Source organism: Dietzia lutea (genome assembly GCF_003096075.1).
GTDB classification, from domain to species: Bacteria; Actinomycetota; Actinomycetes; order Mycobacteriales; family Mycobacteriaceae; genus Dietzia; species Dietzia lutea.
This window is the reverse complement of record NZ_CP015449.1, coordinates 1,376,374-1,602,500: the sequence shown is the minus strand read 5'-3', so window position 1 is coordinate 1,602,500 and position 226,127 is coordinate 1,376,374. Positions and strand designations below refer to the sequence as shown.

At 71.8% G+C, this 226,127-nt stretch carries 201 protein-coding genes, 1 tRNA gene, 1 rRNA gene, 1 pseudogene and 1 riboswitch (2 of these 205 only partly in view); of the genes and pseudogenes, 74 read left to right on the top strand and 130 right to left on the bottom strand.

Annotated elements, in window-relative coordinates; all coding sequences use genetic code 11:
* The 21 genes from A6035_RS07240 to infC all read right to left on the bottom strand — a co-directional run.
* Positions 1-148, bottom strand: a 16S ribosomal RNA gene (locus tag A6035_RS07240); it reaches 1,372 nt to the left of the window's first position.
* Positions 149-612: 464 nt separating this feature from the next.
* On the bottom strand, positions 613-1,884 hold the full coding sequence (tyrS, locus tag A6035_RS07235; protein ID WP_108849134.1) for a tyrosine--tRNA ligase: 1,272 nt from the start codon (positions 1,882-1,884) through the stop codon (positions 613-615).
* 5 nt (positions 1,885-1,889) lie between these two features.
* Positions 1,890-2,603, bottom strand: a complete 714-nt coding sequence (locus A6035_RS07230; RefSeq protein WP_108847227.1) for a DNA-3-methyladenine glycosylase — start codon at positions 2,601-2,603, stop codon at positions 1,890-1,892.
* On the bottom strand, positions 2,600-2,821 hold the full coding sequence (locus A6035_RS07225) for a Trm112 family protein (protein ID WP_108847226.1): 222 nt from the start codon (positions 2,819-2,821) through the stop codon (positions 2,600-2,602). The genes A6035_RS07230 and A6035_RS07225 overlap by 4 nt, the downstream gene beginning before the upstream one ends.
* A gap of 5 nt (positions 2,822-2,826) precedes the next feature.
* Positions 2,827-4,284, bottom strand: coding sequence for an argininosuccinate lyase (argH, locus tag A6035_RS07220; RefSeq protein WP_108847225.1), 1,458 nt, complete (start codon positions 4,282-4,284; stop codon positions 2,827-2,829).
* Positions 4,281-5,480, bottom strand: coding sequence for an argininosuccinate synthase (locus A6035_RS07215; RefSeq protein ID WP_007627020.1), 1,200 nt, complete (start codon positions 5,478-5,480; stop codon positions 4,281-4,283). The genes argH and A6035_RS07215 overlap by 4 nt, the downstream gene beginning before the upstream one ends.
* Before the next feature lie 57 nt (positions 5,481-5,537).
* The gene (locus A6035_RS07210; protein WP_108847224.1) at positions 5,538-6,035 is read right to left on the bottom strand and encodes an arginine repressor; all 498 of its coding nucleotides are present in this window, start codon (positions 6,033-6,035) and stop codon (positions 5,538-5,540) included.
* Positions 6,032-6,982: an ornithine carbamoyltransferase gene (argF, locus tag A6035_RS07205; RefSeq protein WP_108847223.1), complete on the bottom strand. Its 951-nt coding sequence runs from the start codon at positions 6,980-6,982 to the stop codon at positions 6,032-6,034. The genes A6035_RS07210 and argF overlap by 4 nt, the downstream gene beginning before the upstream one ends.
* Positions 6,979-8,193 (bottom strand): acetylornithine transaminase, encoded by a 1,215-nt coding sequence (locus tag A6035_RS07200; RefSeq protein ID WP_108847222.1) that lies wholly within the window; start codon positions 8,191-8,193, stop codon positions 6,979-6,981. The genes argF and A6035_RS07200 overlap by 4 nt, the downstream gene beginning before the upstream one ends.
* Positions 8,190-9,125 (bottom strand): acetylglutamate kinase, encoded by a 936-nt coding sequence (gene argB, locus A6035_RS07195; RefSeq protein WP_200836285.1) that lies wholly within the window; start codon positions 9,123-9,125, stop codon positions 8,190-8,192. Before argB ends, A6035_RS07200 begins: the two co-directional genes overlap by 4 nt.
* Before the next feature lies 1 nt (position 9,126).
* Positions 9,127-9,624 (bottom strand): hypothetical protein, encoded by a 498-nt coding sequence (locus A6035_RS18205; protein WP_159149239.1) that lies wholly within the window; start codon positions 9,622-9,624, stop codon positions 9,127-9,129.
* Complete coding sequence (argC, locus tag A6035_RS07180; protein WP_108847219.1) at positions 9,621-10,658, bottom strand: N-acetyl-gamma-glutamyl-phosphate reductase; 1,038 nt, start codon at positions 10,656-10,658, stop codon at positions 9,621-9,623. Before argC ends, A6035_RS18205 begins: the two co-directional genes overlap by 4 nt.
* Before the next feature lie 44 nt (positions 10,659-10,702).
* The gene (locus A6035_RS07175; protein ID WP_244192571.1) at positions 10,703-11,554 is read right to left on the bottom strand and encodes a DUF2786 domain-containing protein; all 852 of its coding nucleotides are present in this window, start codon (positions 11,552-11,554) and stop codon (positions 10,703-10,705) included.
* Positions 11,555-11,717: 163 nt separating this feature from the next.
* The gene (gene thiD, locus A6035_RS07170) at positions 11,718-12,542 is read right to left on the bottom strand and encodes a bifunctional hydroxymethylpyrimidine kinase/phosphomethylpyrimidine kinase (protein ID WP_244192570.1); all 825 of its coding nucleotides are present in this window, start codon (positions 12,540-12,542) and stop codon (positions 11,718-11,720) included.
* Entirely contained in the window at positions 12,535-15,024 is a 2,490-nt protein-coding gene (gene pheT, locus A6035_RS07165) for a phenylalanine--tRNA ligase subunit beta (RefSeq protein WP_108847218.1), read from the bottom strand. The genes thiD and pheT overlap by 8 nt, the downstream gene beginning before the upstream one ends.
* A gap of 42 nt (positions 15,025-15,066) precedes the next feature.
* On the bottom strand, positions 15,067-16,122 hold the full coding sequence (gene pheS, locus A6035_RS07160; RefSeq protein ID WP_108847217.1) for a phenylalanine--tRNA ligase subunit alpha: 1,056 nt from the start codon (positions 16,120-16,122) through the stop codon (positions 15,067-15,069).
* 406 nt (positions 16,123-16,528) lie between these two features.
* Positions 16,529-18,190, bottom strand: coding sequence for an ABC-F family ATP-binding cassette domain-containing protein (locus A6035_RS07155; RefSeq protein ID WP_108847216.1), 1,662 nt, complete (start codon positions 18,188-18,190; stop codon positions 16,529-16,531).
* Complete coding sequence (locus tag A6035_RS07150) at positions 18,187-19,059, bottom strand: TrmH family RNA methyltransferase (RefSeq protein ID WP_108847215.1); 873 nt, start codon at positions 19,057-19,059, stop codon at positions 18,187-18,189. The genes A6035_RS07155 and A6035_RS07150 overlap by 4 nt, the downstream gene beginning before the upstream one ends.
* Positions 19,060-19,069: 10 nt before the next feature.
* Positions 19,070-19,450, bottom strand: a complete 381-nt coding sequence (gene rplT / locus A6035_RS07145) for a 50S ribosomal protein L20 (RefSeq protein ID WP_007630820.1) — start codon at positions 19,448-19,450, stop codon at positions 19,070-19,072.
* A gap of 69 nt (positions 19,451-19,519) precedes the next feature.
* Positions 19,520-19,714, bottom strand: a complete 195-nt coding sequence (gene rpmI / locus A6035_RS07140; protein ID WP_007630819.1) for a 50S ribosomal protein L35 — start codon at positions 19,712-19,714, stop codon at positions 19,520-19,522.
* Between the two features lie 94 nt (positions 19,715-19,808).
* Positions 19,809-20,420, bottom strand: a complete 612-nt coding sequence (gene infC / locus A6035_RS07135; RefSeq protein ID WP_100086307.1) for a translation initiation factor IF-3 — start codon at positions 20,418-20,420, stop codon at positions 19,809-19,811.
* Positions 20,421-20,752: 332 nt separating this feature from the next.
* Here infC and A6035_RS07130 point away from each other — a divergent pair, with 332 nt between their 5' ends.
* Entirely contained in the window at positions 20,753-21,151 is a 399-nt protein-coding gene (locus A6035_RS07130; RefSeq protein WP_108847214.1) for a DUF1844 domain-containing protein, read from the top strand.
* Between the two features lie 80 nt (positions 21,152-21,231).
* On the opposite strand, the gene uvrA is transcribed toward A6035_RS07130, so the two are convergent.
* On the bottom strand, positions 21,232-24,306 hold the full coding sequence (uvrA, locus tag A6035_RS07125) for an excinuclease ABC subunit UvrA (protein ID WP_108847213.1): 3,075 nt from the start codon (positions 24,304-24,306) through the stop codon (positions 21,232-21,234).
* A 150-nt stretch (positions 24,307-24,456) separates the two neighbouring features.
* On the opposite strand from uvrA, the gene A6035_RS07120 reads away from it, so the two are divergent.
* The 4 genes from A6035_RS07120 to A6035_RS07105 all read left to right on the top strand — a co-directional run bounded on the left by A6035_RS07120 (position 24,457) and on the right by A6035_RS07105 (position 29,427).
* Positions 24,457-25,158: an MBL fold metallo-hydrolase gene (locus A6035_RS07120; RefSeq protein WP_108847212.1), complete on the top strand. Its 702-nt coding sequence runs from the start codon at positions 24,457-24,459 to the stop codon at positions 25,156-25,158.
* A 110-nt stretch (positions 25,159-25,268) separates the two neighbouring features.
* Positions 25,269-26,402: a DoxX family protein gene (locus A6035_RS07115; RefSeq protein WP_108847211.1), complete on the top strand. Its 1,134-nt coding sequence runs from the start codon at positions 25,269-25,271 to the stop codon at positions 26,400-26,402.
* 167 nt (positions 26,403-26,569) lie between these two features.
* Positions 26,570-28,996 carry a HelD family protein gene (locus tag A6035_RS07110; RefSeq protein ID WP_108847210.1) on the top strand — a complete coding sequence of 809 codons (2,427 nt, stop codon included), beginning with the start codon at positions 26,570-26,572 and terminating at the stop codon, positions 28,994-28,996.
* Entirely contained in the window at positions 28,993-29,427 is a 435-nt protein-coding gene (locus tag A6035_RS07105) for a DUF732 domain-containing protein (RefSeq protein WP_244192569.1), read from the top strand. The genes A6035_RS07110 and A6035_RS07105 overlap by 4 nt, the downstream gene beginning before the upstream one ends.
* A gap of 80 nt (positions 29,428-29,507) precedes the next feature.
* On the opposite strand, the gene A6035_RS07100 is transcribed toward A6035_RS07105, so the two are convergent.
* The gene (locus tag A6035_RS07100) at positions 29,508-29,957 is read right to left on the bottom strand and encodes a universal stress protein (protein ID WP_108847208.1); all 450 of its coding nucleotides are present in this window, start codon (positions 29,955-29,957) and stop codon (positions 29,508-29,510) included.
* Positions 29,958-30,072: 115 nt separating this feature from the next.
* Positions 30,073-32,202 (bottom strand): excinuclease ABC subunit UvrB, encoded by a 2,130-nt coding sequence (gene uvrB / locus A6035_RS07095; protein WP_108849130.1) that lies wholly within the window; start codon positions 32,200-32,202, stop codon positions 30,073-30,075.
* A 200-nt stretch (positions 32,203-32,402) separates the two neighbouring features.
* Between uvrB and A6035_RS07090 the strand changes: the two genes are divergently transcribed.
* Entirely contained in the window at positions 32,403-33,770 is a 1,368-nt protein-coding gene (locus A6035_RS07090) for a DUF4185 domain-containing protein (RefSeq protein ID WP_108847207.1), read from the top strand.
* 1 nt (position 33,771) lies between these two features.
* On the top strand, positions 33,772-35,334 hold the full coding sequence (locus A6035_RS07085) for a DUF4185 domain-containing protein (protein ID WP_108847206.1): 1,563 nt from the start codon (positions 33,772-33,774) through the stop codon (positions 35,332-35,334).
* A gap of 31 nt (positions 35,335-35,365) precedes the next feature.
* Here the strand turns inward: A6035_RS07085 and coaE are convergent, their stop codons facing one another.
* Together coaE and rpsA are read right to left on the bottom strand one after the other, a co-directional pair.
* Complete coding sequence (coaE, locus tag A6035_RS07080; protein ID WP_108847205.1) at positions 35,366-36,454, bottom strand: dephospho-CoA kinase; 1,089 nt, start codon at positions 36,452-36,454, stop codon at positions 35,366-35,368.
* A gap of 167 nt (positions 36,455-36,621) precedes the next feature.
* Positions 36,622-38,094, bottom strand: a complete 1,473-nt coding sequence (gene rpsA, locus A6035_RS07075) for a 30S ribosomal protein S1 (protein WP_108847204.1) — start codon at positions 38,092-38,094, stop codon at positions 36,622-36,624.
* A gap of 92 nt (positions 38,095-38,186) precedes the next feature.
* On the opposite strand from rpsA, the gene A6035_RS07070 reads away from it, so the two are divergent.
* Entirely contained in the window at positions 38,187-38,993 is an 807-nt protein-coding gene (locus A6035_RS07070) for a class I SAM-dependent methyltransferase (protein WP_235026625.1), read from the top strand.
* A gap of 45 nt (positions 38,994-39,038) precedes the next feature.
* Here the strand turns inward: A6035_RS07070 and A6035_RS07065 are convergent, their stop codons facing one another.
* From A6035_RS07065 to polA, 4 genes are all read right to left on the bottom strand, one after another.
* The gene (locus A6035_RS07065; protein WP_108847202.1) at positions 39,039-39,800 is read right to left on the bottom strand and encodes an amino acid ABC transporter ATP-binding protein; all 762 of its coding nucleotides are present in this window, start codon (positions 39,798-39,800) and stop codon (positions 39,039-39,041) included.
* On the bottom strand, positions 39,797-40,780 hold the full coding sequence (locus A6035_RS07060) for an amino acid ABC transporter permease (RefSeq protein WP_108847201.1): 984 nt from the start codon (positions 40,778-40,780) through the stop codon (positions 39,797-39,799). Before A6035_RS07060 ends, A6035_RS07065 begins: the two co-directional genes overlap by 4 nt.
* 11 nt (positions 40,781-40,791) lie before the next feature.
* On the bottom strand, positions 40,792-41,694 hold the full coding sequence (locus A6035_RS07055) for an ABC transporter substrate-binding protein (RefSeq protein WP_108847200.1): 903 nt from the start codon (positions 41,692-41,694) through the stop codon (positions 40,792-40,794).
* A gap of 152 nt (positions 41,695-41,846) precedes the next feature.
* Positions 41,847-44,684 (bottom strand): DNA polymerase I, encoded by a 2,838-nt coding sequence (polA, locus tag A6035_RS07050; protein ID WP_108847199.1) that lies wholly within the window; start codon positions 44,682-44,684, stop codon positions 41,847-41,849.
* 79 nt (positions 44,685-44,763) lie between these two features.
* Between polA and A6035_RS07045 the strand changes: the two genes are divergently transcribed.
* A tRNA-Leu gene (locus A6035_RS07045) sits at positions 44,764-44,840 on the top strand.
* 62 nt (positions 44,841-44,902) lie between these two features.
* Here the strand turns inward: A6035_RS07045 and A6035_RS07040 are convergent.
* The 22 genes and pseudogenes from A6035_RS07040 to hisD all read right to left on the bottom strand — a co-directional run bounded on the left by A6035_RS07040 (position 44,903) and on the right by hisD (position 64,413).
* On the bottom strand, positions 44,903-45,352 hold the full coding sequence (locus A6035_RS07040) for an SRPBCC family protein (RefSeq protein WP_108847198.1): 450 nt from the start codon (positions 45,350-45,352) through the stop codon (positions 44,903-44,905).
* A gap of 203 nt (positions 45,353-45,555) precedes the next feature.
* On the bottom strand, positions 45,556-46,215 hold the full coding sequence (locus tag A6035_RS07035) for an MBL fold metallo-hydrolase (RefSeq protein ID WP_108847197.1): 660 nt from the start codon (positions 46,213-46,215) through the stop codon (positions 45,556-45,558).
* Complete coding sequence (locus tag A6035_RS07030) at positions 46,212-47,297, bottom strand: S-(hydroxymethyl)mycothiol dehydrogenase (RefSeq protein ID WP_108847196.1); 1,086 nt, start codon at positions 47,295-47,297, stop codon at positions 46,212-46,214. The genes A6035_RS07035 and A6035_RS07030 overlap by 4 nt, the downstream gene beginning before the upstream one ends.
* A 161-nt stretch (positions 47,298-47,458) precedes the next feature.
* Complete coding sequence (locus A6035_RS07025; protein WP_108847195.1) at positions 47,459-48,175, bottom strand: M23 family metallopeptidase; 717 nt, start codon at positions 48,173-48,175, stop codon at positions 47,459-47,461.
* A 208-nt stretch (positions 48,176-48,383) separates the two neighbouring features.
* The gene (pyk, locus tag A6035_RS07020) at positions 48,384-49,802 is read right to left on the bottom strand and encodes a pyruvate kinase (protein ID WP_108847194.1); all 1,419 of its coding nucleotides are present in this window, start codon (positions 49,800-49,802) and stop codon (positions 48,384-48,386) included.
* A gap of 46 nt (positions 49,803-49,848) precedes the next feature.
* A complete protein-coding gene (gene lgt, locus A6035_RS07015) occupies positions 49,849-50,754 on the bottom strand; it encodes a prolipoprotein diacylglyceryl transferase (RefSeq protein WP_108847193.1) in 906 nt (301 codons plus the stop codon).
* The gene (gene trpA / locus A6035_RS07010) at positions 50,751-51,542 is read right to left on the bottom strand and encodes a tryptophan synthase subunit alpha (RefSeq protein WP_108847192.1); all 792 of its coding nucleotides are present in this window, start codon (positions 51,540-51,542) and stop codon (positions 50,751-50,753) included. The genes lgt and trpA overlap by 4 nt, the downstream gene beginning before the upstream one ends.
* Complete coding sequence (trpB, locus tag A6035_RS07005) at positions 51,539-52,834, bottom strand: tryptophan synthase subunit beta (RefSeq protein ID WP_108849129.1); 1,296 nt, start codon at positions 52,832-52,834, stop codon at positions 51,539-51,541. Before trpB ends, trpA begins: the two co-directional genes overlap by 4 nt.
* A 67-nt stretch (positions 52,835-52,901) precedes the next feature.
* On the bottom strand, positions 52,902-53,714 hold the full coding sequence (gene trpC / locus A6035_RS07000; RefSeq protein WP_108847191.1) for an indole-3-glycerol phosphate synthase TrpC: 813 nt from the start codon (positions 53,712-53,714) through the stop codon (positions 52,902-52,904).
* 98 nt (positions 53,715-53,812) lie between these two features.
* Complete coding sequence (locus tag A6035_RS06995; protein WP_108847190.1) at positions 53,813-54,541, bottom strand: TIGR02234 family membrane protein; 729 nt, start codon at positions 54,539-54,541, stop codon at positions 53,813-53,815.
* Entirely contained in the window at positions 54,538-56,079 is a 1,542-nt protein-coding gene (locus A6035_RS06990; protein WP_108847189.1) for an anthranilate synthase component I, read from the bottom strand. The genes A6035_RS06995 and A6035_RS06990 overlap by 4 nt, the downstream gene beginning before the upstream one ends.
* Complete coding sequence (locus A6035_RS06985; RefSeq protein WP_108847188.1) at positions 56,076-56,255, bottom strand: tautomerase family protein; 180 nt, start codon at positions 56,253-56,255, stop codon at positions 56,076-56,078. Before A6035_RS06985 ends, A6035_RS06990 begins: the two co-directional genes overlap by 4 nt.
* A 5-nt stretch (positions 56,256-56,260) precedes the next feature.
* Positions 56,261-56,614 carry a phosphoribosyl-AMP cyclohydrolase gene (hisI, locus tag A6035_RS06980; RefSeq protein WP_108847187.1) on the bottom strand — a complete coding sequence of 118 codons (354 nt, stop codon included), beginning with the start codon at positions 56,612-56,614 and terminating at the stop codon, positions 56,261-56,263.
* Complete coding sequence (gene hisF, locus A6035_RS06975) at positions 56,611-57,384, bottom strand: imidazole glycerol phosphate synthase subunit HisF (RefSeq protein WP_108847186.1); 774 nt, start codon at positions 57,382-57,384, stop codon at positions 56,611-56,613. Before hisF ends, hisI begins: the two co-directional genes overlap by 4 nt.
* A gap of 7 nt (positions 57,385-57,391) precedes the next feature.
* A complete protein-coding gene (locus tag A6035_RS06970; protein ID WP_108847185.1) occupies positions 57,392-58,306 on the bottom strand; it encodes an inositol monophosphatase family protein in 915 nt (304 codons plus the stop codon).
* A 65-nt stretch (positions 58,307-58,371) separates the two neighbouring features.
* Entirely contained in the window at positions 58,372-59,127 is a 756-nt protein-coding gene (priA, locus tag A6035_RS06965; protein WP_108847184.1) for a bifunctional 1-(5-phosphoribosyl)-5-((5-phosphoribosylamino)methylideneamino)imidazole-4-carboxamide isomerase/phosphoribosylanthranilate isomerase PriA, read from the bottom strand.
* The gene (locus A6035_RS06960) at positions 59,127-59,378 is read right to left on the bottom strand and encodes a hypothetical protein (protein ID WP_108847183.1); all 252 of its coding nucleotides are present in this window, start codon (positions 59,376-59,378) and stop codon (positions 59,127-59,129) included. The genes priA and A6035_RS06960 overlap by 1 nt, the downstream gene beginning before the upstream one ends.
* A 22-nt stretch (positions 59,379-59,400) precedes the next feature.
* Entirely contained in the window at positions 59,401-60,066 is a 666-nt protein-coding gene (gene hisH, locus A6035_RS06955; RefSeq protein ID WP_108847182.1) for an imidazole glycerol phosphate synthase subunit HisH, read from the bottom strand.
* Complete coding sequence (locus A6035_RS06950; protein WP_108847181.1) at positions 60,063-61,310, bottom strand: MFS transporter; 1,248 nt, start codon at positions 61,308-61,310, stop codon at positions 60,063-60,065. The genes hisH and A6035_RS06950 overlap by 4 nt, the downstream gene beginning before the upstream one ends.
* A 7-nt stretch (positions 61,311-61,317) precedes the next feature.
* Positions 61,318-61,941, bottom strand: coding sequence for an imidazoleglycerol-phosphate dehydratase HisB (hisB, locus tag A6035_RS06945; RefSeq protein WP_108847180.1), 624 nt, complete (start codon positions 61,939-61,941; stop codon positions 61,318-61,320).
* Positions 61,938-63,077: a histidinol-phosphate transaminase gene (locus A6035_RS06940; protein WP_108847179.1), complete on the bottom strand. Its 1,140-nt coding sequence runs from the start codon at positions 63,075-63,077 to the stop codon at positions 61,938-61,940. The genes hisB and A6035_RS06940 overlap by 4 nt, the downstream gene beginning before the upstream one ends.
* Positions 63,074-64,413 (bottom strand): annotated as a pseudogene (gene hisD / locus A6035_RS06935) (histidinol dehydrogenase). The gene A6035_RS06940 and the pseudogene hisD overlap by 4 nt, the downstream one beginning before the upstream one ends.
* Positions 64,414-64,654: 241 nt before the next feature.
* Here hisD and A6035_RS06930 point away from each other — a divergent pair.
* A complete protein-coding gene (locus tag A6035_RS06930; RefSeq protein ID WP_235026690.1) occupies positions 64,655-65,356 on the top strand; it encodes a YceI family protein in 702 nt (233 codons plus the stop codon).
* 114 nt (positions 65,357-65,470) lie between these two features.
* Positions 65,471-65,929, top strand: coding sequence for an Hsp20/alpha crystallin family protein (locus A6035_RS06925; RefSeq protein WP_108847177.1), 459 nt, complete (start codon positions 65,471-65,473; stop codon positions 65,927-65,929).
* A gap of 94 nt (positions 65,930-66,023) precedes the next feature.
* On the opposite strand, the gene A6035_RS06920 is transcribed toward A6035_RS06925, so the two are convergent.
* From A6035_RS06920 to A6035_RS06910, 3 genes are read right to left on the bottom strand one after another with little or no spacing between them, the layout of a single operon-like run.
* Positions 66,024-67,604 carry an AAA family ATPase gene (locus A6035_RS06920; protein ID WP_235026689.1) on the bottom strand — a complete coding sequence of 527 codons (1,581 nt, stop codon included), beginning with the start codon at positions 67,602-67,604 and terminating at the stop codon, positions 66,024-66,026.
* Positions 67,601-68,266, bottom strand: coding sequence for a class I SAM-dependent methyltransferase (locus tag A6035_RS06915; protein WP_108849128.1), 666 nt, complete (start codon positions 68,264-68,266; stop codon positions 67,601-67,603). Before A6035_RS06915 ends, A6035_RS06920 begins: the two co-directional genes overlap by 4 nt.
* Positions 68,250-69,248: an NAD(P)/FAD-dependent oxidoreductase gene (locus A6035_RS06910; protein ID WP_108847176.1), complete on the bottom strand. Its 999-nt coding sequence runs from the start codon at positions 69,246-69,248 to the stop codon at positions 68,250-68,252. Before A6035_RS06910 ends, A6035_RS06915 begins: the two co-directional genes overlap by 17 nt.
* A gap of 108 nt (positions 69,249-69,356) precedes the next feature.
* Between A6035_RS06910 and A6035_RS06905 the strand changes: the two genes are divergently transcribed.
* Both A6035_RS06905 and A6035_RS06900 read left to right on the top strand, forming a co-directional pair.
* The gene (locus tag A6035_RS06905) at positions 69,357-69,944 is read left to right on the top strand and encodes a helix-turn-helix domain-containing protein (RefSeq protein ID WP_108847175.1); all 588 of its coding nucleotides are present in this window, start codon (positions 69,357-69,359) and stop codon (positions 69,942-69,944) included.
* An 80-nt stretch (positions 69,945-70,024) separates the two neighbouring features.
* A complete protein-coding gene (locus A6035_RS06900; RefSeq protein WP_108847174.1) occupies positions 70,025-70,453 on the top strand; it encodes a DUF1801 domain-containing protein in 429 nt (142 codons plus the stop codon).
* Here A6035_RS06900 and A6035_RS06895 read toward each other — a convergent pair.
* Positions 70,433-71,764 carry a hypothetical protein gene (locus tag A6035_RS06895; RefSeq protein WP_208635567.1) on the bottom strand — a complete coding sequence of 444 codons (1,332 nt, stop codon included), beginning with the start codon at positions 71,762-71,764 and terminating at the stop codon, positions 70,433-70,435. The two genes, A6035_RS06900 and A6035_RS06895, sit on opposite strands and share 21 nt — an antisense overlap.
* 178 nt (positions 71,765-71,942) lie before the next feature.
* On the opposite strand from A6035_RS06895, the gene A6035_RS06890 reads away from it, so the two are divergent.
* The 4 genes from A6035_RS06890 to A6035_RS06875 all read left to right on the top strand — a co-directional run bounded on the left by A6035_RS06890 (position 71,943) and on the right by A6035_RS06875 (position 74,673).
* Positions 71,943-72,545 (top strand): biotin transporter BioY, encoded by a 603-nt coding sequence (locus A6035_RS06890; RefSeq protein ID WP_108847173.1) that lies wholly within the window; start codon positions 71,943-71,945, stop codon positions 72,543-72,545.
* On the top strand, positions 72,542-73,258 hold the full coding sequence (locus A6035_RS06885; RefSeq protein ID WP_108847172.1) for an energy-coupling factor ABC transporter ATP-binding protein: 717 nt from the start codon (positions 72,542-72,544) through the stop codon (positions 73,256-73,258). Before A6035_RS06890 ends, A6035_RS06885 begins: the two co-directional genes overlap by 4 nt.
* Position 73,259: 1 nt before the next feature.
* On the top strand, positions 73,260-73,859 hold the full coding sequence (locus A6035_RS06880; protein ID WP_108847171.1) for an energy-coupling factor transporter transmembrane component T family protein: 600 nt from the start codon (positions 73,260-73,262) through the stop codon (positions 73,857-73,859).
* Between the two features lie 79 nt (positions 73,860-73,938).
* Positions 73,939-74,673 (top strand): phosphodiesterase, encoded by a 735-nt coding sequence (locus A6035_RS06875; RefSeq protein WP_108847170.1) that lies wholly within the window; start codon positions 73,939-73,941, stop codon positions 74,671-74,673.
* 33 nt (positions 74,674-74,706) lie between these two features.
* Here the strand turns inward: A6035_RS06875 and A6035_RS06870 are convergent, their stop codons facing one another.
* From A6035_RS06870 to A6035_RS06850, 5 genes are read right to left on the bottom strand one after another with little or no spacing between them, the layout of a single operon-like run.
* On the bottom strand, positions 74,707-75,657 hold the full coding sequence (locus A6035_RS06870) for a siderophore-interacting protein (protein ID WP_108847169.1): 951 nt from the start codon (positions 75,655-75,657) through the stop codon (positions 74,707-74,709).
* Complete coding sequence (locus A6035_RS06865; protein WP_108849127.1) at positions 75,654-76,499, bottom strand: ABC transporter ATP-binding protein; 846 nt, start codon at positions 76,497-76,499, stop codon at positions 75,654-75,656. Before A6035_RS06865 ends, A6035_RS06870 begins: the two co-directional genes overlap by 4 nt.
* A gap of 44 nt (positions 76,500-76,543) precedes the next feature.
* Entirely contained in the window at positions 76,544-77,605 is a 1,062-nt protein-coding gene (locus A6035_RS06860) for a FecCD family ABC transporter permease (RefSeq protein WP_108847168.1), read from the bottom strand.
* Complete coding sequence (locus A6035_RS06855; protein WP_244192568.1) at positions 77,602-78,714, bottom strand: FecCD family ABC transporter permease; 1,113 nt, start codon at positions 78,712-78,714, stop codon at positions 77,602-77,604. The genes A6035_RS06860 and A6035_RS06855 overlap by 4 nt, the downstream gene beginning before the upstream one ends.
* Positions 78,715-78,719: 5 nt before the next feature.
* Positions 78,720-79,829, bottom strand: a complete 1,110-nt coding sequence (locus A6035_RS06850; RefSeq protein WP_108847167.1) for an iron-siderophore ABC transporter substrate-binding protein — start codon at positions 79,827-79,829, stop codon at positions 78,720-78,722.
* A gap of 237 nt (positions 79,830-80,066) precedes the next feature.
* Here A6035_RS06850 and A6035_RS06845 point away from each other — a divergent pair, with 237 nt between their 5' ends.
* Genes A6035_RS06845 through A6035_RS06830 form a run of 4 tightly spaced genes read left to right on the top strand, consistent with a single transcriptional unit; the run spans position 80,067 to position 85,925 of the window.
* Positions 80,067-81,551, top strand: a complete 1,485-nt coding sequence (locus A6035_RS06845; protein WP_108847166.1) for a pyridoxal phosphate-dependent decarboxylase family protein — start codon at positions 80,067-80,069, stop codon at positions 81,549-81,551.
* The gene (locus A6035_RS06840) at positions 81,548-82,945 is read left to right on the top strand and encodes a lysine N(6)-hydroxylase/L-ornithine N(5)-oxygenase family protein (protein WP_108847165.1); all 1,398 of its coding nucleotides are present in this window, start codon (positions 81,548-81,550) and stop codon (positions 82,943-82,945) included. The genes A6035_RS06845 and A6035_RS06840 overlap by 4 nt, the downstream gene beginning before the upstream one ends.
* A complete protein-coding gene (locus A6035_RS06835; RefSeq protein ID WP_108847164.1) occupies positions 82,942-85,539 on the top strand; it encodes a GNAT family N-acetyltransferase in 2,598 nt (865 codons plus the stop codon). Before A6035_RS06840 ends, A6035_RS06835 begins: the two co-directional genes overlap by 4 nt.
* Positions 85,536-85,925, top strand: coding sequence for an MmcQ/YjbR family DNA-binding protein (locus A6035_RS06830; RefSeq protein ID WP_108847163.1), 390 nt, complete (start codon positions 85,536-85,538; stop codon positions 85,923-85,925). The genes A6035_RS06835 and A6035_RS06830 overlap by 4 nt, the downstream gene beginning before the upstream one ends.
* A 95-nt stretch (positions 85,926-86,020) precedes the next feature.
* Here A6035_RS06830 and A6035_RS06825 read toward each other — a convergent pair whose 3' ends face one another.
* Complete coding sequence (locus A6035_RS06825; protein WP_108847162.1) at positions 86,021-86,590, bottom strand: hypothetical protein; 570 nt, start codon at positions 86,588-86,590, stop codon at positions 86,021-86,023.
* Positions 86,591-86,806: 216 nt separating this feature from the next.
* Here A6035_RS06825 and A6035_RS06820 point away from each other — a divergent pair, with 216 nt between their 5' ends.
* Together A6035_RS06820 and A6035_RS06815 are read left to right on the top strand one after the other, a co-directional pair.
* Positions 86,807-88,675: an HNH endonuclease gene (locus A6035_RS06820; protein ID WP_244192567.1), complete on the top strand. Its 1,869-nt coding sequence runs from the start codon at positions 86,807-86,809 to the stop codon at positions 88,673-88,675.
* 68 nt (positions 88,676-88,743) lie between these two features.
* Positions 88,744-89,889: an alkaline phosphatase family protein gene (locus A6035_RS06815; protein WP_108847160.1), complete on the top strand. Its 1,146-nt coding sequence runs from the start codon at positions 88,744-88,746 to the stop codon at positions 89,887-89,889.
* Between the two features lie 19 nt (positions 89,890-89,908).
* On the opposite strand, the gene A6035_RS06810 is transcribed toward A6035_RS06815, so the two are convergent.
* The gene (locus A6035_RS06810) at positions 89,909-90,577 is read right to left on the bottom strand and encodes a serine/threonine protein kinase (RefSeq protein ID WP_235026708.1); all 669 of its coding nucleotides are present in this window, start codon (positions 90,575-90,577) and stop codon (positions 89,909-89,911) included.
* Positions 90,578-90,905: 328 nt separating this feature from the next.
* Here A6035_RS06810 and A6035_RS06805 point away from each other — a divergent pair, with 328 nt between their 5' ends.
* The 10 genes from A6035_RS06805 to A6035_RS06760 all read left to right on the top strand — a co-directional run bounded on the left by A6035_RS06805 (position 90,906) and on the right by A6035_RS06760 (position 98,638).
* Positions 90,906-91,199: a WXG100 family type VII secretion target gene (locus tag A6035_RS06805; protein WP_108847159.1), complete on the top strand. Its 294-nt coding sequence runs from the start codon at positions 90,906-90,908 to the stop codon at positions 91,197-91,199.
* Positions 91,200-91,203: 4 nt separating this feature from the next.
* On the top strand, positions 91,204-92,094 hold the full coding sequence (locus A6035_RS06800; protein WP_108847158.1) for a hypothetical protein: 891 nt from the start codon (positions 91,204-91,206) through the stop codon (positions 92,092-92,094).
* Positions 92,095-92,098: 4 nt separating this feature from the next.
* Positions 92,099-93,049 carry a hypothetical protein gene (locus A6035_RS06795; RefSeq protein ID WP_162533989.1) on the top strand — a complete coding sequence of 317 codons (951 nt, stop codon included), beginning with the start codon at positions 92,099-92,101 and terminating at the stop codon, positions 93,047-93,049.
* Complete coding sequence (locus A6035_RS06790; RefSeq protein ID WP_108847156.1) at positions 93,046-93,531, top strand: hypothetical protein; 486 nt, start codon at positions 93,046-93,048, stop codon at positions 93,529-93,531. The genes A6035_RS06795 and A6035_RS06790 overlap by 4 nt, the downstream gene beginning before the upstream one ends.
* A 127-nt stretch (positions 93,532-93,658) precedes the next feature.
* The gene (locus tag A6035_RS06785; protein ID WP_108847155.1) at positions 93,659-94,840 is read left to right on the top strand and encodes a zinc-dependent alcohol dehydrogenase; all 1,182 of its coding nucleotides are present in this window, start codon (positions 93,659-93,661) and stop codon (positions 94,838-94,840) included.
* The gene (locus A6035_RS06780) at positions 94,837-95,586 is read left to right on the top strand and encodes a histidine phosphatase family protein (protein ID WP_108847154.1); all 750 of its coding nucleotides are present in this window, start codon (positions 94,837-94,839) and stop codon (positions 95,584-95,586) included. The genes A6035_RS06785 and A6035_RS06780 overlap by 4 nt, the downstream gene beginning before the upstream one ends.
* Positions 95,583-96,518 carry an NAD(P)H-hydrate dehydratase gene (locus tag A6035_RS06775; protein WP_200836343.1) on the top strand — a complete coding sequence of 312 codons (936 nt, stop codon included), beginning with the start codon at positions 95,583-95,585 and terminating at the stop codon, positions 96,516-96,518. Before A6035_RS06780 ends, A6035_RS06775 begins: the two co-directional genes overlap by 4 nt.
* A gap of 25 nt (positions 96,519-96,543) precedes the next feature.
* Positions 96,544-97,077, top strand: coding sequence for a substrate-binding periplasmic protein (locus A6035_RS06770; protein WP_108847153.1), 534 nt, complete (start codon positions 96,544-96,546; stop codon positions 97,075-97,077).
* A 13-nt stretch (positions 97,078-97,090) separates the two neighbouring features.
* Positions 97,091-98,065 carry a cation diffusion facilitator family transporter gene (locus A6035_RS06765; RefSeq protein WP_108847152.1) on the top strand — a complete coding sequence of 325 codons (975 nt, stop codon included), beginning with the start codon at positions 97,091-97,093 and terminating at the stop codon, positions 98,063-98,065.
* Positions 98,066-98,134: 69 nt separating this feature from the next.
* The gene (locus A6035_RS06760; RefSeq protein ID WP_108847151.1) at positions 98,135-98,638 is read left to right on the top strand and encodes a hypothetical protein; all 504 of its coding nucleotides are present in this window, start codon (positions 98,135-98,137) and stop codon (positions 98,636-98,638) included.
* A 36-nt stretch (positions 98,639-98,674) separates the two neighbouring features.
* On the opposite strand, the gene A6035_RS06755 is transcribed toward A6035_RS06760, so the two are convergent.
* The 3 genes from A6035_RS06755 to nadA form a co-directional block, all read right to left on the bottom strand.
* Positions 98,675-99,196, bottom strand: coding sequence for a hypothetical protein (locus A6035_RS06755; protein ID WP_108847150.1), 522 nt, complete (start codon positions 99,194-99,196; stop codon positions 98,675-98,677).
* A gap of 94 nt (positions 99,197-99,290) precedes the next feature.
* Positions 99,291-100,178, bottom strand: a complete 888-nt coding sequence (gene nadC / locus A6035_RS06750) for a carboxylating nicotinate-nucleotide diphosphorylase (protein WP_412523617.1) — start codon at positions 100,176-100,178, stop codon at positions 99,291-99,293.
* A gap of 11 nt (positions 100,179-100,189) precedes the next feature.
* A complete protein-coding gene (gene nadA / locus A6035_RS06745) occupies positions 100,190-101,221 on the bottom strand; it encodes a quinolinate synthase NadA (RefSeq protein ID WP_167400780.1) in 1,032 nt (343 codons plus the stop codon).
* 132 nt (positions 101,222-101,353) lie between these two features.
* On the opposite strand from nadA, the gene A6035_RS06740 reads away from it, so the two are divergent.
* Both A6035_RS06740 and A6035_RS06735 read left to right on the top strand, forming a co-directional pair.
* Positions 101,354-102,061, top strand: a complete 708-nt coding sequence (locus tag A6035_RS06740; protein WP_108847148.1) for an NUDIX hydrolase — start codon at positions 101,354-101,356, stop codon at positions 102,059-102,061.
* A 103-nt stretch (positions 102,062-102,164) separates the two neighbouring features.
* Entirely contained in the window at positions 102,165-103,142 is a 978-nt protein-coding gene (locus A6035_RS06735) for a hypothetical protein (protein WP_108847147.1), read from the top strand.
* Between the two features lie 5 nt (positions 103,143-103,147).
* Here A6035_RS06735 and A6035_RS06730 read toward each other — a convergent pair whose 3' ends face one another.
* Complete coding sequence (locus tag A6035_RS06730; protein ID WP_108847146.1) at positions 103,148-103,750, bottom strand: hypothetical protein; 603 nt, start codon at positions 103,748-103,750, stop codon at positions 103,148-103,150.
* Positions 103,751-103,892: 142 nt separating this feature from the next.
* Between A6035_RS06730 and A6035_RS06725 the strand changes: the two genes are divergently transcribed.
* From A6035_RS06725 to treY, 3 genes are all read left to right on the top strand, one after another.
* Complete coding sequence (locus tag A6035_RS06725) at positions 103,893-106,052, top strand: acyltransferase family protein (RefSeq protein WP_244192566.1); 2,160 nt, start codon at positions 103,893-103,895, stop codon at positions 106,050-106,052.
* A 73-nt stretch (positions 106,053-106,125) separates the two neighbouring features.
* Entirely contained in the window at positions 106,126-108,255 is a 2,130-nt protein-coding gene (gene glgX, locus A6035_RS06720) for a glycogen debranching protein GlgX (protein WP_108847145.1), read from the top strand.
* Positions 108,255-110,684 carry a malto-oligosyltrehalose synthase gene (gene treY / locus A6035_RS06715; protein ID WP_108847144.1) on the top strand — a complete coding sequence of 810 codons (2,430 nt, stop codon included), beginning with the start codon at positions 108,255-108,257 and terminating at the stop codon, positions 110,682-110,684. Before glgX ends, treY begins: the two co-directional genes overlap by 1 nt.
* A 41-nt stretch (positions 110,685-110,725) precedes the next feature.
* On the opposite strand, the gene A6035_RS06710 is transcribed toward treY, so the two are convergent.
* The gene (locus A6035_RS06710) at positions 110,726-111,091 is read right to left on the bottom strand and encodes an RNA-binding S4 domain-containing protein (RefSeq protein WP_108847143.1); all 366 of its coding nucleotides are present in this window, start codon (positions 111,089-111,091) and stop codon (positions 110,726-110,728) included.
* 318 nt (positions 111,092-111,409) lie between these two features.
* The gene (locus A6035_RS06705) at positions 111,410-112,339 is read right to left on the bottom strand and encodes a type IV toxin-antitoxin system AbiEi family antitoxin domain-containing protein (RefSeq protein WP_244192565.1); all 930 of its coding nucleotides are present in this window, start codon (positions 112,337-112,339) and stop codon (positions 111,410-111,412) included.
* A 444-nt stretch (positions 112,340-112,783) separates the two neighbouring features.
* Between A6035_RS06705 and A6035_RS06700 the strand changes: the two genes are divergently transcribed.
* On the top strand, positions 112,784-113,488 hold the full coding sequence (locus A6035_RS06700) for a nitroreductase (RefSeq protein WP_108847141.1): 705 nt from the start codon (positions 112,784-112,786) through the stop codon (positions 113,486-113,488).
* A 42-nt stretch (positions 113,489-113,530) separates the two neighbouring features.
* Here the strand turns inward: A6035_RS06700 and A6035_RS06695 are convergent, their stop codons facing one another.
* Entirely contained in the window at positions 113,531-113,770 is a 240-nt protein-coding gene (locus tag A6035_RS06695; RefSeq protein WP_108847140.1) for a hypothetical protein, read from the bottom strand.
* Positions 113,771-113,774: 4 nt separating this feature from the next.
* Positions 113,775-114,449 carry an IMPACT family protein gene (locus A6035_RS06690; RefSeq protein ID WP_108847139.1) on the bottom strand — a complete coding sequence of 225 codons (675 nt, stop codon included), beginning with the start codon at positions 114,447-114,449 and terminating at the stop codon, positions 113,775-113,777.
* Between the two features lie 140 nt (positions 114,450-114,589).
* Between A6035_RS06690 and treZ the strand changes: the two genes are divergently transcribed.
* Together treZ and A6035_RS06680 are read left to right on the top strand one after the other, a co-directional pair.
* Complete coding sequence (gene treZ, locus A6035_RS06685; RefSeq protein ID WP_235026611.1) at positions 114,590-116,335, top strand: malto-oligosyltrehalose trehalohydrolase; 1,746 nt, start codon at positions 114,590-114,592, stop codon at positions 116,333-116,335.
* A gap of 134 nt (positions 116,336-116,469) precedes the next feature.
* Positions 116,470-116,856 carry a hypothetical protein gene (locus A6035_RS06680; RefSeq protein WP_108847137.1) on the top strand — a complete coding sequence of 129 codons (387 nt, stop codon included), beginning with the start codon at positions 116,470-116,472 and terminating at the stop codon, positions 116,854-116,856.
* Between the two features lie 156 nt (positions 116,857-117,012).
* Here A6035_RS06680 and ilvA read toward each other — a convergent pair whose 3' ends face one another.
* The 6 genes from ilvA to lspA all read right to left on the bottom strand — a co-directional run bounded on the left by ilvA (position 117,013) and on the right by lspA (position 125,304).
* Positions 117,013-118,293, bottom strand: coding sequence for a threonine ammonia-lyase IlvA (ilvA, locus tag A6035_RS06675; protein ID WP_108847136.1), 1,281 nt, complete (start codon positions 118,291-118,293; stop codon positions 117,013-117,015).
* Between the two features lie 134 nt (positions 118,294-118,427).
* On the bottom strand, positions 118,428-121,973 hold the full coding sequence (gene dnaE, locus A6035_RS06670) for a DNA polymerase III subunit alpha (protein ID WP_108847135.1): 3,546 nt from the start codon (positions 121,971-121,973) through the stop codon (positions 118,428-118,430).
* A gap of 35 nt (positions 121,974-122,008) precedes the next feature.
* Positions 122,009-122,941, bottom strand: coding sequence for an EamA family transporter RarD (rarD, locus tag A6035_RS06665; RefSeq protein ID WP_108847134.1), 933 nt, complete (start codon positions 122,939-122,941; stop codon positions 122,009-122,011).
* Complete coding sequence (locus tag A6035_RS06660) at positions 122,938-123,807, bottom strand: hypothetical protein (RefSeq protein WP_244192564.1); 870 nt, start codon at positions 123,805-123,807, stop codon at positions 122,938-122,940. The genes rarD and A6035_RS06660 overlap by 4 nt, the downstream gene beginning before the upstream one ends.
* Positions 123,804-124,730, bottom strand: a complete 927-nt coding sequence (locus A6035_RS06655) for an RluA family pseudouridine synthase (protein ID WP_108847133.1) — start codon at positions 124,728-124,730, stop codon at positions 123,804-123,806. The genes A6035_RS06660 and A6035_RS06655 overlap by 4 nt, the downstream gene beginning before the upstream one ends.
* Positions 124,723-125,304 (bottom strand): signal peptidase II, encoded by a 582-nt coding sequence (gene lspA, locus A6035_RS06650; protein WP_108847132.1) that lies wholly within the window; start codon positions 125,302-125,304, stop codon positions 124,723-124,725. The genes A6035_RS06655 and lspA overlap by 8 nt, the downstream gene beginning before the upstream one ends.
* 93 nt (positions 125,305-125,397) lie before the next feature.
* Here lspA and A6035_RS06645 point away from each other — a divergent pair, with 93 nt between their 5' ends.
* On the top strand, positions 125,398-126,468 hold the full coding sequence (locus A6035_RS06645; RefSeq protein ID WP_244192563.1) for a hypothetical protein: 1,071 nt from the start codon (positions 125,398-125,400) through the stop codon (positions 126,466-126,468).
* Positions 126,469-126,551: 83 nt separating this feature from the next.
* Here A6035_RS06645 and A6035_RS06640 read toward each other — a convergent pair whose 3' ends face one another.
* A complete protein-coding gene (locus A6035_RS06640) occupies positions 126,552-127,043 on the bottom strand; it encodes a WKL family lipoprotein (RefSeq protein ID WP_108847131.1) in 492 nt (163 codons plus the stop codon).
* A gap of 162 nt (positions 127,044-127,205) precedes the next feature.
* On the opposite strand from A6035_RS06640, the gene A6035_RS06635 reads away from it, so the two are divergent.
* A complete protein-coding gene (locus tag A6035_RS06635; RefSeq protein WP_244192562.1) occupies positions 127,206-128,273 on the top strand; it encodes an asparaginase in 1,068 nt (355 codons plus the stop codon).
* 214 nt (positions 128,274-128,487) lie between these two features.
* On the opposite strand, the gene A6035_RS06630 is transcribed toward A6035_RS06635, so the two are convergent.
* From A6035_RS06630 to A6035_RS06520, 23 genes are all read right to left on the bottom strand, one after another.
* A complete protein-coding gene (locus A6035_RS06630; RefSeq protein ID WP_108847129.1) occupies positions 128,488-129,948 on the bottom strand; it encodes a DNA polymerase IV in 1,461 nt (486 codons plus the stop codon).
* Between the two features lie 52 nt (positions 129,949-130,000).
* Positions 130,001-133,225, bottom strand: coding sequence for an isoleucine--tRNA ligase (gene ileS / locus A6035_RS06625; protein ID WP_208635566.1), 3,225 nt, complete (start codon positions 133,223-133,225; stop codon positions 130,001-130,003).
* A gap of 283 nt (positions 133,226-133,508) precedes the next feature.
* Positions 133,509-133,721, bottom strand: a complete 213-nt coding sequence (locus A6035_RS06620) for a hypothetical protein (protein WP_108847128.1) — start codon at positions 133,719-133,721, stop codon at positions 133,509-133,511.
* A gap of 152 nt (positions 133,722-133,873) precedes the next feature.
* Positions 133,874-134,845, bottom strand: a complete 972-nt coding sequence (locus A6035_RS06615; RefSeq protein ID WP_108847127.1) for a DivIVA domain-containing protein — start codon at positions 134,843-134,845, stop codon at positions 133,874-133,876.
* Between the two features lie 178 nt (positions 134,846-135,023).
* A complete protein-coding gene (locus A6035_RS06610) occupies positions 135,024-135,311 on the bottom strand; it encodes a YggT family protein (protein WP_108847126.1) in 288 nt (95 codons plus the stop codon).
* Positions 135,312-135,381: 70 nt separating this feature from the next.
* Entirely contained in the window at positions 135,382-136,074 is a 693-nt protein-coding gene (locus A6035_RS06605) for a cell division protein SepF (protein WP_108847125.1), read from the bottom strand.
* Between the two features lie 75 nt (positions 136,075-136,149).
* Positions 136,150-136,878, bottom strand: coding sequence for a YggS family pyridoxal phosphate-dependent enzyme (locus tag A6035_RS06600; RefSeq protein ID WP_108847124.1), 729 nt, complete (start codon positions 136,876-136,878; stop codon positions 136,150-136,152).
* A gap of 47 nt (positions 136,879-136,925) precedes the next feature.
* Entirely contained in the window at positions 136,926-137,648 is a 723-nt protein-coding gene (gene pgeF, locus A6035_RS06595; protein WP_162533988.1) for a peptidoglycan editing factor PgeF, read from the bottom strand.
* A gap of 11 nt (positions 137,649-137,659) precedes the next feature.
* Positions 137,660-138,868: a cell division protein FtsZ gene (ftsZ, locus tag A6035_RS06590; protein ID WP_108847123.1), complete on the bottom strand. Its 1,209-nt coding sequence runs from the start codon at positions 138,866-138,868 to the stop codon at positions 137,660-137,662.
* Positions 138,869-139,080: 212 nt separating this feature from the next.
* Positions 139,081-140,094 carry a cell division protein FtsQ/DivIB gene (locus tag A6035_RS06585; protein WP_244192561.1) on the bottom strand — a complete coding sequence of 338 codons (1,014 nt, stop codon included), beginning with the start codon at positions 140,092-140,094 and terminating at the stop codon, positions 139,081-139,083.
* Positions 140,095-140,107: 13 nt separating this feature from the next.
* Entirely contained in the window at positions 140,108-141,514 is a 1,407-nt protein-coding gene (murC, locus tag A6035_RS06580) for a UDP-N-acetylmuramate--L-alanine ligase (RefSeq protein ID WP_244192592.1), read from the bottom strand.
* Between the two features lie 53 nt (positions 141,515-141,567).
* Positions 141,568-142,710 carry an undecaprenyldiphospho-muramoylpentapeptide beta-N-acetylglucosaminyltransferase gene (murG, locus tag A6035_RS06575; protein ID WP_108847121.1) on the bottom strand — a complete coding sequence of 381 codons (1,143 nt, stop codon included), beginning with the start codon at positions 142,708-142,710 and terminating at the stop codon, positions 141,568-141,570.
* Positions 142,707-144,416: a putative lipid II flippase FtsW gene (ftsW, locus tag A6035_RS06570; RefSeq protein ID WP_108847120.1), complete on the bottom strand. Its 1,710-nt coding sequence runs from the start codon at positions 144,414-144,416 to the stop codon at positions 142,707-142,709. The genes murG and ftsW overlap by 4 nt, the downstream gene beginning before the upstream one ends.
* Before the next feature lie 5 nt (positions 144,417-144,421).
* The gene (murD, locus tag A6035_RS06565) at positions 144,422-145,999 is read right to left on the bottom strand and encodes a UDP-N-acetylmuramoyl-L-alanine--D-glutamate ligase (protein ID WP_108847119.1); all 1,578 of its coding nucleotides are present in this window, start codon (positions 145,997-145,999) and stop codon (positions 144,422-144,424) included.
* Between the two features lie 14 nt (positions 146,000-146,013).
* The gene (mraY, locus tag A6035_RS06560) at positions 146,014-147,108 is read right to left on the bottom strand and encodes a phospho-N-acetylmuramoyl-pentapeptide-transferase (protein ID WP_108847118.1); all 1,095 of its coding nucleotides are present in this window, start codon (positions 147,106-147,108) and stop codon (positions 146,014-146,016) included.
* 3 nt (positions 147,109-147,111) lie between these two features.
* Positions 147,112-148,614, bottom strand: coding sequence for a UDP-N-acetylmuramoyl-tripeptide--D-alanyl-D-alanine ligase (locus A6035_RS06555; protein WP_108847117.1), 1,503 nt, complete (start codon positions 148,612-148,614; stop codon positions 147,112-147,114).
* Complete coding sequence (locus A6035_RS06550) at positions 148,611-150,170, bottom strand: UDP-N-acetylmuramoyl-L-alanyl-D-glutamate--2,6-diaminopimelate ligase (RefSeq protein ID WP_108847116.1); 1,560 nt, start codon at positions 150,168-150,170, stop codon at positions 148,611-148,613. The genes A6035_RS06555 and A6035_RS06550 overlap by 4 nt, the downstream gene beginning before the upstream one ends.
* A gap of 74 nt (positions 150,171-150,244) precedes the next feature.
* Entirely contained in the window at positions 150,245-152,158 is a 1,914-nt protein-coding gene (locus A6035_RS06545) for a peptidoglycan D,D-transpeptidase FtsI family protein (RefSeq protein WP_162533987.1), read from the bottom strand.
* Between the two features lie 24 nt (positions 152,159-152,182).
* Positions 152,183-152,998, bottom strand: coding sequence for a cell division protein FtsL (gene ftsL / locus A6035_RS06540; RefSeq protein ID WP_108847115.1), 816 nt, complete (start codon positions 152,996-152,998; stop codon positions 152,183-152,185).
* On the bottom strand, positions 152,995-154,017 hold the full coding sequence (rsmH, locus tag A6035_RS06535; protein ID WP_108847114.1) for a 16S rRNA (cytosine(1402)-N(4))-methyltransferase RsmH: 1,023 nt from the start codon (positions 154,015-154,017) through the stop codon (positions 152,995-152,997). Before rsmH ends, ftsL begins: the two co-directional genes overlap by 4 nt.
* A 172-nt stretch (positions 154,018-154,189) precedes the next feature.
* Positions 154,190-154,666: a division/cell wall cluster transcriptional repressor MraZ gene (gene mraZ / locus A6035_RS06530; RefSeq protein ID WP_108847113.1), complete on the bottom strand. Its 477-nt coding sequence runs from the start codon at positions 154,664-154,666 to the stop codon at positions 154,190-154,192.
* A 736-nt stretch (positions 154,667-155,402) separates the two neighbouring features.
* Positions 155,403-155,819: a DUF3040 domain-containing protein gene (locus A6035_RS06525; protein WP_108847112.1), complete on the bottom strand. Its 417-nt coding sequence runs from the start codon at positions 155,817-155,819 to the stop codon at positions 155,403-155,405.
* A 176-nt stretch (positions 155,820-155,995) separates the two neighbouring features.
* Positions 155,996-156,415, bottom strand: coding sequence for an SAV_6107 family HEPN domain-containing protein (locus tag A6035_RS06520; protein ID WP_244192560.1), 420 nt, complete (start codon positions 156,413-156,415; stop codon positions 155,996-155,998).
* Between the two features lie 105 nt (positions 156,416-156,520).
* On the opposite strand from A6035_RS06520, the gene A6035_RS06515 reads away from it, so the two are divergent.
* Genes A6035_RS06515 through A6035_RS06505 form a run of 3 tightly spaced genes read left to right on the top strand, consistent with a single transcriptional unit; the run spans position 156,521 to position 159,446 of the window.
* Positions 156,521-157,108, top strand: a complete 588-nt coding sequence (locus tag A6035_RS06515; RefSeq protein ID WP_108847111.1) for a GNAT family N-acetyltransferase — start codon at positions 156,521-156,523, stop codon at positions 157,106-157,108.
* Positions 157,105-158,691: a phytoene desaturase family protein gene (locus tag A6035_RS06510; protein WP_108847110.1), complete on the top strand. Its 1,587-nt coding sequence runs from the start codon at positions 157,105-157,107 to the stop codon at positions 158,689-158,691. Before A6035_RS06515 ends, A6035_RS06510 begins: the two co-directional genes overlap by 4 nt.
* Entirely contained in the window at positions 158,688-159,446 is a 759-nt protein-coding gene (locus A6035_RS06505; protein ID WP_108847109.1) for an LppM family (lipo)protein, read from the top strand. Before A6035_RS06510 ends, A6035_RS06505 begins: the two co-directional genes overlap by 4 nt.
* 5 nt (positions 159,447-159,451) lie before the next feature.
* Here A6035_RS06505 and metF read toward each other — a convergent pair whose 3' ends face one another.
* On the bottom strand, positions 159,452-160,429 hold the full coding sequence (gene metF / locus A6035_RS06500) for a methylenetetrahydrofolate reductase [NAD(P)H] (protein ID WP_108847108.1): 978 nt from the start codon (positions 160,427-160,429) through the stop codon (positions 159,452-159,454).
* Positions 160,430-160,524: 95 nt separating this feature from the next.
* Here metF and A6035_RS06495 point away from each other — a divergent pair, with 95 nt between their 5' ends.
* Positions 160,525-161,604, top strand: a complete 1,080-nt coding sequence (locus tag A6035_RS06495; protein WP_108847107.1) for a polyprenyl synthetase family protein — start codon at positions 160,525-160,527, stop codon at positions 161,602-161,604.
* Positions 161,605-161,607: 3 nt separating this feature from the next.
* Positions 161,608-163,200: a polyprenol phosphomannose-dependent alpha 1,6 mannosyltransferase MptB gene (mptB, locus tag A6035_RS06490; protein ID WP_244192558.1), complete on the top strand. Its 1,593-nt coding sequence runs from the start codon at positions 161,608-161,610 to the stop codon at positions 163,198-163,200.
* On the opposite strand, the gene A6035_RS06485 is transcribed toward mptB, so the two are convergent.
* Positions 163,169-163,534: an Rv2175c family DNA-binding protein gene (locus A6035_RS06485; RefSeq protein WP_108847105.1), complete on the bottom strand. Its 366-nt coding sequence runs from the start codon at positions 163,532-163,534 to the stop codon at positions 163,169-163,171. The two genes, mptB and A6035_RS06485, sit on opposite strands and share 32 nt — an antisense overlap.
* Before the next feature lie 81 nt (positions 163,535-163,615).
* Between A6035_RS06485 and pknB the strand changes: the two genes are divergently transcribed.
* Positions 163,616-165,805: a Stk1 family PASTA domain-containing Ser/Thr kinase gene (gene pknB / locus A6035_RS06480; protein WP_244192557.1), complete on the top strand. Its 2,190-nt coding sequence runs from the start codon at positions 163,616-163,618 to the stop codon at positions 165,803-165,805.
* Positions 165,806-165,867: 62 nt separating this feature from the next.
* Here the strand turns inward: pknB and A6035_RS06475 are convergent, their stop codons facing one another.
* Genes A6035_RS06475 through A6035_RS06455 form a run of 5 tightly spaced genes read right to left on the bottom strand, consistent with a single transcriptional unit; the run spans position 165,868 to position 169,944 of the window.
* Complete coding sequence (locus A6035_RS06475) at positions 165,868-167,274, bottom strand: class II 3-deoxy-7-phosphoheptulonate synthase (protein ID WP_108847103.1); 1,407 nt, start codon at positions 167,272-167,274, stop codon at positions 165,868-165,870.
* 36 nt (positions 167,275-167,310) lie between these two features.
* Positions 167,311-167,808: a polyadenylate-specific 3'-exoribonuclease AS gene (locus A6035_RS06470; protein WP_108847102.1), complete on the bottom strand. Its 498-nt coding sequence runs from the start codon at positions 167,806-167,808 to the stop codon at positions 167,311-167,313.
* 4 nt (positions 167,809-167,812) lie between these two features.
* Positions 167,813-168,553, bottom strand: a complete 741-nt coding sequence (locus A6035_RS06465; RefSeq protein WP_108847101.1) for a lysophospholipid acyltransferase family protein — start codon at positions 168,551-168,553, stop codon at positions 167,813-167,815.
* A 45-nt stretch (positions 168,554-168,598) separates the two neighbouring features.
* On the bottom strand, positions 168,599-169,486 hold the full coding sequence (locus tag A6035_RS06460) for a hypothetical protein (protein ID WP_108847100.1): 888 nt from the start codon (positions 169,484-169,486) through the stop codon (positions 168,599-168,601).
* The gene (locus tag A6035_RS06455; protein WP_108847099.1) at positions 169,483-169,944 is read right to left on the bottom strand and encodes an SRPBCC family protein; all 462 of its coding nucleotides are present in this window, start codon (positions 169,942-169,944) and stop codon (positions 169,483-169,485) included. Before A6035_RS06455 ends, A6035_RS06460 begins: the two co-directional genes overlap by 4 nt.
* Positions 169,945-170,083: 139 nt before the next feature.
* Here A6035_RS06455 and A6035_RS06450 point away from each other — a divergent pair, with 139 nt between their 5' ends.
* On the top strand, positions 170,084-171,883 hold the full coding sequence (locus A6035_RS06450; protein ID WP_108847098.1) for an AMP-dependent synthetase/ligase: 1,800 nt from the start codon (positions 170,084-170,086) through the stop codon (positions 171,881-171,883).
* Positions 171,884-171,916: 33 nt separating this feature from the next.
* Here the strand turns inward: A6035_RS06450 and A6035_RS06445 are convergent, their stop codons facing one another.
* The 4 genes from A6035_RS06445 to A6035_RS06430 all read right to left on the bottom strand — a co-directional run bounded on the left by A6035_RS06445 (position 171,917) and on the right by A6035_RS06430 (position 175,565).
* The gene (locus A6035_RS06445) at positions 171,917-173,050 is read right to left on the bottom strand and encodes a glycosyltransferase family 4 protein (protein ID WP_108849115.1); all 1,134 of its coding nucleotides are present in this window, start codon (positions 173,048-173,050) and stop codon (positions 171,917-171,919) included.
* Positions 173,051-173,141: 91 nt separating this feature from the next.
* Entirely contained in the window at positions 173,142-174,317 is a 1,176-nt protein-coding gene (locus A6035_RS06440) for an NlpC/P60 family protein (protein ID WP_108847097.1), read from the bottom strand.
* Between the two features lie 170 nt (positions 174,318-174,487).
* Positions 174,488-175,105 carry a C40 family peptidase gene (locus tag A6035_RS06435; protein WP_108847096.1) on the bottom strand — a complete coding sequence of 206 codons (618 nt, stop codon included), beginning with the start codon at positions 175,103-175,105 and terminating at the stop codon, positions 174,488-174,490.
* Between the two features lie 12 nt (positions 175,106-175,117).
* A riboswitch (cyclic di-AMP (ydaO/yuaA leader) is annotated at positions 175,118-175,267 on the bottom strand.
* Positions 175,268-175,346: 79 nt separating this feature from the next.
* Positions 175,347-175,565: a hypothetical protein gene (locus tag A6035_RS06430; protein WP_108847095.1), complete on the bottom strand. Its 219-nt coding sequence runs from the start codon at positions 175,563-175,565 to the stop codon at positions 175,347-175,349.
* A 176-nt stretch (positions 175,566-175,741) separates the two neighbouring features.
* Here A6035_RS06430 and A6035_RS06425 point away from each other — a divergent pair, with 176 nt between their 5' ends.
* The gene (locus tag A6035_RS06425) at positions 175,742-177,355 is read left to right on the top strand and encodes a DEDD exonuclease domain-containing protein (RefSeq protein WP_244192556.1); all 1,614 of its coding nucleotides are present in this window, start codon (positions 175,742-175,744) and stop codon (positions 177,353-177,355) included.
* A 1-nt stretch (position 177,356) separates the two neighbouring features.
* On the opposite strand, the gene trpD is transcribed toward A6035_RS06425, so the two are convergent.
* Positions 177,357-178,418, bottom strand: coding sequence for an anthranilate phosphoribosyltransferase (trpD, locus tag A6035_RS06420; RefSeq protein ID WP_108847093.1), 1,062 nt, complete (start codon positions 178,416-178,418; stop codon positions 177,357-177,359).
* Positions 178,419-178,711: 293 nt separating this feature from the next.
* On the opposite strand from trpD, the gene ctaE reads away from it, so the two are divergent.
* The 5 genes from ctaE to A6035_RS06395 all read left to right on the top strand — a co-directional run bounded on the left by ctaE (position 178,712) and on the right by A6035_RS06395 (position 185,685).
* Positions 178,712-179,323, top strand: a complete 612-nt coding sequence (gene ctaE, locus A6035_RS06415) for an aa3-type cytochrome oxidase subunit III (RefSeq protein WP_108847092.1) — start codon at positions 178,712-178,714, stop codon at positions 179,321-179,323.
* Between the two features lie 56 nt (positions 179,324-179,379).
* Positions 179,380-180,264, top strand: a complete 885-nt coding sequence (gene qcrC / locus A6035_RS06410) for a cytochrome bc1 complex diheme cytochrome c subunit (RefSeq protein WP_108847091.1) — start codon at positions 179,380-179,382, stop codon at positions 180,262-180,264.
* Complete coding sequence (gene qcrA / locus A6035_RS06405; protein WP_108847090.1) at positions 180,261-181,451, top strand: cytochrome bc1 complex Rieske iron-sulfur subunit; 1,191 nt, start codon at positions 180,261-180,263, stop codon at positions 181,449-181,451. The genes qcrC and qcrA overlap by 4 nt, the downstream gene beginning before the upstream one ends.
* Positions 181,448-183,070, top strand: a complete 1,623-nt coding sequence (gene qcrB, locus A6035_RS06400; protein ID WP_108847089.1) for a cytochrome bc1 complex cytochrome b subunit — start codon at positions 181,448-181,450, stop codon at positions 183,068-183,070. Before qcrA ends, qcrB begins: the two co-directional genes overlap by 4 nt.
* 95 nt (positions 183,071-183,165) lie before the next feature.
* Positions 183,166-185,685 (top strand): AAA family ATPase, encoded by a 2,520-nt coding sequence (locus tag A6035_RS06395; RefSeq protein ID WP_208635565.1) that lies wholly within the window; start codon positions 183,166-183,168, stop codon positions 185,683-185,685.
* Between the two features lie 70 nt (positions 185,686-185,755).
* On the opposite strand, the gene A6035_RS06390 is transcribed toward A6035_RS06395, so the two are convergent.
* Positions 185,756-187,324, bottom strand: coding sequence for an FAD-binding protein (locus A6035_RS06390; RefSeq protein ID WP_108847088.1), 1,569 nt, complete (start codon positions 187,322-187,324; stop codon positions 185,756-185,758).
* 124 nt (positions 187,325-187,448) lie between these two features.
* Here A6035_RS06390 and A6035_RS06385 point away from each other — a divergent pair, with 124 nt between their 5' ends.
* From A6035_RS06385 to A6035_RS06375, 3 genes are all read left to right on the top strand, one after another.
* Positions 187,449-187,985, top strand: coding sequence for a DUF3253 domain-containing protein (locus A6035_RS06385; RefSeq protein WP_108847087.1), 537 nt, complete (start codon positions 187,449-187,451; stop codon positions 187,983-187,985).
* A gap of 152 nt (positions 187,986-188,137) precedes the next feature.
* Entirely contained in the window at positions 188,138-189,295 is a 1,158-nt protein-coding gene (locus tag A6035_RS06380) for an acyl-CoA dehydrogenase family protein (RefSeq protein WP_108847086.1), read from the top strand.
* A gap of 261 nt (positions 189,296-189,556) precedes the next feature.
* Complete coding sequence (locus A6035_RS06375) at positions 189,557-191,395, top strand: HNH endonuclease signature motif containing protein (RefSeq protein ID WP_244192555.1); 1,839 nt, start codon at positions 189,557-189,559, stop codon at positions 191,393-191,395.
* Here A6035_RS06375 and A6035_RS06370 read toward each other — a convergent pair.
* Together A6035_RS06370 and ctaC are read right to left on the bottom strand one after the other, a co-directional pair.
* Positions 191,316-191,732: a cytochrome c oxidase subunit 4 gene (locus A6035_RS06370; RefSeq protein ID WP_108847085.1), complete on the bottom strand. Its 417-nt coding sequence runs from the start codon at positions 191,730-191,732 to the stop codon at positions 191,316-191,318. The genes A6035_RS06375 and A6035_RS06370 overlap by 80 nt on opposite strands.
* A 36-nt stretch (positions 191,733-191,768) precedes the next feature.
* A complete protein-coding gene (gene ctaC, locus A6035_RS06365; protein ID WP_200836391.1) occupies positions 191,769-192,887 on the bottom strand; it encodes an aa3-type cytochrome oxidase subunit II in 1,119 nt (372 codons plus the stop codon).
* Between the two features lie 227 nt (positions 192,888-193,114).
* Here ctaC and asnB point away from each other — a divergent pair, with 227 nt between their 5' ends.
* Complete coding sequence (asnB, locus tag A6035_RS06360) at positions 193,115-195,040, top strand: asparagine synthase (glutamine-hydrolyzing) (protein ID WP_108847083.1); 1,926 nt, start codon at positions 193,115-193,117, stop codon at positions 195,038-195,040.
* Between the two features lie 35 nt (positions 195,041-195,075).
* On the opposite strand, the gene A6035_RS06355 is transcribed toward asnB, so the two are convergent.
* Positions 195,076-196,053 carry a carbohydrate kinase family protein gene (locus A6035_RS06355; RefSeq protein ID WP_108847082.1) on the bottom strand — a complete coding sequence of 326 codons (978 nt, stop codon included), beginning with the start codon at positions 196,051-196,053 and terminating at the stop codon, positions 195,076-195,078.
* Between the two features lie 73 nt (positions 196,054-196,126).
* Entirely contained in the window at positions 196,127-196,474 is a 348-nt protein-coding gene (locus A6035_RS06350; protein ID WP_108847081.1) for a HesB/IscA family protein, read from the bottom strand.
* Positions 196,475-196,638: 164 nt separating this feature from the next.
* Here A6035_RS06350 and A6035_RS06345 point away from each other — a divergent pair, with 164 nt between their 5' ends.
* The 3 genes from A6035_RS06345 to A6035_RS06335 are packed head-to-tail and all read left to right on the top strand — an operon-like array spanning position 196,639 to position 199,901.
* The gene (locus tag A6035_RS06345) at positions 196,639-197,322 is read left to right on the top strand and encodes a DUF3043 domain-containing protein (RefSeq protein WP_108847080.1); all 684 of its coding nucleotides are present in this window, start codon (positions 196,639-196,641) and stop codon (positions 197,320-197,322) included.
* Positions 197,323-197,354: 32 nt separating this feature from the next.
* The gene (gene cobT / locus A6035_RS06340) at positions 197,355-199,103 is read left to right on the top strand and encodes a nicotinate-nucleotide--dimethylbenzimidazole phosphoribosyltransferase (protein ID WP_108847079.1); all 1,749 of its coding nucleotides are present in this window, start codon (positions 197,355-197,357) and stop codon (positions 199,101-199,103) included.
* Positions 199,104-199,109: 6 nt separating this feature from the next.
* Positions 199,110-199,901, top strand: coding sequence for an adenosylcobinamide-GDP ribazoletransferase (locus A6035_RS06335; protein WP_208635564.1), 792 nt, complete (start codon positions 199,110-199,112; stop codon positions 199,899-199,901).
* 76 nt (positions 199,902-199,977) lie between these two features.
* Here A6035_RS06335 and A6035_RS06330 read toward each other — a convergent pair whose 3' ends face one another.
* Together A6035_RS06330 and gcvT are read right to left on the bottom strand one after the other, a co-directional pair.
* Positions 199,978-201,078, bottom strand: a complete 1,101-nt coding sequence (locus tag A6035_RS06330; protein ID WP_108847078.1) for a branched-chain amino acid aminotransferase — start codon at positions 201,076-201,078, stop codon at positions 199,978-199,980.
* Between the two features lie 42 nt (positions 201,079-201,120).
* Positions 201,121-202,233: a glycine cleavage system aminomethyltransferase GcvT gene (gcvT, locus tag A6035_RS06325; RefSeq protein WP_108847077.1), complete on the bottom strand. Its 1,113-nt coding sequence runs from the start codon at positions 202,231-202,233 to the stop codon at positions 201,121-201,123.
* A 146-nt stretch (positions 202,234-202,379) separates the two neighbouring features.
* Here gcvT and A6035_RS06320 point away from each other — a divergent pair, with 146 nt between their 5' ends.
* A complete protein-coding gene (locus tag A6035_RS06320; protein ID WP_108847076.1) occupies positions 202,380-203,894 on the top strand; it encodes a leucyl aminopeptidase in 1,515 nt (504 codons plus the stop codon).
* Between the two features lie 24 nt (positions 203,895-203,918).
* On the opposite strand, the gene A6035_RS06315 is transcribed toward A6035_RS06320, so the two are convergent.
* Positions 203,919-204,284, bottom strand: a complete 366-nt coding sequence (locus tag A6035_RS06315) for an oxidoreductase (protein ID WP_108847075.1) — start codon at positions 204,282-204,284, stop codon at positions 203,919-203,921.
* Positions 204,285-204,602: 318 nt separating this feature from the next.
* On the opposite strand from A6035_RS06315, the gene sucB reads away from it, so the two are divergent.
* From sucB to A6035_RS06295, 4 genes are all read left to right on the top strand, one after another.
* Complete coding sequence (gene sucB, locus A6035_RS06310) at positions 204,603-206,912, top strand: 2-oxoglutarate dehydrogenase, E2 component, dihydrolipoamide succinyltransferase (RefSeq protein ID WP_108847074.1); 2,310 nt, start codon at positions 204,603-204,605, stop codon at positions 206,910-206,912.
* A gap of 115 nt (positions 206,913-207,027) precedes the next feature.
* Complete coding sequence (gene lipB / locus A6035_RS06305; RefSeq protein ID WP_108847073.1) at positions 207,028-207,705, top strand: lipoyl(octanoyl) transferase LipB; 678 nt, start codon at positions 207,028-207,030, stop codon at positions 207,703-207,705.
* 21 nt (positions 207,706-207,726) lie between these two features.
* Entirely contained in the window at positions 207,727-208,743 is a 1,017-nt protein-coding gene (gene lipA / locus A6035_RS06300; protein WP_108847072.1) for a lipoyl synthase, read from the top strand.
* Positions 208,744-208,852: 109 nt separating this feature from the next.
* Complete coding sequence (locus A6035_RS06295) at positions 208,853-209,608, top strand: DUF4191 domain-containing protein (protein ID WP_108847071.1); 756 nt, start codon at positions 208,853-208,855, stop codon at positions 209,606-209,608.
* Between the two features lie 63 nt (positions 209,609-209,671).
* Here A6035_RS06295 and A6035_RS06290 read toward each other — a convergent pair whose 3' ends face one another.
* Positions 209,672-210,157, bottom strand: a complete 486-nt coding sequence (locus tag A6035_RS06290; RefSeq protein WP_108847070.1) for an RDD family protein — start codon at positions 210,155-210,157, stop codon at positions 209,672-209,674.
* 220 nt (positions 210,158-210,377) lie between these two features.
* Between A6035_RS06290 and glnA (A6035_RS06285) the strand changes: the two genes are divergently transcribed.
* The 3 genes from glnA (A6035_RS06285) (at position 210,378) to A6035_RS06275 (ending at position 213,265) form a co-directional block, all read left to right on the top strand.
* A complete protein-coding gene (glnA, locus tag A6035_RS06285; protein ID WP_108847069.1) occupies positions 210,378-211,811 on the top strand; it encodes a type I glutamate--ammonia ligase in 1,434 nt (477 codons plus the stop codon).
* 163 nt (positions 211,812-211,974) lie between these two features.
* Positions 211,975-212,385 carry a hypothetical protein gene (locus A6035_RS06280; protein WP_108847068.1) on the top strand — a complete coding sequence of 137 codons (411 nt, stop codon included), beginning with the start codon at positions 211,975-211,977 and terminating at the stop codon, positions 212,383-212,385.
* A gap of 49 nt (positions 212,386-212,434) precedes the next feature.
* Positions 212,435-213,265 (top strand): DUF1206 domain-containing protein, encoded by an 831-nt coding sequence (locus A6035_RS06275; protein WP_108847067.1) that lies wholly within the window; start codon positions 212,435-212,437, stop codon positions 213,263-213,265.
* A 10-nt stretch (positions 213,266-213,275) separates the two neighbouring features.
* Here A6035_RS06275 and A6035_RS06270 read toward each other — a convergent pair whose 3' ends face one another.
* The 5 genes from A6035_RS06270 to glnA (A6035_RS06250) all read right to left on the bottom strand — a co-directional run bounded on the left by A6035_RS06270 (position 213,276) and on the right by glnA (A6035_RS06250) (position 219,728).
* Positions 213,276-213,833, bottom strand: a complete 558-nt coding sequence (locus A6035_RS06270) for a DUF732 domain-containing protein (RefSeq protein WP_244192554.1) — start codon at positions 213,831-213,833, stop codon at positions 213,276-213,278.
* Positions 213,834-213,848: 15 nt separating this feature from the next.
* Complete coding sequence (locus A6035_RS06265; protein WP_244192553.1) at positions 213,849-214,814, bottom strand: endonuclease/exonuclease/phosphatase family protein; 966 nt, start codon at positions 214,812-214,814, stop codon at positions 213,849-213,851.
* Positions 214,811-215,170 (bottom strand): hypothetical protein, encoded by a 360-nt coding sequence (locus tag A6035_RS06260; RefSeq protein ID WP_244192552.1) that lies wholly within the window; start codon positions 215,168-215,170, stop codon positions 214,811-214,813. Before A6035_RS06260 ends, A6035_RS06265 begins: the two co-directional genes overlap by 4 nt.
* A 110-nt stretch (positions 215,171-215,280) precedes the next feature.
* Positions 215,281-218,376 carry a bifunctional [glutamine synthetase] adenylyltransferase/[glutamine synthetase]-adenylyl-L-tyrosine phosphorylase gene (locus A6035_RS06255; RefSeq protein WP_108849112.1) on the bottom strand — a complete coding sequence of 1,032 codons (3,096 nt, stop codon included), beginning with the start codon at positions 218,374-218,376 and terminating at the stop codon, positions 215,281-215,283.
* A gap of 11 nt (positions 218,377-218,387) precedes the next feature.
* A complete protein-coding gene (gene glnA / locus A6035_RS06250; RefSeq protein WP_108847063.1) occupies positions 218,388-219,728 on the bottom strand; it encodes a type I glutamate--ammonia ligase in 1,341 nt (446 codons plus the stop codon).
* A 200-nt stretch (positions 219,729-219,928) separates the two neighbouring features.
* Between glnA (A6035_RS06250) and panB the strand changes: the two genes are divergently transcribed.
* A complete protein-coding gene (panB, locus tag A6035_RS06245; RefSeq protein WP_108847062.1) occupies positions 219,929-220,810 on the top strand; it encodes a 3-methyl-2-oxobutanoate hydroxymethyltransferase in 882 nt (293 codons plus the stop codon).
* Between the two features lie 83 nt (positions 220,811-220,893).
* Complete coding sequence (gene pip / locus A6035_RS06240; protein WP_235026740.1) at positions 220,894-221,826, top strand: prolyl aminopeptidase; 933 nt, start codon at positions 220,894-220,896, stop codon at positions 221,824-221,826.
* Positions 221,827-221,883: 57 nt separating this feature from the next.
* Here pip and A6035_RS06235 read toward each other — a convergent pair whose 3' ends face one another.
* Complete coding sequence (locus A6035_RS06235) at positions 221,884-222,702, bottom strand: SDR family NAD(P)-dependent oxidoreductase (RefSeq protein ID WP_108849111.1); 819 nt, start codon at positions 222,700-222,702, stop codon at positions 221,884-221,886.
* A gap of 62 nt (positions 222,703-222,764) precedes the next feature.
* Positions 222,765-224,312, bottom strand: coding sequence for a flavin-containing monooxygenase (locus tag A6035_RS06230; protein ID WP_108847060.1), 1,548 nt, complete (start codon positions 224,310-224,312; stop codon positions 222,765-222,767).
* Positions 224,313-224,428: 116 nt separating this feature from the next.
* Between A6035_RS06230 and A6035_RS06225 the strand changes: the two genes are divergently transcribed.
* On the top strand, positions 224,429-226,018 hold the full coding sequence (locus A6035_RS06225; protein ID WP_167400715.1) for a CYTH and CHAD domain-containing protein: 1,590 nt from the start codon (positions 224,429-224,431) through the stop codon (positions 226,016-226,018).
* 68 nt (positions 226,019-226,086) lie between these two features.
* On the opposite strand, the gene A6035_RS18200 is transcribed toward A6035_RS06225, so the two are convergent.
* A protein-coding gene (locus tag A6035_RS18200; RefSeq protein ID WP_159149620.1) for an SPOR domain-containing protein crosses the window boundary here: on the bottom strand, positions 226,087-226,127 show its final stretch. Its footprint extends 133 nt past the window's final position; only the last 41 of its 174 coding nucleotides appear in the window; its start codon lies beyond the right edge, outside the window; the stop codon is at positions 226,087-226,089.

Here is a 226,127-nt window from a genome sequence, read left to right as displayed (position 1 = left end):
CAGGCTTATCCCGAAGTGCAGGGCAGATTACCCACGTGTTACTCACCCGTTCGCCACTCGTGTACCCCGAAGGGCCTTACCGTTCGACTTGCATGTGTTAAGCACGCCGCCAGCGTTCGTCCTGAGCCAGGATCAAACTCTCCATAAAAGCTTCTCAGCACTACGAAAAGCACAATCCAAGCAACAAAACAACCCAAAACTGGCTGTTTCAAAAAACGCGACCCCCACGACAGGGATGTGAAAGGGTCGCAACCAAACAAAAAATTTGGCACTATCACAAACAAAACACACTGTTGAGTTCTCAAACAACACCCACACACCGCTCCCCAGCAGCCTCAGCCACCATCTCGCGGGGTAGTCTCGCCCTCGCCGCCCCGCTTCGGGGCAACTTCTCCAATTTAGCGGTCTCGCTTCGCCGTGTCAAACCGGCAAGGCGCTCCGGCTTTCTGGAGCCTGTCTCCTCGGGCGGCTCGGGCCTCTCGGTCCGGGCCGCTCTCGGCGACGTCCAATAAGTTACGCAGGCGTGAACGGAAACGCAAACCCGCAGGTCAACCCGTCTAACGCGCGATGGCACCGGCAAGAGCCGGCGCCATCGTCGTGTGCAGGGTCAGATCAGCTGATGCGGACGCCCGCGAAGTTCTTCTTGCCACGCCGCAGGACCAGCCATCCGCCATGGAGGAGATCACCGGAAGACGGCGTCCATTCAGGATCCGAGACCCGCTCGTTGTTGACGTACGCGCCACCCTCACCGACCGCACGCCGGGCGGCACCCTTGCTCTCGCTCAACCCGGAGGCGACGAGTAGATCGACGATGGACGTCGGGCTGCCCGGGGCTAGCTCCACCGCGCCGGCGTCCTCGAGCGCCGCCGCGAGGGTCGCCTCGTCGAGTCCGTCGAGCTCGCCGCGGCCGAACAGGGCCTGCGCGGCGGCCTGGACGGATTCCGTCGCGGCCACGCCGTGCACGAGCGTCGTCATCTCCTCGGCGAGTCTCTTCTGTGCCGCACGCAGGTGAGGCTTGTCACGGGTCGACGCCTCGAGCTCGTCGATCTCCTCACGACCGAGGAAGGAGAACCACCGCAGGTAACGCACGACGTCGGCATCGGCGGTGTTGAGGAAGTACTGGTACCAGGTGTACGGGCTCGTCATGGACGGGTCCAGCCACAGGCTGCCACCTCCGGTGGACTTGCCGAACTTCTTGCCGTCGGCGGAGGTCACGAGGGGGACCGTCATGGCGTGGACCGTCTCGCCGTCCACCCGCCGGTTGAGGTCGACACCGCCGACGATGTTCCCCCACTGGTCGGACCCACCCAGCTGCAGCGTGCACCCCATGTTGCGGCGCAGCTGCAGGAAGTCGTTCGCCTGGAGCAGCATGTAGGAGAACTCGGTGAACGAGATGCCCTCGCCCTCGAGGCGACGCTTGACGGTGTCGCGCCCGAGCATCGTGTTGAGCGAGAAGTGCTTGCCGACGTCGCGCAGGAACTCGATCACCGTCATGTGCCCGGTCCACTGCATGTTGTTCACGACCCGCGCCCCGGTGGGTCCCTCGGTGAGGTCGACGAACAGCTCCAACTGACCGGCGATCCGCTCGGTCCACTCCGCGACGGTGTCGGAGGTGTTCATGACCCGCTCCCCCACCTCGCGGGGGTCGCCGATCATCCCGGTGGCGCCCCCGGCGAGGACGATGGGCCGGTGCCCGGCCAGCTGGAATCGGCGCAGGGTCAGCAACGGGATGAGGTGCCCGGCGTGCAGGCTCGGACCGGTCGGGTCGAACCCGCAGTAGAGCGAGACCGTCCCCGCGTCGAGGTGGGTGCGCAGCGCGTCCAGGTCGGTCGACTGGGCGATCAGCCCACGCCACTGCAGTTCATCGAGGATGTTGTTGGTCACGAGCGTCATTGTCCCCCATCGGTGCGACCGACCACCACGGGGCGGGTGACCTGCGGCGCGCGTGGGCTCCGCCGGTAGGCGGAGACCTCCCGCGCGCCGGCGAGCCAGAACCGCCAAGGGCGGTCCGCCTCGCGGGAGACCCCCACGCGCGGACCGGAGCGGATGTGGTCGTCGGGGACCGGCTCGGGTCTGAACCTGATCGACGACGAGGGATCCAACACGTCGGTGCCCCGCATCGACAGATCGATGCCGAGCGTGCGTCCGAGATTGCCGGGACCGCGGGCGGTGCGCTCCGCCGGGATGCCGGGCCGGCGGGTCTCCACGGTCTCGTGGCCGCCCACGACACGGGCCGCCCGCAGGAGCACACCCCCTCCCTCATCCTGAGGGCGGCAGGTGATGTTCACGCACTGGTGCAACCCGTGGCTCAGGTACACGTACAGGTGACCGGCGTCGCCGAACATCACCTCGTTGCGGGCCGTTCGGCCCGGCCACGTGTGGGCCGCCGCGTCCGGGAACGCCGAGTCGGCGGGCCCGCCGTACGCCTCGACCTCCATGACGCGCACCGAGACCGTGTCGTGCGTGAGGATCCCGCCGAGAAGCGACCGCGCCGCCTCGTCCGGGGACGACTCGCGCAGCAACGCCCGGAACCGCTCGCCACCCGTGTCGCAGCCACCCGTGTCGTCGCGGTCGGCCCCGGACGCGCCCGCCAGAGGACTCACTCCGCGGGCGTGCCGCCCGACCGGGCGACGAGGTCCGCGTGCTCGGCGTCGTCGACCTGCCGGGACTCGTCTACCAGCAGGACGGGGATGCCGTCGTCGATCCGGTAGGCCCGGCGCAGACGCGGGTTGTACAGCGTCTCCCCGTCGACCAGGAGGAGGGGGCCCTTGTCCTCGGGACAGGCGAGGATCTCGAGCAGACGTGCGTCGATGACGGACATGCGTCTCACCCTACCCACGCGGCGAACTGCTCACGGACCTCGCCCAACCGCCGGCGTTGCTCCGCCACTGCCTCCCCCGCGGTCCCGCCACGGGCGTTCCTCGACGCGACCGAGCCGGTCACCGTGAGGACCTCTCGGACCTCGGGCGTGAGCGCGCGGTCCACGGCCGCCAACTCGTCGTCGTCCAACTCGTCCAGTCCCACGCCGCGGCCCTCGGCCACCCGCACGCACTCACCGGCGGCCTCGTGGGCGACCCGGAACGGGACCCCCTGGCGGACCATCCACTCGGCGATGTCCGTCGCCAGCGTGTACCCGGCCGGCGCGAGCTCGGCGAGCCGCTCGGGGTGGAATTCGAGCGTGCCGACAAGCCCCGCCATGGCCGGCAGGAGCAGGTCCAGCTGTGCGACGGAGTCGAAGACCGGCTCCTTGTCCTCCTGCAGGTCCCGGTTGTACGCCAACGGCTGCGCCTTGAGGGTCGCCAGCAGCCCGGTGAGGTTGCCGATGAGCCGCCCGGTCTTGCCGCGCATCAGCTCGGCGACGTCCGGGTTCTTCTTCTGCGGCATGATCGAGCTGCCCGTCGACCACTCGTCGGCGAGCGTGACGTACCCGAACTCAGGCGTGGACCAGGCGATGATCTCCTCCGCCAGGCGGGAGAGATCGACCGCGATCTGCGCGAGGACGTAGGACGCCTCGGCCGCGAAGTCCCTCGAACTCGTGGCGTCGATCGAGTTGTCCGCCGCGCGGTCGAAGCCGAGCTCCGCGGCGATCGCGTCCGGATCCAGCCCGAGCGAGGACCCGGCCAGTGCGCCCGACCCGTACGGCGACACCGCCAGCCGGCGGTCGAGGTCCCGGATCCGATCGAGATCGCGCAGCAGCGGCTGCGCGTGCGCGAGCAGCTGATGCGAGAGCAGCACCGGCTGGGCGGCCTGGAAGTGGGTCTTGCCCGGCATGACCGTCTCGGGGTGGGCGTCGGCCTGCGCGACGAGCGCGTCGACCACGTCGAGCACGCCCGCCGCCACCGCGCGGACCGCGTCGCGGAGCCACATCCGGAAGAGCGTGGCGACCTGGTCGTTGCGCGAGCGGCCGGCGCGCAGCCGTCCACCGACCTCGGGACCGACCCGTTCGATCAGCCCGCGTTCAAGGGCGCCGTGGACGTCCTCGTCCGACTCGGCCGGGACGAACGCGCCGGAGTCGACGTCCGCGGCGAGCCGATCCAGCCCGTCGAGCATCGCGTCCAGGTCCGGCCCGGTGAGCAGACCCGCCCGGTGCAGCACCCGGGCGTGCGCCTTGGACGCCCGGATGTCGTACGGGGCCAGCTCCCAGTCGAAGTGGGTGGACTTGCTCAGCGCGGCCATGGCCTCCGCCGGACCGCCGGCGAACCGGCCGCCCCACAGGGCGCCGGTGTTGGTCCCGTGCCTGTCTTCCCCGGTCGTCCGCCCGCGGTCGCTCTGCTCGGCACTCACAGGCCGAGGTCCCGCTTGGCGGCGATCTTGGAGCTCAGGCCGTGCAGGTTGACGAAGCCCTTCGCGTAGCTCTGGTCGAACGAGTCGCCCTCGTCGTAGGTCGCGAGGTTGAAGTCGTACAGCGAGGAGTCGGACCGGCGGCCGTTGACGGTGATCGAACCGCCGTGCAAGACCATCCGGATATCGCCCGACACGTGCTGCTGGGTGTTGTCGATGAAGGCGTCCAGCGCGTACTTCAGGGGCGAGAACCACAGGCCGTCGTACACCGCGTTCGACCACTCGTCCGAGACGCCGGACTTGTAGCGGGCGAGCTCACGCTCGAGGGTGACGTCCTCGAGGGCCTTGTGGGCGGTGATGAGGATCATCGCGCCCGGCGCCTCGTACACCTCACGGCTCTTGATGCCCACCAGCCGGTCCTCGACCATGTCGAGACGGCCCACCCCCTGCGCGCCGCCACGACGATTGAGCTCCTCGATCGCCTCGAGCACGGTGACCTTGCGGCCGTCGATGGCGACCGGCACGCCCTCGGAGAAGGTCACGGTGACCTCGTCGGGGGCCGCGAAGTTGATGGTCGGGTCCTCGGTGTAGTCGTAGACGTCCTTGGTGGGGGCGTTCCACAGGTCCTCGAGGAAGCCGGTCTCCACGGCACGACCCCACACGTTCTGGTCGATCGAGAACGGCGACTTCTTGGTGACGTTGATCGGGATCTCGTTCTTCTCGGCGAACTCGATCGCCTTCTCTCGGGTCCACGCGTAGTCGCGGACCGGCGCGATCACGTCGAGGTCCGGCGCCAGCGCGCCGAAGCCGACCTCGAAGCGGACCTGGTCGTTGCCCTTGCCGGTGCAGCCGTGCGCCACGGAGGTGCCGCCGTGCATCTTCGCCGCGGTGACGAGGTGCTTGACGATGAGCGGGCGGGAGATCGCCGACACCAGCGGGTACTGCCGCATGTAGAGACCGTTGGCCTTGATGGTGGGGGCGCAGTATTCCTCGGCGAACTCGTCGCGGGCGTCCACGACGATCGACTCGACGGCGCCGCAGTCCAGTGCGCGCTGGCGCACGACGTCCATGTCCTCGCCACCCTGGCCGAGGTCGATGGCGACGGCGACGACCTCGGCACCGGTCTCCTTGCCGATCCAGCTGATGGCGACGGAGGTGTCGAGTCCGCCGGAGTAGGCGAGGACGACGCGATCGGACATGGTGTTCTCCTTGGTGTGTGCTGTGGGTCTGTGGGTCTGGGTGTGCGGGTCGCCCGGTCAGAGCTGGCGTCGGGCCAGCGCGGAGAGCCGGTCCGCGAGCTCTGCTCCGGAGACGGGTTCGCGGGCCATCACGAATATGGTGTCATCCCCGGCGATGGTGCCGACGACGTCGTCCGGGTTGGCGCGGTCCACGGCGCTGGCGAGGAAATTGGCGGCCCCCGGCGGGGTTCGCAGGACCGCGATGTTGCCACTGTGATCGGCGGACACGAGCAGCTCGCCGAGCATCTTGGCCAGTCGGTCGGTGCCTCCGGGGATGCCGGGGACGTGGCTCCCGTCCTCCGGGATGACGTAGCGCCCCGCTCCCCCGTCGGCGGCGCGGAGCTTGACGGCACCGAGCTCGTCCAGGTCACGGCTGAGGGTGGCCACCGCGACCGCGATGCCCTCCTCGGCCAGCGCCTCGGCGAGCTCGGTCTGGCTGCGAACCGGGCGGCGCCGAAGGATCTCGGTGATGCGGGCGTGCCGCACCGTCCGACTCACGGCGCCGACCGAGGTCACGCCCCCTCCAGGAGCCAGACGAGCAGTGCCTTCTGGGCGTGGAGCCGGTTCTCCGCCTCGTCGAACACCCGGCTCCGGGGCCCGTCGATGACGTCGGCGGAGATCTCCTTGCCCCGGTACGCGGGCAGGCAGTGCAGGACGATCACGTCGTCGGAGGCCCGCTCCACCGCCTCCTGGTCGAGCCGGTAGTCGGCCAGGTCGCGGAGGCGGTCGGTCGCGGACTCCTCCATGCCCATCGACACCCAGGTGTCGGTGATGAGTACGTCGGCCCCCTCGACCGCCGAGTCGACGTCGGTGGTGATGTGGACCGATCCGCCGGTGGCCTCCGCGATCCGCTCGGCGTCGGCCACCACCTGACCGGAGGGCTGGTACCCGTCGGGGGCGGCGATGGTGACGTGGATGCCGGCCGTGGCGAACCCCAGCAGATAGGAGTGCCCCATGTTGTTGGCCCCGTCGCCGAGGTACACGGCCCGCAGGCCCGCCGTGCGGCCGAAGTTCTCCCGGATGGTGAGGAGGTCCGCGAGGATCTGGCAGGGGTGGAACTCGTCGCTCAGTGCGTTGACGACGGGGACGTCCGAGTGCCCGGCGAGTTCGCTGAGGCCGTCCTGGGAGTACGTCCGCCACACGATCGCCTCGACGTAGCGGGACATCACCCTCGCGGTGTCCTCCAGCGTCTCGCCCTTGCCCATCTGGGTGGAACCGGACTCGACGACGATCGCGTTGCCGCCCAGTTGGGCGATCCCGGCGTCGAAGGAGAAACGGGTGCGCGTCGACGTCTTGTCGAAGATCACGGCGACGGAGCGGGGGCCCTCCAGCGGGCGCACGGAGAACGGCTCCGCCTTGAGCTTCAGCGCGAGGTCCAGGACGGCAGCCTGCTCGGCCGGGCTGAGGTCGTCGTCGCGCAGGAAGTGGCGCACCGAGCGGGAGGACGCGGGGGTACCGGTCATGACGAGGACTCCTTCCGGGACGCGGCGTCGAGGATCGCGGGCAACGCGGAGACGAACTCCGCGGCGCGGGCCTCGGTGAGGATGAGCGGCGGGGCGAGCCGGACGACGTCGGCGGTCGTGGCCCCCACGAGGTAGCCGGCCCCGCGCGCGGCCTCCTCCACCGACTTGGCGACCGGGGCGGTGAGCACCATGCCGAGCAGCAGCCCCCGTCCCCGCACGTGGTCGATCAGCGAATGGTCGAGGCACTCGATCTCCGCGGCGACGACCTTGCCGAGCCGGTCGACGTGCGCCACGAGATCGTCGGACTCGATCGTGTCGAGCACGGCGACCGCGGCCGCGCACGAGACCGGGTTACCCCCGAAGGTCGTCCCATGCTGGCCTGCGGTGAGCAACTCGCCGGCCGCGCCGATCCCGAGGCACGCCCCGATCGGCAGCCCGCCGCCGAGCCCCTTGGCGAGGGTGATCACGTCGGGCACCACTCCCGCCTTGCGGGAGGCGAACATCGCGCCGGTGCGGGCGATGCCGGTCTGGACCTCGTCGACGATCATGAGGGCGCCGTGCTCCGTGCACAGCGCGCGGACGTCGGCGAGGAAGCCCTCCGGCGGTTCGACGACGCCTCCCTCGCCCTGCAGGGGCTCGAGGATCACGGCGGCGGTGTCACCGGGGGTCTTCTCCACGAGTGCGGTGAGGGCGTCGATGTCACCGTACGGATAGAACTCGACGCCGGCCGGCATCGGTTCGAACGGTTCGCGCTTGGCCGGCTGACCGGTCATCGCCAGCGCGCCCATGGTCCGACCGTGGAAGCCGTTCTCGGCCGCGAGGATCCGCGAACGACCGGTGCGACGGGCGATCTTGAACGCGGCCTCGTTGGCCTCGGCACCCGAGTTGCAGAAGAACGCCCGCACCGGCTCGTCCACCGCCAGCAGGGACTCGAGCCGCTCCGCGAGCTCGACGACCGTCGGGTGGACATACAGGTTCGACACGTGCCCGAGCTCGGCGACCTGTCGGCTGACCGCGTCGACGATCGCGGGATGCGCGTGACCGAGCGAGTTGACCGCGATACCGCCGAGCAGGTCGGTGTACTCGCGGCCGTCGGCACCGACGACGGTGACACCGCGTCCCGAGACCAGCTCGAGCGGCGGGGTGCCGTAGTTGCGCATCAGGGCGGTGTCCCACCTGGAGGTGAGGGTGGTGGTGGTCTTCTCGCTCACGCGTGGTCTCCTGCCGGTGTCCGGGTCTCGTGATCGCCCTCGGTCACCATCGTCCCGATGCCGCCCTCGGTGAGGATCTCCAGCAGCACGGAGTGCTCGACACGGCCGTCGATGACGTGGGCGGCGCGCACACCGCCCTGCACGGCGCGCAGGCAGGCCTCCATCTTGGGGACCATCCCGCTCTCCAGTGACGGGAGCAGGCGCTCGAGGGGCCGGGTACCCAGGTGGGTCACCAGCGAGGAACGGTCGGGCCAGTCGGTGTACAGCCCCTCGACGTCGGTGAGGACGACGAGTTTCTCCGCTTCCAGGGCCGAGGCGAGGGCACCCGCGGCGGAGTCGGCGTTGATGTTGTGGACGGTCCCGTCGACGTCGGGGGCGATGGTCGAGACAACGGGGATCCGCCCGGCCTCGATGAGGTCGAGGACCGCGCGCGGGTCGACGGATTCGACGTCGCCGACGAGTCCGATGTCGGTGGGCCGACCATCGACCATCGCGGTACGTCGGACTGCGGTGAACAGGCCGGCGTCCTCGCCGGAGATACCGACCGCGTACGGACCGTGCGCGTTGATCAGGCCGACGAGCTCACGGCCGACCTGCCCGAACAGCACCATCCGCACCACGTCCATCACCTCGGGGGTGGTGACCCGGAACCCGCCGCGGAACTCCCCTTCCATCCCGAGCCGCGTGAGCAACGACGTGATCTGCGGACCCCCGCCGTGGACCACGACGGGCTTGAGGCCGCAGGTGCGCAGGAAGACCATGTCGGCGGCGAAGGCCTTCTTGAGCTCGTCGTCGATCATCGCGTTGCCGCCGTACTTCACCACGACGATCTTGTCGTGGAACTTCTGAAGCCACGGCAGCGCTTCGGCGAGGACGTGCGCGCGGACGAACGGCGTCAGCTCGGTGGACCCGTCGTTCATCGCTGTGGTCATGTCAGGCCTCTCCGGGCTGGTCGGGGACGGTCAGGGCGAGATGGACGTCGGCGCCGCCGCGGTGCCGGAACCGGAACTCCACGCCGTCGGCCGTGGGCACCGGCTCGGGCAGCGGCGAGTGCTCGGTGTCCGGGCGGAAGACGAGGACCTCGATCGGGCCGACCTGCGTCCCGGACGCCGCGGCCAGCGACTCGGCGACGCTCTCCGCGACGAGGTGCGCGGCGGTGAAGTCGGCGGCCGTGTCCCCGGTGCCGGCACTTCCGATCAACACCACGGCGCGGGTGGCGGGGACCTGGGCGCAGCGGGCGCTCCACTGGAGCTCGCCGGCCAGCGCCGTCTCGGATACGCCCGGCGCGGTGACGTCGAGCCGGGCGGCCGTGCCGACGGGCGCCAGCCACGACACGCTCCCGGGGTCGTCGATGTACGTCCGACGGATGAGGCCGTGGAGGTCTTCACCCGGTACGGCGCCGTCCGCGCCGACCGGTCCGGCGTCGGTCACGGGGCGAGACCGACCGTGCTGAGCCCGTCGGTCTCGGGCAGGCCGAGAGCGAGGTTCATCGACTGGATCGCCCCGCCGGCGGTGCCCTTGGCGAGGTTGTCGATCGCGGCGGTGAACACCGCGCGGCCCGCGCGCTCGTCCACCTCGATGCCCAGCTGCACGGCGTTGGAGCCGAGGACGGAGGCGGTCATGGGCTGCACGCCGGCAGGCAGGACGTGGACGAACGGCTCGTCGCCGAACGCCTCCGCGTAGACCGCGCGCAGCTCGGCGGCGCTCGCCGTGGTGGGGGCCACGGCGGTGGTGAGGATGCCGCGTGCCATGGGGGCGAGGACCGGGGTGAAGCTCAACGACACCTCCTCGTCGGTGACCGACCGGAGGTTCTGGAGGATCTCCGGGGTGTGCCGGTGGGTCGTGACGCCGTACGCCTTGACCGAGCCCATGACCTCCGAGGCCAGCATCGGGACCTTGGCGGACTTGCCGGCGCCGGACGCGCCGGTGACGGAGACGATCGTGATGGCCGAGGCGTCGATCAGCTTCGCCGCGACGGCCGGGAACAGCGCGAGCGTGGCCCCGGTGGGAAAGCACCCGGGCACGGCGACACGGCGGGTGGTCCGCAGTGCCTCGCGCGCCGCCGGCAGCTCGGGGAGCCCGTACGGCCACGACCCGGCGTGCTCGGAACCGTAGTAGCCCGTCCAGTCCTCGGCGCTGGAGAGCCGGAAGTCCGCGCCGAGGTCGACGACGAGGACGTCCGGCCCCAGCTGCTCGGCGATCGCCGAGGAGTGCCCGTGGGGCAGGCCGAGCACCACCACGTCGTGGCCCGCGAGGGACTGCGCGTCGGTCTCCGCCAGGACGCGGTCGGCGAGCGGCAGCAGGTGCGGGTGATGCTCCCCCAGCGTCTGCCCGGCGTTCGACCCGGCGGACAGGGTGCCCAGCTCGAGCTCACCCGACACGTAGGCCGGGTGCCCCAGGAGAAGGCGGAGGAACTCCCCTCCCGCGTATCCCGAAGCACCTGCGACCGCTACCTTGATTGCCATACGCACGAGTATGCACGATCTTGCAATCTTTTGCACGTGCGGGGTCAGGCCCCCAGCTGTCGCCGTCCCCCCGCGAACCGCCGCTGCCCCAGGTCCACCGAGCCGCCCACCCGGCGCCCCTCCTCTATCCCGGACATGCCGACCCGTCGGCGGGTGCCGCGCACCGCGGTCGGGAACCGGCGGCGCAGCTCCGCGTCCGCCCGCTGGGCGTCCGACCGGAGGACGATCCCCGCCCCGGCGGCGTCGCGGCTCTCGGCGACGGCGCCCTGCTCGGCGGCCTCCAACCGCCGGCCGACCTCGAAGGCGAACCCGGTCATGAACGACTTGCGGTGGGTGACGGCGGAGACGCCGGGCGCCGGGCGCTGGCGGGCCGCCGCGGCGAGCATCACCCCGGTCAGCGGCCCGGCGAGCATGCCCACCCGCTCGACGTGCCGCCGGACCCCGACGATGTGGACGACGCGCGTGTTGTCACCGCGCACGGAAGTGACGGCCCGGCAGTGCATCGCCGACGCGAGTGCGGCGACGAGGCCCACCTGGTCGGGCTGGTATCTGCCGGAGACCAGATGGTCGAGCACGGTCACCTCCGCGGCGGTGGTGTCCGGACCCGTGCGCGCCAGCGCCTCGTCGACGCCGTACTTGGCGAGTAGTGCGTAGGCGCGCTCGAGGAGCACGTCCGCCTCCGGCGTGCCGGCCACGCTCTCGGCCTTGGCGAAGAGTTTCCGCACCCGGTCCAGCGCCTTCTCGGGTGGCGGGGCGGCGTCGCGGCCGCGCGGGTCCGCACCACGCCAGTCGCGGTCGTCCGCTCCGCACCGGTCGCGATCGTCCGCTCCGCGCCGGCCGCGGTCGTTCCCGTAGCGCTGGTCGTCGTGGGAGGAGGTGGCGTGGGAGGCGTTCATGGTCTGCTCCTGGTCGTCTCGGCTGTCAGTCGGGACGGATGTTCGCACGCGTGTACGACACCGGCGGCGACCGCGAGCGGGCCGGACCGGGCGGGCCCACCGTCCCGGGCGACGCCCGGGGCGACGTCCGGGGCGACGTCCGGGGCGACGTCCGGGGCGGCGCTCAGCGGTGCAGGAACCAGGTGTGGTCGAGCGGCCCGGATCCGTGGCCCACCTCGAGTGCGAGCCCACCGCGCAGCGCCCCGTCCATCCACGGCCGGACGCGGCGGTAGGCCGCCTCCCAGTCCTGCGCGCCGACCCGGGCGGTGGCCAGGGCCGAGGACAGCGAGCAGCCGGTGCCGTGCGTGTGCGGGGTGTCGACCCGCACGAACGGCAGCCGGAGCGTGGTCCGCCGGTCGCCCTCGGTCTCGACGAGGACGTCCTCGGCGCTGCCGTCCTCGAGGTCGCCGGTGGTGGCTAGCACGGCGCAGCCGGTCTGCTCGTGCACGAGTTCGGCCTGACCGACGATGGTCTCGATGTCCGTGGCGCTCGTCTCGCCGCACAGGACGGCGAGCTCGGGGACGTTGGGCGTGACCAGGTCCGCGAGGGGGACCAGGTCGCGGAGCATGCGCGCGGCGTCCTCGCTGGCGAGCCGGCCGCCGGTGGTGGCGACCATGACCGGGTCGAGGACGACGTGCGGAGGACGACGACGACGAAGCCAGTCCCCGACCGCCTCGACGAGGCCCGCCTGACCGAGCATGCCGATCTTGACGGCGTCGATCACCACGTCATCGGCCACGGCGTCGAGCTGGGCGATGACGGTCTCGGGCGGCACGGCGTGCACCCCGGTGACGCCGACGGTGTTCTGGACGGTGACCGCGGTGACGGCGCCCATCCCGTACCCGCCCATCGCGGCGACCGCCTTGACGTCCGCGAGCAGACCCGCGCCGCCGGACGGGTCGGTGCCCGCGATGCACAGCACCCTCGGTGCCCGGACCGCGTCAGCCACGCAGGCTCGCCCCCACGGCCTTCTCCGCGGCCTCGACGGCCGCGGTGCGCCAGGTGCTCGCCTCGTCCTCGGTGAGCGTGCGGTCGTCGGCGCGGAACGTCAGCGCGTACGCGAGGGACTTGCGGCCGTCGCCGAGCTGGGCGCCGGTGTAGACGTCGAACAGGCGCACGCTCTCGAGCAACTCCCCGCCCCCCGAGCGCAGCGCGGACTCGAGGTCCACGGCGGGCACCGAGGCGTCCACCACGAGCGCGACGTCCTGGTTCACCGCCGGATAGGACGAGATCGTCGGGGCCGGCAGGACCTCACGGGCGCCGATCGCGGTGAGGTCGAGTTCCACGGCGCAGGTGCGGGCCGGCAAACCGAGTCGCTCACACGCCGCCGGGTGCAGCTCGCCGGCGTGCCCGACGACGACCGAGTCGACGAGTACCTCCACGCAGCGGCCCGGGTGCCAGGGCGCGTACTCCGCCGCCCGGACCCCGACCTCGGCACCGAGCGCGCGACCGACGGTCCTCGCCGCCTCCACCGCGTCGAGGGCGTCGGCCTCCCGGCCCGGACCGAAGTGCCCCGCCGGCTCGCGCTTACCGGTGTACAACGCCGCGACGTGCAGCGGCTGCTCGGGCAGCGAGGCGCTCAGCCGCTCGCGCTCCTCCGGGGTGGGCTCCCGGTCGACCGGCAGCATCTCCACCGGCGCGGTGGTGGGCGTACGGAACGACACCTGCGCGACCGAGAACAGCGCGAGATCTCGTGCGCCCCGGGTGATGTTGCGGCGGGCGATCTCGACCAACGAGGGCAACAGCGTGCTCGCGAGGTGCGCCTTGTCGCTCTCGAGGGGGTTGACCACGGACATCGTGCTGCGGCGCTCGTCGTCGTCACCCAGTCCCATGTCGTCGAACACCGACGGATCACAGAACGGGGACGTCAGCACCTCCACGTGCCCGGCCGCGGCCAGGGCGTGGCCGACGGCGCGGCGACCACGCTGCTCGGCGGTGAGGCCCCGGCCCGCGGGCGCCGTGGGCAGCACCGACGGGATGTTCTCCAGCCCCTCGAGGCGCAGCACCTCCTCGACCAGGTCCGCCGGCAGGGCGAGGTCGGGACGCCAGGTCGGGGGCGTCACCTCGAGCAGCACCGCGTCGTCACCGGCGACGGCGCAGCCGATCTGCTCCAACCGGCGCCGCGCCGTCCCGGCCGGGTACCCGACGCCGGCGACGCGCGCGGGACGGTCCGGGTCGAACGCTATGGTCGGCATGACCGGCGCCGAGCCGACGTCCGTGAGGGAGTCCTCGACGGCGCCCCCGGTGATCTCGGCGAGCAGGGTGGCCGCGCGGTCAAGGGCTGCGATCGAGGCGGCGGCGTCGACCCCGCGCTCGTAGCGCTTACCCGCCTCGCTCGGCAGCTTGTGCCTGCGGATCGTCCGGAACACCGCGAGGGTGTCCCACACGGCGGCCTCCAGCAGCACGTCCGTCGTCCCTTCGGAGACCTCGGTCGAGGCCCCGCCCATGACGCCGGCCATCGAGACGGGCCCACTATCGTCGCAGATGACGACGTCCTCGGGATCGAGCGTCCGCTCGACGTCGTCGAGAGTCACCAGGGTCTCCCCCGCGCGCGCCCGACGGACGGTGAGCCCGCCCTGCAGTCGCGCCGCGTCGAACGCGTGCATCGGGTGACCGAGCTCGAGCATGACGTAGTTGGTCACGTCGACGGCCGGCGAGATCGGCCGCACGCCCGACAGCAGCAGGCGGCGCGCCATCCACCAGGGGGTGCGCGCGGCCGGGTCGACCCCGGTCACCCGACGCAGCGCGAACCGCCGGGCGCCCGACTCCGGCAGCACCTCCAGCGGCCAGGCCTCGGCATCGGACGGGAGCCCGAGTTCGACGGCGGGGTCGGCGAAGTCGAGGTCGAACCCACACGCGAGCTCGCGGGCCAGGCCGCGCGCCGACAGGCAGTACCCGCGGTCGGGGGTCACGTTGAGCTCGATGACGGTGTCCCGCTCGCCGGCGCCGGCGGCGAGCACGGGCCCGGCGGGATCGCCCGGCTCGGCCGTGCCGGGGGCCAGGACGATGATGCCGCTGTGATCGGAGCCGATACCCAGCTCGGACGCCGAGCAGATCATGCCCTCGCTGGGCCTGCCGTACGTCTTACGCTTGCCGATCTCGAACCCGCCCGGCAGGACGGTGCCGGGGAGCGCCACGACGACGAGATCGCCTTCGGCGAAGTTCCGGGCGCCGCACACGATCTGCTGTGGCTCGTCCCCGCCTACGTCGACCAGGCAGAAACGGATGGGCTTCTTGAAGCCCTCGAGCTCCTCGATGCTCGCGACCCGGCCGATCGTGAGCGGGCCGGTGATCTCGGGGAGCTGCTCCGGCGCGCCCTCCACCTCGAGCCCGACCCGGACGAACCCGGCGTCGAGCTCGGCGGGGGTCACCGTCCAGCCGTCGTTGGCCCGCTGCAGGATCTCGGTCAACCAGGACTGCGCAATTCGCACTGTGGGGTCCTTCGTCTTGGTGTGGTGGGGGTGTGCGGCGGGTCAGGCGCGGATGCCGAAGGGCAGGGAGAAGCGCACGTCACCCTCGACCATGTCGCGCATGTCGGACAGGCCGTTGCGGAACTGCAGGGTGCGCTCCAGGCCCATGCCGAACGCGAAGCCCGAGTACTCCTCGGGGTCGATGCCGCAGGCCGTGAGGACGTTCGGGTGGACCATGCCGCAGCCGCCCCACTCGACCCACCCGGCGCCGCCCTTCTTGCGCGGGAACCACACGTCCACCTCCGCGGACGGTTCGGTGAACGGGAAGTAGTTGGGGCGCATGCGGGTGCGGGTCTCCGGACCGAACAGGGCACGCGCGAACGCGTCGAGCGCGCCGCGCAGGTGGGCCATCGTCAACCCCTTGTCGATCGCCAGGCCCTCCACCTGGTGGAAGACCGGGGTATGGGTGGCATCGAGTTCGTCGGTGCGGAACGTCCGGCCCGGGCAGGCCACGTAGATCGGCGGCTCGCGGTCGAGCATCGTGCGGATCTGCACCGGAGAGGTGTGCGTGCGCAGCACCTGGCGGCTGCCCTCGGGCGCGACGTGGAACGTGTCCTGCAGCGTGCGCGCCGGGTGGTCGGGCAGGAAGTTGAGCGCGTCGAAGTTGTAGTGCTCCGCCTCGACCTCGGGCCCCTCGGTGATCTCCCAGCCCATCGCCACGAACACGTCCGTGACCTGCTCGGTGATGATCGTGATGGGGTGCTGGGCTCCCACCGGGGCGCGCCCGGACGGGACCGTGAGGTCGAGCGTCTCGGCCACGAGGACGGCGGCGTCGCGCTCGGCCTGCAGCTCGGACAAGCGCGCGTCGTAGGCCTGCTGCACGCGCCCGCGGGCGACGTTGACGGCCTTGCCGGCCGACGCCTTTCGCTCCTTGGGCAGCGCGCCCAGGCCCCGGCGCGCCAGGGCGATCGGGCTGCGATCACCCAGATGCGCCGTCTTGGCGGCGGCCAACGCGTCGAGGTCGGCGGCTCCCGCGAACGCCGCCTCGGCGGCGGCGGCGTAGCCCCCCAGTGACTCCTCGTCGATCCGGACCTCGCCCGCGCCTGTGTCTTCGCTCACCAGTGCCCTCGTCCTCCCCGTCACGTCGGCCTTTCACGACCGACACACCTCGGGCTCTGAGGGTAGTCGATCCCCGTATCACCACCTGGACCGCCCGCGCCCGGGTCGGGTTGGCTGACCTACGTCTCGCTTCGGCGTGTGGCCCGGTGAACGACCATGACGGAGGACGACGCAGATGGCTCTGACCATTAGCAGGAAGGAAACGGGGGTGCTCGCCGGCTCGGTCTCGCTGGCGCCCGCCCTCAGGGGGTGCGCCGGGGGCGCGGAGGAGGTGAGCGCGGACGCCGACACCGACCGGGCCACCTCGGAGCAGTGGCCCCGCACCCGCCCGCCGAGTGTCGCGGATCGAGAGCTTCTGCAGCACGCGGCGGACGTGGGTCTTGACCGGCTCCTCCGAGAGGGTGCGTCACCTGACCTCCCGAACGGCCCCCGACTCCACCACGAACTCGCGGGTCGCGCGGAAGGCGTCCCGCATGCGCCGGTCGTGGGTCACCAACAGGACCGTCCCGTCGAAGGCGTCCACAGCCTGCTCGAGCTGCTCGATCGCCGGCAGATCCAGGTGGTTGGTCGGCTCGTCCAGGACGAGCAGGTTCACGCCGCGCTGCTGGAGCAACGCCAACGCCGCGCGGGTGCGCTCGCCCGGTGACAGCGTGGCGCAGGCCCGCGCGACGTGCTCGCCACCGAGCCCGAACTTGGCCAGGAGGGTCCTCGCCTCGGTGGGGTCGAGCCCGGCCGGGTCGGCGGCCACACAGAACGTGTCGAGCAGAGTGTCGCCGCCGCTGAACTCCGAGCGCGCCTGGTCGACCCGGCCGGGCAGGACGCCGGACCCGATCGTCGCGCGCCCCCCATCGGGTGACGAGGCTCCGGTGAGCGCCGCCAGCAGGGTGGACTTACCGGCGCCGTTGGCCCCGCTGACGAGGACCCGGTCGCCGGCGCCCAGCTGCACGGTGACGGGCCCCAGCACGAAGTGGCCGCGCCGGACCACCGCGTCGGTCAGCACCGCCACCACCGCGCCGGAGCGGGGTGCGGCGGCGATCTCCATGCGTAGCTCCCACTCCTTGCGCGGCTCCTCGACCACCTCGAGGCGCTCCAACGCCCGCTCGGACTGGGAGATCTTGGCGGCCTGCTTCTCCGAGCGCTGCCCGGCCCGGTTGCGGATGTGCTTGTCCCGTTCGGCGTCCTTGCCGCCGGACTTGCGCATCGTGTTGCGCACGCCCTTGTCGAGCCACGTCTTCTGCGTCTGGACGCGCTCCCTGAGCTGATCGACGCGACCCGCGTACCCCTCGTAGGCGTCGCGGGCCCGCTGCCGCGCGAGTGCGCGCTCGGCGAGATAGGCCTCGTAGCCCCCGTCGAACACGGTGATCTGCCGCTGGGCGGAGTCGAGTTCGACGATGCCGGTCACGCACCGGGACAGGAACTCGCGGTCGTGACTGACCACGACCATGGGGCGGCGTTCGGACCGCATGAACTCCTCGAGGACGGCCAGTCCCGCGAGGTCGAGGTCGTTGGTCGGCTCGTCGAGGAGCAGGATGTCGTACTGGCTGAGCAGGACGGCGCAGAGGTTGACGCGGGCGGCCTGCCCTCCCGACAGCGCGGTCATGGGCAGCTCCGTCACGGCGGCGTCGAGCCCGAGCCGCGCCGCGGTGGCGGGGATCCGGTCGTCGAGGTCGCCGCCCCCGAGCGCCAGCCAGCGTTCGAGGGCGTCCCCGTAGGCCTCGGCGGCGGCGTCGGAGTCGACCATCCCTTCCGCGAGCGCGTCCATCCGTGCCTGCGCGTCCGCGACGCCGGTGACGCGGTGCAGAAAGTCTCGCACCACCTCGTCGTCGTCCCGTTCCACCTCCTGGCGGAGGAGGCCGACCGTGGCGTCCGGCGGGCTGACGGTGACCTGTCCGGCCATCTCGGCGAGCGGGTCGCCGGCGAGCGCGTGGAGGAGGGTGGATTTTCCGGCGCCGTTGGGCCCGGAGAGGCCCCAGACGTCACCGGGGGCGACGACGAGGTCGAGCCCGTCGAACAGCGTGCGCGCTCCCCGGGAGGCGCCGACTCCGCGGACGGTGAGCGTGGCGCTCACGACCCCGCCTGCAGCCGGGAGCTGGTGTGCAGGCAGATGGACGCCGCGGTGACGATGTTCAGGCTCTCGGCGCGACCGCGGATGGGGATGCGGACCCGCAGGTCGGCGGCGGCGGCGAGGTCGGCCGGCACGCCGTGGGCCTCGTTGCCGAAGATCCACGCGGTGGGCGCGGCGAGCACGTCGTCGGCGCGTTCGATGTCGACTTCTCCGTCGGCGTCGGCGACGGCCACCTGCAGACCCGCGCGGTGGGCGCGCCCGACGAGGTCGTCCTCGGCGATGCCGCGGACGACGGGCAGGTGGAAGACACTCCCGGCCGAGGAGCGGACGGCCTTGGGGTTCTCCGGGTCGACCGCGCCCTCGGTGAGCCACACGGTGTCGGCGCCGAGCGCGTCCGCGACACGGATGAGCGTGCCGACGTTGCCCGGCTCGGCCAGCCCCTGACCGACCGCGACGAGGCGCGGCGAGGCGAGGGCGTCCCGCACGTCCATCGCCTCCGCGGCGTGCGCGGTGGCGTCGGCGGCAGTCCGCGTGACGGAGCGGCACACGGCGACGATCCCGGTCGGAGTGACGGTGTCGGACAGACCGCGGATGGCGCGGTCGGTCACCACTGACACCGCGACGCCGGCGGTACGGCCGGTGTCGACGAGGTCGGCGAACCGGTCGAGCGCCGCCTCGGTGCAGAAGAGCTCGACGGCGGCGCCGGTGGCGAGCGCGGCCTCGACGGAGTTGGCGCCCTCGGCGAGGAAGCGTCCGGCCTTACGCCGGGCCGCGGCTCGGTGGAGCTTGGATGCGGAAACGACCCGCGGGGTCCGTTCGGTGAACGGATCCGCGGGTCGTCCCGTGCCCTCTGCGGGCGGAGTGTTCGTCAAGTCGCAAGTGTCAGGCAGCCGGCGCGTTGACGTCGGCCGGCAGAGCCTTGCGCGCGACCTCGACCAGCGCCGTGAAGGCGGCCGGGTCGGTGACGGCGAGGTCGGCGAGCACCTTGCGGTCCACCTCGACGCCGGCGAGCTTGAGGCCCTGGACGAAGCGGTTGTAGGTCATGTCGTTGGCGCGGGCCGCGGCGTTGATTCGCGAGATCCACAGCTTCCGGAAGTCGCCCTTGCGCGCGCGACGGTCACGGTAGCTGTAGGTCATCGAGTGGAGCATCTGCTCCTTGGCCTTGCGGTACAGCCGCGAACGCTGCCCACGGTAGCCCTTGGTGGACTCGAGTACGGTCCGACGCTTCTTCTGGGCGTTGACTGCCCTCTTCACGCGTGCCACTGGTCAATCCTCACTGGTCTGGGGCGGTCGCCTACGGGGCGACCGGGAGTTACTGAAGGTCGGAGGGGCTCAGAGCCCGAGGAGCCGCTTGATGCGGGGCACGTCGGCCGGGGCGACGTCCGTGCGGCCGTCGAGGCGACGGGTGCGCTTGGTGGGCTTCTTCTCCATGATGTGGCGGCGGTTGGCCTGCTGGCGCACCAGCTTGCCGGTTCCGGTCTTCCGGAAGCGCTTGGCGGTGCCCTTATGGGTCTTCATCTTCGGCATGATCGGTCTTCCTCACATGGTTCGGCCCGGAATGCCCGGTGGGGCCTCGGGTGTGCGGACGGCGTGCGTCCGTGGTCTTGTCGGCGCGGAGGGCCTACTCGGACGCGGGGTCGGTGACCTTCGAGTCCTGCGCCTTGGCGCGGGTCTTGGCGCCGCGGTGGGGGGCCACGACCATGGTCATGTTGCGGCCATCCTGCTTGGCGCTGGTCTCCACGTATCCGTATTCGGTGATGTCGTCGGCCAGGCGCTGCAGCAGCCGGAACCCGAGCTCGGGCCGGGACTGCTCACGGCCGCGGAACATGATCGTGACCTTGACCTTCGAGCCCTTCTCGAGGAAACGGACGACGTTCCCCTTCTTGGTCTCGTAGTCATGCGTGTCGATCTTCGGCCGGAGCTTCTGCTCCTTGACGACGGTCTGCTGCTGGTTCTTCCGCGACTCGCGCTCTTTCTGCGCCGCCTCGTACTTGAACTTGCCGTAGTCCATGATCTTGCACACCGGCGGGCGTGCGTTGGGCGCGACCTCCACGAGGTCCAGATCGGCCTCCAGGGCCAGACGAAGTGCATCCTCGACGCGAACGATCCCCACCTGCTCGCCCCCGGGGCCGACGAGTCGGACTTCGGGGACACGGATTCGTTCGTTGATACGTGCTTCGGCGCTGATGGGCCCTCCTCGGTAGTTACGGTGCTGGCGTCCGCGGCCACTCACGTGGCCGCACAACCGCCCTCGAGGCGCCCCACGCCTCGCCGACCGTGGCCGGCGAAGCCGAGAAGGCCCCACGGCATGTCTACCGGGGGCCTCTCACTCCTCACCCGTCGACGAGTACACGTCCGCGATCGCTCGCGGAACCCCTCGTCGGGGTGGTGACCATCAAACTGCCTCGCGGCGTCGGATGGTGGGAGATCGGGCTCCTCTTGGACGACGGAATCCGCGTCGTAGCGGATTCCCACAGTCGCCAGTGACTCTACCAGTTCTGGCCGGTGCCCCCAAACCGGTGTCGGTGCACACGGCCCCGGGCGGTCCGTGGGACAGTAAACGGCATGACCACCGACCAGCCTTCATCCGCCGACCAGGCCACCGAGAACCTGCTCGGGGATCACCTCGACGCTCGCGAGGTCGAGATCGTCGATCTGGCGGACGTCTCCGCGCAGGAGATCATCTTCCGTTCCATCGTCGTCCTCATGAGTGCCGCGGCCGAGAAGCTGGGGCTGTCCGACGAGGACCCGGCCTCGAGCCCCCGTCTGGACCTCGACGAGTCCCGCAAGCTCATCACCGCCCTCGCGGGCCTGGTGACCGGCTCGGCCGAGCATCTCGGGCCGCAGGCACGCGTCGTGCGCGACGGGCTGCAGGGCCTGCAGCGCGCGTTCCGCGAGGCCAGCGCGTACCCCGACGAGCCCGGCGAGGGCCCCGGCGAGAAGTTCACCGGCCCGGTCTACTGACCTCTCCCCCCACCGCGGTCGGCGCCACACGGCGCCGACCGCTCCCGGCGGGAACACACCGCGCGCCCGGCGGCGGGTGATCAGCGCAGCGCGCGTGCCTTGCGAGCCGCCTTGGCGGCGGTCTTCTTGGCCGCGGTCGGGGCGGCCTTCTTCGCCCCCGGGCTCTTCTCTCCGGTCTGTTTCGCACCGGTCTTCGCCGCCCCGGCCTTGCGCGCCCCGTTCTTCGTCGTCGAGGGCGATGCGGAGGGCGCCTCTCCCGCGCCCGTTCCGTCGGCCGCCTGCCCCGTCGCGGTATCCGCCGCGGGCAGGACCTCCGCGAGGAACCGTCCCGTGTGGCTCTCCGGGACGGTGGCGACCTGCTCGGGGGTGCCCTCGGCGACCACGGTCCCGCCGCCGGCCCCGCCCTCGGGGCCCATGTCGATGACCCAGTCGGCGCTCTTGATGACGTCGAGATTGTGCTCGATGACGATGACGGTGTTGCCCTTGTCCACCAGGCCCTGGATCACCAGCAGGAGCTTGGTGATGTCCTCGAAGTGCAGGCCCGTGGTGGGCTCGTCGAGGATGTACACCGTCCGTCCGCTGGAACGCTTCTGCAGCTCCGCCGCGAGCTTCACGCGCTGGGCCTCGCCGCCCGACAGGGTGGGCGCCGGCTGGCCGAGCCGGACGTAGCCGAGCCCGACCTCGGTGAGCGTCTTGAGGTAGCGGTGGATCGAGGTGATGGGCTCGAAGAACTCGCAGGCCTCCTCGATGGGCATGTCGAGTACCTCGGCGATGGTCTTGCCCTTGTAGTGCACCTCGAGCGTCTCGCGGTTGTACCGCGCGCCGTGGCACACCTCGCACGGCACGTAGACGTCCGGCAGGAAGTTCATCTCGATCTTGAGCGTGCCGTCGCCCTGACAGGCCTCGCAGCGTCCGCCCTTGACGTTGAACGAGAACCGGCCCTGCTTGTAGCCGCGCACCTTGGCCTCGGTGGTCGCCGCGAACAGCGTGCGGATCTTGTCGAAGACGCCGGTGTAGGTGGCCGGGTTGGAACGCGGGGTCCGGCCGATCGGCGACTGGTCCACCTGAACGAGCTTGTCGAAGTCCTCGACCCCGTCGATCCGAGAGTGCCGGCCGGGGACCTGACGCGCGCGGTTGAGCTGGTTGGCCAGTGTCGTGGCCAGGATGTCGTTGACGAGGGTGGACTTGCCGGACCCGGACACCCCGGTGACAGCGCACAGCACGCCGCCCGGGAACACGACGTCGACGTTCTTGAGGTTGTTCTCCCGGGCGCCCCGGACGTGGAGCCGCCGGTCCGGGCTCGGCTCGCGCCGCTTCGCGGGCACGGCGATCTGGCGGCGGCCGGCCAGGTAGTCGCCGGTGAGCGACTCCGTGTTGGCCAGCAGCCCCTTGTAGTCGCCCGAGTGGACGACCCGTCCGCCGTGCTCGCCGGCCAGCGGGCCGATGTCGACGATCCAGTCCGCCGACCGGATGGTGTCCTCGTCGTGCTCCACCACGAGCAGGGTGTTGCCCAGGTCGCGGAGGCGGACGAGGGTGTCGATGAGGCGGCGGTTGTCGCGCTGGTGCAGTCCGATCGACGGTTCGTCGAGCACGTAGAGCACTCCCGCCAGGCCCGATCCGATCTGGGTGGCCAGGCGGATGCGCTGGGCCTCGCCACCGGACAGGCTGCCGGCGACGCGGTCCAGGGAGAGGTAGTCCAGGCCCACGTCGAGGAGGAACCCCATCCGGGCCTGGATCTCCTTGAGGACCCGGCCGGCGATCATCGCCTGCCGGGAGTCCAGTTCCAGCCCGTCCAGGAAGGCCGCGCAGTCCTCGACGGACATACGGCTGATGTCGGCGATCGAGCGCTCCTCGCCGCCGGGGCCCGCGAGGGTGACGGCGAGGATCTCCGGCTTGAGGCGGGTCCCGTCGCAACCGGGACAGGGCACCTCACGCATGTAGCCCTGGTAGCGCTCCTTCTGCGATTCGGACTCGGTCTGCTCGAGGCGTCGCTTGAGGAACGACATGACGCCCTCGAACTTGGCGTCGTAGGTGCGGGTCCGTCCGAACCTGTTGCGGTACTGGACCCGGACCTTGGTGGGGGCTCCCCCCAGCACGGCCTTGCGCACCTTCGCGGGCAGGTCCTGCCACGGCGTCCGCAGGTCGAAGCCCATGTCGCTGGCCAGGCCGGTGAGGAGCTGCTGAAAGTAGTCCGCGCTCTGGCCACCCGACCAGGGTGCGATCGCGCCGTCGGCCAGGGACCGCTCGGGATCGGGGACCACGAGGTCGGGATCCACCTCTAGGTGTGCCCCGAGGCCGTCGCACACCGGGCAGGCGCCGTAGGGGTTGTTGAACGAGAACGCGCGCGGCTCCATGTCGTCCAGCGCGATGGGGTGACCGTTCGGACAGGCCATGTGCTCCGAGAACCGGCGGTGGCGGCCGGGATCCGATTCATCGCGGTCCACGTACTCGATCACGATCACGCCGTCGGCCAGGCCGAGGGCGGTCTCGACCGAGTCGGTCAGCCGCCGTCGCGAGGACGGCTTGGTCGCCAACCGGTCGACCACCACCTCGATGTCGTGCTTCTCCTGCTTCTTCAGCGTCGGGGGTTCGGACAGCGAGTGCAGGACACCGTCCACCCGCACGCGGCTGTAACCGTCCGCGGCGAGTTGGGCGAAGAGGTCGACGAACTCGCCCTTCCGCGTCCGCACGACCGGCGCGAGCACCTGGAACCTCGACCCCTCCTCGCCCTCGAGGATCTGGTCGACGATCTGCTGCGGGGTCTGCCGGGAGATCACCTCACCACACGTCGGGCAATGCGGCACCCCGGCGCGCGCGTAGAGCAGACGGAGATAGTCGTGGACCTCGGTGATGGTGCCGACGGTCGAGCGGGGGTTGCGGTTGGTCGACTTCTGGTCGATCGACACCGCCGGCGAGAGTCCCTCGATGAAGTCGACGTCCGGCTTGTCCATCTGGCCGAGGAACATCCGCGCGTAGGAGGACAGCGACTCGACGTACCGACGCTGGCCCTCCGCGAAGATCGTGTCAAACGCCAGCGACGACTTGCCGGAGCCGGACAGCCCCGTGAAGACGATCAGCGAGTCGCGGGGCACGTCGATGTCCACGCCCTTGAGGTTGTGCTCCCGTGCGCCGCGGACGACCAGACGGTCCACCATGGGTTCTCCTTCCGAGTGGGGAGCGCCGCCACTGACCCGTGACGGAAGCCGTACGCCGGGGCATGGCCGCCGTTCCCGCAGACGAAGGTACCAACGTGGTACGACACGCTTACGGCCACCGGCCGCGTCTGACGTCGGTAGCCTGCAGTTATGTCGAATCCCACCGAGTCCCTACCCGACCGCATCACCCTCACCGAGGGTTACTCCGGCCGCCTCTCCGGGCGCCTGACCGGCGAGCGCTGGACCGTGGGTCCCGCGCGGCTGAGCAAGATCTCCGTCGGCGAGATGGACAACAACGTCTACGTCATCGAGTCGACCGACACCGGCGCGGTACTGCTCGTCGACGCCGCCAACGACGCACCGCAGCTCGTCGAGCACCTGCGCGACCGGGCCCCCGGCGTCAAGGAGGTGCTGACCACCCACCTGCACACCGACCACTGGATCGGCCTCGCGGAGACGGTCGAGGCGCTCGGCCTGACCACCATCGCCTCCCCCGGTGACGCAGGGGGCATCGACGTCCCCACGGATCGTCACGTTTTCCACGGGGACGAGCTCGAGGTGGGCGACCTCCGGCTGGAGGTGATCGGCCTGCGGGGTCACACCCCCGACGGCGTCGCGCTGCTCCTGCGGACCGACGCGGGAACCCACCTCTTCTCGGGCGATTCGTTGTTCCCCGGCGGCCCCGGCAAGACCGGGTCCCCCGAGGACTTCACCACCCTGATGGACGACCTGGAGTCCCGGGTCTTCGACGTCCTCGACGACGACGTGGTGGTCCACCCCGGGCACGGCGACGACACGACGATCGGCGCCGAGCGTCCGCACCTGGCCGAGTGGCGCGACCGCGGGTGGTGACGGGCGGCCGGCCCGCCCCGCCGAACGGCGACCCGCGACCGCGACCGGAAGCGCGCGCCGCGAGTTCGCACTAGGTTCGGTGACGCACTCCCACCTATCCAGGAGGAACGATGATTCGACGACTCGCACGACCCATGCTCGCCACGGTGTTCGTCATCGACGGCGTTGAGACGCTTCGCAATCCGCAGGCCCACGTCGCCGATGCCGCGCCGCTCGTCGACAAGACGGCACCGCTGGTGGAGAAGGGTGAGCAGGCCGTCAACGAGAAGGTGACTACGTCGGTGCCGCCGGTGCCCAAGGACACCGAGACGCTCGTCAAGGCGCTCGCCGGGGTGAAGATCGGCGCGGGCGCGCTGTTCGCGCTGGGCAAGGCCCCCCGCCTGTCGGCGCTGGCGCTCACCGCCGCCCACGTCCCCTCGGCGGTCAGCCGACACGCGTTCTGGATGGAGTCCGACCCGGCCGCGCGCAGCCGAAAGACCACGGGGCTGGCCACGGACGTCGCACTCCTCGGTGCGCTCCTGCTCGCCTCCGTCGACACCGCCGGTCAGCCCGGCGTGGCGTGGCGCGCCCGCAAGGCCGGCGACACGGTCGCCGCCAGGCTGCCCGGGGCGAAGGCCGAGACCGCTGCGGCCGGCGCGGCGCTCGCCGGCGTCGCCCACAACGTCGCGGACCATGCCCGGGATGCCGCCGACACGATCCGGGACAAGGCCCCGGAGGTGGCCGAGACGGTGCGTGAGAAGGCTCCGGAGGTCGCCGACCAGGTCCGTGAGCAGGCGACCGGCGTCGCCGGGGTCGTCCGCGAGAAGGCTCCCGAGGTCGCCGGCCGACTGCGTGGCCGCGCCGCCGCCGCGCGCGATCAGGCCGCGCAGGTCCGCGACGCGGCCGTGCCGGTCGCCGCGCAGGTGCGCGACCAGGCGGGTGCGGTGGCCCACGCGGCCGCCGAGGAGGCCCGCCCGCTCGCCGCCGAGGTGCGGGGTCGAGCCGACGCCGCCGCCCGCGTCGCGTCCGACCAGGCCGACGACGTCCGTAAGGCCGCGGAGGCCCGGAAGAAGGCCGCGGAGAAGAAGGCCGGGAAGAAGTCCGCGCGTCTGGGCAAGGACGCCAGGAAGACGTCCAAGCGGTTCGGCAAGGACGCCAAGAAGAAGACCGCCAAGCTCGAGAAGGACGCCGGCAAGGCGGCCCTGGTGGCCAGGAAGAAGACCGACGAGGTCCGCGCGAAGGCCGCCGACGCCATCCATCCCTGATCCGTCCCGGACCCGGCCGCCTCTCGGGCCGGCCGGGTCCCCCGGACGACCTCGCCTCCCGATGACCCCGCCCGCACCCGGGCGGGGTCATCGCCGTCCGAGGGCGAGTCGCGGATCCCGGTACCCTGGACATCCTGCCCGAACAGCCCCACCCGGAAGGAGCGCCTGTGACGGGACACGACGCCGTCGACGAGGAACAGCGTCACCTCGGTCGTCTCCTCGACCGCCTCGAGGAACTGCGGGCGGACACCCGTGCGCGGCTCGACGCCGTCCTGCGCACCTCCGGCGGGACGCCGCAGGCCCGGTCGGAGCGGGAGTCGTTCGCCCGCCTCTACTCGTCGGAACTCGCGGCCTTCAGCGCGGCGAACCTGGGCCTGTACTTCGGCCGCCTGGACATGGGGGACGGGGAGGTCCGGCGGATCGGCCGCGTGGGGCTGCGGGACGACGACGAGGACCTCACCACGCTGCTGCTGGACTGGCGCGCCGACCACAGCCGCCCCTTCTACCTGGCCACGACCGCCCGACCGGAGGGCGCGCACCGCCGTCGTCACCTGCGCACGATCGGCCGTCGGGTGATCGGGATCCACGACGAGTACCTCACTGCGCCGGAGGACGGCGAGCTGCCGGAGGACCACGACGACGTGGTGGGGGAATCGGCCCTCCTGGAGGCACTCGACACCGCGCGGTCCGGGCACATGACGGACATCGTGGCGACCATCCAGCGCGAGCAGGATGAGATCATCCGCAATCCCCACGCGGGCGTGTTGGTCGTCCAGGGCGGGCCGGGCACGGGCAAGACCGCGGTGGCCCTGCACCGCGCGGCCTATCTGCTCTACACCCACCGTCAGCGGCTGGACCGCAGCGGCGTGCTCATCGTGGGCCCCAACGCGCGGTTCCTCGACTACATCGCCCGGGTGCTGCCGTCGCTCGGCGAGTCGGGGGTGGTGCTACGCACCCTCGCCGATCTCTACCCGGGCGTGCGGGCGACCGGCCCCGAGACACTGCGCGGTGAGGAGGTCAAGGGGTCGGGCGAGATGGTCGCCATCCTCAAGGCCGCCGTGCGGGCGCGTCAGCTCGCGCCGCGATCCGAGGTGGTGGTGCGCGTGGAGGGCCACGACCTCACGCTCGCCCCGGCCACGGTGCGGGCGGCGCGGGGGCGGGCGCGGATGACCCGGCGCCCCCACAACCAGGCGCGGGAGGCGTTCGCGACGCGGATCGTCGACGCGCTCACCGAGCAGTACGTGGCCGCCCTGACCGATCCGGTGGGGCGCGCGGAGGACGACGCGTGGTCGCCGGAGGGCGACGGCGTCGGGGATCTCGGGGATCCGGCCCGGCCGCTGTTGGACGCGGACGACCGCGCGGAGCTCCGGCGCGAGGTGAAGGCCTCCCGGGAGGTCGCGGAGGTCGTCGACGAATGGTGGCCCGTCCTGCGGCCGGAGCGGCTGCTGGCCGATCTGCTCTCGAGCCGCGAGCGGATCGCCGAGGCGGCGGGTGACTACGTCGCGGAGGACCAGGAGGCGCTCTTCCGCCGGGACGGCGCCGCGTTCTCGGTAGCGGACGTGCCGCTGCTCGACGAGCTCGCGGAGCTGCTCGGGGAGGATCCGACGGCGGACGGCAGCGAGGCCGACCGCGCCTGGGCGGAGCAGCTGCGCCAGGCGGAGGAGGCGCTGGAGATCCTCACCGGCTCGGCGGTCCAGGACATCGAGGACGATCTCGATCCCGAGGTGCTCATGGCGTACGACGTGGTCGACGCCGAGGCGCTGGCCCGCCGCCACAGCGCCGATTCGGACCTCACGGTCGCGGACCGTGCGGGGGCCGATCGGACGTGGGCGTTCGGGCACGTGATCGTCGATGAGGCCCAGGAGTTGTCCACCATGGCGTGGCGGGTCATCATGCGCCGCTCCCCCAACCGGTGGATGACCCTCGTCGGGGACGTGGCGCAGACGTCGAGCCCGGCCGGTATCGACTCGTGGCACGACGCGCTGTCGCCGTACGTCGACGACCGGTGGGTGCTCACCGAGCTGACCGTGAACTACCGGACGCCCGAGACGATCTCCGCGGTGGCGGAGCTGCTGCTGGCGGAGATCGATCCCGACGCGTCCTCCCCGCGCCCGGTGCGCCCGGGGCGGCGTCCGGTGGCGTGGCGGGAACCGGAGCCCGACGCGGTCGCGCGGGTCGTGACGGAGGAGATCCGCGCTGTTCCGTCGGAGCGCGCGGTGGCCGTCCTGGTCCCGGACGACGGCGGGGAGGGTGACGGGCACGGCCACGACGGCGACGGTGGCGGCGACCACGAGGGTGACGACGACGAGGGCACCCCGCCGCGGTACGCCGCCCTGGCCGAGGCCGCGGAAGAGGTCCGGCCGGGGACCTCGGTGCTGCCGTTGGCACTGGCCAAGGGGCTGGAGTTCGACGTGGTCGTGGTGGTGGATCCGGATCGTGTGCTCGCACGCTCACCACAGGGCCTGCAGGACCTCTACGTCGGCGCCACCCGCGCCACCCAGGAGCTCGTCCTGGTCCAGCCGGGGGGCTTCGGCCCGCTGCTCGCGGGGATCCGGGACCGCCTGGCCGCCGGAGACCGGGAGCTCAGCGCATGAGGCTCGTCCGTGCACGGGTGCTGGCCGCGGCGGCGCTCCTCGCGGCGACCGCCGCGGCGGCGGCGTGTGGCGACGGAGCGGACGGATCCGACGGCGACGGGATCACCACGGCGGCCGCGCCGGAGACCGTCGCGTCGGACACCTCGGGCGGCGCCCGGCCCGGGACGGGTGGGCCGCTGCGCACCGAGGAGGAGCGGGCCTTCCTCGCCGACCTGGCCGGGCTCGGGTTGCCGACCGAGATGACGGCGGAGACGACCCTGGAGGTCGGTCTCGGCATCTGCCGGGGGATCGACGACGGCGCGGACACCGAGATGATCCTCGATCGGATCCGTCCCCTCACCAGCGCGATCGCGTCCCAGAACGACGAGTGGGACACGGCCGGGGTCGGTCGTGCGCTCATCGACGCGAGCCGGACCCGCCTCTGCGACTAGCGACCGGGTGAGACGAGCGGCCGGGTACGACGAGCGGCCGGGCCCGGCGTCCACCCGGCCCGGCCGCGTGGCGCGAGCGCCTAGGTGGTGTGGACGATGAGCACGTCGCAGGTGGCCCGGCGGGCCGCGTCGGCGGGCACCGATCCGAGCAGCCGCCCGGTCAGCGAGTTCAGCCCCTTGTTGCCCACCACGAGTAGATCGGCGCCCACCTCGTCGGCCAGCTTGATCAGCGACTCCACCGGCGCCCCACGGACCGTACGCGCCTCGAGCTGCGTGGCCCCGGCGGCGAGAGCGCGCTCGCGGGCGCCGCGGACGATGTCCTCGGCTGGATTGTCGCCGCGGATCTGGTAGGCGTCGTCGCCCAGCTGATCGGCGGCCTGGCTGACCGACCGCGGGTCGGCGGGCACGTACGCGCAGGCGATCACGAGCGTCGCCGCGGCGTCGGCGGCCAGTCGGGCGGCGCGATCGACGGCGCGGTACGACGACTCGGAGCCGTCGGTTCCCACCACCACCTTGGTGTAGGCGCTCATTTGCTTCCTCTCCTCGGGAACACGTTGCACACAGCGTAGTCCCAGCCGGGCGCGACCGTGCAGGGTAAGCGCGGTCTGCACTCGGGTCCGGGCGCGCGTGGCCGCGCCGCCCGGGTCAGTCGATGCCGGCCTCGCGCATACCCTTGAGCTCTTTGCGCAGCTCGGCGATCTCGTCGCGGAGCCGGCCCGCCAGCTCGAACCTCAGGTCCGTGGCGGCGGACATCATCTGCTCGGTCATCTCCTCGATGAGCTTCTCGAGCTCCTTGCGCGGCCGGGCGGCGTCCCCGACCGCACGCGCACCGAGCAGTTCCGGACGGTCCGCGCCGTCGGCGGCGTCACCGCGCTCGTCCCCGACCCGGTCGAGGATGTCGGCGATCTTCTTGCGCAGTGGCTGCGGGTCGATGCCGTGCTCGGTGTTGTAGGCGATCTGCTTCTCGCGGCGCCGCTCGGTCTCCTCCATCGCGTACCGCATCGAGTCGGTGATGGTGTCGGCGTACATGTGGACCTCGCCGGAGACGTTTCGCGCGGCACGGCCGATCGTCTGGATGAGCGAGGTGCTCGACCGGAGGAACCCCTCCTTGTCCGCGTCGAGGATCGCCACCAGGGACACCTCGGGCAGGTCGAGGCCCTCTCGCAGGAGGTTGATGCCCACCAGCACGTCGTACTCACCGCGACGCAGGTCCCGCAGGAGTTCGACGCGCTGCAGTGTGTCGATCTCCGAGTGCAGGTACCGCACCCGCACGCCGAGCTCGAGCAGGTAGTCCGTGAGGTCCTCGGACATCTTCTTGGTCAGCGTGGTGACAAGCACGCGCTCGTCGCGCTCGGCCCGCGCGCGGATCTCCCCGATGAGGTCGTCGATCTGACCCTTGGTGGGCTTGACGACGATCTTCGGGTCGACCAGGCCGGTCGGCCGGATCACCTGCTCGACGAACTCACCGCCCGAACGCCCCAACTCGTACGGGCCCGGCGTCGCGGACAGGTACACGGTCTGCCCCACCCGGTCGGAGAACTCCTCCCACGTCAGCGGCCGGTTGTCGAGGGCGGACGGCAGGCGGAAGCCGAAGTCGACGAGGTTGCGCTTCCGGGAGGCGTCGCCCTCGTACATCGCGCCGATCTGCGGGACCGTCACATGGGACTCGTCGATGACCGTGAGGAAGTCCTCGGGGAAGTAGTCGATGAGGGTCGCCGGCGAACTGCCCGCGGGCCGACCGTCGATGTGACGGGAGTAGTTCTCGATGCCCGAGCAGAACCCCACCTGCTGCATCATCTCGATGTCGTAGGACGTCCGCATGCGCAGTCGCTGGGCCTCGAGCAGCTTGCCCTGGCTCTCCAGCTCGGCGAGCCGGACCTCCAGCTCCTCCTCGATCGACGCGATCGCCTTGGCCATGCGCTCCGGCCCCGCCACGTAGTGGGTGGCCGGGAAGATGCGTACCTCGTCGACCCGGCGGACCACGTCCCCGGTCAGCGGGTGGATGTAATACAGCGCGTCGACCTCGTCACCGAAGAACTCGATGCGGACCGCGAGCTCCTCGTAGGTGGGGATGATGTCGACCGTGTCGCCCTTGGCGCGGAAGGTGCCCCGGGTCATCGACACGTCGTTGCGCTCGTACTGGACGTCCACCAGCAGGCGGAGCAGCTGGTCGCGGTCGACCTCCTGCCCGACCTCCAGGGACACGGATCGGTCGAGGTACGACTGGGGGGTGCCGAGGCCGTAGATGCACGAGACGGAGCTGACCACCACCACGTCCCGCCGCGACAGCAGCGACGACGTCGCGGAGTGCCGCAGCCGCTCGACGTCGTCGTTGATCGACGAGTCCTTCTCGATGAAGGTGTCCGTCTGCGCGATGTACGCCTCGGGTTGGTAGTAGTCGTAGTACGACACGAAGTACTCGACGGCGTTGTTGGGCAGCATCTCGCGCAGTTCGTTCGCCAGCTGGGCCGCGAGCGTCTTGTTGGGCGCCATCACCAGCGTGGGACGCTGCACCTTCTCGATGAGCCACGCCGTGGTCGCGGACTTACCGGTGCCAGTCGCACCGAGCAGCACGACGTCGCGCTCCCCCCGCGCGAGCCGCTCGCTCAGTTCGGCGATCGCCGTCGGCTGGTCGCCGGACGGCGTGAACTCGCTGACCACCTCGAAGCGGTTGGTGCTGCGTTCGACGTCGCCGATCGGTCGGAATTCCGAGTACGAGAGGACGGTCGGGTCGGCGGGGATCCCGTCGTCGGGGATCTCGGTCGCGAATGCCATGTCACCAGCGTACGAGCACTCGCCCACCCCCGCCCACCGGCGTTCTCCTGACTGATGTCACAGGCGACAACTACCGTACTCTTGACGCTTCCTCACCCTCTCGTCATGTCGTCTGGAGAAACACCGTGGCCTGGAGCCCCCCTCGTCGTCGTACCCCTGCTCGTGGTCCCCGCCACCGAGGCGCCCGGTCCCTGGCCGCGGTGACCACCGCATCGCTCGCGGCCGGGACGCTCTCCCTCCTCGCGCCCGTCGCGTCCGCCGCGCCGTGTGACCCGTGGCCCCCGGCCGGCATCGGCGGCGGGAGCGGTTCCCTCGGCGGCTCCTCCGGCGGCTCGATCGGCGCACCCGGGCGCCCGGCGACCCCCTGGCACGACGGCGGGTCCGGCTACATCCCGGTGCTCGAGGGCCGCACCACCACCGTCGAGCTCCTCACCGGGCCCACCAGCCCCAACAACACGGTCGAGCGCTTCGGCATCTGGGGCACCGACCTCGGGATCATGTGGGAGAACGGCGGCGCGGGCGGCGAGGACCAGGTGCACATGGCCCTCGGCGACACCATGGGCGACTGCGACGAGCCGGGCGACCAGTGGCGCAGCAACATCCTCTTCCGCTCGGGCGACCGCACGCTGCACGACGGTATGCGGATAGACAACGCTCCGATGGAACGAACGGGAATGGCCAAGTCGATCCTCCCCCGGTCGAACATGCCCGGTGAGACCACCGTGATCCCGACCGCCGGCGTCGAGGTGGGCGGCGTCCAGTACCTGCGGTACATGTCCGTGGAGCGCTGGGGCACGCCCGGCGAGTGGACCACCAACTACTCCGCGCTCGCCCGGTCGGCGGACAACGGCGACAACTGGCAGCCCGTCTCCGGCACCGCCCGCCGCGGCACCGCGCCGATGCCCCTGCCCGCCGAGCTCGGCGAGGAGTTCACCCGCCACACCGACGGGCAGATGAGCGCCTTTCTCAAGCATGAGGGCTTCATCTACGAGTACCTCACGCCGTCGGGCCGCAGCGGATCCGCGCGCCTCGCCCGGGTCCCCGAGGCCGATATCGAGGACATGGACGCCTACGAGTACTGGACCGGCACCGGCTGGTCCGACGAGCACCGCGACGCCCGCCCGGTCCTCGGAGCGCCGACCGTCAACACCGCCGTGAGCGAGCTGTCCGTCACCTACAGCGAACACCTCGACCGATTCATCGCGCTGTACAACAACCGCCAGAACAACATCGTCATGGCGCAGGCCGAGACCCCGTGGGGCCCGTGGTCGGGCGAGGACATCGTCGTCTCGTACAGCCAGGTCCCCACCCTCTACGGCGCCTTCGTGCACCCGTGGAGCCCCGCCGTCGAGACCGACGGCGAGGACCTCTACTACACGATGTCCACGTGGGACGCCTACAACGTCTTCCTCATGCGGACGGACCTGTCCGACATCCCGCCGCGGAACGTCCCGAACCCCAACGCCAGGATGCGCACGACCGACGACAGCTGGACCCGCAACACCCCGGATCCCGCCGACACCGGCGAGACCGTGCTCGTCGAGCGCCGCTCCCTCCCGGGGGCCTGACATGACCCGCTCCCTCCCCCGCCTCGCGGGGGCTATCACCGCTGCCTCCGTCACGCTCGCCGCCTCGGTCACCACCGTCGGCACCCTCGGTGCCGGGATCGCCTCGGCGGGACCGTGCAGCGAGATGTTCGGCAACTTCGGGTCCCTTCTCGAGCACCGCACCGGCGCCGGGATGGCCACCGGGTCTCTCGGCTCCCTCGGGTCGTCCGGCGATTCCGGGTCGATCGGCTCCACCTCGCGCGCGCTCGGCTCGGCCGACCGCTCCGGGTCACTCGTCCGCGAGCTGGAGGCCGGCTCGCTCGGCAACGGGCTGTCGGGCTCCCTCGACCCCATGGTCGGCTCGGTCTACGGGATGCCGCCGTGGATCATCGGCGAGGAGGGCACGGTGCCCGTCCTGCGCGGCCCCACCCGGTTCGAGCAACTCGTCACCGGTCCCACCAGCCCCTCCGAGTCCCTCAGCCGCTTCGGCGTGGGCGGTACCGACCTCGGCATCATGTGGGACAACGGCGACCCCGACGCGCCCCGGATGCTCATGGCCTTCGGCGACACGATGGGCGACTGCACCGTCCCCGGGACCCAGTGGCGGTCGAACGTCCTGTTCCGATCGGCGGACACCGACCTCACCGACGGCATCACCATCGATTCCGCCGCCATGGGCACCGACGGGCTCGCCAAATCCATCGTGCCGCGCTCGGGGCTGCCCGGTGAGGTGACCATCATCCCCACCGCGGGCATCGCCGTGAACGGCGTCCAGTACCTGCGGTTCATGTCGGTGGCGCACTGGGGCCAGCCGGGGTCGTGGACCACCAACTACTCCGGCCTGGCCTACTCCACCGACGACGGCGAGAACTGGACCGTCGCGCCCTCGATGGCCCGGCCGATCACCGACATAGTGCCGACGGGCGCAGGGGCACCCGGTGTCGACGCCGCGTGGCGGGGCGCGCAGATGAGCTCGTTCCTCACCACCGACGAGCACCTCTACGAGTACCTCACGCCCTCCGGACGCCAGGGCGGCGCGATCGTCGCCCGGGCCCCCCTCGACGGCTCCCCGGCCGCCGACGACCTCGAAGCCCCCGGCGCCCCGCCGACCGCGGGCGTGCTCGACCCCGGCGCCTACGAGTACTGGGACGGCACGGAGTGGGTGTCGGACATCCGCGCGGCCCGACGCGTCCTGCCCGCCCCGGCCAGCGAGATCTCCACCATGTGGAACGAGCATCTCGGCAAGTACACGGCGATGTACGCCCAGGGCTACGACTCGGTGGTCCTTCGCACCGCAGGCCGCCCCGAGGGGCCGTGGAGCGCCCCGACCACGCTGGTGGACTACTCGTTGCTGCCCGGCGTGTACGGGGCGTTCATGCATCCGTGGGCCCAGGGCGAGGACCTGTACTACCTCGTCACCACCTGGAACGCTTACAACGTCTTCCTCGTGCGCACCCGGCTACCAGAGGTGTTCCCCGACCGCTCCCGCTCCGCACGAGGCGTGGCCCCTGCGCCGCCGGAGACGGAGGTCGTCCGTCAGGTGCCGGTCTCCGAGCTCGTGGACGGGGTCGTCCCCACCGAGTGACCGGGCCGCCTCGGGGGCTCGCGCCGCCGGCCTAGCGGCCGCGGCGCGAGGCCTCGCACAGCGTGCGCTCGAAGCGGCGCGTCTCCTCGCGGTTCGCTCGGCCCAGGATCTCGGAGTACTCGGCGCGGGCACCGGGATCGGCACCGATCACCTCGGCCATCAACAACGCGAACTCGTGCTCCGGGTCGTCCTCGGCGACCACGGACACCTCCAGTGGGCGCGCGGGGTCACACCAGTGCAACAACGGCTGCTCGCTGGAACGGTCGCGGACATAACCCGCGCCGGTGAGCTTGGCGAGCGCGGCCTCGACCGCCGGCGCATCGCGCACCGTGACCTGCAGATCGATGACGTCCGGAGCGTCGAGTCCGTCGACCGCCGTGGGCCCGACGTGGTCGATCCGCGTGGCGATCTCGCCCACCACGTGGCGGAGCCGGGCGCACGCGCGCTCCGCCTCGCCGGCCCACTCGGGGCGGAACGGGACGACGGTACGGTCTCCGACGACCGGCGTGCCGGTGCGCAGATTGTGCTCGAACGGGTTCAGCCGGAGCTCGATGAGGGCGTTGGTCAGATCGATGGTCGTCTGCCGGTCCCCGGAGTTGTCGATCAGGACGTCGGCCACGGCTCGCCTGGCCTCGTCGGTCGCCTGCCTGGCCATCCGCGCGCGGGCGTCCTCCTCCGGCATCCCGCGCTGCTCCACGAGTCGCCGGAGCCGCATCTCGGCCGGGGTGTCGACCACGATCACCAGGTGATAGCCGGAAGCCATCCCGCCCTCGACGAGCAGCGGCATGTCGTGCACCACGACCGAGTCCGCGGGGGCCGAGCCGAAGAGCTCCGCGGTCCGCTCCCCGATGAGCGGGTGGGTGATGGCGTTGAGCGCGGCCGTCCGTTCGGCGTCGACGAACGCCTTCGCGGCGAGGGCTGCGCGGTCGAGCGCACCGTCGGGACCGAGGATGTCCTCGCCGAACTCGGCGACGAGCATCGCCAATCCGGGACTGCCGGGTTCGACGACCTCGCGCGCGATGCGGTCGGCGTCCACGATCACCGCTCCCGCGTCCGCGAGTACCGCCGTCACCGTCGACTTGCCGGCGCCGATACCGCCGGTCAGACCCACCATCAGCATGGTCTGCAGTCTAGGTGACCGTCCGGCCACCCGTCTGGGCGGGCGAATCCGGGCGGGCGGACCCGGGCTCGCGAAATAGACCGCGGCCCCGGAGGGCACCCACCGTGGTGGGCGACCCTCCGGGGCCGGTGCTCTCGCGCGCCCGGGGCGCCGTCAGGCTGCGACGATCACTCGCCGCCGGCGAGCTTGGCGCGCAGGGCGGCCAGCTGCTCGTCCGAGGCCAGCGAACCGCCGGTGGTCTCGGAGGTGCCGGCGTCGGCAGCCGGACGCGAGGACGGGGCGGACTCCGACGAGTAGTTGGTCGGCGCGGCCTCGGCGGCCTCCGCGGCGGCGGCGCGACCCTTCTCGATCTGGGCCGTGTGCATCTTGTGGCGACGCTCGGCCTCCGCGTAGCGGTTCTCCCACTCCTCGCGCTGCTTCTCGAAGCCCTCGAGCCACTCGTTGGTCTCGGGATCGAAGCCCTCGGGGAAGATGTAGTTGCCGGCCTCGTCGTAGCTGTCGGCCATGCCATACTTCGACGGGTCGAACTCCTCCGTGTAGTCCTCGTCGGCCTGCTTGAGCGACAGGGAGATACGACGACGGTCGAGGTCGATGTCGATGACCTTGACCATGGCGTCGTCGCCCACGGAGACGACCTGGTCGGGGACCTCCACGTGGCGCTCGGCCAGCTCGGAGATGTGGACCAGGCCCTCGATGCCCTCCTCGACGCGCACGAACGCACCGAACGGGACGAGCTTGGTGACCTTGCCCGGGACGATCTGGCCGATCGCGTGGGTCCGGGCGAAGTGCCGCCACGGATCCTCCTGGGTGGCCTTCAGCGACAGGGAGACGCGCTCGCGGTCCAGGTCGACGTCGAGCACCTCGACGGTGACCTCCTGGCCCACCTCGACGACCTCGGACGGGTGGTCGATGTGCTTCCAGGACAGCTCGGAGACGTGGACGAGACCGTCGACGCCGCCGAGGTCGACGAACGCACCGAAGTTGACGATCGAGGACACGACGCCCTTGCGGACCTGGCCCTTCTGCAGCTGGTGCAGGAACTCGGAACGCACGGCGGACTGGGTCTGCTCCAGCCACGCACGACGCGAGAGAACGACGTTGTTGCGGTTCTTGTCCAGCTCGATGATCTTGGCCTCGAGCTCCTGGCCGACGTACGGCAGCAGGTCGCGGACGCGGCGCATCTCCACCAGCGAGGCGGGGAGGAAGCCACGGAGGCCGATGTCGAGGATGAGGCCGCCCTTGACGACCTCGATAACGGTGCCCTTGACGGCCTCGTCCTTCTCCTTGAGCTCCTCGATGGTGCCCCAGGCACGCTCGTACTGGGCGCGCTTCTTGGACAGGATCAGGCGGCCGTCTTTGTCCTCCTTGGTCAGGACCAGGGCCTCGACCTCGTCGCCCACCTCGACGACCTCGCCCGGGTCGACATCGTGCTTGATGGAGAGTTCGCGCGAGGGGATGACGCCCTCGGTCTTGTAGCCGATGTCGAGCAGGACCTCGTCGCGGTCGACCTTGACGATCGTGCCCTCGACGATGTCACCATCGTTGAAGTACTTGATCGTGGCGTCGATGGCGGCGAGGAAGTCCTCAGCGGAGCCGATGTCGTTGACGGCTACCTGCGGGGACGTGGCGTTGGTGGTCATAGGGTGGGGTGCTCCGAGGTGGATAGGAATCGTAGGTGGACGGACTGAACGCGAACGCGTACGCACGCGACCGTCAACTGTACGCTTCTGCCGTGACGTCCACAAACCCCCCCGGACATGGAGAGTCGGTCCGAGCCTCCCGCTCGTGGTGGGACTCCGAGGCCTCGGACTACCACGAGCGACACGGCGACTTCCTCGGCGCCCACTCCCCCGACGGCGAGTTCATCTGGTGCCCCGAGGGCCTGCACGAGGGCGACTGGCATCTGCTCGGGGACGTCGCGGGCCGCGATGTGTTGGAGATCGGGTGCGGTTCCGCACCGTGCGCGCGGTGGATCGCCGGGCAGGGCGCCCGCGCCGTGGCCGTGGACCTGTCGGAGGGCATGCTCCGGGTGGGCGCGGAGGCGGCGAGCCGCTCGTCCGGCCCGGCGGCGTCCGTGCCGCTGATCCAGGCCGACGCCGGGCGGCTCCCGTTCGCCGACGCGAGTTTCGACGTGGCGTTCTCGGCGTTCGGCGCGATCCCCTTCGTGGCGGACTCGGCGGGCGTGATGGCGGAGGCGGCGCGGGTGCTGCGCCCGGGCGGGCGGTTCGTGTTCTCGGTCAACCACCCGATGCGGTGGATCTTCCGGGACGATCCGGGCCCCGACGGTCTGCGGGCCGTGTTCCCGTACTTCGACCGCTCGCCGTACACCGAGTATGACGACGACGGCGAGCTGTCCTACGTCGAACACCACAGGACGGTGGGTGACCGGATCCGCGAGTTGGTCGCCGCCGGGTTCGTGGTTCAGGACCTCATCGAGCCGGAGTGGCCGGAGTGGCTCGACCGGGAGTGGGGGCAGTGGAGCCCGCTGCGGGGCGGCATCTTCCCCGGCACCGCGATCTTCGTGGCCGCCCTGCCGTGACACCCGCCGGCCGCGGTCATCCCGACCGGCGGGTGCCGCGTGCGCTCAGAGGATCTTCGACAGGAAGTCCCTGGTGCGCTGGTGGGTCGGCCTGGCGAGCACGTCGGCGGGCTTGCCGGCTTCCACGACGACGCCGTTGTCCATGAAGGCGACGGTGTCGGCGACCTCGCGCGCGAAACCCATCTCGTGGGTGACCACGACCATGGTCATCCCCGCGTCGGCGAGCTCCCGCATCACGCCGAGCACCTCACCGACGAGCTCCGGGTCGAGCGCCGAGGTGGGCTCGTCGAAGAGCATGAGCTTGGGGTCCATGGCGAGTGCACGGGCGATCGCGACGCGCTGCTGCTGCCCACCGGAGAGCTGCGCCGGATAGGCGTCGGCCTTGGCGGCGAGCCCGACCATGTCGAGCAGTTCGCGGGCACGCTCGGTGGCTTGCTCCCGCGACTGGCCCTTCACCAGCATCGGTGCTTCGATGACGTTCTCGAGCGCGGTGCGGTGCAGGAACAGGTTGAAGTGCTGGAAGACCATCCCGATGTCGCGGCGCTGGCGGGCCGCCTGCGCGGGCGAGATCTCGTAGAGCTTATCGCCTTTCTCGCGGTAGCCCACCAGGTCGCCGTCCACGTAGAGCCGACCGGCGTCGACCTTCTCGAGGTGGTTGATGCAGCGCAGGAAGGTGGACTTCCCCGAGCCCGAGGGGCCGACCAGGCACAACACCTCGCCCGCGGCCACCTCCAGGGTGATTCCCTTGAGCACCTGCAGGGAACCGAAGTTCTTGACCACTTGGTCGGCCTTGACCATCGGCGTCATCGCCTGCCTCCGGACGGGTCGGCGGCCTCGGCCGCGGCGAGGGAGGACGGCGTGAGACCGTCCGCGTCGGCGAGCGCGCGCAGTTGCTTGCCGGTGAGCTGGCGGGTGGCGCCGCGCGAGAACCTCTTCTCGAGGAAGTGCTGTCCCACCATGAGGACGCTGGTGACGACGAGGTACCACGTGGCCGCGACCAGCAGCAGCGGGATCGGCTGGAAGTTGACGCCCGAGATGTCGCGCGCCTGACCGTACAACTCCCCGGAGAACGGGATCGCCACGACGAGCGAGGTGGTCTTGAGCATGGAGATGAGCTCGTTGCCCGTCGGCGGGATGATCACGCGCATCGCCTGGGGCAGGATCGTGCGCCGCATGGTCTGGCCCCACGTCATGCCGAGGGCTGTGGACGCCTCGGCCTGGCCTTCCGGCACGGACGAGATGCCGGCCCGCACGATCTCGGCCATGTAGGCGGCCTCGTTCATGGCCAGGCCCACCACGGCCAACCAGAAGGCCGAGTACAGGACCATGGTGTCGTCGAACCGGATGAACTGGAGGTCGGTGAAGGGGATGCCGAACTGCACCTGTCGGTAGATGGTGAAGATCAGTCCCCAGAACAGCAGCTGGACGTAGACGGGGGTGCCGCGGAAGATCCACAGATAGACCCACGCCACGGCTTTGAGTACCGGGTTGGCGCTCATCCTCATGACCGAGAGGATGACTCCGAGGATCACGGCCAGGATCATCGACAGCACGGTCAGCGCGATGGTGTAGAACACGGCCATCCCGAACCTGGTGTCGAACAGGTAGCGGGCGTACGTGTCCCAGCCGTAGGCCGGGTTGGTCGCCGCGCCCCAGACGAACAGGAAGACCAGAACGAGGACGATCGTCGCCGACACCCAGCGCCACGGGTGCCGTAGCGGTACGGCCTTGATGGGTTCCGGGGCGTCCGCCGCGGGGGCCTCGGCCCCCCTCTCCGCGGTGCTCACCTGGCGATCCCTCAGCCCTTCCGGATCTCGGCGTCGTCGATCATGCCGTCCTCGACGCCCCAGTTCTGGGCGATCTTCTCGAAGTCGCCGGTCTCGATCAGCTTGTCGGCGGCGGCCTCGAGGGCCGCGGTCAGCTCGGAGCCCTTACGCACCGGCCATCCGTAGGGAGCAGCGTCGAAGACGTCGCCGGCGAGCTGCATCTTGCCCTCGGACTGCTTGACGGCGTACGCGGTGATCGGCGAATCGGCGGACATCGCGTCGACCTTGCCCAGCGCCACGGCCGTGGAGGCCTCGTCCTGGGAATCGAACTGGACCTTCTCGATCGCGGGCTTGCCGGCGGCGACACAGGCCTCGCTGCGGGCGGGCACGTCCTCCTGGTCGGAGACGGTGGTCTGCTGGACGGCCACGCTGAGCCCGCAGGCGTCGTCGGGGTCCACGTCGTTGCCGGCGGCCGACGCCCACTGGATCCCGGCCTCGAAGTAGGTCACGAAGTCGACGGTCTTGAGGCGCTCGTCGTTGACGGTGAAGGAGGAGGCACCCATGTCCATGGTGCCGCCCTCGATCGCCGGGATGATCCGGTCGAAGTCCGACTCGCGGAATTCGGCGCGAAGGCCCATGAGCTGGGCGGCGGCGGTCATCACGTCGATGTCGAAGCCGACGATCTCGCCGTTCTCGTCCTTGAACTCGTTGGGGGCGTAGGGCGGGTTGGTGCCGATCACGATGACGCCCTTGTCGCGGACCTCGGCGGGGACGAGCGCGGCGATCGCCTCGTCGGCCTCCAGCGACACCTCCTCGCGGGGCTCCCCGGAATCCTGCGGGCCCTCGGTGTTGGTGGTGCAGCCGGTCAGGGCGAGGGCTGCGGTGGCGGTCATGGCCAGGGCGGCACGCAGGCCGCGCCGTGAGGTGAGGGTCATGTGGGTGCCCTTTCAGGCGTCGGGAAGCCGAATCTGCAATGAACCTAGGGCATACGGGGACCGGCTCAAAACCAATCGACCTGTTCGGGCACAGTGATCTCCGCCGCGCAGCGACGCCGTCGCGCCGGCCGCCCCCACCCGGCCCGGCCCGGTCAGTGGGCGGCGGAGTCCCAGTTCGGACCGGTGCCGGTCGACACGTCCAGCGGCACGTCCAGTTCGATCGCGGAGTACATGCGGTCCACCACCAGGTCGCGGACCTCGTCCAGTTCGCCGGGCGCCACTTCGAGCACGAGCTCGTCGTGTACCTGGAGGAGCAGGCGACTCTTCAGTCCCCGTGCGGTGAGGTCGGCGTCGACCTTGAGCATCGCGGCCTTGATGATGTCGGCGGCGGTCCCCTGGATCGGCGCGTTGAGGGCGGCACGCTCGGCGTTCTCGCGCTTGAGCCGGTTGTCCGAATTGAGCTCGGGGAGGTAGCGCCGACGACCGAAGAGGGTCTCGGTGTACCCGTCCTTCCGGGCCTGCTCGACGACCGCCCGGAGGTAGTCGCGGACCCCGCCGAAGCGGGAGAAGTACGCCTCCATCTGCTCGCGCGCCTCGCCCTGGCCGATACCGAGTTGGGCGGCGAGGCCGAAGGCGCTGAGCCCGTAGGCCAGGCCGTAGCTCATGGCCTTGACGCGGCGCCGCAGCTCCGGAGTGACCTGGTCGATCGGGACGCCGAACGCCCGGGACCCGACGAACGAGTGCAGGTCCTCGCCGGTGCGGAAGGCCTCGATGAGGCCGGCGTCGCCGGACAGGTGCGCCATCACGCGCATCTCGATCTGGCTGTAGTCGGCGGTGAGCAGGCAGTCGTACCCCTCACCCACGACGAACGAGCCGCGGATGCGCCGGCCGTCCTCGGTGCGCACGGGGATGTTCTGCAGGTTGGGGTCGGTGGAGGACAGGCGGCCGGTGGCGGCGACGGTCTGGTTGAAGGTGGTGTGGATGCGTCGGTCGTCGCCGATGGTCTTGATGAGCCCCTCGACGGTCGTGCGCATCTTCGTCGTCTCACGGTGCAGGAGCAGTGCCTCGAGGAAGGCTCTCCCCGCCGTGTCGCCCGTCTCCTTGGCGAGCAGTTCCTCGAGCGCCTTGGCGTCGGTGGTGTACCCGGTCTTGGTCTTCTTTGTCTTGGGCATCCCGAGGGTCTCGAACAGGACCACCTGGAGCTGCTTGGGCGAGCCGAGGTTGATCTGCTCGCCCCCGATCGCGGCGTACGCGGCCTCGGCCGCCTGCCGCCCACGGTCGGCGAAGTCGTCACGCAGCCCGTCCAGTGCGGAGGCGTCGACCGCGATGCCGATGGACTCCATCCGTGCGAGCACCGGCACGAGCGGCAGCTCCATCTCCGCCATGAGGGTGGCACCGTGCACCTGCTCCAGCTCCACGTCGAGCCGCTCGGCGAGGTCGACCACCGCGCGGGCGCGGGTCGCGGCGGCGTCGGCGGCCTTCTGTGCGGCTTCGGCGTCGTCGACCTCGTCGAGGAGCGACAGCTGCTTCTCCGCCGCCTCCGCCTCCGGGAGTTCGCGACGCAGGTGACGCTGGAACAGCTCGGCGAGGCCGTAGCTGCGCTGCCCCGGGCGGACGAGGTACGCCGCCAGCGCCACGTCCATCGTGACGCCGCCGAGGCGTAGGTCGCGTCCCATCAGCGCGTGGGTGGCGGCCTTGGCGTCGTGGACCGCCTTGTGGACGGCGTCGTCACCGAGCCAGCCCTGGAGGGCCTGCTCGTCGTCGGGGCCGATCGCCGCGAGGTCGAGGTGGGCGGAGGCGCCGCCCGCGGCGGCGATGGTGATGGTCTGCGCGTCACCGGCGCCGGGCCGGGAGGGGCCGACGACGACGAGGCCGTGCCGCTGCCCGGCCGGCGCGTGGGCTGCGAGCCAGTCGGAGACCTCGCCGGCGTGCAGGAGCGACGCCTGCTCGAGCTCGACCTCGGCGGCGGACTCCGGGGTGCCCTCGGGCAGGAAGGCCGACAGGAAGCGGTCGCGGGCCTGGGGCCCGAACTCCAACCGGTCGAACAGCGCGTTGACATCGCCGCGCTCCGGGGTGGACCGGACGAGGTCGGTGAGCTCGACGCCCAGGTCCAGGTCCCGGGTGAGCTCGGTGATGCGGCGGTTGAGCTGGACCTGCGGGAGGTGGTCGCGGAAGCTCTCCCCCACCTTGCCCTTGATCTCGTCCGCGTGCGCGATGAGCTCGGACAGGCTGCCGTACTGGGTGATCCACTTGGCGGCGGTCTTGTCGCCGACCTTCGGCACCCCCGGCAGGTTGTCGGAGTTGTCCCCCCGCAGCGCGGCGACGTCCGGGTACTGGGCCGGGGTGACGCCGTACTTCGCCTCGACCGCCTCGGGCGTGAAGCGCGCGAGCTCCGAGACTCCCTTGACCGGGTAGAGCACGGTGACGGCGTCGGAGACGAGCTGCAGCGCGTCGCGGTCGCCGGTGCAGATGAGGATCCGGGCGTCGCCCGAGTCCGTGGCGCCCGTCGCGAGGGTGGCGATGATGTCGTCGGCCTCGTGTCCCTCGAGCGAGAGCGTCCGCACCCCGAGGGCGGCGAGCGCCTCCTGGATGAGCTCGATCTGCCCCTTGAACTCCTCCGGGGCGGCCGAGCGGGTCGACTTGTACTCGGGGTACTCGGCCGTGCGGTGCAGCGTGGCCCGTGAGACGTCGAACGCCACGGCGAGGTGGGTGGGCTCCTCCTCGGTGACGAGGTTGGCCACCATCGACAGGAAACCGTAGACGGCGTTGGTGTGTTGACCGGACGCGGTGGAGAAGTTCTCCGCCGGTAGCGCGTAGAACGCACGGAACGCCAGCGAGTGCCCGTCCAGGAGCAGGAGTCGGGTGGGGCCGTCCCCCGCGGCGCCCCGGGTGGCGGGGCCGGGCCCGGTCGCGGGTTCGGCGCCGGCTTCTGCGCTGGCGTCCGTGCTGGCGTCCGTGCTGGCGTCTGTGGTCTGGCTCGTGGTGCTCACACGGCCACTCTAGGACGGGCGTCGGACAGGCGCTCATCGGTCGTCGGTTAGACTCACCGACCAGCGGCTCGCCGCGCTCGCCCCCGTAGCCCAATTGGCAGAGGCAACGGATTCAAAACCCGTCCAGTGTCGGTTCGAGTCCGACCGGGGGCACCACCACGCCACGGCGTTCCGCACCGCGGCCGGAACGCTACGACGTTCAGCACCGGAACGGGAAGCTATCCCTCGACGTCGGACTTGAGGTTGGTCAACAGCTGGTGCTGGATGCGCTTGAGACCGGCAGGCGCAAAGGTCCGCTCGAAGAACCCACCCACTCCCCCGGCACCGTCCCAGGACGTGGTCATCTCGACGAGCGAGCCGCCCGTCGCCTCGCGGACGGTGTACGTGGTGGCCATGGACGAGTTCTCGTCCTTCTCCACGAGCGACCAGTGCGCGCCCGCGTCGTCCACCGTCACGGTCGCCTTGACGTCGCGGTTGCGCTTCTTCGTCGCCTGCAGGTTCCAGGCCGCGACGGTGCCGTGGCCCTGCCCGCCCTCGATCAGGCGGTAGGCGCTGAACTGTTCGGGCTGGATCCGCGGCCGGACCTGCGCATAGTCGGCGATCGCCGTGGTCACGGCATCGACCGGTGCCTCGATGACGATGGTGTTGGTGGCGGTGACCCTGGCCATGTCGGTGACTCCTCCTCGTGGGTCCGACCCTCTCGCACCCGTCGCGGTCGCGAAGGTGGCGCCCGGTGGGCGCGTCGGACCTTTCCCATCCTGCCCGATGCCGGCGGTCCGTAGCGGCCCGCCGGGACGGAACCGGCCCGCGACGGCACCGCCCGGCGTCTCACCGGACGGGCCGCCGCGGGCCGGCTGGTCTGCGCCGGGTATCAGTGCCCGCGCTTGATCCATTCCTCGAGGTGCGGGGACTCGTCGCCGACCTTCGTGCCGTCACCGTGACCGGTGTGCACGAGGGTCTCCGCGGGGAGCGTGAGGATCCGCTCGCGGATGGAGGTGATGATCGTCGGGAAGTCCGAGTAGGAGCGGCCGGTGGCGCCCGGCCCGCCCGAGAACAGTGTGTCGCCCGAGAACAGGACACCCGCCTCGGGAACGTGGAACACGCACGAGCCCGGCGAATGCCCGGGGGTGTTCATCACCTCGACGCGGGTGCCGGCGATCTCGAACCGCTGACCGTCCTGCAGCTCACCGTGGGACACGTCGGGATGCGTCTCGTCCCACAGCATCTGGTCACCCGGGTGGACGAGGATCGGGGCGTCGAGCTTCTCGGACAGCTCCGGCGCCACGGTGATGTGGTCGTTGTGGGCGTGCGAGCACAGGATGCCCTTGACCTTCCGCCCCCCGACCGCGTCGATGATCGGCTGGGCCGTGTGGGCCGCGTCGATCACGAACACCTCGGAGTCGTCCCCGAGGATCCAGATGTTGTTGTCCACCTCCCATTCGCCGCCGTCGAGAGCGAAGATCCCGCTCGTGACGACCTTCTCTATATGCAGCCCGCCGGCGTAGCCGGCACTGGTGTAGGTCTCACTCACAACGTCACCACCGATCGCAGTACGGAACCGGACTTCATGGCGTCGAACGCCGCCTCGACGGCGTCGATGCCGATCCGCTCGGAGACGAACTTCTCCAGCGGCAGTCGACCCTGCAGATGCAGGTCGACGAGCATCGGGAAATCCCTCTCGGGCAGGCAGTCGCCGTACCAGGAGGACTTGAGGGACCCGCCGCGGCCGAAGAAGTCCAGCAGCGGGAGCTCCAGGCGCATCTCCGGCGTGGGAACTCCCACGAGGACGACCGTGCCGGCGAGGTCGCGGGCGTAGAACGCCTGCTCGTACGTCTCGGGCCGGCCGACCGCGTCGATCACCACATCGGCACCGAAGCCACCGGTGAGCTCCTGGATCGCGGCGACGGGGTCGGTGGAGGTCGAGTTGACCGTGTGGGTCGCCCCGAAGTCCTTGGCCCACTCGAGCTTGGTGTCGTCGATGTCCACCGCGATGATCTCGGAGGCCCCGGCGAGTCGCGCGCCCGCGATCGCGGCGACGCCCACACCGCCGCACCCGATCACGGCCACGGACTGACCGCGGGTGACCCTGCCGGTGTTGATCGCGGCACCGATGCCGGCCATCACGCCGCAGCCGAGCAGACCGGCGACCGCCGGGTCGGCCGACGGATCGACCTTCGTGCACTGGCCCTCGTGGACCAGCGTCTTGTCGATGAACGCCCCGATACCAAGTGCGGGCGTGAGCTCGGTGCCGTCAGTGAGGGTCATCGGCTTCGACGCGTTATGAGTGTTGAAGCAGTACTCGAGCTGCCCGCGCTTGCACGCACGGCACTCGCCACACACCGCGCGCCAGTTGAGGACGACGTAGTCACCCTCGGCCACGTGCGTGACGCGCTCCCCGACGGTCTCGACGACACCGGCGGCCTCGTGACCCAGGAGGAACGGATACTCGTCGTTGATGCCGCCGTCACGGTACGCCAGATCGGTATGGCAGACGCCGCACGCCTGCACCCGCACGATGACATCGTTGGGGCCCGGATCGGGAACGACGACGTCGACCAGTTCGACCTCGGCGCCCTTACTACGGGCGATGACGCCCTTCACGGTCTGCGACATGGATCGCCTCTCGACTAGATGTGGTTACTACCCACCCACTCTGTCAGAAGCGCACGGGGCCCGGCCGCACAAAGCGATGCGCCCCGCCTCCTTCAGGGGAGACGGGGCGCAGGTGCGTGCGCGAGCGGGGATGCCCCGGTCAGACGGCGAGGTCCTCGCGATCAGACCGCGATGCCGTTGGCGCGCAACCACGGCACGGGATCGATCCACTGGCCGGCCGGGTTCCGGACACCGAAGTGCAGGTGCGGCCCGGTGGAGTAGCCACGGTTGCCGACCGTCCCGATGATCTGGCCGGCGTTGACCCGCTGGCCCACGGAGACGTAGTTCTGGTCGTTGTGGCCGTACTCGAGGAGGTGGCCGTCGTCGGTCTGGATGCGGATCCACAGGCCGTACCCGGACGCCGGCCCGGCCGCCACGACGGTGCCCGACTTGGCGGCGAACATCGGGGTGCCGATCGGGGCGCCGAAATCCGTGCCGTTGTGGAACGTTCCCCAGCGCGGGCCGAAGCCGGAGGTGATCGGGCCGAACGTCGGGGCGTGCGCACCACCGGCGGCCGGGATACCGAGCGAACCGAACATTGCCGGGTCGATCGCGTACTCGCGCAGCTGCTCGGGCGTGAGGCCGATGCCCTGGACGACGCCCTGCGCCATCTCGGTGAGCTGGTCCACGCCGATCTCGGCGGACTGCGCGGACGCGGCGGGGGCGGCGGCGAGCGCCGCGCCTCCCGTGAGGGCCGCACCGGCGACGGTGCCGGCGACGAGGCGGCCGACGGCGTTGGAGGAACGGGCTGCGCGGTGGCGACCGGCGGTCGCGCCGGAACCCTCGACGCCGAGTCGGTCTGCGAGCTCGGCGAAGGTGATGCGAGTGGCGTCGGACATCAGGGGAAACCTCGGAGTCTGGAGGGGCTGAGCGGTGAGCCGACCGGCTTCCCCGGTGGCCTCCAAGAAGGTAACAGAATTATCTCGACGCTGTCACGTCAAAAGCACGAACTCACCCGAAAGCGCCGGTGAGCGGGGGTGCTCACCGGCGCTTCCGGGTGTTATCAGATGGTGACTACGGGCGGTCGACGACCGCGCTCCGCCCTGCTCAGTGGTCGGCTTCGCCGATCCGGTGCACGAGGATGAAGTTGGTCGATCCCTCCACCCCCGGCACGTTGCCGGCGACGATCACGATGAGGTCGTCCTCGTTGTACCCCTCGACCGGGAGCAGGAGTTCGTCGGTGACCTTCACCAGCTCCGCCGTCTCGGTGACGCGGTCGGTGAGGAAGGTCTCGGTGCCCCACGTCAGCGCCAGCTGACTGCGGATGCGCGGATCGCCGGTGATGGCGATGAGCGGGAGATGACTGTGCAGGCGGGCGAGACGCCGGACCGTGTCACCGGTAGAGGTGACCGCGACGAGCGCCTTGGCGCCGAGCCGCTCACCGATCTCGCGCGCCGAGTACGAGATCACGCCGCGCTTGGTGCGCGGGATGTGGACCAGGTCGGGGGCGGCGGTCGAATCCGACTCCACCGCCAAGGCGATGGAGGACATCGTCCGCACGGCGTCGATGGGGTACTTGCCCACAGACGTCTCGCCGGAGAGCATGACCGCGTCCGCCCCGTCGAGCACCGCGTTGGCCACGTCGGAGGCCTCCGCTCTCGTGGGCCGCGAGTTGGTGATCATCGACTCGAGCATCTGCGTGGCCACGATGACCGGCTTGGCGTTCTCGCGGGCGATCTGGATGGCCCGCTTCTGGACCAGCGGGACCTCCTGCAGCGGCAGCTCGACGCCCAGGTCGCCGCGCGCCACCATGATGGCGTCGAACGCCAGCACGATGGACTCGAGGTTCTTGACGGCCTCGGGCTTCTCGAGCTTGGCGATGACGGGGACGTGGATCCCCACCTCGTCCATCACCTCGTGCACGAGGTCGACATCCGCGGGGGACCGCACGAAGGACAACGCGATGAAGTCGACGCCCAGACCGAGGGCGAACCTCAGGTCGGCGATGTCCTTCTCGCTCAGCGCGGGCACGGAGACGTTCATGCCCGGCAACGAGACGCCCTTGTTGTTGGACACGGTGCCGCCCTCGGTGACGACGCAGCGCACGTCGTCACCCTCGACCCGCTCGACGGTGAGGCCGATGTTCCCGTCGTCCACGAGCAGGCGGTCGCCCGGACGCGCGTCGGCGGCCAGACCCTTGTACGTGGTGGAGACGCGGTCTTTGGTGCCCTCGACGTCCGCGACGGTGATGACGACGTGGTCGCCCTCCGCCCACTCGTGCCGGCCCTCGATGAACCGGCCGAGCCTGATCTTGGGGCCCTGGAGGTCCGCGAGCACGCCGACCGCGCGTCCGGACTCGTCGGAGGCCTTGCGGACCCACTTGTAGTTGGCCTCGTGGTCGGCATGTTCTCCGTGACTGAAGTTGAGGCGGGCGACATCCATCCCCGCGTCGACCAGCTCACGGATGCCGGCCTCCGAGGCGACGGCGGGACCCAGGGTGCAGACGATCTTGGTACGACGATTCACCCGACCCAATCTAGTCCCCTCGGCCGGCGGGCCGGTTAACCCGACGTCAACGACCGGCCAACGGGGGTGCGTCCGTCGGCCCGTCCTCCACCGACTCGTCCACGGGATCGCGGGGAGCGCGCAGCTCGGAGGGGTCCTCGCGGCCGCGGCGGGCGCGCCAGAAGTACAGCAGCGCGGCGATCATGACGACCAGCGACACGATCGTGTTGATCCGCAGGCCGAACACCTCGGTGGCGGCGTCGGAGCGCAGCAACTCGACCCAGAACCGGCCGAAGCAGTACAACGCCACGTAGAGGGCGAAGAGTCGGCCATGCCCCAGCCTGAATCGGCGGTCGATCACCACCAGTGTGATCGCCACGAGCACGTTCCACAGCAGCTCGTAGAGGAACGTGGGGTGCACCGTCGCCAGCACCTGGCCGGTGGAACGCCCGATGGTCTCCGAGTAGCCGTACGCCTCGTCGTAGCGCTGGTAGATCTCCAGGGCCCACGGCACGTCGGTCTCGCGGCCGTAGAGCTCCTGGTTGAAGTAGTTGCCGAGACGGCCGATGCCCTGCGCGAGGACGATGCCCGGCGCGATCGAGTCCCCGAGTGCGCCCAGGGCCCGGATCCCCTGCTGCCGCAGACCGATGTAGGCCCCGAGTGCACCGAACGCGACTGCACCCCAGATGCCCAGGCCGCCGTCCCAGATCTTCAGCGCGTCGATCGGGTTGCGGCCCTCACCGAAGTAGCGGTACCAGTCGGTGGCCACGTGGTAGATGCGCCCGCCGACGAGCCCGAACGGGATCGCCCACAGCGCGGTGTCGAGCACGACGCCCGCCCGCCCACCACGCGCGACCCAGCGCTTCTCGCCCCACCAGACGGCGATGACGATGCCGAGGATGATCCACAACGCGTAGGCGCGCAGCGGGAACGGGCCGATCTCCCACACGCCCTGGGGAGGGCTCGGGATCACGACCGCACCCCGCGGCGGCGGACACCCTCGGCCAGCTCCGCCGTCAGACGCCTGAGCGCGTCCGGCCCCTCGGTCGCCGCCGTGATGAGCGCCGAACCGACGATGACGCCGTCGGCGTAGGACGCGATCTCAGCGGCCTGGTCGCCGTTGCGCACGCCCAGGCCCACACCACAGGCCAGACCCGAGATCTCGCGCACGCGTCCGGTGAGCGTGCGTGGCGCGTCGGAGACCACGTCCCGCGCACCGGTCACACCCATCACCGCCTGGACGTAGACGAAGCCGCCCGTGCGCGACAGCGTCATCGCCAGTCGTTCCGGGGTGGACGACGGGGCCACGAGGAAGACCCGGTCGATGCCGTGTGCGTCGGAGGCGGCGATCCAGTCGTCCGCCTCGTCGGGGATGAGGTCGGGAGTGATGACGCCGGTGCCGCCGGCCGCCGCGAGATCGGCGGCGAACCGGTCGACCCCGTATTGCAGCACCGGATTCCAGTAGGTCATCACCACGGGCACCGCGCCGGCGTCGGCGACCGCGCGGACCACGTCGAAGGTGTCCGCCACCCGGAATCCCGCCCCGAGGGCGGTGTCGGCGGCGGCCTGGATGGTGGGGCCGTCCATCATGGGGTCGGAGTACGGGATCCCGACCTCGATGATGTCGCAGCCGCCCTCGACCATCGTCCGGACGGCCTCGATCGAGCCCTCGAGGGTCGGGTAGCCGGCCGGGTAGTAGCCGATGAGCGCGGCCCGGTTCTCCGTCCGGCACCGCTCGAACACGTCACTGAGAACGCTCATCCCTCGACTCCCCCGTCCGCGTACGCACCCTCGCCGTCGTCGGCGCCCTGACTCGAATCCACCCCGGCCTCCGCCGGTTCACCACCGCCCAACAACCCGAACCACCGCGCAGCGGTGTCGACGTCCTTGTCCCCGCGGCCGGAGACGTTGACCAGGATCAGGCCGACCCCCTCGGCGGCGAGCTGGGCCGCTCCCGCGACCGCGTGCGCGGATTCGATGGCCGGGATGATGCCCTCCGTACGGCACAACTGCGCGAAGGCGTCCATGGCCTGCGTGTCGGTGATCGGCCGGTACTCTCCGCGACCGATCTCGGACAGCCGCGAGTGCTCCGGCCCGACGCCCGGGTAGTCCAGGCCGGCGGAGATGGAATGCGACTCGATCGTCTGACCGTCCTCGTCCTGCATGAGGTGGGCGTAAGAACCCTGGAACACGCCGGGCCTGCCGGCGTTGACGGTCGCCGCGGTGCGCCCGGTGTCCACGCCGTCGCCGCCGGCCTCGCAGCCGACGAGGCGCACGGACTCGTCCTCGATGAACGGGTGAAACAGACCGATCGCGTTGGAACCACCGCCGACGCACGCGACCGCGGCGTCCGGCAGCCGTCCCGCCTGCTCGAGGATCTGCATCCGCGCCTCGGCACCGACGACCCGCTGGAAGTCGCGGACCATCGTCGGGAACGGGTGCGGCCCGGCTGCGGTGCCGAACGCGTAATAGGTGTCGTCGGCGTGTGCGACCCAGTCCCGCATCGCCTCGTTGATCGCGTCCTTGAGGGTGGCCGAGCCGATCTCCACGGCCTCGACCTCCGCGCCGAGCAGACGCATCCGGGCGACGTTGAGCGCCTGACGACGCACGTCCACCGCGCCCATGTAGATCTTGCACTCCAACCCCAGCAACGCACACGCGGTGGCGGTGGCCACCCCGTGCTGACCGGCGCCGGTCTCCGCGATCACGCGGTTCTTACCCATCCGCTGGGCGAGCAGCGCCTGACCGAGCACGTTGTTGATCTTGTGCGAGCCGGTGTGGTTGAGGTCCTCGCGCTTGAGGAAGACCCGGGCGCCGATCTCCTCACCGAACCGCGTGGCCTCGTACAGAGGGGACGGCCGACCCGAATAATGCTTCTGTAGCCGGTCGAGCTGGTCGAGGTACTCCTCGTCCGCGCGGGCCTTGGCGTAGGCGTCGGTCACCTCGTCTACGACCGCCATCAGCGCCTCGGGAACGTAACGGCCCCCGAACGGCCCCCAGTGGCCGCGCTGGTCAGGCTCGTGTCCGGTGGCGGTCCGGAGCACCTCCCCCATGGTGGGCAGTGACGTCAGATCCTTGGAGTTCACGACTCCCAGTCTGCCGGAAGCCCACCACCGGGGCCTAGCGGGGTCCCTGCGGGCAGGAGGGGTGGGCACCCGCCGTGGCCAGCGCGTTGCAGGCCGCGCGCGGGTCGCCCTGCGTCACCAGTCCCTCGCCGACGAGGACCGCGTCCGCTCCCACGCTGGCGTACGCCAGGAGGTCCGAGGCGTCCCGGACACCCGACTCGGCGATCTTCACGACGTCCGACGGCAGGCCCGGTGCGATGCGGGAGAACACGTCCCGGTCGACCTCGAGGGTCTTGAGGTTGCGGGCGTTGACGCCGATGACGCTGGCCCCGGCCTCCAGTGCGCGGTCCGCCTCCTCCTCGGTGTGCACCTCCACCAGCGCGGTCATCCCGAGCGACTCGGTACGGTCCAGCAGGGACACCAGGGCGTCCTGCTCGAGGGCTGCCACGATGAGCAGGATCAGATCCGCTCCGTGCGCCCGCGCCTCGTGGATCTGGTAGGGCCCCACGACGAAGTCCTTGCGCAGGACCGGGATGTCGACCGCGCGCCGGACCGCGTCGAGATCGGCCAGGCTGCCGTGGAAGCGGCGCTCCTCGGTCAGGCACGAGATGACCCGCGCCCCGCCGTCCTCGTACATGCGGGCCAGCACCGCCGGATCCGGGATGTCGGCCAACGCCCCCTTGGACGGGCTCGCCCTCTTCACCTCGGCGATGACGCCCACGCCCGGGACACGCAGCGCCTTGAGCGCGTCGAGCGGGTCCGGGGCGGACAGGGCCGCCTTCTTCACCGACTCCAGGTCGATGACGGCCTCGCGGGCCGCGACGTCCTCGCGGACCCCGTCGAGAATCGAGTCCAGCACGGTACCCACCGTGACCTCCCTCAGCAGTGATCGGGGCGGAAAGTGTGATCGAGATCAACAATAGAGGTCCGGAGCCGGGTTCCCGAATCGGGTCCACCCCGATGTGGTCAGCCGGTCGGATCGCGTCCCTCGTCGAGCTCCAGCCAGAGGTCACGACCGGCGTCGCCGTCCGCGTCACCCTCCACTTCGCCGCCGGTTCCGGAGGTACCGCGGGCTCCGCCGGTGCCGCGGGTTCCGCCGGTGCCGCCGCCCGCGGTACCGCCGGCGGCCGCCTCCTCGCGGCGTACTGCGGGCGTGACGTACCGGTCGTCGCGCCGCACGGGACGCGCCGGCCGCGCGAGGACGACGATCCCCGCCGCGAGCAGCGCGGCCGCGCCGGCGCCGGTGAGCGCCGGGCCCACCGGTCGGGTCGACAACTCGGTGATCCTGGACCACTCCGGGATCGACTCCGAGCCCTCGGCGCCCGGTCCCGCGTTGGTCCGGGCGACCCCCTCGTCACTCATGATCACCGTATGGACCCGCTCTGCGTCGACTCCGCCCACCGAAGAGACCAGCAACGTCACGGTCGCCACCCCGAGCAGGGCGATGACCGCCCCCACCGCGCGGGCGGCGAGCCCCCGTACCAACGCCACCGCCGCGATCGCGGCCAGGGCGCCCAGCGCGAGTGGCACCAGAGCCGGCTGCCACTCGGCGCCGGTGAGCGCGCGCCGGGCCTCGCCCGACTGGTCGTTGAACGCCGCCACGTCGAGCCACACCATCCGGGAGGCGATCCACAGCAGGGCCGCGCCGACGAGCAGCAGGACGACGGGCGCCAGGAGCCGGGCGCGACGGCTCACCGGGACTCCCCTGCCGGCCGCAGCGTCTCCGCGGCGGAGACGGCCCGCAGGACCGCCATCGCCTTGTTCCGACACTCGGCGTCCTCCGAGGCCGCCACCGAGTCCGCGACGATCCCGGCCCCGGCCTGGACGAACGCGGTGCCGTCCTTGATCACCGCCGAGCGGATCGCGATGGCCTGATCGGTGTTGCCCGCGAAATCCACGTACCCGACCACGCCGCCGTACACGCCGCGGCGGGTGTCCTCCAGGTCCTCGATGATCTGCAGGGCCCGCGGCTTCGGGGAACCTGAGAGAGTGCCGGCCGGGAAGCACGCGGTCACCGCGTCGATGCCCGTCCGCCCGTCGGCCAGGCGCCCCGTCACCGTCGACACGAGGTGCATCACGTGGCTGTACCGCTCCACTTGGCGAAACTCGGTCACCTCGACCGTGCCCGGGACACAGACGCGGCCCAGGTCGTTGCGCCCGAGGTCGACCAACATCAGATGCTCGGCGTTCTCCTTGGCGTCGTCCACCAGATCCTTGGCGAGCAGGATGTCGTGCTCGTCGTCGTCACCCCTGGGCCTCGTCCCCGCGATCGGGTGGGTCGTGGCGACGCCGTCGACCACGGTGACCAGAGCCTCCGGGCTCGATCCCACGATCGTGAACGCCGTCCCGCCGAACCCGTCCGGCCCGGTGCCGTCCGGGATCGTCATGAGGAACATGTACGGACTGGGGTTGGTGGTCCGCAGGATGCGGTACACATCGCGCGGCGAGGCGGCGGTGTCGACCTCGAAGCGCTGGCTCAGCACCACCTGGAACGCCTCGCCCGCGTGGATCTGCTCGATGATGTCGGCGACCCGCGCGTGATAGGTGGGCTCGTCGGTGCAACGACGCACCTGGAGATCGGGGGTGTCGAACACGCTCACCCCGCCGGCGCCCGGCTCGGCGAGACGCGCCGTCATCGACTCCAGCCGCTCGACCGCGTCCGCATACGCCTCGTCCACCCGCTCGTCGCTGCCGTCCCAGTTGACGGCGTTGGCGATGAGATAGATCCGGCCCTCGTGGTGGTCGAAGGCGGCCAGATTCGTGGCCAGCAGCTGGACGAGCTCCGGTACGCGCAGGTCGTCGACCGTGTCGGGGGCGATCCGCTCGAGCCTGCGGACGATGTCGTACCCCAGGTAGCCGACCATCCCGGACGTCAGCGGCGGCAGGCCCACGATCTGATCGGTCCGCAGCAGGTCGAGGGTCCGCCTGAGGGCGTCCAGCGGATCGCCGCCGGTCGGGGCGCCGGCGGGGACGCTACCCCACCACGTCGCCTCGCCGGCCTCGTCGACCGTCAGCGCGGCCGCCGCGCCACAGCCGATGAACGACCACCGCGACCAGGAACGCCCGTGCTCGGCCGACTCCAGCAGGAACGTGCCCGGACGGTCCCCCGCCAGCTTGACGTAGGCCGACAGCGGGGTCTCGGAGTCGGCGAGCACCGTGCGCACGACCGGCACCACCCGGTGCCCCGCGGCGAGCGCGCGGAACTGTTCCAACGTGGTGGTCGCGGTGCTCATCCGAGGGCCTTGCCGCCGATGCCGAAGGAGTCGTGCGGCATGTCGTTGATGTGGACCCACACCTTCGCGGGGTCCTTGCCCGAGACCTCCGCGTACGCCGCGGTGACGGCCTCGATGACGCGGGCCTTGCCCTCCGCGGTCATCCCGTCGAGCTGATTGATCTGGATGAAAGGCACGGCGATCAGTCCTCCCCGAGAAGTGTGGCGGTGTCGAAACAACTGGTGGTGCCGTTGTGGCAGGCCGCCCCGGTCTGGTCCACGCGGAGCAGGACGGTGTCCCCGTCACAGTCGATCTCCACGCTACGGACGTGCTGCACGTGGCCCGAGGTCTCCCCCTTGACCCAACGCTGCCCGCGCGAGCGCGAGTAGTACACGCCGCGGCGGGTCGCCAAGGTCTCGGCGAGGGCGGCGTCGTCCATCCACGCCATCATGAGCACCCGGCCCGAGGTGACGTCCTGCACGACCGCCGCGACCAGACCGTCGGCGTTGCGCGAGAGCCGCTCGGCGATGGACCGGTCCAGGACGTGCGCGGTCATCGGACCGTGATCCCCTCGGCCGCGAGCGCCTTCTTGACGTCGCCGACGGTCATCTCACCGAAGTGGAAGACGCTGGCGGCGAGGACCGCGTCCGCCCCGGCGTGGACGGCGGGCGCGAAGTGCTCCACCGCGCCCGCTCCGCCCGAGGCGATGACGGGGATCGAGACGGCCTCGCGGGCCGCCCGCACCATCGCCAGGTCGAAGCCCTCCTTGGTGCCGTCGGCGTCCATCGAGTTGAGCAGGATCTCCCCCACGCCCAGCTCCTGCCCGCGCCTGGCCCACTCGACGGCGTCGATTCCGGTGCCGCGGCGGCCACCGTGCGTGGTGACCTCCCACCCCGACGGCGTCGGCTCGGAGCCCTCGGGCACGGTGCGCGCGTCGACGGAGAGCACGATGCACTGCGAGCCGAAGCGCCGACTGAGCTCACCGAGGAGCTCCGGCCGGGCGATGGCCGCGGTGTTCACGCTGACCTTGTCGGCGCCGGCCCGCAGCAACTGATCGACGTCCTCCTCGGTGCGGACGCCGCCGCCCACGGTGAGGGGGATGAAGACCTGCTCGGCGGTGCGGCGGACCACGTCGATCATGGTGCCGCGGCCCGCGGACGACGCGGTGACATCGAGGAACGTGAGCTCGTCCGCTCCCTGCGCGTCATAGGCCGCAGCGAGCTCCACGGGATCGCCGGCGTCGCGTAGATCGAGGAAGTTCACGCCCTTGACCACGCGGCCGGCGTCGACGTCTAGACAGGGGATGACCCTGGTGGCGAGTGTCATGGCCGGATCACCGCTCCCCGGCGAGCCACGGGCGGGGACTCTCCGGTTCCGGCGTGGACCGGCGCCGACCGGCCTCGAAGAAGTTCCCCGGCTCACCGAGCTGCCGGACGGTGTCCAACACCTCCGCGTGGGCGCGCGGGGCCGCCGCCAGCAGCGAGGGCGAGTCGATGGACCACGGCTCACCCGTGAGGTCGGTGACGATACCGCCCGCGGCGCGGATGTGGGAGGCGCCCGCGGCGTTGTCCCAGGCGTAGTTGCCGAAGCTCACCGCGGCGGAGAGCCGGCCCGACGCGACGAACGACAGGTCGACACCGGTCGAGCCGAACTTGCGCGTCCGCGCGGCGTCGAGGGTGAGCTGCTCGAACACCTCACGGCGGTAGGCCGGCGGGTACGTGGTCCGGGCGCCGGTGTTGAGCGAGCCGAGTCCGAGTGCCACGTCGCGGATAGAGACGTCCGACATCCGCGGGGACTCGACGCCGTTCTCCATGAGTGGCCCACCGGCGATCGAGGTGAACGTCAGGCCGAGCAGCGGCAGCCACGTCAGGCCGAGCACCGGCTGGCGCTCGTGCACCAACGCGACCAGGATCCCCGCGGTGGGGATACCCAACGAGTAGTTCGCGGTGCCGTCGATCGGGTCGACCACCCACAGGGTGCCCTCGTTCACGGGCGGGCCGCCGAACTCCTCACCGTGCACCTCGAGGCCCGTCCCCTCACGCAGCGCGTCGGAGATCCGGCGCTCCAGTTCCAGGTCCAGCTCGGTGGCGAAGTCGTTCCGTGCGCCCTTGTTCTGGACGCCGGGGGCGCCGACGCCCTCGACGAACCGGGGCGTCACCTCGTCGAGCACCCGCGTCGCCGACGCGAGCGCCTCGGCGGGGTCGACGGGGAGATCCGTCGGCAGGGTGTTTCCGGTCTCATCTGACATCTCGGGCCTCCTGCTCGAGGTCGTGCGGGGGTGGAGCTACCGGGTGGGCACGGCGCTCGACGGATTCAGCGGCCGCTGACGGCGGCGAGCGCTTCGGGAAGGGTGAACCGACCGGCGTAGAGGGCCTTGCCCACGATGGCCCCTTCCACGCCCTGCGGCACCAGCGAGGCGATGGCCTCGAGGTCCGCGACGGACGAGACGCCACCGGAGGCGACCACCGGTGCGTCGGTGGCCGCGCACACCTGGGAGAGCATCTCCAGGTTGGGCCCGTTGAGCATGCCGTCCTTGGACACGTCGGTGACGACGTAGCGGGCACACCCGTCCTTGTCGAGGCGCTCGAGGACCTCCCAGAGGTTGCCGCCGTCGGAGACCCATCCCCGACCACGCAGCCGCGGCTCGCCGTCGATGACCCGCACGTCGAGGCCCACCGCGATGCGGTCACCGTGGCGGGCGATGGCCGAGGCGCACCACTCGGGGTTCTCGAGCGCGGCCGTGCCCAGGTTGACGCGCGCGCACCCGGTGGCGAGCGCGGCATCGAGCGACTCGTCATCGCGGATCCCGCCGGACATCTCGACCTTGACGTCGAGCGCCCCAACGACCTCGGCGAGGAGCTCCCGGTTGGTGCCCCGTCCGAACGCGGCGTCCAGGTCCACCAGGTGGACCCACTCGGCGCCGTCGTTCTGCCACTGCATCGCCGCGTCCAGCGGTGCACCGTAGGAGGTCTCCGTCCCGGCCTCGCCCTGGACGAGGCGGACGGCCTGCCCGTCGGCGACGTCGACGGCGGGCAGGAGTTCGAGGTATCTGGCGTTGGTCACGGGCATCAGCCTAGTCCGTCGTCAGCGGGGCGCTCCGCCTGACCGCCGGGCTCCTCGCCGTACTCGGCGCGGATCGCGCGCTCGGTGATCCGGCGCGACATCAGGCCCATCGCCACCGCCGTCGCGACGACGCCGACGAGGGCGACGACGGCGCGCCCGGCGGCCGGTAGGGGCAGCAGTGCGACCGCGAGTGCGGTGAGCGCGAGAACCAGGACGCCCGCCCCGGCCACCGCCAAGGCGAGCGCGGCGAACGACACCGTGGCCGGGCCGCGGTCGCTCTCAGGCGACAGAGCGGATCCAGTTCTCGAGGAGCTGCAGGCCGGCGTCCCCGGACTTCTCGGGGTGGAACTGGGTGGCCGACAGCGGGCCGTTCTCCACCGCGGCGATGAACCGGGTCCCGTGCTCGGCCCACGTGACGTCGGGGGCCCGCAGGTGGTCGGAGGGCTCCATCTCCCACCGCTGGACGCCGTAGGAGTGCACGAAGTAGAAGCGCTCGTCGGCGGGCATGCCGGCGAACAGGACGGTGTTCGCGGGCGCCTCGACGGTGTTCCATCCCATGTGCGGGAGGACGGGGGCGTCGAGCTTCTCCACGACACCGGGCCACTCCCCGCAACCGGGGGCACCGGGAGAGTCTTCGTGCTCCCCGTCCGAGAACTCGGTGCCGCGCTCGAACATCACCTGCATGCCCACACAGATGCCCAGGACCGGGCGACCGCCCGCGAGACGCTCTCCGATGATGCGGGGCCCCTTGACCGCCTCGAGCCCCTTCATGCAGGCGGCGAACGCCCCGACGCCGGGCACCACGAGCGCCTCGGCCTCGGTCGCCACGCGCGGGTCGGAGGTCAGCTCCACCGGGGCGCCGACACGCTCGAGAGCGCGATGAGCCGAGCGCAGGTTGCCGGAGCCGTAGTCCAGGAGCGCTACCCGCGGGGCCGTCTTCGTCATGAGTTCACCTTATCGCCGCTGTCGTCGGAGGCCAGATCTCGTACGGGCCGCGTGCGGCGTGCACCCACCGCCGCGGGGCCGCCCACCACGAGGACGATCCCGGCCGCGACGGTGAACAGCACGACGTAACCGAAGCCCGCGAACCCGCCCATGACCACCGACCCGAGCCCGGTGCCGGCGTCGAAGGAGATGTTCCACGACGCGGACGCGGTGCCCAGCCGGGAACGCGGCATCCGCTCGAACGAGCCCACGAGGGCCTCGTTCTGGATGGCGCCGAACCCGAGGCCGAAGACCACGGTCGGGACGAGGAACCACCAGGGGTTCGCCTCCAGTGTCAACAGCCAGGCGATGCCCAGCATTCCGAGAGCTGCGACACCCAGTCCCGGCCACACCAGCGCACCGGGGCCGCGCCGGTCCGACACGAGCCCCGCGACGGTGCGACCGACGATCACGCCGGCGCCCAGCAGGCCGAGCCCGAGCCCGGCGACGACGGCGCCGCTGCCGGAGGCGATCGAGTCGAGAGCCGGCGACAGGAACGAGGCCGCCGCGCCGTAGGGCAGGGTCACGGCGACCATGACGATGAACGGACCGGCCAGGAGGAACAGCACCCGTCGGGGGCCGATCTCCGCGCGGTCGGACTCCTCGGGCGGGGTCGGGTAGACGTGGGGCAGTCGAGCCGAGGCGACCAGGCCGACGACGCCGAACGCAGTGGCGGCCCACGCCACCGTCGGCAGCCCGAAGAGATCGAGCAGCCACAGGCCCACGGGGAGGAAGAGCGCCTCCGAGATACCCACGGCGAGGCCGATCAGCGAGGTGGCGCGTCCGAGCATCCCGGGCGGCGCGAGTTCGGCGACGAGCGCGGAGCCGGCGACCGTCATCATGCCGAATCCCGCACCGCGGACGCCGCTGATGGCCAGGACGGCGAACGGACTGTCGAACAGGGCGAGCAGCCCGGAGGGCAGGCCCAGCAGGGAACTGCCGATCCCGAGCACCCACCGATAGCCGATCACGCCCGTCAGCCGCGGGGTGGCCAGCTGGAACAGGACGGTCACCGTCATGAACACGCCTGTCGTGGCGCCGGCGACGAACTCGCTGCCCCCGCCGCGGACGACCGCCAGCGGGACGACCGGCAGGAGCAGCGAGAATCCGCCGAAGGCCAGCAGGACCAGGACGAAGGCCGCGGGGACGCCGGGGGTGCGGACCAGGCGTGCGAACGCCCCCGGGTTCTCTACTCGCGCGCTCACGCCGGCATCACAGCGCGCCCTTGGTCGACGGTATCCCCGCGATGCGCGGGTCGGGCTCGACGGCGGCGCGCAGCGCGCGGGCCACGGCCTTGTACTCCGCCTCGGTGATGTGGTGCGGGTCGCGTCCGTAGTGCACGCGGACGTGCAGGGCTATCCGGGCGTTGTAGGCCAGGGTCTCGAACACGTGCCGGTTGAGGACCGTGCCGTACGGCGCGCTGTCGTGGCCCACGACGAGGTAGCCCAGCATCATGTCGGGCTCCCCGGTGTGGACGCAGTACGGGCGTCCGGAGACGTCCACGATCGCTTCGGCGAGAGTCTCGTCCATGGGGATCGAGCACTGCCCGAAGCGTCGGATCCCGCGCTTGTCCCCCAGCGCCTGCCCGAGGGCCTGGCCGAGGACGATCGCGGTGTCCTCCACGGTGTGGTGCGCCTCGATGTGGATGTCGCCCGTGGCGCGGACCGTGAGGTCGAAGGCGCCGTGCTGCCCGAAGGCCGTGAGCATGTGGTCGTAGAACGGCACCCCGGTCGAGATGTCGGTCTGACCGTTGCCGTCGAGGTCGATCTCCACGACGATCGACGACTCCCTGGTCGTCCTCTCGACGCGTGCCCGCCGCGCTGTGTGCTCGCTCATCGTCTCTCCTCGGTTCCGGTGGCGATCTCATCGGCCGCCAGTTCGGCGCTCACCTGCAGCAACCGGTCGTTCTCGTGCTCGAGCCCGATGGTCGCACGAAGCCGACCCGGGATGCCCACGTCGCGGATCAGCACTCCGGCGTCGAGGTAGCGCTGCCACGCCCGGCCGGCGTCCGCGAACGGGCCGTAGAGCACGAAGTTGGCCTCGCTGGGCAGCACCTCGTAGCCCTGCTCCTCGAGCCCGGCGGTGACGCGCTTGCGCTCCTCGGCGAGGAGCGCGACCGAGGCCAGTGTCTCCTCGGCGTGACGCAGGGCGGCGCGGGCGGCGGCCTGGGCGATCATCGACAGGTGGTACGGCAGCCGCACGAGCAGCACCGCCTCGACGAAGGAGGGGTCGGCCGCGAAGTAGCCGAGGCGGCCGCCGGCGAAGGCGAACGCCTTGCTCATCGTGCGCGACACGACCAGCTTCGCCGGGTACTCGGCCAGCAGGGTGCAGGCGCTCGGCGACGGGGAGAACTCCGCGTACGCCTCGTCCACCACCACGATGCCGGGCGCGGCGTCGAGCAGTCGACGCAGGTCGTCGAGGTCCACGACGTGACCGGTGGGGTTGTTCGGGGTCGTGACGAACAGCAGGTCCGGCCGGTGCCGGTCGATCGCCGCCAGCGCGGCGTCGACGTCGATCGACAGATCTTCGCCCCGCGGCACGGGGATCCACTCGGTATCGGTACCGGACGCGAGGATGGGGTGCATCGAGTAGCTGGGCACGAACCCCATGGCCGACCGCCCGGGCCCGCCGAACGCCTGCAGCAGCTGTTGGAGGATCTCGTTGGAGCCGTTGGCGGTCCACACCATGTCGACATCCACCGAGACGCCGGTCTGACGGGTGAGGTACGCGGCCAGGTCGGTGCGCAGTCCGACCGCGTCGCGGTCGGGGTAGCGGTTGAGGTCCGTCGCGGCGGCGGACACGGCGGCGGCGATGTCGGCGACCAGCGCGGGGCCGGGCGGGTGCGGGTTCTCGTTGGTGTTGAGCTGAACGGGGACCTCGAGCTGGGGCGCGCCGTACGCGCTCTGGCCACGGAGGTTGTCCCGGATCGGCAGGGCGTCGAGTCCGACGCCGCGGCGGGGGCCGGCGGTCATCGCTCGTCCCGCCCCGCGGCGAGGTCCTCGAAGCGGGCGCGCACGGCCTCGCCGTGGGCGGGCAGCCGCTCGGCGTCGGCCAGCGCCACGACCGTGGGCGCGATCTCCTTCAGGGCGGCCTGGTCGTAGTCGACGACGTGGATGCCGCGGAGGAAGGTCTGCACGCTCAGGCCCGACGAGTGGCGGGCGGTGCCGGAGGTCGGCAGGACGTGGTTGGACCCGGCGGCGTAGTCGCCGAGCGGGACCGGCGAGTAGGCGCCGACGAAGACGGCGCCGGCGTTGCGGACGCGCGCGGCGTCGGCCGCGGAGTCGCGGGTCTGCACCTCGAGGTGCTCGGCGGCGTACGCGTCGACCACCTTCAGGCCCGCGTCGATGTCGTCGACCAGGACGATGCCCGACTGCGGCCCCTCGAGTGCCTCGCGCACGCGCTCGGAGTTGAGGGTGACGTCGTACCGGGCCTCGATCTCCCGATCGACCGCGTCGGCGAACGTCTCCGAGTCCGTGACGAGGACGCTGGCGGCGTTCGGGTCGTGCTCGGCCTGGCTGATGAGGTCGTAGGCGACGTGCACGGGGTCGGCGGTCTCGTCGGCGAGGACGGCGATCTCGGTGGGGCCGGCCTCGGAGTCGATGCCCACGACGCTGCGGCACAGCCGCTTGGCGGCGGTGACGTAGACGTTGCCGGGGCCGGTGACCATGTCGACGGGCTCGAGGACCTCGCCATCGGTGTCCTCCCCTCCGTAGGCGAGGAGCGCGACGGCCTGCGCGCCGCCGACGGCCCAGACCTCGTCCACTCCGAGGAGCGAACACGCGGCGAGGATGGTCGGGTGCGGCCACCCGCCGAAGTCGGCCTGCGGCGGTGAGGACACGACGAGGGATCCGACGCCGGCGACCTGGGCCGGGACGACGTTCATGATGACGCTCGAGGGGTAGACGGCCTTTCCCCCGGGACGTAGAGCCCCACCCGCTCGACGGGCACCCACTTCTCGGTGACGAACCCGCCTGGGGCGACCTCGGTGACGCTGTCGCTGCGCCGTTGCGCCGAATGGACGATACGAGCGCGCCTGATGGCCTCGGCCAGTGCGGCTCTGATATCCGGGTCGAGTTCCTCGGCCGCGCGGGCGATGACGTCGGCCGGCACACGCACCGAGGCCGGACGCACCGAGTCGAACTTCTCTCCGTGGTCGAGCGCTGCCCCGGCCCCGTGCTCGCGGACCGCTTCGACCACCGGACGGACGGTGTCGACGACGGAGTCGACGTCGGCGGCGCCGCGCGGGAGCGTACGCCTCAACTCGGCCGTGCCGAGAGAGCGACCGCGCAGGTCGATGCGGGAGAGCATGGTGTGGCCTTTCCTCGGGAGCACCGTGGCCGCGGGCCGGATCGGCGCCCGTGTCGCGAGGACACGGTCGGCCATGACCCGCGCGGCCACCCGAACAGTCTAGTGACGCTGACGGGGTCCGCGACTCGGGCCACCTGCCCGGGTGACCACCGGGCGGTTCGCGCCCCCCACTCAGGCCCCGCGCACGGATTGTCAGCGGACACTCATCTTTCCGCGGCCCCCGCTTTCTATGCTCGTCGGCATGCGGAAACTCCTGTGGGTGGTCGGCGCCCTCGCCGTCGTCCTCGTCGTCATCCTCGCCGCACCGTTCGTCTACAAGGCCGCTCGCGGCGGGGACGACACCGCGCCGACGGTGATCGATGTCGAGGCCGCCGACGCCGCGGCGACCGACCTCGACGGCACCTGGGACGTCGTGCCCGGCGCCCCTCCCAACGGGACCGTCGCCGGGTACACGGTCGACGAGGTGCTCCGCGGCGAACCGGTGACGGTCGTCGGCACGACGAACAAGGTGAGCGGCGAGGCCGTGATCGCGCAGGGCGTGCTCGAGACGGGCCGCTTCGAGGTGGACATGGGCGGCCTGTCCACTGACATCGGCGCCCGCGACGAAAGGGCCCGCTCGGCCGACATCCTCGACGTGGCCGGGCACCCCGTCTCGACCCTCGAGGTGGCCGACCCCGTCGACCTCGGCGCCGTTCCCGACGACGGCACCACCGCGACCGTGTCGATGCAGGTCGACCTCACCGTCAAGGACACCACGCTCCGCTCCCCCATCGACGTCACGGTGCTCCGCTCGGGCGATCAACTCATCGCCTCAGGCGCGATACCGGTGACGTGGACCGACCTGGGGGTGGAACCGCCCAGTCTGGGATTCGTCACCGTCGCGCCGGACGGCACCGTCGACTTCCGGGTGGTCCTGGAGAAGCAGCGATCCCCGGCTCCCTGACTTCTCGCGACGAGGAAAGGTGAGTCGGGAATACTCAACGCATGGGCTCCGTTGAACGGGGTGCGATCCCGGAGAGACCGGGCGCTCCCCGATCAGTCCTGAAGGAGACCTGCCATGGCCACCAGCAATCGCTTCGATCCGTTCCGTGAGCTCGACCGCCTCCTGGGGGAGGGGTTGCGCAGCGCGACCGGCTCGACCTCCCTGCCCATGGACCTCTACCGCGAGGGTGACCGCTTCATCGGCCTCATCGACATGCCCGGCGTCGATCCGGCGAGCATCGACATCGACGTGGAGGACCGCACGCTGACCGTGCGGGCCGAGCGCCGCTCCCCGATCGACGGCGACGGCCAGTGGCTCATGCACGAGCGCCAGTCGGGCGCGTTCGCCCGCCAACTCGCTCTGGGCAAGGGCCTGGCCACCGACAAGATCGAGGCCGACTACACCGACGGCGTCCTCCGGCTGGTGATCCCGGTGGCCGAGGAGGCGCAGCCGCGCAAGATCGCCGTCTCGCACGGCACCCAGCGCACCGAGCAGGCCGAGATCGTCGAGGGTTCGTCCGACCTCGGGAGCTGACCTCCCGCCTCGGACCGACGAACGGCGCCGACATGCCCCACCGCCCCGTCCTCCCGCGAGGTCGGGGCGGTGGGGCATGTCCGGGGCACCGGAGTCAGCAGTCGATCTCCCCCACCACGACGAGTACGTCGGTCGCCCGCGAGAGTCCCACGTAGATGCGCTCGCGGAAGCGGTCGATGCCCTCGTACCCGTTGCACACCAGCACGACCGCCCGCCGCTCGAGTCCCTTGAAGCCCAGGACATGTCCGTAGAAGATGTCCTCGCCGCTCCAGAACGTCTCCCAGTAGGCGTCGTTGCCGTCCTCCTGCAGCTCGACCTGCATCGGGTGGCGTGAGCCGATCGTCAGCAGGGCGACGTCGCCGGGTTGCCAGCCCTCGTCCAACAGCCGCATGGCCTCGTCGTCACCCACCGCGATCGGGTCGGCCCCCTCCGGGACGTCGACGTACCGCACGGCGGGGCCGGTCCCTCCCCGCAGCTCCATGCGGTGTCCGACGAGTGGGAGGAACGCGCTGGCGATCTGCCGGGTGTTGCGGAGATTGTGGTCCAGCACGAGCGGCACGAGGTCCACGGGCGGTCGACCCGCCCGCTGGAACACGCTCTGCCCGACGTCACCGACGATCATGAGGCGACCGTCCTCCCGGTCGCGCAGGGCCCCGATCACGGGCTGCCACCAGCTGTCCGCGAAATCCTGCGCCTCGTCCACGATCACGGCGTCGAATCGCCGACCATCGGGGAGCCCGTCGGCCAACTCGGACATCAACCGCGGAAGCTCCTCCTCCCACCACCGCACCGACTCGGCGGACCGGATGCGCTCGTCGGGTCCCGCCGGGGCGCCCCACTCCACCCCCAGGGCGTGGAACTCCCCGACGTAGGCGGGGCGTTCGCGCCGTTTCCAGCCGGCGGTGACGCGCCTGAGGTAGCTGGCCAGGCCGTGGGAATAGCAGATCAGCGCCACCCGCTGCCCGTCCCGCGACAGCCGGCGGGCCTGTTCGAGCGCGAGGTAGGTCTTGCCGCTCCCGGCGCCGCCGCGGATCTCGACGCGCGGGAGGGCGTCGACCGCGCGCAGCAGCACCGACTGTTCGCGGGTGAGCGCGTCTGCGATGTCGGCGTTCTCCGCGGCGCGTGCCACCACGTCGCGCTGCGGCAGCCCGCGCCCGCCGAGGATCTCGGCCAGCCTGTCGACCGTCTCCGCGGCGAGGAACGGGCGATCGGCCGGACCGGACTCCCGCCCGACCCGGTGCGCGACCGACGCGAGCTGATCGAGCTGGTCCCGGTCCACGATCCGGTCGCGGCTGATCTGCGGCAACGCGAAGTCGTCGGGGATCGAGGCGTTGGGGAAGACGAGCAGGTGGGTCCAGCGCTGGTGCTGTCGCGGCCAGCGCGGGTCCTCGCTGACGTAACCGCGCAGGGCGTACAGCGCCTCGCGGCACTGCGTCACCGGGTCGATCATGAACTGCTTCCCGGCACTGCCCTGCACCCAGCGTCCGTCCTCGACGGCGATCTGCCCGGACTTGATCTCGATGGCCACGATCCCGGCCCCGGGCATCGCGACGAGGGCGTCGACCTCGTGCTCCTTCTCCGCCGTCGACACCCGCTGCCCCACCACCACGAGGCATGTGAGAACAGTTACCCCACCCGCCCCGTCGGCGGTCCCGGTGCACGCCGGGGCGGTCACGACCTCCGGGTGGCCCTCACGACGACGTCGTGCACGGTCACGGCGGCGCCGCCGCGCCCGGCCATCTCACGTGAACCTTGAAGCGCCGTGGCGATTTCCCACCGGTCCTGCCCGAGCACTGCCGTGATCCCGGCGGCGGTCGCGCTGGCCTCGGCGGGCGGGTGGGCTCCGTGACGCCCGTGCCCGCCGTGGTGGAGGTGACCCACGATGAACAGCGTGCCGCCCGGGGCCACCCAGCCCGCGAGCCGCTCGTAGAAGTCCAGCTGCGGGACCGAGGGGTGGGCGTAATGCGTGGTGACCAGGTCGAACCGGCCGTCGGGCTGCCAGACGGACAGGTCCGCCTCGAGCCACGACACCCGGTCGACCAGGCCGGCCGCCGCCGCACGACGCGCCGCGACCTCGAGCGCCCCGGCCGCGATGTCGACGCCCGTCACGCGCCAGCCCCTCGACGCCAGCCACAACGCCTCGGCCCCCGCCCCGCACCCGGCCTCGAGCGCCGTCCCGGGGCTCAGCCCCGCGATCTCCCGGACGAGGTGCGGATTGGGCGGGCTCGTGGCCATCGCGGACGCCCGGCCAGCGTCCCCGGCGTTCCCAGCGTTCCCGGCGTCCGCCGCGCCTGACCAGACGCGGTCCCAGTACCGACGATCAAACTCGTGCGCCATCGGCCGCCTCACCCGCCTGCGCCTCGACGGCCTGCTCGGTGACAGCCTGCTCCGCGACAGCGCGCTCGAGGTCGGCCGTCACCAGCGCGGCGTTGAGGAACTGCGCGACGCGGGCACCGTGAGCGGCCGCCGCTCCGACCTGCGCCATGAGGTCCGCGCAGTTGCCGGCCGCCCACACGCCCGGCACCGAGGTGGCGCCGGTCTCGTCGGTGGCGATGAACGTGCCCACGGGGTGGTCGTCCGCCGTCACGCCGATCGCGATGTACGGCTCGACCCGCACGGTCATCCGACTGCCCACCACCACCGCGTCGAGATCGATGACCTCGTCGTCGTCGACACGGACGCCGACCACGCGCCCACCGTCGGTCTCCACCCGCGAGATCACACCCTCGACGACTCCGATCCCGAGCGCGTCCAGATGGACGCGGTCCTGCTCGTCGAGCGGCCGCCCGCCGGCGAGGAAGGTAATGTCGCGGCTCCACTGGTGGAACAGCACGGCCTGGTGCACGGACATCGGGCCGGTCGCGATGACGCCGATCCGCTGGTCGCGAACCTCCCAGCCGTGGCAGTACGGGCAGTGCAGGACGCCGTGCCCCCACTGCTCGCGGACCCCGGGCACGTCCGGCAGCTCGTCGGTCACCCCGATCGCGAGGACGAGCGTGCGCGTGGGCAGCACCGTCCCGTCGGCCAGGATGACGTCGAACCCGTGCCCGGCCGGGCGGGTGTCCACGACCTCGCCGTCGACGACCTCGCCGTCGTACCTCTCCACCTCCGCGCGCCCCCGCGCGAGGTACTCCCGCGGCGCCACCCCGTCCAGCGCGAGGAGACCGTGGATCCCCTCGGCCGGGGCGTTGCGCGGCCGCCCCACGTCAATGACCGTCACGCGGCGCCGTGCGCGCGCCAGTGTGAGACCGGCGCTCAACCCGGCCGCCGCGCCGCCCACCACGACCACGTCCCGTAGGTCGTCGCTCCGTGTACTCATCTGTCCGTCTCCCCCGCTCCGGGCCGGCGGTCGCGGCCCTCGTCCCTCGACGATGACGGCCGCGCATCGGCGGCGCAACATTCCTTGCCGAAGTGGCAAACTGGGTGGATGACCGACCCGACCGCCCAGACCCTCACCGGCGTGGGACCCCGCCTGCGGTCCCTGCGACGACGCCGCGACATGACCCTCGCCGAGCTCGCCGACAAGACCGGCGTCTCCCCCAGCACCCTCTCCCGACTCGAGTCGGGACAGCGCCGTCCCACGCTCGAACTGCTGCTGCCGCTCGCGCGGGCGCACGGCGTCACGCTGGACCACCTCGTCGACGCCCCGCCGACCGGCGACCCCCGCGTCGCCCTGCGGCCCTTCACCACCGACTACGGCGCCACCGTCATCCCGTTGTCACGCCGGCCGGGCGGGATTCAGGCGTACAAGTTCGTGCTACCCCGTGGGAGGGACGACGACGAGCCGCACCTCCACGTCCACGACGGCCACGACTGGGTGTTCGTCCTGGACGGCCGGCTCCGACTGGTCCTCGGCGAGCACGACCTCATCCTCACCCCCGGCGAGGCGGCCGAGTTCGACACCCGCACCCCGCACTGGTTCGGCGCCACCAGCGCCGGCCCGGTGGAGTTCCTCAGCCTCGTGGGTCGGCAGGGCGAACGGGCGCATATCCGGGCCAGCACCGCGAGGGACTGATCGGTCGTACCGTGGACATGGCACGGTGATCGGCTCGCCCCCACTCGGCGAGCACGGTCGCCACCAGGGAGGAGTGCGCCATGACCACCGACGGCCCGTCCGCCGACAGCCCGAAACTGCTCAGCGGCGGCAACCCGCAGATCCCCAAGGGCGAGGGCCCCGGCCCGGTCCGCGACTACATCGCGGCGATGCCGGAGTGGAAGCAGGCGATCGGACAGCACCTCGACGACCTGATCGTCCGGACCGTCCCGGACGTGCACAAGGGCGTCAAGTGGAACCAACCCATCTACGGCCACGAGGGCGCCGGGTGGTTCCTGTCGTTCCGGTGTTTCACCCACTACGTGCAGCTGCAGTTCTACCGGGGGACCTCGCTCGACCCGATGCCCCCGAAGGGATCCACGCATCCGGAGATGCGGTACTTCGACATCCGTCGCGACGACCAGCTGGACGACGACCTGCTGCGCTCGTGGATCGAGCAGGCCAGCCGGCTACCCGGCCAGGACCTCTGACGTCGGGGCCCCGGGCGCCGGCGCGGGCACGGGCGGCACCGGCGCGGGGGCGATCACCCACCCGGTCGTCATCTGGCCGACGAAGGCCGGCAACCGCGCGAGGATCCGGTTCTGCTCGGCCCGGGGCCGGAACTCGACGCCGAGGTACCGCGGGACCTCGTGGGGCCGGTCGCGCACCAGTGACCGGAACGCCGGCACCAAATCCTGTTCGATGTACTCCCACCGGGGTTCCCGGTCGGCCCAGTTGAACCCCGGCAGCGGCGTGTGCAGGACGGTCGGCCGCCCTCCCACGTCGGCGCGGACGGTCAGCGGCCCGAACGCGCCGAGCGCGGAGGCGCCCGGGATGTCGGGCGCGCCGCCGATGGTGGTGATGTAGGTCAGCACCCGCCCGACGTCGCCGCGGCCCGCGGCGGTGGCGTCCCACTGGTCCGCGATGATCTGGTTCTGCTCCCGCGACGCCATCCGCATCAGCGCCTCGGAGCGGCCCTCCGGGGTGCCGCTGTCGAGCTGCCGCCACGCCTCGACCACGTAGTCGTCGTAGGCACCGCTCGCCGCGAGCTCCTCGATGGCGGGCATGCCCTCCGCGGCGTACGCCTCGTGCATCGGGACCATGTCCATGAAGATGTTGCGCTGCATGATCAGGAGCCGGTGCAGGTACCAGTCGACGTCGGCCTGCCGCAGCGTCGGCCCGACGGTGGCCAGCAGACGGACGTCGGCCGGCATGTCCTGTGCCTGTTCCCACGGAATCCCGACGAGCGCGCCGCCGACCCCGGCGCCGAGTTCGTGCACCCCGGGGACGCCGAGCAGGCCACCCACGTCGTCGAGGTCCCAGAATCCGGCGGCGAAGGACATGCCGGCGAGTCCCGCCATGCCGGTCCACCAGAAGCCGTCGTGGGAATTGTGGAGCCGGAGGTAGTTGACGTACACCTTGTCGACCGTGTCGAGGGTGGCCTCGAGCCCGCGCGCGGGATCCCACCCGCCCAGGTCGATGCCGGCGTTCTCGGCGCCCACGGCCAGCCAGTACTGCCGCGTGAGGGTGCCGTAGCGTTCGGGCGCCACCCCGGCCGCGCGCGCGGACTCCAACGCGGACCGCAGCTCGTCGGGATCGGTGGGCAACGCGGTCGTGAATCCGCCCGGCCGCTCGCCGTGCGGGTTGTCCGCGGCGATGTCGAGATAGGAGATGTCGAGATCGCGGGTGTACGGCTGCGCGCCGACGGGTGCGGGCGACGCGACCGTCGCCAGTGCGACCATCACGGCCACGACTACGGCGGCGACCCGGTGGCGTGGCGCGACATCTGATCGACTCGTCACAGCCTCCCCCTACGCCCCGATGTGATCCAGATCACTCTATCCGGGATCCGGACCTCGAGGGGTGCCACGTCCGGCGCAGCGCCGCTCCCGCCGACCCCACTGTGCGCCGGGCCGCTGCCCGTGCCACAATGAACGGTGTTCAGGTCGCCCTGCGGCCGCAGCGTCACCAAGGAGTGTCATGAGCATGTCGATCGACACGGCACCGGCCCGCAGCGCGACCCGGGACCTCGCCCAGATCGCGGTGTTCGCCGCCCTCATCGTGGTGCTCGGGCTGCCCGGCCAGATCAGCATCGGCTCGGCGGGCGTGCCCATCACCCTCCAGACCCTCGGCGTGATGCTGGCCGGGTCCCTGCTCGGCTGGCGCAAGGGCGCCCTGTCGGTGGTCGCGGTGATGGTCATCGGCCTGGCGCTGCCGGTGCTCGCGGGTGGCCGCACCACCCTGACCTCGCTGGCCGGCCCCACGGCGGGTTTCCTCATCGGCTGGATCCCGGCGGTGATCGTGATCGGCCTGCTCACGGCGTGGGTCCTGCCGCGCTACCGCGTGCTGCCGGGGTTGCTCATCAACATCGTCGGCGGCATCGGGGTGATCTACGCGGTGGGCGTTGCCGGGATGCTTATCCGCACCGAGCTCACCGGCACCGGCGCGATCGCCGCCAACACGGTCTTCCTGCCCGGCGACCTGCTCAAGGCGGTGGTCACCGCGATCGTGGCGTCGCAGGTGCACCGCGCACGTCCCGGGCTGATCGCCCCGCTGCGCGGGCAGCGTTCCACGGCGGCGTGAGCGGCCCCGACGACCCCGGCCCGCGCGGCGCCGAGATCCGCTTCGACGGAGTCGGTCACGCCTACGGCGACCGGCCAGTCCTCACCGACGTCGACCTCACCCTCACCGAGCGCCGCATCGGCATCGTCGGCGTCAACGGCGGCGGCAAGTCCACGCTGGCGCGCATGATCAACGGGCTGGTCGTCCCCACGTCCGGTACCGTGACGGTCGACGGTCTGGACACCCGCCGCAAGGGCGCGCAGGTCCGGCGCCGGGTGGGCTTCTGCTTCACCGATCCGGACACCCAGATCGTCATGCCCACCGTGGCGGAGGACGTGGACTTCTCCCTACGGCGCTCCGGGATGGGCAAGGAGGAACGACGACGACGAGTCGCCCGGGTGCTCGAGACCTTCGGCCTCGCCGGGCATGCCGGTCATCCGTGCCATCTCCTCTCCGGGGGGCAGAAGCAGTTGCTCGCGCTGGCGGCGGTGCTGGTGATCGAGCCCGCGGTGATCGTGGCCGACGAGCCCACGACCCTCCTCGACCTGCGCAACCGCCAGTTGGTGGCGGAGACGTTCGCCGCGCTCGAGCAGCAGCTGATCGTGGTCACCCACGATCTCGACCTGGTCGCCGATTTCGATCGCGTGCTGGTGGTCGACGGCGGCCGCGTGGTGATCGACGACTCCCCCGGGCCCGCGCTGGCCGGCTACCGGCGCATCGCGCTGGAGCGCTGACGTGTTCGCGACGTACATCCCCGGGGACTCGCTGCTGCACCGCCTTCCCGCCGGGCTGAAGATCCTGCTGGTGTGCGTGCTCGTCCTGGCCGCGACCCTGCTGATCCGCGAGCCGTGGCACGTCCTCCCCGCCCTGGCCCTGACCGCGGTGCTGTACGCGATCGGTCGCATCCGCCCGCGCGCGGCGTGGGATCAGGTCCGGCCGGTCCTGCCGATGCTGCTCGCGATCCTCGTGCTGCAGTGGATCGTCGCCGACCTCGACACCGCCCTGCGGGTGTGCGGTGCACTGCTGGTGGCCATCGCGGTGGCAGGCCTCGTCGCCCTGACGACCCGCATCTCCGACATGCTCGACGCGGTCACGCGCGCCGCCGGTCCTCTGCGCCACGTCGGCGTCTCGCCGGACCGCATCGCACTGGTGCTCGTGCTGACGATCCGTGCGATCCCGCTCATCGCCCGCCGGCTGCAGCAGGTCACCGAGGCCCGCAGGGCGCGAGGCCTGGGCATGTCGATCCGTGCGCTCGTGGTGCCCACCGTCCTCGGCGCGCTCACGACGGCCGACCAGCTCGGCGACGCCCTGGCCGCCCGCGGCGTCGACGACTGAGCCCGCACGACGTGAGCGCCCCTCCCCGGCGTGTGATCAGCACCACTCCCGTCCGCTCGCCGCTGGGTATCGTGGCCTCATGTCCCGAGAGACCCGGAAACCCGGCCGCGGCCGACCCACCCCGGCCGACACGGACGACTCCGCCGCCTCGTCCGCGCTCGTGCCCTCGACGCGCGAGTCCAAGGAGGTGGCACTGCGGTCGGCGCCGGTGTCCAGCCTTGTGGGAACGGCCTTCGGCGCGGTGGCCGCGTTAGCGCGACTGGCCCGCCCCAAGGCGCTGCATCCCAAGGGCGTCATCGCGAAGGCCACGCTGAGCGTGACGGGGGTCGGACGCACGGGCTCCCCGTTGCTGGACATCACGGGCCGCTGGCCGGCGACCGTCCGCTTCTCGCGGGCGGTGGGACTGCCGGACGCGGTCCCCGACATCGGCGGCATGGCCGTCCGAATCCACGCCGAGCGACCCGTGGACATCCTTCTGGCCAGTACGGGGACGGGCCCGCTGAGCCGCTACGTCCTCACCGCGGGCTGGCGCACGACCGGCCGCACGATGACCTCGATGTTCCCCGTGCTCATCGCCGGCCGCCCGCTCCTGCTGGCCGCGATCCCCGGCGGCGACGGCGGCACGTGGACGCTGCAGCACGCCACGCCCCTCGGCAGGTGGCGGACGCTGGGCCGCCTCACGGTGGACACATGGGAGGACGACGACGAGGACCTGCACTTCGACCCAGTCGGTAACCGTCTCCCCGGGTCGCGCTATCCGCATGTCCTCAGGGCGCTGCGGGATCCGTCGTACCCGCCGCCGGACGGCTCCTAGGCGGCGCCGGGATCAGGCCAGGCCCCGACGGGGCTAGCACTCCGCGGCGCCGCGCCTCCAGTAGCCCATGAACGCCACGGCCTCCTTGGGCACCCCGGCGGCGTCCACGGCGAGTCGGCGCATGGCCCGGACCAGGCTCGCCTCCCCGGCGAGGAACACGTACGGGTCGCCGGCCGACACGGCGGTGGCGGGCTGCCACTCGCGCTCGGCGGGACGCCGCCCGCCCAGGACGGTCTGCACGCACTCGTCGCCCAGGTCCAGCACGCCGGCCAGGTGCCGCGCCACCGCGGCGCCGGGCTCGCCCGCGCGGGGTAGCACGGTGACGAAGTCGGGGGCGCCGTCGGCGAGTGCCACGGCATCGCCGGTGGTGGGCACCTCGATCACGATCTGCACGTGCCGCTCGGGGGCTGCGCCCGGGGCGGCCCCGGCCGCGGCCCGCTCCTCGGCGAGCTCGTCGGCGATCGCCAGCAGGGCCGGGGCGGCGGTCTCGTCGCCCGCGCACACGACACGCGCGGCCCGCCCGGGAGCCCAGGCCGCCCACGGCGCGTGTCCGCGTCCGGGGCCGGCGATGTGGACGGTCTCGCCCGGCCGGACGGTCCGCGCCCAGGCCGAGCCCGGCCCCTCGTCGTCGCCGGGGTGTACCACCATGTCCACCGTGAGCGCGGGCACGGCCTCGCCGTCGAGGTCGACGGTGTCGGCGCGGCGCACGGTGTAGGTGCGCATCCAGCCCCGCTCCCCCTCGGGCAGCGCGAGCCAGTCCCGGATGCCGTCGGCGTCGGGGATGACGCCGCCCCCGCCGGGCGGCGGCACGATGAGCTTGATGTAGCAGTCGCGCACCGTGCCGGGGTCGACGACCTCGGCCGACCACCGGTGCAGGTCGGGTCCCGCGACCACGAGGCGGACGAACGAGTCCCCGAGATCGCAGGCCTCGAGGACCCGGGTCTGCGAGACGACGATCGGTGTCTCTACGGCGATGGCGGTCATGTGGTCCCCTTCCGTCGTCCCCGCGGCAGCACCACGGGGTGGCCGGTGGCCGGGTCGGTGATGATGTCGGCGTCCAGGTCGAACACGCGACGCAGTGTCTCCTTGGTGATCACCCGGTCCGGCGGGCCCGCGGCGACGACGCCGCCCTCGGCCACGGCCACCAGGTGATCGGCCACTCGCGCGGCCAGGCTGAGCTCGTGCAGCACCGCCACGACCGTGCGCCGGCCGGTGCCCTCTCCCCCGTTCCCGCGGTGGCTTGCGGGCAACGGCAGGTCGCGGACCAGGTCCAGGATGTCGAGCTGGTGCGCGAGGTCGAGGAACGAGCACGGTTCGTCCAGCAGCAGCGTGGGCGTGGCCTGCGCCAGGACGAGCGCGACCCAGACGCGTTGCCGTTGACCGCCGGACAGTTCGTCGACCCGCCGGTGGGCGAATCCGGCGGTGCCGGTCATGGTCAGCGCCTCGGCGACGGCCGTGTCGTCGTCGTCGCCCCCTCCCCACCAGCGACGGTGCGGGTGCCGACCCCGGGCGACCAGCTCGGCGACGGTGAGTCCCTCGGGCACGAGGGGCGACTGCGGCAGGAACGCGACCGAGCGCGCGTGTTCGCGCGCCTTCACCGACGCGACGTCGCGCCCGCCGGTCTCGATCGTCCCCGACAGCGGCCGCAGCTGGCGGCCCAGGGCGCGCAGGATGGTGGACTTGCCGCAGCCGTTGGCGCCGATGAACACGGTCGTCCGGCCCGCGGGGATGTCGAGGTCGAGGTCGCGGATCACCGACTCGGTGCCGTAGCCCAGCGTGAGGCCACGCAGCCGGAAGGCCGGATCGGGCTCGGGCTCCGGGTCCATCGGCAGGGCGCGTAGCACGGGCGCGACGGGCGAGGGAATGCTCATCAGGCCACCTTTCTCGAACGCAGGAGGATCCACAGCATGGCTGGCGCACCCAGGGCGCCGGTCACCACGCCGGTGGGGAGGTCGACGGTGCTCAGCGCCTCGGAGGCCACGATGTCGGCGGCGACCACGATGACGGCCCCGGTAAGGGCGGCGGCGCCGATGGACGGGCGGCCGCGACCGATAGCGGCCGCGACGGGGGTGGAGAGCAGGGCGACGAAGGCGAGCGGGCCGGCCACCGCGGTGGCCGCGGCGGCGAGCAGGCTGCCCACGCCCAGGGCCGCGGCGCGGGTGGGGACGGGACGGGATCCGAGGCCGACGGCGAGCTCCGGCCCCAGCTCGGCGGGCCGGAGTGCGGTGTGCAGCCACCCGCCCAGCGGGAGCAGCACGGCCAGCGCGACGGCGAGCCACGCGATGCGCTGGCCCGACGCCCCGGACAGCGACCCCACGGTCCACACCGCGGCCTCCTGGGCGCCGGTCAGCGGGAGGCGCGCGATGAGCTGGGTGACCACGGCGGTGCCCAGCGCGGCGACCGCGACGCCGCCGATGAGGAAGCGCTGGCCCACGATGCCGGTGTGCCGGCCGGCGGAGGCCCCCAGGACGATCGCGAGCGCGACCGCGGAGCCCACCAGCGCGGCGGGCACGACGCCGACCCCGCGCAGACCCCACAGGGCCATCCCGGCCACCGCGCCGGCGGACGCCCCGTGGGAGATGCCGAGGATGTCGGGGCTGGCCAGCGGGTTGCCCAGGACGCGCCGGAACAGCGCGCCGGACGCGCCGAACGCCAGGCCGGCGAGCGCGCCGAGCACCGCGCGCGGCAGCTTGTCCTCCATCACGACGAACGTCGCGCCGGGGATCGTCGCGCCGCTGAGGATGGCGAAGAAGTCGGGGATGGTCACCGTGTAGCGGCCCAGCAGGACGCGCACCGCCATGACCACCACGAGGAGGGCGGCGAGTCCGACGACGACTCCGAGCGCGTGCCGCCGACGGTGGGCCGAGAGCCGACGGACCACCCGTTCGGTCTCGGCGTGCTCGGCGGGACGGTCGAGGACGGCCGTGCTCACGAGGTGCTCACCCCCCGGTTGGCGCGCAGGAGGGCGATGAGGAAGGGCACGCCGATCGCCACGGTCATCACGCCCACGGCGATCTCCCCGGGCGGCGCGATGACGCGGCCGATCGTGTCGGCGAACAGCAGCACTGCCGGCCCGACGAGTACGGACAGGCCCAGGACCACGCGGTTGCCCACCCCGACCAACCTGCGCAGCAGATGCGGCACGAGCAGACCGAGGAACGCGATGGGGCCGGCGAGCGCGGTGGCGACCCCGGACAGGATGACGACCCCGCCCAGGACGACGGCGCGCCCGGCGACCGGGCCGACGCCGAGCCCGCGGGCCATGTCGTCCCCCAGCGCGAGCGCGTCGAGGGCCGCGGCACCGGCGAGGACCAGGACGAGCCCGAGGAGCAGGAAGGGGACGGCCGCGCCGATCTCCGGGGCGCCCGAGCGGGCCACGGAGCCCAGGCCCCAGAAGCGGAAGCGGTCGAGCACGCCGGGCAGCGCGATGACCAGTGAGGACGTGACCGCGGTGCAGCCGGCGGTGACGGCGGCCCCGGCGAGCACGAGCCCGGTCCCGGAGTCGGCACCGAGTCGGCCCGCGCCCACGACCACCATCCCGGCCACCAGCGCGCCGATGACGGAGAACAGGGCGACCACGGACGGACCGGCGGCCGGGGCGAAGGCCAGACCCAGCACCACGCCGAGCGCGGCGCCGGCGGTGAGGCCGAGCAGCCCGGGATCGCCGAGGGGATTGCGGGTGGCCCCCTGCAGTCCCGCGCCCGCCACGGCCAGCGCGGCGCCCACGAGGACCGCGGTGATGGTCCGGGGGACGCGGGCGGCCACGACGACCTCGTCCATGCCCGCACCCGAACCGGGCGCGACGGCGGCGGCGAGGTCGCCGGAGAGCAGCTGGCCGGGCAGCGCGCCCAACACCGACCACACGACGGCGGGGTCGACCGTACGGGCGCCGACGAACAGCGACGCCGCGATCCCCACGACGAGCAACACCAGCGACGCCACCGTGCCGATCACGACACGGCGGCGTCCGGGTGCGGCCGGCACGATCGGCCCGCCCACCGAGGGGGCGGGCGCGGTCGTGAGCGTCGCGGGGCTGGTCACAGTCGTCAGGCCTGCTCTTGCTCTGCGGCCGCGAGGATGTCGGGGACGACGTTCTCCAGGGCCCACGGCAGGCTCAGCGGGGAGGACGCGGAGATCGACAGCACCTGCTGCTCGTCGGTCTGGACGACCATCCGGCCGGCCTCGACCGCGGGGATGCGGCCGAGCAGCGGGTCGGACTCGATGGCCTGCCGGACCTCGGGCGAGGTCGCGTAGGTGATGAGGATGTCGGAGGCGAGCTCGTCGGCGCGCTCGGGCGACCACGTGACGGCGAACTGGTCGGGCGAGCCGCTGGAGGCCTCGGCGACGACCGGGGCCTGCTCCATCCCGAGCTGGGTGAGGAAGCGCGGGCGGTTGTCGACGTCGGTGAACGCGTAGATCTTCTCCGCGGCCTCGGGGTCGACGGTGGCCCAGACGAAGGTCGTGCCCTCGATGGCCGGGTTGTCCTCGGCGACCTGCTGGATCTGGCCCTCCACCTCGGTGATGAGCTCCTCGGCGGCCTCGCTGCGGCCGAGCGCCTCACCGATCAGTCGGGTCGAGTCCTGCCAGGCGGTGCCGAACGGCACGTCGCCCTCGGGCATCGCGATGGTCGGCGCGATCTTGGACAGGGTCTCGTACTCCTCGGCGGTCATGCCGGAGTACGCCCCCAGGATGAGGTCGGGCTCGAGCGCCGCGATCGCCTCGGTGTTGATGCCGTCGGTCTCGGAGTACAGCTCGGGCATCTCGCCACCCACCGCCTCGAGCTCGGCGTCGAACCAGTCGGTCGAACCGTTGGCGTTGGCCCCGAACGAGTTACGGGGCATGCCGACCGGGACGACGCCCAGCGCCAGGGAGACGTCCGCGTTGACCCAGGAGATCGTGGCGACGCGCTGCGGGGCCTCCGGGATCTCCGTCTCGCCGTAGGCGTGGGTGATGGTGCGCGGGAACTCGCCCTGCCGCTCGACGCCGGTCGTGTCGGCAGACTCGCCGCCCCCGTCGACGGATCCCGTCGAACAGCCCGCGAGCAGGGCCAGCAGCGCGGCGATCGCGGTGAGTACGAACAGCACCGCCCGGGCCCTCGGGCGGGCCGTGTCGGACACCGCCGCCTCGAGTCGGGAACGCCGGGCGGGTGCAGTCATGGGATCTCCGTCCACTGAAACGATCGCTTTGGCTAGTTAGGCTTGGCTAACCTGGCCAGGCGCCACAGTAGAGGCGAGGCGCGCCATAACGCAAGGGTCACGAGAAAGATTTCCATATTCGTTGAGCGAGAAAGTGATTCATCTCACCCAACGGTTGTTTAGGTAAGCCTAACCTGCTTAGCGTTCGCCGGTACCGAAGTCCCCGAGTAGGTCGGAGTACCAGTGAACGATCCATTGTTGAGCAGCGAGAACCGGGAGGCCCACGCCGCGGCCCTGGCGGCGGCGACCGCCGAGGTCAGCCGGTACCTCGACGGTCGGACCACGCCGCGATCCCCGGCGTCTCCGTCGGCGTTGGCCGCGCAGACCGCGGCCGTCGACCTGTCCGCCCCGCTCGGCACCCTCGACAAGGCGCTCGAGGAGGTCCGTGAGCTGTACCTCGACCACGCCGTGGGCTACCACCATCCGCGATACCTCGCGCACCTGAACTGTCCCATCACGATCCCCGCCGTCGCCGCCGAGGCCCTGGCGACATCGGTGAACACCGCCGTGGAGACGTGGGACCAGGGCACGTCCGCGTGCCTCATCGAGCAGAAGCTCATCCACTGGGTCACCGACCTCATCGGGTTCGACGGGTCCGGGCGTCCCGACGGGGTGTTCACGACCGGCGGCACCGCGTCCAACCTCCAGGGCCTGTTCACCGCCCGCGAGGACCGGCTCAGCCGGCCGGCGCCGGGGGGCGACGACACCGGCGACCGCTGCGCGCGGCTGCCGGGCCTGCGGATCGTCACCGGCGAGCACGCCCATCTCAGCGTGGTCAAGGCCGCGCGCCTGCTGGGCCTGGCCCCGGACGCCGTGGTGACGCTGCCCGGCGACGGCGACCGGATGGATCCGGCCACCCTCGACCGCATGCTGTCCACCTTGGCGGACGCCGGGCACGAGGTCGCGGCCGTCGTGGCCCTCGCCGGCACCACGGACCACGGCGCGATCGACCCGCTGCGCGCGGTCGGCGAGGTCTGCCGCCGCCACGACGTGTGGATGCACGTGGACGCCGCGTACGGCGGCGGGCTACTGGTCTCCCCCACCCGCCGCGACCTCCTCGACGGGGTCGACCTGGCGGACTCGGTGACCGTGGACTTCCACAAGACCTTCTTCCTGCCGGTCGCCGCGTCGGCGCTGCTGCTCCGCGACGGCTCCGGCTTCCGACACTCCACGGTGAGCGCGGACTACCTCAACCCCGCCGACGGTGACGACCACGCGGTGGACAAGTCCCTGCAGACGACCCGGCGCTTCGACGCGCTCAAGCTGTGGATGACCCTGCGGGTGATGGGCGCCGACGGAATCGGCCGGCTGCTGGACGGCGCGATCGACGTCGCGGCGCGCATCGGCCGCACCGTCGACGCGGACGCCGAGCTCGAACTGGTCCGCGTGCCGGCCCTGTCGACGGTGCTGTTCCGCCCCCGCCCGGCCGGCGCGGACGGTCGCCCCGTCTCCGACGACGAGTCGGACGCGCTGGTCCGCCCGATCCGGGACGCCCTCTTCGCAGCGGGCCGCTCGCTGGTCGCCGCGACCGTCGTGGACGGGCGACCGTGCCTCAAGCTGACCGTCCTCGACCCCACTCTCGCCGACGAGGACGTCGCCGCCGTCCTGGCCGACGTCCGTACCGCCGCCCGGTACCTGGCCGCCGGGATGCGCGAGGCCACGACCGCGGGGGTGCTGACGTGACGGGGGAGGTCCACGACCTGCTGGGCGTGGGGATCGGCCCGTTCAACCTGGGTCTGGCGTGCCTGGCCGAGCCGCTGGGGTTGGACGCGGTCTTCCTCGACGCCCGCGACGGCTTCGCGTGGTACCACGGGCTGATGTTCGACGACGCCACCATCCAGGTGCCGTTCCTGGCCGACCTGGTGACGCTCGCCGACCCGACGTCGCCGTACTCGTTCCTGAACTACCTCAAGCAGATCGGGCGCCTGTACCCCTTCTACATCCGTGAAGACTTCCAGCCGCTGCGCGCGGAGTACGACGCCTACTGCCGCTGGGCGTCCGAACGGGTCGGCGGCCTGCGCTGGGGCCGGGAGGTGGTCGACGTCCGACGAGAAGAACGGGGCGACGACGACGAGGCCCCCGTCTACCGGGTCACGGCCATCACCCCGGAGGGCACCGAGACCTACCGCACCCGGCACCTGGTGCTGGGGATCGGGACGGCCCCGTGGGCGCCGATCGACCGGGAGCCGCTGGACGGTGACGGGTCGGTGGCGCTCCACGCGAGCGATTACCTGCACCGGCGGGACGAACTGCTGTCGCTGGGATCGGTGACGGTGGTGGGCAGTGGCCAGTCGGCCGCGGAGATCTACCACGACCTGCTTTCGTCCGCCGGCGTCGACGGCCCACGCATCGACTGGGTGACGAGGTCCCCGCGGTTCTTCCCGATGGAGTACACCAAGCTCACGTTGGAGATGACGTCGCCGGAATACATCGACCACTTCTACGCGCTGCCCGCGGATCAGCGCGACCGGATGCTGAGGGAGCAGCGCTCGCTGTACAAGGGCATCAACGCCGACCTCATCAACGAGATCCACGATCTGCTGTACCGCCGCTCGGTCCACGGCCTCGCCAGCGGCCTGCTCGCGGCGGCCACCACCCTGGACGGCGCGGCCCGTGCGGTCGGTGCGGCCCGTGCGGACGACCCGCCCGGCGCGCTGCGACTCGACCTGAGCTGCGCCGACACCGGCCGGTTCTGGACGCATCACACCGACGGGCTGGTCTTGGCGACCGGCTACTCCCCCACGCCGCCGCGGTTCCTGGAGGGAATCGCCGACGAGATCGACCGCGACGAGCGGGGTCGGTACCGCGTGGCCCGCGACCACACCGTCGACCGGGCGCACTCGACGATCCACGTCCAGAACGCGGAGGAGCACACGCACGGGCTCACCGCCCCGGACCTGGGCATGGGGGCGATGCGCAACAGCGTCATCCTGCGCTCGATCTGCGGGCGCGAGGTCTACCCGGTCGAGACGTCGATCGCGTTCCAGCAGTTCGGCGCGCCTGCCGACGGTGCCGACCCCGCCCAGCCCGCCCCCGCACACGACTCGCCGACCACCCGGCACCAGGAGGCACGATGAGCCACCCCGTCAGCACAGTTCCTACCCCGGTCAGCACAGTCCACACCCCGGCCGGGATCGTCACGCTCGAGCCGCTCTCCCTCGGAAGCAGCACAGACAGCACAGACACCCTCCGCACGCTGCATGCCTGGCTCGACCATCCGAGCTCGGCCTACTGGGGTATGCAGGGAGCGACGCCGGCGGAGGTCGAGGAGTTTCTCGCCGACTGGTCGTCGGACCCGCACCGCCGGGTGCTCATCGTCCGCATCGACGGCCTCCGCGCCGGCCTGGCCGTGTTCTACGACCCCGCCGAGGTCGAGCTCAACGGCCGGTACCCGCACGAACCCGGCGACCTCGGCATGCACCTGCTCGTCGCGCCGACCCGCACCCCGGTCCCCGGCACCACGGCCGCGGTCATGGGCGCCATCTGCGAGACGGCGTTCGCGATCCCGATGATCGGCGGCTCGCCGGCCCGCCGGGTGGTCGTGGAGCCCGACATCCGGAACACGGCCGTGCACCGGCTCAACGCCCGCGCCGGCTTCCACGAGGCGGGCCCCGTCGACCTGCCCGACAAGACGGCACTGCTCTCGTTCTGTGGTGCCGACGCGTTCCGCGAGTCGGAGATCGGTGCCGGGACGCGGGTGATCTCGTCGTCGTCGCCGTCGGATACCCACGCCGGGCACGGACGCCCCCACCTGACCGGCCACGCTCATCTCACCGGACACGCCATGCGCCGCGCCCACCGTCACCTGTGCGTCAAGGCCCTCGCCGAGTTCTCCCACGAACGGCTCCTCGCGCCCGTCCACGACGCCGCGACGGACACCTACACGGTCCGCGCCGGCGACGAGCGGTGGTCGTTCCGCGCCCGCGTGCTGCCGCTGGAGCACTGGGTGATCGACGAGGCGTCGCTGCGTCGCGAGGTCGGCGGCGCGTCGGCGGAACCGGACGCGCAGGAGCTCATCATCGCGCTCGCGCCGGAACTGGACATCCCGGAGACGCTGCTCGGCGTCTACCTCGAGGAGATCGCCGCGACGCTCGGCTCGGCCGCGTTCTGCCTGCACCACCGCGACCGGCCCGCGCAGCAGCTCGCCGAGTCCGGTCTCCAGGAGGTCGAAGGGGCGATGACCGAGGGCCACCCCGGCTTCGTCGCCAACAACGGACGCGTGGGCCTCGGACTGACCGACCGGCACCACTACACGCCGGAGTCCCGCTCGACGGTCCGGCTGGTGTGGCTCGCCGCGCGCCGCGACCTCAGCCACCTGGCCACCGTCGCCGGCCTCGACGAGCGCGAGCTCTACACCCGTGAGTTCGGCGCCGAGGCCCTCGAGCGGTGCGACGACCGCCTGCGCGCGCTCGGGCTCGACCCCGCCGGATACCGCGTCCTGCCCGTCCACCCGTGGCAGTGGGAGCACAAGATCGCGGTGGCGTTCGCCCCCGACCTCGCCCGCCGCGACCTGGTGTACCTCGGCGAGTCCGACAGCGAATACCGGCCCCAGCAGTCCGTGCGCACGTTCTTCGACGTCACCCGCCCCGACCGCGGCTATGTCAAGACCGCCCTGGCCGTGCAGAACATGGGCTTCACCCGCGGCCTGTCGCCGAAATACATGCACGACACCCCCGCGGTCAACGACTGGGTGGCCGGGATCGTCGACTCCGACCCCGTCCTACGGGCGCTCGACTTCGGGATCCTGCGCGAGGTCGCCGCGGTCGGCTACACCGGCGACGCCTATCACCGGGCGGCCGCCGCGGGCGTGTCCGACGAGGGTCCGCACACCAAGATGATCGCCGCACTGTGGCGGGAGAGTCCGGTCCCCCGGCTGGCCGACGGCGAGCGGGCCGTCACGCTGGCCTCGATGCTGCACGTGGACCTGCACGGGCGTGCCCTCGCCGTCGAACACCTCGAGCGCTCCGGCCACGACGCCCGCACGTGGCTCCGCGCGCTGCTCGACGCCTACGTGCTGCCGGTCGCGCGGTGCCTCCTCGCGCACGGGCTCGTGTTCATGCCGCACGGCGAGAACGTCATCGTCGTGCTGGGCCCCGACCACACGCCGCGGCGCGCGCTGTTCAAGGACATCGGCGAGGAGGTCGCGATGGTCCGCGACCTGCCGCTGCCCGACGGCATCGAGCGCGTCCGTCACGTCGTGGACGCCGAGACCGCCGCCCTGAGCATCCAGACCGACGTGATGGACGGGGTGCTGCGCCACCTCGCCGCGATCCTCGACGCCGCCGGCGTGCTCGACGCCGCGGCGTTCTGGGACGAGACGCGCCGGTGCCTGGAGGTGCTCGCCCCTGGTGACGCGGGCGACGACGCGGGCGGGCGTGGTGGGGCGGGCGACGACGGCGAGGTGCACCGTCCCACGTGGGAGGCGCTGTTCTCCCCACGGTTCAAGCACTCGTGCCTCAACCGGCTGCAGTTGCGCAACACCAAGCAGATGGTGGACCTGACCGACCAGGCCGGATCTCTGCAGTTCGCGGGCACCCTGGCGAACCCGCTGGCGGCGCGGTTCGGGGAGGCGGTCGACGAGGCGACAGGTCCCGGCGTCCGCGGCGAGGCGGGCGCCGTGTCGGCAGCACAACCCGACACCCGTGGGGTGACGGTAGCGTCGACCGCATGAACGGACGGGAACTCCAGAGGTGCGCGGCCGCGCGGGCGCGCGAGCTGCCGACGTCCACCCTGGAGTTCCCGTTCGGCCCGGACTACGACGTGTTCAAGGTCCGCGGCAAGATGTTCATGTTCCACGCCGAGGTCGAGGGCGAGCCCCAGGTGGTCCTCAAGGCGTTGCCGTCGGACTCGATGTCCCTACGCGCCGCCCATGCCGACATCACGCCCGGTTACCACATGAACAAGCAGCACTGGATCTCGCTGTACCCGGGCGGCACGCTGACCGCCGAGATGGTCGCCGAGCTCGTCACCGAGTCCTACCGACTCGTCGTGGCCGGGCTGCCGAAGGACCAGCAGCCCGTCGAGCCGGAGACCTTCGGCCGCGGCCAGCGGGCCTGACAGCGCGGTCAGGCGCTGTCAGGCGCCGCCGCGTGCTGTCAGGCGCCGCCGCGTGCTGTCAGGCGCCGCCGCGTGCTGTCAGGCGCCGCCGCGGCTCAGTTCGCGGGCGACAACGACGTCTCGGTCAGCGAGCCGGGCTGCTCGCCCACCGATCCCTCGACCGACTCGGTGGCCGAGGAGGTCTCGAGCTGATCCGCCAGCGAGCCGCCCACGAGCGGCACACCGCCGAGGACCGCGCTGACCGATCCATCGACGTCTCCCGCCAGCAGAGCGTCTGCGGACCGGGCAGCCGGGTTGAGGACCGCGCAGATCACGCCGACCGGCACCTGCAGCGGTGCGCCGATCGCATTCGCGGCCAGCCCGGCGGCGCTGCCGGCGTTGCAGGCGAAGGTCGCCGCGGAGCCCAGCGGCCCGGAGGCATAACCGGGCAGCGAGCCCGTGACCGAGCCGGGCAGCAACTCACCGAGTTCGCCCAGCTGGCCGGTCCCGCCGTCCTCGGCGCCGGCACCGCTCTCGGCACCCGTACCGTTCTCGCCATCGGCGGCCGCGGAGCCCGGGATCGAGCCGGTGTCCGCAGGATCGGAGCTCTGAGCTGCTGCGGTACCCGCCGAGGCGACGAGCAGTGCGGCGGCCAGAGCGCCGACGTAAGCGATTGACTTGGACATGGTGAGCCTCCGAACTCCGGTGCGTCGGGCGGTCTCCCCCGATCGACTAATGAGGGTCCCATAAATCTCGAGTCCACGAAGCGTCGTTGCCGATGCGTGATCTGTAGCGGGTCTCCCGACGTAGCCCTTGTGGTGCCGAACACGTGAGCGTAGAATAGAACACGTATTCGAGACGAGTCGCGGCGCGACCGCACAGTCGACCACGGGGGGTGGGGCATGGACGGCGACACCGGGCGCACGACCGGCGGCCCCGCGTCCCCTTCCGGCTCTGCTGACTCATCCGGCTCTGCCGACTCGTCCGGCCCCGCCGGCCCGTCCGGTGCTTCGGCGTTGACGGGCTTGACGGCGGCGGCGCGTGAGGGCTGGGCGGCAGAGAACCGCGCCGCCGCGCAGCGCCTGGTCGCCTGCTACGCCCTGCTGCAGGAATGCTGGCGCGAGTACGGGCACGGTATCGACGGCAGCCACGAGGCCCGCCCCGGCCACGCTGTTGTTGACGGCCTTGTCGCCGCCGCCGGGTATGTGGTGGCAGCGATGTCGATCTCCGCTAGGCGCGCGGAGAAGATGCTGTCCTTCTCGTGGGAGCTGCACACCCGCTACCCGGCGATCCTGGAGGCGATGGCCGCCGGCCTGATGGAACAACGCGTCGCCGAGCTGCTCACCCGGCAGATGTCCACCGTCCGCGGCGATGTTCTCGAGCAGATCCAGCGCCAGGCCGTCGAGGACTACCTGGGCGGCGTCGCCGCCGGTATCCGTCTGGGCGACAAAGCCCTGCGCGATGAGATCGACGCCGTCATCGGCCGCCACGACCCCGACGCCATCCGCCTACGCAAAGAAGACGCCAGCCGCACCCGCGGCGTGCGCATCGGCAAAGGCGTCGACGGCATGTCCAGCGTCTCCGCGTTGTTGGCGACCGAGGAAGCCGCCGTGCTGGCCGAAGCCCTGGATCAGCGGGTCGCCGAACACGACGCCGCCGACGCAGGCGCAGCCGCCGCCCAGGCCGCGGCGCGGGCCGCCGACCCCGATACCGACCCGGACGAACCGGAGCCGCACTACTCGAAGGCCGAACGCCGCGCCGACGCCCTGATGTCCCTGATCTGCGGCGACACCCCCACCCACCCAGGCACCGACACCGATGACGCCGACGGCGGTCCCGCGGGCGCGCCGAGTCGCCCGGGCGGCCCGAGCGCCCCCACCGGCGGCGGTCAGGCGCCGGTGTTGCGGCCGAAGGTCACCGTCATCGCCACCGGCGACAACGGCCGCGACGAACACGGCGCGCGAGTGGAGTTCACCCGCACCGGCGAGGCCGCCCTGCAGACCCTGCTGGAGATGCTCGCCACCGCAGATGGCGCCTCGTTCGAGCAGGTCGACCCCCGCATCGGCGCCGCCGACGACACCAGCGCGGCCCTGAAATACCGGCCCGGCGCCGAGTTGGCGCGCCGGGTCCGGCTCCGCGACGGCACCTGCCGCCACCCCGGATGCGCGGTCCCCGCCGACGACTGCGACCTGGATCATGTCGTGCCGTTCAACCACGCCGACCCCGCCAGCGGCGGCCACACGGTCGAGGCCAATCTGGTGAGCCAGTGCCGGCGCCACCACCGGTTCAAAACCTTCTCCGACTGGACCTACACGTTGCAGTCCGACGGCACCCTGATCGTGACCACCCCCGACGGCACCACCATGCTCACCCGCCCCGACGGCCCCCTGGCCCAGTACCGGCGCGAGCACCAACGCGACGAAGCCGACGCCTGGGCGCGTCAGCAACGCCGCAACCCCGCCCCCGTCTTCGGCGCCAGCATCCTGGACGAGGCGACCTACTTCGCCCGCCGCGCCCAACGCCTGGCCCGCGAACGCGCCCGCGCCACCGCCCGCAACACCACCGACGCCGGCACCACACCAACCGAGCCCACCGCCGACACCACCCCAGGCCCGGACTCGATCTCTGCCACGCGCGAACGGATGACCCCCGCCGCGGCCAGCCGCTGGTGGCAACGCAACAAACCCACCGACAGCGCCCTGGAAAAAGCCATCCTCCACGCCCTCCACGCCCACCTCGACGAACTCCTCCAACCACCACCACCCTTCTGAGGCAGCCACCACGGGGGCGAGCCGCCGGTTACCGCCCTCACCAGCGGCGGATGAGGGATGGTGAAGTCATGACAGAGATCCCGATCGAGCCCTCTGCCCATTCGCTGGCCGATGTCATGCCGTCTGTCGCTGCGTCGCTGGGCTGCGGCCAGCACAACTCGCTCGGGATCGCACCAGCTCGCGACGCGGTGCTGGTCCTCGTCGACGGACTCGGCGCCGAGCTGATTCGCCGGTACTCCGCCGACGCCCCGACTCTCGCCGCCATGTCCACCCGGATGATCTCCGCCGGCTTCCCGGCGACGACCGCGACCAGCCTGACGAGCCTCGCCGTAGGCGCTCCGTGCTCCACACACGGGATCGTGGGGTACAGCTTCCGAGTCTCGGACGACGGCGACGACACCGCCGTCTCGTTCAATCCATTGCGCTGGACCCTCGACTCGGCGGGCGGTCCGTCGGCGATGGACCGCTTCCCTCCCCGCCGGATCCAGCGGCAGCCGAGCCTGCTCGAACTCCTCGCCTCAGACGGCGTCGACGTCACCTACGTGATGCGTGAGGAGTTCCGCGAATCGGGACTGACCCGAGCGGCCTTCCGGGCGGACGGCGAATTCCGCTCTGCCATCTCTCTCGACGAGGTGAATCGGGGAGTGATCGACGCGGTCGGCCGCCCCTCGAAAACCAGGCGCTTCGTCTACGCGTACTACGGAGACCTCGACCTCATCGGCCACATTCACGGCCCCGGTTCTCCCGAATGGCTGGAGTCGCTCCGCGATGTCGACGCCTTCATCGCCGACCTCGCCACCGACCTCCCCCGCGACTGCAGACTCATCGTCACCGCGGATCACGGAATGGTCAGCGCCGAGACCGTCGTCGATATCGACCAGACTCCCTCCCTCCTCGCCGATGTCGAGATAGTCGCCGGCGAAGCTCGCGTCCGCCACGCGTACGCCCGCCCGGGTGCAGCCGACGACGTCCTCCACGCGTGGCGAGCCGAACTGGCCGGTCACGCCCGCGTGATCAGCCGCGAGCAGGCCCTCGACGAGCGCCTCTTCGGTCCCGATCGCGCCTACGCCGACCGGCTCGGTGATGTCATCGCCATCGCGAGCGGCGGCGTCATCCTCGCGCGGTCGGAGCACGAGCCGATGGAGTCGTCCCTCCTGGGCCATCACGGCGCCAACACCGCGGCCGAGCAGCACATCCCGCTCATCCTCCGGTGATCCCGGCACAGCGCCGGCGTCAGCAGGTGACGAGAACCGACGGATCGCTGGTGGTGTCCAGCCACCGACCGTAGGCCGGGGGCCCCGCCGCGCGGACGTCCGCGCACAGTTCCTGCCGGGTGTAACCCGACGCCCGGTAGACCGCGTAGATGACGTTGCCGTTCTCGTCGCGCGGGCGCAGGGACGGGCACGCCATGTCCGTCCGCAGGTAGGACGCTCCTGGGTACCTGGCCAAGCCAGAGGCGATCTCCTGGGCGTAGGCGCCCGGGGTGACCGCCGAGTAGAGGACGACGATACCCCGGCCGTCACACGCCGGTCGTGACATGGGCGTGTCGAGCCCCAGGTCACCGACGGCCACGGCGGGTTCCGGCGCGGCCGGCGCCCCCGGTGCCGCCGGTGCCGCCCGTGGCGTCGGCGCGGACGGCGAGCTCGGTGCCTCCGCCGACGGGACGATCGGGCTCTCCGTCGCTACGGGAGCAGCGATGGGAGTCGCGCCGGGTGCAGCGGCGGGCTGATCGTCCGGGGACGCGACCAGGTAGCCGACCCCCGCCGCGAGTACGAGGAGCAACACCACGACGATCCCGCCCAGCACCCAAACCGCGGTGTTCCGAGGCGGGGCCCGGATGTCGTTGTACGGCGCGTACCGCCAGTCATCGGTGTCCCAACCGTTCCCGGGCGATCTGGTCATGTCCACCACCGTCGACAGGGCCGGGTCACCGACCAATCCGATCAGAATGACGATTACTTCATCCGCAGTGGAGTGACGATGACTCGGTTTCGACTCCGCGAAGCGTGGAACCGAACCGCCGATCCCGCGCGTCGAACAGGGTGCACGGACAGATCGCACAGAACCAACAGCGACGCCACCACGGCCAGCGAGGCGAATATGAGAACGCGGGTATGAGAACGACGACGACGACGAGCGCCACCAGAGCACCGGGCTGCTTCCACCGGGATGCGCGGGACCGTCAGAGGGAATCGGCGCGGCCGGTGGTCGGACCCACGGTGGGGCCACGATGACCGGGCCTCTCGACGTCACGCCGGTCGAGCTGACTGATCTCGCCCGGCGCGTGGACGGATACGGCGACCAGATCGGCGGGATCACTCCGGAGGGCGACCTCACCACGCTGGCGAGTGGTCTGAGGGGCAGCAGCGTCGCGGCCATCGCGAGCACGCTCGGCGCGCGGCTGAGTCAGTCGGCCGACAGGCTGAGCTCCGACTTGTCGGAGGAGGCGGGCCGCCTCCGGACCGCGACCGGGGTGATCGTCATGACGGACGGAGAGAACGCCGCGATGTTCGGCGGGAGGTGAACCCGTGCCGATACGAGTCAGCGACGCACTCGCCTGGCAGGTGGACGACGCAGAATCGCGCCTGAGCGCGGTCCGCGCGGGTATCACCGCGACGAATGACGTCGCGGACCGACTGCGGGACGATGCGGAGAGGGTCCTGGACGGGATGGAGGGTCACTCCGTCGACGCGGCGCGCTCATCGGTTCAGGATCTGCGTAGGCGCACATTCGCACTCGGAGACGACCTGCGCAGTACGGCGAATCCGTTGTCCTCGTTCGCGCGATCCGTCGCCATCCACCGGGATCGGCTGCGGGCGGGCGTCGAGGCGGCACTCCGACAGGGGGCGACCGTCGCGGAGGACGGGAGCGTGGTGTGTCCTCCCGACATGGAGGCGACCCGAGTGCGAGAACTCCGCGAGCTCGAAGTGACCATCAAGGACGCGCTCCGCGCGATCGACTCTCTGGACGTCGAGACGGCGGACAAGCTCAACCGCCTCCACGGGTCGATCGCCGACTACAGCGACAACGCCGATCTTCGGACCACCGTCGCAGGAGTGGTCATCAACGCCATGACCCGGCCTCTCGAAGACATGATCCGGGCTGGCGACGACGGGTTACCCGGGACGCGCGCCGTCGCCAAGGGGCTGGGGCCCTTCGGTAGTGCCCTGGGCCTCGCGGCGGGCATAGCCGGTGCGCCTGACGACGAGCCGATGTCCGAAACGCTCATCGCAGAGGGAAGCGGGTTCGTGGCAGGGCTGGCCGCGGCTGCCGGTTATGGGGCAGCCGCGGGAAGCGTGGTCCCCGGCGCCGGGACCGTCGCCGGTGCCGCATTCGGAATCCTTCTCACCGCTGGTGCGAGTGTCGTCACGTCGAGCCTAATTCGCGATCACTTCGACGACCAGCGACAGGGCAGGTGACACCATGCCTCTCGACCATGTGCAACCGCCGACGGCCGGTCACCAGTGGACATACCGCGTGGCCCAGAATCCGCGGTGGATCTGGCTCCCTGCAACCCTCTTCGTGCTGCTGGTGGGAGCGTTGGGCCTGGAGCCGTTCCTCACCGACCCGGGCTGGGCGACGGCTTCTTCTCTGTGTGCCGCGATCGTTCTTCTGTGCCTCGGCTCAATCGGCCCCGTCGTCGGTGGCTTCACCCACCTGCGAAGCACCAGAATGCCCGGACTGCCGTCAGAGCCCGTGCCCACGACCCACCTCTGGCGCACACATGTACCGACACTCACGGGGCTCATCGCGACGGCGATGTTCGCGACCCTCGAGTACCTGCATCCCCGGATGACCGTCGGCTCCGAACTCACGCCGAATCGCCTTCTCGTGATCGCGGTGGGGTGCTACGGGTTCGCTGCTGCGTCGTTCGTCGTGGCCGGCCACCGGCACCACCTCAGGTTCACCCCGCACGAGTTGGAACACCGTCGCGGGCGGTTCCAGGCCACTATCCCCTGGGACGAGATTCGAGATCTCCGGCCAGTCGCTGACGCCAACCTCAAGTCCGGCCGCCGCAGCCGCGTCCACCTACCCAGTCGACGGAATCTGCGGGCCGGTGTCCAGGTGGCGGTTGGTGACGGGGCGTTGAGCCGTGGCAGGGGGAAGCGCTTCCACATCAACGGTACGGATGTGATCAACATCGACTGCTCCGGGTACGTGATCGAGCCGAACACCCTCGTCAACGCCATCTACCTGCTGGTGCAGAACCCCGAACTACGGCCGCTGCTGGACTCCCCCGAGGGCGCCGAGCTCTTCGTGGGGCCGGACTGGAACATGCGTCGCAAGATGCGAGTCGGCGACCGCTGGGACCGCGTGAGCGGAACGATCATCCGGGCCGACGGGCCACGCGCGGGCGCACAAGAGCTCTCATGACGTCATTGTTCGAGTTCCTCGACGCCGGTGACCGCATCCTCGAACCGCTGGATGACGCGTCACTCGCCCAGCTCGACCCGGGCCCCGGCTGGCGACTGGTCGAACAGACCGCGCCGGTGGACAACGTCGCGATCTGGGGACACCCCGGGTTGTACCGCGAAGGATTCCAGCCGACCGTCATCATCTCGCTGGCACGCGTCACCCCCGCGGTCGACCGCGACACGCTCCTCGACCGACTCGCGGATACGGCTGCGACGCTCGAACGCTGGCGGGTGCGGGCCACCGACCGGGTGGAGGACGGCCGCGGCCACCTGGTCTCGGACACCCTCGGCGAGTTCCGCGTGGGCCCTCACGAGCTCACCGCGTCGACGCTCGCCTCGGTGTGGCAGGAGAGCGGCGCGACGGTGCTGCGTCAGGTAGTGGTCACGACCTTCACCGACCAGGTGACGACGCATTCGGGCGTCCTGCGCGCACTGGGCTGAGGCCGCGACCGGCCGCGCCGCTCGTGCACGCCGCGGGGGCCGTCCACCGGATGCGGGCAGACGGCGTCGTTACTACGGTCGGGAACATGCGTGAAGGCGCATAGCACGACCAGAGAGGAGCCCGAACATGAAGGCAGTCACCTGGCACGGCAAGCGCGACGTCCGCGTCGAGGACGTCCCCGATCCCCGGATCCAGGAGCCGACCGACGCGATCGTCAAGATCACGAGCACGAACATCTGCGGTTCCGACCTGCACCTGTACGAGGTCCTCGGGCCGTTCATGCACGAGGGGGACATCCTCGGCCACGAGCCCATGGGGATCGTCGAGGAGGTCGGCGCCGAGGTGACCGGCCTCAAGCCCGGAGACCGGGTGGTGATGCCGTTCCAGATCTCCTGCGGGCACTGCTACATGTGCGACAAGGGACTGAACACCCAGTGCGAGACCACCCAGGTGCGCGACCAGGGTATGGGCGCGATGCTGTTCGGCTACTCCGAGCTGTACGGCAGCGTCTCCGGCGGCCAGGCCGAGTACCTGCGCGTGCCCCAGGCGCAGAACACGACCATCAAGGTGCCGCACGAGCACGCCGACGACCGCTACCTCTACCTGTCGGACGTCCTGCCCACCGCGTGGCAGGCGGTCGACTACGCCGAGATCCCCGACGGCGGGACGGTCGCCGTGCTGGGCCTCGGGCCGATCGGTGACATGGCGGCCCGCATCGCCGCCCACCACGGACACCGCGTCATCGGTGTGGATCCCGTCCCCGAGCGGCGCGCACGCCAGGCCCACCGCGGCGTCGAGGTCATCGATCCCACGGATGTGCCCGGCGAACTGGGCGACGTCATCCGCGACATGACGGGCGGCCGCGGCCCCGACTCGGTCGTCGACGCCGTCGGCATGGAGGCCCACGGCTCCCCGGCCGCCAGCGCCGCGCACGCGGCCGTGGGCATGATGCCGAAGTTCCTCGGCAAGAAGATGATGGAGAACGCTGGCGTCGACCGCCTCGGCGCGTTCTACTCGGCGATCGACATCGTCCGCCGCGGAGGGACCATCTCCCTGTCCGGCGTGTACGGCGGCAGCGCCGATCCCCTGCCCATGCTCACGCTGTTCGACAAGCAGATCACGCTGAAGATGGGCCAGGCCAACGTCAAGCGCTGGGTGCCCGACATCATGCCGCTGCTCACCGACGAGGACCCGCTGGGCGTCGACGACTTCGCCACCCACCGGCTGCCGCTGGCGGACGCCCCGCGCGCGTACGAGATGTTCCAGAAAAAGGAGGACGGTGCGGTGAAGGTGGTCCTCGAGCCGTGACAGAACTCGCGCGGCTCCTACTGATCCGTCACGGACAGAGCATCGGCAACGTCGCCGACGACCGAGCCCGCGCCGCCGGCGCCCACCGCCTCGACCTGGACCACCGCGACGCCGACACCCCGCTCTCGGAGGCCGGCGTCGGCCAGGCCCGCGCGGTGGGCGCCTGGCTCGGCGAGCTACCGGAGGAGCTCCGCCCCACCGTGTGGCTGACCTCGCCGTACCGCCGCGCGGCCGACACCGCGTCTACAGCCCTCGAGGCGGCGGGCGGGGCGACGGGCGGGGCGACCCTGCTCACCGACGAGCGTCTGCGGGAGCGCGATCTGGGGGTCCTGGACGGCTACACAGGCCGGGGCATCCGGGAGCGCCACCCGGAGGAGGCCGAGCGGCGTGACCGGATCGGCAAATTCTACTACCGCCCGCCCGGCGGCGAGAGCTGGACCGACGTGCTGCTGCGCGTGCGCTACCTGCTCACCGACCTGCGGCAGCAGTACGCCGGCGAGCGGGTGTGCGTGTTCAGCCACCAGGCGGTCATCATGTGCTTCCGCGTGGCCCTCGAGCAGATGGCCGAGCATGACGTCCTGACGATCGACCGCGAGGACCCGCTGCCGAACTGCTCGGTGACGACCTACCAGCGGTCGGACGACCAGCTCGAACTCGAGCGCTACGCTGACACGACGGCTGTAGAGCGGGCGGACGCGCCGACGACGCGTGAGACGCCGACGACGCAGGAGGGGGCTGCGACATGAACCGCGGCGACATGACCGGCGGCGACATGGCGGGCGGCCGATCCGACGGTGCGAGCGGGGCCGAGACGGTCCTCACGCCTCATCTGCTGCGGGGCTGGCCACTGCCCGCGCCCGGCGGGGGTAAGGAGGGCCGCGGACGGGTGATCGTCGTGGGCGGCAGCCGGGCCACCCCGGGGGCGGTGAAACTGGCCGGCGAGGCCGCGCTACGCAGCGGCGCGGGCAAGTTGCAGATCGCCACGGCCGAGACGGTCGCGCCCGGTCTGGCGATCCACATCCCCGAATCCAAGACCGTCGGCCTGCCCGAGCGCGAGGACGGTGAGCTCGCGGCGGTGAGCGCCGAGACGATCGTCGGGCTAGCGAAGTCCTGCGACGCCGTGGTCCTCGGCCCCGGCATCGGGGACAAGTCCGCCGCGACGGACCTGCTCGCCGAGGTGATCCCCAGGCTGGAGACCACCTTGGTGCTGGACGCGCTCGGCATGGCGTACGTGACCGAGAACCCCAACGGCCTCAGGCACCTCGACGGCCGCGTGGTCCTCAGCCCGAACCCCAAGGAGCTCTCTCGCACCCTGGGCGTCGACGAGGACGACGTCGAGGCCGACACGCCCGCGCACGCCATCGAACTCGCGCGCCGCGCCGGGGCGGTCGTGGTGTCCGGCACCGCGACGTCGTGGATCGCCACCCCGGACGGCAGGCTCTGGCGGGACGAGTCGGGGTCGTTCGGACTCGGCGTGTCCGGCTCCGGCGACGTCAAGGCCGGCATCATCGCCGGACTGTTGGCCCGAGGGGCCGATCCGGCACAGGCCGCCGCGTGGGCCACCTACAGCCACGGCCGGGCCGGCGAGCGCCTGTCCGCGCGGACCGGCCCCACGGGTTTCCTCGCCCGCGAGCTGCTCCCCGAGGTGCCGGGGATCCTGGTAGAACTCTCGTCCTGAGCAGACCGTCGGGAGGGTGTCAGTCATGCAGGTCCGGCATCGTGGGATCCCGGTCGGCCGGTCGCGCCGGGCCGGGCGCCCGAACGCGCTCGTCGTCGTCCTCCTCCTCGCCCTCACCGGCGCCCTCACCGCCGCCTGCGGCGGGCCGTTCCCCAGGGACACCGACGGCAGCCTCGACAGGATCACCGGAGGCGTGCTGCGGGTGGGCGTCTCGGAGAACCCGCCGTGGACCGAGGTGTACGACGACGGGCGCGTCGCCGGGCGGGAGGTCGACCTGGTGCGTGGGTTCGCCGCCCGGCAGGGAGCCGACGTGGAGTGGACGCCCGGCGCGGAGAGCGAACTGGTGATGGCGATGGTCCGCGGCGATCTCGACGTGGTCGTCGGCGGGCTGACGTCCGATACGCCGTGGGAGAAAGAGGTGGCGGTGACCCGGCCCTACGCCGATGAGGTCACGCCGGACGGCGACACCGAGCAGATGGTGATGGCCACGCCGCTCGGCGAGAACGCCCTGCTCGTGGAGCTGGAGACGTACCTCGCCGGAACCGGGGAGGCGTCATGAGCGGGGAGGCATCGTGAGCGGGAAGACGGCGCTCGGCGGTCGGGACCTACCCGACGAGCAGCAGGCCGCACTGCGCCGCGCGATCCGGCTGGAGTGGGTGACCCTCGCCGTTCTCGCCGTGACGGTCGCGGCGGTGTATGCCGTGTCGGGTCAGTCGCAGGCGATGAAGGCGGCGTGGATCGAGGACTCGCTGTCCTTCCTTCCGCCGATCGCGTTCCTCGTGGCCGTACGCGTGTCGAGGATCCCGCCGAGCGCGCGGTTCCCGTACGGGCGCCACCGGGCGGTGGGCATCGGGCATCTCGTGGCCGGGGTGTCGCTGCTGGCCATGGGCGTGTTCCTCATCGTCGACTCGGGTAGCGGGCTGATCACCGGCGAGCGGCCGCCGCTGGGTGTGGTGGAGCTCGGCGGGCACGTCATCTGGTCCGGATGGCTGATGGTCGCGGTGATGGCGCTGTCGGTCATCGGGCCGTTCATCCTCGGCCGCATGAAGCTCGCGCCGGCCGAGGCGCTGCACGACAAGGTGCTCTTCGCCGACGCCGCCATGAACCGTGCCGACTGGAAGACCGGTCTGGCCACGATCGTCGGGGTGTTCGGGATCGGCCTGGGGCTGTGGTGGGCGGATGCGGTCGCGGCGCTGGTGGTGAGCGTGTCGATCCTCAGCGACGGCTGGTCCAACATGCGCGGCGCGATCGAGGGGCTGGCCGACGCGCGCCCCACCCGCTTCGACGGCACCGACCCACACCCGCTCGTCTACGAGATCGACGAGCTGCTGGCCGAGGTCGACTGGGCCGTCGACCGCGGCGCGCGCGTGCGTGACGAGGGACACGTCTTCCACGTGGAGGCCTTCCTCGTCCCCGCGGAGGGCCGGGAGGTCACCGTCGAGCGGCTGTCGGAGGTCCGGCGGGGGTTGGCGCAGCTGAGCTGGAAGATCGAGGACGTGGTGGTCACGGTCGTGCCGGAGGTGTTGGACGCGCACCGGCCGTGTTGACGCGCGCACCGGCCGCGCACCGGCCCTGCACCGGCTGCGGATCGCCGTGCGGGCTGGCAGTCTCGGGGCATGAGCACACTCGACGACATCCGCACCGCCATCGACGCCGCCACCGAGCCCGAGCAGCCCGCGCTGGAGCGGGCCCGCATGATCATCGTGGACAAGCTCGGCGAGCGCGACAGCCTGGGACTCGACGAGCTGATCGAATCGGTGTGCGAGGCGTACGAAGCCCACTCGGGCGAGCCGCTGCGTCTGGTCGACGTCGACCCGTCCGCCCCAGACACCGACACGCCCGCCCTGCGCAACCTGCGCTACGCCCGCGCCGCGCGCACGGCGATCATCGCGCTACTCGACGAGGGGACGATCGTCGCGGTCGAACCGCTGCCCGGCGACGGTGAGATGGTCCGCGCCACCGGCGAGGGGGACCCTGCGGGAGATGACCACGACGACGACGAGGTCACCGCCGCCAAGGAGACCACCGACGCGGCAGCCGCGGAGGCCGGGGCCGAGGAGGTCGTCGTCGCGACGGGCCCGCAGCCGGAGGGGCGGCGTTTCTCGCTGGCGGACCGCTGACCGCCTCGCCGGCGGGACCGGACCCGGCGGGGCGTCCTACAGGGTGACGGTCTCGTCCGGGTGGTCGGTGTCCTTGAGCGGCTTCTGCGCCCCACCGGACAGGGTGGTCTCGCCGAGGCGGGCCTCCTTGTACCGCTCGGCCTGCGCCTGGCTGATGGGTTCGCGGGAGCCGTCCTTGGCGTAGCACACCGGCAGCCAGGCGCCCTCGTCGTCCAGGCGGGCGACGATCCGCTGGCGGAGGCGGAACGGCTGGATGGAGTCCGACCACGCGACCAGCAGGTCGAGGTTCCCGCCGCGGGCGTCGGGCGTCGAGTCGGTGATGCAGAAGTGCTGCACGCTGCGCCACACCGCGAACTGCGCGCCGGACACCGACAGCGGGTCGACGGTCGCGGCCTTCGGCGCGCGGGCGGACCGGGTGCGGGTGGCCTTGGCGGGCGCGGGGGGCGGGGGCGGAGAGGTGTTCTCCCCGGCCTCGACGCGGCGCCGGGCCTCCTCCATCCGCTGCAGTCGTCGCTCCGCCGCCGTGCTCTTCTCGCCTGAGTCCCAGAACCCCGTCATGGCAGACGACTTTACGCGGCCTCCCGCCCGGCGCCCGAGCCCGAACGCCCCCGTGGGGCGGACCTCACACGCGTCAAGCCGAAGCGCGGGCGTCTCACATATCCAGACCGAGGTCCAGGACCGCGACCGAATGGGTCAGGCCCCCGACCGCGAGATAGTCGACGCCGCAGCGCGCGTAGTCCGCGGCCACATGGAGCGTGAGCCCGCCGCTGGACTCCAGCCGGGTGGTCGGCGAGACCTTGTCGCGGCGCTGCACCGCGATCTGCGTCTGCCACACCGGGAAGTTGTCGAGCAGCACCAGGTCGACGCCCGCGGCCAGCATCTGGTCGAGCTGCTCCAGGGAGTCCACCTCGACCTCGCACGGCAGCTCCGGGAAGCGCTCGCGGACCGCCGTCAGCGCCGGGAGGACCCCACCCGCGGCGACGACGTGGTTGTCCTTGACCAGCACCGCGTCGCCCAGGCCCAGGCGGTGGTTGACCCCGCCGCCGCACCGCACCGCGTACTTCTGCAGCAGCCGCATTCCGGGCATCGTCTTGCGCGTGTCGCGGACCGCGCAGTTCGTGCCGGCGAGTTCGTCGGCCCACGCGCGGGTGGCGGTGGCGACCCCGGACAGGTGGCACACCAGGTTGAGCAGCGTGCGCTCGGCGGTGAGCAGCCCGAGCGTGGGCGCGCTGATCTCGGCCACGACGTCGCCGGCCGTCACGCGGTCGCCGTCGCGGGCGTGGAGGGTCACGGAGAAGCCCGAGCCGATCACCTCGCCCAGCACCATCTCGATCAGCGGCAGGCCGGCCATCACGCCGTCGGACCGGGTCGCCAGGCGTGCGGTGGCCCGGGCGTCCGCCGGCACGGTGGCCAGCGAGGTGGCGTCCGGGCCGTATCGCAGGTCCTCCTCGAGCGCGCGACGGATCGCGACCACCGCGTCCGCACGGGTGTCGGGATCGAGGAACTCGTCGTCGTCGACCCCGGCTGCACCGCCCGGCAGGCCCGGGCGGCTCACTCCCCCGACCCCGGGTTGCCGATGGCGATCATCCGCTCGACCGACCCGCGCGCGGCCTCGGCGGTCACGGGGTCGACGTGGACCTCGTCGGCGCCCTCGACGAGGGCGCGCAGCAGCGCGGCCGGGGTGATCATCTTCATGTACGGGCAGCTGGCCTGGTCGTTGACCGGCAGGAAGTCGATCTCCGGCGCCGCCTTGCGCAACTGGTGGATCATGCCGACCTCCGTCGCCACGAGCACCTCGCGGGCGCCCGAGGCGCGGGCGGCGTCGACCATACCGCCGGTGGACAGGATCTTGACCTGATCGGCCGGCACGGCGCCCTCGGTGGCCAGGTGCAGCGCGCTCGTGGCGCAGCCGCACTCGGGGTGGACGAAGAGCTCCGCGCCCGGGTGCGCCCCCGCCTTGGCCGTGAGCTGGTCACCGTTGATCGCGGCGTGGACGTGGCACTCGCCCGCCCACACGAGGACGTTGTCGCGGCCGGTCTTACGCCGCACGTGCGCGCCGAGGAACTGGTCGGGCAGGAAGAGCACCTCGCGGTCGGGGTCGATCGACGCCACCACGTCCACGGCGTTGGAGCTGGTGCAGCAGATGTCGGTGAGCGCCTTCACCGCCGCCGTGGTGTTGACGTAGGAGACCACGACGGAGTCCGGGTGCTCGGACTTCCACTCGGCCAGCTGCTCGGCGGTGATCGAGTCGGCCAGCGAGCAGCCGGCCGCCTCGTCGGGGATGAGGACGGTCTTGTCGGGCGAGAGGATCTTGGCGGTCTCGGCCATGAAGTGCACGCCGCAGAAGACGATGGTCGACTGCTCGGCCGCCGCCGCGACGCGCGACAGTGCCAGCGAGTCACCGACGTGGTGGGCGATGTCCTGGATGGCGGGGATCTCGTAGTTGTGCGCGAGGATCACCGCGTCCCGCTCCGCGGCGAGGCGACGGATCTCCGCGGCCCACTCGGCGTCCGGCTCGACGCCCGTGTACACGGCCCCGTCGTGACGGATCTTCTCCGCCAGCGGCGAATCGAGCCGGCCGATCGCGGTGCCGGGCCGCGGCGCGACCGTCGTGCTGTGTCCTGTGGCAGTGCTCAACGCTGCCCCCTCCCGGGTGAAGTCTCACGGCGCCCTCCGGCAACCGCCCGGGGGCGTTTTCGACTTATAATCGAAAACATGACGGAGTGTAACACCGGTCACGAGGTGCTCGTCGTGGTGAGCCAGGTGCGGCCGGTCGGCGAGGTGGCGCCGCCCGCCCTCCACGTGCTGCTCTGGCAACACTCCCTGGGGCCCGCCGCCGGCCGGTGGGCGCTCCCGGGCGGCGGGGTCCGTGACGACGAGGATCTGCGCGGCTCCGCCACCCGGCAGCTCGCCGAGAAGGTCGACGTGCGGTCACTGAGCCATCTCGAACCGGTCGCCGAGTTCTCCGACCCCGCCCGCGTTCCCGGCCGGCGCGTGTTCGCCTCCGGCTTCCTCGGCGTGCTGCCCTGCGATGCCGCCCCGGCCCTGCCCGACGACACCGCGTGGTTCCGCGTGGACGAGCTGCCCGACACGGTGTTCGACCACGCGGAAATCGTCGCCCTCGCGCGCGACCGGCTGGCGGCCAAGATGTCCTACTCCAACCTCGGCTTCGCCCTCGCGCCGGAGGAGTTCACGCTGTCCTTTCTCGCACAGCTCTACGCGGCCGCGCTCGGGCATCCGGTGGACCCCACCAACCTCCAGCGCGTCCTGACCCGCCGACGCGAACTCGTGGCGTGCGGGCGTAGCGCTCCCCCGGGCCCCGCGGGCGGGCGGCCGGCCGGGCTGTACCGCTTCGCCGAGAGGCGACTCCGCATCACCGACCAGTTCGCCACCCTCCGCCCGCCGACCGGCAGCGGGTGGTGAGGTGCAGCTGGCGGTGCCCACTCTCGGGACGGGCAGCGCGATTCGCGCGTGGACCATCTCGCGACTCACTACCGTTAGCGCGTAGCCATCCCTTAGGAGATCCATGCAGGTCGGTCCCGAGCCCCCGCTCGATCACGCTTTCGATGAGGCCGTCATGCTCGTCAATAATGCCCTCAGGCGGACGGCTCCGATCGCCGGCGTCATCGACCTCCCGCCGTTCGACCCCGGCGCCGGGCACCTGACTCATGCGCAGCGGCGTGCGCTCGTCACTGAGCAGCTACCCTTGCCGATCCCGCTGCCGATTCGAATCGAACAGCCGCCGGCGGCAGTGAGTGCCGCCCGTCGATCCCCGCCAGCTCGCCGCTTCGCTCTCTGGCTCCTCTTCGTCGCGGCCGTGGCTTCCATGGCGTTACCCGCATTGTCGCTCGCTCTCGGCGTGGCGTGGTTCGTCGTCCTCGTCTGGCCGAGCCGACCCGGGGTCAACGCACCGCCTGACGAGACTGAGCCGGACTCAGACGGCGCACGCGGAGGGCGCGGCGATGCGACGGACATCGAACTGCGGATCATCTGGATGGCCAGGTGGCAGGCAGCGGCGATCATTGGGAGCCGCGCCTGGAATTCGGACGAGCTCGGCGGTGCGAATCGCATCGACATCGCTCGAACTCTCGAGTCGCTGACGGAACGAGCGCTGAGCCTTCTCCAGTTCGCCTCGACAGCCCTTCCCAAGCCGTCCAGGTCACAGCCAGAGCTTCGTCGACAGTGGCAGCGCGAGCAGGAACGAATCGAGTCGATTCGGGGGGAGTTGGTCGAGCAGGTCGCGGCGATGATCATGTACCGCGAACGTCTGGAACTCATCTCCGACCTTCTGGAACAACGCGACCAGATGGCCGTTCTCTCCGAGCGAGCGGCGGCCTTCGACCAGATACTCCCGCCCACCACCGACGGGCAAGATCTCCTCGACGCGACCGGGGAGCACCGCGACCTTCAAGCTAACCTCGCGGCCCAGATCCAGTATCTCGGTGACCTCACTGACGGCTGGGGGGCCGGGCTACCCCGCCGCGGTTCTCGTCGGAGTTTGTGAAGGCTTCAGAAATCGTCGAGGTCCGTGGAGGGGCTGAGGTACGCGAGGGCGGCGACCGTGAACGCCGCGATCATCGTCCCCAGGGCCAGCCAGCCGACGCCCGGCGGGAACCAGTCCCACGCCGGGCCGGACAGTCCGTAGATCATCCGGTCGTAGAAGAGTTCCCCCGCCGCCGGGGCCTGGCGCACCACCTGCCCGTACGGGGCGTCCTCCGGCGGCGCGGCGAGCACATCGGCCAGCGGCGTGGCGGCCATCGCGGCCGTCGCCGCCGCCAGCCCGGGCACGAGCGCGAGCGCGGGCACGCCTCCCGGCCGCCGCAGGCGGGGGTGGCGATGCCAGAGCGCGAGCACCGCGCACACCGTGGCGAAGCCGATGAGCACGATGAGCGTGAGCAGCTGGCTGCCACCGTCCGCTCCCGAGTCGGCCAGCCGCAGGCCGCGCCCGTCACCGACGGACAGCAGCTCCGAGCGCGGGGCCGCGACGGCCCACAGCGCGAGTGTGGCGACAAACGGGGAGACGACGGCGAGGAGCGTGCCCGCCGCGCGTGGGGCGGTGCCGGGCACACGGTCGGACGAACGCACGACACCTGGCGACGACGGGCCGGTCATGCGGCCCGACTGTACCAACGGCGGTGACGCCGACCCGCTGTGGTGTAATCGGACCCGGCTCCGCCCCGCCCGGCGTGGCGCCCGGATGCCGGGCCGGGCCACCCGCGACCGCCCCGGACGAGACGTCAGGAAGTAGCAGCCAGTGGCCTCCATCCCCGCTCCCGCGCCCGCCCCCCGGCGCCGCGGGACGATGGCCTACCGGCACGACATCGACGGCCTGCGAGGACTGGCGATAGCACTGGTCGTGGTGTTCCACATCTGGATGGGACGCGTCTCCGGCGGCGTCGACGTGTTCCTCACCCTGTCCGGGTTCTTCTTCCTCGGCTCGCTCCTGCGCGGCGCCGGCGATCCGAACACGCCCCTCAACCCGCTGCCGCACCTCAAGCGCCTGGTCCGCCGGCTGTACCCCGCACTGGTGGTGACGGTCGCCGCGACCGTCCTCGGCACCGTGCTCATCAAGCCGCCCACCCAGTGGTCGGCGATCTTCGAGCAGACCGTGGCCTCGCTGCTGTACTACCAGAACTGGGAACTGGCGCTCACCGCCTCGGACTACGCGGCCGCCGACGCGACCATCTCGCCGCTGCAGCACCTGTGGTCGATGTCCGTCCAGGGCCAGTTCTACCTGGTGGCCCTCGCGGTGATCCTCGGCGTGAGCCTGCTCTGGCGTCGGCTCGTCCGCCGCGGTACCCCGAAGTGGGTCCTCGTCGGGATCGTGGCCGCGGGCACCGCCACCTCGGCGTGGTGGGCCGTACTCGGACAGTCCACCAACCAGCCGTGGAACTACTACGACACCGCCGCCCGCATGTGGGAGCTGCTCGTCGGCGGCCTGGTGGCGATCATCCTGGCCGGGATCGTCCTGCCCTGGCCCCTTCGCCTGCTCACCACCGCGGCCGGCCTCTTCCTGGTGGTGAGCACCGGATTCCTCTTCGACGGCGCGGGCCACTTCCCCGGCCCCCTGGCGTGGTACCCCATCGGCGGCGCGCTGCTCATCATCCTCGGCGGGAACCTGCCGCCCGGCCTGCGCGCCACCCCGGCCCGGGACCCGATCACCTGGCTGCTGTCCGGCCGGCTGTTCCGGCGCCTCGGGGACATCTCCTACTCGCTCTACCTGTGGCACTGGCCGCTGCTCATCCTGTGGCTCTCCCACGACCGCGAGGCCGAGATCACGCTCGTCTCCGGCCTGGTGATCATCGCCGTGTCGATCGTGCTGGCGCTGGCCACGGAGAAGTACGTCGAACGACCGTTGCGGATGGCCAGCCGGGCCCGGGGGCGCACCACCCCGGCGGCCGCCGCCCGCGACCGGCTGCGGGGAGGCCCGGCCCGCCCGGCCCGGGAGCAGAGGCTGTTCGTCCGCGCGAGTGCCCTCGTCGTCGTCGCCGCCGTTGCCAGCGTGGCCACCGTCGGCTGGTGGGGCGCCACCTCCGGTTCCCGCTCGGCCGTGCCCTACGTCGACTCCCCCACCGACCCGGACCACCCCGGCGCGCGGGCGTTCCTCGAGGGCGTCCCCGCGCCCGACGACGTCGGCTACGTCCCCTCCCTGCTCCAGGTAAGCAACGACCTGCCCGCCAGCACCATGGACGGCTGCATCTCGACCTTCGAGTCGTCCGAGGTGGAGATGTGCGTCTACGGCGACGTCACCTCCCCCCGCACCATCGCGCTCACCGGCGGCTCCCACGCCGAGCACTGGATCAGCGGCCTCGACGAGGTCGGCCGGCACTACGGCTTCCGCGTGGTCACCGTCCTCAAGATGGGCTGCCCCCTCACCCTCGACGCCTCGGTCTCCGACGGCGACGAACCGCTCTACGAGAGCTGCGCCGAGTGGACCCCCGAGGCGCTGGCCGCGCTCGTGGGACTGAACCCGGACTTCGTGTTCACCACCGCTACCCGCCCCGTCGGCGTGGTCGGACCCGACGTCACCCCCCGCCAGTACGTCGACCTGTGGCGCGCGCTCGGTGAGCAGGGCATCGGCGTCATCGCCATCCGCGACACCCCGTGGCTCAACCGCGGCCGCGGCCCGATCCGCGCCTCCGACTGCCTCGGCGACGGCGGCACCCCCGCCGAGTGCGGCATGCCGCGCGAGCGCTCCATCTCCCCCATCAACCCCGCCGCCCTCGCCGGCGCCGGCCTCGACTCCGTGCGACTGCTCGACCTCACCGACGGACTGTGCGACCCCGAGGTCTGCCCCGCCGTGGTGGGCAACGTGGTCGTCTACCACGACTCGCATCACCTGTCGGGCTCCTGGGTGCGCTCCGCGTCCGGCGAGCTGGCCCGTCAGATGGGGCCCGCGACCGGCTGGTGGTGACCGAGCCCTCCTCGCACGGGGACGTCAACCGGCCCGAAAGGCACTACCCTTGGGCAGCGTGACCCAAGACGACGTGACGCAAGCCGCCCCGGAGCTCATCCGCGCCTGGCCGGGGACCCCCTACCCGCTGGGGGCCACCTACGACGGCACCGGGACGAACTTCTCCCTGTTCTCCGAGGTCGCGGAGCGCGTCGAGCTCTGCCTGATCGACGACGACGGCAGCGAACAGCGTGTGGAACTCGAGGAGGTCGACTACCACATCTGGCACTGCTACCTGTTCGGGGTGACCCCGGGTCAGCGGTACGGATTCCGCGTCCACGGGCCGTACGAGCCGGAGAACGGACTGCGGTGCGACCCGTCCAAGCTGCTGCTCGACCCGTACGGCAAGGCGTTCGACGGCACCTTCGACGGCCACCCGAGCCTGCACAGCTACGACCTCGACAACCCGGACGAGCGCAACACCGACGACTCGCTCGGGCACACCATGACCACCGTCGTGATCAACCCCTACTTCGACTGGGGCAACGACCGGGCGCCCGGCCACGAGTACCACAACACGGTGATCTACGAGGCCCACGTCAAGGGCATGACGGCCACCCACCCCGACATCCCCGCCGAGATGCGCGGCACCTACGCCGGGATGAGCCACCCGGCGATCATCGACTACCTCACCGAACTGGGTGTCACCGCGATCGAGCTCATGCCCGTGCACCAGTTCATGCACGATCAGCCGCTCATCGACAAGGGACTGCGCAACTACTGGGGCTACAACAGCTTCGGGTTCCTGGCCCCGCACAACGAGTACGCCTTCTCCCGCCAGCCCGGCGACGCCGTGAGCGAGTTCAAGGCCATGGTCAAGGCCTTCCACGAGGCGAACATCGAGGTGATCCTCGACGTGGTCTACAACCACACCGCCGAGGGCAACCACCTGGGGCCCACCATCGGCTTCCGAGGCATCGACAACCAGGCCTACTACCGGCTGGTCGAGGGCGACGAGCAGTTCTACATGGACTACACGGGCACCGGCAACACCCTCAACGTCCGGCACCCGCACTCGCTGCAGCTCATCATGGACTCGCTGCGCTACTGGATCCTCGACATGCACGTCGACGGCTTCCGCTTCGACCTCGCCTCGTCGCTGGCTCGCGGCCTGCACGAGGTCGACCGGCTGTCCTCGTTCTTCGACCTGGTCCAGCAGGACCCGGTGGTCAGCCAGGTCAAGCTCATCGCCGAGCCGTGGGACGTCGGTGAGGGCGGCTACCAGGTGGGCAACTTCCCACCCCTGTGGACGGAGTGGAACGGCCAGTTCCGCGACACCGTGCGCGACTTCTGGCGCGGCGAGCCCGCCACCCTGGGCGAGTTCGCCTCCCGCCTCACCGGCTCCTCCGACCTGTACGAGGCCACCGGCAGGCGCCCCAGCGCGTCCATCAACTTCGTCACCGCACACGACGGCTTCACCCTCAACGACCTCGTGACCTACAACGAGAAGCACAACGAGGCCAACGGGGAGGACGGCAACGACGGCGAGAGCCACAACCGCTCCTGGAACTGTGGCGTCGAGGGGCCCACCGACGACCCCGAGATCCTCGCCCTGCGCCGCCGGCAGCGGCGCAACCTGCTCACGACCCTCATCCTCTCGCAGGGCACGCCGATGATCGCCCACGGTGACGAGATCGCGCGCACCCAGCACGGCAACAACAACGTGTACTGCCAGGACAACGAGACGTCCTGGATGAACTGGGACCTCGACGAGGAGCAGGAGGACCTGCTCGCCTTCACGCGCGACCTCGTCCGGCTGCGCAAGGACCACCCCGTGTTCCGGCGTCGCCGCTTCTTCGGCACCCCGGTGCGCGGCGAGGAGGACCCCCAGGACATCGCGTGGTTCGCCCCCGACGGTTCGGAGATGACCAGCAAGGACTGGGACTCCGGCTTCGGCAAGTCCCTGTCCGTCTACCTCAACGGCGAGGGCATCCGCGAGCCGGACGAGCGAGGGCAGCGGATCATCGACGACTCGTTCCTCATGCTGTTCAACGCCCACCACGAGCCCATCGACTTCTCGTTGCTCGGCTCCGAGTACGCCGAGGCGTGGGAGATCGTCCTGGACACCACCCGGCCCGCCGGCGACCACAACGGCGACCTGCCCTCCGACGGCACCCTCGTCGTGGCCGGCCGCGGCACGGCCGTCCTGCGGAAGCTGCGCTGATGGGCGACGCCGCGAACGGTGCGGGGTCGGGCCCGCGGGCCCGGGTCGACGTGCTCTCCAGCACCTACCGCCTCCAGCTGCGCACCCCCGCCTCCGACCCCGACGGCCGCGGCTTCACCCTGGCCGACGCGGAAGAACTCGTGCCCTACCTCGCCGACCTCGGGGTGGGCGCGGTCTACCTCTCGCCCGTCCTGACCGCCACGCCCGGTTCGACCCACGGTTACGACGTCGTCGACCCCACCGAGGTCTCGTCCGAGCTCGGCGGGATCGACGCCCTGCGGTCCCTGCGCGCGGCGTGCCGAGCCCACGGGCTGGGGCTGATCGCCGACATCGTGCCCAACCACCTCGGCGTGGACGAGCCGGCTACCAACCCCTGGTGGTGGGACGCGCTGCGGCGGGGCCCCGACTCGGTGTACCACCGCTTCTTCGACTTCGACATCGAGGAGGCCAACGGGGCGGACGGCGCGATCGCGATACCCGTCCTGGGCTCCCCGGAGGACGTGGCCGACCTCGTCGTCGTCGCCCCTGACGACTCCCCCAGTGGGGAGGCCGAGCTGCGCTTCTACGAGCACCGCTTCCCCGTGGCGCCCGGCACCGGGGACGGCACGGCGCAGGAGGTACACGACCGCCAGCACTACCGGCTCGTCCACTGGCGCGAGCCGCTGCTCGGCTACCGGCGGTTCTTCACCGTCACCGGCCTGGCCGGGCTGCGGCAGGAGGACCCCGAGGTCTTCGACGCCAGCCACGCCGAGGTGCGCCGCTGGTGCGAGGAGGACCTCGTCGACGGCATCCGCGTCGACCACCCGGACGGACTGTCCGACCCGGTGGGCTACGCGCGCCGACTGCGCGACCTCGTCGGACCGGACCGGCTCGTGCTGGTGGAGAAGATCCTCGCGCCCGACGAGGTCCTCGAGCCCGCCATGGGCGTCGACGGCACCACCGGATACGACGCCCTGCGGCTCGTCGACCAGCTGCTCGTCGACGCCTCCGGCGAGGCCCGGCTGTCCGAACTCGCCGCGCGCTACAGCGGTGACCCGGGCGACGAGGACCGGGTCCACGCGCAGTCCGCCGAGCTCAAACGGCAGATCGTGGCCGAGGACCTCGCGCCCGAACTGGCGCGGCTCGCCCGTGTCGTGCGTCGCGGGGCCGCCGCCGGGCACGGCGGGTCGACGAGCGACGACGTCGAGGAGGGCGACCTCCGCGAGGCCCTGGTCTCGGTGATCGCGCGCACGCCGTTCTACCGGGCCGACTATCCCGTCCTGCGGGGCACCCTCCCAGCCATCCTCGACGGCCTGCGCCGCGACCGGCCCGAGCTCGCGCCCGCCCTGCGGCTCGTGGCCAGCGCACTCGCCCGCGGCGGGGAGGCCTCCACGCGGCTCGCGCAGGTCACCGGCGCCGCCACCGCGAAGGCCGAGGAGGACCGGCTCTTCTACCGCCTCGGGCGCCTGGTCTCGCTCAACGAGGTCGGCGGCTCGCCCGGGCGGATGGGCATGTCCGTCGAGGCGTTCCACCTGGCGATGGCCGAACGCGCCCGCGCCACACCGCTGGCCATGACCGCTCTGAGCACTCACGACACCAAGCGCGGCGAGGACGTCCGCGCCCGGATCTCGGTGCTCTCGCAGGTCCCCGACGCGTGGGCCGACCTGGTCTCGCGCGTGTTCGAGGCCTATCCCCCGCCCGCCGAGGACGCCGGCTACTTCCTGCTGCAGGTCGTCGTGGGCGTGTGGCCGGAACCGGGCGCCCCGGCCGACGAGCTGCGTTCGCGCCTGCACGACTACGCCGACAAGGCCCTGCGGGAGGCCGCGGTCCACACCAGATGGACCGAGCAGAACGCCGAGTTCGAGTCCGCCGCGCACCAGTGGATCGACACCCTCCTCGACTCCGGCGCCGCGCTCATCGGCCCGTTCGTCGAGCGCATCGCCCCGGCCGGACGCGACAACGCACTCGTCGCCAAGGCCGTGCAGCTGCTCTCCCCCGGCGTGCCGGACATCTACCAGGGCACGGAGGTGTGGGAGGACTCGCTCGTCGACCCGGACAACCGGCGGTTCGTGGACTACGGTCCGCTGCGCTCGGGCGCCGTTGCCCGCGCCGGCCACCCGAAGTTCGCGCTGGTCCGCGAATTGCTCCGGATCCGCCGCGCGCACCCGGCGGACCTCGTCGGCGGAACGCACGTGCCGCTCCCCGTGCACGGTCCCGCGGCCGCGGACGTGGTCGCGTTCACGCGGTCGGTCGACGGCCGCGCGGCGGTCGGTCTGATCGCCCGGCGACGGACAGCGGCGCTCAGCGCCCGCGACCTCGCTGGCACGGTGATCCCGCTACCGGAGGGGACGTGGGCGGTGCGGTCGGACGGCTCGACGATCTGCGGCCGCGTGGACGTGGGCGAACTGCTCAGCGCGAGCCCCGTCGTGGTGATCGTTCGCGAGGACTGAGGCGGGACGGTCGGCTTTCGGGCCGGGCGGCGGACCCGGGTTCAGCCGCGGCCCAGCAGCCGGTCGGTCTCGCGCCGTTCGCGCTTAGTGGGTCGGCCCGCGCCGCGGTCCCGCCGCGGCTGCGAGGCCAGGACCTCCTTGGGCGGCGGCGGGGGCGAGTGGTCGATGTAGCACGTCGCGGCCACCGGGGCGCCGACCCGCTTACTCACCGTCTCGACCACCTCGAGGATGCGGATCCGGCCGAGCGCGCCCGTCACCTGGACCCGGTCGCCGGGCACGACGTTCTTCGACGGCTGCACCGCCTCGCCGTTGACCTTGACGTGGCCACCCCGACAGGCGGCCGCAGCCTTGGTCCGCGACGGGAACAGCCGCACCGACCACGTCCACGCGTCCACCCGCACACCCATGGCCCGAGGATAACCGCGCGGCGCCGGTCCACGCCTCTCTCGCAGAGCCCGGCTGGTGCCTCGCCGTGTCCCGTGGGGCCGACCGAGCGCGCCGCGGCGCCTACCAAGGGCGCTCGGAGCCTACCGAGCGCGCCGCGCAGCCTCCAAGTGCCCGCGCAGCCTCGGGACGGCGATTCGCCCTTCGATTGATGATCCGCCCCTCGGATTGCGATCCGCCCCTCGGATGACGATTTGCCCTCGGAGTTCCTAGGGCAGATCGATAACTGGAGGGCGGATCGACGTTCGCGGGGCGAATCGTGAGACGGTCAGCTGCCGGAATCAGGCGACGGCCGGGTACATCACGCACCGAAGGCGCTGCGCCAGTAGCCGGGGCCTGTCGAGATCCGCCCAGCGCCAGTGGAGCACCCGGTAGCCCAGAGCCATGAGCGCGGCATCGCGATCCTTCTCCACCCCCAGTCGGCGCCGGGCCTCTGCCGCGTCCGCGCCATCGAGGTACTTGCCGAAGCCGTCGCATTCGCCGATCAGACCGAGCTCCGGCCAGAGGAAGTCCACGCGAGCGACGAAGTGGCCGTGGGCATCGAAGATGTCGACCTGTGTCTGAGGCTCGGGGAGACCGTAGTCCTCGAAGATCAGGCGGCTGCGGGTCTCCGCGACGCTCTCGCTGCGGGCGTCGACTCGGGCCAGCGCGGCCCGCGCGCGTTTGACGCCGGACCTACCGGCCGCGCGGCTCAGCGCGTCGTCCACTGAGGCCGCGGTGACCGCCTCCGCCTTGAAGGCTGCGTCTGCGACCGCCACGCTCGCCGGTACTGCGCACGTCCTGGCCACGTCCACGATGGTGCGTTCTGGGCGGGTCACGCGAAGTCCGTCGACCACGTCGATGTCGTCTTCCGCCAGCGGGGTCACGTCATGCCTGGTCAGTCTGGTGGTACGGGATCTCTGGGCGTGCCCCACGCGGGACAACGACACGGTCCCGAGTGGCAGATCCCAGCCCGGCAACCCGAGGACGAGTGCTGCCGACCAGTGCGTGAACACCGGGCACCCGAGGGCGCGGTCCGCCGCCAGCACCATGAGCAGGTGCCGCTCCTCTCGCCCGAGCTCTCGCGTGGACCGCTCGACGTAGAAGCCGGGCCGCAGCCGGATCAGATCGCCCGAGGCGACTGCTCGACCGAGCGACTGGGTGCTGAAGCCGGCCGCCATCAACTGCTCAGTCGTGTGGAGAAGTGCTCGCAGGTCATCGAAAGTAGCCATGGCCAGATCCTCGGTGCTCATCGGGCCGGTTCCGGCTCATCCCGGTGCTCGACTCGCTCTCCTGTGGATCGCGGCGGCACCTGTGACTGCGTGCGGACAGCCGAGTGACCTGCCTGATCACCGCGGGCGGGGCGGCGAGTGGACGAGCTCCGGCCGGGCGAGCCGGAACCTCACGAGTCGCGCCCACGACGAGCGAAAGTCCCACCAGCGTGGACATCCAGCCGATGCCGCCGGCGTTCTGCCCCTCGGGTTGCGAGTTGCCCCAGGAGTTCCTAGGGCAGATGACGATCCGAGGGGCAGAACGTCGGCGGGCCAAGCCTGGCTGTCGGCGGACTGTCGGAGGGCCCAAACCGGGCCGTCCACGCCGGCTGGCCGCTCGCACCGCCGGCCGAGGCGTCGTGGGAGACTGGGATCACACTGCCCCGGAGCCCCCCTGGAGGACCTATGACCGACTCCGCCTCAATCGCCCCGGCCACACTCGACGCCGCCGCCACGCTCGAGCGGATCCTCGACGACCGCTACAGCTGCCGCGGGTTCACCTCGGAGCCGGTGCCGGAGGAGACGATCGAGCAGATCCTGCGGATGGCCCAGCGCACGGCGTCGTGGTGCAACTCGCAGGCCTGGCAGGTCGACCTCGTGACCGGGGACGCGACGGCCGCGTTCAGCAAGCACCTCACCGAACACGTGCTGGCCAACGACATGCGCTCGGACTTCCCGGCGCCCGAGCGGTACGACGGCGTCTACGGAGACCGTCGGCGGGCCAGTGGCTACGGCCTCTACACCGCGCTGGGCATCGAGCGGTCGGACCAGGAGGCGCGACTGCGCCAGATGCTGGAGAACTACCGCTTCTTCGGCGCCCCCCACGTCGCGGTCATCACCTCGGACGCGGGGCTGGGCACCTACGGAGCGGTCGACTGCGGCGGCTACGTGTCGACGTTCCTGGCCGCGGCCACCTCTCTGGGCGTGGCGACGTGCGCGCAGGCCGCGATCGCCCTGTACTCGGACGCGGTCCGCGAGCACCTGTCGATCCCGGACGACCGGCTCATCGTGTGCGGGATCGCGTTCGGCTACCCGGACGAGAACCACCCGGCCAACACGTTCCGCGCCGAGCGCGCGGACCTGGGCGACGTCGTGCGCCGCCACGGTTAACCTGCATCCAGCCGTTCGGGCCGGCGAGCGGCTGGCGACGGCTCAGTACAGCTCGCGCTTCTGGTCGGGCTTGCCGGAGATGGCCTTGCGGACCTTGTTGCCGTTGTAGATCGTCAGGATCCCGGCGATGATCGCCACCAGCGTGAAGAACGAGCTCGCGAACAACGCGATCGGCAGCGACACCACAGTCACACCCAGCGCAATCGCCGTGTTCCGCGCGTCCTTGCGGACCTGCTGCTTCTGGGCCTCGATCGAGTTCGGCTGGTAGGGCTGCATGCTCATACCGTCAGGATCCCACATTCCGGCGCGTCGCCGCGTCCTCGGTGGTGGCCACACCCGCCGCCTCCCACTCGACGCCCCCGGACGTGCGGGCGGCGAGGATCGGCCCGATCACGCCGAACTCCCCCGCCACCGTGAACCCGACACGACGGCCGTAGTCCACGTCGAGGATACGGACGCCGGCCGAGCGCAGGGCCGCCTCGAGTCCACCGGCGACGGAGTGGTCGACCGCGGCCGTCCACGCGGGGGTCCGGGTCACCTCCACGACGCGCCCGTCGCTCCACGCCTGCTCGACGGCATCGCTCACGGCGGCGGAGTAGGCGCGGGCGAGGCCGCCGGTGCCGAGTCTGGTGCCACCGAACCACCGGACGACCACCGCGCACACGCCGGTCAGCCCGCTTCCCCGCAGGACGTCCAGCATGGGTGTCCCGGCGGTGCCGGACGGCTCGCCGTCGTCGTTGGTCCGCTCGATCGGGCCGGCCCCGGGGTCGCCCACGATGAAGGCACTGCAGTGGTGGCGAGCCGCCGGATGCGCGGAGCGGAGGTCGGCGATCAGTGCGCGGGCGTCCTCCTCGTCGTCGCACCGTCTCAACACCGCCACGAACCTGGAGCGCTTCTCCTCGTACTCCCCCGTCACGTCCGGTCCGGCGGAGAGCCTGAGCACTGGCGGCGATGCGGTCATGACCCCAGTATCGCGCCCGGTGGCGGTGACGCGGCGCGGCGGTCGGACCCGACCCCTCCCCGCGGGCACCGGTTTTCCCTACTCTGGGCGGTGTGACCTCACCGAGCGAATCGACCTCGACCACAGCCACCAGCGCCGACATGTTCTCCGTCTGGGCGCCGGAGGCACGCGCGGTCGGGCTGGTCCTGGACTCCCCTGACGCCGATCCGGTCCCGATGCGGCGCGCCGCGGACGGCTGGTGGACGTGCGGCGTCCCCCGGGAACAGGGCAGGGACTACGGGTTCGTGGTGACAGGCGACGACGACGAGGTCGGCCCCCCACGTCCCGACCCGCGGTCGACGCGTCAGCCGGACGGGGTCCACGGGCTGTCGCGGGTCCACCGCGTAGACCCGTCCCGCTGGACGGACGCGGCGTGGACCGGCCGGCAACTGGCCGGGTCGGTGATCTACGAGATGCACGTGGGCACCTTCTCGCCCGACGGGACGCTGATCAGTGCGATCGAGCACCTCGACGAGCTGGTCGAGCTGGGCGTGGACATGGTCGAGGTGATGCCGCTCAACGCGTTCAACGGCGAGTACGGCTGGGGCTATGACGGCGTGGCGTGGTTCGCCGTGCACGAGCCCTACGGCGGGCCCGACGCGTTCCAGCAGTTCGTGGACGCCTGCCACGCGCGTGGTCTGGCGGTGTGCCTGGACGTGGTCTACAACCATCTGGGTCCGTCGGGGAACTATCTGCCGGAGTTCGGGCCGTACCTGTCGTCGGCCGACGGGCCGTGGGGATCGGGGCTTAACCTCGACGGCGAGCACTCGGGCGAGGTGCGGAGCTACATCATCGACAACGCGCTGCGCTGGTTCGACGAGTTCCACGTCGACGCGCTGCGCCTCGATGCCGTGCACGCGTTGCACGATGCGTCGGCCGTGCACCTGCTGGAGCAGTTGACGGTGGAGGTCGAGTCGCTGTCCACCCATCTCGGGCGGCCGTTGTCGCTGGTGGCGGAGTCGGATCAGAACGACCCGCGGCTGGTCACCGCGCGCGAGGCCGGCGGGTACGGGCTGGACGGGCAGTGGGACGACGACGTGCACCACGCCGTCCACGCCGCCGTCTCCGGCGAGCGGCAGGGCTACTACGTGGACTACGGGTCGCTCGAGTCGCTGCAGCAGGTGCTCACGGGCGCGTTCCTGCACGCGGGAACCTATTCGTCCTTCCGGGGTCGTGTGCACGGGCGGCCGCTGGACGTGAACCGGGTGCCGGGCAGTCGGTTCGTCGCCTACACGCTGACCCACGACCAGGTGGGTAATCGCGCGGCCGGTGATCGCCCATCGATGAATCTGACGCCGCAGCAGCAGCTGGCCAAGGCCGCGATCGTGCTGTGTTCGCCGTTCACCCCGATGTTGTTCCAGGGCGAGGAGTGGGGTGCGCGGACGCCGTTCTGCTTCTTCACCTCGCATCTCGAGCCGGAGCTGGCCGAGGCGGTGCGGCAGGGACGGACGCGCGAGTTCGCGGCGATGGGTTGGGATCCCGACACGGTGGCGGACCCGCAGGATCCGGAGACGTTCCGCCGCTCGGTGCTCGACCGCACGGAGCAGACCCGCGACGAGCACGCCGAGATCCTGCGCGTCTACCGCGCGCTGATCGCCCTGCGTAATGCCGAGCCCGAGCTCAGCGATCCGTGGCTGGCGCCGGTCCGAGTGGAGTCCGGTGTCGAGGCCGACGATGACCGCTGGCTGGTGGTCCATCGGGGATCATTGGCGCTGGTGGTGAACCTGGGCACCGAACCGTGCCGGGTCCCGCTGGCCGCGGACGCGGTGTTCGCCTCGGGCGCGGTGGCCGACGCGGACTCGGTGTTCTGCCAGGCGTTCGGGTTCGCGGTGGTGCGGACCCGCTGACGCGCGGGGCCGCCCACATACCGGCGGAATCGAATCCCCGTTCGCTTCGCTCGGTTATTTAGCCTGGTAGAGCTAGTTTTCCACGTCCGCTCAGGTAGGCGGAAATGTGTTGGCAATCACGCGACGCGATTGCAATGTTGGCGTCGCTCCCGGACTCAGGGCACAAGCCCTCGCGAGGGGCCGGGGGCGCAGTACGCCACAGGGGCTCGGTCGAGGGATCCCTGACCGGCGAGGGCGGGGCCGACACCGACAGCGCCGGTTCTATCGCGGGTCTTCTGGACTCGGGTTCCATCGCGACCGCGGTCGCGGCCGCCCAGGGATCGTCCGGCTCGATCGGCGATCTCGCCGGCGTCATCGACCCGGACGGATTCGGGGAAGTGATCAGCGGGTCGATCGAGTCGGCATCCGACGACGAGGAAGGCGGTCTCACCGGCTCGCTGGGTGAGATCCCCGAGGGGTCGATCGCGGGTCTTTTCGAGACCATCGGCGGCGCCGGGGGCTCGGCCGCTCCGGCAGAGTGACCTCGGAGAACTCGCCGCTCAACTGAGATCTGGCCCGACCCGGGGGCCCCTTTCCGGGCCGGAGGCCCCTGCTGGACGAGCGCTTGTCCAGCAGGGGCCTCCTCGTCTTCACGGGACCGACGGCTCGAACCATGCCGCCCGCCCGTTCAGGTCAGGTCAGGTCAGGTACTCGTACGCAGCGGTACCGGGCTCGAGGCGCTCGCAGTCGATGCGGGAGGCGCCCATGCGCTCGAGCAGCGAGTGTAGGCCGGTGGCCGACCCGAGCTCGATGCCCACGAGCGCCGCGCCGAACTCGCGGTTGTTGCGCTTGAGGTACTCGAACAGCGTGATGTCGTCCTCGGGCCCCAGGACCTCGTCGAGGAAGCGACGCAGTTGGCCCGGCTCCTGCGGGAACTTCACCAGGAAGTAGTGCTTCAAACCCTTGTGGACGAGGGACCGCTCGATGATCTCGCTGTACCGCGAGACGTCGTTGTTCCCGCCCGAGACGATGCAGACGACAGTGGCGCCTTCGTCGATGTCGAGCTGGTGGAGGGCCGTCACCGCCAGCGCGCCGGCGGGCTCGCAGATGATCCCCTCGTTCTGGTACAGCTCCAACATCTCGGTGCACACCGCGCCCTCGTCCACCGTGAGGACCTGGATCCTCTCGGTCATCGAGGAGATGACGCCGAACGGGAAGTCACCGAGCCGGGCGACGGAGGCGCCGTCGACGAACGTGTCGACCTTGTCCAGGGTGACGGGCTCCCCCGCTTCCAGTGCCCTCGTCAGCGACGGGGCACCGGCGGGCTCGACGGCGATGATCTTGCAGTCCGGCGCATACTCGGCCAGATAGGTCGCGATGCCGCCGGCCAGCCCGCCGCCGCCGACCGGCACCACCACGGCGTCGGGGACCTCGTCGAGCTGCGCGAGGATCTCGGCGGCGATCGTGCCCTGCCCGGCCATCGTGTCAGGGTGATCGAACGGCGGCACCATCGTCGCCCCGGTGCGCTTCGCGTCCGCGCGGGCCGCGGACTGGGCGGCGTCGAAGTTCGTGCCGGTCACGACGAGCTCGACCCAGCTGCGGCCGTGGGCGAGAATCCTGTCGCGCTTCTGCTTGGGCGTGTTGGTCGGCACGTAGATGCGGCCGTTGATACCCAGTACCCGGCAGGCGAACGCCACCCCCTGGGCGTGGTTCCCGGCGCTGGCGGTGACCACGCCCGCGCTGCGCTCGTCGCCGGTCAGCTGCGCCATGAGGTTGTAGGCGCCGCGGATCTTGTAGGAACGGACCGCCTGCTGGTCCTCCCGCTTGAGCAGGATGCGCGCGCCGGTCTGCTCGCTGAGCCGCTCGCTGGCCTGCAGGTCGGTCGACCGGATGACGTCGCCGATCCGGCGGGCTGCGGCGTCGATGTCGTCGGTGGTCACGACCTGGGCGGGCGCGGGTTCGGTGGCGGTCACAACCATCAGTGTCCCACCGTCCTTACGATCACCGCCAACCGGTCGCCGCGTGCGCCACGACGCGGCGTCAGCCCGCGAGACAAGCGTGCGCCGCGGCGCGCGGCCGCCCGGCGAGGCACGCGTGCGCCGGGCGGCCGCGGTCAGCCCGCGAGGCAGCCGGCGCCGAGTAGCGCCTTGAGGTCTCCCATGAGGGAGGACGACGTCTCGACCCGCAGTTGGTCGTCGAGCCGCAGGACGGTCGAGGAATTGCCGTTGACGAGCCGCAGGTGCACGTCCGAGGGGCCGGGGTGGCGGACCAGGACCTGCTTGAGCGCCGTGACGGTCTCGATGGTGCACATCCGCGTCTGCAGCGTCAGCGCGAGGGGCGCACCGTTGCCGCCGACGACCAGGTCCGGCACCTCGAGGGTGTCGCCGAAGACCGACACGCGGTCCTCACGGATGTTGATCCTCGCCTTGACCAGCACGACCGCGTCCTCGGCGATGTCCAGAGCCGCGATCCGGTAGGTCTTGGGGAAGAACAGCACCTCGACGCTGCCGTTGAAGTCCTCGATCGTCACGATCGCCCACGGCTCGCCGTTCTTGTTGACCCGTCGGTCCACGCCGGAGATGATCCCGCCGATCGTCACGGCGGTGCCGTGGGCCAGCTCGCCCTCGTGGATCGTGGCGATGTTCGTGTCGGTCTTGGCCTCCAGTGCGGCCTCGAGCCCGTCGAGCGGGTGGCCGGACACGTACAGGCCCAGCATCTCGCGCTCGAGGGCCAGCTTCTGCTTGGTGTCCCACTCCTCATCGGGCACGCGGACGGCGAACACGTCACCGAAGCCGGTGTCGGCCGCGGTGTCGTCTCCCCCACCGAAGAGGTCGAACTGGCCGACGGCCTCGGCCTTCTTGGTGGACATCACCGATTCGACCGCGTCGGCGTGGACGAGGAACAGCCCCTTTCGCGGATGGCCGAGCGAATCGAAGGCACCGGCCTTGATGAGCGACTCGGTGACCTTCTTGGTGCAGGCGGTCTGATCGATCTTGGCGAGGTAGTCCGAGAAGTCGGTGAACTCGCCCTTGGCCTCGCGTGCGGCGACGATCGAGTCCACGACCTGGGCGCCGACGTTGCGCACGGCACCGAGGCCGAACCGGATGTCCTTGCCGACGGAGGCGAAGTTGGTCAGCGACTCGTTGACCGACGGGGGGAGCACCCTGATGCCCATCTGCCGGCAGTTGGAGAGGTACAGGGCGGCCTTGTCCTTGTCGTCACCGACGGAGGTGAGCAGTGCGGCCATGTACTCGGCCGGGTAGTTGGCCTTGAGGTAGCCGGTCCAGAAGGACACGAGGCCGTAGCCGGCGGCGTGGGACTTGTTAAACGCGTACGAGGCGAAGGGCTCGATGGTGCCCCACAGCGCGTCGACGGCGTCCTTGGAGAACCCGCGCTCGAACATGCCGCCCGAGAACTTCTCGTACTCCGCGGCCAGGACCTCGGCCTTCTTCTTGCCCATGGCCTTACGGAAGCCGTCGGCCTCACCGGCCGTGTATCCCGCGAGCTCGCGGGAGATGGCCATGATCTGCTCCTGGTAGACGATCAGGCCGTGGGTCTCCCCGAGGATCTCCTTGAGCGGCTCCTCCAGCTCGGGGTGGATGGGCACCAGTTCCTGCTTGCCGTTCTTACGGTCGGCGTAGTTCCAGTGCGTCCCCATGCCCATGGGGCCGGGTCGGTACAGGGCGAGGGCGGCGACGATGTCGTTGAAGCCGGTGGGCTTCATCCGCTTGAGCAGCTCGCGCATGCCGCCGGAGTCGAGCTGGAAAACGCCCAGGGTGTCACCGCGGGCGAGCAGGTCGTACGTGGCCTGGTCGTCCGTGCTCAGCGTGTCGAGGTCGATCTCCTCGCCGCGGTTGAGCTTGATGTTCTCCAGGCAGTCGCCGATCACGGTGAGGTTGCGCAGGCCCAGGAAGTCCATCTTGAGCAGGCCGATGTCCTCACACGACGGGTAGTCCCAGCCGGTGATGATGGCGCCGTCCTGCACGCGCTTCCACATGGGGATCACGTCGAGCAGTGGCTCGGAGGACATGATCACCGCACACGCGTGGACGCCGGCCTGACGGACCATGCCCTCGAGCCCGCGGGCCGTGTCGTAGATCCGCTTGACGTCGGGGTCGGTCTCGAGGAGCTGGCGCACCTCGGCGGCCTCGCCGTACCGCTCGTGCTTGGGGTCGGTGATGCCGGACAGCGGGATGTCCTTGGCCATGATCGCGGGCGGCAGCGCCTTGGTGATGCGGTCGGCGATCGCGTAGCCGGGCTGGCCGAAGTTGACGCGGGCGGCGTCCTTGATGGCCGCCTTGGTCTTGATGGTGCCGAAGGTGATGACCTGGGCGATCTTGTCAGCGCCCCATTTGTCAGAGGCGTAACGGATCATCTCGCCGCGACGCCGGTCGTCGAAGTCGATATCGATATCGGGCGCGGACGGCCGCTCGGGGTTGAGGAACCTCTCGAACAGCAGGCCGTGCTCGATGGGGTCGATGTTGGTGATCTTGAGCGCGTACGCCACCAGCGCGCCGGCGGCGGAGCCTCGGCCGGGGCCGACCTTGATGCCGATCGAGCGGGCGTGCTCGATGAGGTCGCCGACCACGAGGAAGTAGCCGGGGTAGCCCTTGCCCTTGATGACCTCGAGCTCGAAGTTCGCGCGCTCGATGTACTCCTGCGGCACGCCGTCCGGGAAGCGCCACTGCAGGCCCTTGTGGACCTCCTTGGCCAGCCAGGTGTCCTCCGTCTCGCCCTCGGGGACGGGGAACTTGGGCATCCGGTCACGGGGGGTCCAGATGTCGTCGTACGGCTGGACGCGCTCGGCGATCCACAGTGTGTTGTCGCAGGCTCCGGGGACCTCGGAGTCCCACTGCGCGCGCATCTCCTGGGCGGACTTGAGGAAGTAGCCGTCGCCGTCGAACTTGAAGCGGTTCTCGTCGGCGAGGGTCTTGCCGGTCTGCACGCAGAGCATGGCCTCGTGGGCGTGGGCCTGCTCGCGGGTGACGTAGTGGCAGTCGTTGGTCACGAGCGGCGGCATGCCCAGGTCCCTACCGAGCTTGAGCAGGTCTTCCCGGACCCGCCGCTCGATGTCGATCCCGTGGTCCATGAGCTCGAGGAAGAAGTTGTCCTTGCCGAAGATCGACTGCCACTTCTCGGCGGCCTCGTAGGCCTCCTTGACGTGTCCGAGGCGCAGACGGGTCTGGATCTCGCCGGAGGGGCAGCCGGAGGTGGCGATGATCCCCTCGGAGTACTCGGCGAGGATCTCGGCGTCCATGCGCGCCCACTTGCCCAGCTGTCCCTCGTACGAGGCCAGCGAGGACAGCCGGAACAGGTTGCGCAGGCCGGTGGCGTTCTCGGCGACCATCGTCATGTGCGTGTAGGCGCCCGAGCCGGCGACGTCGTCGCTCTTCTGGTGCTTCTCGCCCCACAGGATGCGCTTCTTCTCGAACCGCGACTCGGGGGCGACGTACGCCTCGATCCCGATGATGGGCTTGACCCCGGCCTTCTTGGCCTGCTTGTAGAAGTCCGAGGCGCCGTACATGTTGCCGTGGTCGGTCATCCCGACGGCCGGCATGCCGAGACGCGACGCCTCCGCGAACAGCGGCTCGATCTGCGCCATCCCGTCGAGCATCGAGAACTCGGTGTGATTGTGCAGATGCACGAACTGATCGCCCACGAAAGCACTCCTCCTACGGACTCGTCCGCCACAGTCTAGGTCGGATCACCGACAGTCCTCGAACCCCCAGGACGGGCCGCGCGCGGCGTGCGACCGGCCAGCGTGAACGCGATGACGGCGGTCCAGATGAGCGCGAAGCCCACCCACTGGACGGCGTCGAGTCGCTCGCCCACGACGAGCAGTCCCCACGCCATCTGCAGCACCGGGACGATGTACTGCAGCATGCCCACGGTGGCCAGGGGGATGCGCTGCGCGGCGACGGCGAACAGCAGCAGCGGCACCACGGTGACCAGGCCGGAGGCGGCCAGCAGCGCGGAGTGCCCCGCACCGTGCCCGGTGAAGGTGCCCGCGTCGGTGACCCCCGGCCAGACGAGGAACGCCACCGCGACGGGCGTCGTGACCGCCACCTCGCCGAGCATCCCGGTCACCGGGTCCACGCGCAGCTTTTTCTTGAACACGCCGTACAGGCCGAAACTCACCGCGAGGATCACCGACAGGTACGGGAAGTGACCGTATCCGGCGGTGAGGACGCCGACTGCGACGACGGCGAGGGCCACCGCGAGCCACTGTGGGCGGGTGAGGCGTTCGCGGAAGACGATCACGCCCAGCAGCACGCTGACCAGCGGGTTGATGGTGTATCCCAGGGCGGCCTCGGTGACCCGCTCGGAGTTGACCGCGTACACGTAGACGCCCCAGTTGGCCGAGACGAAGACGGCCGCACCCCCGATGCGGGCCCAGGAGGTACGGTCCACGGCGCGCACCCGCCCCCAGCCGCGCAGCAGCGTGACCACGATCGCCATGACGACGAACGACCACACGATCCGGTGGGCGAGGATCTCGACCGCCCCGGCGGGCTCGAGCAGCGGGAAGAAGGCGGGGAAGAACCCCCACAGCGTGTATGCCGCGACACCGGCCGCCATGCCGACGACGACCGTCCTGTCCTTCTCCCCTGCCGCCTCACCGTTCACCGGCGCAACCCTAGCCCCGGCCGCCCGCGGTGGCCGGTCAGGCGGGGGGGTACGGGGGCGTCGTCCGGGAGCGGCAGGGCGGCGTCGACCTGCTGCGGCAGCAGGGGCCGGACGGCGAAGCGCTCGTAGACCGCGTCGGGCGGCAGTGCCTCCACCACCCGCACTCCCGGAGCATCGGCCACCGCGCGCAGCTGTCCGGTCGTGCCGCGCACGAGCAGGCCGATGATCGCGGGCTCCCCCGCCCGGATGCGGGACGCGGTGAGCGCGGCGGCCGCGGCGGCCCGGTCGGTCGGGGCCGGCGCCGTGTCCGGGTCGAGGGCAGGGTCGATGGCGGAGCCCCCGGGCGTGGCGGGCGAGGCCGTCGCCCCCGGGTCCAGCCGCGCAGTCACCTGCTCGAGGCCCCGGCCGAACACGGCCTCGCGCCCGGTCTCCCCCGCCACCGGCTCGGCGAGCGCCACGCCGGCGACGGGCATCGCGACGCCCTCGACCGGCACCTGCACGGACAGCCCCGAGACGCGCGGCAGACCCCGCACCGCGCCGGCGGCCTCGGCGACCGACCACGCCTCACCCGCGCTCACGAGGGCCCAGCGGTGGGCGTCGGGGGCGGGGGCGCGGCCCTCGTCGTCGTCGCCGTCGTCACCCGGTCCCCCCGGGACGTCCGGCCCGCCGCCCACGGTGACCAGTGAGGCGGCCGCGCGCTCAAGGTAGTCACCGACGCGCTCGCCGGGGTCGGGTCCCAGGGCGTCGCTCATCACCCCCGGAGTACGCGGGAGCTCGGTGCGCAGCGCGGTGAGGATCGTCACCAGCGCCAGGACGATCACCACCCCCACGCCGGCGGCCCGCAGCAGCCGCGTGGCGCCGGTCATGCGTCGCGGAGGACGTCGATCGCGTGCTGCAGGTCGTCGGGGTACCGGCTCGTGAAGTCCACGCGCGCCCCCGTGCCCGGATGTTCGAAGCCCAGGCCCACGGCGTGCAGCCACTGCCGCTCGAGCCCCAGACGCCGCGCGAGGACCGGGTCCGCGCCGTACGTGAGGTCGCCCGCACACGGGTGGTGCAGCGCCGAGAAGTGCACGCGGATCTGATGAGTGCGACCGGTTTCGAGCTTCACCTCGACCAGCGTCGCCGACTGGTGCGCCTCGAGGGTGTCGTAGTGCGTGATCGACGGCTTGCCGTCGGAGGTGACCGCGAAACGCCAGTCGTTCGAGGTGTGCCGACCGATGGGCGCGTCGATCGTCCCCGAGAGCGGGTCCGGGTGGCCCTGCACCAGGGCGTGGTAGGTCTTGTCGACGGTCCGGTCGCGGAAGGCCCGCTTGAGCAGTGTGTACGCCCGCTCCGACGCCGCCACCACCATGAGGCCCGAGGTGCCCACGTCGAGGCGGTGGACGATCCCCTTGCGCTCCGGCGGGCCGGAGGTGGAGATGCGGTACCCGGCGGCAGCCAGGCCGCCGATCACCGTGGGACCGGTCCAGCCGACCGAGGCGTGCGCCGCGACGCCGACGGGCTTGTCGACGACGACGATGTCCGCGTCCGAGTAGATGACCGCCATCCCCTCGACCGGCTCGGCGACCACGGCCGGCTCGGCCCGCGGCTCCGGCATCTCGACCTCGATCCAGGACATCCCGGTGAGCTTGTCGGACTTGCCCACCGTGCGGCCGTCGAGCAGGACCTTGCCCTCCCCGGCGAGATCCGCCACCGCGGTGCGCGAGATGCCCAAAAGCCGCGAGACACCGGCGTCGACGCGCATGCCGTCGAGGCCGTCCGGCACGGGGAAGGTCCGGAGCTCACCCATCGGCCGCGTCCTCCTCCGACACGCGCGAGCCGTCGAAGTCGATGTTGCGCAGCACCGCCACGGCCACCACGATCACGCCGGCGACCAGGCACGAATCCGCGACGTTGAACACCGGCCACCAGCCCACGGACATGAAGTCCACGACGTGGCCCTGCAGGATCCCGGGCGCCCGGAAGTAGCGGTCCACGAGGTTGCCGGCGGCGCCACCGAGGATGAGGCCGAGGCCCCACGCCCACCACGTCGAGTGGACGCGGCGGGAGAACCACAGCAGCCCCAGCACCACGACGGTGGCGACGATGCTGAGCACGACAGTCGACTCCGTGCCCATCGAGAACGCGGCACCCGGATTGCGCAGCAGCACCAACCGCACCGTGTCACCCACGAGCTCGATCGGGCGGGCGTTCTCCAGGTTGACCACGGCGAGCACCTTGGTGACCTGATCGACCAGGATCACCACCGCAGCGATCGCCAGCATGACCGCCGGCCCGGCGCGGAAGTACCCGGGCGCGGTGGCCCGAGGTCCGGGTGTGCTCGCTCCCGCGGCGTCAGGCCGCGTGCCGTCGGTCTCCGTCATGCCGCCCAGTATCCCTGATGACGTCGCCGGCCCGGCGGCTGCGGGTGGGCGACCCCGGCAGCGACGGGCGGGCGACCCTCTAGGCTCGGGGCCGTGGACCCGCGATCGACCGTCACCCCCGGCCCCTCCCGACCCGCCCGCCGCGAGCGTGGCGGCGACCGAGGACGGGGTGGCCGCGGCGGCTCCGGTCGGCGCCTTCTCGCCGCCGCGCTGGCGGCCACCCTCGTGGCCGGCACCGCCGCGTGCGCCGACGACGACGCCGCCGATCCCGCCGCCACGGAGCAGGGGACGTCCGCCGGGGCGGGGGCCGCCGCGGACCCCGACGCGCAGGCGCTCGAGCCCGAGGTGAGCGTCGACCCCGGGCCCGCCCCCACCGTCGAGTTGGTGGACGCCGGGCAGGGCGAGCGGCGGGTGCTGGCCTACGCTCCGTCGCTCGAACCGGCGGTCGTGGCCGTGACCCGGGCCGCCACCGCCCGCACCGAGGTGCCGGGTTCCGAGCCGAGGGTCGACGACACGCCGGAACAGACACTCACCCTGGAGGGGCGTTCCGAACCGGACGTCGACGGCGCACAGCGGGCCACCGTCACCGCGCGCGAGTTCACCTCCGTCGACGACCGCCGATCCGCACAGTTCGCCACCGCGCCCGGTTTCACCGTCACGTGGACCCGCAGCGCCGACGGCGTCATCCGCGAGCTGTCACTGGCGGCGCCGGCAGGTGCGACCGACGCCGCCCGCGCCGGCGTGGAGATCACCGCCAACGCGATCTCGGACGCGACCGTCGCGTTCCCCTCCGAGGAGATCGGCGTGGGCGCGCGGTGGACGGTCACCCGGCAGGTCGACGACGCGGTCGCCCCGACCCGGGTCACCACCTACGAGCTGGTGGAGCTCGACGGCGACGTGGCCACCGTCCGGGCACGCACCGAGGCACCCGATCCGGAGGACACCCTCACCGCGCCCGCGCCCGACGGCGGGCCGGGCGTCACCCTGGACGTGGAGTCCTACGAGGTCTCCGGCTCCGGCGAGCTGACGGTCGACCTGCGGGCCGCCCTGCCGGTGGGCGGAACGACCGAGTCCTCCACGCGGACCGCGTACGTCGACCCGGATTCCGGGCGACGGTCGACCTACGAGGAGGACTCGGGCCTGAGCTTCCGCACGGTGGGCTGACCGCCGGCGCTGCGCCCGGCGGACAGGGGGCGGTGGTCAGCCCGCGATCCGCGGCGCCGGCGCGGCGCCCGGCGGTCGCCGGATCAGGCAGCGGCGCAGGTGGCCGGCGGCTGGAGCCCGGCGTTGGTGATCAGCGCGCAGGCGAAGGACTTCTGCAGCTGCCACTGGCCGTTCTGGTTGATGAACTGCGCCTGGACGTTGATGTCCTCCTGGCCCGGCTGGGTGATCACCGCGTTGGCGATGAGCGTGCCCGGGATGTCGCCCTCCGCGACGCCGGTGATCGTCACGCCGGCGCCCTGCTCGGCCTTGAGGGCGGCGATCTGGTCGAAGATCTCGGGCGCCTCGGCACCCCCCTCGACGAGGTCGACCTTCTCCTCCACCGGAACCGCGGGGTCGGACGCCCGGTCGAGGAGCCCGGTCAGCTCCGCGGCGGTGGGCACGGTGGCGGTCTCCTGCGCGCTCGTGGTGGGCGCGGGTGCGGTCTCGCGCTCATCGTCTCCACCCCCACAGGCGGCGAGACCACCCATGGCGAAAGCGGTCAGGGAGAGAGCGGCGATGGTCCGTCGAAGACTCACGCGGGGTCCTTTCGTCGAGATGAGGGGCACCGGGCATCCGGCGCCGAGCCGGTCCCGGCTCCGGGCCGTGTCACCGGCCCAACGAACACTCGTCGGCCATTGTTCCATCGTCGGCGGCCCGGGTGTTTGACGACGAGCCGCCCGCACAGCACTGTGGACCGGGTGACCAGCGCCCAGACCAGCACCGATACCCCCCACATCGTGATCTGCACCACCGGCGGCACGATCACCGCGTCCACGACGCCCGAGGGCGCAGTAGTGGCCGGGGATTCCGATCCGGCCACCGCGGCGATGCTCGACGAGCTCCGGGCCGTGCTGCCCGGCGAGATCCGCGTGAGCGCCCGGGCCGTCCTGGACGCCGACTCCTCTACCTTCGGCACCGCCGAGTGGGATCTGGTCGTCGACACCGTCGCGGACGTCCTGGCCGACCCGGGAGTGTCCGGAGCGGTCGTGACCCACGGAACGGACACCCTCGAAGAGACCGCGATGGCCCTCGACCTGCACCATTCGGACCCGCGGCCCGTGGCGCTCACGGGCGCGCAGCGTCCCGCCGACCACCCCGAGGCCGACGGGCCCGCCAACCTGCTCGACGCGGTGCTGTTGGCCGCCGACCCGGTCTCCCGCGACCTGGGGGTCCTCGTGGTGCTCGGGCGGGCGATCCTGCAGGCCCGCGGCGTGCGCAAGTGGCACACGACCGACCCCGTCGCCTTCGCCCGTAACTCCCCCGACCACCCGGTGGAGGACCTGCCGCCGGAGCTCGAGCGCCCCACGCTGGCCGGGCGGGCCCGGTTCGCCGGAACCCGGGTCGACGTGGTCGCCTGCCCGCCGGGCTCCGACGCCGCGGCCCTGAACGCCTGCGTCGCCGCCGGCGCGCGCGGGCTGGTCCTGGAGGGTTCGGGGTCCGGCAACCTGCCGCCCCTGGTCGCCGACGCGGTGGCCCGACTCGCCGAGGACCGACCCGACATCGTGGTGGTGGCCTCCAGCCGGGTGCCGCGGGGCGAGGCGACCGCGACGTACGGCGGCCGGGGCGGCGGTGCCGAGCTCGCGGCCCGCGGGGTGCTCTCCGCCGGCTACCTGCGCTCGGGGCAGGCCCGCGTCCTGCTGGCCGCTCTCCTGTCCGTCACCGACGGGGCGGATGACGATGCCGACGCCGACGTCAATGTCGACGCTGACGCGGATGCCGCGGCGCGGGTCCGACGCGAGTGGTCGAGGTACCACCTCTACAACTGACGGGCAGCCCTCCAGCAGCCCGGCCGGGCCGCCAGCCGCTCGCGGCGCCGGTCGAGCGGATGAACGGCCGCCCGTCACCATGGCGTCTCGCGCGCACCGCGGAGAGGGCGAGACGCCATGCCGAGGAGCGGCTGGGTCCGGAGCGCGCATCCGCGCACGCGAGACGCCATCGGCAGGAGCGGCTGCAGCTGGGCCGGGCGGCCCGGCCGGGGTGTCACCAGCCCAGGGAATCCAGTGGATCCGCGGGCTCGAGCGCCGGATCGTCCTCGGCGAAGGTGCGCATCCGGCCCGGCCCGGTCACGGCGGTCTCGAACCGCACCGAGACCCGCCCGTGCCCCGAGCCCTGCACCCAGCCGTGGCCGAACTCCGGGTGACGCACGTCCGCACCCGTCTCGAACCGCCGGTCCTCGCCCCGGCGCCACGCCCCGATCGCCGGGAGCTCCCCCTCACCCGTCCCCGCGGCAGCCCCCGCGCCCGTGGGCCCCGACCCGGCATCGGCCGGCTCGGACTCCTCCGTGGTCACGGTGGTGCCCACACCGACGATGTCGGGCAGGTCCTCGTCGTCGTCGGCCCCCGCCCCCGGTCGCGCACCCAGAGTGAACTCCTGCTCGAACAGCGCGTCCTGGTGGAAGTCCGTCAGGCCCGCCACCCCCACGCCCAGGAGGCGGATCGCGCCGAAGTCCACCGGATCCGGCGCCAGGGACCTGGCCACCGCGATGATCGTCTCGAGCGAGGTCGTGCCCTCCGGCAGCGTGTACGAACGGCTGATTGACGTGAAGTCCGAGCGCTTGACCTTCACCGTCACCGTGCGGGCGGCACGCCCGTCGCGCAGCAGCCGCCGGTGCGCGGCCTCCGCCGCCCGTCGCACCGCCGCGGTCACCTGGCCGGGCGTGGTCAGGTCGGCGGCGAAGGTGCTCTCCGCGCTGATCTGCTTGGCCTCGGCCCGCTCGTGCACCGGCCGGTCGTCGTACCCCCGCGCGATCCGGGCGATCGCCGGGCCCACGGTCTTGCCGAGCGCGTGCGCCACGTCGTCGTCGTCCATCGCCGCCAGGTCCCCGATCGTGGTGACCCCGAACTGCGCCAGCCGCTCCCCCGCCACAGGGCCCACGCCCCACAGGCTCCGGACCGGCAGCGGGTGCAGCACCCGTTCGTGATCGCGGCGCGCGACCACCGTGACCCCGTCCGGCTTGGCCAGCTCCGAGGCGATCTTGGCGTACTGCTTGCCCGCCCCCGCACCGACCGAGGCCGGCAGCCCCGTGGCCTCGCGGATCGCCGCCCGCAGATCCTGCGCCCACCGCCGGGTGCGGTCCACGTCCGCTCCCCGCAGCTCGGGCGGCTCGAGGAACGCCTCGTCCACGGACACCTGCTCGACCACCGGCGCGTGCTCGGCGAACACCTCGAACACCCGGCGGCTCAGCGCGCGGTACACCGGCATCCGCGGCGAGACGAACACCGCCGACGGGCCGACGAGACGCCGGGCCTGGTGCGACGGCATCGCCGACCGCGCCCCGAACGCCCGCGCCTCGTACGAACATCCCGCCACCACGCCGCGGCCGCCCTGTCCGCCCACGAGCACCGGCCGACCCCGCAGGGTCGGCCGGGTGAGCTGCTCGCAGGAGGCGAAGAACGCGTCCATGTCGACGTGCAGGACCCAACGGTCCTGCCCGTCGGTCACCGCCGCCTCCGTCGGATCACGACCGCGTCCGCCAGGGTCGGGTCCGGGCCGATCAGACCCGGGCCAGCGTCATCCGGACGCCCTCGGCGAGCTCCACCGCGTCACCCTCGGCCGCGTTCAGGCCGTCGACCACCGCGAAGTCGGTCGCCAGCACCTCGGCGGCGATGAGCTGCGCGTGCCGATCGGCCCACTCCCGGCGATCGGCCGGCACGGCCATCCGCACGCGGATGCGGTCGGAGATGTCGAACCCGGCCGCGCGGCGCGCCTCCTGGATCTCGCGGATGCGGTCCTTGGCCCAACCCTCCGCCTCGAGCTCCTCGGTGACCGTCAGGTCCAGCACCACCAGTCCGGCGCCACCGGGCAGCGCGGCCGTCGACTCGGGATCGGCGGCGACGAGGCGGTGCTCGTACTCGCCCTCCTGCAGCTCGATGCCACCGGCGCTGACCACCCCGCCGACCTCGGCCCAGTCGCCGGTCTTGGCGGCCTTGATACAGGCCTGGACCTGCTTGCCCAGCCGCGGGCCGGCGGCGCGGGCGTTGACCGCCAGCTCCATCCGGCCGTGCGCGGCCACGTCGCTGGTCAGGTGGACCTCACGGACGTTGACCTCGTCGGCGATGATGCCGGTGAACGGCTCGAGCCGCTGGGCGTCCGGCATCGCCACGGTGAGCGAGTTCAGCGGCAGACGCACCCGCAGGTGCTTGGCCTTGCGGATCGAGGACACGGTCGAGCACACGTCGCGCACGGCCTCCATCGCCTCGACCAGCGCGGCGTCGCGTGGCAGCTCGTCCGCGGCCGGCCAGTCCGCGAGGTGCACCGACTCCTCGCCGGTGAGCCCGGTCCACACGACCTCGCTCATCAGCGGCAGCAGCGGCGCGGCGAGCCGCATGGTCGTCTCCAGCACCGTGTACAGCGTGTCGAACGCGTCGCTCGAGTCCTGCCCGCTGTCCTCGCCCGCCCAGAACCGGGACCGCGACCGACGCACGTACCAGTTGGTCAGCGCGTCGGCGAACAGGCGCAGCTCGTCGCACGCGGCGGCGAGGTCCGTGGCGTCCAGGGCCTCGGTCATGGCGTCGCGGGTCGAGGCCAGCCGGGACAGGATGTAGCGGTCCAGGACGTGCTGGGAGTCCGTGCGCCACGTCGCCCGGCGGGAGGCGTACAGCTGGAAGAAGCTGTACGAGTTCCACAGCGGCAACATGGCCTGGCGGACGCCCTCGCGGATCCCCTGCTCGGTCACCACGAGGTTGCCGCCCCGCAGGATCGGCGAGCTCATGAGGAACCACCGCATGGCGTCCGAGCCGTCGCGGGCGAACACCTCGTTGACGTCCGGATAGTTGCCCTTGGACTTGCTCATCTTGAGCCCGTCGTTGCCCAGGACGATGCCGTGGGCGGCGACGTGCGTGAACGCCGGGCGGTCGAACAGGGCGGTGGCCAGCACGTGCAGGGTGTAGAACCAGCCGCGGGTCTGCCCGTTGTACTCGACGATGAAGTCGCCCGGGTTGTGGGTCTCGAACCACTCCTTGTTCTCGAAGGGGTAGTGGACCTGAGCGAACGGCATCGACCCGGACTCGAACCAGCAGTCGAAGACGTCGGCGACACGCCGCATGGTCGACTTGCCCGTCGGGTCGTCCGGGTTGGGTCGGGTCAGTTCGTCGATGTACGGCCGGTGCAGGTCCGTGGGCCGGACGCCGAAGTCCCGCTCGAGCTCGTCCAGCGAGCCGTACACGTCCACGCGCGGGTAGGCCGGGTCGTCGGACTCCCACACCGGGATGGGCGCGCCCCAGTAACGGTTGCGGTTGATGTTCCAGTCCCGCGCACCCTCGAGCCACTTGCCGAACTGGCCGTCACGCACGTGCTCGGGCATCCACGTGATGTGCTCGCGGTTGAGCTCCGCCATGCGGTCCCGGAACGCGGAGACCTTGACGAACCACGCGGGCAGCGCCATGTAGATGAGCGGCTGCCCCGAACGCCACGAGTGCGGGTAGGAGTGCTCGATGGTCTCGTGCCGCAGCAGCCGGCCCGCCGACCGCAGATCGCGGGAGATGTGGGCGTTGGCGTCGAAGACGAGCTGGCCGGCGTACGGCGGCACCTCGGAGGTGAACTTGCCGTCCGGGCCCACCGGGATGACGAGCTCGATGCCCGCGGCGTCGCAGGCCTCCTTGTCCTCCTCACCGAAGGCCGGGGCCAGGTGGACGATGCCGGTACCGGACTCGGTGGAGACGTAGTCGGCCGCGAGCACGACATGGGAGTTCGGGTGCCCGGCGAAGAAGTCGAACGGCGGGGTGTAGCGCAGGCCCACCAGCTCGGAGCCCTTGACGGTGGTCTCGACCTCGGCGTCGTCACCGAACTCGGCCGCGTAGACGCCGCGGCGCGCCTCGGCCAGCACGAACGCGCGGCCGGCGAAGGGCCCCGAGTTGACCCGCACGACCGAGTAGTCGATCTCGGGGTGCACGGCGGCGGCGAGGTTGGACGGCAGGGTCCACGGCGTCGTGGTCCACACGAGGGCCTCGGCTCCGTGGAACGGGCTGTCCTGCGGCGCCTCGAGCGGCAGCCCCACGGTGACGGCCGGGTCCTGGCGCATCTTGTAGGCGTCGTCGAGCCGGGTCTCCTGGTTGGACAGCGGCGTCTGCTCGTACCAGGAGTACGGCAGGACGCGGAAGCCCTTGTAGACGAGGCCCTTGTCGTAGAGCTGCTTGAAGGCCCACAGGACGGACTCGGTGAAGTCGATGTCGAGCGTCTTGTAGTCGTTCTCGAAATCCACCCAGCGGGCCTGGCGGTGGACGTACTCCTCCCACTCGTCGGTGTACTGCAGCACCGACTTCTCGCAGGCGGCGTTGAACTCGGCCAGGCCCATCTCGAGGATCTGGGACTTCTCGGTGATGCCGAGCTGCTTCTCGGCCTCCAGCTCGGCCGGCAGTCCGTGGCAGTCCCAGCCGAAGCGGCGCTCCACCCTGTAGCCGCGCATGGTGCGGTAGCGCGGGATGACGTCCTTGACGTAGCCGGTGAGCAGGTGGCCGTAGTGGGGCAGGCCGTTGGCGAAGGGCGGGCCGTCGTAGAAGACGTACTCCTCCGCGTCCGCCCGGTTGCGGATGGACTCGCGGAAGGTGTCGCGCTCGTCCCAGCGGGCGAGGACCGTCTCCTCGAGGGTTGGGAACGAGGGGGTCTGTGACGTGGCGCCGCCGGTGAGGTCGACGATCGGGTACGCGCTGCCGGTGGCGCCGGCCTCGGCGTCGCCGGACGCCGGGTCGGCGGACTCGCGGTTCACGGGCTCGGTGCTCATGGGGCGGACTCCTCGCATACGGGGCCCGCACGAGTTCGCATCCGTGGGGCCGGTCAGGCCTGCGCTCGGGGACGATCCGGCAGCGCCCAGCGCGCCACCGTCCGCGGTACCACCCCGTTTGGCGACGACGTGCGACGCCCACTCGTGGGTCGGGCTGTGACGGGCTCCCCCGTTCGGTTCTACTGAGCGGACCCCGAAAGCGGGGCCGTGCCGTTCTTCCGAGCGCTCCCCGGTGATGGCCGGATCATCGCGCGTCCGGCTCGGGGCCGGACGGTGTCCGATGTTACCCGTCGGCCCGGACGTCCGCCTCTCCCGAGGACTCTCGGGTGCGGATGTCGCGGTCACCGCGCCCCTGGATGAGGTCGATCACCAGCAGCAACAGCCCCAGGGCTCCCACGACGATGCACGCCCAGGCCCACCCGATCTGACCGGTCGCGACCGCGGCGACGAGAAAGCCGAAGCCGAGGATCGTCAGTCCGAGCGCGGCGACGAGCATCCGTGCCTCCTGGTGCGGTGCGTGGTGACAGGGGATGCGCGCCACGCACCGTGGCGCGCACCTCGTGCTTTGAATATACGTCGGTCCCCGCACCCTGGGCAGGGGCGGGGACCGTTCGCGCCGCGCGGATCGGGCGCGTCACGCGTGGTGGGTCAGTCGGCGCGGTGGCCGCCGTCCTTCTTGGTCGCTTGATCGGCGGCGCCACCGGCGGCACCGGCGTCGGCGGGGGCCGCCGGGGCGGCGGAGCCGGTCTTGCCGAGCTCGGCGAGCTGGTTCTCGAGGTAGCTGGTGAGGCGGCTGCGGTAGTCCTTCTCGAACGTGCGCAGCTGATCGATCCGGCTCTCCAGCACGCCGCGCTGCTGGTTGATGGTGGCCATGATCTCGGTGTGCTTGCGCTCGGCGTCGGCCTGCAGGGCGTCGGCCTTCGCCTGCGCCTCCTTGACCTGCTGCTCGGAGCGCGCCTGGGCGTCCTTGACGATGCCGTCGGACTTGCTCTTGGCCTCGGCGAGGAGCTTGTCGGCCTCGCGGCGGGCGTCGCCGACCATCTTCTCGGACTGCGACTTTGCGTCGCTGACCAGCTTCTCGGACTGCGTCCGGGCGTCGCCGACCAGGCGGTCCGACTCGCTGCGGGCCTTGGCCATGAGCCCGTCGGACTCCTTCTTGGCCTCGCCGGTCAGACGGTCCGCCATCTCCTGGGCCATGGCCAGGACGCGGGCGGCGCGCAGGTGGGTCTCGTTGTTCGCGGCGCCGTCGTCCTCGCTCTTGCTGAGCGACGGGGTCGCGGCGGCGGGAGCGGGGGTGGTGGGCGCGGGAGCCGGGGCCGGGGCGGGCGTCGGCGCGGGGGTGGGCGCCTGGGCCTGCGCGGCGGGGGCGGCAGGGGCGGCGGCACCCGATCCGCCGCCGGAGGACTTGCCGGCCTCGTCGGCGGCCTTGCGCGCCTTCTCGAGGTCGCGGGTCAGCTCCTCGACCCGCTGCCGGAGGTCCTCGTTGTCCGAGACGAGTTCCGCGAGCTCCGTCTCGACCAGGTCCAGGAACTGGTCGACTTCGTCCTCGTTGTAGCCACGCTTGCCGATCGGTGGCTTGGAGAACGCGACGTTGTGCACATCGGCTGGTGTCAACGGCATGGGATACCCCTCGTGGTCGTCTCGGGTGCCGGCCCGGCGTTCTCGCACCGGACCCACGACTTCATTACTACCTTAACGGTGGCCAATCTAGTCACAACCGGCCCGCGCGTCACCAGCGGCCGTGGTCCGGGTCGGTGAGCCGGGGCCGCTGTGCCGGCCGCCGAGCGGCCCGGTCGCTCTAGATGAAGGCCAGGATGACGACCCGCAGCACCATGAGGATGATGAACAGGACCAGAACCGACAGGTCCAGGGAGACCTGGCCGAGGCGGACCGGCTTGATGACCTTGCGCAGCGCCTTGACCGGCGGGTCCGTGATGGTGAACAGCCATTCCAGCACCACCGCGAGGACGCCCCTCGGCGTCCAGCTGCGGGAGAACGAGGCGATCATCTCCACCACGATCCGGCCCAGCAGCAGGAACCAGAAGACCTCGACCACGTAATAGAGGACCAGCAGAATCAACGTCACGCTTCAACACTACTGTCCCGGGCCGCCGCGGCGCCCGAGGGCACCCCGTCCCCGCCGACGGGCCGGTCGGTCAGCGGCGGAACGCGCCGTTGACGGCGTCGCGGACCTCGGCCTCGGTGAGGTCCATGCCGGCGGGCTGCAGGAGGAAGGTGCGCTCGCGGTCGGCGACCTTCTCCATGCGGCCGTCGAGGCCGAAGACGAGGCCGGCGGCGAAGTCGACCATGCGGCGGGCGTCGCCGGAGGCCATCGTGGACAGGTCCAGGACGACGGCGCGTCCGGCGCGGAAGTGCTCACCGAGGCTCTTGCCGTCACCGAAGCCGCGGGGGCGCTCGACGACGGTCTCGGGCACGGTGACGAGACCGTCCTCGACGAAGTCCTCCTCCGGCGCGAGGGCGACGGCGCCGCGGGTGGCGGGCACACCGCGGAGGTTGGCGCGCGCGCCGGCCTCGGCGGCGTGGTAGCGGCGGGGGCGCGGGGCCGGCTCCTCGACGGGCGCACGGCGGGCGGCGGGGCGCTCGTCGACGGGGTCGAGGTCCGCGACGCGGGAGCGGGGCGCGGGCTCGTCGAGGTACCGGTCGGCGGCGTAGCCGTAGTCGTCCCGGCGGTCGCGGGCGACCGGGCCGAGGTCGTCCGTGTCGTGCATGCCGCGGCCGACGCGCGCGTCGTGGTGGACGGGGCGGTCGTAGTCGTCCAGGTACTCGTCCTCGTACGCCGCGACGGGCGCCATTCCGAAGTACTCCTTGAACCGGGCGATTGCGCTCATCTTCCGGGACCTTCCTGGTAACGGGGTCGTCGCGGGCGTGTTCTTCGCGGGCGGGTGTCCCCGCGAGGCTGGATCTCAAACTACTGGTCGGGGGCCGAGGATCGCCGTTCCGACACGCACGCAGGTGGAACCTGCCGCGATCGCCTCCTCGATGTCTCCGGACATGCCCGCGGAGAACTCGACGGCGTCGGGGTGCCGGCGCCGCAGGGCGGCGGCGACCTCGGCGGCGTCGGCGAAGTGGGCGGCGGGATCGCCGGAGAGCGGGGGCACCACCATGAGCCCGGCCAGACGGAGGTGCCCGAGTCCGGCGACGTGGTCGGCCAGGGCCGGCAGGTCCTCGCGGGTGACCCCGCCGCGCGAGGTGTCGCCGTCGAGGCTCAGCTGGAGCAGGACGGGCAGGGGCGTGACGCCGTCGCGCTCGTCGGCGGCCCGGGCGCGGCCGCGCTCGAGCCCGTTCGCCACCTTCTCGGAGTCCACCGAGTGCACCCGGTCGGCCCACCCGGCCACGGCGGCGGCCTTGTTGGACTGGATGTGTCCGACCATGTTCCAGCGCACCGCCGCCGCCAGCCCGGCGTCGGCGGCGGCGAGGTCGTCGACCTTGCCCGCCGCCTCCTGCACCCGGTTCTCGCCGACGTCGCGCACCCCGAGGCGGGCGAGGTGGAGCACGTCGGTGACGGGATGGAACTTGGTGACGACGACGAGGTCGACCTCGTCGGTCCGGCCCGCGGCCGCCCGCGCCGCGTCCACGCGTTCACGGGTCTCGGCCAGCCGCGCGGCGAGTTCTGTGGCCCTGGTGTCGGTCATGTTCGCCCTTTCGTCTCCCGGTCCGGCGGGTCGGCCGGCCCGGCCTGCTACACCTGCCGCCAGATCACGCTGGCCTGGCGCCCGGTCCGCCCCTGTCGACGATAGGAGAACAGGGACTGCTCGGCGATCGTGCAGCGGGGGTCGGAGTCGACGCGCGTCACGCCGAGCCCGGCGAGCTGGCGGGTGATGCCCTTGCGCAGGTCCACGCCCGCGGTGCCGGCGACGGTGCGGGTGCGACTGCCGGGCAGGGCGGCCTCGACCTCGTCTGCCAGGTCGTCGGGCAGCTCGTAGTGCTCCCCCGCTGCCGCCGGGCCGAGGAGCACGGTGATCCGTTCCGGACGTGCCCCGAGCGAGGCCATCGCGCCGATGAGGTGGGGGACGATCCCGCCGACCGCGCCCACGCGGCCGGCGTGCACCGCCCCGATCACGCCTGCCTGCTCGTCCGCGGCGAGCACCGGGACGCAGTCGGCGGTGAGGACCGCCAGCGCGAGGCCCGGCCGGTCGGTCACGAGTCCGTCCGTGGCGGGGACGGGCCCGCCCGTCGGCCTGGTGACGCGGGCGATCCGGGTGCCGTGGACCTGGTCCATCCACACGATGTCCGTCGCGGGCAGGCCGAGTCGGCGGGCGAGCCGCGCGCGGTTGGCGGCCACGGAGGCGGGGGCGTCACCGACGTGGTCGCCGAGGTTGAACGAGTCGAAGTCTCCGGTCGACGCGCCGCCGCGGCGGTCGGTGACCACCCGGCGGACGCGCCCCGTGCCGTTGGGCGTCACGGGGCGGCGCGTCAGTGCCGCATGAAGGGCGGGACGTCGATGTCGTCGTCCTCGTCGCGGCGACGGGACGACGACGAGGACGAGCCCGTCGAGCTCGCGGACGACCCGCCGGAGCCCGCGTAGGCCGACTCCTCGCGACCGCGACCGCCGAGGGGCGTCGATCCGAGTTCCGAGGCACCGCCGGTGTCGCCGGAGGCGCCGGGGACCGACTCGTCGTCGTCGAGGTGATGGCGGCCGCGGCGCGGCTGGGCGGCACCGGCGGTGACCGGGCGCGACCCGCCCTCGAACCCGGCGGCGATGACGGTGACGCGGACCTCGTCGCCGAGGGAGTCGTCGACGACCGTGCCGAAGATGATGTTGGCGTCGGGGTGCGCCTCCTCCTGCACGAGGGAGGCGGCCTCGTTGATCTCGAACAGCCCCAGGTCGCTGCCGCCGGCGATCGACATCAGGACACCCTTGGCGCCCTCCATCGTGGTCTCGAGCAGCGGCGAGTTGATGGCGGCCTCGGCGGCCTTGAACGCGCGGCCCTCCCCTCGCGAGGAGCCGATGCCCATGAGCGCGCTGCCGGCGCCGGACATGACGCCCTTGACGTCGGCGAAGTCGACGTTGATGACGCCGGGCGTGGTGATGAGGTCGGTGATGCCCTGCACGCCGTTGAGCAGCACCTCGTCGGCGGTCTTGAACGCCTCCATCATCGACACCCCCGCGTCGCCCAGCTGCAGGAGGCGGTCGTTGGGGATCACGATGAGCGTGTCGCAGGCCTCGCGAAGGGCGTCGATGCCGGCGTCGGCCTGGCCGCCGCGACGCTTGCCCTCGAACGAGAACGGACGCGTGACCACGCCCACGGTGAGGGCGCCGAGCTTGCGGGCGATGGCCGCCACCACGGGCGCGCCGCCGGTGCCGGTGCCGCCCCCCTCGCCGGCGGTGACGAAGACCATGTCGGCGCCCTTGAGCACCTCCTCGATCTCGTCCTTGTGGTCCTCGGCGGCCTTGCGGCCCACCTCGGGGTCGGCGCCCGCGCCGAGCCCGCGGGTGAGCTCGCGGCCCACGTCGAGCTTGACGTCGGCGTCGGACATGAGGAGGGCCTGCGCGTCGGTGTTCACGGCGATGAACTCGACGCCCTTGAGTCCCTCGTCGATCATCCGGTTGACCGCGTTCACGCCGCCGCCGCCGATGCCGACGACCTTGATGACTGCGAGGTAGTTGTGGGGTGAGCTCATCGAGGCCCGGCCTTCCTATGGGGGTGTCGTGCTCGGTTGCGTGCTGTCTCGACGAAACGTTCCGTGGACCGTGAAGTCTCACCCTCTAGTTGAGGGTTAAACTAGCTGGTCAGAGGCGGTTTCTGCCGTCGGAACACCACGGTAGGGCTACCGGCCCCGCGCGTCCACGAGGCTCGCGGGCGTGTCGTGCGTACCGGGCCGTCGGCGGCGCTCTAGCGGGACGTCGGCAGGGCCGGGTTGGACACGTTCCAGATCTGTCCCGGCTGCTCGAGCACCATCTGCAACGCCACGGCCTTCTCCCGGTCGCGGCCGGCCGCTCCCCACTCGACGACCCGACCGTCGGCGAGGGTGAGCACGATCGACGCGGGGGTGTCGACCTCCACGGCGGTGATCTCCTGACCGGCCGTGCCGCGCACCTCGGCGAACACCGTCGCCAGGTCGCGGACCACCGCCGGCAGTTCGCCGCGGGCGTCCTCCCCCACCGTGAGCACCGGCGTCCCCGGCGGGACCTCGCCCGGGCCGAAGTCGATGCCCTGGGCGTCCACGAGACGCTGCTCGCCGTCGACCTCCACCACCACGAGGGCGGTGCGCTCGACGAGTTCGATCCGCAGTCCCGACGGGTAGTCCCGCTTGACCGTCACCTGATCCACGCGCGGGATGCCCGCCACGCGCCGGGCGACCGCGTGGGTGTCGACCTGGAGCAGCGGTGTACCCGGTGCGACGGCCGCGCGCTCGGTGACGACCTCCGCGGGGATCGTCCGGGTGCCCTCGACGCTCACCTCTCGTACGGAGAACACCGGCAGGAAGTACAGCGCGATGTAGCCGAGCAGCACCACGACCAACGCGATGCCGAGCCCCGCGTAGATCCGGTTGGTCCGCCGACGGCGGCGCCGCAGGCGGGCGCGCACGGCCGGGTCGGAGTGACGGACCCGCTCGTCGGAGCGGCGCAGGTCGGCCGCGGCGCGCCGGCGGTCCGGGTCGTCGGTGGGCGGGGTGTCCGACGCCGGCGCCTCGGTGGGCGCCTCGGTGAGCGGCGGCCCGGGTTCGGCCCCCGGCCGGTCCGCGTCGGGGGCGACATCCGGCGCACCGGGCGCGCGCTCGGCGTCCGGGCCTCCGGGGACGCCACGGTCACCGACACCGCCGGGCACTCCGCGATCCTCGGGTGTGTCGTGGCCGTCGGGGTCGCGGTCGTCGCGGTCGCGAGGAACGCCGGGCTCGTCGGTCACCGCGCGGCCCTCCTCACGGTTCCCCACCGGCGACGATCCGCGGGCCGAGGGTGGTGATGTCGCCGGCGCCGAGGGTGAACACCACGTCGCCGGGCCGGAGGATCCCGGTGACCGTCGCCAGCGCGCTGTCGAGGTCGGGCACGTGGTGGACGTCCGCGGTGACGTTCCGGGCGATGAGTCCGCCGTCGACGCCGGGCTCGGGTTGCTCCCGCGCCCCGTAGACGTCGAGGACCACCACCTCGTCGGCCAGCGACAGCGCGCGGCCGAACTCCTCGGCGAAGAGCCGGGTGCGCGAGTACAGGTGGGGCTGGAAGACCGCGACGAGCCGACCCCCGTCCGCCTCGACGATCTCCCGCGCGGCGCCGAGCACCGCGGCGACCTCCGTGGGGTGGTGGGCGTAGTCGTCGTAGACACGCGCCCGCCCGTCACCGACGGCGGCCTCGCCCTTGGGCTCGAAGCGTCGACCCACTCCGCCGAACCCGGACAGACCGGCGAGGAACCCGTCCGCGTCCAGACCGTCCGACCCGGCCACCTCGCGGGCGGCGAGCAGGGCGGCGAGGGCGTTGAGCGCCATGTGCTCGCCCGGGGTGCCCACGTGCAGCTCCCCCTGCGACTCGCCGTCGAGGGTGAGCCGGGCGCGCGTGCCGTGGGAGTCGACGGTGATCCCCGCGAGCTCCCCCGCCACCGGCAGATTGGTCATCGGGCCGTCGGCGGTGCGATACCCCACCACACGGACGCCCGCGGCCGCGGCCCGACGCGCGCGCTCGGCCGCACCCTCGTCATCGACGCACACCACGAGCGCGCCCGTGGCCGGGATGCGGGCGAGGAAGGTGTCGAAGACCTCGTAGTACGCCTCGGCGGTGCCGAAATGGTCAAGGTGGTCGGGTTCGGCGTTGGTGAGGATCACGACGTCGGGCTCGTAGTGCACGAGGGAGCCGTCGGACTCGTCGGCCTCGGCCACGAACACGGGGTCGGCGCCGCCGCGCGCGTTGGTGCCGAACTGCAGGACGGTGCCGCCCACCGCGAACGACGGGTCGGACCCGGCGGAGAGCATGCCCGCGATGAGCATCGAGGTGGTGGAGGTCTTCCCGTGGGTACCGCACACCATGATGGAGCGGCCCGCCCGGGCGAGGCGCCCGAGAACCTGCGACCGGGTGACGACCGGGATGCCCGCGGCCCGCGCCGCGACGAGCTCGGGGTTGTCTGCGGGGATCGCCGCCTTGGACACCACGACGATCTGCGGTGGTGAGTCGAGGGCCTCGAGGGCGTCGGCGTGGTGGCCGACACGCACGACGGCGCCGCGGTCGGCCAGCGCGCGCAGGTCGGCCGAGTCGCGGGCGTCACTGCCGGAGACCGCCACGCCGTGATCGAGGAGGATCCGCGCGACGCCGGACATGCCCGCGCCGCCGATCCCGATCATGTGGACGCGCTCGAGCGTGGCCGGCACGGAGTCGGTGCCGGGGGTGGTGGTGGTCAACGCGGGGCCTTTCCGGCGGCGTCCAGCGCGATGCGCGCCACGACCTCCGCCGCGTCTCGCGAGCCGCCGCGGACGGCGGCCTCGGACATCATCTGGAGCCGGTCAGGGTCCAGCGCGAGCGGCAGGACCTCCGAGCGGAGGTGGTCGGGCGTGAGGTCGGCGTCCTCCACGAGCAGGGCCGCGCCGCCGGCGACGAGGTCGCGGGCGTTGAGAGCCTGCTCGCCGTTGCCGTGGGGCAGCGGGACGAACACCGCGGGCAACCCGACGGCGGACACCTCGGCGACGGTGATGGCGCCCGACCGGCACAGGACGAGGTCGGCGGCGGCGTACGCCAGGTCCATGCGGTCGAGGTAGGGCACGGTCAGGTACGGCGCGCCGCCGGCCGGTACGACCGGGGCGTCGTCGACGTTCTTCGGACCGACCGCGTGCAGGACGCCCACGCCGGCCCGGGAGAACTCCTCGGCGACGGCCGCCATGGCGGTGTTGAGCGACCGCGCGCCCTGGGAGCCGCCCACGACGAGCAGGACGGGCCCGTCGGGATCCAGTCCGAAGGTCGCGCGGGCCTGCGCCCGCAGAGCCGCGCGGTCGAGGGTCGCGACGGCGCGCCGGACGGGGTTGCCCACGACGCGGGCGTCGAGCCCCGACCCGGTGACCGCGGCGAGGGTCGCGACGGCGAACCGCGCGCCGAGCTTGTTGGCGATCCCCGCGCGCGAGTTGGCCTCGTGGACGACGATGGGCACGCGGCGACGCGCGCCCCCGGACGCGGGACGCAGTGGCGCGGCCGCGGCGAGGTACACGGGCACGCAGGCGTACCCGCCGAAGCCCACGACGACGTCCGCGTCCGTGCGCCGCAACACCTCGCGTGCCCCGCGCACGGCCCGGACGAGACGCCCGGGCAGGCGGACCAGGTCGCCGCCGACACTGCGCGGCAGCGGGACGGGGTCGACCAGTTCGAGTGGCACGCCCCGCTTCGGGACGAGGTCGGTCTCCAGGCCGCGCGGGGTGCCCACGGCCGTGACGCGTGCGGTCGGGTCGAGGGCGGTGACGGCCTCCCCCACGGCGAGCGCGGGCTCGATGTGGCCGGCGGTGCCGCCGCCGACCACGAGGACCGAGGGGCCGCCGGCGGGTGCCGCGCTCATCGCTCGCGTCCCCGGTGGATGGGGCTGGGCCGGCCGGCGCCGGGGCTCTGGCGGCCCCCGGCGTCGGGGGCCGGGCGGCGCGGTTGGCGGCGCTCGGCCTCACGTCCGCGGACGGGCCGGGCCGTGCGGCCGGTCATCGCGGTCGCGCCGCGCCGACGCTCGCGGGCGGCGTCGGCCGGGATCGGCATGGTCTCGTACGCCGGCGGCCGCTGTGCACCGCGCGGCGGACGCGGCACGGGGGCCGGCTGGGCCGAGCGGCGGGCGCCGGCGACCCGGTCACGCGGCGCGGGCCCGCCGGGTCGGGCCGGCTGACGGCGCGTGACGGGGTCGCCGTACCGCCGGGCGCCCTCACTCGAGCGACCGGGCGCCGACGAAGCGGGGACGGGTCGCTCGAGCCTGTAGGGGCGCGGGTCGGGCAGGGCGAACCACCGGTGCCGGCGGCGGTTCGGGGAGCTGAGGATCGCGGAGATGGCCTCCGGCTCGTGCCGGGCGCAGTTGGCGAGCAGCCCGAGGGAGGTGAGCGTGACGACCGCGGAGGTACCGCCGTTGGAGATGAGCGGCAGCTGCAGGCCGGTCACCGGCAGCAGTCCCACGACGTAGCCGATGTTGATGAACGCCTGAAGGACGATCGTCGCGGAGATGGTGCCGGCGAGCAGGCGGCGGAACGGGTCCACCGAACGCATGGCGATCCGCATGCCCACCCAGCCGAGGGTGAGATAGAGCGAGACGACGACCGCGGCGCCGAACCAGCCGAGCTCCTCGCCGATGATGGCGAAGATGAAGTCGTTGGTGGCCTCCGGCAGGTAGAACCACTTGGCGCTGGACTGGCCCAGGCCGACGCCGAACAGTCCGCCGTCGGCCAGGGAGAGCATGCCCTGGTACGACTGGTACGCCGCGCCCTGGGGGTTGGAGAAGTCCCCGCGGAACGTGTCGAGGTAGGTGCGGATCCGTTCGAAGCGGTAGGCGAACGCCACGGCGAGGACGCCGAAGACGACGACACCGACGGCGATCACCCACGCGAAGTGCCGCGCGGGGTACCCGGAGAACCACAGGATGCACAGGAACGCGATGGTCACCGAGGTCGCCATGCCCAGGTCCGGGGCGACGACGACGAGGACCGCCACGACGAGGTACCCGACGACCGCCGGGAAGAGCAGGTCCAGCCAGTAGCCCGTCCGCATGCGCTTGGCGACCACGGACGACGCCCAGATGATGAGGGCGAACTTGGCGATCTCGTTCGGCTGGATGGCGAAGAACCCGAGGTTGATCCACCCGCGCGAACCGTTGATCTCCATCCCGATTCCCGGTATTAACACCGCCACCAGCAACCCCGTGGACACCAGCAGGAGCGGGAACGCCGCGGCGCGAACCAGTTCGGCCCGTACGCGCAGCGCCCCGAGGAAGCCGATCCAACCGATTGTGACGAACAGCGCCTGGCGCAGGAAGATGTCGAACGGCGTGCCGCCGCCGGAGAACGCCAGCACGTTGGAGCTGGACAGCACCATGCCGAGGCCGATGACCGTGAGCAGGGCCGTGACCACCATGACCACGTGGTACGAGGTCAGGGGCGCCCGGCTGATGGCGGCCAGGGGCGCGGCGATACGCCCGAGCAGGTCCGGCCGATCGGCCCGGTCGGCGCTCTCGGCCCTGTCGGGCCCGCCGGCCATGTCGGCCCGGTCGTGAGGTGCCTTGTCTCGCAGTGCCATAGCCCCTACCTCCCGGCCACGCGGCCGACGGCGAGGACGAAGCTGCGCCCCCGGTGGCCGTAGTCGGTGAACATGTCCATCGACGCGGCAGCCGGGGCGAGCAACACGGTGTCGCCTCCGGTGGCCATCCGCGCGGCCTCGGCGACCGCGCGGTCCATCGTCTGCTGCGGCTCGTCGGGACCCGCAGCGTCGTCATCGTCTCCCGAGGCCAGCTCCACTACGGGCACCGTCGGCGCGTGTCGGGCCAATGCCCCGGCGATCCGCCCGCGGTCGCGACCGATGAGGACCACCCCGCGCAGGACATCGGCGACCTCGGCGACCAGTGGCTCGACGTCGGCGCCCTTGAGCAGTCCGCCGGCGATCCACACCATCGGCCCGCCCGCGAGCAGCGAAGTGCGGGCGGCGTGGGGATTGGTGGCCTTGGAGTCGTCGATGTAGGTGACCCCGTCCACGACTCCGACCGGTTCGGCGCGATGGGCGCCCACCGTGAACGAGCGCAGGGCCGCGGCCACGTGCTCGGCCCGCGCGCCCACGGACATGGCCACGGCCGAGGCGGCGAGTGCGTCGAGGACGCCCGCGGGCCCGGCCGGGCGCACGTCCGCGGCCGGCAGCAGCGCCACCTCGTCGTCGTCATCGCGATCGTCGCCGTCGTCACCGACGTCGCCCGAATCGCCGCCACCCGCGCCGATCCGCGCGGTGAGCACGCCGTCGACCACGCCGCACTCCCCCGCGGCGGGCGCGCCGAGGCGCACCCCGATACGCGTCGCGGCGGGCGCGTCGGCGAGCAGGCGCGCGGCGATCTCGTCGTCGGCGCCGGCCACGGCCACCCGGCCGGTCAGGACCTGCGCCTTGGCCGCGGCGTACGCCTCCATGGACCCGTGCCAGTCGAGATGGTCCTCGGCGACGTTGAGCACCACGCCCACGTCCGGCCGGCAGCTCGGCGCCCAGTGCAGCTGGAAACTCGACAGTTCGGCCGCGAGCACCTCCACGCGCGGCTCGGCCAGCAGCACGTCGGTCACCGGCAGCCCGATGTTGCCGCACGCGCGCGCCGCCATGCCCGCCTCGAGGCAGATCGCCTCGAGCATCGAGGTGGTGGTGGTCTTGCCGTTGGTGCCGGTCACCGCGAGCCACGTGCGACGCGGACCGAACAACTCGGCGGCGTCGGCGCGCCACGCCAGCTCCACGTCGCCCCACACGCCGATCCCGGCGTCGGCGGCGGCGACCAGCAGAGGCGAGCCGGGCCGCCAGCCCGGGCTGGTCACGACCAGGTCGATACCGATCCGGTCGACCCCTCCGGCTCCACCGGCCCCGCCGACCGGCCCGCGCGGGGCGGCCAGCAGCTCGGCAGCGCGGTCGAGGTCGACGCCCTCGCACGCGACGCCGTCCGGCAGCGCCTCCCGCAGGCGCCCGATCGCCTCGGGGCGCGAGTCGGCGACCACGGGCTCGGCACCCAGCGCGTCGAGGATGCGCACGGCGCCCGGCCCGGACACGCCCGCGCCCAGGACGAGCACGCGTGCGCCGGCGAGCCCGCGCACGTCGAGGTCCCGAGCGGCCGCGCCGGCTGTGTGGGTCGTCTCCGTCATCCCGCTCACCCCTGTCATCCCGCCGAGCTCGCGAGCCAGTCGCCGTAGAACAGCGCGATCGCCAGGCCACACGAGATGGCCACCAGCAGCCAGAACCGGATCGTCACCGTCGTCTCGGCCCAGCCGCCGTTCTCGAAGTGGTGGTGGATGGGCGTCATGCGGAACGGGCGGCGCCCGGTGGTGCGGAACGCCGCGACCTGGATGAGCACCGAGACGAACTCGATGACGAACACCGCGCCCACGACGACCATGAGCAGCTCGGTCCGCGACACGACGGACACGCCAGCGACGATGCCGCCGAGGAACATCGAGCCGGTGTCGCCCATGAAGATCTTGGCCGGCGCGGCGTTCCACCACAGGAAGCCCAGGCACGCGCCGAGCGCGGCCGAACACACCACGGCGATGTCCAAGGGGTCGCGGACCTGGTAGCAGCCCGACAGGTTGACGCCCTCGGCGGTGGAGAAGCAGGAGTAGCGGAACTGCCAGAAACTGAACACGACGTAGGTGCCCATGACCATGGCCATGGAGCCGGCGGCGAGGCCGTCGAGCCCGTCGGTGAAGTTGACCGCGTTGGACCAGCCGTAGACGAGGATGACTATGAAGACGAGGAAGACGACGACGGGGAACGTCACGGCCACGAAGTCCCGCACGTAGCTCAGCGACCGGCTGGCCGGGGTGAGCCCGTCCGGGTTGCGGAACTGGAGGACGAGGATGCCGAACGCCAGGGCCGCGAGCACCTGTCCGACCGTCTTCGACAGGATGCCCAGGCCCTTGTTCCGGCGCTTGAACACCTTGAGGCCGTCGTCGATCATGCCGACCACCGCCAGCGCCGTGGCCAGGCCGAGGATGAGCAGGCCGGAGGCGGTGAACCCGCCGCCGCCCACGGTGAACTGGCCGATCAGCCCGGCGACGATGTAGCCGAGCCACACGGCGGCGAGGATCGCGAGACCGCCCATGTTGGGTGTGCCCCGCTTGCTCATGTGGGACTGCGGGCCCTCGAGCCGGATCTCCTGCCCGTAGCCGTGGCGGCGGAAGTAGATGATGAGCATCGGTGTGAGGAAGATGCTCACGACGAAGCCGACGATGCCGGCGACCATGATCTGGGTCATTGACTACTTCTCCTCACCACGCGTCGCGAGCACGTGCTCCGCGACGCTCCACAGACCGACGGCCGCCGAGGCCTTGACCAGGACGATGTCGCCCGGCTCGAGCCTCGAGTCCAGGATCTCCACGGCCTCCTCCGCGGTGGCGACGTGCTCCGCCTCGGATCCCCACGAGCCCTCCTGGATCGCGCCCTGGAACATCGCGCGCTGGGGCCTGCCCAGCCCCACGACCACCAGCTGGGACACGTCCAGCCGGACGAGGAAGCGCCCGACGAGGTCGTGCTCGATCACCGCGTCCTCGCCGAGTTCGGCCATCTCCCCCAGCACGGCCCACGTCCGGCGCGGCCTGCCGCCGCCCGACCGGGCCATGACGGCCAGGGACTTCAGCGCCGCCCGCATCGAGTCGGGGTTGGCGTTGTAGGAGTCGTTGATAACGGTGATCCCGTCGGCCGTGACGCGCACGTCCATCCGGCGCTCGGAGGCGGCCTCGGCGGTACCCAGCGCCGCCGCGACCCGCTCGACGTCCATCCCGCACGCCAGACCCACCGCGGCCGCCGACAGGGCGTTGCCCACCTGGTGTTCGCCGTGCACCCGGAGCGCGACCTCCGACTCACCCCGCGGGGTGACCAACGTGAACGAGGCGCGCACCTCGTCGTCGAGCCTCACCCGCTCCGCACGGACGTCCGCGGACCCGCCCAGGCCCACCGTGACGACCTCGGCGGAGGTCCGGCCGGCCATGGCGGCGACTCGGTCGTCGTCGGCGTTGAGGACGGCGACCCCGCCGTGCGCGGCGTCCGGCAGCGCCTCGACGAGCTCGCCCTTGGTGGCGGCGATGACCTCGCGCGAGCCGAACTCGCCCAGGTGCGCGGTGCCGACGTTGAGGACCACCCCGACGCGCGGGGGCGCGAGAGCCGCGAGCTCGCGGATGTTCCCGGGCGCGCGGGCGCTGAGTTCGAGGACGAGGAAATCGGTGTCCTCGTCCGCGCGCAGCGCGGTCCACGGGTGGCCGATCTCGTTGTTGAACGAGCCCGGGGGCGCGACGACCGTGCCGGCCGCCGACAGCACGGCGCCGATGAGGTCCTTGGTGCTGGTCTTGCCCGACGACCCGGTGACCCCCACGACGACGAGCCCGTGGTCGGCGACCAGCCGGTCGACGCTGGCGCGCGCGAGGGCGCCGAGCGCGGTGAGCACGGCGGCCCCGGAGCCGTCGGTGTCGGCTGCCAGCGCCATGGCGTTGGTCTCGCGGCGGTCGACCGCGGGCACGACGATCTGCGCACCGCCCACGCCGTCGACCTCGTGCGCGACGAGCGCGCCGGCCGCGCCCCCGTCGAGCGCGCGGGCGACGAAGTCGTGGCCGTCGACGCGTTCGCCCGGCAGGGCGAGGAACAACCCGCCCGGGGTGAGGCGGCGGGAGTCGAACTCCACGGTGCCGGTCACGGCCGTCGACGGGTCACCACCGACCAACCGACCGCCGACTATCCCCGCGATCTCGCCGAGGGTGAGGTCGATCATGGTGTGCTGTCCTCCGTCTCGCCCGTGGGGGCGCGGTATCCGAGTCGTCTGACGAGTTCTTCCGCGGCCCTGGCCCGGTCATCGAAGGGGTGGACGACCCCGCCGACGTCCTGGCCTGTCTCGTGCCCCTTTCCGGCGATCACGACGACGTCACCGGCGCGGGCCCAGTCGATCGCCGTGGCGATCGCCGCGCCGCGGTCACCGACCTCCTCGACGCGGGTATCGGGCCCGGCGGTCTGTTCCGCCCCCGCCCGGACGGCGGCGCGGATGGCGGCGGGGTCCTCGCTCCGGGGGTTGTCGTCGGTCACCACCACGAGGTCGGCGATCTCGGCCGCGGCGGCCCCCATCTTGTGGCGCTTGCCCGGGTCGCGGTCGCCCCCGGCGCCGAGGACCACGGCCACGCGCCCCTCGGTCTGCGCGCGGACCGAGCGCAACACGGCGGCGACCGCGCCCGGCTTGTGGGCGTAGTCCACGAGGACGCGGAAGTCCTGGCCGCGCACGACCGGCTCGAGACGGCCGGGCACCCGCACCCGCATGAGCCCGTCCGCGGCGGCGGCGACCTCCCCGCCCAGGGCGTCGACGATTGCCAGCGCCACGAGCGCGTTGGCGACGTTGAACCGGCCCATCAGCGGGAGCTCGACGTCCACGGCCAGCCCGCGGGGCCCGTGGACGGTGAACTCCTGGGTGTTGCGGTCGGTCGGGGTGGACTCCCCGGCCGTCCAGTCGGCGTCGGCGTCGGGCTCGGCGGACACGGTCACCGCGTCCGGGCGTATCCCCACCAGGCGGCGGCCCCACTCGTCGTCGATCACCACGACCGCCCGCTCGGCCGGCCACACCGCGGAGCCGGGGTCCGCCTCGACGTCGAACAGTCGCGCCTTGGCGCGGAAGTAGTCGTCCATGCTCGGGTGGAAGTCCAGGTGGTCCTGCGACAGGTTGAGGAACGCGCCCACGGCGAACCGGACGCCGTCCACCCGGCCTAGCCGCAGGGCGTGGCTGGAGACCTCGGCCGCGACGGCGCGGGCGCCCTCGGCCCGCATCCGCGCGAGCAGGGCCTGGAACTCGGGGGCCTCGGGGGTGGTGAGCCGGCTGGGCAGGGCGCGGCCGCCCACGCGGCTGCCGGTGGTGCCGATGAGGCCCGCCAGCTGCCCGCAGCCCTCGAGGGCGGCCTCGACGAGGTAGGTGGTGGTGGTCTTGCCGGAGGTGCCCGTGATGCCGACCACGTCGAGGTCGGCGGACGGGTCGCCGGTCACCGCCGCGGACACCGCGCCGAGGACCGCGCGGGGGGCGGGGTGGACGAGGACGGGCAGGCGCACGGCGACGGCGGCCATCAGTTCGATGCCCTCGGGGTCGGTGAGCACCGCGGACGCCCCCGCCTCGACGGCGGTGGCCCCGAACGAGGCGCCGTGGACCCGGGTGCCGGGCAGGGCGACGAAGAGGATGCCCGGGCCGCAGTCTTGGGCCCGGATGGTCGCCCCGCCGAGGTCGACGTCGGCCCCGGACCTGTCGCCGAGGAGCCTGGCCCCCACCGCATCTGCCAGCTGTCGCGCCGTGGTCATCGCCTGTCCTCGCCCCGCCTTCCTCGCTCGATCCCTCCCGTGAACCCGCTACACGCTACCCTGCCGGGCGCCGGTCACCGCGCCTGCAGGACCAGTTCCGGCGCGGGCGCGGACGGCGGGATGTTGTCCCTGTTGACCAGCCATGACGCGATGTCGTGGAACAGCGGGGCGGCGGACGCGCCGAGCACGCCGCGCGAGGGCGCGTCGAGCATGATGGCGATCACGTAGCGCGGGTCGTCTGCCGGCAGGATGCCGGCGAAGGTGATCCAGTAGCGCGAGTTGGAGTAGCAGGAACAGCCCGGGTCGATCTGCTGCGCGGTGCCGGTCTTACCGCTGATCTGGTAGCCGGCGACCGCGGCCTGGGGGCCGGTGCCGGCCTGGGCTCCGGGCCCGGACTGCACGACGGCGCGGAACATGTCGCGCACGGTGCGGGCGGTCTCGGTGCTGATCACGCGTTCGCCCTCGGGGCGTTCGGTGGGGTGGCTCTCGCCGTCCGGACCGACCCGCTCGGCGACGATCCGGGGCGGCACGCGGACGCCGTCGTTTGCGATGGTCTGGTAGATCCCGGCCATCTGCAGGGTGGTCATGGACAGGCCCTGCCCGATCGGCAGGTTGGCGAACGTGCCGCCCTGCCAGTTCTGCAGGTCGGGCACGAGGCCCTCCGACTCCCCCGCCAGTTCGATGCCGGAGCGCTGGCCGAGGCCGAACTTCTCCAGGTACTGCGAGAACGGCTCCTTGCCCACCCGCTGGGCGAGCATGAGCGTGCCGACGTTGGAGGACTTCCCGAAGATGCCGGTGGTGGTGTACGGCGTGGGCCCGTGCTGCCACGCGTCGGAGACCGTGACGCCCTCCATGCGGATGCTGCCGTCGACCGAGTGCACCTCGTCCGGGTGTGTCAGTCCGGCCTCGATGGCGGCGGCCGCGGTGATGATCTTCTGCACTGAGCCCGGCTCGAACGGGGAGGTGATGGCCGGGTTGCCGAGGTCGGCGCCACGCTCGAGCTCGGCACCGACGCCGACGGCCGGATTGAACGTGTTGTCGTTGGCCATCGCCCGCACCTCGCCGGTCTGCGCGTCCAGGACGACGGCTGAGGCGCTCTTCGCGCCCGAGGTGTCCTTGGCGGACTGGATGGCCTTCTGGACGTGCCACTGCAGGTCCGCGTCGAGGGTGAGGCGGATCGTGTCGCCGTCGCGCGGTTCGGTGACGTTGCGCAGGGTGCCGGGGATGACCGTGTTGTCCTGGGCCCGGTCGAAGGTCTGCCGGCCGTCCTCGCCGTCGAGCTGGTCGTTGAAGTGGGCCTCGATGCCCTGCAGGCCGATCAGCTTGCCCTCGTCGCTCTTGGTGGTGGCACCGACGACGTTGGCGGCGAGCGCGCCGCCCGGGTACTCGCGGATGTCGACGCGCTCGGCGCCGATCATCGGGAACTCGCGGACGAGGGCGTTGGCCTGGGTGACGTCGACGTTGCGGACGAGGTAGGTGAAGCCGCCGCCGGAGGAGAGCTTGGCCTCGATCTCGTCGCGGTCGACGGCGTCACCGAGCACGGCCTCGAACTCGTCGGCGATCTCCACGACGAGCTCGTCCCACGTCGGCTTGGTGCTGTCGAGTTCGCGGCGGGCCTCGGCGTTCCGCTGTTCGACGAGCGGCTGGATCGACAGGTCGCGGGCCTCGCGGGTGAAGGCGATGGGGTCGCCGTCCAGATCGACGATCGCCCCGCGGGTGGCGGGCAGGACCTGGTGGACCTGCCGCTGGCTCTCAGCGCGGGCGGCGAGCTCGGTGCCCCCGATTGTCTGCACCCAGAAGAGCTTGACCAGGGCGATCACCATGATCACGGCGAACGCGGACCGCATGAAGGTGAACCGGCGTTCGGTCGAGTTGGTGGTGAGGACCCGGCCGAACCGGTTCGGTGGCCGTCCGACGCCCGGTGCGGTGGCGCGCGGGTCACCCGAGGTATCCCGGCGTCCCGCTTCCGGGGTGCGTCGTTCGGTCATCTCGGGGCCTTTCGGGTGGGGGTGCTAGAAGGGTTGTCCGGGCACCGGGGCGAGCGTCGCGGCACCGTCGCCGGGAGCCGTCGGGGCGGGCGGCGCGGCCGGGGGCGCCGGGTCGGGGCCGGGGCCCGCCTCGGCGGCGGGGGCCGGCGGGGCCGGCTCGACCATGGGGGACGGCGGCGCCACCGGGGACGGCGGGCCGGCGAGCGGCGGGTAGGGAACGGGGGCGACACCGCGAGGGGTGCGGTCCTGCGGCGCCTGTGCGGGCGGCGCGTCGAACGCATCCCGGTCGGACGACCTCGACGGCTCGGACGCTACCGGAGCGGGCTGGAGCGGCTTGATCGGCGCGCCGAGCTCCGCTTCGGGCTCCCCGACGATCTCGATGACGCCGTCGGATCCCCTGATGAGGATCGGCGCGCTGGCGACACCGACCATGCCCAGCTTCTCGGCGCGCTGCGCGAGCACCTCGGCCGAGCGGGCGCGCTCGTTGGACGCGCGGAGCGCCTCCATCCGCTCGACGAGTTCGACGTTGGCGTCGCGCGCGTTCTTGAGGTCGTAGGTGTCCTGGGTGGTCTGGGCCGACAGCAGGAGGGTGCCGCCGACGCCGGCGCCGATGAGGAGGAGGAGGACGACGACGAAGGGCACCCTGGCGGCCAGTTCGGCCGGGCTCAGACGCTCCGCGGGGACGACCACGGTGCGACGGCCGCGGACGGAGCGTGTGACGGGCCTCCGTCGTAGGCCGACGGCCCGTCCCGCTCCGGCCGGGGCGTCGGCGTCTGGGCCGGGGGCCGGGCGGGTGTCGAGCCCGTCAACGGTGCCGGGCGTGTCGATCGTGCTCGTCATGGGGTTCTCCCGTCGATACGCCGGACGCAGCGCACCCGGACCGAGGCCGAGCGCGGGTTGTGGTCGATCTCCTCCTGTGAGGCCTTCTCCGCTCCCCTGGTGACGGCCTCGAACTCGGGGCCGTGGCCGGGCAGCTCCACCGGCAGGCCCGCCGGGGTGCGGGAGGCGGTGCGGGTGGCGAGTTCGCGCTTGACGATCTTGTCCTCGAGGGAGTGGTACGCCATGAAGACCGCACGTCCGCCGAGCCGCAGGAGGTCGAGGTACCCGGGCACGGCGTTCTCGACCGCCTCCAGCTCGGCGTTGACCTCGATGCGCAGGGCCTGGAAAACGCGCTTGCCCGGATGCCCACCGGTCCGGCGGGCGCCCTGGGGGATCGTGTCGTAGAGCAGTTCGACCAGCTGGGAACTGGTGACGATGGGATCGGTGTCGCGCCGGCGGACGATCGCGGCCGCGATCTGCCGGGCGAAGCGCTCCTCGCCGTACACCCGCAGGATCCGGGCGATGTCGTCGCGCGGATAGTCGGCGAGGATGTCGGCGGCGGTCGGGCCGGTGGTGGGGTCCATCCTCATGTCGAGCGGCGCGTCCACCGAGTACGCGAAACCGCGCTCGGCGACGTCGAGCTGCATCGAGGAGACGCCGAAGTCGAGGAGGATGCCGTCGATCGCCGGGCCGGCGTCGTCGCGCGCGTCCGGGGGCAGCGCCGCGATGACGCTGTCGAAGTCGTCGAAGCGGGCGTGGACGGGCGTGAAGCGGTCGCGGTAGGCGGTGAGCCTGCGGGTCGCCATGTCGAGCGCCTCGGGGTCACGGTCCACGCCGAGCACCCGCAGGTCGCTGAACTCGGCCAGCAGGTGGGAGGAGTGTCCGCCGAGGCCGAGGGTGCCGTCCACGATGACGGGTGCGCGCCCCTCCTCCGCGGCGGCCTCGACGACGGGACGGAAGAGCTCGATGGTGCGCTCGAGGAAGACGGGGACGTGCCCGGAGCGCGTGGCGTCGCGATCGGCATCGGGCCGCTCTGCCATCTCGCCTCCTCGCGTCCGGTCGTCGGTGCTCCGGCGGTTGTGGTGGAGCCCCCTGGTCCCCGTCCGGTACCCACCTGGCGTTGGGGAAGTACGTCAGGGTGGTGCCGGGCAGGGGCCGGGGGGCTCCGTCCGTCGTGCTCTCGTGTGCGTTCTCGTCCTTCCTCTCCCGGGATCAGAACTCGATCCCGAGCGAGGTGCCCTCCATCTCGGAGAACACGGGTAGGTTCTCCGCGCTGTAGCGGTCCCACGCCTTGGCGTCCCAGACCTCGAGTCGCTCCCCGAGGCCGTTGACGACGCAGTCCTTGTCCAGACCCGCGTAGTTCCGCTGACTCGCGGGGATGGAGATCCGTCCCTGCGAGTCCAGTTGCTGGACTTCCGCGCCGCTCACCAGGAGCCGAAAGAACGCCATGTGCCTCTCGCTGAGGTTGGCGGTCGGCCGGACCTTTCTGACCAGCGCGTCGAACTCGCCCTCAGGGAAGACCGAGAGCGTGTTGGTGAACCACCCACACACCACCACCCCGTCCGCCAGGCCTGGCCTGAATCTGGCGGGGATCGTCAGCCGCCCCTTGTCGTCGAGCTTGGGACGGTGGGTCCCGTACCCGACGAAGGCTCGTTCGCGTCCGGAGTCGACGGGATCGGTGTCGGTCACCCGCCACCTCCTGGGGTCCAGGCCCATCGAGCTCCTTGCGTGCCCCACTGTACCCCACAACGCCCCACAAACAAGGCTTGCGCCCCACTTCTCCCCACCTGAACGCATCAGCCCACGTCACGCATCATCCGACGCTGGCCCCAGGCCGCAGCCGTGCCGCGAATCGACCGTTACGCGCTCCGAATACGACTGACCGAAGGGGCTGATGTGACTGATGGAGCTCAAGTGACGCAGAGATGGGCGTCCGGTGGGGAATGGTGGGGGCAGCGGGGTGGGGTGAGGTGGGGCGCGGGGTGGGGTGGGCGGCGGGGTGGGGTGGGGTGGGCGGCGGCTGCAGTCAACGTGCGGGACACGCCGCTCGTGGCGCCTTCACCCATGGCGTCGCCGCGGTCGCCGGGCCCGCTCAGCCGCAGCCGCCCGGCCCGCCCAGCCGCAGCCGCCCGGCCCGCCCAGCCGCAGCCGCACGCCAACATGGCGTCTCGCGCGCACCACGGGGGGTGCGAGACGCCATCCCCAGGAGCGGCTGCGGGCTCGGCGTACATCCGCGCGAGCGAAACGCCAAGGCCGCGGGCGGCTGCAGGCTGGGCGTTAAGTCCCGCCGGCGAGACGCCGACTGCGCGAGCCGATGCCGGCAGGCCGCGGGTCCGGCGGGCCCGAAAATGTGTGAAGGGGTGAGCGCTGGTGCGCTCACCCCTGCATCTGAAGCGTGGTGGTCGGCCCGGAGGCTGTCGGACGATCAGGGCCCCTGCTCGAAGCGACGGCGGAACCGGTCCTCCATCCTCGAGGAGTAGGACCGACCGTCGGAGGACTTGGATGAGGCCCGCCCGGCCCCGGGGACACGCGGACCGCCCGAATTCTTGACGCCCGGCGCTCCCGCGGACGGCGTCGAACGCAGCGCGAGCACCCCGGCCGCGAACATAACGAGGAACCCGACGAGGCTCAGCACGGGGAAACCGCCGGGCTTGAAGTCGAGGGCCAGACCACCGACGAGAAGTGCCACACCGAGGACGGCGAGCGCCACGACCAGGCCCGCGGGACGCCGGGCGCCGCTCGCGCCGGTCTTACGGACGGACGACGCGAACTTGGGGTCGTCGGCGTAGAGCGCGCTCTCGATCTCCTTGAGCATGCGCTGCTCGTGCTCGGACAGGGGCACTTCGACCTCCTTCAGATGCTCGTGATGACGAGCGTGGCCGGCTCGGTCGGTTCGCACCGACCGCGGACGGTGATCAGCCGGTCAGGGTTCTCCCCATCATACGAGGGCAACGCGGCCGGGACCACCGGGATTCCCCTGGAAGGGCTAGGGAGCCGGCGGGTCCGCGGCGGGACGGGTCAGGCCGCGGGGCCCAGGACGCCCAGGCGCTGGTCCACCAGGTCCATGAAGCGGCCCACCGCCCACAGGAAATCATCCGCCATGCGGGCCGAGATCGTCCGCGGGAGCCCGTCCTCGACGGCGGCCGCGAGAGCGGAATACCCACCGAAGGCGGTCGCCCACTCCCCCAGCTCCGGCACCTCCGCCGCGAGCCGGTGCCAGACATCGACCGGACCGCGACGCCGCGGCCCCGGGGCGAGCAACGCGCCGGCGGCGCACCTGGCGGCGCGGTAGGCCTCGACGAAGCGCTCCGACGGGCCGGTCGCCGCGACCGCGCGACCACGGTGCACCTCGGCGCGCCCGGCGCGGCCGAGGGACCCCACGGCACCCCCGCGGGACGACCGCTTCCTGCTCGTGGTCCGCGTCTTCCTCGTGTCCATCTGCTGCACCTCCGCCTCCTGCACCTCCGCGTCTGCGCGCACGGTATCGCCGGGGTACGACACAACCCGGCGCCCCGGATCCACGCCCGTGATGAAATGGGGTGGATGGACACCGTGATCACCCGACTGGACGCCGCCGACTTCCGAGACCGACTGCCCGAGGCTCTGGGGGTCTACGTCGACGCCATGGACTACCCGTCGCAGGTGATCCGCTCCCGGGCGGCCGCCTGGATGGAACACAGCTACCGGGACGGCTGGTCCGGGGTGGCCGCGTTCGAGGCCCCGCGTCGACGCCTGCTCGGACAGTCGAGGGGCCCGCTGGTCGCGATCTGTTACGGCTACCACGGCGCGCCCGGCCAGTGGTGGTACGAGCAGGTCTCCCGGGGGTTGCGCGACCGGGACCGCGAGCTACCGTCCGACTACGTCGAACTGACGGAGCTGCACGTCTCGCCCACCCACCAGGGCCGCGGTATCGGCGGGACCCTGCTGCGCAGGTTCCTGGCGGACCGGCCGGAGAGCAGGGTGCTGTTGTCGACCCCCGAGGTCGAGGGCGAGAGCAACAGCGCGTGGCGGTTGTACCGGTCGCTCGGCTTCACCGATGTGCTGCGGTCGTACCGCTTCGAGGGCGACGCCCGGCCGTTCGCGGTCCTGGAACGCCCGCTGCCGCTCCCCGGCCCGGGGGCCGACGCGTGAGCCGGCGTCACGACGTGGTGGTGATCGGCTCGGGCCACAACGGGTTGGTCTGCGCCGCCTATCTCGCCCGTGCCGGGCACGACGTCCACGTGGTGGAGAAGGACACCGTGATCGGCGGTGCCACCTCGACGGTCGAACGGTACCCCGGCCACCGGACCGATCGCGGGTCGTCCGCGCATCTCATGATCCGGCACACCGGCATCCCGGAGGAGCTGGACCTCGCGGCCCACGGACTGCGCTACATCGACTGCGATCCCTGGGGGTTCGCGCCCGCTCCGCCCGGGTCCGGGGCGCCGCCGATCGTCTTCCACCGCGACCTCGACGCGACGTGCGCCAGCATCGCCGCCGCCTGCGGGAACGCCGATGCCGACGTGTACCGCGAGTTCGTCCGGCGATGGGACGTCCTGGCGGGACGCATGATGAAAGGCTTCTCCGTTCGGCCGACCGCGCCGGGGCTCGGGTCGGCGTTCCTCGGAGCCGAGGACCTGCGCGACCCGTTCGGCGCGGTCCAGACGTTCCTGTCCTCCGGCGACGCACTCCTGGACTCGATGTTCGACTCCGAGCGGCTCAAGGCCGCGCTGTCGTGGTTCGGGGCCCAGTCCGGCCCGCCGATGTCGCACCCCGCCACGGCCCCGATGATCGGCTTCGCGGCGCTGATGCACCGGATCCCGCCCGGGCGCGCGGTCGGCGGGTCGGGAGCGCTCGCGGACGCGCTGACGTCGGCGATCCGGGCGCACGGCGGCACGGTCACCGCCGGCGCGGGGGCCACCGCGATCCGCCGCTCGGGTCGGGGCTGGCGCGTCGACACCGAGGGCGGGGACTCCCTCCACTGTTCGACGGTCGTGGCGGCCTGCCACGTGCACACGACCCTCGACCTCCTCGAGCGCGAGCTGCCGACGACGACGGTGGACGGGTGGCGACGGCGGATCCGGCCCGGATTCGGCCTGGGGATGGTCGTCCGGCTGGGCACCACCGACCTGCCGCGCTACCCGGACGTGCCCACCGAGACCAGTGCCCACGGGCTGCAACTGCTCGTCACCGACCGGCGACACCTCGACCGGCGCTACGGCGTGGCCGCCGCCGGGGGCCTCGACGCGGACCCTGCCGTCCTGGCCATGAGCTTCAGCTCGCTCGACCCCTCCCTCGCGCCGGCGGGCCGACACGAGCTCACCCTCTGGTCGCAGTGGCACCCGCGTCATCTCGCCGACGGGCGCGGCTGGTCCGAGGCCGGGCCCGCGGAGGCCGACCGCATCATCGCCGCGGCGGACCGGTTCGCCCCGGGCCTGGCGAACTCGATCGTCCACCGTCACGTCCAGACCCCGGAGGACCTGGAGACCGAACTCGGGCTGCTCGGCGGGAACGTCATGCACGTGGAGATGTCGCTGGACCAGATGCTGCCGATGCGCCCGCACCCCGACCTGCGCGGCCACGCGGTCCCGGGCGCCGACGGGGTGTTCCTGGCGGGGGCGTCCACCCACCCCGGCGGAGGCGTCATCGGCGCCAGCGGCAGGACGGTGGCGCGGCTCGTCGGACGTAGGCTCGGCAGGTCGACGATACGGCGCCGGGGAATACGGGCAGAATGACCGCCGTGACCGTGCCCCGACCGCTCCGGCGCCCCACGACCGTGCGCTCCACGACCGTGCGCCCCACAGCCGCCTCCGGCCGCTCGCGGTCGCCCCGACGAATCGCGGGCCTCATCACGCTGGCCGCCCTGCTGGTCGTCCTCACCGGGTGTCTGCAGCTCAACGCCCAGATGAGCGTCCGCAAGGACGACACCGTATCCGGGCGCATCCTCATCGCCGGCGACCAACCGGAGCAGGCGGCGGCCCTCGAGCGAATCGGCGCGCCGTCCGGCCTCGAGCAGAAGGTCCGGATCACGCCGTACTCGGCGGACGGGTTCACCGGCCGGGAGATCTACTTCACCCAGCTGACGTTCGCGGAGATGGACACGCTGACACTGGCGATCGACATCGAGGGCGCCCGCCCCTACACGCTCGGATTCCGCCGCAGCGGCGACACGGTGTCGTTCAGCGGATCGATCGACCTGTCGATGCTCCCGGCCGATCGCGCCGGGTCGACGACGACGCGGGTCGACCTGACGTTCCCCAACCGCATCAGCGAGACCAACGGGACCGTCGGCGCGGGGAACTCCGTGAGCTGGACGCCCGCACCGGGGTCGATCACCCGGATGCAGGCCTCGTCCTCGTACCCCGACCCGGCCGCCCGCGGCTTCGCCGTGTGGATGATCGTGGGCATCGGCGCCGCCCTGCTGGTGTCCATCGGGACGATCCTCGCCGCGCGGACCTCGAGGGCCCGCGCGGACCGCCTGGTGCGCTGAGGCGGTCAGACCCGGCTGGCCGCCACCCCGGGCGCGGGCGCCATCGACAGGTTGGTGAGGACCTCGCGGGTGGCCCGCGAGAAGTTAAGGGTGTTGAAGTGCAGACACGGCACGCCCTCGGAGATCAGCCGCTCACACATCCGGGTGGTCAGGTCGATCCCGACCTCGCGCACGGCCTCGCGGTTCTCCTCCGGCCCGTCCCCCGCGGCGGTCCGGAGCCGCTCGGCCAGGTCGTCGGGCAGCGCACACCCCGACAGCTCGACCATCCGCTTGACCTGACGCAGACTGGTGACCGGCATGAGCCCGGGGATGATGGGCTTGGCGCCCTGCTCCGGATCGGCCGCGACGGCGCGGTCCCGCAGGCGCAGGTAGTGCTCGACGTCCCAGAACATCTGCGTGATGGAGTACTCGGCACCCGCGCGCAGCTTTCCGACCAGGACCTCGGTGTCGTGATCGAGGTCGCGCGCCCGGTAGTGCCCCTCGGGGAACGACGCCACGCCCACGTGGAAGTCCCCCACCTCGTGGATCAGCCGGACGAGCTCCTCGGCGTAGCGCAGTCCCTCCGGATGCGCCGTCCACTCCCCCAACGGGTCTCCGGGCGGGTCCCCGCGGAGCGCGAGGATGTTGGACACCCCCGCCTCCCCGTACATGCGGATCATGTCGGCGAGCTCGGCCACCGTGTGCCCGACCGCCGTCAGATGCGCGATCGGGACCAGGTCGGTCTCCCGGACGATGCGCTCGACGACGCGGACGGTCCGGTCACGCGTCGACCCGCCCGCCCCGTACGTCACCGAGACGAACGCCGCCCCGAGCTCGGAGAACACGGAGGCGGCGCGCCACAGGCGCTCCTCGGCGGCCTCGTCACGGGGCGGGTAGAACTCGACGGAGAACGGCACCCTCGGGGTGGTCGACGTCGCGATCCTCTCCACGATGCTCGGGTGCCGGCCGCCGTCCGTCGGGTCTGGGTCGGGTAGCTGGGTCACCCGACCAGGGTAGCCCGACACGCGTCCGGTCCGGCCGCCGCCCGACGACTAGGATCATCGGCGACGAGGGCGGCCGGACCGGGCGCCCGGAAGGGATGGTGCCCGTGGTCATGGCGACCCGCCCCGACGACGGAGAACGCGTCCTCGCCACGCTCCGCCGCCACATCGAGGGACGCCGCACGGTCGTCGCCGCGGTCGACGAGCGGGTGGACCGGCTGGCCGGGCTCCTGTCGGACTTCGTGCTCGACGGCGGAAAGCGGATGCGGCCCCGGTTCGCCCTGGCCGGGTGGGCCGCCTCCCGGCCCGACGCCGGCCCAGCGCCCGAAGAGGTCGTGACCGCCTGCGCCGCCCTCGAGCTGATCCAGGCGTGCGCTCTCGTCCACGACGACATCGTCGACGCCTCCGACACCCGCCGCGGCCGTCCCACCGTGCACCGCGCGATCGAGTCGGCGCACCGGCGGGACGGGTGGGACGGCGACGCCGCCCGCTACGGGGTGTCCCAGGCGATCCTCGTCGGCGATCTGGCCCTGAGCTGGGCCGACGAGATGTTCGTGACGTCCGGCGTCGACCCGGCCGCGCTGAGCCGGGCGCTCGGCCCGTGGCACGCCATGAAGACCGAGGTCCTGTCCGGCCAGATGCTCGACATCCTCGCCGAGGCGTCCGGGGCCACGGACGAGCAGACGCCCGCCCGGGTGAACCGCTTCAAGACCGCGGCCTACACCGTCGAGAGGCCCCTTCACATCGGGGCCGAGCTCGCCGGCGCGACCGCCGAGACGATCGCCGCGCTGCGGGGGTTCGGCGTCGCCGTGGGCCAGGCGTTCCAGCTGCGTGACGACCTGCTCGGGGTGTTCGGCGATCCGGAGATCACCGGAAAGCCGTCCGGGGACGACCTGCGTGAGGGCAAGCGCACGCTCCTGCTCGCCCGTGCGATGACCCTCGCACCCGAGGAGGACGGGCGCTTCCTCGCCGGAGTCCTGGGCACCGAGCCCGACGGCCCGACCCTCGAGCGGGCCCGCGCCGTCCTCGTGGACTCCGGTGCGGTCGCCTCCGTGGAGACCGAGATCGAGGAGTTGACCGCCCGCGCACTGGACGCGATCGCCTCCGACGCGATCAGCACACACGGGCGGGACGTGCTGCGGGACCTCGCGGAGGCCGCGACCCGCCGACGGGCCTGATCCGTGCCCGCTGCCACGGGACACCGACCGGAGCGGGACTCCTCGTCGTCGTCACGCCCGCCCACCCGGACCACCTCGGCGGTGGGCTCCGCCCGGGCCGCCCTCATCGGCCCGTCCGGCCCCGCGCTGTGGCGGGGCGTCCTCGGTTCCGCGTTGCTCACCGTCTCCGGCTTCGGCGCCGGCGCGCTGCCGGTCGACGGCGGCCCCGCGGTCGCGGTCGGCCTGTCCGGTTTCACCTTCGGCCACGGCGAGGTCCTCGCCCTCGTCCTGTGCTGGGCGGGCGTCGCGCTCCTGGTCACGTCGTGGCTCTCGCTCGGCCCCCGCGCGGTCTCCGGACGGCTCCCCACCCGCGACGCCGCGTGGGCCACCGCGCTGTGGTCGCTGCCGCTGCTGCCCGCGGTCCCCCTGTTCAGCCGCGACGCGTGGTCGTACCTGGCGCAGGGCGCCATGACCGCCGCGGGCGTCGACCCCTACGAGTACGGGCCCGAGGCCAACCCCGGCCCGTTCACCACCGAGGTCAGTCCCGACTGGCGGTCCACCGCCACCCCGTACGGCCCCCTGCACCTGCTGCTCATGCGCGGCGTCGTGGCCTTGTCGGGAGGGCATCCCGCGGTGGGCGTGCTGATCCTGCGCGTGCTGGTGCTGGTCGCGCTGGCGGGGCTCGTCGCGCTCGTGGCGGCGGCGGCTCGGCGCGCCGGGGTCGACACGGGCGCGGCCGTGTGGATGGCCGGCGCGTCACCGCTGGCGGTCATCCACCTCGCGGGTGGCCTGCACAACGAAATCTTCCCCCTGGTGGCGTGCCTCGCGGCGGTCGCGCTCACCCTCGACCGGCGCTACGCGTGGGCGGGGGCCGCGATCGGGCTCGCGGTGGCGTTCAAGGCCACCGCCGTCATCGTCGCGCCGTTCCTGCTGTGGATCGCCCTCGACCGGCGCCGACGACTGCAGGACTCCGCGCGGCCTCTCCCGCGACCGCACAGGAGTCCGCTCGTCGGCGCGGTCCTCGACACGGTGGTCGCCGCGGGCGCGGCGGTCGTCGTGTTCGCGCTGGCCACCCTGGCCGCAGGCACGGGCCTCGGCTGGGTGGACGCCATCTCCGTCTCCGACCGGGTCATCAACTATCTGAGCGCGCCGACCGCCGTGGCCCACCTCGTCCACGCCGCGTTCGACACCCCCGGCTTCGAGGACGTCCTCGCCGTGACCCGGCAGGTGGGACGCGTGGTGCTCGCGGTGGCGCTGGTGGTGGTGTGGTGGCTGTACCGCCGGGACACCCGCTCGGCACTGCGCGGCATGATGCTCGCGCTGCTGGCGTTTGTCGTGCTCAACTCGCTGTCCTGGCCGTGGTACCACGTGTGGGTGGCGGCGTTCTGGTTCGTCGCCCGGCCCGGCCCCCGCGCGACGACCGCAGCGGTCGGCGTGACCGTCTTCCTCGTCATGGGCATAGGCCCCAACGGCTCGACCAGCCTCTACAGCCCCACACTCGTCGGAGCCGCCCTCGTGGCGTCCGCTGCCGCGGTCTGGTGGTGGTGGCGTGCGACCGCCGCGGCGCGAACCGCCACCGACACCGTCAGAACGCCATCGCCTGGGCGCGACGCATGACCTCCCGCGCGCGGTGGCCGTGGAGCGCGTCGGCCGGGCGGCCGGGCAGGCTGTCGTCCTCCGTGAACAGCCACCGCAGGATCTCCTCGTCCCGATAACCCCCGTCCCGCAGGACGGCGATCAGTCCCGGGAGGAAGCGCACGACCTCGTCGTCGTCCAGAAAGACGGCCGGCACCACGACGACGCCCGCGCGGCGGACGGCGAGCAGTGTCCCGTCGCGCAGTAGATCGTGCACACGGGTTACCGGGATGCCGAGGCGTTCGGACACCTCGGGCAGGTTGATGGTCTCAACCCCGGCGGGCAGGACGTCGTCGCAGTGCGGAACGGTACTCACCCCTCCCACGTTAGCCCCCGGGCCACGTCGGGACGTCTCCGGACGTACCGCGGACGGGGCGGGAGGGGCAGAATGGACGATATGAGCACTTACGACGGGCAGCCCCCCGGACCAGGCACCCTGCTCGACGGGCGCTACCGGCTCGACGCCGTGATCGCCCGCGGCGGCATGTCCACGGTCCACCTGGCCACGGACGAGCGGCTCGACCGTCACGTCGCCGTCAAGCTGCTCGACCCCACCCTCGCCGGCGACCGCGCGTTCGTGGACCGGTTCACGCTCGAGGCCCGGTCCGCGGCCCGCCTGTCGGATGCGGGGATCGTCCAGGTCTTCGACCAGGGCGTCGAGGCGGGGACCGCGTTCCTCGTCATGGAACTGGTGCCCGGGGGCACGCTGCGGGAACTCCTCGACGAGCGCGGGCCGATGCCGCCGTACGCCGCGGCCGCCGTGCTGCGCCCGCTGCTCGGCGCGCTCCGCGAGGCACACGCCGCCGGCCTCGTCCACCGGGACATCAAGCCGGAGAACGTCCTGATCTCCACGACCGGGGCGGTGAAGCTGGCCGACTTCGGCCTGGTCCGCGCGGTCGCCGAGTCGCGCGCCACCTCCAGCAGCGTGGTCATGGGCACCGCCGCGTACCTCTCCCCCGAGCAGATCTCCGGCGCCGACACGGATCCGCGCTCCGACCTGTACTCCCTGGGCGTGCTGACCTACGAGATGCTCACCGGGGAGCCGCCGTTCAGCGGCGACAACAACATCGCGGTGGCCTACCGTCGCCTCGACACCGACGTCCCCGCGCCGTCCGACCAGTCCGACACCGTCGCCGAGGACCTCGACCACCTAGTCCTGCGCGCCACCCGCCGCAGCCGCGAGGACCGCTACACCGACGCCGACGAGATGCTGCGCGACCTCGACCGCGCCGCCAAGATCGGGCGGTTCCCCGACTACGTCGTCCCGGCGCCGAGGCAGTCCTCGTGGACGCGGGCCAGGGCGAACGCCGCGCGCGCCACCCCGGGCGGCGAATCCGAGTTCGACGCCGCCGACCGCGAGAGCGGCGAGGCCCTGCGCCGCGGCGACGGCCCGACGCCCACCCGGGTCCAGACGCGCGCCGACCTCGCCCCGGTGCCCCCGGCCGCCGGCCCCGCCGAGCCCGACCGCGCACCGCGCGGCGACGTGGAGGCCGCGCCCGACCGCGACATCATCCGGCCGCGCCGACAGCGCGGCATGTTATGGCTCATCGTGGTGCTCGCCGCCGCGATCGGACTGGCCGTGGCCGGGTGGTGGCTCGGCTCGGGACGGTTCGTAGAGGTGCCCTCCGTCCAGGGGATGTCGGTGGGCCAGGCCACCGACGCGGTCAACGCCGTGGGCCTCGCGGCCGCGACGCGCGACGCCTTCAGCAACGACGTCCCCCCGTCCGGCCTGGTGGGTACCGACCCCGCGGCCGGGGAGAAGGTGCCCCGCGGGGACACCGTGGCCGTGTTGGTGTCGGTGGGGCGCCCCGTGGTGCCCGAGGTGGGTGCGAACCGGACCGTCGACGCCGTCTCGGCCGCCCTCCGGGAGAACTCGCTGGAGCCGGTCCGCGGCGGCACCGAGCACTCCGACTCGGTGCCCGTGGGCCAGGTGGTGTCGCTGCAGCCCGGCGCGGGCACGACCGTCGACGTGGGCACGCGCGTGGCCATGATCACCAGCTCCGGGCCGGCGCCGGTGGCCGTGCCGGAGGTGGTGGGCCTGGCCGAGGACCAGGCGCGCGCCGCCCTCGAGGGCGCGGGGCTCTCCGTGTCGCAGGTCAGGAGGGTGTACGACGACGAGGTGGACGGTGGCCAGGCCGTGGGCACCGACCCGGCCGCCGGGACCGACGTGTCCCGCGGCGACGGGGTCGTCCTGCTGGTCTCCAACGCACTGACCGTGCCCGACATCAGGGACGTGCCCGTCGACGAGGCGACGGACGTGCTCGAGCAGGCCGGGTTCACGGTCGTCCTCGAGTCATCCGTGACCGACCGCCAGATCGCCGACGGCCGGGTGGTCCGCACCGAGCCGCCGGCCGGGACCCGCCTCGACCCGTCGGGCGCCGTGCTGCGGATCGTGCCGTCGGACGCGGTGACCGTCCCGGTCGTGCTGGGCTCCCGCGCGTCCGACGCCCGCCAGCGACTGCAGGAGGCCGGGCTGCGCGCCACGATCGACGCGGGGACGTCGAGCGGCATCGTCTACGGACAGACCCCGCTGCCCGGCCGGGTGGTGGCCCGGGGCAGCGAGGTCGAGATCGACGCGCTGGGCTGACGCGGCCCAGGGCTGACTCCTGCGAGGTCGGCGCGGCGCCCGGCCGGCGCCCGCTGGGCGCGTCAGTGGCGCAGCATCTCCGCGACCAGGTAGGCGAGCTCGAGCGACTGCTGGGTGTTGAGCCGCGGGTCGCACGCCGTCTCGTACCGGCCCGCCAGGTCCAGGTCGGAAATGTCCTGGGCGCCGCCGAGGCACTCCGTGACGTCCTCGCCGGTCAACTCGATGTGGATCCCGCCCGGATGCGATCCGAGCGCGTGGTGCACCTCGAAGAAGCCCTGGACTTCGTCGATGATCCGGTCGAAGTGGCGGGTCTTGTACCCGTTCGACGTGGAGTGCGTGTTGCCGTGCATGGGATCGCACTGCCAGATGACCTTGTGCCCGGTGGCCTCGACCGCGCGGACGATCGGCGGGAGCGCCTCGCGGACCTTGTCGTTGCCCATGCGGGAGACGAGCGTCAGTCGGCCCGGCCGGTTGTGGGGGTCGAGCTTCTCGACGTACTCGACCGCCAACTCGGGGGTCGTGGTGGGACCGATCTTCAGCCCGATGGGGTTCTGGATGAGCGAGGCGAACGCCACGTGGGCGTCGTCGATGCCGCGGGTGCGCTCCCCGATCCACAGGAAATGCGCCGACAGGTCGTACAGGCCCTGCTCGGCGTCACCGGTGAGCCCCGTCCCGTCGTCGGCCAGGCGCAGCATCGCCCGCTCGTAGTCCAGGACCAGGGCCTCGTGGGAGGAGAAGATGTCGGCGGACCGCAGGTTGGCGTCGGAGACACCGCACGCGTCCATGAAGCGCAGGCCCCGGTCGACCTCCGCGGCCAGGGCCTCGTAGCGGGCACCGGCCGGCGAGCCGGCGACGAACTCCATGTTCCACTCGTGCACGCGGTGCAGGTCGGCGGTACCCGACGCCGTCAGGGAACGGACGAGGTTCATCGCCGCCGCCGCATTGGCGTAGGCGCGGACCAGGCGGGACGGGTCGTGCTCGCGGGCGGACTCGTCCGCCTCGATGCTGTTGACCATGTCGCCGCGGTAGGACAGCAGCCCGGTGCCGTCGCGGTCGGCGGAGCGCGGCTTGGCGTACTGGCCGGCGATGCGACCGACCTTGACCACGGGCATCGAAGCACCGTAGGTCAGCACGACCGACATCTGCAGGAGCGTGCGGATGACGCCCTTGATGTGGGGCTCGGTGTTGGCCTCGAACGTCTCGGCGCAGTCACCGCCCTGCAGCAGGAAAGCCCGACCGTGTGCCACGTCCGCCAGGCGGTCCGAGAGGTGCTCGACCTCGGAGGCCACGCAGATCGGCGGGACGCTCTCGAGGACCTTGCGCATGGCGGCGGCGTGCTGCGGGTCCCACGACGGCTGCTGCAGCGCCGGCCGGGAGAGGGCGTCGGCCAGCTGCCTGTCGAGGTCCGCGGAGAGCGGCGGCAGGTCGGGGAGTTGCGCGATGTCGACGTCGACTGTCCAGTTGCTCACCCCGGCGACGATACGCCACCGCGCGCGGACGAGGCCTCAGAGACCCAGGTGGGGCGCCTGCCCGGCGATGGCCCGGAACCGCATCGCCACGTGGCGGGCGTCACCGAGCGCGTCGTGCGCGCCCCCTGGGTGCGCCGGCAGCTCCGGCCGGCCGGCGAGCTCCCAGAGCTGGCGGACGTCGCGGGTGAACTTGGGCATCGCCGCCGGCAGCTTCGTCATGTCGCCCCACAGCTGGCACACCGCGACGTGGTCATAGGCGCCGATCCACGCCCACATCTCGACCGGGCCGGTGGGCGGGGCCGTGACGAAGTCGTAGAGCTCGTCGCGGATCCGGGACCTCGACATCCACGCCCCGGACGACGGGTTGGGGAGTTTGGGCAGGACGTTGCGGCGGACCCACGGGCCGGCCGTCGACGAGTCGAACTCGGTGGACACCGCGTAGAACTCGCGACCGTCCTCGGCGACGACCCCCACCGACACCAGGTCGATGGTCGTGCCGTCCTCGATGAACTCGCAGTCGTAGAAGTACCGCACCTCGTCAGCGCTGCCCGTCGACGGGCTGGTCGAGCAGGTTGTGCCCCGACTCGCGCACCGCCTGGTAGCGCTTCTTCATGTCCGCGCCGTAGATGTCGTGGACGTACTCCTGCCCGGTGAGGGCCTGGATGCGACGCATGAGCTCGTCGGTGACCTCGCGCTCGGCCGCCCGGTCGCCCTCACGGCCGGCCCACGGCGAGAGGTCGAGCGGCTCGCCGAGCATGACGCGGACCTCGGTCCGCGGGAAGAAGCGGAACCTGGTCGCCTTGCGGACGTACTCGCCGGTGCCGGAGACCCCCACGGGGATGATCGGCACGCCCGCGCGGAGCGCCAGTCGGGCCGGCCCGGTCTTGCCCCGGTAGAGCCGCCCGTCCGGGGAGCGGGTGCCCTCGGGGTAGATGCACAGGATCCGCCCGGAGGACAGGACCTCGAGACCGGCGTCCAGGGCCGCCTGTGCGGCGTCGGCGTTGGTGCGGTCGATCGGGTACTGCCCGGAGCCGGCGAAGAACCACCGGCTGAGCATCCCGCGGATGCCGGTGCCCGTGAAGTAGTCGCTCTTGGCCAGGAACGTCACCCGGCGCGGCAGGAGCAGCGGGGTGAACAGCCAGTCCGCGATCGACTGGTGGTTGCCGACGAGGAGAGCGGCGCCCCTGGCCGGGAAATGCTCGTGTCCCGTCACGACCTGCCGACTCGTGGCCCGGAGGAACGGGCCGATGAGCACGTATTTGAACAGGTAGTACAGCAACGCGGTCCCCGGTCCTCTTGTGGTGGCAATCGACGAATGCGGATACTACCCGGCCGTGTCGGCGGAACCGGTCGGCACGAGGTTCTGCGGCCACAGATCGGGGTCCGGGAGGAAGCGCAGCCGAACGCGTCCGGCGTCGGCGTCGAAGGTCGAGTCGACGAGGACGCAGCGGGTCAGCAGCGGGGGCAGGCCGAGAACCGCGCGGAAACCGTCGTGTTCGAGGCGGAGCCGGTCGCCCTCGACCGACGCCGGCGCGGACGGCGCGGTCGGGACGGGGTACTCGACGCGGTATCCCCCGGCGCCGTCGGGCGCCACCCCGGGTCGCACGGCGCCGCGCGCGAGCGCCGCCATCGCGGCCGTCCGCTCCGATGCGCGGCCGACCACGGTCACCTCGAGCGGGCCCGAGAGGAAGCCGGCCACGTCACCGGCGAGCAGCGCGAGCCGATGCGCCTCCCGGACACGGGCATCCGCACGGGCGCCGGCGGCCATGGAGGCGAAGCGCACGTTGGCCGGCCACCGCGACTCGACGAAGGCGGCCAGTTCCCCGGCCGCGGCGATGCGGCGGACGGCGGCCAGGTCCCCGTCGAGTTCGACCACGACGACATCCCAGTAACCGGACGCCGCGGCGCGGCGCGCGTACTCCCACCCGAGCACGGCAGCCAGCGGTGTGTCGCCGCCTGCGGAGAGGGCGGCCAGGACGTCGTCATCCGGGTCGGCGGCGCCGGATCGGTACGCCTCCAGCCTCGCGGTCGGGTCGTCGGCGCGGACCTCGACGGGGCCCTCGTCGGAGGTGTCGAGGCGGGGGTCGACGGCATCGGGGTGACCGGTCAGCACCAGGGCGGTCCGACCGGAGTCCGCGAGCAGCCCACCGGTCACGTCGGCGCGTTCGGCCGGGTCGCCGCCGAGGACGACGACCACACGGGTGTGGTTCACCGGGACTCGGCCCGTCGTTTGAGCTCACTGAGCGCGTCACCCAGGATGCGTCGCTGAGCACGGCTGCGCAGACTCCCGATCACCGGCACGGTCAGTTCGATCTCCAGCTCGTAGTCCACCCGGGTGCCGGCTTCCACGGGTTCCAGACGATAGGAGCCGCGCTGGTTCCGCTGCAGCGTCGAGCTCTCGAGGCGCCATTCCACCGAGCGGTGGTCCGCCGACCAGGAGTAGACGAGCACGTACTCGTCGACGATCGCACCCGCCCGCAGCTGGAACCGCACCCTGTCCGGGCGACCGTCCGCGCCCGTCGACAGCACCTCGGCGGCGTCGATCGACGCGGACCACTCCGGATAGGCCGCGAAGTCGGCGATGACCGCCATGACGGCCTCCACCGACGCGTCGACCACGGTGGAGTCTCTGGTCGGCCAGACCTCGGGGGCGCCGTCGTACTCGCTCATGCCCTCCAGCTTCACACATCCCGACCCGGGATGCGCCCGGGCCGAGTCCCGTCGGTGCCGGTCGCCGTGGCCGCCGCGGTGGGGCGGCGATAGTGTGTGGTCACCGACATACGACGAACGTCTCCACCGGGAGGACCCTTTGCGCGAATACGTCGCGGCACCCGCCACCTTCACCGTCCCCGACGACTGGTCCTGCGTTCAGTCGGCCTACGACCGAGCGGAACAGACACCGGAGAACGTCGCGTTCCTCAGGCCCGTCGGCGGTCGGTGGACGGACGTCACCAACCGTGAGTTCGCCGAGGAGGTCCGCACGGTCGCGCGCGGCCTCGTGGCCCTGGGCGTCCAGGCGGGCGACAGGGTCGCCCTGCTCAGCGCCACCCGCTACGAGTGGAATCTGATCGACTTCGCCATCTGGGCGGTCGGCGCGGTCACGGTGCCGGTGTACGACAGCTCGAGCGCCGACCAGATCCGGTGGATCATGGAGGACTCCGGCGCGAAGCTGATCATCGTCGAGAACGACACCCACGCGGCGACGGCCCGCGAGGGCATCGAGGGGCTCGACGTCTCCGACGTCCTCGTGATCGACGGGGCCGACCCGGTCCTGGAGACCCTCGCCACCGAGGGCGCCTCGGTCGACGCCTCCGTCCTGGACGAGCGCCGCGCCACGGTGCGGGCCGACTCCCCCGCGACACTCATCTACACCTCCGGCACGACGGGACGCCCCAAGGGCGTCATGCTCAGCCACCACAACTTCATGTCCGAGACGCTCGCCGTGCTCGAGACGCCCTTCAGCCAGATCCTGCGCATCGACGCGACCTCGGTGATGTTCCTCCCGTTGGCACACGTGTTGGCCCGCGCGATCACGTACGCCGGCTTCCACGCCGGTGTGACGATCGCGCACTCCGCCGACCTCACCAACCTGGTCGAGACGTTCGGAGAGATGAAGCCGCACTACATCCTCGCGGTCCCCCGCGTCTTCCAGAAGGTCTTCAACAAGGCCCGGGCGACCGCTCAGGACGGCGGCACGGTCAAGGCGTGGATGTTCGACAAGGCGGCCGACACCGCCGTGGCGTACTCCAAGGCCAACCGGGGTGACGGCCGCGTGGGGCCGCTCCTCAGGCTGCGCCACGCGCTCTTCTCTAAGCTGGTCTACGCCAAGCTCGTCAACGCCCTCGGTGGGCGCTGCGAGGTCGCCATCTCCGGCGGCGCGGCCCTCGGTGACCGGCTGACCCACTTCTTCGACGGCATCGGGGTCAACATCTTCGAGGGCTACGGCTTGACGGAGACGTGCGCCGCGATCACGGTGAACACCCCGGGCCACATGCGGATCGGCAGCGTCGGCCAGCCGCTTCCCGGGTGCGCCGTCCGTATCGCCCAGGACGGCGAGGTCGAGGTGAGCGGCCCCGTGGTCGCCTCCGGCTACTGGCAGAACGAGAAGGCGACCGCCGAGTCCTTCACGGACGGCTGGTTCCGGACCGGCGACCTGGGCTCGCTGGACGAGGACGGCTACCTGTCGATCACCGGCCGCAAGAAGGAGATCATCGTCACGGCCGGCGGCAAGAACGTGGCTCCCAACCAGTTGGAGGACGCGCTGCGCGCCGACCCCCTCGTCGCCGAGGCGGTCTGCGTGGGTGACGGCAAGCCGTTCGTCTCCGTGCTGCTGACCCTGGACCCGGAGGCCCTGGAGCGCTGGAAGTCGCACCACGACAAATCGGGGTCGCTGTACGAGCTGCTCAAGGACGCCGACATGATCGAGCACCTCGATCAGGCGCTGATGCGGGCGAACCGCAGCGTGTCGCACTCGGAGTCGATCAAGAAGTACCACGTCCTGCCGGACCAGTTCACCGAGGAGACCGGTGAGCTCACCGCGTCGCTCAAGGTCAAGCGCAACGTGGTGCACCAGAAGTACGCCGAGCAGATCGAGGCGCTCTACGCCTGACAGCCCGGCGGGCCGGACGCGTGCTCTCGCGGGTCACTCCCCCGAGAGCACGCGTTCCATGTCCCGCGCCAGGTCCTCCCACCGCCAGTTCTCGAGGACCCAGCGGCGGCCGCTCAGCCCCATCGAGGACGCACGCGGACGGTCCTCGAGCAGCCCGGCCACCGCGTCGACGATCTCGCGCCGCGAGGTCCCGTCCACCACGAGCCCGGTCCGCCCGTCCCGGACCGTCTCCGGTGCTCCCCCGCTGCGCCCCGCCACCACCGGCACACCACACGCCGACGCCTCGAGGTAGACGATCCCCAGTCCCTCGACGTCCAGCCCGCCGCCGCGCGTGCGGCACGGCATCGCGAAGACGTCGGCCATGCGGTGGTGGTCGACGATCTCGTCCGCGGGTATCCGGCCGGTGAAGATGACCCGGTCCGCCACGCCGTACCGGCGCGCGAGCCCCTCGAGCGTCCGCCTGTAAGGTCCCCCGCCGACGACGACGAGGACGGCTCCCGGCACCCGCCGTGCGATCTCCGGCATCGCGCGGATGAGCGCGTCCTGCCCCTTCCGCGGAACGAGGCGGGACAGGCACACGATCACGTCGCGGTCCGCGACCCCGTAGCGGTCACGGATGGCCCGGCGCCTGACGGGGTCCGGACGGAACCGCTCCGTGTCGACGCCACCCGGTTGGCGCACCAGCCGGGCTCGCGGGCCGAAGGCGGCGGCGAACCGCCTACGCGTGTAGTCACTGACGTAGGTGATCGCGTCGGTCGATTCCCCGATCACGCGCAGGACCTGACGCGACCCGGGGAGCATCGACCATCCCACCTCGTGCCCGTGGGTGCTCGCGACGATCCGCTCCACGGGACCGTCACGCAGGACCGGGACCATGGCCGCGAGCGGGGCGGCCGCCCCGAACCAGATCGTCGTCGCGCCGAAATCCGAGGCGAGGCGGCGCGCCCGGGCCGCGAGGTCCGGCGTCGGCAGCAGCATCTCGGTGGGCACGCGCTCCACGAGATAGGGCCTGGACGCGTCGTATTCGGCGGACTCGGCACCGCGGAACGTCGACGCGAGGACCGCGACCTCCGCGGGATCGAGGTGGCTCAGGTACGTCTCGAGATAGGACTGGATCCCGCCGGGGCGCGGCGGGTAGTCGTTGGTGATCAGCAGGGTCTTGGTCATCGACCCCGAGCCTGCCACAGCGCCCTCACCGGGCCAGCGCGACCCGGCGCCATCCTGCGCCCCGGAACGTCACCGGGCCGCTCGCGCGCGGTCAGTACCGCCGGATCGAGTGGATCGGCATCGCGTCGACCCTCTCGAGCCTGACGGGGACGCCGTAGGTCGGGGCGTGCAGCACCAGGCCGTCCCCGGCGTACATCCCCACGTGGGTCGCCTCCGGGTAGTAGATGACCAGGTCACCGGGTCGGGCGTCCCGCATCGCCACGGGTGCCCCGGCGACCGCCTGCGCCTGGCTCGATCGTGGCAGGGTCTTGCCCTCCCTGGCGTACGACCACACCATGAGCCCGGAGCAGTCGAACTCCTCGGGACCGGTGGCGCCCCACGAGTACGGAGCGCCCAGTCGGGTCAGCGCCACGCGGAGCGCGGCCGAGTTTGTGTCGTCCACGGGCGGGGCGATGTATCCGGCGGGCATCACCGGCCCGCCGACCCACAGGGCCCGCTGCCCGTCCGTCAGGGAGTCCACGCGGCGACGTACCTCGTCCATGAGTTCGCGCATCTCGGCCATGCGCCGGTCGAGATGATCGGCGCGCTCTCGCGCCGCGCGAGCGGAGGCCCGTGCCGCGTCGGCGGTCCTTGTGGCGTCATCCCGGAGGCGTGCGGCCGTCTCGGAGGCCGCCCGCGAGGCGTCCAGTGCGCTCGTGGTGGCGCCGGACAGCCGGCGTAGGGCGTCCAATCTCTGCACGAGGTCTCGCGGGCTCTCGGCGAGAACCGCGGCCCTGGTCGCGCCCGGGTCGCCGCCTCGGTACCTCATGGCGGCGAGGTGGTCGACGAGGGACTGATCCCGCACGGCCGCACCGTCGGCCACCGCGGCTCGACCGGCGGCTGTCCCGGCGGCCCGCTCGAGGCGATCCCGCTCCCGCTCGGCGCGGGCGAGTTCCGCACGGGCCAGGTGGAGTTCCTCACCGAGAGCCCCGGCCTCCTCGGACAGCCGCGCCAACTCGGCCAGGTCCTCGCCCGCACCGGACACCGGGCCCTCGGGAGCCCCGGGCGAGGCGGAGGGCTGCACATCGGCCGCTCTCCCACTCCTGGCGGGGGACGGATCGGCCGCGGGGGCCGGGATCGTCGTGGGGGCGTCGACGGGAACGGTGGGCTGGGCCGTGACGGTGGGCTGCGCAGTCGCGGTAGGCGGAGCAGTGGCGGCAGCGACGTCCAGGAGCACCACGACCGCCACGGCGGCAGCGACCATGTTCGCGCGGGGACGGGGCTTCATCTGCTGACGTCGGTCTCTCGGGTCCGGGGTGGGCCTGGGGCGGGGTGGCTTCTGACGCCTATGAGGCATCCGGCACCCGAGAAGGGATGTTACATACGACACACCCCGCCCGGGGCCGGTACGTGACCGGTCACGGGCGGGGTGTGTGAGGGTCGGAGAGCCGACCCGCCTCAGTAGTAGCGGGTGGCGCCGTAGAACGGCATGGAGTCCACCGGCGCGTAGCTCACGGAGGTGCCGGAGTACGGGGCGTGGACGACCTGACCGTTGCCCGCGTAGATGCCGACGTGGCTCGCGCCGCTGTAGAAGGCGACGATGTCACCGGGCTGCAGGTCGGACTTGGCCACCTGGGTGCCGCCGCCGATCTGGGCCTGGCTCGTGCGCGGGATCGAGATCCCCGCCTCCTTGTAGGCCCACGAGGTCAGGCCGGAGCAGTCGAACGAGCTGGGGCCGGTCGCACCCCAGACGTAGGGCGAGCCGACACGGGTGGTGGCCGCGTCGAGGACGCGCTGGCCGGTGGAGATCTCGGGCGCCGGGGTGGCGAACTCGACCGGAGCGGCCGGGGCTGCCTGGGCGGCCTGCTGGAGGCCGGCCGGAAGCGCGATGCCCTCCGGGACGTCGATGGTGACCTGGGCCGGAACACCCGGCAGCCGCAGCTCGACGGGGACGTCGACGGTCACGGGCGCGGCGAATGCGGTCCCGGAGCCCGCGACAGCGGCTCCGGCGGCGAGCAGTCCGACGGCGGCCACGCGGCGGCCGGTCGAGCTGGTCTTGATGCTGTGGGCTCCCACGAGAGACTTTCCTCTTTCTTCCTGCGGCACCGACCGGGTTAGCTGACGGGTTCGGACACGGAAGTCTGTCCTACGCTGGCCGACCTCGCGGTCGTCGAGCGATTCACCCCAGTGGAACGTGGTTCCCCGGCGCGCCCTCGGGCGCTTAGGCGTGACCCCGGCTCCCCACCGGCGGGCGGGGAATGACTTCCGAGGTCTCGAAAAGGTTACGAAACTGTCTCGCCGAAGTCCAGTTCCCCGCTCACGCGGCGGTTTCCGCGGCCAGGATGTCGATCGATGTCACCATTCCCGCGGCCCGGAGGACGTCGATCGCCGTCCGCACCTCCGGGTCGAGGACATACCCGCAGGACTCCGGAGAAAGCTCGTCTACCTGGCCCTTCTCGCCGAGAAGTAGCGAGACGACGCAGCCTTCACAGTTCCCCGGCCCCATCGGGCAGCGAGTGCAATCCATCGACACCATGATCTACCTCACATTCCGTCCTGGGCGTGTTGCCCGTTCGTTATCGAGCCGCGATCCGGCCCCGCGGCTGGCGTCCTGGAGCGCACCCTAGGAACCGGGTACGACACACTCCCCCGGTCCGTGACGGCCACCGGCCGCGGACAGCGGTGTCGGACCCCGCCGCTACCGTCTCCGCCATGCCCCCACCCACCTCACCGGCACCCGTCGGCGTGCAGGCCGCGTTCGACGAGCTCGAGCCGCTGCTGTCCGAGGTGACCTTCGTCGTCGTCGACCTCGAGACCACCGGCACCAGGCCGGGCGGCGACGAGATCACCGAGATCGGCGCCGTCCGGGTCCGGGGAGGCGAGGTGCAGGCGGAGCTGTCCACCTTCGTCTCGATCGACGGCGTGCTGCCGGGGCACATCAGCAGACTGACGGGGATCGCCCCCGAGGACCTCGTCGGGGCACCGTCCCTCGGCGAGGTGATGGCGACGTTCCTCGAGTTCTCGCGCGGGGCGGTCCTGGTGGCGCACAACGCCCGGTTCGACCTCGGCTTCCTCCGCGCCGCCGCGGCCGCAACGGGCCACCGTTGGCCGGATCCCCCGTCCGTGTGCACCCTCGCACTCGCCCGGCGGGTGCTCCACCGAGGCGAGACGCGTGGGCACCGGCTCGGGGTGCTGGCCGCGCACCTGGGCGCCACGGTCGAGCCCAATCACCGCGCCCTGCAGGACGCACGTGCCACGGTGGACGTGCTGCACGCCCTCATCTCGCGGGTGGGCGACTGCGGGGTGTCCACCCTCTCGGAGCTGCTGGCGTACGACGGCCGCCTGGCTCCCGAGATCCGACGTCGCGCGACCCTCACCGAGTCGCTCACCGACGGCCCCGGGGCCTACGTATTCCGCGACGAGGCCGGCGGGCCGCTGTACGTCGGCTCATCCGGCTCGGTGCGTCGTCGCGCGCGTTCCTATTACTCCGGCGGGGACACCCGCGGACGGATGCGCACCATGGTCGGCCTGGCCGCCTCGGTGGACGCTGTGCCGTGCGCCCACCTCCTCGAGGCGTGGACGGTCGAGGAACAACTCATCGACTCACTGCAGCCACCGTTCAACAGACGGTCACGCAGCCCCCGCCGAGGCTGGTGGCTCTCCCCTCCCACCGGCCGCGCCAGCCGTCCGACGATCGTCAGGGTCCCGGACGACCCCACGGCGATCGGACCGTTCCGCCGCACCGAGGACGCGCGCGCCGCTTGGGAGGACCTCCTCGGGGCGTTCGGCGGTCGGCCCAGGCCCGAGCTCTGGGCGGCGCTCGCCGACGGGCGGGACTCGGGTCCGCTGCACGCGCTCGTCGAGCAGATCGACCGGCTCGCCGCCGGCGGGGCCTTCGAGCGCGGGGCACGACTGCGCGACAGGACCGCCGCCCTCATCCGGGTACTCGCCCGCCGACAGGAACTGGCCGCGACCGCCGCGCTCGCTGAGATCGTCCTCGTCCAACCCGCACCCCGACGGGCCTGGGCGGTGGCGGTCGTCCGCCACGGCCGGCTCGCCGGATCCGGCACGGTTCCACCCGGAGCCGCGCCGATGCCGGTCATCGACGGGTTACGGGCCGCCGCCTCCACCGTGCGGCCCGCGCCGGGGCCGTTCGCCGGGGCGACCCGGGCCCAGATCCGGAATGTGCATCGGTGGATCGACTCCACGCAGACCCGCATCGTCTCGGTCGACGGCTGCTGGACGCTCCCCCTCGGAGGTGCGCACACCCTGACGGACTGGGCGGACCGGGCCGAACGCGCGGCCGCCGATCACCGCCAGGCCTGACTCACCGGTTCGCGCTGAAACCGACCCACTTCTCGAGCAGGCGCGCCGCCTCGCCGTCGTCGATCGCCGTCGCCGCCCGGTCCACGGCCGCACGCATCGCGGCCACCAGGTCCGCGTCCCTGTCGAGACCGTCGAACGCCACGAGCGCCGCCGCGGAATTGAGCAACACCGCGTCACGCACCGGGCCGGTCTTCCCCGCCAGGAGGTCCCGGGCGACCCCGGCGTTGTGCACCCCGTCGCCGCCGCGCAGTTCCTCGATCGAGCACGTACTCATCCCGAAGTCCGCGGGCTCGATCCGGTCCTCGTCCACGTGACCGTCGGCCACCCGCAGGACTCGGGTCGGACCGGTCATCGTGATCTCGTCCAGCCCGTCGGCACCGCGGACGACCAGAGCCGACCGGCCGCGCAGCGCGAACACCTCGGCCATCACCGAGATGAGATTCTCGAAGGCGCACCCGATGAGATTCGCCGCCGGGGCGGCCGGGTTCGTCAACGGGCCCAGGATATTGAACACGGTCGGGATGCCGATCTCCCGGCGCGGAGTCGCGGCAAAGCGTAGAGCGGGGTGGAACACGGGGGCGAAGCAGAAGGCCACCCCCACCTCGTCGAGACAACGCCCCACGTCCTCGGGCCCGAGATCGATGGCCACGCCGAGCGCCTCGAGGACGTCAGCCCCTCCGCTCTTGGAGGACGCCGCCCGGTTGCCGTGCTTGACGACGGGCACACCACACGCGCTGACCACCAACGACGACATCGTCGAGATGTTCACGGTGCCCTGCCGGTCGCCGCCGGTGCCCACGATGTCCACACAGGCGCGGTCCGTGGGCACGCGACGGGAGTAGTCGAGCATCGTCGAGGCGAGCGCCTCGAGCTCGGGTCCGGTGACACCCTTCATCTTCAGGGCCACGCCGAACGCGGCGATCTGCGCATCGGTCGCGACGCCCTCCATGATCCGCGACATCGCCCACCGGGCGTCCGCCGGATCCAGGTCCTCCTCCGCCGTGAGGGTGCCGAGTACCCCGGGCCAGGACCGGCCCCCGTCGATCGCCGCCGAACTGCCCACGTGTCCCGACCTCCTCTGGTGTCATAGAACGGAGCCGGCACCCCGAGGGCCCGGCCACACGGGGTCAATCGTGCCACCCCGGCACCGCCGCCGCCCGCACCGTCCCCTGACCACGGCAAGCGCGACGGTCCGGACCGACCAGCCTGAGAGGCCGCTGATAGCCCCTGCAAGGGGCGCGATTTCCGACCCCTGACGGTGACGTATCTGAGGCGACCTGCGGAAACACTGAGCGGACACGCCGATTTCGGGGGTCCATGCAGACTCGCCCCACCTCAGGGGTCATACTTGGCCACGTGACGAGCGCAGTAGATAACTCAGGATCGGCCATGGCCCAGCGTGTTCATTCGCTGAATCGGCCGAACATGGTCAGTGTGGGCACCATCATCTGGCTGTCCCAGGAGCTGATGTTCTTCGCGGGCCTGTTCGCGATGTACTTCGTCTCCAAGGCGAACTCGGGAGGTGACTGGCCCTCCTACCCAACGCATCTGAACGTGCCGTTCGCCCTGACGATCACGGTGATCCTCGTGGCGTCATCGTTCACCTGCCAGCTGGGCGTGTTCGCCGCCGAGCAAGGCGATGTCTTCGGACTTCGGCGGTGGTACGTCATCTCCGCGGTCATGGGCACCGTCTTCCTCATCGGCCAGGCTTACGAGTACGTGATGCTGTACCTCGAGGGGACCACCATCTCCTCCAGCGTCTACGGGTCCGTCTTCTTCATCACCACCGGCTTCCACGGCCTCCACGTGGCCGCAGGCGTCCTCGCCTTCGTCGTTCTCGTGATGCGTACGACGATGTCGCGGTTCACCCCGGCGCAGGCCACCGCCGCCATCGTGGTGTCCTACTACTGGCACTTCGTCGACGTGGTCTGGATCGGCCTCTTCGTCACCATCTACTTCATTCAGTAGTCAGCTGGCCGCAGGACGCTGTGTCCAGCAGGTCCCAACACCAAAGGGAACTCACAATGAACTCACCTCACCCACCCGCTGCGGACACGCCGTCGCCGGACCCGGCGACGACCCCGACGCGGTCGGCCTCCACCAAGCGGCGCCGTAAGGCGACCGGCGCGCTCGTCATCGCTGCCGGCCTCCTCGGAGCGGGAGCGATCGCCACCGCCGTAGTCCCGGAGCCGCAGGTGGCGACGGCCCAGCAGGATCAGGCCGCGCTCATCGCCGAGGGCAAGTCGATCTACGACGTCGCCTGCATCACCTGCCACGGGCAGAACCTGCAGGGTGTCGAGGACCGCGGACCGTCCCTCGTCGGTGTCGGCGCGGGATCCACCTACTTCCAGGTGCACTCGGGCCGCATGCCGGCCGCGGACAACGAGGCGCAGGCCGAGCGCAAGAAGCCCCGCTACAGCGAGCAGCAGATCATCGCTCTCGCGGCGTACGTCGACCTCCACGGCGGCGGGCCGGGCATCATCACCAACGCCGACGGCACGATCGCGCAGGAGTCGCTGCGAGGCGCCTCCGGCGAAAGCCGCGCCGAGGAGATCGCCCGCGGTTCCGAGCTGTTCCGGCTCAACTGCGCGTCCTGCCACAACTTCACCGGCCGCGGCGGAGCGCTCTCCGGCGGTAAGTACGCGCCGGTACTGGACCCTGCCAACGAGCAGGAGATGTACCAGGCCATGCTCACCGGTCCCCAGAACATGCCCAAGTTCTCGGACCGGCAGCTCACGCCTGACGAGAAGAAGGACATCATCGCCTACATCAAGGCCACGGATAACAAGGTGACGCCCGGTGGCTACGGCCTCGGCGGACTCGGCCCCGTCACCGAGGGCGTGGCCATCTGGCTTGTCGGCATCGTCGCCCTCATCGGTGCGACCCTGTGGATCGGATCCCGTTCATGAGTGAGACCCCGAAGAACCCGTCCCCGGCGGACCTGGACCGCATGAGCGAGGCCGAGCTCGTACGCCTGGGCACCGAACTCGACGAGGTCGATGTCCGGCACCGGGAGAACCGCTGGCCCGAGGGCGTGACCACACGCGCCGAGAAGCGTGCCGCGCGCACCGTCACCACCTGGTTCGCGCTGTCGGCACTGTTCGCCCTCGCCTTCGCCGTCGTCTACATCTTCTGGCCGTGGGAGTACCGCGGCGAGGGTGAGGACGGCTACTGGCTGTACATGGCCTACACGCCGTTGCTCGGCGGCACGATCGGCCTGTCGATCCTCTTCCTGGGCTTCGGCGCCGTGCAGTTCACCAAGAAGTTCGTCCCCGACGAGGTCTCGGTCCAGACCCGTCACGACGGCCTCTCGGACGAGGTCGACCGTCGCACCATCGTCGCCGAGCTCAACGACTCGTGGAAGACCTCCACCATCGGCCGCCGCAAGGTCATGGGCGGCTTCCTCGGCGCGGGCGTGGGGCTCATCGGCCTCTCCGCGATCCTGCCGCTCGGCGGCATGATCAAGAACCCGTGGAAACGCGGCGAGATGACCCTCGCCGGTGACGGCACCCTCCACACCACCGGATGGACCCTCGCCTCCGACAACCGTCCCGACGGTCTACCAGCGGAGAAGGTCTACCTCGGCCGCGACACCGGCAAGGTCTACCCCGACGGGCATCCGCCCGCCGGCGAGGGCCGCCTGGAGCGCATCCGCGTCGACGACCTCGCCGCCGGTGGCCTCGAGACCGTCTTCCCGCTGCCCGCGAGCGCGTTGGGTAACTTCGAGGAGCACATGCACGCGCTCCACGGCTCGCGCAACGCGGTTCTGGTGGTTCGCTTCCGCCCCGAAGACGCCGCACGAGTGATCAAGCGCAAGGGCCAGGAGAACTTCAACTACGGTGACCTGTACGCCTATTCGAAGGTGTGCACCCACCTCGGCTGCCCCACCCCGCTGTACGAGCAGCAGACCCATCGATTCCTCTGCCCGTGCCACCAGTCGCAGTTCGACGCGCTCGAGTACGCGAAGCCGGTTTTCGGCCCCGCCGCCCGCGCGCTTCCGCAGCTGCCCATCGCCGTGGACAACGAGGGTTACCTCGTCGCCAACGGTGACTTCGTCGAGCCGGTCGGACCCGCCTTCTGGGAGCGTCGTTCATGAGCACTAACACAAGACTCGCGTCCCTGGGCGACGGCCTCGACGCGCGGTACACCATGGCCAAGGGCATGCGCCGGCAGATCAACAAGGTCTTCCCGACGCACTGGTCCTTCCTGCTGGGCGAGGTCGCCCTGTACAGCTTCATCATCCTGCTGATCTCGGGTGTCTACCTCACCCTGTTCTTCGACCCCTCCATGTCGAAGGTGATCTACCAGGGTGCGTACGCGCCGCTCAACGGCATCGAGATCTCGCGCGCCTACGAGACCGCGTTGGACATCTCGTTCGAGGTCCGTGGCGGACTCTTCGTGCGGCAGATCCACCATTGGGCGGCCCTGCTGTTCGTGGCGTCGATGGTCGTCCACATGATCCGCGTCTTCTTCACCGGCGCGTTCCGCCGACCGCGTGAGGCCAACTGGACCATCGGTTGCGTGCTGCTGCTCCTGGGCATCGTCGAGGGCTTCCTCGGTTACGGTCTGCCGGACGACGTGCTCTCGGGCACCGGCCTCCGCATCACCTCCGCGATCATCGTGGGTCTGCCCGTGATCGGTACCTGGATGCACTGGATGATCTTCGGCGGGGACTTCCCCGGCGAGATCATGATCCCGCGCTTCTACGTCCTGCACGTGCTGATCATCCCGGCCATCATCCTCGCGCTGATCGCCGCTCACCTCGCGCTGGTGTGGTACCAGAAGCACACGCAGTTCCCCGGGCCCGGCCGCACGGAGAACAACGTCGTCGGCGTCCGGATCCTCCCGGTCTTCGCCGTCAAGTCGATCGCGTTCGGTGCCATCACCGTCGGCATGCTCATGCTCTTCTCGGGCTTGTTCACGATCAACGCGATATGGAATCTCGGGCCATACAACCCGTCGCACATCTCCGCCGGTTCGCAACCCGACTGGTACATGCTGTGGACCGAGGGCGGCGCCCGTGTGATGCCGGCCTGGGAGCTCTACCTCGGCCCGTACACGATCCCGGCGACCACCTGGGTGGCCGTCATGCTCGGCGCCATGGTCGTGCTGATGTTCCTCTACCCGCAGATCGAGGCCAGGATCACGGGCGACAAGGCGCACCACAACCTGCTGCAGCGTCCGCGCGACGTGCCGGTCCGTACCGCCTCCGGCATGATGGCGATCACCTTCTACGTGATCCTGGTCCTGATGGGCTCCAACGACCTCATCGCGTACCACTTCGCCATCTCGCTCAACGCGACGACGTGGGCCGGACGTATCGGGCTCATCCTGCTGCCGCCGCTGGTGTACTTCTTCACCTACCGTCTGTGCCTGGGTCTCCAGCGCTCGGACCGCGAGGTGCTGGAGCACGGCATCGAGACCGGCATCATCATGCGGATGCCGCAGGGTGAGTTCATCGAGGTCCACCAGCCCCTCGGCGAGATCGACGAGCACGGCCACGCCGTCCCGCTCGAGTACGCCGGCGCCAAGGTGCCCACCAAGATGAACCAGCTCGGCGTCGCGGGCCGCCCCCCGCGCGGCGCGCTCACGCCCGACCCCGTCGAGGAGGCGCGCCTGCTCGACGAGGCCGATCACGACAAGCACCACCGCGAGCACTCGATGCTCACGACGCTGCAGGAGGAGAACCGTACTCGTCGCCACGACGAGCACTGATCCCCGACAGCACCCGACCGCGGGCCGGATCTCCTTCTCTGAGGAGGTCCGGCCCGCGGTCGTCGTCCACCCCGCCCTCGACCCGCGAGGTAGGAATGACCGAGCAGTCACACACGTCCGGCGCGGACGGTGGGATCGTGCTCACCGATGAGGTCGACCACGCCCTCGAACTCCTCCACGGCGGGCACGACCTCTTTCTCACCGGCAAGGCGGGCACCGGCAAGTCGACCCTCATCCGTCGCTTCCTCGAGGAGACCCGTCGCCCCACGCTGGTCGCCGCCCCGACCGGCATCGCCGCACTCAACGTCGGCGGCTACACCATCCACCGACTGTTCGGCTTACACCCCGGGTTCACCGTCGACCACGTCCGCAGTGCCTCGTACCGCCCGGGGCGTTTCGCCGGGGCGCTCGCCGGCGTCCGCACACTGATCGTGGACGAGGCGTCGATGATCCGCGCCGACCTGTTCGACATGATGGCGATCGCCCTCGAGCGATTCGGTCCGGACCCCACGATGCCGTTCGGCGGCGTCCAGCTCGTCCTGGTGGGCGACCTCTTCCAACTCCCACCGGTCGTCACCGAGGCGGAGCGCCCCGACTTCGACGCGGCGTACACGACCCCCTACTTCTTCTCCGCCGAGCGCTTCGACCGCGACCGCTTCCCCACCGTCGATCTCACCCACGTCTTCCGGCAGTCCGGCGACCCGGAGCTGACCGCCATCCTCAACTCGATCCGCGAGGGCACGCTCGTCGGCACCGCACTCGAGCGGCTCAACTCGCGCACCGACCCGGGGTTCGAGCCGCCGGACGACGCGCCGTGGCTGACGCTGACCACCACCAACCGGATGGCCGCCGCCCACAATCGCCGACGCCTCGACCGTCTCCCCGGGGCAGAGCTGACGATGGAGGCTGCCATCACCGGCGACCTCACCGGGTTCGAGCCTCCGACCGAGGCGAGGCTCGTGTTCAAGGTCGGCGCCCAGGTCATGATGCTCACCAATGACCCGGCGGACCGCTGGGTCAACGGCTCCATCGGGCGGGTGCTCGATGCGTCGCCGGGGCGACGGGAGGGCCGGGGAGAGACAGGACCCGTCGTCGTCGTCGGATTCCCCGGTGGTGAGGTGGCCGAGGTCGCCCCACACACCTGGGACGTGACCCGCCCCTACGGCTCCGACGGCACGGTGCGCCACGAGGCCGTCGGCTCCTTCAGCCAGTTCCCTTTCACCCTGGCCTGGGCGATCACCATCCACAAGAGCCAGGGTCAGACGCTGGACAGGCTCATCGTGGACCTCGGCGGCGGCACCTTCGCGCCCGGCCAGTTGTATGTCGCGCTCAGCCGGTCGCGTTCCCTGGACGGTCTCGTCCTCACCCGGCCGGTCAGGCCGGGCGACCTCGGAACCGACCGCCGGATCCTCCGGTTCCTCCGCGACCCCGAGGGCGACGTCCACGGCCGACGCTACTGTGCGATCGCGGCGCTCACCGTCGGGGGCGACGGCGCCCGTTCCCGTCCGCGGCCGGTGGAGCTCGCGGTGGTATTCCCGGACGGTAGCGCGGTGACCACGCTGGTCAACCCGCAGCGCGACCTGGGGCAGGCGCGGGCGGACTACGGGATCAGCGCGTCCGACGTGCTGCTCGCGCCGACGTTGCCGGAGGCGTGGGCGATGATCGCGCCGCTCGTGGACGGCTACACGCCGATAGGCGTGAACCTGGACGCCACGCTGGAGTGTCTCGCCGCCGAGCTCGAGCGACTGGGCAGTCCGGTGGCGATGCCGCCCGGGGTGGACATCCCCTCCGCCGCGCTCATTCCCGGTGAGCGTGCCCGTCATCGCGCCGGCTCGGCGATCCGCCGTGCGCGCGTCGCACTCGAGGCCCGGGAGCGGCTGTGGCTCGACGAGACCGGCGCCGGGGTGTTCGACGTGGTCGGCGCCGGGTCGCACCGGGTCGACCCGCACGGGGACGAGGCCGGTGCGGGCGCGGTGGGGCCGGGCGCGGTGGGTCCGGCGGAGCCGGCGCGGGGCGGGTACCTCCTCACCCGCGACGGCGACGCCCACCCACCGTCCCCGGCCGCACTCCCCCAGCTGTCGGCGATGCTGCGGATCAGCGCGGAGGTGTCGGCGGTACTACTCGACCCACCGCGCCGCGGTGGTCACCCGGGAACTGGCGACGACGACGAGGTGATCACCGCAGGCGACCGCGATGTCGTGGTGGGAGCGCGCGGGCTCGTGGCCGACCAGATCCGTCGCGCCGCGCAGCGGGTACCGATGACCGCAGTCCTGCTCGACAGGCTGCGGCTGGCCTCCGAGGTGGTGGGCTCGGATCTCACGCGGGGGCTGGAGGCCGCGCCGGCGGTCGACGTGGCCGAGGTGCTGCGGCCCGGGGCGCGCGTGTGTTTCACCGGTAGTGCACTCGACCGGGACGGCACGGTGGTGGCGCGGGACGAGATGGAAGGCATGGCTCGCCGGCGCGGTCTCGAGCCGGTGTCGGCGGTGACCAAGTCCCGCTGCGACGTGCTGGTGATCGCCGAACCGGGCAGCCAGTCGACCAAGTCGCGGGCCGCCCAGCGGTGGGGCACACCGGTCGTCCCGGTCGCCGACTTCCTCCGCTGGGCCGGCCGCTGATCCCGGCCGGTCCCGGCCTCGGCGGCCACTGAGGGCAGCCGCCGGGCCGGCCGGTGCCGCGCGAAGCTGTTCAGGGTGCGATCGGCAACGGCTCCCCGGCCATGTCAGCCACAGCGCGGAAGGCCATGGCCATTCCGGAGCCGAGCGGGACGCCCGGCCCGGGGTAGGCCTCCCCGGACACCGACGCCGACGAGTTGCCCGCCGCGTACAGGCCCGGGATCGGTCGACCCTCCGTGTCGAGCACGGCACCGTTCGCGTCGATCACCGCGCCGCCCTTGGTGCCCAGGTCACCGAGGACCAGGCGGACGGCGTGCAGACGGTCCCCTCCCACGGGCCGCAGGCACTGCTCGGCCGTGGAGACGCCCAGGAAGAAGCGACCGTACGGGTCCTCCCCCCGGGCAAAGTCCGCGTCCCTCCCCTGCTCGGCGAAGCCGTTGAACCGCTCGAGGCTCTCCTGCAGCGCCGCGGCGTCCAGCCCGGTGGCGGCCGCCAGCTCGTCGACGGAACCGGCGGTGTGCCACAGTCCCGCCTCGCGCAGCTGGTCGGGTTCGGGCGCGGGGATGCAGATGGCCGGGAAGTTACCGGCCTCGGCGTCGTCGAAGATCAGCCAGAACTCGTCACCGGCCCCGTCCGCCATCCGGGCGCGCATCCGGCGGCCCATCTGGTCGTAGGGCAGGAGCTCGTCGGCGAACCGACGGCCCGTGCCGTCGACGATGAACCCGGAGCGGAACCCCAGCGTGAACGCCGCGTGGCCGTTCGGGAAAAGGGTGGCGGGGCACCACCACGACTGGTCGAGCAGGTCGAGCTGCGCCCCGACGTGCTCGAACATGCGGACCGCGTCGCCGGAGCCGGTGTCCGGATGCGAGGACGACCAATCGGCGGTGGGCATCTGCTGCCAACGGTGACGCAGCTCCCCGGAACGCTCGAACCCACCCGCGGCGACCAGCACGCCTCGACGGGCACCGAGCAGCCGGCGGCCGCCCTCACCGTCGACGGCCACCCCGATCACGCGTCCGTCCTCGTCCCGCACCAGTTCCTGCGCCGCGGTGTTCAGACGCGTCTCGGCGGAGTCCATCGCGTCGAGCGCGAGCACGAGCCGGGCCACCCATGCGCGGCCTCCCTCCAGCCGGGTGGTGTCCTCGGCGGCGCCGAACTGGTCGGCGGGAACCGGCGGACGCACATCCGCCGCCCGATCCCCGACCTCCTCGCCCTTGATCGGCTTCGGGTAGATGCTCCGGCCCTGTTCCTGGCGCCCCGGCGCGTCGAAGTAGTCGGGGAACGCCTGGAACCTGGTGGGGATGCCCAGTTCCTCCTGCAGGAAGGTGACGACCGCCGGCCCCGTGTTGAGGAAGGCGTCCTGTACGTCCCGGTCGGTTCGGTCGCCCACCACCGCACGGAAGTAGGTCCGGCCCTTCTCGACTGAGTCGTCGACACCGTCTCTGGCGAGGACCGCGTTACCGGGCAGCCACACCGCCCCGCCGGAGTACGCGGAGGTTCCGCCGAATCGGTCGGTCTTCTCGATCAGGCAGGTGGACAGTCCGCGCGAGGCCGCGGCGGCGGCGCCGAACAGCGCGGCCACCCCCGACCCCACGACCACCACGTCGAATTCCGCGTCGAAAGTTCTGTCCTGCGCCGTCACGAAGGTCCCTCGTCTTCCGTCTCATCCGGTGGAACGCGTTTCAGTGCCCTGTCGTGACGATAACACCGGCCTCGGACAGACCGCCGTCGGATGCGATCACCGCCGACCGCGGACTCTCACAGGCATGATCGACAGGGTGACCGACAATCAGCAGGGCCCGGCCGACGGCGCGGAACACGCGGACGACGGCCACTACGTCGTGGTCGGCGGCAGACGTTGGCGCGCGACCGACCCCTCGATCCCCGAGAAGCTCCGCGCCGAGCTGGTTCGCGCACTGATGACCGGGCGGCGTGAGGTCAAGGCCCGGGGAGACGCGGCCCGGGTGATGGTGCATGACGCGAAGGTCGCCCTCGGCGAGCGCGGCGATCCGTGGTGGGAGCCGACCGACGAGGGCACGCGGCGGCGACTCGAGGCGACGATCAGAACCCTCCTGCGATCCCGCGGCACCGGGTCGATATGCCCCTCGGATGCCGCCCGGGTCGTCGGCGGGGAGGGCTGGCGCGACCATATGGAGGCCGCGCGTTCGGTCGCATTCGAGCTCCGCGACGGGGGCGTGGTAGCGGTGACGCGGAAGGGTCAGCGAGTCGACGGGACGGACGTCAGCGGTCCGATCCGGATCGTCGCGGACGAAGGCCTGGAATTCATCCCCGGCAATGAGTGAGATAGCCGAAACGGATGAGGTGTGGAACCCGCGGAGCGCAGTCGGTTTCTTGTAAGCTACTCACCGGTAACAGTCCACTACCCGACGCCCCGCTCCCCTCCGGCACGATCGGTCCGCCGACCCGGGCGGGCCACCGATGGAAAGGCACCCTCTTGCGCCGCACTGTGTTCAACGAAGACCACGAGGCCTTCCGGAAGACCCTCCGCGACTTCATCGAGTCCGAGGTCGTCCCCCACTACGACGAGTGGTACGAAGCCGGGATCGTCCCGCGCGACTTCTACTACAAGCTCGCCGACCTCGGCCTGTTCGGCATCACCGTGGACGAGGAGTACGGCGGTGCCGGCCTCGACTCGCACAAGTTCGAGGCCATCCAGTCCGAGGAGGTCATCCGCGCAGGCGTGAGCTTCGGAGGGTCCAACGTCCACGTGGCCCTTTGCCTGCCTTACCTGAAGATGCTCGCGACCGACGAGCAGAAGTCTCGATACTTCCCCAAGTTCGTCTCCGGCGAGGAGATGTGGGCCATCGCCATGACCGAGCCGGGCACCGGTTCGGACCTCGCCGGCATGAAGACCACCGCCAAGCTCTCCGAGGACGGCACCCACTACATCCTCAACGGGGCCAAGACCTTCATCACCGGCGGCGTCCACGCCGATCGCGTCATCGTCTGCGCGCGTACCGCGCCGCCGCGCGAGGACGACCGCCGATTCGGCATCTCCCTGCTCGCGGTGCAGACCTCGCTCGAGGGCTACTCCGTGGGCCGGAAGCTCGACAAGGTCGGACTCAAGACCTCCGACACCGCCGAGCTGTCCTTCACCGACGTCAAGGTGCCCGTCGAGGACCTCCTCGGCGAGGAAAACCGGGGCTTCTCGTACCTCGGCCAGAACCTTCCGTCGGAGCGCTGGGGCATCGCCTTCGGCGCCTACGCGCAGGCCGCGGCCGCGGTGCGTTTCGCCAAGGAATACACCCGGCAGCGCGAGGTGTTCGGCAAGCCCGTCTCCGCCTTCCAGAACACCAAGTTCGAGCTCGCGGCCTGCCAGGCCAAGGTCGATGCCGCGCAGGCCGTCGCCGACCGGGCTCTCGAGGCGCTCGACGCGGGCGAGCTCACGGCCGCCGAGGCCGCCTCGGCCAAGTTGTTCTGCACCGAGGTCGCGGCCGAGGTCATCGACCGCTGTCTCCAGCTGCACGGCGGCTACGGCTTCATCAACGAGTACCCGATCGCGCGCCTCTACTCCGACAACCGCGTGAACCGGATCTACGGCGGAACCAACGAGGTCATGAAGACCATCATCGCCAAGGACATGGGGCTGTAAGCGCACCTCCCCACCCCACCGAACGGGCCTCGACCGCGCACCGCGGACGGGGCCCGTTCTCGTGGCCGCCCTGCCCCGTACGGCCGTCCTCGAGCGGCCGCATCCGACGGCCGCCCCGGTTGTCGCCGCTCGCCACGGGTAGACGAGTTGGAACCCCATCGTGTCGTAGTGGGTTGCTAGCGTTCACTTGATCGAACACACGAGCGATAGTCGCCCGGTCGGGCGGCGATCACACCCACACACGCGAGGGGGCGGGCACCGATGACGCGAGCACAGTCGCACCCGGGCGGCTCCGTCGACTGTCCCGCCATCGCCGCGGCCGGCGCCGCCGCCGTGCAGGCCCTCTACGCCGAGAACATCGCCGCCGCCGCCCGCCTCCGGGCCTGCTACCACCTCTACACCGTCTGCGAAGACGAGCAGGAACGACGCGACCTGGCCGCCGGATACGACCCGCAGGTCGACCTCACACCCGAACACGCCGTCATCGAACCCTTCCACATCGCCTGCGCCGAGATCGTCGCCGCCTACGGCGTGCACAACAACCGTGCCCGCACCCTGCTCACCCGGGCCCGCACCCTGATCACCCGCTTCCCCACCCTGGTCGAGGCCATGGAAACCGGCCGCCTCGACGAGGACACCGCCGCCCTGCTCGCCCGCCAGATGCGCACCGTGGACTCGGCCCACCGCGGCGCCGTCCAACGCGAGATCATCGACTGGCTCATGGCCGCCATCGCCGCCGGCACACGCCCCGGACGCGAGGCCATCCTGGGCACCCTCGACCGCATCATCACCGACCACGACCCCGCCGGCGTCCGCGCCCGCCGCGCCGCCGCCACCCGCGAACGCCACATCCGCCTCCGCCGCGGCACCGACGGCATGGCCGACCTCACAGCCCACCTGACCGCCGCCGAAGCCTCCACCGTCTACGAGGTCCTGCACCGCGCCGCCACCGAGCAGGCCACCCGCGACAAACAGGCCCGCCTGCAGGCCGCCCGCGCAGGCGCCGACACCCTCGACGCCGAATACATCCGCAGCATCGACGAACTACGCGCCGACGCCCTCGTCGCCGCCTTCCTCGACCCCGACCCCACCGACACAGCCGACCAGCCCGGCGACAACGCGGGCGGCCACGCCACGGCAGACACACCCGCCGACGCGCAGACCGGCACACGGGATGGCGCGCGGGCCGGAGCCCGCCGCCCGGCCACCCAGGTCCGCCCCACCATCACCGTGCTCGCACCCCTGGGCCCCGACGGCGAACCCGAGGTCTACCTCCCCCGCGGCGGCCCGGCCACCATCGAGGCCCTCATCGAACTGCTGTCCCGCAGCGTCGGCGCCACCATCACCGTGCCCCACACCGAACCCGGCACCGCCGACACCCCCACCACAGCCCGCCGCTACCGCATCAGCACCGAACTGGCCCACCGCATCCGCCTACGCGACGGCACCTGCCGCCACCCCGGCTGCTCCGTACCCGCCCAAGACTGCGACATCGACCACATCCGACCCTTCAACCACACCGACCCCGACAACGGCGGCCTGACCATCGAAGCCAACCTCGCCATCATGTGCCGCCAACACCACCGCTTCAAAACCTTCCACGGCTGGCACTACCACCTCGCCCCCGACGGCACCCTGACCGTGACCACCGACACCGGCCACACCCTGACCACCCATCCCACCGGACCCTGGCCCGCTGGCGCCAACGCGAACCCGAACCCGAACCAAAAGCGACCAGCGCCCCACCCCGCCGGCCCTGGCTCGACCCCCGACCACAAGCCACCCACTGGCTCCGACGCGCCCGACGCCTGGCCGCCGAACGCGCCGCCAACACCACCACACCACCACCCACAACCGGCCACCCCACCACCGACACCGACACACCGCCCTTCTAGACAGCGCCGGCCACCGGCGCGCGGCGAAAAGTGTCGGGCGGGAGCGGCCCGATCACGACCAAAAAGCGCCGGGGCCCGGCGTCGCGGACAGCGACGCCGGGCCCCGGCGGAAGACGATCAGAGGGTCAGTGCTTCTCGCGGCCCCAGTGGTACTCGAACACCAAGCCGGAGGCGCAGAAGATCACGCCGACGGCGCCACCGATGAGCACCCACCAGTTCCAGAACGCCGCACCGTAGCCGATGACGAAGACCGAGAAGGCCAGCAGAAACGGCCAGAAGCTGTGCGGGCTGAAGAAGCCCAGCTCACCGGCACCATCGGAGACCTCGGCCTCCTCGTAGTCCTCGGGCAGGGTGCTGATGCGCCGCGCCACGAAGCGGAGGTAACCACCGATCAGCAGGCTCAGGCCGGCCGAGAGCACCAGGGCCGTGGTACCGACCCACTCGACGCCCGTCCGCGACGTACCGGTGAGGTACGCGTACGCGATGGCCAGGATGGCCAGGAAGATAAACAGTGCGTCGAAGATTCGTACTGTTGCGCTCATCGTTCAGAAATCCTTCGCGTGATACCGGGAGAACCGTCAGTTAGCTGACGCGGTCTCGATGGTGTTGTTCTGGTCGCGGGTATCGCTGCGGCCGGTCTTGAACGGTGCAGTGGAGATCGAGTACGGCTCCTCCCCGATGGACTCCAGCGCCTCCGCGTTGGTCGCGGTCGGATTGGCCTGGCGGAATTCGATGTAGTCGGCGAACGCCTCCGGGGAGACCGCGCGCAGCTCGAAGTTCATCATCGCGTGGTAGATGCCGCACATCTCGGCACAGCGGCCGACGAAGGCGCCCTCGCGCTCGATCTCCTCGATCTGGAACATGCTCAACTGCTGGTTCTTGCCGGGGTGCGGCATGACGTCGAGCTTGTAGATGAACTCGGGGATCCAGAACGAGTGGATCACGTCCGCCGACGCGAGCCGGAACTCGACGCGGGTGCCGGTCGGCAGGACCAGGACCGGGACCTCCTCGGAGGTGCCCACGGTCTCGATGTTGTTGTAAGCCAGGTACGACTTGTCCTCGGCGAGACGGCCGTGGATCGGGCCACCGGCGGCGGGCTCACCATGATGACCGAGCGCCTCGCGGGCCTCGTCGGAGAGCACACCGGCCTCCTCGGCCGCACGCTGCGCCTCGTAGTTGGTGCCGTCCTCGATGCTCGCGCCGGCCACGTCGACCTTGTTGTAGCCGAACTTCCAGTTCCACTGGTACGCGGTGACGTCGACCTTGACGCCGACCTCCTCCTCCGGACGGAGGTCGAGAACCTTGTTCTGGGTGACCACGGTGAAGTAGAAGAGCACGGAGATGATCACGAACGGCGCAGCCGTGTAGATCAGCTCCAGCGGCACGTTGTACGCCGTCTGCCGCGGGAACTCACCGTTGTCGTTCTTACGCTTGCGGTAGGCGGCCATCGACCAGAAGATCAGGCCCCACACGAAGAACCCGACGATGAGCGAAGTGATGACGGTGCCCGTCCAGAACTCACGGATCGCGACGCCCTCGGGGGTGATACCGGTCGGGAATCCGAAGTTGATCGTCTGGTTCCACCACTTGTTGTCGGTGTGGAGGCTACAACCGGACAACAGCAAGCCCAATGAACCGAGAGCCACCGCGAGAGTCGCCCTGCGCGTCCGACGACGCCCGTCACGCTGTTCCACCATCACGCCTTCCTGATCAGCGGCACCGGCCACGTGGCCGGGACACCTTAGAAGAGTAGACCACGGCTCTCAGAATGAAAGCCGCGGGTCCGGCAATTCACCCGCGAGGCCCCCACGCCGTCCGCCGGGACGGGCGGGAACCCACCGACCAGTAGTATTCGAACGCGTCCGGACCCGCGCAGGCGGGCCATCACGGACGCTACGACGACGATGGACGAGGTACCCGACGCATGTGTGGCCTGCTTGGTCTGATCACCCCTGACGGCTCCGCCCGTACCCACGAGGCCCGCGTGCTCGGCGCCATGGGGTGCCAGCGCCACCGCGGGCCCGACGAGGTCGGCACCTGGGTCGACGGCGACATGGCCTTCGGGTTCAACCGCCTGTCGATCATCGACATCTCGCACTCACACCAGCCGCTCCGCTGGGGCCCGCCGGAGCAGCCCGACCGCTATGCGCTCGTGTTCAACGGCGAGATCTACAACTACCTCGAGTTGCGGGACGAGCTGCGGCGCGAGTTCGGCGCCACCTTCGAGACCGAGGGCGACGGCGAACCGATCGTCGTCGCCTTCCACCACTGGGGCCCCGCCGCGGTCCGCCGGCTCCGCGGCATGTTCGCCTTCGCGATCTGGGACACCGTCGAGCGGTCCCTCTTCGTCGCCCGCGACCCCTTCGGCATCAAGCCCCTGTACATGGCTTCCGGTCCCGGCGGAACCGTGTTCGCGAGCGAGAAGAAGTCGGTCACCGAACTGATCGACCTCGTCGTCGTCGACACCTCCCTCGACACCCGCGCCCTCCAGCACTACGTCACCCTCCAGTACGTCCCGGAAGACGAGACCCTCACCCGCGGCGTCCGACGCCTCGAGTCCGGGTGCCACGCCTCCCTCACCCCCGGCGGCGAGCCGGTGATCGAGCGGTACTTCGAACCCACCTTCCCCGTGGCGCCCGTCGCCGACGGCGACGCCGAGCGCCGCTACGACGAGATCGCCGCCGCCCTCGAGGACTCGGTCGCCAAGCACATGCGCGCCGACGTCACCGTCGGCTCGTTCCTGTCCGGCGGCATCGACTCCACCGCCATCGCCGCGCTGGCCCGACGCCACAACGAGAACCTCCTCACGTTCACCACCGGTTTCGAACGCGAGGGGTACTCCGAGATCGACGTCGCCGCCGAGTCCGCGGCCGCGATCGGGGTCGAGCACATCGTCAAGGTCGTCTCCCCCGAGGAGTTCGCCGCCGCGATCCCCGAGATCATCTGGCACCTCGACGAACCGGTCGCCGACCCCGCCCTGGTCCCCCTCTACTTCGTCGCCCGTGAGGCCCGCAAGCACGTCAAGGTCGTGCTGTCCGGCGAGGGCGCCGACGAGCTGTTCGGTGGCTACACCATCTACAAGGAGCCGCTGTCGCTCGCGCCGTTCGAGAAGGTCCCCGGCGCCCTACGTCGCGCGCTCGGTAAGGCCAGCGAGCTGATCCCCGAGGGCACGCGGGGCAAGAGCCTCCTGCACCGCGGGTCGATGACCCTGGAGGATCGCTACTACGGCAACGCCCGCTCGTTCTCCGAGGACCAGGTCCGCTCCGTCCTGCGCGACTACCGCCCCGAGTGGAGCCACCAGGACGTCACCGCACCCATCTACGAACGCTCCCGCGGCTGGGACCCCGTCGCGCGCATGCAGCACCTCGACCTGTTCACGTGGCTGCGCGGCGACATCCTCGTCAAGGCGGACAAGGTCACCATGGCCAACTCCCTCGAACTGCGCGTGCCGTTCCTCGACCGTGAGGTCTACGAGGTCGCCTCGCGGCTGCCGTACACCGAGAAGATCGCCCACGGCACCACCAAGTACGCCCTGCGCAAGTCTCTCGAGCGGATCGTGCCCGCGCACGTGCTGCACCGGCGCAAGCTCGGTTTCCCCGTGCCCACGCGCCACTGGCTGGCCGGGCCGGAACTCCACGACTGGGCGCGCGAGCACGTGGCGGCGTCGGGCACCGACGAGTACGTGAACAAGGACGCCGTGATGCGCATGCTCGACGAACACCGTCGCGGCGACTCCGACCACAGCCGTCGGATCTGGACCATGCTGTGCTTCATGATCTGGCACGGCATCTTCGTGGAGGGGCGCATCTCCCCCGACATCGAGCGGCGCGAATACCCGGTCCGCCTCTGAGCCCGCCGGACGGGCACGGCGGACCGGGCGGCGGGTCAGGCCGGGAGGAGCGAGGAGATCTCCTCGGCCGCCTCGTCGCCGTAGGTGTCGGCGAGACGGCGGCGCGCGGCCACCGGGTCGATGGTCCACTCCTGAGTGCCGGTGGTCTCCAGCACATGCGTGGCGACGAGCGCACCGAACTGGGCCGAGCGCTCCAACGACAATCCGTCGAGGACACCGCTGAGGAAGCCCGCGCGGAAGGCGTCGCCCACGCCCGTCGGATCGAGCAGGTTGTCCGACGGGACGCTCCCGATCTCGATCGGCTCCGCGCCCTGCTCGGCGATCACCGCGCCCTTGCCGCCGCGGGTCGTGACGCGAGTGCCGACCTTGGCGTCGAGTTCGGCCGCCGTCCAGCCGGTCTTGTTGAGCAGCAGCTCGTACTCGTACTCGTTGGTGAACAGATAGCGCGCACCGTCCACCAGCGCCGCGGCCGCCTCGCCGTCGAGGAACGCGAGCTGCTGGGAGGGATCGGCGGCGAAATCCAGGCCCAGCTCGCGGCACTCCGCGGTATGGGAGTTCATGGCGGTGGGGTCATTGGCGCCGATGAGGACGATCTCGGGCCGGCCGATCCGCTCCACCAGGCGCGCCAGCGAGATGGTGGCGGCCTCCCCCATCGCGCCCGGGTAGAAGGAGGCGAGCTGCGCCATCTCCGAGTCGGTGGTGCACACGAACCGGGCGGTGTGCAGCGCGGAGCTGATGTGGACCGCCGAGCAGTCGACGCCGTGACGCTCGAGCCAGTCGCGGTAGTCGGCGAAGTCCTCGCCCGCCGCGCCCACCAGATGGGGCCGACGGCCGAGCACGCCGAGCGCGAAGGCGATGTTGCCACCGACGCCCCCGCGCCGGATCTGGAGAGAGTCCACCAGGAAGCTCAGCGACACATGCGCGAGCTGGTCCGGCAGCAGCTGCTCGGAGAAGCGACCCGAGAAGGTCATGAGGTGGTCGGTGGCGATGGAACCTGTGATGACGACGGGCATGCCCCAGACAGTAGACGACCCGGACCGATGCGTGATCGGTCCGGGTCGTCAGGCGGTCAGCGCGACCGAGGGGTCAGTTGAACGAGTCGCCGCAGGCGCACGAACCGGTGGCCTGCGGGTTGTCGATCGTGAAGCCCTGCTTCTCGATGGTGTCGACGAAGTCGATCGAGGCACCCATGAGGTACGGGACGCTCATGCGGTCGACGGCCAGCTTGACGCCGCCGAAGTCGTCCACCACGTCGCCGTCGAGCGAACGGTCGTCGAAGAAGAGCTGGTAGCGCAGGCCCGCGCAGCCACCGGGCTGGACGGCGATGCGCAGGGAGAGGTCGTCGCGACCCTCCTGATCGAGCAGGGCCTTGGCCTTGGAGGCGGCGGCCTCGGTGAGCAGTACGCCGGTGGCGGTGTTCTCCGCTGTGGTCATGTCGGTTCTCCTTGCGATCCGAGAGGGCTTCGGGGACGTATGCAGGTTCCAACGCCCACCGGGGAGTCCTCTATTCCCCGGCTCCCGTTCCCCTCCACACGATACGCCTGTCACCTCGTATGGGTGAATGTCCGGCACAACCGGCGATCGCCTAGCCTGGGACCGTGAAGTTGCGCGCATTCGGCTCCAGAGACGACGAGACCGGCAAGGACTCCCCCGCCCCCGAGGCGGCGACGGAGCCGACGCCCGAGCCCGCAGTCGACCCGCGGCGTCCCGTTGGCAAGGGCAAGCCCACGCCCCGGCGCCGCGACCAGGAGCGCGCCCGCGGGATGCGCCAGGGGCCGGTCACCGCGCCGCTCACCCGCAAGGAGGCGAAGGAACGCCGCAAGGCAGCTCAGGCCTCCATGTCCAAGGAGGAGCGCCGCGCCGCGAAGGCCGAGGAGCGCGCCGCCCGCGAGGAGCGTCGCCAGCTCATGATGGAGGGCGACGACCGCTACGTCCTCTCCCGCGACCGCGGCGAGGTCCGGCGCTTCGCCCGCGACTGGGTGGACACGCACCGCCGCCTCATCAACTGGTTCATGCCGCTGGCGCTGTTCGTCATCGTCTTCCAGCTCATCCCGAACCCGGAACTGCTGGCGTTCAGCCAGACGCTGTTCCTCGTCCTCATCGCGGTCGTCGTGATCGACGGCGTGCTCCTCGGCCGCACCGTCAACAAGGCGGTCCGCGAGCGGTTCCCCGACACCGACGACACCGGCTTCGGCATGGGCTGGTACGCCGTCATGCGCGCGACCCAGCCGCGGATGCTGCGCACCCCGCGCCCCCGGGTCCGCCCGGGCGACGCCATCTGATCCCGCCCGCTCTCCCCGGAAGGGTCTGACCCATGCGCCTGCTCGTCCTCGGCGGCATCCGATCGGGTAAATCCGCCCACGCCGAGTCCGTGGCCACCGCGACCGGTACCGACGTCGTGTATGTCGCCACCGCCCGACGCGACCCCGATGACGCGGAGATGACCGCCCGCATCGCCGCGCACCGCGACCGCCGGCCGGACGAGTGGGTCACCGAGGAGACCGACGAGATCACCCGCGTACTCGCCGAGCACCCGGACTCGACCGTCCTCGTCGACGACCTCGGAGGCTGGCTCACCCGCCGCATGGACGCCACCCTCGGGTGGACCGACGGGGGTTCCGCGGTCGCCGACGAGACGGACGCGCTCGTCGCTGCGGTCGCCGAGCGCCCGGGCCCGGTCGTGCTGGTCTCCCCCGAGGTCGGCCTCGGCGTGGTCCCGGACACGCTCTCCGGTCGGGTGTTCGCCGACATGATCGGCACGCTCAACCGGCGACTGGCGCAGGTGTGCGACTCGGCGGTCCTCGTCGTCGCCGGGCGCGCGTTACCCCTCGGCGACGCACGCCCGAGCCCCACCGTCACCGCGCCCGCCGTGGCGGGCGTCACCACGCCCGCGGCGACGGCCGCGCCCGCCGACACCCCGGCCGATTCCCCCGTCGACCCGCCCACCGACGCGCCCACCGACGCGCCCACCGAGACCCCGCACGATTTCCCCGGCCTCGCGGACGTCGCGCACTACGACGACCCGGTCGTCTTCCCGCCGGTCCACCCGCCGTCCCACGCGGTCGCCGAGGAGGCGCGCGGTCGCCACCTCACGCTGACCAAGCCCGCGGCGTCCCTCGGACGCCTCGAGGAACTGGGCGTCTGGATCGCCTCGTGCCAGGACACGTGTCCGCCGCGTCCGCTCGAGCGGGCTCGGGTCGTGGTGTTCGCCGGTGACCACGGTGTCGCCGAGCACGGGGTCTCCGCTTTCCCGCGGGAGGTCACCCTGCAGATGGCCGACAACATCGTCGCCGGGGGCGCGGCCGTGTCCGTCCTCGCGCGCACCGCCGGCGCGACGGTCCGGGTGGCCGACATGGCGATGTCCGCGGAGCGCCCCGGGGGGCTCGACGACCATAAGGTCCGCCGCTCCAGCGGATCCATCGACCGGGAGGACGCGCTGAGCCCCGAGGAGGTGCGGGCCGCGATCGCCGCCGGCCGCCGCATCGCCGACGAGGAGGTCGACTCCGGGGCGGACCTGCTCATCGCGGGCGACCTCGGCATCGGCAACACCACCCCGGCGACCGTCCTCACGTGCCTGGTCACCGGCCACGAGCCCGTCGAGCTCGTGGGGCGCGGCACCGGCGTCGACGACGAGGGGTGGATGCGTAAGACCGCCGCCATCCGCGACGCCCTGTTCCGCGCGTCCGGCGACCTCCGCGACCCCGTGGCGATGCTGCGCAAGGTCGGCGGCGCCGATCTCGCGGCGATGGCCGGGTTCCTCGCCCAGGCGGCGATCCGCCGGACGCCGTGCCTACTCGACGGCTCGGTGGTCACCTCGGCCGCCCTGATGGCCGAGGCGCTGGCTCCGGGCTCGCGCCAGTGGTGGGCGGCCGGGCACCGCAGCGCCGAACCCGCCCACTCGGCCGCGCTGACCTACCTGTCGCTCGACCCGATCCTCGAGCACGCGATGCGACTGGGTGAGGGCAGCGGCGCCGTCGCCGCCCTACCGGTCGTCCACAACGCCGTAGCGATCCTCACGGAGATGGCGACCTTCGCCGACGCCGGGGTCAGCGGCCGGGACTGACGGTTCGTGTTCGACGCGGTCCGCCTCTCGCTGTCGTGGATGACGGTCCTCCCCGTCGACCGCGACGGCGTCCCCGACGCGGCCGCGGCCGGACGCGCCATGACCGCGCTGCCCGCCGTGGGACTGGTCTGCGGCGCCACGGCCACCGCCCTCGCCCACGGCGCTCACGCCCTCGGGGCGGGCGCGACGCTCTCCGGCGTCGTCGGCGTGGGGGCCGTCCTAGCGCTCACGCGCGGCATGCACGTCGACGCCCTGGCCGACACGGCCGACGGGCTGGGTTCGTACGCCGGCCCGGACCGCGCGCTCGAGATCATGCGCTCCGGCTCGGTGGGGCCGATGGGGGCCGCCGTGTTGGTCCTCGTCCTGCTGGCGGAGGTGGCCGCGCTCGGCGCGCTGGTCGCCTCGGGAGCGTGGCTGGCCCCGGTCGCGGCGTTCGTCCTGTCCCGCTGCCTGCCCGTGGTGCTGCTGCGCCGCGGGGTCCCCGCGGCCTCGGCGACGGGCTTCGGCGCGCTCGTGGCGGGGTCGCAGTCGCGCGTCGCCGTGGCGATGACCGCGCTCCTGTGCGCGGTGGCCGGCGCGGGACTGGCCGGCGCGGCACTGACCGCGGCCGGGCCGGCCGACGGCGAGTGGTGGGCGCCGGTGGCCGGCGCGGCGGCGGGCCTGCTCGCCTACGCGGCCACGGCGGGCTTCGGGCGCCACGTCGTCCGGCGGCTCGGTGGCGTCAACGGCGACGTCCTCGGCGCGGTGATCGAGGCCGGCACCGCCGCGGCTCTCGTCGCGGCGGTGCTCCTCGCCTGACGGCGTCGGGAGTCGGACGGCGCCGGGGATCTGACGGCGGCGGGCGTCCGACGGCGCCGGGGTCACACGGCCCGGCTCATGCCAGGCGCGTCATCCAGCCGAACGGGTCCTCGACCGAACCCCGCTGGATGCCGGTGAGGGTCTCGCGCAGCCGCATGGTGACCCCACCGGGCTCGCCGTCGCCCACCGTGTAGCCGCCCCCGGCGTGCTGGACCGAGCCGACGGGAGTGATGACGGCGGCGGTGCCGCAGGCGAACACCTCGGAGATCTCGCCGGACGCGACGCCGGACTCCCACTCGTCCACGGAGACCTTGCGCTCGGTGACGCGGTAGCCGAGGTGCCGGGCCAGCTGCAGGAGGCTGTCGCGGGTGACGCCGGGCAGCAGGGAGCCGGACAGTTCGGGGGTGACGATCTCGGCGGAGTCGCCGGTGCCCAGGACGAAGAACAGGTTCATCCCGCCCATCTCCTCGACGTACTTCCGCTCGATCGCGTCCAACCAGACCACCTGATCGCAGCCCTTGGCGGCGGCCTGCTCCTGGGCGGCCAGGGAGGCGGCGTAGTTGCCGCCGAACTTGGCGGCGCCGGTGCCGCCCGGGCTGGCGCGGACGTACTCGGTGCTCAGCCAGACGCTCACGGGGGCGACCCCGCGCGAGAAGTACGCGCCGGCCGGGGAGGCGATGACCGAGTAGAGGTACTCGTCGGCCGGCCGCACGCCGAGTCCGGTCTCGGTGGCGATCATGAACGGCCGCAGGTAGAGCGCCTCCTCACCGCCGGCGGCGGGCACCCAGTCGCGGTCGATCGCCACGATCTGGCGCAGCGACTCCATGAACAGCTCCTCCGGCAGCTGCGGCATGGCCAGGCGCCGCGCGGAGCGGTTGAAGCGGGCGGCGTTCTGCTCGGGCCGGAAGGAGGCGATGGAATCGTCTGCCTGGCGGTAGGCCTTGAGGCCCTCGAAGATCGTCTGGGCGTAGTGCAGGACCACGGCGGACGGGTCGATCGACAGCGGTGCGTAGGCCTCGACGACCGGCGTCCCCCAGGCACCGCCGGCGTACGGGATGGTGACCATGTGGTCGGTGAAGTGCTTGCCGAAGCCGGGATTGGCGAGAATGGCGGCACGCTCGTCGGCCGTCCTGGGCGAGGCGGACGGGCGGATGTCGAAGTCGGTCGTGTCGGACATGACGGGTCTCGTTCCTGGAGTGCGGGGGCGGTAAGGGCGGGGTCAGCGGGTGCGGATCTCGACGAGCGGGGGTACCGCGAGCCGGCACGGTACCTCTCGTCCGCGGACGTCCACGATGACCTCGTCGCCCTTCTTGAGCCCCGCGTCCAGGTCGACGAACGCCAGCGCGATCCCCGTCCTGAGCGTCGGCGAGAACGTGCCCGAGCTGGTGACGCCCACCTCGCGGCCGTCGGCTCGCACGGTCTGACCGGCGCGCAGGACGCCGCGACCGGTGACCTGGAGGGCGTACACGCGCCGGGCGGGGCCGGCCTCCTTCTGCCGCAGCAGTTCCTCGCGACCCCAGAAGGACGGCTTGTCCCACCCGATGGCCCAGGCGCAGCGCGCCTCGAGGGGGCTGAGGTCGACGGACAGTTCGTTGCCGTGGAGCGGGTAGCCGGCCTCGGTGCGCAGGGAGTCGCGGGCGCCGAGCCCGCACAGCGCGCCCTCGCGGGACAGGACCTGCTCGGCGAGGGCGTCCCAGAGGGGGCCGGCCTCGTCCCACGCGGGCAGCACCTCGAACCCGTACTCGCCGGTGTATCCGGTGCGGCAGATCCGGACGGACCGCCCGTTCCAGTCGGCGTCGACGAACGCCATGTAGTCGAGGTCGGTGGGCAGCCCGAGGGCGCCCAGCACCTCGCCGGCGAGCGGGCCCTGGACGGCGATCACCGCGCGGGAACGGTGCTCGTCGGTGATGCTCACGTCGGGCGCGCGCTCGGCGGCCGCGGCCTGCAGCCGGCGGACGACCTCGGCGGTGTTGGCGGCGTTGGGGATGAGGAAGATCTCGGAGTCGGAGACGCGGTAGGCGATGAGGTCGTCGACCACTCCCCCGGACTCGTCGCAGCACAGCGTGTACTGCGCGCTGCCCGCGGAGATGCGGTCGAGGTCGTTGGTGAGGCACGAGTTGACGAACTCCGCGGCGCCCGGACCGGAGACGAGCGCCTTACCGAGGTGACTGACGTCGAACAGCCCCACCGTGGTGCGGGTGGCGGTGTGCTCGGCGACTGTGCCGGTGTACTGCACGGGCATCGACCAGCCACCGAAGGGTGCGAAGGTGGCGCCGGCCTCCGCGTGGCGGGAGTGCAGCGGCCCCTCGTAGAGGTCCCCGGTGTCTGTCATGTGGCCACTCCTCGCGCTCTCCGGTAACGGCTTCCCTCCCACGGTAGTCGATAGACTATGGTGCCCTCGCCGTGGCGGTCCCACCGCGGCGTCCGGGCACCGGTCCATCGACCCACCTCATCCCGCCGATCACCAGGAGCGCCCCTATGCCGACCGCGCAGTCGATCCTCAGCCACACCCCGGACATCGCCCCGATCGAGGCGGTGACCGCCCCCGCGGAGTCCGATGTCGTGGTGATCGGCATCGCCGCGCCCGCCGGCTCGGGTGACGGGGCCCCCGTCGTCGTCGCCCCCGGCCTCGAGGCCACGGTGACCGGCGCGGTGGCCGAGGTCGCGCACGCGGTCGGCGCGTCCACGAAGGTCGGCTCCACGACCCGCGTGCCGGCGCCGGAGGGCGTCCCCGGCGCGTCGGTGGTGCTGGTCGGCCTGGGCGCCTCGGACGGCGAGGTGTCCGACGAGACGTTGCGCCGCGCGGCCGGCGCCGCCGCGCACGCCTGCCGCGGACTGGGGTCGGCGCTGGTGCTGCTCGACGACGAGCGCGCCGAGCCGGTGGCCCTGGGGGCGGGACTGGGATCGTTCCGGCCGGCGAAGGTCACCGGATCCGACGGGGGCGACGACGACGAGATCTCCGACTCCGTCAGGGTGTTCGTCGCCGAGGGCGGCGCGGACGCCGTGGCCCGGGCCGCCACGATCGCCGAGTGCGTCGGCCTCGCGCGCGATCTGATCAACACCCCGCCCAACCTGCTGTTCCCGGGCTCGTTCGCCGATCGTGCCGCCGAGCTGGGGCGTGAGGCCGGGCTCGAGGTCGAGGTGCTCGACGAGGCCGCGCTGGCCGAGGGCGGCTACGGCGGCATCCTCGCCGTGGGCGGCGGCTCGTCGCGTGGCCCGCGCCTGGTTCGGCTGACCCACCGGGGCGCCGAGAACCGTCCGTCGGTGGCGCTGGTCGGCAAGGGCGTCACGTTCGACACCGGCGGCATCTCCATCAAGCCGGCCGCGGGCATGGAGCAGATGACGATGGACATGGGCGGTGCGGCGGCCGTGGTCGCGACCGTCATCCTCGCCGCGCGCCTCGGTCTGGACCTCACCGTGGTGGCGACCGTGCCGATGGCCGAGAACATGCCGTCGGCCACCGCGTACCGGCCCGGTGACGTGCTCACCATGTACGGCGGCAAGACCGTCGAGGTGCAGAACACCGACGCCGAGGGCCGGCTCATCCTGGCCGATGCGATCGTCCGCGCCTGCGAGGACTCGCCCTCGCACCTCATCGACACCGCCACGCTGACCGGTGCGCAGATGGTGGCGCTGGGCAAGAAGACCCCGGGTGTCATGGGCACCGACGAGTTCCGTGACCGGGTCGCCGAGCTGAGCCGGTCGGTCGGTGAGGGCGGGTGGCCGATGCCGCTGCCCGAGGAGCTGCGCGACGGACTCGACTCCGAGGTGGCGGACCTGACCAACGTCACCCCGAACCGGTGGGGCGGCATGCTGTCGGCCGGGCTGTTCCTGCGCGAGTTCGTCGGCGAGGGCGTGGAGTGGGCGCACATCGACGTCGCCGGCCCCGCCTACAACGACGGCGGCCCGGAGGGCTACCTGCCCAAGGGCGGTACCGGCGTGCCGGTCCGCACGATGCTCGCCGCGCTCGAGGACATCGCCGCGGCGGGCTGACCACCCCGCCGCCTCGGCTCGTGGCTAGCGCCCGTCGGCTTCGCGCATCTGGTCGCGGAGCCGGCGGGCGCGCTCGCGCTTCTCGCGGGTGATGCGGACCTGCTCGTAGTCGCGCATGCGTTGCGGGTAGCCCTGGATCGAGGCGTCGAAGAGCGGCAGCTTCAATCGTGCGGCGAGTCTGCGGGCGGTGGCGACGTCGCCGACCGGGCGGCGGGTCCACTCGCCGTCGAAGGCCACCAGGCACAGGCCCGGCACGGAGACGAGGGTCTCCGGCTCGAGGTAGGCCTCGACCCCCACCCGCGTGCGACACCACCGGCGCAGGTGGTCGAGGTCGGCCGGGTCGGCGGCGATCCCTCGCCGACGACGTCCGAACAGGTCGCGGATCCCCACGGTCGGCCTCCTCCCATCGGCCCCCCGTCCGGGGTGGGGCCGGTCACGCCGGTTCGATCGTACCCATCACGAGCAGTGCGTATCGCGTCGCCCACCGGGGGATTCGTCGCCCCGCTCGGGTCGGATCGGGGCGTCCGACGACACCGTCCAGTGGCAGAGGGCACAATGGACGGCGATCGTCCGGTCGGGTCGCCTCAGCGGGTCCGTCCGAGGCGCTATCGACGAACAGACAGTAGACCCACCCACGACGCCGCTCACAGCGGGCGCTGACCGCGCCGGGGAGCAGCGCCTCTAGACCTCTCGAGGAGTCACGACACCATGGCCTTCTCCGTACAGATGCCGGCTCTCGGTGAATCCGTCAGCGAAGGGACCGTCACCCGCTGGCTCAAGAAGGAGGGGGACACGGTCGAGGTCGACGAGCCATTGCTCGAGGTCTCCACCGACAAGGTCGACACCGAGATCCCCTCCCCCGCTGCGGGCACCCTGCAGAAGATCGTCGCCGAGGAGGACGAGACCGTCGAGATCGGCGGCGAGCTGGCGGTCATCGACGACGGCTCCGGCGGGTCCGATGACACCGACGACTCCGCCGACGACGACGATGCAGACGACGCCGCGGACGCTGATCAGGTCGAGCAGGCCGACGACTCCGCGGACGAGGCCGACGAGCCCGCCGAGGAGCCCGCTCCCGAGAAGTCCTCCGGCGGCTCCGGCGGCGGCAAGGGCACCGACGTGGTCATGCCCGAGCTCGGCGAGTCCGTCACCGAGGGCACCATCACCCGCTGGCTCAAGTCCGTCGGCGACACCGTCGAGGTCGACGAGCCCCTGCTCGAGGTCTCCACCGACAAGGTCGACACCGAGATCCCCTCGCCCGTCGCCGGCACCCTGCAGAAGATCGTCGCCGAGGAGGACGAGACCGTCGAGGTCGGCGCCACCCTCGCCGTCATCGGCGACGGCTCCGGCTCATCCGACGACACCGACGACTCGGGCGACGACGCCGATGAAGCGGACGACTCCGACGACGCGGCTGACGCTCCCGCCTCGGACGACCAGGGCTCGGACGACGCGTCCGACTCCGCGGACGAGGCCGACGAGCCCGCCGAGGAGCCCGCTCCCAAGAAGTCCTCCGGCGGCTCCGGCGGCGGCAAGGGCACCGACGTGGTCATGCCCGAGCTCGGCGAGTCCGTCACCGAGGGCACCATCACCCGCTGGCTCAAGTCCGTCGGCGACACCGTCGAGGTCGACGAGCCCCTGCTCGAGGTCTCCACCGACAAGGTCGACACCGAGATCCCCTCGCCCGTCGCCGGCACCCTGCAGAAGATCGTCGCCGAGGAGGACGAGACCGTCGAGGTCGGCGCCACCCTCGCCGTCATCGGCGACGGCTCCGGCTCATCCGACGACTCGGGCGACGCGGACGACGACGCCGACGACGACCAGTCGGCCGAGGAGCAGAACGCGACCGACGCCAAGGACGAGGACGTCGACGCCTCGGGCGAGGACGAGGTCCCGGAGGACACCCCCTCCCAGGAGACCGAGGCCGCGGCCAAGGCGGAGAAGAAGGCCGAGCAGAAGTCCGAGGACACCTCCGCGGAGAAGTCCGGGAAGTCGGCGCCGAAGAAGTCCTCCTCGGACGGGTCGGCCGACGCGGTCCCGCCGCGGGCCGAGCCCGCCGCGGCCGCCAAGGCCGGCAGCTCGCCGTACGTCACCCCGCTCGTGCGCAAGCTCGCGCAGGAGCACGGCGTGGACCTGGACTCGGTCAAGGGCACCGGCATCGGTGGCCGGATCCGCAAGCAGGACGTCCTCGCGGCGGCCGAGGGCGCGGGGACCGACTCCGGTTCCGAGGCCCCCGCCGAGAAGAAGGCACCCGCCGGCGGCCCGTCGACGGCCGGCGTGCGGCCCGAGCTCGCCGAGCTGCGCGGCACCACCAAGAAGGCCAACCGGATCCGCAAGATCACGGCGCAGAAGACCCGCGAGTCGCTGCAGGCCTCGGCCCAGCTCACGCAGGTCTTCGAGGTCGACATGACCCGTGTGGCCCAGCTGCGATCGAAGGTCAAGGAGCAGTTCGCCGACAAGCACGGCGTCAAGCTCACCTACCTGCCGTTCTACGCCAAGGCGGTCGTCGAGGCCCTGGTCTCGCACCCGAACGTCAACGCGTCCTACGACGAGAGCACCAACGAGATCACCTACCACGGTTCGGTGAACCTCGGCATCGCCGTGGACACCGAGGCGGGTCTGCTCTCGCCGGTCATCCACAACGCGCAGGACCTGGACATCCCGGGGCTGGCCAAGGCGATCATCGACATCGCCGAGCGGGCCCGGGCGTCCAAGCTCACCCCGGACGACCTGCAGGGTGGCACCTTCACCATCACCAACATCGGCAGCGAGGGGGCCCTGTTCGACACCCCGATCCTCGTCCCGCCGCAGGCGGCGATGCTGGGCACCGGCGCGATCGTGCGCCGTCCCGTGGTGGACGCGGACACCGACGGCGAGTCGATCGCCATCCGGTCCATGGGCTTCATGCCGATGACGTACGACCACCGCCTCATCGACGGTGCCGACGCCGGCCGCTTCCTCACCACGGTCAAGGACCGCCTGGAGAAGGCCGAGTTCGAGGGCGACCTCGGGCTGTAGTCCCACCGCCGGTTCCGCCGACCACGCGACGGGCGTCCCCCTTCCGGGGAGGGCGCCCGTCGTCGTCGCACCACCCTCCCGGTCCGCGCGCGCCCGCGCGGCCTACCCTGGTGTCATGTCTCACACCGGTCAGTCCCTGCGCCGCGACCCGGCCGCCCCGGAGATCCGGCGGCTCGGCACCGTCGAGTACTCCCCCACCTGGGACCTCCAGCGCACCCTGGCCGAGGAGCGCGCCGACGGGCGACGCGGCGACACCGTACTGCTCCTCGAGCACCCCGCCACCTACACCGCCGGCAAGCGGACGGAACCGGCCGACCGGCCGGTCGACGGCACCCCGGTCGTCGACGTGGACCGCGGCGGACGCATCACCTGGCACGGCCCCGGCCAGCTCGTCGGGTACCCGATCATCGCGCTGACCGATCCGATCGACGTGGTCGAGTACGTGCGCCGCGTCGAGCAGGCCCTCATCACCACCTGCGCCCGGCTCGGAGTGGAGGCCGGTCGCGTCGACGGCCGCTCCGGCGTCTGGTGCGCGGCCTCGGACGGGCGGCCCGAGCGCAAGATCGCCGCGATCGGCATCCGGGTCCAACGCGGGGTGACGATGCACGGGTTCTCCCTCAACTGCGACTGCGACCTGACCGCGTTCTCCCGGATCGTGCCGTGCGGGATCGTCGACGCCGGGGTCACCTCGCTCACCGCCGAACTCGCCCGCACCGTCACCGTGTCCGACGTTCTCGATCAGGTCACCTCCGACTTGGTGGAGGCGCTCGACGGCCGACTGCCCGTGTCGTGAACCACGCGTAGGCTTGATGACGTGACTGTGACTCCCGAGGGCCGCAAGCTTCTGCGCATCGAGGCCCGTAACGCCGAGACCCCCATCGAACGTAAGCCGTCGTGGATCCGTACCCGTGCCACGATGGGCCCCGAGTACAAGGAACTCAAGGGCCTGGTGCGAGGTGGCGGTCTGCACACGGTGTGCGAGGAGGCCGGTTGTCCCAACATCTACGAGTGTTGGGAGGACCGCGAGGCCACGTTCCTCATCGGCGGTGAGCAGTGCACCCGTCGCTGCGACTTCTGCCAGATCGACACCGGCAAGCCCTCCGCGCTCGACCGCGACGAGCCCCGGCGCGTCGCCGAGTCGGTCCGCGAGATGGGCCTGCGCTACTCGACCATCACGGGTGTCGCGCGTGACGACCTCGACGACGGGGGCGCCTGGCTCTACGCGGAGACGGTCCGCAAGATCCACGAGCTCAACCCCAATACAGGGGTAGAGAACCTGATCCCCGACTTCAACGGCAACCCCGACCAGTTGGCCGAGGTGTTCGAGTCGCGTCCCGAGGTGCTGGCGCACAATCTCGAGACGGTGCCGCGGATCTTCAAGCGGATCCGGCCCGCGTTCCGGTTCGAGCGCTCCCTCGACGTGATCCGCGCCGCTCGCGACTTCGGTCTGGTCACCAAGTCCAACCTCATACTGGGGATGGGCGAGACAACCGAGGAGATCGTCGACGCGATGCGGGACCTCCACTCCGCCGGGTGCGACATCCTCACCATCACGCAGTACCTGCGCCCCACCCCGCGGCACCACCCGATCGACCGGTGGGTCAAGCCCGAGGAGTTCGTGGAGCTGTCCGATCAGGCGCGCGAGATCGGCTTCGCCGGCGTCATGGCCGGACCGCTCGTCCGCTCGTCCTACCGCGCCGGTCGCCTGTACGTCCAGGCGCTCGAGCACCGCGGTCAGGCGGTGCCCGAGCACCTGCGGCAGCTCACCTCGGAGGGCTCGGCGTCCCAGGAGGCCTCGAGCGTGCTGGCCCGCGAGACCGCCCGCGCCTGACCCCGGCGCCGCACACGCCACGCTCCTCCCGCCGCCCTCGCCCCGTCCCCCTCGGGGCGAGGGCGGCGCGGTTCTCTGACCGCGGCCTACGCCACGTATCCTGAGGGGTATGGCGAAGAGCGAGGTCAGCAAGGCGGACAAGAAGGCGGCCCGGGCCGCACGGCGCGCGGCGGGCAAGGAGCAGCGCGGCCAGATGTGGCAGGCGCTGAAGATCCAGTCCAAGCAGGACAAGCTCCTGTGGCCACTGATGATCGGTGCGGTCGTCCTCTCGGCCGTGGTCTTCTTCCTCCTCGGCACACTGTGGGGTGGCGAGTGGTGGATGCTGCCGCTCGGCGTGCTCGTGGGCCTCATGCTCGCGATGGTCGTGTTCTCGCGGCGCGTGCAGAACACCGTGTACGGCAAGGCCGAGGGTCAGCCGGGGGCTGCCGCGTGGGCGCTGGACCAGCTCCGGTCGGGGTGGCGGGTCAACCAGGCCGTCGCCGCCACCACCAGCTTCGACGCCGTCCACCGCGTGGTCGGCCGCTGCGGAATCGTACTCGTGGGCGAGGGCCAGCCGCACCGGCTCAAGCCGCTCATGACCCAGGAGAAGAAGAAGGTGACCCGCGTCGTGGGCGACACCCCGATCTACGAGCTGATCGTGGGCGACGACGCCGACGCCACCCCGGAGCAGGTGCCGCTGCGCAAGCTCAACCGGCGCCTCACCCGCTACCCGATGAACATCAGCCGCGCCAAGGTCGACGCCCTGGACACCCGCCTCCGGGCCCTGAGCACCAAGACCAGTGTGCAGAACCAGATGCCCAAGGGCCCGGTCCCCCAGGGCGCGAAGGTCCGCAACATCCAGCGCAGCGCCCGCCGCCGGGGCTGACCGGGCTCAGTCGGCGCCGCCTCGGCGAGGGTGGATCAGCGGAAGCGGATCAGCCGGAGCGGATCAGCGGGAGCGGATGAGCGCCGTGCCGGTGGCGCGGTCGTGCATGCCGCGGCCGTCCTCGTCCTGGATCAGCGGGGGCAGCAGGAAGAAGATGAACACCACCCGCACCAGCGAGCGCAGGAAGCCGACGCGTTCCTCAGCGTCCACCCGGGCGGTACCGATCCCGAGCACCGCCTGACCGGGGGTCTGCGCGAACAGCCACACGCAGACCACGCCGATCACCCCCCACATCAACGGCACCGCCCAGCTGGACACCGCCGCGAACGAGTTCCCGCCCAGTGCGCCGGGCCCACCCACCGACACGACCGCGGCGACCAGTCCATAGGCCAGGAGCCAGTCGACGACCAGCGCTCCGAAGCGGACGCCGAGCGGGGCCATCGAGCCGGGGCCGGACTCCGGCAGGCCGAGGTTCTCGCCCTTGAACTTCTGCTCCGGCCCGCTGCCGGACGTGGGTCCGGACAGCCACGATCCCGCTACATCACGCATGAAGCCAGGGTAGCCCGGCGACCTGCCGTTCCCCATGTCGGCGACCCCAGCCCCACGCGACTAGGCTTACGCACATTGGGAAGGACGCCCCCGGTCGTCTCGCGTAACACCGGCGAAACATTCGCTTGACGACCGGGCAACACCTCGCCCATATCGTGAGGTCACCGCACGACGGGGGACACCGGTCGCCCGTCGCACTTGAAGAGACGAGGAGCGAATCGTGGCATTCTCCACTCCGGACGAGGTCATCAAGTTCATCAAGGACGAGGGCGTCGAGTACGTCGACATCCGGTTCACCGACCTGCCGGGCAACGAACAGCACTTCACGATCGCCGCAGCGGCGTTCGACGAGGATATGTTCGAGGACGGCCTGGCGTTCGACGGCTCCTCCATCCGGGGTTTCCAGTCGATCCACGAGTCGGACATGATGCTCCTGCCGGACGTCGCCACCGCCCGCCTGGACCCGTTCCGCCGGGCCAAGACGCTCAACGTCAGCTGCTTCGTCCACGACCCGTTCACCCGTGAGGCCTACAGCCGCGACCCGCGCAACGTCGCCCGCAAGGCCGAGGAGTACCTGGTCTCCACCGGTATCGCCGACACCTGCTTCTTCGGCGCCGAGGCCGAGTTCTTCGTCTTCGACTCGGTCCGCTACGGCTCCGGGACCAACCACGGCTTCTACGAGGTCGACTCGAGCGCGGGCAACTGGAACACCGGCATCGGCCAGGAGGCTGACGGCTCGCCCAACCTCGGCTACAAGGTCCGCGAGAAGGGCGGGTACTTCCCCGTCGCCCCGTACGACCACTTCGTGGACCTGCGAGACGAGATGTCCACCAACCTCACGAACGCCGGCTTCGAGCTCGAGCGCTTCCACCACGAGGTCGCGGGCGCCCAGCAGGAGATCAACTACAAGTTCAACACCCTGCTGCACGCCGCGGACGACGTCCAGCTCTTCAAGTACATCGTCAAGAACACCGCGTGGAAGAACGGCAAGTCCGCCACCTTCATGCCCAAGCCCCTCTTCGGCGACAACGGCTCGGGCATGCACGCCCACCAGTCGCTGTGGAAGGACGGCCAGCCGCTGTTCCACGACGAGTCGGGCTACGCCGGGCTGTCGGACATCGCCCGCTACTACATCGGCGGCATCCTGCACCACGCGCCGTCGCTGCTGGCGTTCACCAACCCGACGATCAACTCGTACCACCGGCTGGTGCCCGGCTACGAGGCGCCGATCAACCTCGTGTACTCGCAGCGAAACCGCTCGGCCTGTGTGCGCATTCCGATCACGGGCAACAACCCCAAGGCCAAGCGCATCGAGTTCCGTTGCCCCGACTCCTCGGGCAACCCGTACTTCGCGTTCGCCGCGATGATGATGGCCGGCCTGGACGGCGTGAAGAACAAGATCGAGCCGATGGCGCCGGTCGACAAGGATCTCTACGAGCTGCCGCCGGAGGAGGCCGCGGACATCCCGCAGGCGCCCACCTCCCTCCCCGCGGTGATCGACCGACTCGAGCAGGATCACGAGTACCTCACCGAGGGTGGCGTGTTCACCGAGGACCTCATCGAGAACTGGATCTCGTACAAGCGGGAGAAGGAGATCGCCCCGGTCAACCTGCGGCCGCACCCGCACGAGTTCGAGCTCTACTACGACTGCTGAGCGCGCGGCGATCTGATCGCCCGCCCTGCATGGTCCGGAGTCCGTAGCCCCGGGAACCCCGAAACGCCCCGGCCCCACGGCCGGGGCGTTTACGGTTGTGCCAGGTAGCACTGGTCGCCCGGAGCACCACCGGGCGGTGGGCCGGGAAGGAGCCGGGATCACCATGGACACGGACGCTTTCGACTTCCGCAGCGCCTCCCCGCGGGCCAGGCCGCTCAAGGTGGTCGCCGCCGCCCTGGACCCCGAACACGACCCCGAGGCCGACCGCGAAGGGCAGGGCTACCCGGTCCTGCTCAAGCTCTCGCGGGTGCTGGACCCCGAGGAGGCCCGCCTCATCCTCGAACGCAACCCCTTCCTCCACGCCACGGCAGGCTCCCGCAGGCTCATCGCCATGGACACGTCCGTGGAGACCCTGCGGGAGCAGAAAGACCGCCTCCAGTTGCTGCTCGCCGAGGTCGAGGCGGACGCCCTGGCCGAGCAGGCGCGCCGGCGCATGGAGGAGCACCGCGCGACCGAGTTGCGCCTGGCCGAACTGCGGCGCCGCAACGAGGTCCTCGGCGAGATCGAGTGGTGACCGCGGACCGGAAGATGGGGAGAGCCCGCCGGCGTGGGAGAGTTCACCCATGAGATCTCCGCTGCGTTCCCGTTCCGCCACCGGCACCGCGCGGTCCGCGTCCGGCGCCGTCGGGTCCGCCGTCGACCACCCGGCGCTGGAGTGGCTGGCCCGCGCGGGATTCGTCATGAACGGCGTCGTCCACCTGCTCATCGGCTGGATCGCCGTGCGGATCGCGCTGGGCTCCGGAGGCGGCGAGGCCTCCAACTCAGGGGCGCTCGCACAGATCGCCGCCGCGCCCGGCGGGCAGGTGATGCTGTGGGCCGGTGCTGCCGCGTTCCTCGCGCTGGGCCTGTGGCAGGTCATCGAGGTCCTGCTGGGGCCCGAGGATGCCTCCGACCGGCTCAGGGCCGGGGCGAAGGCCGCCGTCTACGTGGCCCTGGGGCTGACCACCGCGCGGTTCGCGTCCGGCGGTGGCGGGTCGGACTCGGAGACCGCGTCCGGCGCCACGGCCGGCCTGCTGGGCTCGGGCGCCGGGAAGGTCGTGCTGGTGGTCGTGGGGCTCGTCCTGCTCGGGGTGGGCGCCCACCACGTCTACAAGGGCGCGACCGCGAAGTTCGTCGAGGACCTCGAGCGCACCGGCCGCGGTGAGGTCGGTCGGGCGGTCGTCATCGCGGGGCGCGTCGGGTACGTCGCCAAGGGCGTGGCGCTGGCGATCCTCGGTGGGCTGGTGATCACCGCCGTCGTCACCGCGGACCCCGAGAAGGCCGGCGGGCTGGACGCCGCGCTGCGCACGGTCGGTGAGCAGCCCTTCGGACAGGTGCTGCTCGTCCTCACCGGCGCGGGCATCGCCCTGTTCGGCGTCTACTCGATCGCGCGGGCGCGGTTCGCCCGCATGTGAGCGGTGCGCGTCAGCCCAGCTTGGGGAAGTTCTGCGGGCAGTACGTTCCCACAGCGGCGCCGAGGAAGAACCCCTGTCCGTCCGGGTCGAGCCGGGCGTGGTCGCCGAGCCAGCCGGACACCTCGTCCATCTGCTGACCGCCGTCGAAGCGGCCGCACGCCTCCGTGGCCGTGGCGACCGGGTCCAAGCCCGCGGGCAGTGTCACCCCGCGACGCTCGAGCAGCGCCGCGAAGTCGCCCGCGCCCGGAGCGGGCTGGGCCGGCGGGGCCGACTCGGCGGACGGGTCCGCCCCCGGGTCGGGTGCGGCCTCCGAGGGCAGGGGCAGCGGTTCCGGCTCACCGGGCATCGGCTCGGGCTCCGGCGACTGCGGCGGGGGCGGCGGTATGGGCTCGGTCGGCTTCTCCGGCAGTTCCTCGGCGAACGGGGTCGCCGGCGCCGACGTGGTGGGCTCCGACGACACCTCCGGGGCCTCCCCCTCCACGGTCGCCCCGCCGCACCCCGCGAGGACGGCCGCCAGCACCGCGCCGGTGGCGACGACGACTCCGGTCGCGCGCGAACGTGTACTCATGGTGCGCATGGTAGGTCACCCTCCCCGCGGAGCGGGCAGACGCACCGTCGCGAGGACGCCCAGATGGTCGGTCCTGTTCACCTCGACGGTGTCGGTCTCCCCCACCGCGACCGCGCCCCGCGCCAGCACGTGGTCGATCCCGATGAGCGGCGGGAACCGCCGGCCCGCCGGCCAGGTCGGCACCCACCCGTCACGGCCGCCGGAGACCGAGTCGGTGTACCCGAGGCCGCGGAGGTCACGGAACCGCACGTGGTCCCAGGTGGCGTTGAAGTCCCCGCCCACGATCACCGGGGCCGGGCCCGGCAGGCTGCCCAGGTACCACCGCAGGCGGTCGGCCTCCTCCACCGCCAGGGCGGCGTCGAAGACGGGGGCCACCGGGTGCGCGGCCACCACCGTCACCGGACCGCCGGGCCCGGCCATCTCCGTGCGAACCAGCCCCAGGCTGAAGCCCGGCACCCGCTCCGGCGCCGAGAGCGGGAACCGCGACCACACGGCCACCCCCTGGGTCGTGGGCGCGGTGGCGGAGGCCTCGTGCGGGAGCAGGCCCGCGAGTCCGGCGGTGCGCAGCGCGTCCGCCGACTCCGGGGTGGTCTCCACCGTCAGGAGCAGATCCACCCCGCCGGTGCGTACCGCCCGCACCACGTCGTGCGGGGCGGCCCGGCCGTACTCGAGGTTCTGCACCATCACCCGCACTCCGACGCCCTCGTCGTCGTCGACCTCAGGTGCCGGTCCCACCAGCGGCGCGTACTGGACCACGCCCACGCCGACCAGCGCGACGGCCACGATGCCGAGCAGTACCGACCGGGCCCGCACCGCGGCGAGGAGCGCGACCAGGGAGAACGCCCAGAACGCCACGGCGAAGGACGCCAGGACAGGGACCACCGCCACCTCGGCGCGGGAGTGGTGCAACGCCACCCCGGCCGCCGCGACGAGCGCGGAGAGCACCGCGACGGCCCGGGCGACCGGGCGACGACCGCTCAACGCAGGAACTTGCGCAGGTCTCCCAGCGCGGAGATGACCCGGTCGAGGTCGTCACCGTTGCGCACCATCGAGCGCACCGTCTCGGCCACCGACGCGACGGTCGGCGAGGACGGCGACGCGGAGGACGGCTCCACCGGCTGCCCCACCAGGGCGCCGGAGGCCGCGCGGGCCGCGCCGGGACGGCGACGATCCGGGCCGAGCTCAACCTCGAAGCGGTCGCCCTTGTCGTCGGAGCCGATGCAGCGGACCCGCTCGTCGGCCGGGACGCCGGCCGCGCGCACGGCGTCGACGAACTCGTACAGCTCCCCGTACGTCACGCCGTCGAGGGTGAGGGTGAGGTTCATGGTCACAGGCATGCGCCCAGGTTATCGGCGCGCGGGCCCCGGGCACATCGGGGACGACCCCCATCCGCACCCCGACCCGCACCCCGACCCGCGCCCGGACCCCCGCCCGGACGCCGGTGGCGTCAGTCCTCGCCCCAGAACACGCGGTCGACCGCGCGGCGGCCGTGCCGGGTCACGCGCAGGTACTCGTTGAGGAACTCCGCGCCGTCGGCCCGGCCCGTGCAGATCATCGCCACCGCCGCGAGGATCTTGCCCTGGCCCGGCAGCTGGTCGACCGCCTTGCCGCGCGCGAGGACCAGCGCGTTGCGGGCGTGGCCGGCCATGAGCCACGACTGCACCAGCGCGTCGCGCTCGCCCTCCGAGACCAGTTCGGCCGACGCGGCCGCGTCGAGCGCCTCCAGGGTGGACGTGGTGTGCAGGCCCGGCACCCGCGCGGCGTGCTGCATGGTGAGCAGCTGCGCGCACCACTCGACGTCCGCCAGGCCACCGCGTCCGAGCTTGGTGTGCGTGGCGGGGTCCGCACCCCGCGGCAGCCGTTCGGAGTCGATCCGGGCCTTCATCCGGCGGATCTCCTGGACGACCTTCGGCGGCACCCCGTCCTCGGGGTAGCGGAAGACGTCGATCATGTGGAGGAAGTCCAGGCCGAGGTCGCGGTCGCCCGCGGCGAACGACGCCCGCAGCAGCGCCTGCAGTTCCCAGGTGTCGGCCCAGGTCGAGTAGTAGGCGCGGTAGGAGGCCAGGGTCCGGACGAGGGGACCGTTGCGCCCCTCGGGGCGCAGGTCGGCGTCCAGGTCGAGCGGGGGGTCCGACGACGGCGAGGACAGCAGCCTGCCCACCCGCTCGGCCACCTGCGTGGCCCACCGGACCGCCTCGTCCTCGCCCGTGCCGTCGGTGGGCTCGCACACGATCATCACGTCCGCGTCCGAGCCGTAGGACAACTCGTCCCCGCCGAGCCTGCCCATGCCGATGTAGGCGATCCGGGCCGGCGCGCGGCCGTCGGCGGGCATCATGTCGCGCACCACGGCGGCGAGTGACGCCTCGAGCACCGCACGCCACACGGCCGTCAGCCGCCTGCCGACGTCCGGCACGGAGATCATGCCCAGCACGTCGGCGGCACCGATCCGCGCGAGCTCCGCGCGCCGCAGCGACCGGGCGGCGGCGATGACCCGCTCCGGCGTCGGGTGCCGGGCCGCGGACGCCGTGAGCGCCGAGGCGATGTCCGAGACCTTGGACGCGACCAGCACGGGCCCCTCCGCGCCGTCGGTGAGGTCGGGGATCACCTCCGGGTTCCGCATGAGCAACCCCGCGACGAACGCCGACGTGCCCAGCACCCGGACCAGGCGGCGGGCCACGATGCTGTCGTCCCGCAGCGTGCGCAGGAACCAGGTGACCTCCTCGTTCTCCTCGCACAGCCGGCGGTAGGCCAGCAGTCCCGCGTCCGGGTCCGGGGTGTCGGCCAGCCACTCCATGAAGGTCGGCAGCAGCAGCGCCTGGATCCGGCCCCGGCGGCTGCTCTGCCCCGCCAGCGCCCGCAGGTGCCCGAGCGCGTTGCGCGGGGCGCCGAACCCGAGCGCGGCCAGCTGCCGCTCCATCGCCTGCGGGCTGAGCGAGAGCGCCTCGGCGTCGTAGGACGCGATCGAGTCGAGCAGCGGACGGTAGAACAGCTTCGAGTGCAGGCGGCGCACCCGGCGGCGCAGCTGACGCAGACTCTGCCGCAACACCTGGGCGGCGTCGTTGGGACCGTTCGGCCGGATGTGCGCCGCGCGGGCCAGCCAGCGGTAGGCCTCTTCGTCGTCGTCCTCCGGGAACAGGTGAGTGCGCTTGTACCTCTGGAGCTGCAGGCGGTGCTCGAGCAGACGCAGGAACTCGTACGCGGCGACCAGCTCGGCGCCGTCCTCGCGCGCGATGTAGCCACCGTCCCGCAGCGCGGCCAGCGCGTCGACCGTGCTGGTCACGCGCAGGTCCTCGTCCGTGCGGCCGTGCACCATCTGCAGCAACTGGACCGCGAACTCCACGTCGCGCAGCCCCCCGCGGCCGAGCTTGAGCTCGCGCTCCCGCAGCGCCTCGGGCACGTTCTCCTCGACCCTCCGGCGCATCGCCTGGACGTCGTGGACGAAGTCGTCGCGCTCGGCGGCGGTCCACACCATGGGGTGGACGATGTCGTGGTACTCGGTGGCCAGGGCCATGTCACCCGTCATGGGGCGGGCCTTGAGGAGCGCCTGGAACTCCCACGTCTTGGCCCAACGCCTGTAGTAGGCCGCGTGCGAGTCGACCGTGCGCACCAGCTCGCCGGACTTGCCCTCGGGACGCAGGGCGGCGTCGACCTCGAAAAAGGCCATCGACCCGATGCGCATCATCTCCCCCGCCACGCGGCCCGTCTTCGCGTCGGCCGGCTCGGCCACGAAGATCACGTCGACGTCGGAGATGTAGTTGAGCTCGCGCGCGCCGCCCTTGCCCATCGCCACCACGCCCAGCCGCGACGGCATCGGCCCGTCCGGGTAGACGGTGGCCACGGCCACAGCGAGTGCCGCGGTCAGGGCCGCGTCGGCGAGGTCGGACAGTCGTCGTCCCACGTCGGCGAACGGCAGCCGCGGTTCCTCGTCCTCCACCGCCGCCGCCACGTCGTGGGCGGCCAGCAGCGCCACCTGGTCACGGTAGGTCGAGCGCAGCACCTTCACGGCCGCGCCGCCGGTGATCCCGGCGCGGTAGGTACCCACCGCGCACAGGTCGTCGCGCTGGGTCGGCTCGGGCGCGCCCTCCACCGGTTCCTCGGGCACGGCCTCGACCGCGCCGAGCATCGCGGCCGCGACCTCCCTGGGCGACGGCAGCTCCGCGCGCAGGAGGGGCCAGCGGGTCGGCTCGGCGACGAGGTGGTCTCCCAGCGCGCTCGACGAGCCCAACAGGCCGAACAACCGCGCGCGCAGGCGGGCGTCCGAGAGCAGGGCGGAGTCCAGCGCGGCGACGCCCGACCCGTCGCCGGCGGTCCCGTCGCCGGCGGTCCCGGCACCGTCGCCCGCGGCGACGAGCGACTCGCGCAGCCGCACGAGCGCGCCCAGCGCAAGGTCGGGGTCCGGCGCCCGGGACAGCGCCCACAGCACCGGCACGGCGTCGTCGTCGTTCCACCCCAGGTAGTCGAGCCAGTCGGCGGCACGGTCGTCGAGCAGACCGAGCCGCCCGGGGCTCGGCAGCCTCGGGCGGGACGAGTCCCTGCTCACGATGCCGCCGCCGGTCACAGGTTGAGGTAGTTGCGCAGCTCGTACGGGGTCACGTCGGTCCGGTACTCGCGCCACTCACGGCGCTTGTTCCGCAGGAAGAACTCGAAGACGTGCTCGCCGAGCGCCTCGGCGACCAGCTCCGATTCCTCCATCGCGTCCAGCGCCTGCTCGAGGCTGCCCGGCAGGTCGGTGTAGCCCATCGCGCGGCGCTCGCGGCGGCTCATGGTCCACACGTCGTCCTCGGACTCCGGCGGCAGTTCGTAGCCCTCCTGGACGCCCTTGATGCCGGCGGCGAACATCACCGCGAACGCCAGGTACGGGTTGCACGCCGAGTCCGGGCTGCGGACCTCGATGCGGCGGGAGGACGCCTTGTTGGGCGTGTACATGGGCACCCGCACCAGCGCCGAGCGGTTGGCGCGGCCCCACGTGGCCGCCGTGGGGGCCTCGCCACCACCGATGAGTCGCTTGTAGGAGTTGACCCACTGGTTGGTCACGGCCGAGAACTCGGGCGCGTGCGTGAGGATGCCCGCGACGAACGACTTCGCGGTACCCGACAGCTGGTACTCGTCGTCCGGGTCGTGGAACGCGTTGGAGTCGCCCTCGAACAGGCTCATGTGGGTGTGCATGGCCGAACCGGGGTGGTCGCGCAGGGGCTTGGGCATGAACGACGCCCACACCCCGTTGTTCATGGCCACCTCCTTGACGATGTAGCGGAACGTCATGATGTTGTCCGCCATGCTCAGGGCGTCGGCATAGCGCAGGTCGATCTCCTGCTGCCCCGGCGCACCCTCGTGGTGGGAGAACTCCACCGAGATGCCCATGGCCTCGAGCGCCTCGATCGCGTGCCGCCGGAAGTGCGGGGCGGTGTCGTGTACGGCCTGGTCGAAGTAGCCGCCGTTGTCCGTGGGCACCGGCTCGGCGCCGTTGGTGTCGAGGTCCTTGAACAGGAAGAACTCGATCTCCGGGTGCACGTAGCAGGAGAAGCCGAGGTCGGCGGCCTTGTTGAGCTGGCGCCGCAGCACGTGGCGCGGATCGGCCCAGCTCGGGCCGCCGTCCGGGTTGTAGATGTCGCAGAAGATGCGTGCCGAGTGCTGGCCGCCGTCGGCGTGCGCCCACGGCAGGACCTGAAAGGTCGACGGGTCGGGCTTTGCGACGGTGTCCGCCTCGGACACGCGGGAGAACCCCTCGATCGCGGAGCCGTCGAAGCCGATGCCCTCGCCGAAGGCCCCCTCGAGCTCGGCCGGCGCCACTGCCACGGATTTCAAGGTGCCGAGCACGTCCGTGAACCAGAGCCGGACGAACCGGATGTCGCGTTCCTCGAGGGTCCTGAGAACGTACTCCTGCTGGCGGTTCATGCCTCCAACCTAGTGCCTGCCGTGGGACGAGCGTGAGTCATCCCCTCGGTCCGACGCGGGCCGACCCCCGGTGAGGGCTCGTGGCAGACTCGACCGCGACACCGCGCGGCGGCCGCCGCGCGAGGCGTCACCGCCCCCTGTCCCACCCGGGGACCGGCCCCCGGCCGGCCTCGAGGCACCGAAGGAAGGCCACACACCTCATGAGCGACACCCCCGACACCCCGGTCTACGGCTCCGGCGGCGCCCCGCAGCAGACGCCGCCCGGCACCGGCGGACAGGAGGGCCTGACGCGGGTCACGCGCCTGCACCACCTCGCCGAGCTCAAGGCCGCCGGCGAGCCGTGGCCGATGCTCACCGCCTACGACTTCGTCTCCGCGCGCCTGTTCCAGGAGGCCGGGATCCCCGTCCTGCTGGTGGGCGACTCCGCGGCCAACGTGGTCTACGGCTACGACACGACCGTCCCGGTGACGGAGGACGAGATGATCCCGCTCGTCCGTGCCGTCACCCGGGGCGCGCCCAAGGCGCTGGTCGTGGCGGACCTGGTGTTCGGCAGTTACGAGTCCTCGCCCACCCAGGCCGTGGCCGCGGCGACCCGCATGCTCAAGGAGGGCGGGGCCCAGGCGGTCAAGCTCGAGGGCGGCGTACGGATGGCGCCACAGATCCGGGCGATCGTCGACGCCGGCATCCCCGTGATGGCCCACGTCGGCTTCACCCCGCAGTCCGTCAACGGGCTCGGCGGGTTCCGCGTCCAGGGCCGCGGGGACGCCGCCGAGCAGCTGCGCGCCGACGCCCGCGCGGTCCAGGAGGTCGGCGCGTTCTCCGTGGTCATGGAGATGGTGCCCGCCGACCTGGCCCGCGAGGTCACCGCGGAGCTGGAGATCCCGACCGTGGGGATCGGCGCCGGCAACGGCTGCGACGCCCAGGTCCTCGTGTGGCAGGACATGGCCGGCCACAGCACCGGGCGGACCGCCAAGTTCGTCAAGCGCTACGCCGAACTGGCCGACACGCTGCGGGAGGCCGCCCGCGAGTACGGCACGGAGGTCCGCTCGCGGGCCTTCCCCGGCGCCGAGCACTCCTTCTGACCGTGGGAGCCCCCGCGACCGGCACCGACCGGGGCGGCGCGCGCCGCGCCCCGTACCCGGAGATCGACCCGTACGAGACGGGCATGCTCGACGTGGGCGACGGAGAGCGCCTGTACTGGGAATGCTCAGGCAACCCGGACGGCGCTCCCGTGCTCTTCGTCCACGGCGGGCCGGGCGGGGGCACCGACCCGGCGCACCGCCGCATGTTCGACCCGGCCGTCTACCGGATCATCCTGGTGGACCAGCGCGGGTGCGGGCGAAGCACGCCGCACGTGGCCGACGGCGCGGACCTGTCCGTCAACACGACGTGGCACCTGGTGACCGACCTCGAGCGGCTGCGGGAGGCGCTGGGCGTCGACCGCTGGCTGGTGTTCGGCGGCTCGTGGGGCTCGACGCTCGCGCTGGCGTACGCCCAGGAGCACCCCGACCGGGTCCGCGGCCTGGTGCTGCGCGGGATCTTCCTGTGCCGCCCGAGCGAGATCGACTGGTTCTACCGAGGCGGTGCCGCGCACCTGTTCCCCGACGTGTGGGAGGGCTACCTCGCGCCACTCGTCGCCGCCGACGGCGCAGACGCCGTCCACGCGCCCGGTTACGACCACGTCGCGGCCTACCACCGTCTCCTGCACTGCGGCGATCCGCGACTCGAACTGGAGGCCGCCCGGGCGTGGACGACGTGGGAGACGTCCACGTCGACCCTGCTGCCCCGGACTGTCGGCAAGGACGGGGATCCGGACCGGTTCGCGCTGGCGTTCGCGCGCATCGAGAACCACTACTTCGTCAACGACGCGTTCCTGCGGGGTCGGGCGATCCTCGACCGGATGGACGGTATCGCCCACCTCCCCGGCGTGATCGTCCACGGGCGCTACGACGTGGTGTGCCCGGTGGCCAACGCGTGGGAGCTGCACGCGGCGTGGCCGGGTTCCGAGCTGCACATCGTGCCTGACGCCGGGCACGCGATGGCCGAACCGGGCACCACCCACCACCTGCTCGAGGCCACGGACGCGTTCCGCCCCTGACCGTCCGCCGCGGCGGACGCCGCGGCGGACGCCGGGGCCGCGCGAGCGGGCGCGGGCTCAGACCACCCCGAACCGACGCGAGGCCGCGACCGTCGCCTTCTGGTAGCCGGCCGGGAACAGTCTCACCAGCGCGTCGAGCACGTGCGCGTCCACCCCGACCAACACGCGTGGCCGGCGCCGCTCGACGCCGTCGAGGATGACGCGCGCGGCGGCCGAGGCCTCCGTGCGGGCGAACTTCGTGTCGAAGATGGTGGCGAAGTCGGCGCTGTCGAGCCCCTCGGCCGCGCCGGCGCTGCGGGCGACGGCGGTCTTGATGCCGCCGGGGTGGACGCAGGTGACGTCCACCGGGTGACCGGCGGCGAGCATCTCCATCCGCAGCGACTCGGTGAACTGCTGGACCGCCGCCTTGGCCGCGTTGTACGCGTTCTGCGTGGGCACGGACAGGAACGCGAAGATGCTGGAGATGTTGACCAGGTGGCCGTCGCCGGAGGCGATGAGGTGCGGGAGGAACTCCTTGGTGCCGTGCACGACGCCCCAGTAGTCGACGTCCATGACTCGCGCGATGTCCTTGTATGCGGACCGTTCGACGGCGCCGGTGAACGCGATACCGGCGTTGTTGATCACCAGGTGGACCACGCCGTAGTGCTCGGCGACCTTTCCGGCGTACTCGGCGACCATGGCCTGTTCAGTGACGTCGAGGCGCTGCGAGTGCACCTCTGTGGCGCCGTCGCCGCGCGCGAGCTCGACGGTGCGGGCCAGGCCGTCCGGGTCGATGTCGCTCAGGGCGAGCCGCGCGCCGCGTCGGGCGGCCTCGCGCGCCAGCTCGCGTCCGATGCCGGACCCGGCGCCGGTGACGACGACGACCTTGCCGTCCATCCGCCAGCGGCGCGTGTCGGCCCGTGCGCGCCAGTGGCGGGACAGTCCTGCGCCGCGGGCGCTCATCGGAGGGCCTCCTGCCCGGTGGGCGTCGCGGCCGCGAGCCGGGCCGCGCTCTGCCGGTGGTAGGCGCTCAGGTCGAACTCGCGGGTCTGCCGGTGGTAGGCGCTCAGGTCGAACTCGCGGGTCTGCCGGCGGAAGGCGAGCGTGAAGTCCGGCCACACGGCCGGGGCGTTGCCTTTGTCGTCGAGGTACCAGCTCCGGCAGCCGGTCACCCAGACGGTCTCGCCGGTGTGCTCGCGCAGCTCGCGGTTGTACGCCTCCTGGACTGCCTCGCGGACCTCGACGGTCTGCAGGTCGTGGTCCCGCATGGTGCGCAGCGCGTCGACGAGGTAGTTCAGCTGGGACTCGATCATGTAGATCATCGACGAGTGCCCGAGGCCCGTGGCCGGGCCGACCAGGACGAACAGGTTCGGGTAGCCGGCCACGGTGGTGCCCTTGTAGGCCTCCATGCCCTCGCTGCGCCACTTCTGCGCGAGGGTCCGGCCGTCGGTGCCGCGGACGCGCTCGAAGAACGGCGAGTCGGTGACGTGGAAGCCCGTGGCCACGACGAGCACGTCGGTGGGGTGCTCGACGCCGTCGGCGGTGACGATCCCGCTCTCCGTGACCCGGGCTATCGGCTCGGTCACGAGGTCGACGTTGTCCCGGCCGAGCGCGGGGTACCAGGTGTTGGACAACAGGATGCGCTTGCAGCCGATCTCGAAGTTCGGGGTCACCTTCTCCCGCAGGACCCGGTCGCGGACCTGCATCGCGAGGTGCGCGCGGCCGAGCGCCTTGATCGGGGCCAACGCGGCGCGGGTGCGGGTCAGCCCCACCACCTGGAACTCGCGGCTGGCGTACTGCAAGGCCCGGACGGCCTTCTGCAGGCCGGGCACCCGGCGGTACAGCGACCGCTCGAGGCGCGGGTAGGGCCGGTCCATGCGGGGAAGGACCCAGGGCGCGGTGCGCTGGTAGACGTCGAGGTGCCCCACCGTCGGCGCGATGGACGGGACCACCTGGATGGCCGAGGCCCCGGTCCCGATCACCGCGACGCGGCGATCGGCCAGCGGGACCGAGTGGTCCCAGCGGGCGGTGTGGAAGACGTCGCCCGCGAAGTCCTCGATGCCGTCGATCTCCGGCAGCCTGGGCTCGCACAGGGCACCGACGCCCAACACGACCACGCGGGCGTCGTACTCCCCCTCGCTCGTGGACACCGACCAGCGGCCGCGGTCGGCGTCGTACTCGACGGCGGTGACGTCGACCCCGAAGCGGATCTTCTCGCGAACCCCGCTCTCTGCGGTGACCCGGCGGATGTAGTCGTAGATCTCGCCCTGCGGGGAGAACGCCCGGGACCAGTCGGGGTTGAGGGCGAACGAATAGGAGTAGAGGTGGGACGGGACGTCGCACGCCGCACCCGGGTAACTGTTGTCGCGCCACGTCCCGCCGACGTCGTGGCCGCGCTCGAGGACCACGAGGTCGTCGAAGCCCTCCTGCGAGAGCCGGATCGCCGTGCCGAGGCCGGAGAACCCGGCCCCCACGACGAGGACGTCGACCACGATCGGCTTATCCACTGTTTCTCCCAACGACGAGCGTGTGATTGCCACCACCTTGATCTTACCCGCAAGTAAGTCCCGGTAGGGACGCAGCGCGGTGGGCGGTGTTCACCGTCAACTGGTACAACCGGTCCATGACGATCAACGAGACCGTCGAGGTCGAGAGCAAGTTCGAGGTCGACGATGACATCGCCGTGCCGTCCGCCGACGCGTTCGCGCCGCTCGTCGCCGACGGTCCGGAGGAGTACGAGCTCTCCGCCGTCTACTTCGACACCGATGATCTCTCGCTCACCCGGCACAAGGTGACGCTGCGCCGCCGCACCGGCGGGGACGACGAGGGATGGCACCTCAAGCTGCCCGCCCACGCCGGCCGGATCGAACTCCAGGCCCCACTCGGCGACGTGGTCCCGGACGAGTTCCTCTCCGCGGTCGCCGGGCTGGTCCGTCGCCGTCCGCTGGCGCCCGTCGCCCGGATCGACAACCTCCGACATGTCCACACGCTGCGGGACGACGCCGGCACCGCGGTCATCGAGTTCTGCGACGATCACGTCTCCACCGAGGCCTTCGTCGACGGCGGGTCCGCGGCCACATGGCGGGAGTGGGAAGCCGAGATCGTCGATCCGGCGCGGCCCGACGCCCACGCCCATCTCGCGGCCGTCGCCGCCGCGTGCACGGACGCCGGAGCCGCCACCTCGTCGTCGTCCTCCAAACTCGCCCGCGCGATCGGACCCCTCCCGGACGCCGGTGACGAGGGCGCCTCCCCCGTCCGCGACGCTCTGACGCGCGACCTGGGGAAGCTGCTCGACCACGACCCGGCCGCCCGGCGCACCACCATTGTGGGCGTCCACCAGATGCGCGTGGCGGTCCGAGGCCTCCGCAGCACCATCAGCACCTACGCCGCCGAGCTCGAGGCCCACACCGCCGGCACCGATCTCGACCTGCCCGGACTGCTCGACGAGCTCAAGGTCCTCGCCGCCGTTCTGGGCAAACTCCGCGACATCCAGGTGGTCGACGAGCGCCTCGGGGAGCTGGCCGCCGGATACCCCGAGGACGTGGTGAGCCCGCAGACCCGTCACCGTTTGCGGGCGGAACTCGACGTGGAGGCCCGTCGCGCGGGTGAACGGGTCACCTCGGCCCTGCTCTCCGACCGGTACCTCGACCTGGTCGACCGGCTCCACGACCTGGTCGGCGTCGCCGGCGGATCCACGGCGAAGAGCGGAAAGAAGAAGCGCCGCGAGGCCGAGGAACTGATGCTGAGTGGCGTCGACCGCCAGTTCAAGAAGTTCACCAAGGCCCGCACCCGCACCGAGCGCGACCTGGCCGAACTCGACCTCACGCTGGCCGAGTGGGAGGAGCTCACCCACGTCGTCCGGAAGCGCGCCAAGGCCCTGCGGCGCAACGTCAACGCCCTGTCCGGCACGGACGAGCTCACCGTGGCACCCCTGCGCGATGCCTGCCAGCGCCTGCACACCGTGCTCGGGGACGTGCAGGACAGCGTCACGGCCCGGCAGTGGATCCGCCGGATCGCCCGCCGGGCCGAGACGGCTCGCGAGTCGACGTTCGGGTTCGGTGTGCTCTTCGAGCACGAGCGCGGCTTCTCCGAGCGCGCCCTCGACGGGTTCGAGAGCGACGCCGCGGCGGTCACGGCCGCCTACCGCGAACTGTCGGAGTCACGGCGCGCAGCGCGCAAGCGCCGCAAGAAGGGGAAGAAGGGCAAGAAGTAGGTCGGAGCAAGCGGGCGCAGGGGCCCGCTCGACGCGGTCGACGCCCTAGCGGGCGTCGCCGAGCCCGGTCAGTCCTTCTCGTCCTCGGCGTCCCACGCCTCGTTGCGGG

Bases quoted from the DNA above. Each gene is read 5' to 3' on its own strand.
- A6035_RS07225 (WP_108847226.1), bottom strand. From the start codon at position 2,821: ATGTCCGTCATCGACGCACGTCTGCTCGAGATCCTCGCCTGTCCCGAG.
- A6035_RS07215 (WP_007627020.1), bottom strand. From the start codon at position 5,480: ATGTCCGATCGCGTCGTCCTCGCCTACTCCGGCGGACTCGACACCTCC.
- argF (WP_108847223.1), bottom strand. From the start codon at position 6,982: ATGACCGGTACCCCCGCGTCCTCCCGCTCGGTGCGCCACTTCCTGCGC.
- argB (WP_200836285.1), bottom strand. From the start codon at position 9,125: ATGACCACAGCGATGAACGACGGGTCCACCGAGCTGACGCCGTTCGTC.
- argC (WP_108847219.1), bottom strand. From the start codon at position 10,658: ATGGCAATCAAGGTAGCGGTCGCAGGTGCTTCGGGATACGCGGGAGGG.
- A6035_RS07175 (WP_244192571.1), bottom strand. From the start codon at position 11,554: ATGAACGCCTCCCACGCCACCTCCTCCCACGACGACCAGCGCTACGGG.
- rpmI (WP_007630819.1), bottom strand. From the start codon at position 19,714: ATGCCGAAGATGAAGACCCATAAGGGCACCGCCAAGCGCTTCCGGAAG.
- A6035_RS07130 (WP_108847214.1), top strand. From the start codon at position 20,753: ATGACCACCGACCAGCCTTCATCCGCCGACCAGGCCACCGAGAACCTG.
- uvrA (WP_108847213.1), bottom strand. From the start codon at position 24,306: ATGGTGGACCGTCTGGTCGTCCGCGGCGCACGGGAGCACAACCTCAAG.
- A6035_RS07120 (WP_108847212.1), top strand. From the start codon at position 24,457: ATGTCGAATCCCACCGAGTCCCTACCCGACCGCATCACCCTCACCGAG.
- A6035_RS07115 (WP_108847211.1), top strand. From the start codon at position 25,269: ATGATTCGACGACTCGCACGACCCATGCTCGCCACGGTGTTCGTCATC.
- A6035_RS07105 (WP_244192569.1), top strand. From the start codon at position 28,993: ATGAGGCTCGTCCGTGCACGGGTGCTGGCCGCGGCGGCGCTCCTCGCG.
- A6035_RS07100 (WP_108847208.1), bottom strand. From the start codon at position 29,957: ATGAGCGCCTACACCAAGGTGGTGGTGGGAACCGACGGCTCCGAGTCG.
- uvrB (WP_108849130.1), bottom strand. From the start codon at position 32,202: ATGGCATTCGCGACCGAGATCCCCGACGACGGGATCCCCGCCGACCCG.
- A6035_RS07085 (WP_108847206.1), top strand. From the start codon at position 33,772: ATGACCCGCTCCCTCCCCCGCCTCGCGGGGGCTATCACCGCTGCCTCC.
- coaE (WP_108847205.1), bottom strand. From the start codon at position 36,454: ATGCTGATGGTGGGTCTGACCGGCGGTATCGGCGCCGGCAAGTCGACG.
- rpsA (WP_108847204.1), bottom strand. From the start codon at position 38,094: ATGACCACCAACGCCACGTCCCCGCAGGTAGCCGTCAACGACATCGGC.
- A6035_RS07065 (WP_108847202.1), bottom strand. From the start codon at position 39,800: ATGACGCCGATGGTCAAGGCCGACCAAGTGGTCAAGAACTTCGGTTCC.
- A6035_RS07055 (WP_108847200.1), bottom strand. From the start codon at position 41,694: ATGACCCTCACCTCACGGCGCGGCCTGCGTGCCGCCCTGGCCATGACC.
- A6035_RS07040 (WP_108847198.1), bottom strand. From the start codon at position 45,352: ATGGCCAGGGTCACCGCCACCAACACCATCGTCATCGAGGCACCGGTC.
- A6035_RS07030 (WP_108847196.1), bottom strand. From the start codon at position 47,297: ATGTCGCAGACCGTGAAGGGCGTCATCGCCCGTAGTAAGGGCGCCGAG.
- A6035_RS07025 (WP_108847195.1), bottom strand. From the start codon at position 48,175: ATGTCCGACGCCACTCGCATCACCTTCGCCGAGCTCGCAGACCGACTC.
- trpA (WP_108847192.1), bottom strand. From the start codon at position 51,542: ATGAGCGTTCTCAGTGACGTGTTCGAGCGGTGCCGGACGGAGAACCGG.
- trpB (WP_108849129.1), bottom strand. From the start codon at position 52,834: ATGGGGGAGGTGCTCCGGACCGCCACCGGACACGAGCCTGACCAGCGC.
- A6035_RS06990 (WP_108847189.1), bottom strand. From the start codon at position 56,079: ATGAGCACCGCGACCACCACGTTGGAACAGTTCCGCGCGCTCGCCGCG.
- hisI (WP_108847187.1), bottom strand. From the start codon at position 56,614: ATGACCGCGCACGTCCTGGACCGGTCCATCGCCGAGCGGCTCTCGCGC.
- hisF (WP_108847186.1), bottom strand. From the start codon at position 57,384: ATGACACTCGCCACCAGGGTCATCCCCTGTCTAGACGTCGACGCCGGC.
- A6035_RS06970 (WP_108847185.1), bottom strand. From the start codon at position 58,306: ATGTCAGATGAGACCGGAAACACCCTGCCGACGGATCTCCCCGTCGAC.
- priA (WP_108847184.1), bottom strand. From the start codon at position 59,127: ATGCCCGTGACCAACGCCAGATACCTCGAACTCCTGCCCGCCGTCGAC.
- hisH (WP_108847182.1), bottom strand. From the start codon at position 60,066: ATGACGAAGACGGCCCCGCGGGTAGCGCTCCTGGACTACGGCTCCGGC.
- hisB (WP_108847180.1), bottom strand. From the start codon at position 61,941: ATGAGCGAGCACACAGCGCGGCGGGCACGCGTCGAGAGGACGACCAGG.
- A6035_RS06940 (WP_108847179.1), bottom strand. From the start codon at position 63,077: ATGACCGCCGGCCCCCGCCGCGGCGTCGGACTCGACGCCCTGCCGATC.
- A6035_RS06930 (WP_235026690.1), top strand. From the start codon at position 64,655: ATGCGGAAACTCCTGTGGGTGGTCGGCGCCCTCGCCGTCGTCCTCGTC.
- A6035_RS06925 (WP_108847177.1), top strand. From the start codon at position 65,471: ATGGCCACCAGCAATCGCTTCGATCCGTTCCGTGAGCTCGACCGCCTC.
- A6035_RS06915 (WP_108849128.1), bottom strand. From the start codon at position 68,266: ATGGCGCACGAGTTTGATCGTCGGTACTGGGACCGCGTCTGGTCAGGC.
- A6035_RS06910 (WP_108847176.1), bottom strand. From the start codon at position 69,248: ATGAGTACACGGAGCGACGACCTACGGGACGTGGTCGTGGTGGGCGGC.
- A6035_RS06905 (WP_108847175.1), top strand. From the start codon at position 69,357: ATGACCGACCCGACCGCCCAGACCCTCACCGGCGTGGGACCCCGCCTG.
- A6035_RS06900 (WP_108847174.1), top strand. From the start codon at position 70,025: ATGACCACCGACGGCCCGTCCGCCGACAGCCCGAAACTGCTCAGCGGC.
- A6035_RS06890 (WP_108847173.1), top strand. From the start codon at position 71,943: ATGAGCATGTCGATCGACACGGCACCGGCCCGCAGCGCGACCCGGGAC.
- A6035_RS06875 (WP_108847170.1), top strand. From the start codon at position 73,939: ATGTCCCGAGAGACCCGGAAACCCGGCCGCGGCCGACCCACCCCGGCC.
- A6035_RS06870 (WP_108847169.1), bottom strand. From the start codon at position 75,657: ATGACCGCCATCGCCGTAGAGACACCGATCGTCGTCTCGCAGACCCGG.
- A6035_RS06865 (WP_108849127.1), bottom strand. From the start codon at position 76,499: ATGGACCCGGAGCCCGAGCCCGATCCGGCCTTCCGGCTGCGTGGCCTC.
- A6035_RS06850 (WP_108847167.1), bottom strand. From the start codon at position 79,829: ATGACTGCACCCGCCCGGCGTTCCCGACTCGAGGCGGCGGTGTCCGAC.
- A6035_RS06835 (WP_108847164.1), top strand. From the start codon at position 82,942: ATGAGCCACCCCGTCAGCACAGTTCCTACCCCGGTCAGCACAGTCCAC.
- A6035_RS06830 (WP_108847163.1), top strand. From the start codon at position 85,536: ATGAACGGACGGGAACTCCAGAGGTGCGCGGCCGCGCGGGCGCGCGAG.
- A6035_RS06825 (WP_108847162.1), bottom strand. From the start codon at position 86,590: ATGTCCAAGTCAATCGCTTACGTCGGCGCTCTGGCCGCCGCACTGCTC.
- A6035_RS06820 (WP_244192567.1), top strand. From the start codon at position 86,807: ATGGACGGCGACACCGGGCGCACGACCGGCGGCCCCGCGTCCCCTTCC.
- A6035_RS06815 (WP_108847160.1), top strand. From the start codon at position 88,744: ATGACAGAGATCCCGATCGAGCCCTCTGCCCATTCGCTGGCCGATGTC.
- A6035_RS06810 (WP_235026708.1), bottom strand. From the start codon at position 90,577: ATGACCAGATCGCCCGGGAACGGTTGGGACACCGATGACTGGCGGTAC.
- A6035_RS06805 (WP_108847159.1), top strand. From the start codon at position 90,906: ATGACCGGGCCTCTCGACGTCACGCCGGTCGAGCTGACTGATCTCGCC.
- A6035_RS06795 (WP_162533989.1), top strand. From the start codon at position 92,099: ATGCCTCTCGACCATGTGCAACCGCCGACGGCCGGTCACCAGTGGACA.
- A6035_RS06790 (WP_108847156.1), top strand. From the start codon at position 93,046: ATGACGTCATTGTTCGAGTTCCTCGACGCCGGTGACCGCATCCTCGAA.
- A6035_RS06785 (WP_108847155.1), top strand. From the start codon at position 93,659: ATGAAGGCAGTCACCTGGCACGGCAAGCGCGACGTCCGCGTCGAGGAC.
- A6035_RS06775 (WP_200836343.1), top strand. From the start codon at position 95,583: ATGAACCGCGGCGACATGACCGGCGGCGACATGGCGGGCGGCCGATCC.
- A6035_RS06770 (WP_108847153.1), top strand. From the start codon at position 96,544: ATGCAGGTCCGGCATCGTGGGATCCCGGTCGGCCGGTCGCGCCGGGCC.
- A6035_RS06760 (WP_108847151.1), top strand. From the start codon at position 98,135: ATGAGCACACTCGACGACATCCGCACCGCCATCGACGCCGCCACCGAG.
- A6035_RS06755 (WP_108847150.1), bottom strand. From the start codon at position 99,196: ATGACGGGGTTCTGGGACTCAGGCGAGAAGAGCACGGCGGCGGAGCGA.
- A6035_RS06740 (WP_108847148.1), top strand. From the start codon at position 101,354: ATGACGGAGTGTAACACCGGTCACGAGGTGCTCGTCGTGGTGAGCCAG.
- A6035_RS06735 (WP_108847147.1), top strand. From the start codon at position 102,165: ATGCAGGTCGGTCCCGAGCCCCCGCTCGATCACGCTTTCGATGAGGCC.
- A6035_RS06730 (WP_108847146.1), bottom strand. From the start codon at position 103,750: ATGACCGGCCCGTCGTCGCCAGGTGTCGTGCGTTCGTCCGACCGTGTG.
- treY (WP_108847144.1), top strand. From the start codon at position 108,255: ATGGGCGACGCCGCGAACGGTGCGGGGTCGGGCCCGCGGGCCCGGGTC.
- A6035_RS06710 (WP_108847143.1), bottom strand. From the start codon at position 111,091: ATGGGTGTGCGGGTGGACGCGTGGACGTGGTCGGTGCGGCTGTTCCCG.
- A6035_RS06705 (WP_244192565.1), bottom strand. From the start codon at position 112,339: ATGGCTACTTTCGATGACCTGCGAGCACTTCTCCACACGACTGAGCAG.
- A6035_RS06700 (WP_108847141.1), top strand. From the start codon at position 112,784: ATGACCGACTCCGCCTCAATCGCCCCGGCCACACTCGACGCCGCCGCC.
- A6035_RS06695 (WP_108847140.1), bottom strand. From the start codon at position 113,770: ATGAGCATGCAGCCCTACCAGCCGAACTCGATCGAGGCCCAGAAGCAG.
- A6035_RS06690 (WP_108847139.1), bottom strand. From the start codon at position 114,449: ATGACCGCATCGCCGCCAGTGCTCAGGCTCTCCGCCGGACCGGACGTG.
- treZ (WP_235026611.1), top strand. From the start codon at position 114,590: ATGTTCTCCGTCTGGGCGCCGGAGGCACGCGCGGTCGGGCTGGTCCTG.
- A6035_RS06680 (WP_108847137.1), top strand. From the start codon at position 116,470: ATGTTGGCGTCGCTCCCGGACTCAGGGCACAAGCCCTCGCGAGGGGCC.
- ilvA (WP_108847136.1), bottom strand. From the start codon at position 118,293: ATGGTTGTGACCGCCACCGAACCCGCGCCCGCCCAGGTCGTGACCACC.
- A6035_RS06660 (WP_244192564.1), bottom strand. From the start codon at position 123,807: ATGACCGGCGCCACGCGGCTGCTGCGGGCCGCCGGCGTGGGGGTGGTG.
- A6035_RS06655 (WP_108847133.1), bottom strand. From the start codon at position 124,730: ATGGGTGAGCTCCGGACCTTCCCCGTGCCGGACGGCCTCGACGGCATG.
- lspA (WP_108847132.1), bottom strand. From the start codon at position 125,304: ATGACGGAGACCGACGGCACGCGGCCTGACGCCGCGGGAGCGAGCACA.
- ileS (WP_208635566.1), bottom strand. From the start codon at position 133,225: ATGAGCACCGAGCCCGTGAACCGCGAGTCCGCCGACCCGGCGTCCGGC.
- A6035_RS06620 (WP_108847128.1), bottom strand. From the start codon at position 133,721: ATGCTCGTCGCCGCGCTCGGACTGACGATCCTCGGCTTCGGCTTTCTC.
- A6035_RS06615 (WP_108847127.1), bottom strand. From the start codon at position 134,845: ATGCCGTTGACACCAGCCGATGTGCACAACGTCGCGTTCTCCAAGCCA.
- A6035_RS06605 (WP_108847125.1), bottom strand. From the start codon at position 136,074: ATGAGCGCAATCGCCCGGTTCAAGGAGTACTTCGGAATGGCGCCCGTC.
- A6035_RS06600 (WP_108847124.1), bottom strand. From the start codon at position 136,878: ATGACCGACACCAGGGCCACAGAACTCGCCGCGCGGCTGGCCGAGACC.
- ftsZ (WP_108847123.1), bottom strand. From the start codon at position 138,868: ATGAGCTCACCCCACAACTACCTCGCAGTCATCAAGGTCGTCGGCATC.
- murC (WP_244192592.1), bottom strand. From the start codon at position 141,514: ATGATCGGGATCGGCGGCGCGGGCATGTCCGGCGTCGCGCGGATCCTC.
- murG (WP_108847121.1), bottom strand. From the start codon at position 142,710: ATGAGCGCGGCACCCGCCGGCGGCCCCTCGGTCCTCGTGGTCGGCGGC.
- ftsW (WP_108847120.1), bottom strand. From the start codon at position 144,416: ATGGCACTGCGAGACAAGGCACCTCACGACCGGGCCGACATGGCCGGC.
- murD (WP_108847119.1), bottom strand. From the start codon at position 145,999: ATGACGGAGACGACCCACACAGCCGGCGCGGCCGCTCGGGACCTCGAC.
- mraY (WP_108847118.1), bottom strand. From the start codon at position 147,108: ATGACCCAGATCATGGTCGCCGGCATCGTCGGCTTCGTCGTGAGCATC.
- A6035_RS06555 (WP_108847117.1), bottom strand. From the start codon at position 148,614: ATGATCGACCTCACCCTCGGCGAGATCGCGGGGATAGTCGGCGGTCGG.
- A6035_RS06550 (WP_108847116.1), bottom strand. From the start codon at position 150,170: ATGACCACGGCGCGACAGCTGGCAGATGCGGTGGGGGCCAGGCTCCTC.
- A6035_RS06545 (WP_162533987.1), bottom strand. From the start codon at position 152,158: ATGACCGAACGACGCACCCCGGAAGCGGGACGCCGGGATACCTCGGGT.
- ftsL (WP_108847115.1), bottom strand. From the start codon at position 152,998: ATGACGAGCACGATCGACACGCCCGGCACCGTTGACGGGCTCGACACC.
- rsmH (WP_108847114.1), bottom strand. From the start codon at position 154,017: ATGGCAGAGCGGCCCGATGCCGATCGCGACGCCACGCGCTCCGGGCAC.
- A6035_RS06520 (WP_244192560.1), bottom strand. From the start codon at position 156,415: ATGGACACGAGGAAGACGCGGACCACGAGCAGGAAGCGGTCGTCCCGC.
- A6035_RS06515 (WP_108847111.1), top strand. From the start codon at position 156,521: ATGGACACCGTGATCACCCGACTGGACGCCGCCGACTTCCGAGACCGA.
- A6035_RS06505 (WP_108847109.1), top strand. From the start codon at position 158,688: ATGACCGCCGTGACCGTGCCCCGACCGCTCCGGCGCCCCACGACCGTG.
- A6035_RS06495 (WP_108847107.1), top strand. From the start codon at position 160,525: ATGGTGCCCGTGGTCATGGCGACCCGCCCCGACGACGGAGAACGCGTC.
- pknB (WP_244192557.1), top strand. From the start codon at position 163,616: ATGAGCACTTACGACGGGCAGCCCCCCGGACCAGGCACCCTGCTCGAC.
- A6035_RS06455 (WP_108847099.1), bottom strand. From the start codon at position 169,944: ATGAGCGAGTACGACGGCGCCCCCGAGGTCTGGCCGACCAGAGACTCC.
- A6035_RS06445 (WP_108849115.1), bottom strand. From the start codon at position 173,050: ATGACCAAGACCCTGCTGATCACCAACGACTACCCGCCGCGCCCCGGC.
- A6035_RS06440 (WP_108847097.1), bottom strand. From the start codon at position 174,317: ATGAAGCCCCGTCCCCGCGCGAACATGGTCGCTGCCGCCGTGGCGGTC.
- A6035_RS06430 (WP_108847095.1), bottom strand. From the start codon at position 175,565: ATGGTGTCGATGGATTGCACTCGCTGCCCGATGGGGCCGGGGAACTGT.
- A6035_RS06425 (WP_244192556.1), top strand. From the start codon at position 175,742: ATGCCCCCACCCACCTCACCGGCACCCGTCGGCGTGCAGGCCGCGTTC.
- qcrC (WP_108847091.1), top strand. From the start codon at position 179,380: ATGAACTCACCTCACCCACCCGCTGCGGACACGCCGTCGCCGGACCCG.
- qcrA (WP_108847090.1), top strand. From the start codon at position 180,261: ATGAGTGAGACCCCGAAGAACCCGTCCCCGGCGGACCTGGACCGCATG.
- qcrB (WP_108847089.1), top strand. From the start codon at position 181,448: ATGAGCACTAACACAAGACTCGCGTCCCTGGGCGACGGCCTCGACGCG.
- A6035_RS06395 (WP_208635565.1), top strand. From the start codon at position 183,166: ATGACCGAGCAGTCACACACGTCCGGCGCGGACGGTGGGATCGTGCTC.
- A6035_RS06385 (WP_108847087.1), top strand. From the start codon at position 187,449: ATGATCGACAGGGTGACCGACAATCAGCAGGGCCCGGCCGACGGCGCG.
- A6035_RS06375 (WP_244192555.1), top strand. From the start codon at position 189,557: ATGACGCGAGCACAGTCGCACCCGGGCGGCTCCGTCGACTGTCCCGCC.
- A6035_RS06370 (WP_108847085.1), bottom strand. From the start codon at position 191,732: ATGAGCGCAACAGTACGAATCTTCGACGCACTGTTTATCTTCCTGGCC.
- ctaC (WP_200836391.1), bottom strand. From the start codon at position 192,887: ATGGTGGAACAGCGTGACGGGCGTCGTCGGACGCGCAGGGCGACTCTC.
- asnB (WP_108847083.1), top strand. From the start codon at position 193,115: ATGTGTGGCCTGCTTGGTCTGATCACCCCTGACGGCTCCGCCCGTACC.
- A6035_RS06355 (WP_108847082.1), bottom strand. From the start codon at position 196,053: ATGCCCGTCGTCATCACAGGTTCCATCGCCACCGACCACCTCATGACC.
- A6035_RS06350 (WP_108847081.1), bottom strand. From the start codon at position 196,474: ATGACCACAGCGGAGAACACCGCCACCGGCGTACTGCTCACCGAGGCC.
- cobT (WP_108847079.1), top strand. From the start codon at position 197,355: ATGCGCCTGCTCGTCCTCGGCGGCATCCGATCGGGTAAATCCGCCCAC.
- A6035_RS06330 (WP_108847078.1), bottom strand. From the start codon at position 201,078: ATGTCCGACACGACCGACTTCGACATCCGCCCGTCCGCCTCGCCCAGG.
- gcvT (WP_108847077.1), bottom strand. From the start codon at position 202,233: ATGACAGACACCGGGGACCTCTACGAGGGGCCGCTGCACTCCCGCCAC.
- A6035_RS06320 (WP_108847076.1), top strand. From the start codon at position 202,380: ATGCCGACCGCGCAGTCGATCCTCAGCCACACCCCGGACATCGCCCCG.
- sucB (WP_108847074.1), top strand. From the start codon at position 204,603: ATGGCCTTCTCCGTACAGATGCCGGCTCTCGGTGAATCCGTCAGCGAA.
- lipB (WP_108847073.1), top strand. From the start codon at position 207,028: ATGTCTCACACCGGTCAGTCCCTGCGCCGCGACCCGGCCGCCCCGGAG.
- A6035_RS06295 (WP_108847071.1), top strand. From the start codon at position 208,853: ATGGCGAAGAGCGAGGTCAGCAAGGCGGACAAGAAGGCGGCCCGGGCC.
- A6035_RS06290 (WP_108847070.1), bottom strand. From the start codon at position 210,157: ATGCGTGATGTAGCGGGATCGTGGCTGTCCGGACCCACGTCCGGCAGC.
- A6035_RS06280 (WP_108847068.1), top strand. From the start codon at position 211,975: ATGGACACGGACGCTTTCGACTTCCGCAGCGCCTCCCCGCGGGCCAGG.
- A6035_RS06275 (WP_108847067.1), top strand. From the start codon at position 212,435: ATGAGATCTCCGCTGCGTTCCCGTTCCGCCACCGGCACCGCGCGGTCC.
- A6035_RS06270 (WP_244192554.1), bottom strand. From the start codon at position 213,833: ATGAGTACACGTTCGCGCGCGACCGGAGTCGTCGTCGCCACCGGCGCG.
- A6035_RS06260 (WP_244192552.1), bottom strand. From the start codon at position 215,170: ATGCCTGTGACCATGAACCTCACCCTCACCCTCGACGGCGTGACGTAC.
- glnA (WP_108847063.1), bottom strand. From the start codon at position 219,728: ATGAACCGCCAGCAGGAGTACGTTCTCAGGACCCTCGAGGAACGCGAC.
- panB (WP_108847062.1), top strand. From the start codon at position 219,929: ATGAGCGACACCCCCGACACCCCGGTCTACGGCTCCGGCGGCGCCCCG.
- pip (WP_235026740.1), top strand. From the start codon at position 220,894: ATGCTCGACGTGGGCGACGGAGAGCGCCTGTACTGGGAATGCTCAGGC.
- A6035_RS06235 (WP_108849111.1), bottom strand. From the start codon at position 222,702: ATGGACGGCAAGGTCGTCGTCGTCACCGGCGCCGGGTCCGGCATCGGA.
- A6035_RS06225 (WP_167400715.1), top strand. From the start codon at position 224,429: ATGACGATCAACGAGACCGTCGAGGTCGAGAGCAAGTTCGAGGTCGAC.